Origin of the sequence: Actinomycetospora chiangmaiensis DSM 45062, from assembly GCF_000379625.1 — a bacterium.
In the GTDB taxonomy this organism is placed as follows: domain Bacteria; phylum Actinomycetota; class Actinomycetes; order Mycobacteriales; family Pseudonocardiaceae; genus Actinomycetospora; species Actinomycetospora chiangmaiensis.
This window is the reverse complement of record NZ_KB903229.1, coordinates 56,978-279,277: the sequence shown is the minus strand read 5'-3', so window position 1 is coordinate 279,277 and position 222,300 is coordinate 56,978. Positions and strand designations below refer to the sequence as shown.

The window sequence follows — 222,300 nt, the reverse complement described above, 5'->3', positions numbered from 1 at the left end:
CGCGGTGCGCGGCGCGTGAACCACAGCCCGGCGACCAGCAGGACGATCCCCGCCGGGAGCAGCCACGAGGCGTTGCCGGAGAACTCCGCGGTCAGCAGCCGCCAGGGGCTCGGTGACCCGCCGAAGCCCCCGCCGCCGGGGCCGAACCCACCGCCGGGCGGCGTCCCGCCGGGCAGGCCGGCCGGTGCACCACCGGGCACGCCACCACGCGGGAACCCGCCGCCGGGGCGGCCGCCGCGGTCCGAGCCGAGGATGCGCCCGAGGCCGTTGTAGCCCACCGCGAGCTCGAGCAGCGAGTTGTCGGTGGACCCACCGATGTAGGGCCGGTCGGACGCCGGCCACAGGTCGACGAGCGCGACGTACCAGCCGGCGGAGACGACGATCGCGACGCCGGCCGCCAGCAGGTCGGTGATCCGTCGACGCACCGTGGTCGGCGCGACGACCGCGTACACGAGGGCCAGACCGGGGACAGCGAGCATGACCTGCAGCTGCTTCGTCAGGAAGCCGAGCCCGACGAGTGCCCCGGCCGCGACCAGCCACCAGGTGCCGGCCCGCGTGCCGGCGGCGTCGACCGCCCGCACCGTCACGTACGCCGCGGCGACCATGCAGAGCACGAGCATCGCGTCGGGGTTGTTGAACTTGAACATCAGCGCGGCGACGGGCATGAACGCCAGCAGCGCCGCCGCCGCGAGCGCCGTCCGGGGCCCCGACCAGCGTCGGCACGTCGCGTACACGAGCGCGACCGCCGCCACGCCCATGAGCGCCTGCGGCACCAGCATCGACCACGACGAGAACCCGACGATCCGGCCGGAGAGCGCCATCACCCACATCGAGGCCGGGGGCTTGTCGACGGTGATGAGGCCCGGGGCGTCGAGCGCCCCGAACAGCCACGCCTTCCACGACTGCGTCCCGGCCTGCACGGCCGCGGCGTAGAAGGAGTTGGCGTAGCCCGAGGCACCGAGGTTCCACAGGTAGGTCACCGCGGTGGCGGCGAGCAGGACCCAGAAGGTCGGCCGGACCCAGCGCGGGTCGGTCCCGGCCTTCCCGACGACGGGTGGTTCCGCGGTGGCGGTCGACGCGGGGGCGTCGGCGACGGTGCTCATGATGCGGTGGATGCTCCTGGCGAGCCGGATCGACGATGTGGTGGTGCGGCCACGGGATGACGGCGACGACGCGCTGCCACCCCGGGGTCAGGCGGTCTGACGACGCGGGTTGAACACCCACGCGCGGTAGGCGACGAAGCGCAGCAGGGTCGCGACGAGGTTCGCGACGACGAGCGTGAGCAGCTCGACGGGGTGCGAGGCCCCGGGCGCGACGACGTCGAGCAGGGCGAGCGAGCCCGACGTCAGGACCAGCCCGAGCCCGAAGACGACGAGGCCCTCGACCTGGCTGCGGCCCGCGTGCCGACGGCCGCGGATGCCGAACGTGAGGCGGCGGTTGGCGGCGGTGTTGCCGACCGCGGTGATCACGAGCGCCAGCAGGTTGGACACCTGGGCGGGCATGGCCGTGCGGAACAGCGAGTAGAGCAGCAGGAACGCGGCCGTCGAGACGATGCCGATGGCGGCGAAGCGCACGATCTGCGCGGTCATGCCCGGCGCGACGCCGGCCGTCTCGTCCGCCTCGCCGACGGGTCCACGGCCGAACTCCTGCCGCAGCTGCGCGACGGGGAGGGCGCCGGTGGCCAGGGCCTTCCCGACGCGGGCGACGCCCCGCAGGTCGGCGACCGCGGTGGCGACGACGTCGACGCGGGAGTCCGGGTCGTCGACCCAGTCCACCGGCACCTCGTGGATGCGCAGCCCGGAGCGCTCGGCCAGCACGAGCAGCTCGGTGTCGAAGAACCAGCCGGTGTCCTCGACCAGCGGCAGCAGCCGCTGCGCGACGTCGCGCCGGATCGCCTTGAACCCGCACTGCGCGTCCGAGAAGCGGGCCCGCAGCGTGCCGCGCAGGATCACGTTGTAGCAGCGGGAGATGATTTCGCGCTTCGCGCCGCGGACCACCCGGGAGGTGCGCGAGAGCCGGGAGCCGATCGCCAGGTCGGAGTGCCCGGAGATCAGCGGCGCGACCAGCGGGAGCAGCGCGTTCAGGTCCGTCGACAGGTCGACGTCCATGTAGGCGAGCACCGGCGCGTCGGACGCCGACCACACCGCCCGCAGCGCCCGGCCCCGGCCCTTCTCGTCGAGGTGGACGACGGCGACCTCGTCGTACCGCGCGGCGAGCTCGCGGGCGACGACGAGCGTGCCGTCGGTCGAGGCGTTGTCCGCGACGGTGATGCGGAACGGGTACGGGAACGCCGTCGCGAGGTGGGCGTGCAGGCGCTCGACGCACGGGCCGAGGTCGCGCTCCTCGTTGTAGACGGGGACGACGACGTCGAGCACCGGGGCGCCCGCGGCGGTCTCGACGGCCGGTCGGGGCACGGCCTGGGGAGCTTCGGGAGTCGCCGCGGAGCGGGGCTCGGCCATGGGAGCGGGTGCGGTCATGTCCTCACCGTCGGAGTCGGACGTGGACGATCGGTGGGCCTCGCCTGTGACCGCCCTGTGCATGACGATCAGCGTCGTCAGCCGCGATGTCCACGGGCTGGCGGGAAGCTGTGCGGGGGCTGTGTCCGGGCCTGTCCGGTTCGCAACCGGGTGATCTGCGTCTCTCAGGAACTTTGCAGACTCCTCCACAGTAACTGCACAGCCGATGGGGGAACCCTCGCTTCCATGACCGACCAGGACCCGTTCGCCAGGACCCCGCAGTCCGGCGAACCCGCCCACGCCGCCGGCCCTGTCCCGCGTGACGGGTCCACTCCCACCGGCGGCGTGCGCTACGACGACACCCAGGGCGGCACCGCCACGATGCCGCGCAGCGACCAGCCCTCCGGGGCGTGGAACCAGCCGACGGGCCACCACTGGCAGCCCGGTCCGTCGTCGGGGACCCCCGCGGGCCCGCCGCCGCCCACCGACCAGTGGCCGACCGGCGGGGGCGGCAACGGGGGCGGTGGCGGCCGTCGTCGGCGCAGCCCCCTGCTCCTCGCGGCCGCGGCGCTGGCCGCGCTCCTCGTCGCGGGCGGCGTCGGGGGCGCGGTCGGGTACGAGGCCGCGTCGGCGGGTTCGAGCTCGAGCACCTCGGTGCTCTCCGGGAGCTCGGACTCCTCGTCGACGGCCGCGCCGGCCGCGGCGGGCTCCGTCGAGGCCGTGGCGCAGAAGGTGCTGCCGAGCGTCGTGCAGCTGCGCGGCGCCTCGGGCGAGGGCTCCGGGATCGTCATCTCCGCCGACGGGCTCATCCTCACCAACGCCCACGTGCTCGAGGCGGGGCAGGCGCAGCAGTCGTCGGGCGGGCTGGGCGGCCTGTTCGGCGGCGGCCAGCAGCAGCAGTCCGCGCCGCAGCTGCAGGCGGTGTTCCAGAACGGGCAGACCGCGCAGGTCCAGGTGGTGGGCACCGACTCCAGCGCCGACCTCGCGGTGGTGCGGGCCGTCGGTGTCTCCGGGTTGACGCCCGTCGAGATCGGGAGCTCGTCGTCGTTGCAGGTCGGGCAGGGAGTCGTCGCCGTCGGGTCGCCGCTCGGCCTCTCCGGCACCGTCACCAGCGGCATCGTCTCCGCGCTGAACCGCCCGGTGGTGGCCGGCGGGGAGGGCTCGAACCAGTCGACCGTCACCGACGCGATCCAGACCGACGCCGCCATCAACCCCGGCAACTCCGGTGGCGCGCTGGTCGACATGCAGGGCCGCGTCGTCGGCATCACGTCCTCGATCGCGACGCTCGGCGGCTCGTCGGGCTCGGGCGGCCAGCAGCAGAGCGGCTCGATCGGCCTCGGGTTCGCCATCCCGATCGACCAGGCCAAGCGCATCGGCGACCAGCTCGCGTCGCAGGGCTTCGCCACCCAGGCCGTCATGGGCGTCCAGGTCGGCACCGGCCAGCAGGGGGCGACGAGCAACGGCGCCACCATCGGCGCCGTCACCCCGGGCGGTGCAGCGGCCGCGGCCGGCATCGCGCAGGGCGACGTCGTGACGAAGCTGAACGACCGGGTCATCGACGACGGGGACGCCCTCGTCGCCGCCGTGCGGGCCCAGAACCCGGGCGCCCAGGTCACGCTGACCGTGCAGTCCGGCACCGCCGCGCCCCGGCAGGTCCAGGTCACGCTCGGCTCGGAGCGCGCGCCCTCGAGCTGACCCGACCGCACGTCCCCGGACGGGCCGTCCGTCGCCGACCACGGTGACGGGCGGCCCGTCCGGCGTCTCCACCCTCTCCCCCGCGTCTCCACCCCGCCTCCATCCCGGGGCGGACGTCCCGGCCGGCGGACCGGCGCAGGGTGGTCGCCATGAGCATCACGGCGATCTCCTCGAAGCCCGCAGCCCCGTCCTCGACCTCGACCTCGACGTCGGGGACGGGGCAGCTCCGCGGTCTCCTGCTCGACGTCGGGCTGCCGGTCGGCACGTACTACGGGCTGCACCTGCTGGGTGTCGGAGACTCGACGGCCCTGTTGGCCGCGACCGTGGCCGCGGGGGCACGCCTCGCGGTCACCGCCGTGCGGACCCGCCGCGTCAGCGCCTTCGCGGCCCTCATGCTGGCCGTCTACGCCGTCGGGCTCGCGGCCTCCTTCATCACCGGCGACCCGCGGCTGATGCTCCTCAAGGAGTCCGTCGGCACCGGGATCGTCGGGCTGGGGTTCCTCGTCAGCCTGGTCGTCGGGCGGCCCCTGGTCCTCGCGGCCCTGGAGAGCACGAGCCCGGCCCGCGCCGAGGAGGTGGGCCGCCTCTACGCCACCGCACCCGGGGCCCGGCGCACGATCCGCGGCATCACCGCACTGTGGGGCGTCGGCCTGCTGCTCGAAGCGGTCGTGCGCGTCCCGATCGTGCTGGCGCTGCCGATCAGCGTCGCCGTCGGGGTCTCGCAGCTCCTGACCCTCGGCGTCATCGCCGCGCTGTCCGTGGCCGGCGGGCTGTGGGTCCGCACGGCGCGGCGGCGGGCGGACCGGGCGCGGCACGCCGGGTGACCCGCCTCGACATGCCGATCTCGTCGCGACGGGTCTGGCGCACGCCCGCCGCCACCGCCAGGGTGGCGTGATGGCAGTCGAGACGGGTGAGGCCGGCATCCGCTACGACCACGGGGGCGACGAGTTCGTCTACGCCGAGGTCTCCACCGCGATGAGCCTCCCCGCGCACTTCACCGCGCTGGCGATCACCCGGCGGCTCGCGCAGGAGGCGATCGCGGGCGTCGAGGAGATCTGCCCGTCGAACGCGTCGTACATGGTGCGCGTCGACCCCGACCGGATCCACCCGCGCGACCTGGTGCGGGAGCTGAGGCGGATCGAGTCCGAGGTGGGCGACGCGGCCTCCGCGGACCCGTCGTTCACCATCGCCACGCGCATCGTCGACGTGCCGATCATGCTGAACGACCCCTGGACCCACGAGGTCCTCATGAAGTTCCGGGACCGGCACCAGGACCCGGAGGGCACCGACCTCGACTACGGCGCCCGGATCAACGGCTACGACACCACCGAGGCGTTCATCGACGCCCTCGCCGGCTCGCCCTACCTCGTCACGATGATGGGGTTCGTCCCCGGGCTGCCCTGGTGCTTCCAACTCGTCCCCCGGGAACGTCAGGTGGAGGTGCCGAAGTACGTCCGGCCCCGCACCGAGACCCCCGAGCGAGCCTTCGGGTTCGGCGGAGCCTTCGCGGTGATCTACCCCGTGAAGGGCGCCGGCGGCTACCAGCTGTTCGGCTCCGCCCCGGCCCCGATCTTCGACGCGGCGCAGGAACAGCCGGACTTCGCGGAGAACGACTCGGTGGTGTTCTTCCGCCACGGCGACGTCATCAACTTCCGTCGGGTCGACGAGGCCGGCTACGACGAGGTCCGCGAGCAGGTCGCGGCGAAACGGTGGCGCTACCGCACCGCCCCCGTCGAGTTCTCCCCGAGCCGCTTCCTGGCCGACCCCGACGGCACCAACGCCGCGATGCTGGAGGCCCTGTACTCGTGAGCATCCTCGTGCGCGACCCCGGCCTCGAGACGACCGTGCAGGACACCGGCCGCTTCGGGCACTACGCCATCGGCTTCCCGCCCTCCGGGGCGCTGGACTCGTTCGCCTACCACGTCGGCAACGCGCTGGTCGGGAACGCTCCGGGGGCGGCCGGACTCGAGGCGGTGTACCTCGGGCCGACGCTCGAGTTCACCACCGACACCGTCATCGCGGTGACCGGCGCCGACATCCCGGCCACCCTCGACGGCGAGGCGATCCCGCTCTGGGAGTCGGTCGCGGTCCGGGCGGGCCAGACGCTCGCGTTCGGGCAGCTGACCGGCGGAGCGCGGCCCTACGTCGCGATCGCGGGCGGCATCGACGTCCCGACCGTCTACGGGAGCCGCTCGACCTACACGCTCGTCGGGATGGGCGGCTTCGGCGGACGCGGCCTCGCCGAGGGCGACGAGCTCGTCCCGGGCGAGGACGCCGTGGCGCCGCGGGCCGGGCGGCGCCTCGCCGACGACGACGTGCCGACCTACCCGGAGATCGCCGAGCTGCGGCTGCTCGTGGGGCTGCACAGCTACCGGCTGACCCCCGACAGCCTGGAGCGGTTCACCGACACCGCGTGGAAGGTGACCCCGGACGCGAACCGGGTCGGGTACCGCTACCGCGGCGCCGAGCTGGAGTTCGTCCCGCGCGAGCAGCCGTTCGGGGCGGGCAGTGACCCGGCCAACGTCACCGACTGCGGCTACCCCGTCGGCTCGGTGCAGGTCCCCGGCGGGGTGGAGCCGATCGTCCTGCTGCAGGACGCCGTCACCGGCGGGGGCTACGCCACGCTGGGCACGGTCGTCTCCGTGGACCGCGACCGTCTCGCCCAGACCAAGACCGGGGACCGCACGCGCTTCGTCTCGGTCGACCTCGACGAGGCCCTGACCATCCGCCGCGACCGGGCCGCCCAGCTCGACCGCATCCGCACCGCCCTGAGCTGATCCGACCGCGCCCGAGGAGCACCCATGGCACACACCATCACCGCGAAGACCCCCGGCGTCTTCTACCGGAAGCCCTCCCCCGACGCCGAGCCCTACGTCGCCGACGGGGCCACGGTGGCCGAGGGCGACGTGATCGGGCTGATCGAGGTGATGAAGACCTTCCGCGAGGTGAAGGCGGACGCCGCGGGAACGGTCGCGACGTGGCACGTGGCCGACGAGGACGAGGTGTCGATCGGCCAGGAGCTGGTGGAGCTCGACACGTGAGCCCGTCCGAGGGCCTCCGGACCGTCCTCGTCGCCAACCGCGGCGAGATCGCGCTGCGTGTGGTCCGGGCCTGCCGGGACCTCGGGGTGCGGTCGGTGGCGGTGTACTCCGACGCGGACGCCGACGCCGCGCACGTGCGGCACGCCGACGCCGCCGTACACGTCGGGAAGTCGTCGGCCACGAGGAGCTACCTGAACGTGGCGGCCCTGCTCGCGGCCGCGCGGGAGTCCGGCGCGGACGCGGTGCATCCCGGCTACGGCTTCCTGTCCGAGAACGCGGACTTCGCCGGGGCCGTCGCCGACGCCGGGCTCACCTGGGTCGGGCCGGACGCCGCGGTGATCGCGCGGATGGGCGACAAGGCGACGGCGCGTGCGACGGCGGAGGCGGCCGGCGTCCCGGTGGTGCCCGGCAGCGGGGTGGTGGGCTCCACCGACGAGGCCGTCGTCGCGGCGCAGGAGGTCGGCTACCCGGTGCTGGTCAAGGCGTCCGCCGGAGGCGGGGGCCGCGGCATCCGCCCGGCCGCGGACGACGACGAGCTGCGCCGCGTCGTCGACGAGGCCCGCCGGGAGGCGGCCGCGGCGTTCGGGTCGGACGCGGTCTACGTCGAACGGGCCCTGCAGCGACCCAAGCACGTCGAGGTGCAGGTCCTCGCCGACCGGCACGGCGGGGTGGTGCACGTCGGCGAACGGGACTGCTCGCTGCAGCGCCGCCGGCAGAAACTGGTGGAGGAGGCGCCCGCCCCCGGCCTCGAGCCGACGCTGCGGGAGCGGATGTGCACCGCGGCGGTGGACCTCGCGCGGGAGGTCGGCTACGTCGGGGCCGGGACGGTGGAGTTCCTCGTCGAGGACGGGGAGTTCTTCTTCATCGAGATGAACACGCGCATCCAGGTCGAGCACCCGGTGACCGAGCTGGTCACCGGCGTCGACCTCGTCGTCGAGCAGCTGCTCGTGGCCGGCGGGCGGCCGCTCTCGTTCTCCCAGGACGACGTCGTGGTCCGCGGGAGCGCCGTCGAGTTCCGGGTCAACGCCGAGGACACCGACGACGACTTCCTGCCCACCCCGGGCGAGATCACCGCCCTCGAGCTGCCCGGGGGCCCGGGTGTGCGCGTGGACACCGCGCTCGCCGTCGGTGACGCGATCCCGCCGTTCTACGACTCCATGGTCGCGAAGCTCGCGGTGTGGGGGCCGGACCGGGCGACCGCCCTCGCGCGGGCCCGACGCGCGCTCGCGGAGTACCGCGTCGTGGGCGTCCCGACGACGCTGCGGCTGCACCGACGCCTCGTCGACGAGCCCGCGCTGGTCGACGGCACCCACGACATCACGACCCTGGAGGGCCTGATCGGCTAGACGAGCTGCAGCGCGGGGACGCGCTCGACCCCCAGCTCGTCGAACCGGGCGACGATCGCCGCGCAGATGTCCGGCGAGTTCGGGCGGTCGCCGTGCAGGCAGATCGTGTCGACCTCGACGTCGAGATGCCGGCCGGACGTGGACGTCACGTGGCCCTCGAGGAGGTCCACGGCCTGCTGCGCGACGGCGGCCGGGTCCTTCGCGAGCGGGGCGGGCTCCACGATGATGCGCGCGTCGTCGTCGTACTCGAGGTCGGCGAATCCCTCGCGGGCCACGGTCGCGCCGAGGGAGCGGGCGAGGTCGGCGGTGGGCCCGGCGAGCCAGAAGAGCATGAGGTCCGGGTCCAGGCGCAGGACGGCCTCGGTGATCGCGGTGGTGATCGCGTCGTCCGTGAGCGCCATGCCGTAGAGCGCGCCGTGCGGCTTCACGTGCACCACCTCGGCACCCTCCACCGCGGCCGTCGCCTGCAGCGCGCCGACCTGGTACACGACGATCTGCGCGGCCTCGTCGGGCCGCAGGGCCATGCGGCGGCGCCCGAACCCCACGAGGTCCGGCAGCCCCGGGTGGGCGCCGATCGCCGTGCCCGTGGCGGCCGCCGTGCGCACGGCCTCGCGCATCGTCACCGGGTCGCTCGCGTGGTAGCCGCAGGCGACGTTCACCGACGTCACGTGCTCCATGAGCGCCGTGTCGTGCCCCAGCTTCCAGAGGCCGAGGCTCTCTCCCGCGTCGGCGTTCAGGTCGATCCGCGTCAGCATGGCGCCTCCTGGGCTCAACGGTCACCGGGCGACCATCGCACCAGGGCCGAGGCCCGGCCGCCAGACGTCAGTTGATGCAGCCGGGCGCCGCGGCCGTGATGGGCGGGGTGACCGGGGCGGGGGCGCTCACCGCACCCGGCGTCGGGACGGTCGCCCGGTCGGCGGAGTCGTCGCCGATCTCGGCGGCGTGGGCCCGCGCGGCGTCGGACGAGCCGACGGGTTGCGGGACGGGGAGCGGGCGCCCGGAGTCGACCGCGACGGCGTCGTCGACGAACTGCCGGACCTGGACCGGGTCGACCTGGACGGCGGTCCCGTCGGAGGGCGTCGCCAGGTCGGTGGCCCCGGTGGGGATGGTGCGGAAGGTGACCGCGCCCGCCGACAGGCCCTGCATCTGCCCGGCGAAGGACAGGACGTTCCAGTCGGCGTCGAGCGTGACCGACCGCGCGAGGACCGACGAGAGACGGTCGAGGGTGAAGGGGTTGGCGAGCGTCCCGGCCGAGAGCAGCTGTCGCGTGGCACTGGCGAGGAACGTCTGCTGCCGGGTGATCCGGTCGAGGTCGCCGCCGGGGAGGCCGTGACGCTGCCGGACGAACGCGAGCGCCTCGGCGCCCGACACCTCCTGCGGGCCCGCGGGCAGCCGCAGCCCCGAGTAGGGGTCGTCGACGGGGGCCCGCAGACAGACCGGCACCCCGCCGAGGGCCTGGCTGACGTCGGCGAACCCCGCGAGGTTGACCGACGCGTAGTGCGTGATGGGCAGGCCGGTGAGCGCCTGGACGGACGCGATCGTCGTCCGCGCGCCCGCCTCGAGCGCCGCGCGCCGGACGGCCGGGTTGTCGGGCGAGGCCGCGGCGGAGGCCTCGGGCGCGAACGGCGAGGTGGCCGAGCCGCCGCCCGGGGCCTGGGTGAGGGAGTCGGTCGTGAACGCGACGGCCCGGGAGTACGCCGAGTTGATCTTGTGCTTGCCGTAGCCGTCCGCGAGCTGGACGTAGGAGTCGCGCGGGATCGAGATGGCAGTGGCCCGTCCCCCGCCGGCCGGGATGTGCACCACGGTGATGGAGTCGGCGGTGTCGCCGCCGTCGGTGCTGTCGCCCGCGTGCAGGGCGGCGAGCAGGTCCGGCGGGAGCGGGTTGCCCTGGGGGTCGGTCCGGCTGTCGACCCCGAGCAGCAGGATGTTCTGCTCCGCGGCGAGGGCGGGGGGCACCGGCGCCTGGATCACCGAGGCCGAGGCCGTGGATCGATCCAGATATCGCACCTGGGCCCAGGCGAAGGCCGAGACCGCGAGAACGGCCAGCGACACGGCCACCACGACGCTGCGCACGGCCACGCGCACACGCCGCCGCCCGTTCGTGGTTCCGCTCACCTGTTCATGGTTCCCATTGCGCACGATTTCGTCACCGTGACATCGGACGTATCCGATCCTCGTGATGCGCCCGCCACCCGAGCGTGATCGCCCGGCCGGGACGAGGACTCCCTCGGGCCGACCCGGGCCCTCACAGTCGGCCCACAACGTCGGCCCAGGAACCGGACATCCCGGGCCACCAGGGTCGACACCATGACCACGACCCACCTGCGCGCCGTCCCCCGGCCCGCTCCCCGACCGGCGGCGGACGCGCGGTCCGGGGCCCGTCACGCCCGCCCGGCCCGGCCGTGGCAGCGCCTCCTGCGCGGCGCGGAAGGCGCACCGCACTGGGAACGCCCCCTGCTCCTGGTGCTGCTCCTCGGGACCGCGCTGCTCTACCTGTGGGACCTGGGCGCGAGCGGCGACGCCAACGAGTTCTACGCGGCGGCGGTCCAGGCGGGCACGCAGTCCTGGAAGGCACTGCTGTTCGGGTCGCTGGACGCCTCGAACTTCATCACCGTCGACAAGCCGCCCGCCGCCCTGTGGGTCATGGGCCTGTCCGGCCGCCTCTTCGGCTTCAACCCCTGGTCGATGCTGGTGCCGCAGGCCCTCATGGGCGTCGCGTCGGTGGCGCTGCTGCGCGCCGCCGTGCGGCGATGGGCGGGCTCGGGGGCCGGGCTCACCGCGGGCGCAGTGCTGGCCCTGACGCCGGTCGCGGTCCTGATGTTCCGGTTCGACAACCCCGACGCCCTGCTCGTGCTGTGCATGACCGCGGCCGCCTACGCCGCGGTCCGCGCGATCGACGTCGCCCACCGTCGGGCCGGTCTCGCGTGGACGGCCGCCACCGGCGCGCTGCTCGGCCTGGGCTTCCTGACGAAGATGCTGCAAGCCTGGCTGGTCCTCCCCGCCCTCGCCGGCGTGATCGTGCTCGCCGCCGCCGTGACCTGGCGCCGCCGCCTCGCGATGCTCGCCGTCGGTCTCGGCGCCATGATCGTCTCGGTCGGCTGGTACGTCCTGCTGGTCGACCTGTGGCCGACCGACTCCCGGCCCTACATCGGCGGCTCGACCGACAACTCCTTCCTCGACCTCGTACTCGGCTACAACGGCCTGGGCCGGATCCTCGGCGGCGAGGGCAACGGCGGCGGGGGCGGCGGGGGCGGGGGCGGCGCGAGCACCGGCTTCGGCGGCTCGACCGGCATCACGAGGATGTTCAACGCGTCCTTCGGCGGCCAGATCAGCTGGCTGCTGCCGGCCGCACTGATCGTGCTGGCGGCCGGCCTGTGGGTCACCCGCCGTGCCGGGCGCACGGACCGCACCCGGGCGGCGCTCGTGCTCTGGGGCGGGTGGCTCCTGGTGCACGGACTGGTGTTCAGCTTCATGAGCGGCACGGTGCACGCCTACTACTCGGTGGCGATGGCGCCCGGTCTGGCCGGGACGCTGGCCGTCGGTGGCGCACTGCTCTGGCGCCGCCGCGAGCTGCTCACGGCCCGCCTGACCCTCGTCGCGGCCTTGGCGGCGACCACGGCGTGGAGCGTCGTGCTGCTGCGCCGCACCCCGGAGTTCCTGCCGTGGCTGCGCTGGGTCGTGGCGGTCGCGGGGATCGTCGCGATCCTCGGGCTGCTGGCGGGCGCGGTCACCCGGCACGTCTGGGCCCGCCGCGCGATGCCGGTGCTGCTCGTCGGTGCGGTGCTGGCCGGTGCGGGCGGCTCGGTGGCCTACGCGATGGACACCGCCGCGACCACGCACTCCGGCTCGATCGTCTCCGCCGGCCCGGCGAGCGCCGACGGCATGGGCGGCGGACCTGGCGGCCAGGGCGGACCCGGCGGTCAGGGCGGTCAGGGCGGTCAGCCGCCGTCCGGCGCCCGTCCCGACGGCGGGGGTGCTCAGCGGGGCGGTCAGGGCGGCGGTCAGGGTGGTCAGGGCGGTCCCGGCGGCATGACCACCTCCTCCACCGAGCTCACCGGCCTGCTGCGCACCGCCGGCACCACGTGGTCCGCAGCGGTGGTCGGCTCGCAGGGCGCGGCCTCGCTGGAGCTGTCCTCCGGCACGGCCGTCATGGCGATCGGCGGCTGGAGCGGCTCCGACGCGGCACCCACGCTCGCGCAGTTCCAGGCCATGGTCGCCGCCGGCGAGGTGCACTACCTGGTCGCCTCCGGCGGCGGCGGTGGGATGGGCGGCCAGGGCGGCTCGGACTCCGTCGGCACCCGGATCACGACGTGGGTGAAGGAGCACTACACGGCCACCACCGTCGGCGGGCAGACCGTGTACGACCTCACCTCGCCGACCGCGAGCTGACCTCCTCCGCGGCGTGCGTGACGTCCGGCCCGGTCGCCCCCGAGGTGGCCGGGCCGGGCCCGTGGAGCGGGTGGGCGAGCTCGTCCGGGCCGAGGCGCCCGACCAGCAACGCGACCGCGCCGACGAGGAGCGGCACGACGGACGCCACGAGGAACACCGGCGCGAGCCCCACCGCCGCACTGATCGGCCCGGCGAGCGCCATCGACACGGGCATGAGAGCCAGCGAGACGAAGAAGTCCAGGCTCGACACCCGACCGAGCAGGGCCGGCGGCACCCGTCGCTGCAGCAACGTCCCCCAGATCACCTGCGGTGCCGAGAACAACACGCCCGCCAGGAACGCCGCGACCGCCATCGGCCACAGGCTCGCCGCCAGGCCGAACACCGCGAGCGGGACCGACGCGACGGACCACATGACGATCATCGCCGTGAGGTAACGCCGGGGCGTCCGCAGCGACCCCGCCGCGAATGACCCGACCACTCCGCCGGCGCCGTAGGCGGCCAGCACCAGCGCGTGCCCGCCCGGGCCACCACCGGCGCGGTCCTTCACCGCGAACGGCACGAGCACCTCGAGGGGGCCGATCACCACGAGGATCATCAGGCAGGCGAACACCAGCGTGACGAGGAGCCACCGCGTCACGAGCATGTAGCGGAAGCCCTCGCGCAGGTCGGCGACGGCCGACGCGCGGCCGCCGTCGCGCCCGGGCACCGGCAACGACGGCAGCCGCCACGCACACCCGAGCGCGCCCAGCGACGTGCCCGCGACCACGACGAGCGCGACCCCGGGCCCGGCCGCGGCCACCACCGCCCCGGCGATCGCCGGCCCCACGGCGGAGAGCAGGACGGGCCGGAGCATGCTCTCCAGGCCATTGACGGCCTGCAGCTCCTCGGTGGGCACGAGTCGCGGCACCGCCGCCGCGTAGGCCGGGAACAGCAGCCCGCCCGCCACGCCGACCACGCCCGCCACCGCGACCAGCGCGACCATCCCGAGCGAGCCGGCGAGCGAGAGCCCTGCGACCAGCCCCACCGCCCCGACCTGCATCGCGGCGACCACGAGCAGGATGCGGCGCTGCGGCAGCCGGTCGGCGAGGACCCCGCCGAGCAGCGCCGTGAGCACCGCGCCGAGCGCCAGGGCACCGCTCACCAGCGAGAACTGCGTGGCACCGCCTCCGAGGGCGATGACCTGCCACACCCCGGCGACGATCCAGAGCCCCTCGGCGAGCACGGAGAACGCCAGGTTCCCGGCCAACCACCGGTAGGCCGGGTGCCGCAGGGGACGGATCGCTCGCACGCCCCGCACGCTAGGTCGACCCCCCGACAGTCACGGGCGCGAGGCTAGGACGAACGGGACGTCCGGCGCCGGGCATTTCCGGGGTGGGCGTGCGCGCCTAGCGTCGCCGGGGTGACCCGTGCGATGACGTTCGGCCGCCGCGCCGACGAGTACGACCGGCTGCGGCCCGGTCCGCACCCCGAGGCCCTGGACCGCGTGCTGCCCGTGGACGCCCGCACCGTGGTCGACCTCGCCGCCGGCACCGGGCTCGTGACCCGCGCGATCCTCGCCCGCCCGGCCCCACCCGCCGTCGTGATCGCGGTGGAGCCCGACGCGCGCATGCTCGCGCGGCTCACCGGCGCCGTGCGGGTGCGCGGTGCGGCCGAGCACCTGCCGCTGGGGACGGGCAGCGTCGACGCCGTGGTCGCGTCGTCGGCCTGGCACTGGTTCGACGCCGACGCCGCGACGGCCGAGATCGCGCGGGTGCTGCGGCCCGGCGGGACGCTGGGGCTGCTGTGGAGCCGCGCCGACCCGAGCGTGGACTGGGTGGCCACGGTGCGCGGGATCGGGAACATGACCGCCGACGGGTCCGCCCGGCTCTCCCGACGGGGCTTCGCCTTCTCCCTGCCCGACGGGTACGGCTTCGTCGACGACACCCCCGAGGCGGTCCACGTGCGCTGGACGCGGCCGATGACCCGCGACGAGATCGCCGGGATGGTGTGCACCTACAGCGGGGTGCTGGAGCTCGACGAGGCCGCGCAGCAGGAGGTGTTCCGCGCCGCCCGGGCACGGCTCGACGACCTCGTGGCCGGGCCGGATCCCGTCGACGTGCCGTTCGAAACCGTCGCGCGGGCATGGACGCATCGTTAGTTGGCGCATATATGATCTCGGCCCCGGGGTAGCCGCCGAAGACCGACCGTTCGGTGAGCGCACACCGGGAGCCGCCATGACCGCCACGCTGCCCAGCAACTCCGCCACCACCCCGGCGCGCAGCGCCGATCTCGACGCGATCGACCTCGACGCCGTCGACCCCACCGTGCCGGCCGAGCCGGTCAACGTGGCCGAGTACGGCTTCGAGGGGCGCTTCGAGGACTGGACCGCCGACACCCGGTACTTCGAGTACACGAAGGCGGCCGACCCGGTCGGTCTCGGGTACACGCCGGCGGTCCCGGCGGAGCGGTTCGGCCCCGAGCTGTGGCAGGGCGGGCAGACGCGGATCACGCCGCTCGACCTCTCCGAGCCCCTCGGGATCACCAGCGGCCCCGCCACCAGCCCCGGGCTGGTCGCCCACTTCGTCTCGATCCGTGCCGGCGACAAGGTGCACACCGAGGTCAACGCGACCTCGCAGCTCTACTACGTGATGACCGGCCGCGGCTTCGCCGTCGTGAACTCCTCGCTCATCCGCTGGCAGAAGGGCGACTTCATCACCCTGCCCGCCGACAGCCCGGCGACCTTCCACGCCGAGGACGACGCGGCGATGTACTGGGTGCACGACGAGCCGCTGCTGCGCTACCTCGGCGCCGACGCCACCCGCCCGCGCTTCCGCCCGACGATCTTCCCGCGCAGCCGGGCGGTCGAGGAGCTGACGAAGGTCGCCGAGGCCGACGGGGCGAGCGCGAAGAACCGCGTGTCGGTGCTGCTCGCGAACGCCGAGGAGGAGCAGACGCTGACCATCACCCACACCCTGTGGGCGATGTTCGGCCTGCTGCCCGACGACCAGGTGCAGAAGCCGCACCGGCACCAGTCGGTCGCGCTCGACCTCATCCTCGACTGCGAGCCCGGCTGCTACACGCTGCTCGGGCGGGAGCTCGACGAGAACGGCGAGGTGAAGAACCCGACGCGCGTGGACTGGGAGCCCGGCGGCGCCTTCGTCACCCCGCCCGGACTGTGGCACTCCCACCACAACGAGTCAGGCCGGGACGCGCACCTGATCCCGGTGCAGGACGCCGGGCTGCAGACCTACCTGCGCAGCCACGACATCCGCTTCCAGCGGTTCGGCAACCACAGCTAGGGGTGTGCGCTGCGCGCCCGTGAGCACTTTCCGTCGCTATAGCCCCGGAAAGTGCTCACGGGCGAAGCACCTACGCCGGACGCGGCATCCGCGGCCGGCGCGCGGCGAGGGCACGGTGCGGCACGCGGGCGGGGCCCTCGGCGCGGACCGGGACGGCGCCCGGGCGGGCGGCCCGGCCGGCCGGGACCGGGCCGCGCATCGTCGGGGTGACCGGCAGCGGACGGCCGGTGAGCACCGCGGCGAGGACGCCCAGCACGTCGGAGACGCTCGCGTAGTCCGCCTCCGGGACCCGGCCCAGGAGCTCGCGGGTCACGTTGTCGCAGCCGTAGAGGTCGCCCGCGGTGAGGATCTGCCAGCGGCGTGCGGGGAAGGGCAGCTCGCGCAGGATCGGCAGGAGCCGCTCCGCGAGGGCGGCCGGCGAGCACTCGCGCAGCGGGAGACCGGGGACTACGACCGGCTCGGGGCGGGGTGTCGAGGGCATCGGGGGCTCCTTCGGGTCCGCGGCGCCATGCCGCTGCACCCCGTGGACGTGCCCCGTCCACATGTTCCATAACCATCGTTGTGCGCCAGCGGAGTGTCAAATGTTCCGCTCACCGGAATCACCCGAGGACGACGACGGTCGCGTGCGGCGCCACCGCCTGCCCGGCGACGACCGGCCCACCGGCCACGACATCGCGCCCGGACACCCCCGGCGGGACCACGACCGGGTCCTCCCCGAGGTCCGTGACGGAGACGGCGGTGCGCCCGCCGGCGAGCGCCCGACGCAGCACGAGCCGGTCGCCGTCCCAGCGGACCGACGGGGTCGACCACGCCGGGTCCTGGTCGACCGCGACGAGATCGCGGTTGCCGAGCAGGGCCAGCGCGGCGGGGTCGTCCCGGGCCGCCGCCGCCACGTCTGTGCCGGCCAGCAGCGGCGCCCCCAGCATCGACCACACGGCCATCTGCGTGGCCTGCTCGGTCGGAGTGGTGCCCGGGTTGCCCACCTCGAGCATGTCCGGGTCGTTCCCGCGCGCGTACGGCACGGCGGTGGTGAGGCGGACGATGTCGGCGATCGAGGACCAGTCGTCGGCCACGTCATGGGTGGTGCGCCAGACCTGCGCGATGCCGGGCGCCCAGCCCCAGGGCGCGGAGTTCCCCTTGTCGCAGACGGCGAGGACGATCGGCCGTCCCGTGGCCCGCAGAGCGGTCGCCATCGCCGTGTAGCGGGCGATCGCGTCGGTGCCCGCGGTGAAGCAGTCGTCCTCCTTGACGTAGTCGACGCCCCAGGCGGCGAACGACGCGGCGTCGGCGGTCTCGTGCCCGAGCGAGGCCGGGAAGCCGCGGGGGTCGCAGGTCATCGTCCCGGCGCTGGTGTAGAGGCCGAGGCGCAGGCCGCGGGCGTGCACGTAGTCGGCGAGGGCGGCGATGCCGTGCGGGAAACGCACCGGGTCGGGCACGAGGCGCCCGGCCGCGTCGCGCTGCGGCGCGGCCCAGCAGTCGTCCAGGTTCACGTAGCGGTAGCCCCGGTCGCGCAGCCCGGTGCTCACGAGGGCGTCGGCCTGGGCGTGCACCCAGTCCTCGTCGAAGGCGTCCGTGCAGCCCGTCGCGTTCCAGTTGTTCACGCCCATCGGCGGCGCGGCCAGGGAGACGGCCGCGACCGGCACGGCCGGGGCGTCGGCGGCCGCCCCGAGGACCAGGAGCGCGGCGAGGAGCACGAGGAGGGACCGCATCGGGTGCGAGCCTGCCGGGCCGACCTGTGTGCACCATCGGTTACTCCTGAGTAGCTTCTCTCCCATGAGCGCCGTCCTGTCGTCCTGGAACCGCTTCTCCGGCTCGTTGCCCGGCCGGCTGCTCGTCAGTGGCGCGGTCTGGCTGCGCGCCCCGTACTTCCTGACGGCGGCCCCCGTCATCAGCGAGCTCGACGAGAAGCACAGCCGGGTGCGCATGACGAAGTGGTGGCTGGTCCACAACCACCTCGGCACCGTCCACGCAATCGCCTCCTGCAACCTCGCCGAGTACGCGATGGGCGTGCTGGCCGAGGCCGCCGTGCCGCCGAGCCACCGGTGGATCCCGATCGGCATGGACGTCCGCTACCTCGCCACCGCGAAGACCTCGGTCACCGCGGACGCGCAGTGGTCGACCCCGCCCGCGTTCGGCCCGGACAAGGAGGACGTGACCGTCGAGGTCGCGGTCCGCGACGACGCCGGCGCCGAGGCCGTGCACGCCTCGATCCGGCTCCGCGTCTCGCCGCGTCCGCCGCGGTAGGAGGCCGCGGCAGGAGATCGGAGCGGCCCCTCTCCGGTCGATCGTCCGCACGGAGATGCTGCGGAAGTGCCCGTGGCGCGCCTGCGGCTGTGCCACGATCGGCGGGACCATGAGCGCCCCGCCCGAGTCCCCCGGTCGCCCCGGCGCGCCGACGGGGCAGGTCGCCGCGACGCGGTTCTCCGCCCGCCGCCTCACGTCGGCGCTCGTCCGCCGCGACCCCGCGCCGCTCGTCGACCCGCTGCGCTCCCACTCCCGCGCCACCGTCGCCGGCGCCCTGCTCGCCGTGCTCGGGCTCGGGGTCGCGGCCGTGGTGGGGGCGGTCCACCGGCCCGCCGACTGGCGCGCGGCGACGATCGTGGTCGGTGAGCGCTCCGGGGCCCTCGCGGTGGTCACCCGCGCCGACCCGCCCGCCCTGATCGGCGTCCCCAACCTCGCCTCTGCGCGCCTCGCGGCCGCGGCGGTCGCGGGGGCACCGGTGCCGGTGGACCCGGTCGAGATCGACGACGACGTCCTCGCGACGGCGCCCCGCGCCCGCCCGGTGGGGATCGTCGACGCCCCCGTGCTCCCGCCGGCCGATCTCCCCGGCCCGGCCGTCTGGTCGGTCTGCGACACCACCGATCCCGCGGCGGACCGGGCCCGGCCCCGCACGACGACGACCGTCCTCGGCGGGTCCCGCCCGCCGGGCCGTCCGCTCGCGTCGGGCGAGGGCCTCGTCGTCGTGGACCGGGCGGGGCAGAACTGGCTGGTACTCGGCGGGACCCGCGCCCGGCTCGACGTCGCCCGGCCCGCCGTCGTGGAGGCCCTGGGCCTCGGCGGTCTGCTCCCCCGTCCCGCCAGCAGCGGCTTCCTGGCCGCGCTGCCGGAGGCGCCGCCGATCACCCCGCCGACGATCCCGCGCCGCGGCGCCCCGGTCCCGGTCGACCTCGCCGGGGAACGGGCGGGCGGCGTCGTCCGGCTCGTCGGGGCCGGGAGCACCGACACCTACCTGCTGGTGCTGAGCGACGGGGTCGAGGTCGTGCCGGAGCTGCTGGCGCGCCTCATCCGGCTCGACGACCCGGCCCTGGCCGCGGTGCCGATCCCGACGGTGTCGCCCGCCCAGGTCGCGAACACCCCGGTCTCCCGGGCGATCGACGTCGGCGCCTACCTCGACCCGGCGCCCGTCCCGCTGCCGCCGGACCGGGCACCGACGGCCTGCGCGGACCGCACGGCGGGCGCCGGGCCGGGGGTGACGGTGGCGGTCGACCCGCTGCCGCGCGGGGTCACGCTGCGCCAGGCCGACGGCTCCGGCGACCGGGTCGACCGTGCCGTGCTGCCCGGGACGGGGGTCGCGGTGCGGGAGGAGGACGGGACGCTCGTCGTCGTCGGGGCGACCGGCTCGGCGCACGGGGTGCCCGACGCCGCCACGGCCGAGGCCCTGGGGCTGGGCCGCACGTTCACCCCGGCCCCGCAGGCCGTCGTCGGGCTGCTGCCCACCGGCCCGCCGCTCACGGTGGAGGCCGCGACCCGACCGCTCGGGTGATCAGCGCCCGGCGGCGAGTGCCTGCGCGGGAGCGGTGGTGGTCGTCGTCGTCGCCGGCGGTTGCGACCGGGCGGTGGGCGTCGTGGTGACCACCGGCGGCGGCACCACGACGGGGGTGGTGGCGACGGGCGGCGCCGGGGCCTGCGTCGGCACCACGGGCGGGGGCGCCGCCGTGGTGGTGCGCACGCGCGTCCGCGTCGACGTGGCGGGCGCCCGCGTCGACTCCTCCACGCGCTCGGGCGCCGCGGTGGTCGAAGGCAGCACCGCGGCGGGCACCGGCGGCGCCGGGACCGCGGCGGGCACCGCCGGGAGCGGCGCGGCGCCGGCCCCCGCGACGAGGGTGTAGGCCAACGCGGACCCCGCGATGAGCACGACCGCCAGGGCAACACCGATCGCCAGCAGCAGTCCCCGGCGACGGGGGCGTGCGGGGGTGGTACCGGTCGGCGCGCCGATCGCGGCGGGACCGGTCGGTACCCCGGCGGCGACCATCGGCCCCGAGGCGTGCACGGCCGGTCCCGAGGTCAGGGGCACCACACCGGTCGGGGCGGCCATGAGCGCCGGCGAGAGGACCGTCTCGGCGTCGAGACCGATCTCCCGGGACACCGTGCGCATCGCCGCGAGCACCTCGTCGGCCTCCGGGCGCGCGGCCGGCTCGTCGGCGGTCATCGCGACGAGCAGGGTGCGCAGCGACTCGGGCAGCTGCATCGGGACGGCGGGGCGGCGGTGCAGGCGGGCGACGGCGGCCTCGAGCGCGTTGCCCGGGTACTCGCGGCGCCCGGTCAGGCACTCGATGAGGACCAGCCCGAGCGCGTACACGTCGACGGCCGGCGTCACCGCCTCGCCGCGCACCTGCTCGGGGCTGAGGTAGGACGCGGTGCCGATGACCATGCCCGCGGCGGTGACGGGCGCGGCGTCGCGGACGGCCGCGATCCCGAAGTCCGAGAGGTGGGCACGGCCCTCGGCGTCGAGCAGGACGTTGCCGGGCTTCACGTCGCGGTGCACCACCCCACGGCGGTGCACGTAGCCCAATGCGTCCGCGAGCGCGGCCCCGAGCGCCACGACGTCGCCGAGCGGCAGCGGCCCCCGGCGGATGCGCTGGGCGAGGGTGTCCCCCTCGATCAGCTGCATGACGAAGTAGGCGCGGCCCCGGTCGTCGCCGACGTCGTAGACCGTCACCAGGCCTGGGTGCGACAGGGCGGCGAGCGTGAGGACCTCGCGGCGGTTGCGGGCGTCGGACCCCTCCTCGAGGTCCCCGACCAGCTCCGCGGGCGGTGACGACGGCCGCGGCGCGGACCCGCCGTCGTTCCGGCCGTAGCGCGCGCCCTCGGCGGCCTCGCCGCCCGCGTCCCCCGACCCGTCGTCGGGAACGGCCTCGTCGGCCGGCGCCCCGCCCCCGGCCTCGGCGTTGGCCGCGGCGACGACGTCGCCGCCGGAGCCGAACATCTTGATCGCGACGTCGCGCCCCAGGAGCTCGTCGCGGGCCCGGTAGACGTCGGCGGCGCCGCCGCGACCGATCAGGTCGCCCACGGTGTAGCGCCCGCCCACCACGGAGGGGGGCCCGGCCTCGGTCGTGCTCACGGCGCCACCTCCTCCCGTCCCGGGGCCATCATCCCCCGATACCGGGCCCCGCGTCCGCGATACGCACAGAACGGCCCGGGGTTCATCCCTGGTCAACGACGACGTCGGGCCACGGACGCGCGTCGTTACGCACCCGTGAGCAGTGGTGTCCAGATCGTGACGGACCGGACGCCGCCGTTGCACCGACCGCCCGGTCCGGTTCAGCCGACGGGCGTGTCGACCAGCGCGGCGAGGACGGACGGGAGCGGCCCGGGGTGCACGACGTCGAGCGACCGGGTGGCGCGGGTGAGGGCCACGTAGAGATCGTTCAGCCCGCGGGGGGACTCCTCGACCATCCCCGCCGGATCCACGAGCACGACCGCGTCGAACTCCAGCCCCTTGGCGTCGGACACGGTGGAGACCACGACGGCCACCTCGAGGTCCGAGCCGCCGCGCTCGTCGTCGGCCCGGTCGGCGTCCGCCGCGACGAGGCCGTCGGCGACCAGGCGGTCCCGGAGTGCCTCGACCCGGCTCTCCGGCGCGAGCACCACCACCCGGCCGTTGCCCTCGGCGTCGACCACCTCGTCCGCCGCCGCCCGGGCGGTCGTGGCCACCTGGTGCTCCAGCCCGTCCGGGTCGGTGAGGACCGCCCGCGGCGGCACCCCGGACTCGCGCACCGACTCCGGCGGCTTCTGGCCCGGGTCGATGACGGCGAGCACGTCCGCGGCCACGGCCGCGATCTCCGCCGGGGTGCGGTAGTTGACCGTGAGCGACTCCCGGCGCCAGCGGGCCGCGACGTAGGGCGAGAGCACCGCGTGCCAGGAGGAGGCGCCGTCGCGGGCGCCGGTCTGGGCGACGTCGCCGACGAGCGTCATCGAGCGGCTCGGGCAGCGCCGCATGAGCACCCGCCACGCCATCGGCGAGAGCTCCTGCGCCTCGTCGACGATCACGTGCCCGAAGGTCCACGTGCGGTCCTCGGCGGCCCGCTCGGCCGCGCTGGCGTAGGAGACCTCGCTGCTGCGGTCGGCGAGCACCGAGGCGTCGACGACGTCGGTGGGCCGGAGCAGTTCCGGATCCCAGTCCTCCTCCATCGCGAGGATCTCCAGCACGCCCGCGGCGTAGGCCTCGTCGGCCTCCCGCTTGCGTTCCGCCCGCTCCCGCTCGGCGGTGTCGTCCTCCCCGAGCAGCTCGGCGGCCTCGTCGAGCAGCACCGCGTCGGCCGGGGTCCACCACTGCGGGTCCAGCGGGTGCCGCGGTCCCGAGTCCCGCTGCAGCAGCGCACGGTCGGCGTCGGACCAGCCGCGGGTGGCCGCCGTGATCCGCTTCGGGTCGGTGAACAGGTCGACCAGCAGCTGGGGCGGGGTGAGGGTCGGCCAGAAGGCGTCGAGGGCGGCCATCAGGTCCGGGTCCTCGCGCATCGTGTGCCGGATGTCGGCGAGGTCGCCGCGGTCGAGCAGCCGGCGGTCGGACTCCGCCACCTCGGGGTGCGAGCCCTCACGGCTGATCCGGTCCCGCTCGCGGCGGGCGAGCAGGTCGACGGCCTCGCGGACGAAGGTGCGCTTGGCGTCGTTGTGGGGGCGGCGCGTGCGGCGCGCCCGGGTGCGGGCCGCCGCCACCAGGTCGCGGTCGAGCACGACGGGCTCGCCGTCGACGACGAGGCGGACGGGCCGGCGGGGCAGCTCCTGGCGGTCGCGCACGGCGGCGGCGAGCACCTTCGCCATGTCCAGGTCGCCCTTGCGCGCGGAGCGCTCGGGGGCCTCGTGGGCTCGGGCCGCGAGCCCCGGGTAGAGCTCGCCGACGGTCTGCAGCAGCACCGAGGTCTCGCCCAGCGACGGCAGGACCTGCTCGATGTAGCGCAGGAACGTCGGGTTCGGACCGACGACGAGCACGCCGCGCTTCGCGAGCTGCCGGCGGTGGGTGTAGAGCAGGTAGGCCGCCCGGTGCAGCGCGACCGCGGTCTTGCCGGTGCCCGGCCCGCCCTCCACGACGAGGACGCCGTTGACCCCGGCCCGGATGATGCGGTCCTGCTCGGACTGGATGGTGGCGACGATGTCGCCCATCCGCCCGGTGCGCCCCGCCGTCAGCGCCGCGAGCAGCGTGGCCTCGCCGGTGAGGCCCTGCCGCTGGGCGCCCGACGCCGCGGCGGCCTCGGCCAGGTCGAGGATCTCGTCGTCGACCGCGAGCACCCGGCGGCTGCGGGTCCGCAGGTGCCGCCGGCGCCGGATCCCGTCCGGGTTCGCCGCGGTGGCCGTGTAGTACGGCCGGGCGACCGGCGCGCGCCAGTCGATGAGCAGCGGCTCGTAGTCGTGGTCCTCGTCGAGCAGCCCGAGCCGCCCGATGTAGACCGTCTCCTGGTCGAACCCCGGCGTCTCCGGGTCCGCGTCGCCCGTCAGGGCATCGGGCTCGACGTCGAGGCGGCCGAAGCAGAGGCCCTCCTCCACCCCGGAGAGCGTCGCCAGCTGCTCGGAGTACATCGCGGCCGCCGCATCGCGCTCCGAGACCGCCTGCGGGGTGCCGGTGGTCTCCTCGCGCAGGACGCGGGCGAGGAGTTCGGCAGTCTCCTTGCGGCGCACGTCGAGACGCCCGTAGAGCATCGAGACGTAGGGCTGTTCGGCGGCGACCGGATCTCCGCCCGGCTCGGTCTCCGGGGCTGCGGGGGACACGGGGTGGGACAAGGACGACCTTCGTTCGCGCTCGTGCGTGTCGGGCTCCAGGGGAGGGCTCTCCAGCGTAACCGCACCGCGGGAGCGCCCGGCCCGACGCCGACGGGGCGGGTCAGGCCCCGACGGAGTGACGGGCCGCGCCGTCGGCGCCGGTCGCCCGCGTCACGCGTCCCTGCGCGGCGAGCACCTCGAGGTGGGCGTCGGTCTCGAGGATCGCCAGCACCTTGTGGAAGCCCTCGAGGTCCTCGAGCTTCGACTCCCGCCGCGTCCACGTCATCGCCCCGGCCACCTCCGCCGCCGTGGCGTCGCCGGCCGTCACGCGCTGCTCGATCTCGGCGAGGCGCGCGTCGTGGTGGTCGAGCAGCTCGTCCACGCGGGCGTGCACGCTGGGCGCCACCGGCCCGTGCGCGGGCAGCAGCCGCCGGTCGGGCCGGGCGCGCAGCCGGGCGAGCGAGGTGAGGAAGCGCTGCAGCGCGCCGGGTCGGGCGTCGGGCTCGAACCCGATCGACGGCGTGATGTGGGGCAGCACGTGGTCGCCCGCGAACAGCAGCGGCCCGTCGCCGCCGTCCGCCTCGAACACCAGGTGGCCGCGGGTGTGGCCCGGGGTCTCGAGCGCGGTGAGCGTCCGGTCGCCGACCGTGAGGCGCTCCCCGTCGACGAGCCACCGGTCGGGCAGCGCGTAGTCGGCCATCTCCTCCTCGGAGGGGGCGGGGACGGTCCCGGCGACCTCCTCGGCCACGTCGGCGGCCCCGGCCACCCGGAGCCCGGCGAGCTGGGCGCCCATCGGGGTCGGGCGGGTCGCCATCAGCTCCAGCGAGTCCCGCTCGCCCGCCCCGAGGGCGACCTCGGCGCCGGTCTCGCGGCGCAGCGCCACGGCCTGCGTGTAGTGGTCGCGGTGCATGTGCGTGACGAGGAACCGGGCGATGTCGGTGATCGCGGCCCCCGAGCCCGTGAGCGCGGCGTCGAGCAGGTCCCGGGACGTCGTGAGCGTCCAGCCGCCGTCGACGAGCGTGAGGCCGTCCGGCTCCGCGAGCACGTAGACGTTGACCGCGCGCAGGGCGTCGAAGGGCAGCGGGAGCGGGACGCGCAGCACCCCGGGCGCGACCCGTTCCGGCTCGGGTCGGCTCCAGGCGTGGCGGTCGGGGGCGGCGCTCATCCGATCAGGATGCCGCGCCCGCGCCCTCGCGCTCGTCGGACGGGGCCATCTCACGTTCCCCGCCCACCCGGTCCGCCGCGGCCCGCGTCGCCTCGGCGGCGTCCTGGGCGTCCTCGGCCCGGCGGGTCGCCGCCGCGCCGAAGAAATCGCCGCCCTTGGGGGCGGTGGCGTCGGTGCCCCAGCGACGGCGCCGGTCGGCCGGGACCATCCGCGGGATGTGCTTGCGGCAGTGGATGTAGGCCTCCTCGACCTCCACCACCACCCAGAGCTCGGCGCGCCGGCCGGGCACCGGGTCCGACGGCAGGTCGGGGTACTCCTCGCGTAGCTCGGCGTCCTCGACCACGCGGGCGGTCCCGTTCACGTGGAGCCCGATGAGGTCCTCGACGAAGTCGATCATCATCAGGCCGACGTGCGGGTTCTCGGCGATGTTGCCGAGGCTCGCCATCACCCCGTTGCCGCGGTACTCCGGGTAGGCCACGTGACGGTCGTCGAGCACCTCGACGAACCCCTCGGGGCCGGCGCGCAGCGACGAGTCGCACTCGCCGTGGGCGTCCGAGGTCGCCACGAAGAGCAGGCTCATCCGTTGCACGAACTCGGTCATCGACGGGAGCAGGCGGTCACGCACCTGGTCGCCGTAGAACCGTTCGGCCCGGGCGGTGGTGCCGAGACGTTCCTGCAACCGGTGTTCACCGCGGGAGCCTGGCAACAGGTCGCGCGGATCCAGGGCAGCGTCGGTCATGGTCCTCGTCTCGCGTCGGGGGTCGCGGTGGGGCCTCGGCCGACGATGGTACGGATACCGACGGTCGGCCTCCGGCCCGTCGAGGCGCAGGTCGGAGGCCGTTCGGAGCAACTTGAGCGTGACCTGCATCACGGGCCGATCAGGCGTGGCGACGTGACCTGCGCGTCTCGTCCCCGCGACCGGGCCGTGAGCAGCGAGAACGTGACCCTTTCGTGATGTGGGCCTCGTGCGCGCGCCCCGCGCCCGCACGACGAGATCACCCGGGGGTGCCTACGGTGGTCCTCGTCCGGCGCCCGTCGCGGTGCCGGTCCCGGACTCGACGCGCCCACCTGTCCCGGCGAGTCCGGCCCCCCGAACCGGTGCGGGACAGGTGGACACGCCGTGACCGACGGTCACGGCACCGGCTCGCTCCCCCTCGACCGGGTCCCGTGCGCCACGACCGAGGACCGCCCCATGGCTCGACATCGTTCCGGGTCCCGGACGCCCCGCACGGGGTCCTGGCCCGCGGTGCTGGACGCCCCGGCGACCGGGCCCCGCCCCTACGGCACCGGTCGGCACCGCGGCGACCCGGAGACCAACCCGCTCGACCTCGCCGCCATCGCCCGCGCCGCCGCCGAGGCCCGCGCGGCCGCGGCCACGACGGCGACCACCGTCACAACGGCGGCTGCGACAGCCACGACCGCCACGACCGTGGCCGCCCCGTCGTCGGCCCCCTCGTGGGGCGTCGCCCCGCCGGCCGCCCTGACCCCCGAGCGCACCACCACGGTGGCGCCGAGCGCGCTGCAGGAGGTCGCCGCGGGTACCGACACGGGGCGGCAGCCGACCGCCCACGGCCACCGCGCCCCGCGCGGGCGCGCCCTCTCGACCACGCGCGCGGCCGGGGCCCTGGCCCTGTTCGGGGCGCTCGCGGGCGCCAGCGTCGCCGCCGCCAGCACGGGACCGACGTTCCTCGCCGACCCGCCCGCGGACACCGGGGAGCTCGTGCGGCCGGACACGCTCGCCGTCGCCCCGGCAGGGGTCACGGAGGCCGTCACGCCGCGCGTCACCCCGCACACGACCACGGCCGCGCCCACCACGACCACCGCGGCGCCGACCACCACCGACAAGCCGGCACCGCGCGACGACGGCGGCCGCACGCTCTGGTCGGCGGACTTCCGCACGGCGGGCCTCGCGAACTTCAAGTCGACGCCGTGGAACAACCAGGGCGCGAAGTCCCCGACCCTCGCGGGCGGCCTCCTGAACTTCCTCATGCCCGGGGGCGGGAAGCGCTCCGAGGTCGAGCCGGACTTCAAGAGCCTGTCCGAGGGCGACGAGTACTACTTCGGTTTCTCGGTGCGCCTCGCGCCGGACTTCCCGGTGAACACCTCCGACTGGCAGGTGATCACGCAGTTCAAGAACGACGGCACGGGGACGCCCCCGCTCGAGCTCAAGGTCCAGGACGGCAAGTTCCTGATCGACGGCGACGGGGGCGGGTTCTCCAAGGAGGTCGGCGCGGCCACGCCCGGCCAGTGGACCCACATCGTGCTCAAGGTGAAGTTCTCGTCCTCGCACGGCACCGTCAGCGCCTGGCAGGACGGCGTGCAGCGGTTCGCCGACTACGCCCCGCCGTCGGGGACCCTCTACGCCGGCAAGGACAGCTACGTGAAGACCGGCATCTACCGGGACACCTCGATCGGCCAGGCCGGGAAGCTCTCGTTCGGCAGCTGGGCGATCGGCACGAGCCTCGGGTCGGTCAGCAAGGACCTGCCGGCCGGCGTCGACTGACGCCGCGCCACCGACACCCCTCCGACGACGACGGGCCCGGTCACCTCGCGAGGTGACCGGGCCCGTCGTCGTGCGGGGAGTGGACTCAGCCGAGGGCCGAGACCAGCGCCTCCTTCTGGCGGGCACCGAGGCCGGCGACGCGCCGGTCCTCGGGGATGCCGGCCTGCTCGAGCACCGCCGCCGCCTTGGCGGGGCCGTAGCCGGGCAGGGCGCGCACGAGCTGCGACACCTTGGTCTTGCCGGCGATCGGGTCCTCCTTGCCGCGGTCGAGCACGGCCGGGATGGTCTCGTCGCCGCTCTTGATCCCGGCGAGCAGGGCCGAGCGTGCCTGACGGGCCTCGCGCGACTTGGCCTGGGCGGCCTCGCGCTGCTCGGGGGTCAACGTGGGGAGTGGCATGGTCTCCCTCTCTCCTCACCTGCACAGGTCTGGGTCAGCTGCGACCGACCCCGGACGGGCCGGTCGGTGCCATCGTGACCGGGCGACGTGCTCCTCCCGGTCGCGACACACCATCGCGCACCGCGAATCGGTGGTCGACGTCGGGGGCAGGTGGTCGGCCCCGACGCCGGTGACGGTGGCCGGACGCTACACCGGGCCGTTCCGCCACCACGGGCTGACCTGCTGTTATCGCTCAGCGTCACATTGACTACGCCATTCGAGTGGCAGATGTCCGGATCGCTTGGCGATTCCATCCACGAAGAGTGACGGTATGCGGCGTACCCGGCAGCGTCCGGATCACCGCCGGAACCGCCGGCCGACCAGGGAGAACACCATGACGCAGCACCTCGACCGCCCCGTCACCCCGATGATCGACCCCTCGGTCGACGCCGTCACCACCACGCCCGCCGGGGGCACACCCCAGGTCCAGAACCCGGGGTGGCCGCCACCCGGCTCTCCCGTCACCGCGGAGTACCCGGGCCACGCCGCCTCCCCGGGCCACGCCGCCTACCCCGGCCACCCGGGCCACGCCGCGCCGGCCGGCACCGTCCCCGGCGTCGTGGCCCCGGAGCCCCCGCTGAACACGCTGTCGTGGCTGTCGGTGGTCTCGGCCTTCATCGTCTCGCCGGTGGCGATCCTGCTCGGGGCGATCGCCCGGCGGCAGATCCGCCGCACCGGGGAGCGGGGCCGCGGTCTGGCCACCACGGGCATCGCGCTGGGCATCGTCTTCACGCTCATGGGGATCATCTCGACGATCCTGGTGCTGTCGATGGTCACCACCGTGACCTACACGCCCGCCGCCCCGGCCCCGGCGCCGGTCGCCGCCGCGCCCTCCCCGGCCGCCGCCCCGGCCGCGAGCGCCCCCTCCCCGTCCAGCGGGTCGTCGACCGGGCAGGCCGACCTCCTGAGCGCCTACCTCGACCTCGTCGCCGCGAACCAGACGCTCAACGCGGACTTCGGGTCCCACACCGGTGACCTGGCGGCCATGAAGCAGGACCTGGCCACCTACCGCGCCGCGGTGCAGACGTTCCGGGACAAGGCAGCGGCCGCGGACGTGCCGGCCGCGCAGCGCTCGCAGATCGACGGCACGCTCGTCCCCGCCGTCGACAAGGTGCTCGCGGACCTCGACGCCATCGCCGGGGCGACCGGCCAGAAGAAGCTGGAGTCGGCGGCCGGCGACTTCGACACCGACAACCCCGCGATGGTCCAGGCGGCCTCGACCGTGATCGGCGGCTGAGCCAGGGGGGGAGATACCGGCCCGGCGCCGGGAGCCACGACGGCTCCCGGCGCCGGGCCGACGTCATGTCCGGACCGGGTGGGCCGCGCGGTGCACGACGGCGGGCGGCAGATTCCGCCACACGGTCGGGCTGGTCGTCACCTCGCCGAAGAGGTCACGGAGCTCCTGCTCGAGCGCGCGGGCCGGGCCCGCCCAGCGGGTGAAGGTGTACCCGAACTGCACGAACACGCCGCCGGCCGCGAGCGTCGACGCCACGACCGGCAGCAGGGAGTCCTCGCGCCCGGGCCGGGTCGCCGACCAGCCGAGGCCGCTCACCACGACGTCCACCCCGCCCGCGGCGGGCAGGCCGCGCACCGCGAGCAGGGTCGGCAGCTCGGCGACGTCGGCCGGCACCACCTCGACGGTCGGGAGGCGCTCCGCGAGCCGGTGCGCCAGGGCGGGGTTGAGCTCCACCGCCAGATGACGGCCACGCCCGTTGAGACGCCGGGCGAGTTCCAGGGTGAAGGCGCCGGACCCGGCCCCGAGCTCCACGACGACGGGCCCCTCCGGACGACGGGGCGGGACGGACCCGAGGGCAGCGTCGGCCACCGTGCGGGCCAGCGCCGAGGAGCTCGGCCACACCGACGCCGTGGCGACGGGTGCCCGGACGAACTGGGCCGCGAAGCGGGCGTCGTCACGCCAGTCGCGGGTGGGGACCCGGTCGGTGCGGGGCTCAGGCGGCACGGGTCACCTCGCCGCGGTGCACGACGGGCCGGGCCGGCACGTGGGCGGCCGGGACCGGGCGGGGGTCGGCCGCGGCCGCCGGGAGGGCGGCCGTGATCGCGGCGGCCGCGGCCCGGGCACCGCCGCGGCGGGCCGGCTCGCCCGCGACGGACCGTGCCGGCACCGCTCCGGTCCACGCGGGCAGCACCCGCACCGTGAGCAGGGTGCGCGGCGCGGCCGCGACCCGCAGCAGCGAGGCGAGGAGGTCGTCGTCGCCGACGAACGCGGCCGTGGCGTCCACGGTGCCGTGGGCGTCGGCGTAGGACAGCGCCACCGGCACCACCGGGGCGCCCGCGTCGAGGGCGGCCTGGAAGGCGGCGGGCCGGAACCGGCCGAGGTCACGCCCGCAGCGGGTGGTGCCCTCGGCGAAGACCCCGACACATCCCCCGGCCCGCAGCGCGTCGGCGACCGCGGCGACGGCGGCGGGCAGGGCGCGCAGCCGGTCGCGCTCGAGGAACACGGTGCCGACCCGGGCGGCCATCGGGCCGATGAGCGGCCAGCCGCGCACCTCGACCTTGGCGAGCATGCGGACCGGGACGATCCGGTTGAGCGCGAGCACGTCGAGCCAGGACACGTGGTTGGCGACGACGAGCGACCCCGCGGCCGGGCGCGGCCCGGTGACGACCACCGTCACCCCGGCCGCCCCGAGCAGCGCGCCGCACCACGCGGCCTGCACCCGGCCGACCGCGCGGGGTCCGAGCAGGGGGGCGAGCACCGCGAGCGGCACCCCGGCGAGCAGCACCGCGACGAGGCCGGTCATCCGCACGACCGTGCGGAGCCGGCGCCGGAACCGGAGCCACCCGTCGTCGGGAACGGGGATCGGCAGGCAGGCCGGGGTGCACGGCGACGTGGGGCTCCACGGGCCGCCCGTCGCTCCGCCCGCCCCGACGCCGGCCGGGGTCATGCGTCCTCCCCCAGCAGGTAGCGCCGCCACCGCGGGTCGATCGCGGTGTGGTCGAGCAGGACGAGGAGGTCGGCGACCCCGAAGTCGGGGTCGATCGCAGGCGCACCGCCGATCTCGGCGCCCAGGCGCAGGTAGCCGCGCAGCAGCGGCGGAGTCTGGGCGCGGGCCGCGCGACGGCCCTCGTCGGGACCGATCGGGGCGGGGCGGTGCGGGACCGCCCGGCGCTCCTCGGGGGCGTAGTGCTTCTCGCGCACCAGCGACCACACCGCACCGGGCAGTTCGCCCGCGGCGGTGAGGGGCACGCTCGCGCACCCCACGAGCCAGCGGTGCCCGGAGAGGACGAGGTAGCGCCACATCCCGGCCCACACCAGCGACAGGACGGTGCCGGTGCGGTGGTCGGGGTGGACGCAGGAGCGGCCGACCTCGACGAGGCGGGGGCGCAGCGGGTCGAGTCGACGCAGGTCGAACTCGGTGTCGGAGTACAGCCCGCCGGCCTCGGCCGCACCCTCGGGGGTGAGCATCCGGTAGGTGCCGACGATCGAGCCGTCGGTGTCGTCGCGGACCATCAGGTGGTCGCAGAAGGCGTCGAACCGGTCCTCGTCGCGGCCCTCGTCGGCCGCGGCGCCGGGCGCGAGGCGCGCGCCCTGCTCGACCGCGAACACGTCGTGGCGCAGGCGCTGCGCGGCGTGCACCGCGTCGGTGTCGCGGGAGACGAGCAGGCTGTAGCGCCCGGAGTCGCCGGCCCCGGCCCCCGGGACGTCGTCCCGGGCGGGCGCGGGGCCGGCCGGGGCGGTCGGGCCGGTCCCGGTCGTGAGCAGGACCTCGGTGCTGGTCATGCCGCGGTGTCTACGGTGCCAGTGCGCCGTTCGGCCGACCCGCGCGTGACGACGCGGTGTGCTCCGCGTGAATCGTCGGCGGTCCGGGCCCGCGTCAGGTCGACGTAGTGTCCGAGCAGCTCGTCGCACACCGCGGGCCACGTGCGGCCGGTGGTCGAGGCGCGGGCCGCGAGGCCCATCCGACGGCGGGTGGCGGGGTCGTCCCGCCAGGCCCGGACCCGCTCGCGCACCCCGCCGCCCGCCGGGTCGTCGACGTCGAAGAGCCAGCCGGTGACGCCGGGATCGACGAGGTCGCGCACCCCACCCGCGTCCGGCGCGACGACCGGCAGGCCGCTCGCCTTGGCCTCCTGCACGGTCTGGCAGAAGGTCTCGAACGGGCCGGTGTGGACGAAGGCGTCGAGGGCGGCGTACGCGGTGGCCAGCTCGGCGCCGCCGCGGAAGCCGAGGAACGCGGCGTCGGGCAGCAGCTCGGCGAGCCGCGAGCGGGCGGGCCCGTCGCCGACGACCACCGTCCGGACGCCGGGCAGCCCGGAGAGCGTCGCCAGCCGCTCCACCTGCTTCTCGTGGGCGAGGCGCCCGACGTAGCCGACGAGCATCTCGCCGCGCGGGGCGAGCTCGCGGCGCAGCGCCGCGGCGGCCGCCCCGCGGTCGGCGTGCTCCGCGGCGGGGCGGAACCGGGTCGTGTCGACGCCGCGGCCCCAGCGGTGCACCCGGGGGATCCCGTGCTCGCGCAGCGCGTCGACCGCCCACGCCGAGGGGGCGAGGGTGCGGTCGGCGCGGCTGTGCAGCCGTCGCGTCCAGCGCCACGCGGCGCGGGCGGTCAGTCCGACGCCGTACGAGGCGGCGAACCCGGCGACGTCGGTCTGGTACACCGCGACCGTCGGCACCCGCAGGCGGCGGGCCGCCGTGATCGCGCGGGCCCCGAGCACGAAGGGCGAGGCGAGGTGGACGACGTCGGGCCGGAACTCCTCGAGGGTCGCTCGGACCGCCGGGGTGGGCACGCCGACGGGGAGGGAGTCGACGACCGCGAGGTCGACGGCCGGCACCCGGATGACGGGCGTGCCCTCCACCTCGTCGGGACCGACCCCGGGGGCCAGGACGAGGGCCTCGTGTCCCTGTCGACGGAGATGGGCGATGACCTGCAGGACCGAATTCGTGACCCCGTTGACCTGGGGCAGGAAGGACTCGGTCACGACCGCGACGCGCACGCTGTGGACGTTCTCCATCGTGAGGTCCGGGTGAGCGACCACGACGTGACCTCCCGCCGAACCCTCTCCCAACAGCTCGGAGCACCGTCGCTGTGACCGAGTCGTGATCTGCGACCGTCGGTGACCGCGGGGCGGGGTGAGGTCGACGGCGTCCGGCTCGTGACGGGGTTTCCCGACCGGATTGCTCACGCTGCGGGGTCGTCCGGGCCCGGAGACGCTGGTTCCTCCGTGGCGAGCGTTTGACACCGCCACGCCGCCCCCGCCTACTGACCGACGACCGCCCCCGTCCGGAGGCGACCCGTCGGAGGTGGCAGCGTGCTCGGACCGCCGCGCCGCCACCGGCCCGACGCGCCCGCTCCGGCCGGCGTCGGCGAGCTCGCCGAACCGGCCGTGATGCCCCGCGCCGCCCTCGGGGTGCCGCCCGGCTCGGTACCCGGGCAGGCCGGCCCGCCGCCCGACGAGGCGACCCGCCCGCGCCCGATCCCCGAGGAGTTCGAGCGGCCGAGCTCCGCGCGGGTCTACGACTACCTGCTCGGCGGTGCCGCGCACGGCGCGGTCGACCGGCGGCTCGGCGACGAGCTGACCCGGACCTCCGGCGACGTCGTCGCGCTCGTCCGCGAGAACCGGGCCTTCCTCCGGCGGGCGGTCCGCTTCCTGCTCGCGGCCGGCATCGACCAGTTCCTCGACCTCGGCTCCGGCGTGCCCACGATGGGCAACGTCCACGAGGTGATCGCCCGGAGCCGCTCCACGGCGCGCGTGGCCTACACCGACGTCGACTCCATCGCGGCCACCCACGGGCAGGCCCTGCTCGCCGCCGCGCCCACGGCGAGCTACAGCACCGTGGACGTCACCGACGTCGAGGCCGTGCTCACCGCGCCCGGTGTCACCGACCTGCTCGACCTGCGCCGCCCGGTGGGGCTGCTCGCCTTCTCCGTCCTGCAGCACGTGCGCGGCGACGCCGCGGGCCTCGTCGGGCGCTACCTCGCGCGGCTGGTGCCCGGCAGCGCGCTCGCCGTCTCCCACTTCACCGCCGACGACGGCGGGGCCGCCCGGAACGTGGAGCGCCTCACCGCCGACTACGCCCACAGCGCGCCCCGGGCCCGCACCCGCGACGAGGTCGCCCGGATCGTCGCCGGCACCGACCTGGTCGAACCCGGCCTCACCTGGGCGGGCGAGTGGCGCCCGGAAGCAGGCAGGCCGGCGACCGTCACCGCCCCCCGGGGTCACTGGGCGGCGGTCGGCTTCCTGCGCTGAGCGCCCGTTCGGCCGATTCAGCCGTTCGGGGGTTGCTCCGTTCGCCGCCCACCGCGGGAAAGGCGCCACTCACCGCGACATTCCGCGACGGCACGGTCACGTGACGTGACGGTAAGTCTCGGTTCGATTACGGTCCCGTCCTGCCGGTCCGCTCCCCACGCACCCCGGCCCGAGTGTCCCCGACTCGACTTGGAGCCGACGTATGTCTGGTCGCCACCGCAAGCCGTCCACCCTGTCCGAGACGACGGGCAGCCTCGCCCTCGCCTCGCTCAAGGTGGGTGTCGCCGCCGCGACGGTCACCGCGCCGGTCGCCCTCGCGGGCACCGCCATGGCCGCGCCGAGCGCGTCGGCCTCGCCGCAGAGCAACGCGACCTGGGACCGCCTCGCGAAGTGCGAGTCGACCAACAACTGGGACGCCGACACCGGCAACGGCTTCAAGGGCGGCCTGCAGTTCACCGACTCCACGTGGAAGGCGTTCGGCGGCGGCAAGTACGCCGACAGCGCCGACCAGGCCAGCCGCGAGCAGCAGATCGCGGTGGCGAAGAAGGTGCAGGCCGAGCAGGGCTGGAAGGCCTGGCCGACCTGCACCCGGAAGCTCGGGATGCGCTGAACCACTCGGGCGGTCGACCCTCCGTCCGCGGGGTAGTCCTACGGACATGGAGCAACGACACCTCGGGTCCCAGGGCCTCACCGTCTCCGCGCTCGGTCTCGGGTGCATGGGCATGACGTACGCCTACGGCGGGCAGGACGACGACGAGTCGCGCGCGACGATCGCGCGGGCGCTCGAGCTCGGCGTCACGTTCTTCGACACCGCCGACATCTACGGGCCGCACACCAACGAGGAGCTCGTGGGCCGCGAGCTGCGGGCGCACCGCGACGAGGTCCGGATCGCCACGAAGTTCGGCAACGCGATCACCCCCGACGGGAGGCCGGCGGGGAAGGTGGACGGGTCCCCGGACTACGTCCGCCACGCGATCGACGGGTCCCTGCAGCGCCTCGGGACCGACCACGTCGACCTGTACTACCAGCACCGGGTCGACCCCGACGTCCCGATCGAGGAGACCTGGGGCGCGCTCGGCGAGCTCGTCGCGGCCGGGAAGGTCCGCTACCTGGGCATCTCCGAGGCGGCCCCGGACACGATCCGCCGGGCCCACGAGGTCGCCCCGATCAGCGCCGTGCAGACCGAGTACTCGCTGTTCACCCGCGAGGTCGAGGACGACGGCGTGCTCGACGTCTGCCGCGAGCTCGGCATCGGGTTCGTGCCGTACAGCCCGCTGGGTCGCGGCTTCCTGTCCGGCGACATCCGCAGCACCGAGGACCTGCCCGAGGGCGACTGGCGCCGCAACGCGCCGCGGTTCTCCGGCGACGCGCTGCAGGCCAACCTGCGGGTGCTCGAGCGGGTGGAGGAGATCGCGGCGTCGAAGGGCGTCCCGACGACGGTGCTCGCGCTGGCCTGGGTGCTCGCCAAGCAGATCCCGTCCGGCGTCGTACCGATCCCCGGCACCAAGCGCCGTCGGTACCTGGAGGAGAACGTGTCCGCCGCCGACGTCACGCTGACCGCCGACGAGCTCGCCGCGATCGACGAGGCCGCCCCGCTCGGCGTGGCGACCGGCGAGCGGTACCCGTCGGCGATGATGGGCGCGCTCCGGCGCTGAGCCGGCGGGCGGGGCCGGGCGCGCTCAGGCGCGCTCGGCGTCCGCCTTCACCGAGGCCAGGTTCTTGCGCGCGGAGCGGCCCATGGCCCGCTCCAGGCCCCACTCGGGCACCGGGACGGTGACCTCCATCGTGGAGGTCATCGTCAGCTCGGTGCCGTCGCCGGACTCCGCGGCCTCGTAGCTGATCGTGCTCTCGCGGATCAGCCGGCCGCCGTCCCCGCTGCAGGTGAGGGTCACCGACGAGTCGGTGTAGGCGACGTCGTAGACCGCCGCCGTGGTGAAGCCGATCGCGCCGAGGGTCACCTCGATCTGCGTGGGCCGCCCGTCGTCGCCGCGGGCCTTCACCTCGGCGCCCTTGGCCTCGTTGGCCCAGCGGTCGGTGTTCTCGAGGTCGGCGACGATGCCGACGACCGTCGACACCGGCGCGGCGATGGAGATCGATTCCTTCACGGGACCCGCCATGCTCAGGAGATACCCGCGTTCCGGTCCGCCACGCCGGGCGTGTCCAGGGCCATTCCCGACGACGGCTGCGCTCCGGTGAGCGCGATCCCCGCCCGCAGGGCCGAGGCCGCGTCGAGCACCGCGTCCCGGGCGGCCGGGATGAGCCCGGCGAAGCCCGCGTAACCGTGAACGAGACCGGGGAAGCGGCGGGCGACGACCGGCACACCTACCGCCCGCAGGGCCGTCACCAGTTCCTCGCCCTCGTCGCGCAGCGGGTCGAAGCCGGCGGTGGCGACGTAGGCCGGGGGCATGACGTCGAGGTCGTCGGCCTCGAGCAGCGCCGTCGGGCGGATCGGGTCCAGCCCCTCGGGGAGGTAGAGGCCCTCGAACCACTCCACGTCCTGCGTCCGCAGGCCGAAGCCGACGGAGAACAGCTCGCGGGAGCCGCCCTGCCGGCCGGCGTCGGTGACGGGGTAGAGCGCGAGGACGAACTCGGCCGTCGGCTCGCCCCGGCGGGCCAGCTGGTGGGCGGCGGTCAGAGCGAGGTTGGCGCCCGCCGAGTCGCCGCCGACCGCCACCGCGCCCGCCCGGAACTCGGCGCGGTGGGCGAGGACGTAGCGCAGCGCCGCGACGGCGTCCGACAGCCCGGCCGGGAACGGGTGCTCCGGTGCCAGGCGGTACTCCACCGACAGGACCCGGGCGCCGGCCTGCTGCGCGAGGGCGCGGCACAGCGGGTCGCCGGAGACGATGCTGCCGAGCGCGAACCCGCCGCCGTGGAAGAAGACGAGCAGACCCGCCGTCGCGCCGGCCACGTCGACGGGCTCGTAGAGCCGGGCGTCGAGGGTCCCGGGCGCGTCGCGGGAGAGCCCGACGGGCACCGGGATCGTCACCGACCGACTGACCACGCTGCGCGTGATCTCGGCGAGCCCGGTGGCGGCCTCGTCGGTGAGGCGGCGCTGGTCGGACAACGGCGGATCCTCGCCCGGGTTGGCCGCCAGCGAGATCAGCCGGATGACCATCTGGACGTCGAGATCGAGGACCTGGCCGTCGAGCTCGACGCGCCGCCCGGCGATCGCACGCTTCACCGGACGCGGGAGCCCGACCAGGCCACGCAGGACGCGACGCAGGATCGGGAACTTCACCCGCGTCAGCCTAGGAGCGTCGCCGACGCGGAGCGCGCGGGGTCGTCGTGGATCACCCGTTGCCACACCGTGGCGTCCGAGGGCGCGTAACCGAGCCGGTCGTAGAAGGCGGCGGCCGCGCCGTTGTCGGCCCGCACCATCAGCTGGACCGTGGACACGTGCGGGGCGAGGCGCTCCTCGGCGGCGGCCACGAGGGCGCGCCCGATCCCGCGCCCGCGCGACGCCGCGGCGAGGTAGTACATCCAGCCGCGGTGCCCGTCGTGGCCGAGCATGACGGCCCCGAGGAGACCACCCCCGTCGTCGACGGCGACGAGCACGCTCGACGACGGCCCGGCGAGGGCCTGCTCGAGGTCCGCGCGGGGGTCGTTCCAGGGCCGGGTGAGGCCGGCGGCGTGCCAGAGGGCGACGGCGGCGTCGTGCTCGGCGGGATCGTCGGCCCGCAGATCTCGGATGCGCACGCGGCGATGATGGACCCGTGACCGTGCTGCTCGGCGTGCTGACGCGACTGCGCCCGTGGCGGGACGACGACGCCGAGGCGATCTTCCGGGCCTGCCAGGACCCCGAGGTGCAGCGCTTCACCACGGTCCCCTCGCCCTACCGGCGGGAGGACGCGGACTGGTTCCTGGCCCACCACGTCGCCGACGTCGAGGCCGAGGGCGGGGCGTCGTTCTGCGTCGAGGGGCTGAGCGAGCCGGGGCGGGTGGCCGGGAGCATGGCCCTGCTGCACGTGCGGGACGGCGTGGGCGAGATCGGCTACTGGTGCGCGGCGGGGGTGCGCGGGCGGGGCTGGACGTCGGACGCGTTGACCACGGTGGCGGCGTGGGCGTTCGCCGAGCGCGACTGCCGGCGGCTGGAACTGACGATCGAGCCTGCGAACGCCGCGTCCCTCGGCGTGGCCCGGCGGGCGGGGTTCGTCGAGGACCACGTCGATCCCGCCCGGCGGCTCCGGGACGGGTCGGTGCGGACGATGGTGGTGCTCGCGCTGGAGCGATAGCTGCGAATCCGACCGAGAGTGTCGGGGGTTCGTACTAGTGTTCGAATCATGACAGCGGCAAGGGGCAGTGGGTGGACGTCGGGCTGAGCGTTCACTTCGCGCGCGCCAACATCGCTGCGTGGCAGGTGTGCCGGTGGATGCTCGAGTGCTCACGGGCGACGGCGAACACCACGGAGCGGGTGGCCTCGCGGCCCCGCGTGGGGAAGACCGTCGCCGCCTCGCTGGGCTGGTCGGAGAGCCACGCCGCGACGCGGATCGAGTTCGCCCGCCAGGTCCTCGAGCGGCTGCCCCGCCTGGGCGAGGCCATGCGAGTGGGGCTGCTCGAGGAGCGCAAGGCCTCGTCGATCGTCGATCTGGTCGCCGACCTCGACGACGCCCAGGCCCGAGCGGTCGTCGACGAGGTCCTCGACCAGGCACCGGCACTCGGCTACGCGGAGCTGCGACGGCTGGTGGGTCGGGTGGCGATGGCCGTCGACCCGGAGTGGGCCGAGCGTCGGCGCGCCGCCGCCGTCGCGCGTCGACGGGTGGCGTTGCGCTCGGCGCCCTCCGGTGCCGCCGAACTGTGCGGGCTGGACCTGCCCGAGAACCCGGCCCAGGACGCACACGACCGGATCGTCGCGCTCGCCCACGCCGTGCTGCACCGCCTCAAGCGCGCCGGTATCGCCGGGGTGTCGGTCGGGGTGGTGGAGTCCGAGGTGATGCTGACCCTCACCGGGCCCGCCGGGGCCGGGATGTACGACCTCGACGTCGTCCGCCACGTCACCGCCGTCCTCGGCGGGCCGGCTGCGGGAGACGGTCCCGACGAGCCCGGGCCTGACGACGGACCCGACGACGGGCCCGACGACGGGCCGCACGACGGGCCGCACGACGGGCCGCACGACGGGCCGCACGACGGGCCGCACGACGGGCCCAGCGACGACCCGCCCGGCGACGACCTGCCCGGCGACGACGGGCCGGACGACGCCGAGCCTGGGGGAACAGACGATGACGCGGCTCGAGGTGCCGGTGACGAGCCCGCCGCACACCCGGTGGTGACGTTCCGGCCGCGCACGGTGGTGCGCCTGGAGCTGGGTGCCCTCCTCGGCGACCGCTCCCCCGGCGAGCTCCCCGAACGCGGTCCCATCACCCACCGCGCGGCGCTGGCGATGGCGTGGGCCCGCACCCACACCCGCTGGCGCATCCGCCTCTACGACCAGGACGGCGACCTCGAGCACGTCCTCTCCATCCACCCACCGGTCACCGGCTCGCCTCCGATCGGCGGACGGCGACGCGCACACGTCGTCGAACTCACGGCCGCCACGGCCGACCTCGACGCTCTCGCCGCCGAGTACACCGACACCCGCGTCCGAGCCGGACTGACGCCCGACCCCGGCGCCCACACGGTCGGTCTGCTGCGCCGTGCCGCCCGGGCGTTGGCCCGCGAACGCGCGCGGCCCGCCCACGAGCACCCGGCCCGCCACCGGGACGAGGCCGCGAACCGGTTCCCCTCGACCCGGCTGCGCGACTGGGTGCAGGCGCGCGACCACACCTGCCGCGCCCCCGGCTGCGCGGTGGACGCCGTCGGCGCCGACGTCGACCACACCCTCCCGGTCGTCGCCGGCGGGCAGACCGTTGCCGACGACCTGGGCGTGCTGTGTCGTCGCGACCACCTGCTCAAGGGCGATCCCGAGAGCGGCTGGACGCTGCGCCAGCCCCGGCCCGGGCACTTCGAGTGGACCTCCCCGACGGGACGCGCCGTCGAGAAGACGCCACACCGCTACCGGCCGCTGCCCGGACCCGTGGCGCGCACCGGTCCTCGTGCCCGGATCCCCGAGCACCGCCCGCGACCCTGGCCGCCCGGCCGACCCCGCCCGAATCGGCACGGCCAGGTCACCGACGCGGCGGTCGACACCGCCTGGCACCTCGCCACGCGCGCCGACCGCACCGCCTACGCCGGCGACGATCCGCCGTTCTGACGAGCGGCCGCCCGGACGCTGTAGGCCTCAGACCGCGAGCGTCCCGCTCACCCCGACGACGGTGTCGCCCCCGACGAGGACCCGGCCGTCCACGTGCTCGACGTGGACCCGGCCCCGCCGCCCGAGCACGGTGCCCTGCGCCGCCACGTACGACGACGGGGCGTGCCCGGCCGCCGTCAGCCACATGCCCAGCCCGGCGTTGAGCGACCCGGTCACCGGGTCCTCACCCACCCCCATGCTCGGCACGAAGGCGCGCACCTCGAAGGCGGCCGCCGCCCCGTCGGGGTGCGGCCCGACGACGCCGACGGCCCGGCTGACCTCGGTCTCCGCCAGGGCCCGCAGATCGGGTTCCAGCGCGAGCACGGTCGCCGCGTCGCGCAACAGCAACGCGACCCACCCGGGCCCGTTGTCCACCCAGGCCGCGTCGACGACGTCGTCGGTCCCGAGACCCGCCGTGAGCGTGGCGAGGTCCGCGGCGTCGACCGGCCCGGACCGCACCAGCGGCGGCGCCTCGAACGCCAGGCGCTCGCCCGAGCGCACCCGCACGAGACCGGCGCCGCACTCCTGGACCGGGCCCGACCCGTCGTCGGGAACGCCGCCCGCCTCCAGCCACGCGCGGGCGGAGCCGAGCGTCGGATGGCCCGCGAAGGGCAGCTCGTGGCGCGGGGTGAAGATGCGCAGCCGGTAGTCCGCGTCGGGCTGCGTCGGACGCAGCAGGAACGTCGTCTCGGACAGGTTGGTCCACGAGGCGATGGCGGCCATCTGCGCGTCGGTGAGGTCGTCGGCGTCGTGGACGACCGCGACCGGGTTGCCGGCGAAGAGCTCGTCGGTGAACACGTCGACCTGGGTGAAGCTGTGCACGGGACGACCCTCCCCGACGCCGGGTCGCTCGGGCAGAGCCACCTGCGACCGGGTGGCAGCGGGTACACCGGAGGCGTGGCGGAGAAGACGTGCGCGACCTGCGGGCGGCGCATCGAGTGGCGCAAGAAGTGGGCCCGCGACTGGGAGAACGTGCGCTACTGCTCGGACGCCTGCCGGCGGCACAGGCCGGACGACACCGACCGGGCCCTGGAGACCACGATCGTCGAGCTGCTCGACCGGCGCGCCGCGGGGAAGACGATCTGCCCGTCGGAGGCGGCGAAGCAGGTCGGGGGCGACGGCTGGCGCGACCTCATGGAGCCCGCCCGGCGCGCGGCCCGGCGCCTGGTCGACGCGGGGACGATCGAGATCACGCAGCAGGGCCACGTCATCGACCCCTCCACGGCGAAGGGGCCGATCCGGCTGCGGAAGATCTAGCTCGCGGCCGAGGTGCGCGCGTAGGCGCCCCGGTGGAACACCAGCGGCGGCAGCTCGGCGGTCGCGAGCGCCTGCACCGCGCCGACCACGATGAGGTGGTCGCCGCCGTCGTGGGAGGCGTGGAGGGTGCAGTCGATCCAGGCGGTCGCGCCGGCCAGGACCGGTGACCCCGACTCGGGCGCGGGGGTCCAGTCGACGCCCGCGAACTTGTCGGTCCCCGACTTCGCGAACTGCGTCGACAGCCCGCCCTGGTCCTCGGCGAGCACGTTGACGCAGAAGCTGCCGGTCGTCTCGATCTTCGGCCAGGACGACGAGTTGCGCCCCGGCAGGATCAGCACCAGTGGCGGGTCGAGCGAGAGCGACGAGAAGGACTGGCAGGTGAAGCCGGCGGGCTCGCCGTCGACCAGACCGGTCACGATCGTCACGCCGGACGGGAAGTGGCCCAGGACCGACCGCATCGTCGTCGGGTCCGTGCTCGGCATGCGTCCTCCAGGTCTCGCCGTCGCGGTCGGGAGATCACGCTAGGCGTTCTCACCGTCCGGGGCCACGGACGCGGACGTACGCTGCGGGGCCCATGGAACCCGCACCGTCCCCGGCGCCCCGTCGTGGCCGGGTCAAGGACCGGAGCAAGGACGCGGCCGTCCTCGACGCCACGGTGCGCCTGCTCGCCGAGCACGGCGTCGCGGGGACCTCGATGGACCGGGTGGCCGCGGCGGCCGGGGTGTCCAAGGTGACCGTCTACACGCGCTGGGCCACCAAGAACGCGCTGGTCGGCGCCGCCCTGGCGCACCTGCGGCTCGGGCACGTCCCCACCCCGACCGGCGACGTGCGCGCCGACCTCGTCGCCCTGCTCGTGGCCATGCGGGCGCAGTACGACGCGGTCGGGGCGATGAGCATCCTCGGGACGTGCCTGGCCGACGAGCGTGGATCCGGCGGGGAGCTCCTCGGGATCGTGCGGGAGAACACGCTGCTGCCCCGCCGGGCCCTGTTCGCCGCCGTCCTGGCCGCGGGCGTCGAGCGCGGCGAGCTCCGGGGCGATCTCGACGTCGAGGCCGTGACCAGCCTCGTCGTCGGGACCCTCTACGCGGACCACCTCGCCGGACGCACGACCCCGCCCGAGACGGTCGTGGACCTCGTCATCGGCGGAGCCGGGCGCTGACGAGGCGGGCGCCCTCGGCCATCGCGTCGAACTTGGCCCACATGACCCGCTCGTCCACCTCCGGACGGTAGGTCGCCTGGGAGGAGAAGCCGCAGTCGGCGCCGGCCATCACCCGCTCCGGGCCGACGAGCCGGGCGAACCGCTCCAGGCGCTCGGCGATCAGCTCCGGGTGTTCGACGATGTTGGAGGCGTGGGTGATGACGCCCGGCACGAGCACCTTGTCCGCCGGCAGCGCCACGGTCTCCCAGAGGTGGTACTCGTGCTCGTGGCGGGGGTTGGCGGCCTCGAACGACACGTACCGGGCGTTCACGGCGAGCACGAGGTCGATGACGTCGGCCAACGGCACGTCGAACACCCGGGGGCCCTCGTTGATCGAGTAGCAGGTGTGGAACCGGACCCGCTCGGCCGGGATGCCGCGCAGCGCGTGGTTGACCGCCTCGACGTACATCCGGCCCCGGCGGTCACGCTGCGCCTCGTCGTACCCGTGGAAGCTGAAGATCTCGGTGAGGAACGGATCGTCGACCTGCAGCGTGAACCCGGCGTCGACGATCGCCCGGTACTCGGTGTGCAGCGCGTCCGCGACGGCGAAGTAGTAGGCCTCCTCGGTGTCGTAGTACTCGTTCACCCCGACGCCGCTCGGCGCGATCGACGGGACGAAGGCGTCCGCGGGGTCGACGGCCGCCGCGAGGTTGTCGAGATCGCGCCGGAGCGCCGCCTCCCCCTGGTAGACGAGCGGCCCGGTGCACACCACCGGCTCGATCGTCCCGACGGTGCCGCCCATCATCGCCTGCGCGAAGTACCGCTCGTAGTACTCCGGGAACGCCTCCTGCTCCGCGGCGAAGCTGTAGACCGTCTCGGCACCGGGCCGACGCTCCAGCCCGCCGAGACGTTCGGTGACGTAGCTGAAGAAGCCGAGCTTGCCCATCTCGCCGTCGGTCACCACGTCGATCCCGTGCTCCTGCTGGGCCGCGACGATGCCCGCCACGGCGTCGCGGGTGGCGGCGTCCCGCGCGGCCGGGTCGGCCTGCGGGTCGGCGAGCAGGTCGAGCAGGGCGGTCGGGCGCGGGAGGCTCCCGACGTGCGTCGTGCGGATGCGGACCACGGCGTCCTCTTTTCCTGAACCGAACAGTTCAGGTGAAGCTAGGGGGATTCCCGACGACGAGTCAACCGGATCGGGATTCAGACGTCGTGCATCTCAATCGTGCGCGATTCTGTGCTTTCTCCTCCGGGATGACCCGTGTCACGCTGCACGTCGAGACCCACACGACAGGAGGCCGTTCAGCGTGGAGACCTTCGTCCTGATCACCGGCGCGTGGCACGGCGGCTGGAGCTGGCGGCCCGTGGCCACGAAGCTGCGGGCCGCGGGGCACCGGGTGTACACCCCGACCCTGCCGGGGCTGGACCTCGGCGACGATCCCCGCGGGATCACCCTGACCGACTGCGCCGACGCGGTGGTCGACCTCGTCGAGCGCGAGGACCTGCGGGACGTCACGCTGCTCGGGCACAGCTGGGGCGGCTACGTCGTCTGCGGCGCCGCGCCCCGCATCGCGCCCCGCCTGAAGCGGAACGTCTTCTGGAGCGCCTTCGTCCCGCAGGACGGCGAGTCGCTCATGGACGCCGTCCCGCCGCACTACGCGGAGCTGTTCAGCGCCCAGGCCGCGGCGAGCGGCGAGCAGAACACCGTCTCGCTGCCCTTCGAGGTGTGGGCCGGCGCGTTCATGCAGGACGCGAGCGAGGACGCGCAGCGCGCCGTGTTCGGCCTGCTCGCCCCGCAGCCGATGGGCGCCTTCTCGGAGGCGCCGAACCAGAAGCCGTTCTTCGACCTCGACGTACCCAGCGCCTACGTCCTCTCCGTCGACGACGTCGCGCTGCCGCCCGGCGAGTACGGGTGGACGCGCTTCCCGGAGCGTCTCGGCGTCACCGCGATCGAGGCACCGGGCAGCCACGAGGCCAACTTCACCCGCCCCGGCGAGCTCACCGACGCGTTCCTGAAGGCGGTCGGATGAGGGTCGCCGTCGTCGGTGCCGGGATCGGCGGGCTGACCCTCGGGCTCGCACTGCGGGCCCGGGGGATCGCCGTCGACCTCTACGAGCGCGCCGACGAACTGCGGGAGGTCGGGGCCGCGGTCGCGCTCTCGGCGAACGGCACCCGGGAGCTGTACCGCCTGGGCGTCGGGGAGGCCCTCGACCGGGTCTCGACGATGCCCTCCGCGCTCATCTACCGCGACGGCCGCACCGGCGAGCAGATCGCCGCCCACCCCGGCGGGCAGGAGTACCGCGGCCGGTTCGGCGCGCCCTACTGGGGCATCCACCGCGTCGACCTGCAGCAGGGCCTCGCCCGCGCGTTCGGCGAGGAGCACCTTCACCTCTCCCGGGCGGTCGCCGGCATCGGCGACGACGGGCGGTCGATCGCGTTCACCGACGGCTCCACCGTGACCGCCGACGTCGTCGTCGGCGCCGACGGCGTGCACTCCGTCGTCCGCGACTTCGTCGCCCCGGGGGAGGGGCCGCGCTACTCGGGCACCAGTGCCTTCCGCGGCCTGGTGCCCCGCTCGGCGCTGCCGTCGCTGCCCGACCCGCTGGCCATCCAGTTCTGGGCGGGCCCGCACGCCCACCTCCTGCACTACGCCCTCGGCGGTGTGGAGCGCGACGACGACACGGTCAACTTCTTCGCCGTGCTCTGCGGCCCGGACGAGTGGCAGGGCGGGAACAAGGAGGTTCCCGACGGCGAACTCCTCGCGGCCTTCGAGGGCTGGCACCCCGCCGTCGTCGAGATGCTCGCCGCCGTCCCGCAGAGCCCGCGCTGGCCGCTGCTCTCGCAGCCGCACCTGACCCGGTGGACCCGGGACCGGGTCGCACTCATCGGCGACGCGTGCCACGCGATGCTCCCCCACCACGGCCAGGGCGCCAACCAGTCGATCGAGGACGCCGTCGTGCTCGCCGACCTGCTGGCCGCCACCGGTCCCGACGAGGCCCTCGCCGCCTATCCCCGCCGACGCCGCGCCCGCACCCGCGCCGTCTCCACCAGCGCCTGGGAGACCGGGACGCTCCTGCACCTCCCCGACGACGACGTCGACGGCCTGAAGGCGCGCGACGCGCGCTTCGCGGGCTACCTCGACGCCAACGCCTGGGTCCACGACCACTCCGCCATCACCGACAGCGCCGTCACCACCAGCACGAGGGAACCAGCATGACCACCACCGAGGACCAGTCCGTCTCCGACGCCGCCACCGCCGGCTCGCACGCCACCGACATCGCCCGCTCCGGCGCGGCCACCTTCCGGACGGCGGGTGGCAGCGCCGACCCCGCGCGCGTCTCCGCCGTCGTGGGCGCCGCCCTCGAGGGCATCCGCGCCGCCATCCGCGAGCAGAAGGTCACCTACGAGGAGTTCGACGCGTTCAAGCGCTGGCTCATCAGCGTCTCCGACACCGGGGAGTGGCCGCTGTTCCTCGACGTCTACCTCGAGTTCGAGGTCGAGAAGGTCGCCGCCGAGACCCAGCAGGGGTCCGTCGGCACGATCCTCGGCCCGTTCTGGCTCGACGGGCAGGCGCAGCTCGACTCGCCGGCCACGCTGCCGATGCGCGACGACGAGCCCGGCACCCCGATGATCCTGGCCGGGCAGGTCACCGACACCGACGGCACGCCGCTGGCCGGCGCGACCGTCGACATCTGGCACACCGACGACGAGGGCTGGTACTCCGGCTTCGCCGCGAAGCCGCCGGCCGGGAACCTGCGCGGCGTGGTCACCTGTGACGACCAGGGCCGCTACGAGATCCACACCCGCAAGCCGGCGCCGTACACGATCCCGCTGGACGGTCCGACCGGGAAGATGACGCTGGCGGCCGGCTGGAGCCCGTGGCGCCCCGCGCACATCCACCTGCTGGTCTCCGCGCCGGGCCACCGGACCCTGACCACCCAGCTGTTCTTCACCGGTGACCCCTACCTCGGCAACGACGTCGCCTCGGCCGACAAGCCGGAGCTCACGCTCGACCCGCAGCCGACGGGGAACGGTGCCGAGGTCCGCTCCGACCGGGACTTCGTGCTCGAGCGCGACGCCTGAGTCCGGGAGACGCAGCGCGGCGGAGCTCGACCGACGGGAGCACGGTGGACCTCCGGCAGCTGCGTTACTTCGTGACGGTGGCCCGGACGCGGCACTTCGGCCGGGCCGCCGAGGAGCTGCACATCGCGCAGTCGCCGCTCTCGCAGGCCATCCGGCAGCTGGAGTCGCACCTCGGGACGCCGCTGTTCGAGCGGACCACCCGGCGGGTCGACCTCACGGCCGCGGGCGAGACGCTGCTGCCGGAGGCCGTCCGGATCCTCGAGTCGGTCTCGGCCGCCCGCGACCAGGTGTCGCGGGTGGCCGCGGGCGACCTCGGGGCGCTGCGGGTCGGGGCCACCGGGCTCGCCACCTACCGCCACGTCCCCGACCTCGTCCGACGGCTCTCGGCCGCCCTGCCCGGCCTGGCGCTGAGCTTCCGCACCGAGATGCTCACGCCCGACCTCGAGGCGGCGCTGACCGACCACCGCATCGACCTCGCGGTGCTCCGGCCCCCGGTCCGCGACGAGAGCCTGCGGACCCACGTCCTGGCCCGCGAGGGCCTCGTCCTGGCCGAACCCGCCGCGTCTCCCACCCCGGGGGCGGACCCGGTCGGGCTCGCGGACCTCGCCGACGCCGACTTCGTCGTCTACGCGGCCCCGGGCTCGGTGGTCGGTGCGGCCGCCGACCGCGCCTGCCGGGCCGCCGGGTTCGTCCCCCGCCACACCCACGAGGCCACCCAGACCTCGACCGTGCTCGCCCTGGTCGCGGCCGGTCTCGGGGTCGCCCTGCTCCCGGAGTCCGTCCTCGCCGTCACCGTCGAGGGCGTGCGGTACCGACCCCTCGCCGACACCGGGGTGACCACCGACGTCGCCCTCGGCTGGCGCTCCGACGACCCCTCCCCCGCCCTCGCCCGCGCCCTCGCCGTCCTGCTCCGCCCGCCCCAGGAGACCCACCCATGAAGATCGCGACCGTCGAGGCGATCCCGCTGTCCGTCCCCTACCGCCGGCCCTTCGCCTTCGCCAGCGGCGCGGTCACCGCCGCCGACCACGTGCTCGTCCGGATCACCACCGACGACGGCCTCGTGGGCGTCGGCGAGGCCCCGCCGCGGCCCTACACCTACGGCGAGACCGCCGCCTCGGTCGTCGCGGTGGTCCGCGACCTGTTCGCCCCGGTCCTCGTCGGCGCCGACCCGTTCGCCCGCGAGCGCATCCGGGCCGACCTGCGGCGCACCGTCGCCAACAACGCGGCCAAGGGCGCCGTCGACACCGCGCTGTGGGACCTCGTCGGGCAGGCCTGCGGGCAGCCGGTGCACGTGCTGCTCGGCCACGCCGCCGACGAGATCCGGGTCGCCCACATGATCGGGCTGGGCACGCCGGGCGAAATGGTCGCCGACGCGGTGGAGATGCGCGACGAGCACGGCGTCGAGGCGTTCAAGGTCAAGGTGGGCCGCGAGCTGGGCGTCGACCTCGCCGCCGTGCGGGCGCTGCGGGCCGAGCTCGGCGACCACGTCGAGCTCTACGCCGACGCCAACCGCGGCTGGGACGCCGACACCGCCCTGATCGGAGCCCGCCGGCTCGCCGACCACGGCGTGACGATGCTCGAGGAGCCCAACCCCGCCGACGACGTCCTCGGCCGCCGCCGCATCGTCGCGACCTCCCCGATCCCGGTCGTCGGCGACGAGTCGACGATCACCCTCGGCGGTGTCGCGCGCTCCCTGCTCGACGGCGACGCCCACGCCATCAGCGTCAAGGTCGCCCGGACCGGCTTCACCGAGTCCGCGAAGATCGTCGGGCTCTGCGAGGGCCTGGGCGTCACGACGATGGTCGGCAACCAGATCGACGGCATGGTCAACACCGTCGCGTCGACGGCGCTCGGCTGCGGCCTCGCCGCCCTGGCCCGCCACCCCGTCGAGGTCACCAACTTCCTGCTCATGACCGACGACGTCCTCGCCGAGCCCCCGGTGATCACCGGCGGCCGCCTCGCCGCCCGGCAGGTCCCGGGCCTGGGCGCGACGATCGACCCCGACAAGCTCGCCCACTACCGCGTCGACCAGTAGCCCACCCCTCTCGGCAGCGAAGCGTCGTTGCTGTCATCCAGTGGCAGGAAAGCCACACCGTCGAACTGGGAGCCACCCGTGCAGTTCCTCGTCCGCATGGACGTCCGCCTGCCCCACGACATGCCGCCGGAGGTCGCCGACGACCTGCGCGCCCGGGAGCGGGAGCGGGCGCACGAGATCCAGCGGTCCGGGAAGTGGCCGGAGTTGTGGCGCGTGGTCGGGCGGTACGCGAACGTCAGCCGGTTCGACGTGGACTCCGGCGACGAGCTCCACGAGCTGCTCTCGAGCCTGCCGCTGTTCCCGTACATGGAGATCGAGGTGACCGCCCTGACGCGGCACCCCTCGAAGCTGGACGTGTGAGCGGCGCACACTGCCGGTGGCCGGAAGTCCCATGGGCACACATCGCCCGATACGGGAGGGTGTCCGAGTGCGTCTCCACGTGACCGACGAAGGGCCGCGCGACGCGCCCGCGCTCGTGCTGCTGTGCTCGCTCGGCTCCACCGTCGACATGTGGGCCCCGCAGCGGCGGGACCTGGCGGTCGAGCACCGGGTCATCACGGTCGACACCCGCGGCCACGGGGCCTCCCCCGTCCCCGACGGGCCGTACTCCGTAGCGGAGCTCGCCGACGACGTGCTGGAGACCCTCGACGGGTTCGACGTCGCCCGTGCCTCGTTCGCCGGGGTCTCCCTCGGCGGCGCGATCGGCCAGGCCATCGCCCTGGGCGCGCCCGAGCGGGTCGCGAGCCTCGCGCTGGTGTGCACCTCGGCCCGCTTCGGCGACCCGCAGCCGTGGCAGGAGCGCGCCGCCACCGTCCGCGCGGACGGGACCGGCGCGATCGCCGACGCCGTGGTGGCCCGGTGGTTCACCGAGGCCTACGCCGAGGCCGCACCCGCCGTCCGGAACGCGATGCGCGACATGATCGCCGCGACGCCGGCCGAGGGCTACGCCGCGTGCTGCGACGCGATCGCGGGCTGGGACTCCCGGTCGCGCCTCGCGGACATCGCCGCCCCGACCCTCGTGATCTCCGGGGAGCACGACCCCGCGACGCCGCCTGAGCACGGTCAGGTGCTCGCCGACGGCATCCCCGGCGCCCGCTTCGAGGTCGTGGCCGACGCGGCCCACCTGGCGTCCTACCAACGCCCCGAGATCGTCACCCCGCTGCTCGCCGAGCACGTGAAGGGCTCGAGCTGAATCGGAAGGATCTGCATGAGCGAGATCGACAAGGTGGTCGCGAGCGCCGACGAGGCGGTGGCCGACATCGCGAGCGGCTCCTCGTTGGCGGTCGGCGGCTTCGGCCTGTCCGGGGTGCCGATCGTGCTGATCGACGCCCTCAACCGCACCGACGCGACCGACCTGAAGGTCGCCTCGAACAACTGCGGCGTCGACGGCTGGGGTCTGGGCGTCCTGCTCGAGCAGCACCGCATCTCCCGGGTCGTCGCCTCCTACATCGGCGAGAACAAGGAGTTCGCGCGTCAGTACCTCGGCGGCGAGATCGAGGTCGAGCTCAACCCGCAGGGCACCCTGGCCGAGCGGCTGCGCGCCGCGGGCACCGGCGTCCCCGCCTTCTACACTCCGGCCGGCGTCGGCACGATGATCGCGGAGGGCGGCCTGCCCTGGCGCTACGACGCCGACGGGAACATCGTCCTGACCTCCCCGGCCAAGGAGGTCCGCGAGTTCGAGGTCACCGAGGCCGACGGCACCCGCCGGCGCAAGGCCCACGTGCTCGAGACCGCGCTGGACATCGACTACGGCATCGTGCGCGCCGCGAAGGGCGACCGGCACGGCAACCTCGTGTTCAACAAGTCCGCGCGCAACTTCAACCCGCTGTGCGCGATGGCCGGCCGCGTGGCGATCGCCGAGGTCGAGCAGCTCGTCGAGCCCGGCGAGATCGACCCCGACGCGGTCCACCTGCCCGGCATCTTCGTCCACCGCGTCGTCGAGCTGACCCCCGACGAGGTCGGCCGCAAGCACATCGAGAAGCGCACGACCCAGGAGACGATGAACCGATGAGCCTCACCCGTGAGCAGATGGCCGCCCGGGCGGCCCAGGAGCTCCACGACGGTTCCTACGTCAACCTCGGCATCGGCCTGCCGACCCTCGTGCCGAACTACGTGCCCGACGGCGTCGGCATCTCGCTGCACTCCGAGAACGGCCTGCTCGGCGTCGGCCCGTACCCCTACGACGCCGACGTCGACCCGGACCTCATCAACGCCGGCAAGGAGACGGTGACGACGCTGCCCGGCGCCTCGTTCTTCGACTCGGCGCTGAGCTTCGGGATGATCCGCGGCGGCAAGGTCGACACCGCCATCCTCGGCGCCATGCAGGTCTCCCAGACCGGCGACATCGCCAACTGGATGATCCCCGGCAAGATGGTCAAGGGCATGGGCGGCGCGATGGACCTCGTCCACGGCGCCAAGACCGTCATCGTGCTCATGGAGCACGTGGCGAAGGACGGCTCGCACAAGATCGTCGAGAAGTGCGACCTGCCGCTGACCGGTGAGGGCGTCGTCCAGCGCATCATCACCGACATCGCGGTCATCGACGTCACCGACTCCGGCCTCGTGCTCCGCGAGCTCGCCGAGGGCGTCACCGAGGACGAGGTCCGCGAGAAGACCGGCGCCGATCTGACGAGCGCCCTCGACTGATCGCCGTCGGGACCCCTCCCCGACCTGACGAACGGGTCGTTCGTGGCTTCTAGCGCCACGAACGACCCGTTCGTCAGGAACGGGGCGGGTCACGGCTACGCCACCCGCAGGACCACCATCCGCGCGCCCACGGCGGCGGCCCGGCGGTAGTCGACCAGGTCGGTCGACACGACCTCGACCATGGCCATCTGCGAGAGCCGGTCGACCTCGGCGCGGTAGCCGCCCGAGTCCCAGATGTCGTCGAGCACCGTCGCGACGATCGTCCCGCCCGGGCGCGTCAGCCGCACGAACTCGCCGAACGCCCCCGGCCCGACGTGGCCGTGGGTGAGGGTGCCGACGCAGACCACCACGTCGTAGGAGTCCGCCGGGCTCGGGAGCGGCCGCGACAGGTCGGCCGGGGCGAGCCGCCGGTACACGCCGGTCGTCTTGGCGCGCTCCAGCATGCCCGGGGACAGGTCGACCCCGTCGATCTGCCGGGCGCCCGCCGCGGCGAGCGCCACCCCGACGAGGCCGGTCCCGCAGCCCGCGTCGAGGATCTCGCCCTCGACCCCGGCCGCCGACACGACGGCCTGCGCGGCGAGTTCCGGGCCGACGTAGCCCTGGGCCTCGCCCGTGAGCTCCTCGTCGTAGCTCGCGGCCCACTCGTCGTAGAGGTCGCGGGCGTCGTCGGGACCGGTGAGCGTGTAGGCCCGCTGCAGCCAGACGCTGCCGGCGGTGTTGGTGTCGAGCGGATCGGGCGCGGCGGCGGCTGCGGTGTCGGCCATGCGCCCATCCTTCCCGACGGATCGTGTCCCCGTCGCTTCTGCTCGTCCCTGCCGGCACGTCACTACCCGGGGAACGTCCCCGCCCGCGGCAGCAGCGCGGGGACGCGGTAGCCGAGCTGGTCGGAGAGGAAGCCGGCGATCGGCAGGAGCTTCTCGAGGTCGAGCCCGGTCGGCACGCCCATGCGCTCGAGCAGGTAGACGAGGTCCTCCGTGGCGATGTTGCCCGTCGCGGCGGGCGCGAACGGGCAGCCGCCGATGCCGCCGTTGGACGAGTCCAGCCAGTCCACGCCCCACTCGTGCGCGGCGACGGCGTTGGCGAAGCCGGTGTTGCGGGTGTTGTGGAAGTGCGCGCGGGTGATGACGTCGGGTGCGACGGAGCGCACGCCGTCGAGCAGGGTCCGCACCTGCGTGGGCACGCCGACGCCGATGGTGTCGGCGATCGCGATCTCCTTCGCCCCGGCCGCCGCGGAGCGCCGGGCGACCTCCACCACACGGTCGGGGTCGACCTCGCCCTCGAAGGGGCAGCCGAACGCGGTGGCGATCGTGACCGTCGCGAACAGCCCGGTCGAGGCCGCCTCGGCGCAGACCTCCTCGGCCACGGCGGTGAGCGCATCGGTGGTCGAGTTCTGGTTGCGCTTCGAGAAGGTGTCGGAGGCCGGCACCACGACGTTGATCTCGTCGACGCCCGCCGAGACCGCCCGGTCGAACCCGCGCCGGTTCAGCACGAGCCCGATGTGCGACACGCCCTCGCGCGGCACGCGCTCCATCACCGCCTCCGCGTCGGCCATCGCCGGCACCAGCTTCGGGTGCACGAACGAGCACGACTCGATGCGGGTGGCGCCCGCTGCGATCGCCTGGGTGATCAGCTCGACCTTGGCGTCGGTCTCGAGCAGGGTCTTCTCGTTCTGCAGCCCGTCGCGCGGGCTGACCTCCACGATCCCGACCATGTCGCGATGTCCCTCCTGGTCCTCGGCCGACGGCTCGACCCTAACCCTGCGGGGTGGCCGGGAGATCGTCCACGAACCCCCGTCAGGAGCCTTTCCGACGCCACCCCGACATGCGATCGTCATCACACTGACGGGTCGGGACGAAGGAGTCGACGATGCGCATCCGGGACGTACTGAACGCCAAGCCGGCGGGGGTCCTGACGGTCGGACCGACCACCCCGGTGCCGAGCCTGCTCGCCGCGTTGGCCGCCCGCGGGGTGGGCGCCGCGGTGGTCGTCGACGAGGCCGGCGGCGTCGTCGGGATGGTTTCCGAGCGCGACGTCGTCCGCCACCTCCACCACCGCGGCCGGGCCGTGCTCACCGACGTCGTCGGCTCGATCATGACCGCCCCGGTGACCACCTGCGGCCCCGACGACGAGGTCGACTCGCTCGGTGCCGTCATGACCGAACGCCGTATCCGCCACCTCCCGGTCCTCGAGGACGGGACGCTGACGGGCATCGTCAGCATCGGCGACGTCGTGAAGACCCGCCTCGACATGCTCGAGGCCCACCGCCGCCAGCTCGAGGCCTACATCTCCGGCTGAGTCGGCCGGGTCGGCCGAGTCGGTCGGGCCCATTCCGTGACGCGGGCGGCGACGTCGGCCGGCGACGGGATCGCGGCGACCTCCGCCGCGAGCGCCCGGGCGGCGGCCCGCTCCGGGCCGTCGTCGAGCAGTTCCCGCACGGCCTTCCCGACGGCGGGTGGGGTCGCGTCGGGGCCGACGAGCTGGCGCCCGGCACCGGTCCGGACGACGGCCGCGGCGTTGAAGAACTGGTCGGCGCCCTGCGGCAGGAAGAGCTGCGGCATCCCCGCCCCGGAGCACGAGAGCGTGGTCCCGCTGCCGCCGTGGTGGACCACGACGGCGGGCGGGTCGTCGGAGCGCAGCAGGTCGGCCTGCGGCACGAAGGGCTCCACCTGGACGCCGTCGCGGTCGAGGTCGGCGAGCTCGCCGGCGTCGACCGAGCCGGTCGCGACGAGCACGTCGAGGTCGGGTGCCGCGAGTCCCTCGACCGCGGCGCGCAGCACGCCCGCGTCGCCGAACGCGGTGCCGAGCGTCAGCAGCACCCAGCGGGTGCCGGGCCGGCGGCGGGCGGTGAAGCCGGGCGTCGGCGGGTTCCAGCCGGTGGGCCGCAGCGGGAGCTCGGTGAGCCCGGCGAGCACGTCGGCCGTCTCCGGCTCCTGCAGCGAGGGCGGGCAGACGTCGAGGTAGGCGTGGCCGAGCGGGTCGCCGACGCGGACGTCGATGCCGACCTCCGCCGCCACGCGGGCCAGTGGCTCCCGCACCCGCACCGCGAACGGCGCCATGGGCATCGGGCGCCGGCCGAAGGAGTGCAGCACGCACGGCGTGCCGGTCGCCGCGGCCGCGAGCGCGGCACCCGGGGCGCCGGTCTCGGCGATCACCAGGTCCGCGGGGTGCTCGCCGAGGTGGTCGCGCAGCGCCGGGGCGAAGAGCCGCGGCATCGCGGCCCCGAACACCTCCCCGGCGACCTCGCGGGTGCCCTGCGTCGAGGTCGGCCGGCCGGTCAACCCGTGGGCGACCATGACCTCGCGGAAGACCTCGAACATCGGACGGCCGACGGCGAGGGTGGCGAGCCCCGTCGTCGCGATCGTCGGCTCGACGTCCGGGCCCGTGGCGACGGTGACGTCGTGGCCGGCGTCGTGCAGCGCGACCGACAGCGGGACGAGCGGGAAGGCGTGCCCGGGCGAGCCCAGGGCGGCCACGAGGATGCGCACGTCCCGACACTGTGCCGAAGATCGCCGGGGCCGGGGAGGCCCTGCCCGAAACGTCCCCGAATCACGGCACCGGCACCGGGGTAGCCGTCGGTATGAAGACGACCAGGCTCGGCAAGACGGAGCTCGAGGTGTCCCGGATCGCGTTCGGGACGTGGCAGGTGTCCGGGGAGTGGGGCTCCTACGACGCGGACCAGGCACAGCGCGCGATCCGCCACGCCCTCGATCTCGGCGTGAACTTCTTCGACACCGCGCAGGCCTACGGGTTCGGCGAGGCCGAGGAGGTGCTCGCGAACGCGCTGCGCAGCGAGCTCGACTCGAACCGCGACTCGGTCGTCATCGCCACCAAGGGCGGGATCAACCCGGGCGGCGACAAGCCCCGCGACTCCAGCCGCGAGTACCTGCGCTCCGGTGTCGAGTCGAGCCTCAAGGCGATGAAGATCGATTACATCGACCTCTACCAGATCCACTGGCCGGACAACGACACGCCGTTCGAGGACACCGCCGGCTACCTGCAGGAACTGGTCGACGAGGGCAAGATCCGCCACGTCGGCGTGTCGAACTTCGACGAGCAGCAGATGGCCGCGTTCGACCGTCGCCGGCCCGTCGAGACCCTGCAGCCGCCGTACCACCTGTTCCGCCGCGGCATCGAGGAGAAGATCCTCCCCTACGTCCGCGAGAACGACATCGGCACGCTCGTGTACTCGCCGCTCGGCTCCGGCCTGCTGACCGGCACGATGGACTCGTCGACGACGTTCGAGGACTCGGACTGGCGCTCGCAGGCCTCGGCCTTCCAGGGCGAGAAGTTCGAGAAGAACCTCGAGGTGATCGAGCGGCTCAAGTCGTTCGCCGCCGACAAGGGCATCGAGGTCTCGCAGCTCGCGATCGCGTGGGTGCTCGCGCAGGACGGCATCGACGTGGCCATCGTCGGCGCCCGCTCCGACCGCAACATCGAGCGCTCGCTCGCCGCGGTCGACGTCGAGCTCTCGGCCGAGGACGTGGCGGAGATCGAGAAGATCACCGCCGACGGCGTGCAGGTCTCCGGGGCGTCCCCCGAGGGCGTGGCCTGACGCACCACCACCGCTGCGTGAGGGGAACCTTCGAGCCACTAAGGCGCTCGAGGGTTCCCCTCACGCGTCAGGCGTCGTGACCCGGGAGCGCGAACTGGATGCGCCGGATCTCCGTCGACATCGGCGCGAACAGCTCCCGCCGGATGCGGTTGTGCTCCTCGTCGGCGTCGTAGACGCGGTAGGCCTCGTCGTCGGGGAAGTCGACGGTGAGGCAGTAGGACGCGTTGCCCTCGCGCAGCCCGCGGTCCTGCCCGGCGAGCAGGTCGAACTCGAGGCCCTCGACGCGGAGGTCGCGCAGCGCCTGCAGCGCCTCCTCGACCTGCTCGGCGGTCACGCCGTCGGACACCACACCGACCACCACGTTGCGGATCATGGTCCTCATCCTGCGACGACCGACCGGGACGCGCAGCGCTCCAGCACCGTCCCGAGCCCGCCGCGGGTGGCGACGACGAGCAGCCGGTCGCCGACCTTGAGTCCCCGGTGCGGTCGCGGCGGCATCTCCAGCACGGCGTCCGGGCCGGCCCCGCGGAAGACCCCGACCACCCGGACCTGCCCGCGCTCGACGAGGACCGCGACCGGCAGCCCCGCCATCAGCGACGCCCGTCCCACCGTCACCTCGGCCATGAGCAGGATGCGGCGGCCGACGGGGATGGTGGCGAGGACCTGACCGTCGCGCAGGGCCGCGGCGAACACCGGCGCGGCGACGTAGGAGACGCTGCGCGAGATCGCGTTCATGCTCCGCTCGACCCGCGCGGCGAGGTCGTCGTCGCGCAGCCGCAGCACCACGCGGACCGCCCGCTGCACCCCGCGGGCCACCAGCGCGGCCTGCAGGTTGGTGGCGTCGTCGCTCGTCACGGCCACCAGCGCCCGGGCGTCCTGGGCCCCGGCCTCCCGCAGCACCCGCTCCCGGGTGGCGTCGCCGAACACCACCGGCACGCCCGCCCGGGCCGCGGCGGCCGCCCCGGCGGTGCCCTCCTCCCGCTCCACCCCGACGACGGGCACCCCGCGCTCGCGCAGCGTCGTGACGATCCGCTGGCCCACGTTCCCCAGCCCCACGACCACCACGTGGTCGCGCCGCGGCATCCGCCGGACCCGGCCACCGGTGGTCCGCGCGCTCACGGCGCTCTCGACCACCACCGCCGTCACGAGCGGGATGATCGCGATCCCGACGACGGTGACGAAGGCCTGGATGACGCGGACGGCGAGGCTGGCCGACGTGTCGGGCTGCGCCGCCCCCGCCGAGTCGAGCACCGCGAGGTAGATCGCGTCGCCGAGGGAGTAGCCGCCCGCCGTCGCGAAGGCGATGGTGCCGGCGACGAAGAGCAGGATCAGGGCGAGCGTGGCCCGTGCCAGTCGCCGGGTGAGGGTGCCGCGGACCCGCAGGGCGGCCCGGTCGAGCGCGTTGCGGACCCACTCGGTGCGGGGTCGGTGGAGCTGGTCGGTGACCCGGGCGCGGGACTCGGCGAGCGCCAGGACGGAGTCGGCGGGGTCGGCCCGCTCACCGGTCCCGTCCGGCAGCAGCCTCGGTCCGCCCGCGGCGCCGGTCTGCGAGTTGGCGGCCAGCCCGCAGACCACCGCCGCGTCGCGGACCTCGCGCCGCCCGGCCACCACGAAGGTCCGGTCGGCCACGCGCACGTGCTGCCGGGTGTTCCGCCCGATCGCCTGCGCCACGAACGAGGGCGCGGCGGTCTCGGAGACCGACAGCACCGTCGCCGTCGGGAGGATGCCCTCGATGCGGGCGCCGAGGCGGGTGTTGAACAGGCGCACCACGAGGCGGACGGCGGGGTCGATCTCCTGCACCCGCAGCGCCCGGTGGATGTTGGTGACGTCCTCGCGGTCGACCAGCGCGACCGCCGTCGCGCCGCGGACGCCCGCCGCGAGCAGCGTGCGGTCGTCGTCGGAGTGGCCGCCCTCGACCACGCGGACCCCGGGGGCGGCCGCGATGGCGTCCACGTACCGGCCGCTGCGGTCGGCGACCACGACGACGATCTCGGTGCCGTCACCCCGCTGCCGGCGCAGCGCCTCCACGATCCGGAGGGTGAGCAGGTTCTCCCCGCAGATGACGAAGCGTTCCGTCCGTGTGCCGGGCCGCGTTCGCCCGGACGGTGCCGCCCCCGCCATCGTCACGAGCGGTGACACTAACGGCGGGTGACCCCGTTCGTGGCCTCGTCGAGGGTCGCGGCGGCCGTGACGTCGAGGGACGTCGTGACGTGCCGGTCGCGGGGGACGGCCACCCGGGTGTCCGCGGTCCGGCCCCGCAGCCGTTCCGCGCCGATGACGAGCCACCGCCGCGCCTCGTCGCGGTCGGCCCGTTCCAGCGCGGCACCCGACGCGGCGACGCCCCGCCAGGCCGCGTCGCCGCTCTCGCCCCAGCGGCGGCTGCGCTTGGCGAGGTCGCACAGCCGCGCCGCCTCGTTCACCGGGTCGCCGATCACGGTGTACTCGTAGCGGCGGGCGTCCCCGACGTGCCCCGCCACCGCCTCCCCGGCCGACACCCCGATCCCGGCGTGCGCGCCGCGGCGCTCCAGCCGGTCGGCCAGCTCGCGGGCGGTCGCGAGGGCCCGGGTCGCCGGGCCGTCGACGTGCTGCGGGGCGCCGAACACGGCGAGCGCGGCGTCGCCCTCGAACTTGTTGACCCAGCCGCCGTGGCGTTCCACCGCATCGACCACCTCGGTGAAGAACACGTTGAGCCGGGCGACGACCTCCGTCGGCGGCCGGGTCGCGGCCAGGGCGGTGGACCCGACGAGGTCGACGAAGAGCACCGCGACCTCGCGGACCTCCCCACCGAGCTCGACGTCGCCCGCCAGCGCGGCCTCGGCCACGGCCTCGCCGACCTGTCGGCCGAACAGCTCGCGCACCCGGTCCCGCTCGCGCAGGCCCGCGACCATCGTGTTGAAGCCCGACTGCAGCAGTCCCAGCTCGGTGGTGTCGGAGACCCGCACCCGGGTCGCGAGGTCGCCCTGCTCGACCCGCCGCAGCGCGCGACGCACCGCGGTCACCGACGCCACGATCGAGGTCGACGACAGGACGGTCACGAGGAAGCCGACGGAGAGCGAGACCAGCGCCAGCACGAGGACGACCAGACCGAGGCGTTGCACCGTGAAGTAGTCGGCGTAGATCAGCGAGGTGCCGGCCGTGAGCACGACACCGAGCAACGGCACCCCCGTGCCCATCACCCACGCCCCGAGCGAGCGCACCGCCACCCCGGGCAGGCCCTTCTCGGTCGGCGGCTCCTGGACGAACACCCGAGCGACCTCGCGCCGCATGACCAGCTCGGAGAAGCGGTAGGCCACGGTCACGGTCGCGATGCCGCCGAGCGCGATCATGCAGGCCACGGCACCCGCGAGGGTCCGGGACCAGGAGGCGTCGACGACCGCGAACAGCGCCACGCCGATCGTCCACGGCACGGCCTGCACCACGGCGAGCCGCACCGGCGCCCGGAGCACCACGCGCCGCGCCCGCTGCCGGTGGCACGCCAGCTCCGCCGCGGTGGGCGCCGGGCCCGGTGGTTCCGGCACCCGCAGCCAGGCCCAGCCGAACGCGAAGGCGGCGAGACCGGCCAGCGGGGCGTAGCCGCCGAGGAGCAGGAGGTTGGTGCGCAGGGCGGCCGTCTCGTCGCTCACGAGGGCCCGGAAGGGCAGGACCCACGCGCCCAGACCGACGAGGATGGCGGCGCCGACCACGTTGGACACGACGATCAGAGCACCGACCAGCACCTTGGTCGACAGCGCGACCTGGTGCGGGGTCTCCGACGTCTCGTCCGGCATATCACCGAACGTAGTAACACCGAGGGCCGTTCGGGGGCGATCTGTGTCCGGATCGACCCGACGGGGTCAGGCCTGGGCGGCGATGTCCTGGCCGGTCCCGACGCCCGAGCGGGTCGCCGCGGGCTCGCAGGGGTCGTGCGCCGCGAGGCGGTCGGCGGGCGCGGAGTACTCGGTCTCCTCGTGCCGGCCGCGCAGCTGACGCAGACCCACGACCTGCCAGTGGGCGCGCTCCTCGTCGTCCGCCCGGGCCAGGGCCGCCCCGGACGCGGCGACACAGCCGGGCACGGTCTTGGCCAGGTCGGTGAGCCGGGCGGCCTCGTTCACGGGGTCGCCGATGACGGTGTACTCGTAGCGGCGGGCGTCGCCGATGTTGCCCGCGACCGCGGGCCCCGCCGACACCCCGATGCCCGCCGACACCCCGTCCAGCGTGTCCAGCCGCGCGGCGAGGTGCCGGGCCGCGGCGAGCGCGCAGCCCGCCGGGTCGTCGAGGTCGCCGGGCGTACCGAACACCGCGAGCGCGGCGTCGCCCTCGAACTTGTTGATCCAGCCGCGGTGGGCCTCGACGACGTCGACCACCTCGGCGAAGAACCTGTTGAGCAGCTCGACGACCTCCGTCGGCGGGCGATCGACGGCCATGCGGGTCGACCCGACGAGGTCGACGAAGAGCACCGCGACCTCCCGCACCTCCCCGCCGAGCTCGAGCTCGCCGTCCATCGCCGCCCGGGCGACGTCCTCCCCAACGTGCCGGCCGAACAGCGCGCGGATCCGGTCGCGCTCGCGCAGCCCCCCGGCCATCGTGTTGAACCCGGCCTGCAACAGGCCGAGCTCGGTGGCGTCCGTGACGGGGACGGTCACGTCGAGGTCGCCACCCTCCACCCGGCCCAGGGCACGGCGGACCGCGACCACCGGCCCGGCGATCGAGGCGGCCGTCAGGGCGTTGAGCCCGAACCCGACGACCAGCGCGATGAGCGAGAGCACGAGCACGGCGAGACCGAGCGCGCGCACGGTGTACTGCTCGGGGACGAGCAGGCTCGTGGCCGCGACGAGCGCGACGCCGAGCACCGGGACCCCGGTGCCCAGCACCCACCCGCCGACCGAGCGCACGCCGACCCCGGAGAGCCGGTAGCCGCTGGGCGGCTCGTGGGCGAGCACCCGGGCGACCTCACGACGCAGGGCGAGCTCGGAGAGCCGGTACGCCACCGCGACCGTGGCGAGGCCGCCGAGGGCGACGACGCACGCCACGACGAGCGCGAGCCGCAGCGACCACATCGCGTTCATCCCCGCGAACAGCGGGACCGCGAGCAGCCAGGGCACCGCCTGCACGACGGCGAGCCGGGTCGGGACCCGCAGCACGACCCGCCGGGTGGCGCGGCGGTGCCGGATCCACCCGGTCGGGGACGCCCCGCCGTCGGGAGGGCGCGGGACGCGGCTCCAGGAGACGCCCCACACCACCCCCACGGCCACGGCGACCGCGAGGTAGGCCGCGAAGAGCATCACGTTGGCGGTGACGGCGCCCGCCACGTCCGTGACGAGCGAGCGCGTCGGCAGCACCCACCCTGCGAGGGCGAGCACCACCGCCGCTCCCACGACGTTGGCGACCACGACGAACACACCGAGGACGACCTTGGTGCGTCGTTGCAGGTCGCGGTGTGCCGGGCCGGGCCCGGCGGTACTCACGTCCGGGTGCTCACGTCTGGCTGGCCGGCGAGACCGAGGTCGGGTGACCGGGCGTCGACGACGGCGCCGGCGCGACCGAGGAGTTCTCCGCGCCGCCGGGCGAGACCTTGCCACGCTGGCGCGGGAGCCCGGCCTCGAGCCGCCTCTGGTTGGCCTCGCGCAGCTTCTTCGCCGGCAGCGAGAGCCGCCAGATCGAGCGGGTGGCCTGCCAGAACTGCTTCGGGAACGAGCCGGTGGTGTAGGGCAGCTCGTACTTCTCGCACAGCGCCGTCACCCGCTCGGCGATCTCCGGGTAGCGGTTCGAGGGCAGGTCGGGGAAGAGGTGGTGCTCGATCTGGTAGCCGAGCGAGCCCGACATGATGTGCATGAGCCGGTTGCCGGTGAAGTTGGCCGAGCCGAGCAGCTGGCGCAGGTACCACTCGCCCTGCGTCTCGTTCTCCAGCTCCTCCTCGGTGAACACCTCGGCACCGTCGGGGAAGTGGCCGCAGAAGATGATCGCGTAGGACCACACGTTGCGGATGATGTTCGCGGCGAAGTTCGCGGACGCCGTGGAGGCGAAGTTCGGCCCCGTCAGCGCCGGGAAGAGCACGTAGTCCTTGCCGGCCTGGCGGGCCTGCTTGCGCAGGATGGCCAGGAACTTCTGCTTGAACTCCTCGGGGTCCTCGATCCGCTGCTTGACGAGGCCGTCGATGTCGAGGTCGTGCAGCGAGACGCCGTACTCGAAGAACGTCATGAGCAGCGCGTTCACCACGGGCTGCGTCAGGTAGTACGGGTGCCACGGCTGGTCGGAGCGGACGCGGAGGATCTCGTACCCCACGTCCTTGTCCTTGCCGATGACGTTCGTGTACGTGTGGTGCAGGTAGTTGTGGGAGTGCTTCCACTGGTCGGCGGGGCAGACGTTGTCCCACTCCCACGTCGACGAGTGGATCTCCGGATCGTTCATCCAGTCCCACTCGCCGTGCATGACGTTGTGGCCGATCTCCATGTTCTCGAGAATCTTGGCCACGCCGAGGGTGAGCGCACCGGCCCACCACAGCTCACGGCGGTTGCTGCCGAACATCATCACGCGCGCCGCGACGTTCAGCCGGCGCTGCACGGTGATCAGGCGCCGGATGTAGGCGGCGTCCTTGTCGCCGCGCGACTCCTCGATGTCGGCACGAATCTGGTCGAACTCCCGACCCAACGCCTCGACGTCGGCCTCGGTGAGGTGCGCGAACTCCTTGACGTCCCGGATGGCCACGACGGTCTCTCCTTCTCGATGGGTCGTACTCGTCAGGCAGGGTCAGGCATCGACGACGCAGTCGCCGGCCGCCGCGGTCACACAGGTCTGGATCTTCACGGCGTCCCAGCTCTGGCCGCCGGAGCCGTCGGCACGGTGCTCGGTGCCGTCGCGCAGGTCGCGCACCACGCCGGAGCGCAGCGGGACCACGCAGGTGTGGCAGATGCCCATCCGGCAGCCGAAGGGCAGCTGCAGCCCGGCCTGCTCGCCGGCCTCCAGCAGCGTCGTCGCACCGTCGATCTCGATCTCGGCGTCGGAGTTCGAGAACGTGACGGTGCCGCCCTCGGCCTCGCCGCCCGCGAGGTTCGCCGAGAACCGCTCGATGTGCAGCTGCTCGTCGAGCCCGGCCTCCGACCACACCCGCTCGGCGTCGTCGAGCATCTCGTTCGGCCCGCAGACCCAGGCGGCGCGCTCGGCCCAGTCCGCACACACCTCGTGCAGCGCGTCGAGGTCGAGGTGGCCGTCGTCGCGGGTGTGCCGCCGGACCACGTGCAGCGTCTCGTGCCGCGACTCCAGGTCCTCGAGCTCGTCGGAGAACAGGAAGTGCTCGGGGTCGGGCGCGGAGTGCACCACGACGACGTCGGGCATCGTCGAGCGCCGGTCGAGCGTGCGGAGGAAGGCCATGATCGGGGTGATGCCCGAACCCGCCGTCAGGAAGAGGATCTTCTTCGGCGGCGGGTCGGGGAGGACGAAGTCGCCCTGCGGCGGCGCGAGCCGGACGATGGTGCCGGGGGCGACACCGCGCACGAGGTGCTGGGACAGGAACCCCTCGGGCTGGGCCTTCACGGTGACCGAGAGGTGGCCGGCGTCGCGCTTGGGCGGCGAGGTGAGCGAGTACGAGCGCCAGTGGAAGCGGCCGTCGACCTGGACGGCGATGCCGACGTACTGGCCGGCCTGGTGGTCGAACGACCAGCCCCAGCCGGGCTTGATCACGAGCGTCGCGGCGTCGTCGGTCTCCTGCACGACCTTGACGACCTTGCCCCGCAGTTCCCGCGCCGACCACAGCGGGTTGAGCAGGGTCAGGTAGTCGTCCGGTAACAACGGGGTGGTGAAGCGCGACGCGGCCGCACGCAACCGTTCGACCGGTCGGGGGAGCTTCGCCGACGTCTCGTTCACGATCGCCTCCGTATCGCCACTGACCGGCCCTCGCGATGCGTCCCTGCGGGTGAGCGGGAAGCCTGGCGCCGGGATGTCCGCTGTGAGCCAGATCAAAACATGCTCGCGTGTCATATGACATCACGAGATGTCACATGGGGTCGCCGCCGCCGTCCTCGATGACCTTGGAGGCCTCCCGGACGAGTTCGCCGACCGCGCGCGGCATCGTCTCGCGGAACGCCGACATCACGGTACGGGCCGCGATGGGCTGGAGGGCGGCCACGGCGTGGCGGACGTCCTCGAGCCGCTCGGTCGGCAGGCCGGCGTCGACGAACTCCTGCCAGACGGTGCGACGGAAGAGGTCGACGAAGTCGGAGGCGACCTCGTCGAGGTGGGCGAGCACCGTCTCCCGCGTCCGCAGCAGCGCCTCGACCGGCAGCCCGAGCGCCGCCGCCTCCACGCCGGCGCGCACCATCTCCGGGCTGTGCACCCGGATGCGATCGCCGTCGATCTCCTCGACCATCCCGGCGCCGACCAGTGCGGTGAAGGACGCGGGCTCCTCGCCGAGCCAGGAGGTGAACTCCTCGCGGGTCATCTCCACCGGCGGCTCGGCCCGCCACGGCGTGAGCATCTCCAGGTACTGCGAGAGCGCCCGCTCCGCGGACTGGTTGGGGGCCGACTCGACGAGCCGCTCGATCGCGGCGAGGGAGAAGCCCTCGGCCTGCAGGTGGGTGATGAGGTCGAGGCGCGCCAGGTGCTCCGAGCCGTAGAACCCGGTGCGGCCCTGCATCCGCGGCGGGGGCAGCAGGCCACGGGCGGCGTGCGCGCGGACGTTCCGCACCGTCATCCCGGCGTGCGCCGCCAGACGGTCGATCGTCCAGTCGGCCGGAGAGGCCACCACGTGATCCCACGCTACGGCCCCGGAGCGGGCCGGGCGGTTCGTGTTACCCGCGGTACCGCGCGTGGCCTCGATGTCCCACGAGGGACATGAGTGGCGCATTGCCGTCACCAGACGCGCGGGAGGCGCCATCCACGCGTCGGACCCGAGCATCGACCGTCTCGTCCTCGGCACCTCGTCGCCGTGGATCACCGCGACGAGGCACCGAGCAGACGGGTGGTGCGCCCGGACTCAGGGGCGGGTGGTGACCCCGTGGTGCACCGCCGGCGTCGCCGCGCCGGCCTTCGTGGCGCCGGCCTTCGTGGCGCCGGCCTTCGTGGCGCCCGCCTTCGTGGCGCCCGCCTTCGTGGCGCCCGCCTTCGTGGTGCCGGCCTTCGTCACGGGAGCCTTGATCGCGGTCGCCTTGGTGGCGTGGGCCTTCGTCGTGTGGGCCGCCGCGCCCTTCGTGGCGGGCTTCGCGACGTGCGCGGTCGGCGCGGTCGGCGCGGTCGGCGCGGTCGGCGCGGTCGCGGTGCCGCCGTTCGGCGTGGGCGCGACCGGTGCGGCGTTCGCGACGCCGACGGCCCCGACGGAGGCGGCGGCCACGAGGCCGGCCGCGACGGTGATCCTGCGGAACATGCTCGCCATGACGAGCTCCTCTCCCCGACGCCGGACGGCCAGCCCGTCCGGACGAACGCGGACGGTAGCGGCTTAATCACTGTCCGAAGTCAGCCACCCGGAGCCTCCGCACCGGCCCCACGTCGGGTCAAGGGCAGGTCAGCGGATCGCCAGCAGCGGGTTCACCAGCTGCCGAAGCCGCCGTCACCGAAGCCGCCGTCACCGAAGCTTCCGCCATCGAACCCGCGGTCACCGAACCCGCCCCCGAAGCCCCCGTCCCCGAAGCCACCCGCATCCCACCCGCCGTCGAAGCCCGGGCCGCCCCACCCGCCGTCGGGAAGGCCGCCGGCGAAGCCTCCTCCGCCGAACCCCGAGAAGAGCGCGTCGGCGAGCAGCAGACCACCGACCGCACCCACGCCCCCGAGCAGCATCGGCTTCCACCACGGCTCGGAGTACCAGCCCGCGGCGACCGGTCGCCCGGCGACCGTCCCGCCGGGGTAGTAGTGCGCGTTGCGGGCGGACGGGTCGGGCGAGCCGGTCACGGTGCGGCCGCCGACGTCGACGGTGCGGTCGCCGGAGAGCTCGCCGGCGCGGGCGCGGTCCGTGTTCGACGGCAGGTCGGGGCCCGGGTCCATGCCCAGGGCCGTCCGGGCCGCGCGGACGAAATGCAGCCCCTCGAGGGCGGTGTCGGTGACGAGGCGCCACTGCGCGGGCGTCGCGGCCGTCGCGAGCTGCGAGCCCGCCGCGGTGTAGCGCTCGGCGGCGTCGGCGAGCGCCTGCCGCGAGGGCTCGTCGGTGCCGGAGAGCGCGAGGACCTGCCCGCCGAGGCGGTCGTACCAGCGGCGGGCCTCGGCCTCGGCGTCGGCGGCACCGCGCGGATCGGCGAGCCCCGCACGGCCGGGGCGGCGTCCGACGGCGAGCGCGATCAGTCCGCCGACGACGAGGAGGACGACCAGGAGGGCGAGCACGTCACCGACGATCCGCCCGACGGCTGAGGCTCCGCTGAGACGTCCCTGAGCATCGGCACGTGCGGGATGCCGTCCTCGTCGTAGCCCGGCCCGGCGACGACGAAGCCGAACCGCTCGTAGAACCCCCGGGAGCGGACCTGCGCCCCGAGCACCACCGGTCCGGACAGCGTCGCGAGCGCGGCCCCGAACAGCGCGGCCCCCGCCCCGGTCCCCCGCGCGGCCGGAGCCGAGACGACCCGGCCGATGCGGGTCGTCCCGTCGGGCTCGGCGAGGACCCGCAGGCAGGCGGTCAACGCACCGTCGGGCCCGCGGGACCACCAGTGCTCCGCCTCGGGGTCCCGTCCGTCGATCTCGGGGTAGGCGCACTGCTGCTCCACCACGAAGACCGCGACGCGCAGGGCGAGCACGTCGTGCAGGTCGCGCGGGGACATGCGGTCGAGCGGGGCGTGGTGGATCACTCCACCAAGGGTGGCACCGGAGGCGGTCGGCGGTGTAGGAACTGCGTGTGGGCACCGAGGATCTGGAGCGGTTCTGGCCGAGCCGCCGCCTCGACGCCTTCGACGAGTTCTGTCGCCCGAGCGCCTGACGTCCCTGTCCGGACGTCGCCGAAGCTCCGCTCCGCGACCACTCGTTCGAAGGACCTCCTCCGCCATGACCACCGTCAGCGTGCCCACCCCCGCCGTCGTCGCCCTCGACCCGGTCCACCACGGCCTCGTCGATCCCGCGGGCGGCAGCCGCGATCTCGACGCCATGCTCGACGAGGCCCGCGAGGCCGAGCGGGCCGGCGCCACCGCCGTGCTCGTGCCCGCCGCGGGCGCGGGGGCACCGGCGCAGCGCCACTGGCCGGCCACCGCGCAGGCGCTCGCCGTCCTGCTCGCGACCACCCGGGTCCGGGTGATCGTGCCGATCCGGGCACGCGCCTGGGAGGTCGAGGCCGTCGCCCGCTTCGCCGCCAGCGCGAGCGGGCTCGCCGGCGACCGCCTCGTGGTGCGCGTGCTCGGCGTCGGCGCTCCGGCCTTCGCGACCCGACTGCGGGCCCGCTGGGCCGGGCCGGTCGAGGTCGCGGCCTCCGAGTCCGCCGCCGCCTGATCCCTGCGTGGACCGCGAGGCCCATGCCACACACCCAACACTTGAAGCTTGAAGCGTACGTGCTAGGCTCAGCCCTATCAGTTGATGCTTCAAGCGTCTGGAGAACACCATGACCGAGACCACCGCCCCGCAGCTGACCCTGGCCGGCTCCTACCAGATCGACCCGGCCCACAGCCGGATCGGCTTCACCGCCCGCCACGCGATGGTGACGAAGGTGCGGGGTTCGTTCGGGGAGTTCCGCGGCACCGCCGTGATCGACGAGGCGAACCCCGCCGCGTCCTCCACCGAGATCGTCATCTCCGCCGCGAGCTTCGACTCCAGCCAGGAGCAGCGCGACGGCCACGTCAAGAGCGGCGACTTCCTCAACGTCGAGGTCTACCCGGAGATCACCTTCCGCTCGACGGCCGTCGAGAAGGTCGGCGACGACGTCTGGCGCATCACCGGCGACCTGACGATCCGCGACGTCACCAACTCGATCACCATCGACTTCGAGCAGAACGGTGTGGCCAAGGACCCGTTCGGGAACGAGCGCGCCGGCTTCGAGGGCTCGACCACGATCAACCGCAAGGACTACGGCATCACCTTCAACGCCGCGCTGGAGACCGGCGGCGTGCTGGTGAGCGACAAGATCGGCCTGGAGTTCGACATCTCCGCGATCAAGCAGGCCTGATAGACACGCCCGTATGAGTGCGGCACAGCAGCCCGGCCGGACGGCCCTGGTCCTCGGCGGCGGTGGAGTCACCGGTATCGCCTGGGAGATCGGCGTCCTGGCCGGGCTGCGTGCTGCCGGGGGCCGGCTGGCCGCCGCGCTCGACGCCCCGGCCCTCGTCGTCGGCACCTCGGCGGGCTCGGTCGTCGGCACCCTCGTCGCCGCGGCCGCAGATGCGGGCCCCGACTGGGACCTCGCCGACGCCCTCGCCACCCAGCACGCGCCCTCGACCACCGAGATCCCGCGCGAGGTCGACCTCGACGCGCTGTTCGAGCGCATGAGCGCCACCGCGGACGCCGACCCGGTCGAGGCCCGACGGGGCGTGGGCGAGCTCGCGCTCGGCGTCGACTGTTCGGTGTCGGACGACCGCCGCGCCTCGATCTCCGCGCGACTCCCGGTCCACGACTGGCCTGCGACACCCCTGCGGGTCACCGCGGTCGACGCGGACTCCGGGGAGCTCGTGGTGTTCGACGCCGCCGCGGGAGCATCTCTCGACGACGCGGTCGCCGCGAGCTGCGCCGTCCCGGGGGTGTGGCCGGTGGTCCCGATCGGCGACCGGCTCCTCATGGACGGCGGGGTGGCCTCGATGTGCCACGCCACGCTGGCGGCCGGACACGACCGCGTCGTCGTGCTCGTCCCGTTCCCCGCGACCGGTGGAGGCGGGAGCCGACCGCTCGACGACGAGCTCGCGGAGCTGCGCGCGGGCGGCGCCGAGCTCGTCGTCATCGGCCCCGACGCCGACTACCTCGCCGGGCCCGGGCAGACCGCCCTCGACCCCGCCGGTCGACCGGCGGCGGCCGATCTGGGGTACCGGTTCGGCCGGTCGATCGGGGAGGACCACTCCTGATCCGTCCGGGGTGGCCCGGCGGGGTCACACGCGCCACACTGACCACCCACATTCGGTGACCGAGAGGGGTAGGTCGTGGATTTCGACGTCTTCGTCGAGGTACCTCGGGGCAGCCGCAACAAGTACGAGCTGGACCACGAGTCCGGCAAGCTCCGGCTCGACCGGACGCTCTTCACCGCCACGCAGTACCCGGCGGACTACGGCTTCATCGAGAACACCCTCGGCCAGGACGGCGACCCGCTCGACGCGCTCGTCCTCGTCCAGGAGCCGACCTTCCCGGGCTGCCTCGTCCGCAGCCGCGCCATCGGCATGTTCCGCATGACCGACGAGGCAGGCGGCGACGACAAGGTCCTGTGCGTGCCGGTGGACGACCCGCGCCTGGAGCACCTGCGCGACATCCACCACCTCGACCAGTACCACCGCATGGAGATCCAGCACTTCTTCGAGGTCTACAAGGCACTCGAGCCCGACAAGAAGGTCGAGGGCCACGAGTGGGTGGGCCGCGCCGCGGCCGAGAAGGAGGTCCAGGCCTCCGTCGAGCGGGCGACCGCGGAGGGCTTCACCACGTGACGACCGACGGCGGGCTGTTCGGGGCCCCGCGCCGCGAAGGGCCGACGCCCAAGCTGGTCGTCATCGGGGTCGCCTGGGCGGCCTTCGGGGTCGTCGCCCTGATCACCGCGGTCCTCATGCGCTCCGTCGGGATCGCGGTGTTCGGCGTGCTCTGCTTCCTCGCGGGCGGCGGGCTCTACCTGGGTCAGCGCGCCCGCGAGCGGCTCGAGGAGGACGAGCGGAGCTGGCGCTCCGACCCCGGCGGGTACCTCGACGACGACCTCGACGACGACCTCGACGACGACCTCGGGCCGGAACCGGACGACGCCCCCGACGGGCCCGCCGACGACGAGGACGACCCGCAGCACGCCACCCGCGTCATGTCGAGGTCGTCGCACGACGGTCACGGCCGCGAGGGTCACGGCCACGACGACATCGTCGACGCCGAGTACACGGAGTACTACGAGCCCTCCCCGTCCGAGCAGGACGACGGCACGGGCTACGACGACGAGGAGACCGCCTACCGGCGACGCCGGGAGGACGAGTGGGCGCGGGAGTCCCGCGCCCGGGAGGACGACACCCGGGTGATCGAGGCCGACGACGACACCGCGGACGACACCGCGGACCACACCGCGCACGAGACCACCGCCGACCGGGCGGACGACACCGCCGACAGCACCCACGACGGGCACGGCACCCACGCCGGCGCCCACGACGGCACCCCGGGCGGGACGACGCCGGACGCCCCGCGGTGACGGTCACGACCGGGGCCGACGCGCCCGTCGTCGTGACCCCCTCCGGAACGGTGCGGGGCGGGACGCATCCCGACGGCGGGGTCGTCGAGTTCCTGGGGCTGCGCTTCGCCCGCGCGGAGCGCTTCGGTGCGCCCGAGCCGGAGCCGGCGTGGACCGGGACCCGTGAGGCCCGCACGCCGGGCCCGCAGTGCCCGCAGCTCGCGTCGCGCATGGACGCCATCGCCGGCCCGTCGAACGCCGACGAGCTCGGCCAGGACGAGGACTGCCTGCGCCTGTCCGTCCGCGCCCCCGACGACCTCGCCCCCGGCGAGCGGCTCCCGGTGATGGTGTGGATCCACGGGGGCGCCTACGTGATCGGCGGGGTGGACCTCGCCTGGTACGACACCACCCGCCTCGTGCGGGAGGGCCGCGTCGTCACGGTGAGCGTCGGCTACCGGCTCGGCGTCCTCGGCTGGCTGCGCATGCCCGGGGTGTCGCCCGGCAACCTCGGCCTCGCCGACCTCACGGTCGCGCTCCGGTGGGTCCGCGACCACATCGGCGCGTTCGGCGGCGACCCGGGCGCGGTCACGCTCGTCGGCGAGTCGGCCGGCGCGCACGCCATCGCGTGCCTCATGAGCGCGCCGTCGCTGCGCGACCTGTTCCACCGGGTGATCCTGCAGAGCGGCCAGCTCGGGCTCGGCCTCGGCACGGCGCGCACGGCGGCCCGAGTCGCCGGGTACGTCCGCGACGCGCTCGACGGGGCCGACCCGCGGACCGTCGGGATCGACGATCTCCTCGACGCCCAGCGCCGGACGATGATCCGGCACGCGGGCCCCGGCGGGATCAACTCCGCGCCCGCCTTCACCCCGGTCGCCGGGGTCGAGCCGCTGGTGGGGGTGGCCGCGGCCGACCCGTGGGTCGCGGCCGCCCACTCCGGCCACCCGATGATCATCGGGACGACCGCCGACGAGGCGAACACCTTCGTCCGGATCGCCCCCGGGCTCCGCCGCCTCGCGCGACGGGCCCCGACGCTGGTCGACCTCGGCTCCCGCGTGGCCACGCACCGCGTCTTCACCGCACCCGCCCGGGAACTCGCGGTCCGCGCGGCCGCGGCCGGCACCACCGTGAGCACCTACCGGTTCACGTGGTCGGCCCCGGACTCCGGGCTCGGCGCGTGCCACGCGATCGAGCTGCCGTTCCTCTTCGGCGGCCGCGCGGCGTGGCAGGACGCCCCGATGCTGGCCGGGGCGTCCTGGGACGACGACATCGAGCCGCTGGGCCGCGCGCTGCGGGCGTGGTGGTGCCGCTTCGCTCAGGAGGCGGCCAGCGCCTCCCGGTAGCGGGCGACGTTCGCCAGCTTCACGTCCTCGTAGCCGCGGACCATGTCGGGCAGCGACGCGATCGCCACGGCCCGGTCCACCTCGCCCCCCGCCGCCATCTCCGCGAGGCGGGGGACGAGGGTCCGGTACTCCGCCACGAGCTCCCGCTCGACCCGGCGGACCTCGGCGCGCCCGAACGGGTCGAGCGCGGTGCCCCGCAGCCGGCGCATCGCCCGCAGCGAGGAGTAGGCCGGCCGGAACCACGGGCCGAGCGTCAGCTTGTGACGCAGCCCCATCGCCCGCAGCGACGGCGGGTGCAGCTTCCACGAGATGCGGGCGTCGGCGCCGAACTCCGCCCGGACCGAGGCGCCGAACGCCGGGTCCAGCGAGAGCCGGGCGACCTCGTACTCGTCCTTGTAGGCCATCAGCTTGTGCAGCCCGACGGCGACCGCCTCCGCCAGCTCGAGCGGCCCGTCGACCAGCCCGCGGACCACCTCGGCGTAGGACCGGGCGTACGCGGCGTCCTGGTAGGCCACCAGCTCCGGGACGCGGACCGCCACCAGCCGCTCCAGCTCCGAGCCGGCCGGAGCGCCGACGGCGGCGACGATCTCCGCCGCCGCGCGGGCACCCGCCGTCGTCAACCCGGGCACACCGTCCACCGCCGGACGGGCCACCGCCGCCACGACCGCCGCGAACGCCTCCGGGTCGGCCACCGACTGCCGGCCGCGACGGAACGCCTGGACGTTCTGCTCGACGGCGGCCCCGTTCAGCTCGAACGCCGCCTCCACCGCGGCGCCCGGCAACGGCAGCGCCCCGAGTTGGTACGCGGCCCCGAGCAGGACCGACAGCGCGAACTGGTCGTCGCCGAACAGCGACTCGGCCAGCGCCCGGGCGTCGAGCACCGCCCCGACGTCGGCCCGCACCGCACGCCGGATCCGGCCGAGCACCGCGTCCACCGGCGGGTAGGTCACGCTCGGGTCGACCACCTGGTCGCCGGTCGGGATCTTCGCGCTCGACACCACGCCGACCGTGCGCGACGGCGAGGCGGCCGCCAGGTGCGTCGGGTCGGCGGCCACGAGCAGATCGGCGCCCAGGTACAGGTCGCACTCCCCCTCGGCCGCGCGCCCGGCCAGCTCGCCCTCGCCGAGCTTGACGTCGGAGACGACCGCGCCGCCCTTCTGTGCGAGCCCGGTCTGGTCGAGCCCGCGCGTCGGCCGGCCCGCGATCCGCGCGGCGGCGGCGAGGACCTGCGCGATCGTCGTGACCCCGGTGCCGCCGATGCCCGCCAGCCGGACCACGGCATCGTCGGGAACCGTCCGTCGCGGCTCGGGCAGGACGTCCGCGGCCAGCGGCGCCACGCCCGCCGTCGGCCGCTCGCCGCCGGGCTCGACGACGGTGAAGGCGGGGCAGTCGCCGTCGAGGCAGGAGTAGTCCTTGTTGCACGACGCCTGGTGGATGCGGGTCTTGCGCCCGAACTCGGTGTCGACCGGGGTGACCGAGAGGCAGTTCGAGGTCTGCCCGCAGTCGCCGCAGCCCTCGCAGACCCGCTCGTTGATGACGACGCGGGTGGTCGGGTCGGCCAGCGTCCCGCGCTTGCGCTTGCGCCGCTTCTGGGCCGCGCACTCCTGGTCGTGGATCAGCACCGTGACACCGGGCGTGGCCGCCAGCAGCTCCTGCGCCTCGTCGATGCGCGAGCGGTCCCAGACCTGCACGCCCTTCGCGAGCCTCACCCGGCGGTAGCGGGACACGTCCTCCGTCGTGACGATGACCCGCGCGACCCCCTCGTCGAGCAGCACCCGCACCAGCTGCGGCATCGACAGCTCCCCGACGGCGTCCTGCCCGCCGGTCATCGCCGCGGCGCCGTTGCGCAGCAGCCGGAACGTGACGTGCGCGCCCGCCGCGACGGCCGCGCGGACCATCAGGCTGCCGGAGTGGTGGAAGGTGCCGTCGCCCATGTTCTGCACCCAGTGCGAGGCCTTCGCCGGGTCGGCGAACGGCTCCGTGCCGAGCCAGTGCGCGCCCTCCCCGCCCATCTGCGTGAGACCGGTGACCGGCCCGACCTGGGTCTCCGGCATCAGCATCACCATCGTGTGGCAGCCGATGCCGGCACCGACGAGCGAGCCCTCCGGCGCCGTCGTCGTCGAGGTGTTGTGCGGGCAGCCGGAGCAGAAGTACGGGTGCCGCGTCGCTCCCGCGAGCGGGAGGTCGATGCGGGTCCGGCCCCGGCTCCGTCGTCGCTCCCAGGCCTCCACACCCGGGATGCCGGCCAGCCGGGACGCCAGCCCGAGCGCCACCGCGTCCGGGTCCAGGTCCCCGTGCTCGGCGAACAGCGGACGTCCGTCCGGGCCGCGCTTGCCGTGCACTGCCGGCGCCCCGGTCCGGCCGTAGAGCCGGACCTGGATCTGGGTCTCCAGGAACGCCCGCTTCTCCTCGACCACGACGATCTCGTCGAGCCCGTCGGCGAAGCGGTCGACGATCCCGCCCTCCAGCGGCCAGGGCATGCCGACGCGCAGCAGGCGGATCCCGCGGCGCCCGAGCTCGGCGTCGTCGAGCCCGAGCGTGGTGAGCGCCTGGCGGAGGTCGAGCCACGTCTTGCCGGCCGCGACGATCCCGATCCGGGCCGGGCCGGTGCCGACGATGCGGTTCAGGCCGTTGGCGGCGGCGTAGCGCCGGGCCAGGACGAGCCGGCGCGCGTGCAGGTCCCGCTCGAGCGGGGCGAGGCGCGCGCCGAGCAGCTTCGCGTGCGGCTCGTGACGGAAGGGCCGCCCGTCGAAGGTCACGTCGGGGACCACCGGGACGACCCGGTCCGGCGCGACGACCGCGGTGCCGGAGCCGTCGGCGACGGCCGTGACCATCTTGAGCCCGACCCACAGCCCGGACACGCGGGAGAGCTCCACCGCGTGCCGGCCGAGGTCGAGGACGTCCTGCACGTCGGCGGGGTAGAGCACCGGCAGCGCCATGTCGGCCAGCGCGGCCTCCGAGGCGCACGGGACGCTCGACGACTTCGCGGCCGGGTCGTCACCCACGATCGCGAGCGCCCCGCCGTACCGGGAGGTGCCGGAGAGGTTGGCGTGGCGCAGCGCGTCGGTGGCCCGGTCGAGGCCGGGGGCCTTGCCGTACCAGTAGCCGGTGATCCCGTCGGCCACGTCCTCGCGCAGCGACCCGGTCGCGGGGGCGAGCTGGCCGCCCTGCACGGCGGTGAGGGCGATCTCCTCGTTGAGACCCGGCGCGAAGACGACGCGGTGCGCGTCGAGCAGGTCGCGCTGCCGGGCGAGTTCGAGGTCGTAGCCCGCGAGGGGCGAGCCCTCGTAGCCCGAGACGTAGGCCCCGGTGCGCAGCCCGGCGGCGGCATCCGCCCGGCGCTGGTCGATCGGCAGCCGGACGAGGGCCTGCACCCCGGTGAGCGCCACCGTGCCGTCGGTCTCGGTGTAGCGGTCGCGCAGCGCGAACGGTCGTGCGGCGGGGGCCGGGGGCGCCACGCGGCGTGCGGGGCGGGCCGGAAGGTCGAGGGTCATGGTGGCGACCTCCGATGGGACCGGGGCGGGCCCGCCGTCGGGATCACCGACGTCGTCCCGCCCGAGCGTTCGTGCTCGGATGGACGATGAAGTTAGCCACCTACTCGCCAGTGGTCCAAGCTATGCGTCGGAAACTGGGCCGTTGGTACGGTCGACCGTGATCGACGACGGCCACGAGCGGGCCGTTGGACCAGTGGAGGCCCGGATGACCCTCGACGACCTCGACCGCTCCCTGCTGCTCGCCCTGCTCGAACGGCCCCGGGTGGGCCTGCGGGAGCACGCCCGCACCCTCGGCGTCGCCCGCGGCACGGTGCAGGCGCGCTTCGAGCGGCTGCAGGAGGCCGGCGTGATCACCGGCTTCGCCCCGCGCGTGGCGCCCGCGGCGCTCGGCTACGGCGTCCTCGCGTTCGTCACGCTGCACATCGCGCAGGGACGTCTGAACGCGGTGGCCGAGCACCTCGCGTCGATCCCCGAGGTCGTCGAGGCGCACTCGATCACCGGCGACGGCGACCTGTGGTGCCGCGTGGTGGCCCGCGACAACGCGCACCTCGAGCAGGTGATCCAGGGCGTGCTGGCCTCGCCCGGCGTCGAACGGACGCAGTCGGAGATCTCGCTGACCGAGCGCGTCCCGGCCCGCGTGCTGCCGCTGGTGCGCGCCCTGCCGCGCACGACACGCCGTTAGGCGGACCCGGAGGTGTCATCCGCGTCACGTGTGCGGTTCCGGGGTATCGCAGCGTCAGGTGCATCCGAGGAGGACCGTATGTCCAGCCCTGAACTCCGTCCCGCCGCGCTCGACGAGACCGCCCTGGCCGACATCCGTCGTCTCGAGGAGAGCCTCGGGACCCCGGTCGTGGCCTACGAGCCCGAGAGCCCGTACGCCGAACTGTCCGACGACCAGCTCGCCGAGGTCCGGCGCGTCGAGTCCGCCCTCGGCGTCCGGCTGCTCGCCTACCGCGCCTGAACCGTCAGGCCGGGACGTCCGCGGCCCGGTCGTCCTCGACCGGTGCCGCGGGCAGCATCACGGTCAACGGCGCGAGGACGCCGACCGGGAGCGACACCCGCCGGCGGGGGCCGTCCACGACGGTCGGCGCGACCGGCGCGGCGGTCCACCCCGCCCTGTCGGCGCGCGTGCCGGCCGGCGCCGTGTCGGCGCGCGCACTGCTCTCGAGAGCACTGACCTCGAGCGCGTCGACGAGGTCGTCGACGTCGACCCCCAGCCGGCCGAGCAGATCGGCGACCCGGCCCGTCCGGACCACCGCGACGGCCAGCTCGGCCGCGGTCACCGCCCGGTCGGCGCGGGCGGCCCGGTGGGCGACCCGGTGCAGCACCGTGCGGGCGACCGAACTCAGTGCGGGCCGCACGGGGTCGCCGCCGGCCAGCTCGTCGGGGACGTCGGACCGGTCGTCGTCGAGCGCGGCCAGCAGCACCGCCGGCCCCGCCCCGCGCAGGCCGAAGGCGCGGCCGACGTCGCCGCCCGCCCGGATCGCGGCGAGCAGCAGGTGCACGCTGTCGACCCAGCGCCGCCCGAGCGCGACCGCCTCCCGCCGCGCGCCCTCGAGCAGGCGGGTCACCTCGTCGTCGTCCGCGCCGTGCTCCTCGACCGCGGCCTCCAGGCACCCGCGGCCGAAGGCGGCGGTGCCGACGACCGACGTCGACCCCGCGGACCGCGGTCGCGGCGACGGCCGGCGACGCGGGTCGGCGGCCACGCGCACGGGCGCGGCGGCGGCCGGCTCCGGCGTCGGCACCCAGCTCGCGGCGAGGTCGTCGAAGATCGGCGTGACGGTCACGGGCGGCGGTCTCCCCGGGGTCGATCGGTCACGGACGGTCCAGGTATAGGCGGGTCGACGACGTGGATCGGGGACCCCGGCGGACGTCCGGCACGGCAGGGTGATCCATCGATCGAGTGATCCGAGGGCTCGCCGTGACGACGGCACCCGGAACGGGGGACGGCAGCCCGGGCGCGGCACCGCCCGGTCGGCCCAGCGTCGTCGCCCCGGGACGCCGGAGATCACCCCGCCGGGTGCTGCGCCCGGCTCCGGAGCCCCCATCGGGTGGACCTCGACGGCGTCGCGTCAGCAGCAGCCCCCTCGGCCGTCGCGCGTTCTCGTGTGTGACGCTGCTGTGAGTCCCGGCGGCGCGACGGCGGAGGAGGCGACGGATGAGCACGGTCGGACGACACGACCTCTCCGCCCCTGCGCCCGCCCGTTCGACGGCCACGCGCGCGGTCGTGACGGCGCTCGCCGGGGTGGCCCCGCCGGCCCGGGACCGCGACGCGGGGGCCGAGGCGGCCGCCATCGTGCGCTGGGCCGGGGTCCGGCACCGGCACGGGGCGTTGGCGGCGGACCTCGACACCCCGGAGGCTGCCTCCCGCCTGGTGTCGCTGCTGACCCGGCTCGGCGCCGACGACGGCACCGTGGCGGGCGACTCCGCCCGCGGTCGCTGGCGGGTGGAGGTCGGGCCGGACACCGACTCGGGCGACTCCCTGGCCGTCCGGCTCGGCGTGGTCGACAACCGCGGGCGGCCGCTCGCCGCGCCGCCCGACTGGCTCACCGGCGGCTCCCTCCCGGGCGCGATCGCGACCTGGCGCGGCGCCCTGCTCGCACGCGGTGAGGTGGTCGACGGCGCCGTGACGCTGGACTGTCCCGCCCCGGGGGCGGCACGGGTGCTCACCGAGCTGGGGCTGCGGCTCGGCGTCCGGGCCCGGCGTCCGGGCTCCGGTTCGCGGCTCACCGTGACCGACCCCGCCGAGGCAGCGCTCCTGCTCACCACCTGCGGCGGCCGCGTCACCGCCGCCGCCGCGGGCCTCGCCGACGCGACGGACGCGGCCGCTCCCGGGTCGGCCAACGACGCCCGGGCCACGGTCGCCGCGTCGCGCGCGGCCGCCGCCGTCGCGGAGGCGTTCGCGACGCTGGAGCGGGCCGGGGTCGAGGTCCCCGACGCCCGCGCCGCGGCGGGCCGGCTGCGACTGGCCCACCCCCACCTGGGGCTCCCCGAGCTCGCCGCCCGTGCCGCGCCGCCGATGTCGAAGGACGCGCTCGCCGGGCGGCTCCGCCGGCTCCTCACGCTCGCCGCCCGGCACCGCTGAGCGGCCCGCCGGGCACCGCCGAGCGAGTCTGCCGGCACCTCCGAGCGACCCCGGTCCGCGCGCGTCACGATGGCCGCCATGGTGGACACGGTGCGCGGCCCCGTCGACGCGGCGGACCTCGGCACGACCCTCATGCACGAGCACGTCTTCGTCCTCACCCCGGACCTGCTGGCGAACTACGGGGCGGACTACTGGGACGAGGAGCTCCGCGTCGCGGACGCGATCACGAAGCTGCGCCGGCTGCGGGAGCTCGGCGTCGAGACCATCGTCGACCCGACGGTCGTCGGGCTCGGCCGGTACGTCCCGCGGGTGGCGCGGGTGAACGCCGAGGTCGACCTCAACATCGTCGTCGCGACGGGGCTCTACACGTTCGCCGAGCTCCCCCGGTCCCTGCAGAACCGCGGCCCCGGGACGTTGCTCGGCGGCCCGGAACCCCTCACGACGATGTTCCTGCGCGACGTCCGCGAGGGCATCGGCGGGACCGACGTGAAGGCAGCCCTGCTCAAGGGCGTCGTCGAGGCGGCGGGGCTGACGCCCGACCAGGCGCGCATCCACCGCGCGATCGCGCTCACCCACCGGGAGACCGGCGTCCCGATCACCGTGCACACCAACGCCGAGCTCCGCACCGGCACGCTCGCCCTGGACTTCTACGCGGCGCACGGCGTCGACCTCACCAAGGTCGTCGTCGGGCACGCGGGCGACTCGAACGACCTCGACTACCTGCGCTCGCTGGCCGACCGCGGCGCCACGCTGGGCTGCGACCGCTTCGGGCTCGACCGGTACAACACCACCGGCCGGCGGGTGGCCACGGTCGCCGCGCTGTGCGCCGAGGGTTACGCCGACCGCATCGCGCTCTCCCACGACGCGTCCTGCTACATCGACTTCTACGCGGGCGAGGACGCGCAGCGGGCCCTGCGGGAGTCGGCCCCGAACTGGCACTACGAGCACATCAGCCGCGACGTGCTGCCCGCCCTGCGCGACGCCGGGGTCACCGCCGAGCAGATCACGACGATGATGGTCGACAACCCGCGGCGCTACTTCACCACTGGGTAGCGTGCTGCAACCCAGCGCCTCTAGGCTCCGCGCCGTGGAGTGGACCGGAGCGCGCTACGCCGACGAGCCCGAGGTCACGGCCGACACCTGGATCGCCGCACCGCCCGAGCGGGTGTGGCCGCTCGTCAGCGAGCTCGAGCGGATGCCGGCCCGCAGCACCGAGCTCGAGGCGCTGACGTGGCTCTCCGACGGCCCCGGCCCGGGCGCGCGCTTCGTCGGACACAACCAGCATCCCTCGCTCGGGAGCTGGTCGGTCGAGGGCACCGTCGTCGAGTGGGACGCACCGAGCCGCTTGCCGGAGGGGCCGGGCCAGGTTCGAGTAGCCCCCACCCCCTCAGGGCGCGAGCGCCCGCGAGATGTCATAGACCGTCGGACCCCGTGCGTACGCTCCTCGCCATGCCTAGCGCGGTCTGCGGTTGGTGCGGCGTGCACTCGAACATGTCAGTGAAGATGGTCGAGGCCGGACCGTTCGACGAGGATGAAGTTGGTCAGCTATTTGGCCTCTATAAGTGCGACCACTGCACGGCATCTTCGCTTGGGTACGCGAGAGTCTCAATGAGGGATGTACGCGACCTTCTCGGCTACGGCGCGTCAGTCACCTTCGAGATCGCCCTAGAGATCGAGGACAACACTGCCGGACTAATGTGGCTTCCTCATAGCGGCGCCAATCTAGAGCTGAACCACACGCCGGAAGAGATCGCGGACGCCGCGAAGGAAGCCCGCGCGTGCCTCAATGCTGGCTACCGGCGGGCCTCCGTGCAGCTAGCGCGCTCCGTTGTGGAGGCGACGGCGAAGGACAAGGGGATCACGGTCCACAACATCGCACCGAAGATCAACGAGATGTTCAATCAGCGGCTGATCCGCGAGCACATCCGCGACGGTGCGCACGAGGTCCGGCACCTAGGAAACGACATGGCGCATGGCGACTTCACGGAGCCGGTCACGGACGAGGACGCGCAGATGGTGCTCACGCTGATGCATGAGGTGCTCGTCGAGGTGTACGAGAGTCCCGGGCGCGTACGAGAGGCGCAGAGCCGACGCGCAACCCGAAGCGCCGGCCAACAGCCCTAGAGGCGCACGACACCCCCGATCCCCGCAAGAAGGTGACGGGGAGTCGGGGGTGTCAGTAGGTCCGGCGCGGTTGGCCACCCGGCGCCGGACGAGGACTACAGCCGGGCGCGGGACCTCCGGGCCAGGACGGTCCGTGCCTCGATCGCGGCCGGGGTGTCCGTCCGCGCCACGACCGGGTCGAGGTCGAGCATGGGCGCGTCCTCGCCCTGCTCGTTCTTCACCGTCTTGTAGTGCTGCTTGTGCGGCGTGAACGCGGCCGTGCGTTCGACCGGAACCGGCGCACCATTCAGCGTCACCTGCGGGATCATCGACATTTCCTGTTTCTCCGTTCCAACCCCTCGTGGCTCTCCGCCGACGATTCTATCGAGCCGCGAGAGGCGGAATGACATTGTCGTGATCGGACCGATTAGCAGCATTGCCACGCGCTAGCTGAGCGCTTGCTACGGAGGGAGTGGGGCGCCGATGCCGCGCGTCGACTCCTCGTAGTCCTCGATTCTGGGTGCGCGCCGTCAGCGTCACCACCAACGACGCGTGCCCTAGCCACTTCGCGGGCACATCGTCGCGCCTTGCCCCTCGGATGATGCGCGAAGGGCCGGCTCGCCGGGCGGCTGCCGCTACGGTGCTCACATGAGCGCTGTCGCGAGCCCGGTGCCAGAGCCGCACCCTCTCCTGCAGGGAGCTTCACCGCGCACGGTTCGCGAGTGGCTCTCCCCCGAGCTCGCACAGCGCTTCGACGACGCCTACCGCGCTGCGATCGACACCGCTCGGAGCACCTTCGAGCTCGAGCCGGTCAACGCGGTCGTCGAGGACTTCCGTCGGATCGCCATCCTGGAGACCGACCCCGCCGCGTTCCGCCGCACTATGCGAGCTGCGGCCGAGCTGGCCACAGGCGAGCCCTCGCCTGAGGACGAGCCCTGGCAGACGACCCTGAACAAAGCCGGCCTGTAGGTGTACGTCGTCGCCGACGATGCCGTACGAGAGGCAGTCGCCGCGCTGCCAGCGGAACTCCTTCCTCGGATGGCGGAGCTGCGTGCTGCCCTTGAGCTCGCACCCTGGTCCGTCGGGTCGCCCTTGGTCCCCAGCAACGCGAACGGTCTACGTGTGGTCGGGTTCGGCGAGCGCGAACGGGCCCAACTCGTCTACGGCGTCGTCGACCGCGATCGACTCGTCTCGCTGCTCCAGCTCTCCTGGGTCTGACGGCGACCGCCGAGCGTCCCGGGAGAGTCCGGCTCCGTCGCGTCGGTCAGGGACCGACCAGCACGACGTCGAGCCGCCGCGGGCCGTGCACGCCCTCGACCCGGTCGAGCTCGATGTCCGACGTCGCCGAGGGGCCGGAGACGAACGTCAGCGGCGACGACGGGTCGAGGCGCGCGATCGCCTCCGGCACCGAGCACACGACGTCCGCCGCGTGGATGACGCACACGTGGTGGTCGGGCACGAGCGTGATGGCGCGTCGCCCCTGGTCGGAGGCCGCGGACGACAGCACGAACGTCCCGGTGTCCGCGATCGCGACGGCCGCCCCGGTGACGACGGCGTCCACCGCGTCGAGCTCGTCCACCGACAGCGGCGGGCCGTCCCGCCGGACGTCGCCGCGGTAGCCGGTCAGCCACTCCCCCGGCAGCCCCGGTGGCACGACGATGCTGCCGGCCTGCGCCAGCACGCCGGCGACGGCATCGGCCACCCCGGCCTCGGACCCGACCCGGTACACCGTCGCCCTGTAGTCGGTGAGCGTCTCGTCGAGCCGTTCGAGCACCGCCGCGCTCCCCGGGGCGAGCCGACCCGTCGTCGCGAACTCCCGGGTCACGACGACGGGTGTGGCCGGGTTGCCGGCATCCCGCGCGGTGCGCAGCCGGGCGAGGACGATCTCCCGGGTCGAGCTCCGCTCCGCTGCGTCTCCCGAGTCGCGGGCGCTCACGCGTCCTCCCCGTGGGTGCGCGACCACCACTGCCGGAACGTCTCGGCCGGCGGCGCCGGGAGGTCGCGGGCGTTCGTCCACCCCGACATCGGCCACGGCAGCCCGGTGATCCGGCCCTTCCGGCCGGCCAGGACCCGGCCGATCCCGAGGGCCTTCTCCGCGAGCTTGAACCGGGCCGGCGTCGTCATCGCGATCGCGGCGGCCTGCATCGTCAGGTCCTGACCCGTGGGCCGCGTGTGTGCCGCGACCGCCGCGGCGCGCTGCTGGACGAGCAGGTGCGGGATGTCGATGCGGACCGGGCAGGCGTCGAAGCACGCCCCGCAGAGCGAGGAGGCGTAGGGCAGCGAGGCGTTGACGTCGTCGGGACCGGAGATGCCGGTGAGCTGCGGGGAGAGCACGGCACCGATCGGCCCCGGGTAGATCGAGCCGTACGCGTGACCACCGGTGCGCTCGTAGACCGGACAGACGTTCAGGCAGGCCGAGCAGCGGATGCAGTGCAGCGCCTGGCGGCCGTCGGGCGAGGCGAGGACGTTCGAGCGGCCGTTGTCGAGCAGCACGAGGTGGAAGGTCTGCGGGCCGTCGCCGGGGGTCACGCCGGTCCAGGTCGAGGTGTAGGGGTTCATCCGCTCGCCGGTCGAGGACCGCGGGAGCAGCTGCAGGAACACCTCGAGGTCGCGCCAGGTCGGCACCACCTTCTCCACGCCCATCACCGTGATCAGCGTGTCCGGCAGTGTCAGACACATCCGCCCGTTGCCCTCGGACTCCACCACCGACAGCGTGCCGGTCTCGGCGACGGCGAAATTGACGCCCGAGATGCCCACCCTCGCCGTCAGGAACTTGCGACGCAGGTGCGCCCGCGCGGCCATCGCGAGCCGGCGCGGCTCGTCGGTGAGCGCGGGGTCCACGTCCGGCATCTCGCGCAGGAAGATCTCACGGATCTCCGCGCGGTTGCGGTGGATCGCGGGGACGAGAAAGTGCGAGGGCCGGTCGTGCGAGAGCTGCACGATGAGCTCGGCGAGGTCGGTCTCGAACGCCGCGACCCCTGCCGCCTCCAGGGCCTCGTTGAGCCCCGTCTCCTGGGTGGCCATGGACTTGACCTTGACGACCTCGTCGGCGCCGGTGCCCCGCACGAGGTCGACGACGATCCGGTTGGCCTCCTCGGCGTCGCGCGCCCAGTGCACGGTGCCCCCGCGCGCGGTGACCTGCTCCTCGAGCTGTAGCAGCAGCTCGGGCAGGCGCGCCATGGTGTCGGCCTTGATCGACTCCCCGGCGCGGCGCAGCTCCTCCCAGTCGTCGACCTCGGAGACGACGGCGGCCCGCTTCGCGCGGATCGTGCGGGTGGCGTGGCCGAGGTTGCGCCGCAGCTGGGTGTCGGCGAGAGCCTTGTGCGCGGCCGCCGGGAACGACTCAATGCCGCGCAGGTGCCCGTGCGGGTCCGCCGCGACGGTCGGCATGCCCAGTTCGACGGTCCGGCTCCGCTGCGCTGCGCGTCCCAGGTCGGTACTCATCGCGCCACCCCGTGTCCGTGGGCCGCTCCGGCGGCCTCGCCCGTCCGCTGCGTCGACCGGCTCCCCGTGACGCCGCCGACCACGACGTCCGCGGTGGCGTCGCCGCGGTCGGTGCTGGCGAGGATCTCCGCCAGGTGCACCGTGCGGACCCCCGAGCGCAGCCGCGAGAGCCCCCCGCCGATGTGCATGAGGCACGACGAGTCGCCCGCGGTGCAGATCTCCGCCCTCGACGAGAGCACGTTCGCCATCTTGTCCGCGAGCATCGCCGTCGAGGTCTCCGCGTTCTTCACCGCGAACGTCCCGCCGAAGCCGCAGCAGACCTCGGCGTCGGGAAGCTCCTGGAGCTGCAGGCCGCGCACCGCGCGCAGCAACTGCAGCGGCTTGTCGCCGACCCGCAGCATCCGCAACGAGTGGCACGTCGGGTGGTAGGTCACGCGGTGCGGGTAGTAGGCGCCGACGTCGGTCACGCCGAGCACGTCGACGAGCAGCTCGGAGAGCTCGTAGGTGCGGGCGGCACCCTCCTCGGCCGCCACCGCGAGGCCCTCGTCGCCGGCCCGGCGGGCGACCATCGCGTGCTGGTGGCGCACGCACCCCACGCACGAGCCGGACGGCGCGACGATCGCGTCCACCCCGTCGTCGAGGGCCTTCCGGAACACCTCGACGTGGTGGCGCACCACCGGCAGCGCCGTGTCCAGGTAGCCGGTGTTCACGTGCATCTGCCCGCAGCAGGTCTGGTCGGCCGGGAAGACGACGTCGTGCCCGAGCCGTTCGAGCAGCTGCACGGTCGCGATGGGGGCCTGCGGGAATATCGCGTCCCCGAGACACGTCGCGACGACCGCGATCCGCATGGGCGGTCCTTCCCGACGACGGTGGTGGTCCCCGAGTCTGCCCGGTTCGCCGGTCCGGCGCTCACACCGTGGTGATCTCGTCACTCTCCGCAATGCAGTAGTCGGGCTCCGACTACTGCACTCTGCGGCGATCGGTTCCGTCGTCACTTTCCGTCGTCAACAATCCGGAGCATGGTCCCGGTCCTCCCCAGTGGCGCGCGGCGGGGTCGCGCCACCCGTCGTCGGGCCACCTGACGATGGCGGGGCGGCTGCGAGCCGCGGGGGGCGACGAGGTCGAGGCGGCCCGCGACCCGATGGTCGCGGGTCTGCCGGGTGCGGTGGCGCTGCTGGCGGCCCACCGCGCCGACCCCGGCGCGCCGCTCGCGGCCGCCGTCGTCGGGCCGGGCGGGGCGGGGAAGAGCGCCCTGATCTCGGCGCTCGTCCGCTCGGCCCGACGACGCGGGATCAGCACCCGGCGCATCCGCTCCGGCGACACCGTGCCGTTCCCGTCCGACGAGGACGCGCTGCTGCTCGTCGACGACGCGCACACCCTCGACGAGGCCACGCTCGCCGAACTCACCGACGTCGCCGACGATCCCGACGTCCGGCTCGTCGTCACCGCCCGCCCGTGGCCCTGCCCGCGGGCGCTGTCGACGTTGTGGCTCGCGCTCGGCCGGGACCGTGCCCCGGTGACGCTCGAGCCCCTGACGCCGGAGGGGACCGCCGACCGGGCGTCGGCGCTGCTCGGGTCCCGGTGCCCGCCGGGCCTGGCGGGCACGCTCCGACGTCTCTCGGGTGGTTCTCCGGCCGTCGTCGACCGTCTCGTCACCCAGATTCGCGACGCCGGCCCCCGCGCGGTCGCGGCGGCGGCCGAACGCGGGTCGCAGGAGGTCCCCCCGGGCGTGCTCGACCTGCTCCGGCACGAGGTGGGCGGGCTCGACGTCGGGACGCGGCGGCTGCTGCTGGCCCTCGCCGTCGGCGCGCCGCGGGTCCCGGCGGCGCTCGCGGACGTCCTCGACGTCGACCGGACGTCCCTCGAGGACCTGCTCGAGCGTGCCCGCGCCGCCGGGCTCCTCCTCCCGACGGGGAGCGGGCCCGGCGACGAGCTCGGCGCCCCCGCCGAGCAGGTCCCCCCGCTGGCGGGGCGCACGGTGATCCGACTGGGGGCGGCGGACGAGCGGCTCGACCTGGAGCGACGGATCGCCGAGCAGGCCCTCGCCCGGGGCGCGTCCGTGCTGGGTCCGGCCCGTCGGCTGCTCGGCTCCGGCCTGCGCGGCGGCGAGCTGCCCCGGGTCTTCACCGCCGCCGGGGACGAGGCGATCGCGTCCGCCCCGCACCTCGCGGGCGCGTTGTACGCGGACGCCGTGGCCGCCGGCGCGGCGCCGGAGTCGGTCGTGCTCCGACGGGCCGAGGCGGCCGCGCTCTCGGGCGACCTGGACACCGCCCTGCGCCTCGCCGACCCCGTCACCACCCGGGAGGACCCGGGCGAACGGGCCCGCGCGGTCACCGTCGTCGCGACCGTGATGACGCACCGCGGCATGGGCCACGCCGCGGCAACGATGCTCGCGCAGGTCCCCGCCCTGCAGGACCTCGCCGTCCCCGGGCTGGTCGCGGCCGGCGACCACGACGTCGCGGTGTCGGTCCACCGCGCGAGCGGGAGCGGCCCCGGATCGACCACCGTGCGCTCGGCGATCGCGCTCGCGGCGGGCGGCGTCCTGACCTCCCTGGGCCCGGAACCCGGTGCCGGCGCGACGGCCCTGTCCGAGCTGACGCGGGCGGCGTCGCTGGTCGAGCCGCTCGGCGGCGGCGTGCTCCTGCCCGACTCGCCCTCGGCCCTGGCGGCCCTGGTCGCCCTGCACGCCGGTGAGGTCGACGTGGCCGACTCGGTGCTGCGGCGGGCGTGCGACACCGGTCCGGGCGGTCCGGCGCTGGCGCCCCGCCACCACCTGTTGCGCGCCTGGGTCGCGATGGTGCGCGGGGACCTCCCCGGGCTGACGGAGCAGGTCGCGGCCGCCCGGGGGTCGCGGCTCGCGCTCGAACCCCGCGACGAGCTGCCGGCGGCGGCGATCGAGGTGGGGGCCGCCCGACGGACCGGTGACTCGACGGCCCTGCGCGCCGCGTGGGGCCGGGCCCGGGAGGCACTCGTCCGACACCCGGTCGACCTCTTCGTCCTGCTCCCGCTCGGCGAGCTCGCCGTCGGGGCGGCCCGGCTGCGGGACCGGGCCGCGATCCGGTCCGCGTGGGAGGCGGCCGACGCCCTCCTGTGCGACCTGGGCGATCCGCCGCTGTGGCGCGTGGCGACCAGTTGGTACGGCCTCGCAGCCGCCGTCACCGCCGAGGACGTGCCCGACGCCGAGCGGCACCTGGAGGTCCTCTCCTCCCTCGCGGACCGCTTCCCGCTGGCCACCGCGCTGGACGCCGCGGCCCGGGCGTGGCTGGCCGCGCTGGCCGGGGACGTGGACCCGGTCGTCGTGGAACACGCGGCCCGCGGCCTGCACCGGCTGGGCTGGACCTGGGACGGCGCGCGGCTCGCCGGGGAGGCGGCCATCCGTACCCCGGACCGCCGGGTGATGGCCACGCTGCTCGCCTGCGCCCGCTCGATGGCGGACACGGGACGGCCGGCGCCCGACGGCGCGGAGGCGATCCCGACGTCGGGGCTGCTCGGCGACACCGGGAAGGTCGCGCTCTCGGAGCGGGAGGCCGAGGTCGCGCGGCTCGTGCTGGCCGGGCTCACCCACAAGCAGATCGGTGCGCAGCTCTACATCTCGGCCAAGACCGTCGAGCACCATGTCGCGCGCATCCGGCAGCGGCTCGGTTCGTCGAGCCGGGGCGAGCTGTTCGCCCAGTTGCGGGAGCTGGTGGGCGGCCCGGGGTAGCGGTCTTCGACGAGTGGACGACTCGACGGACCACGGCATCACCGACACCCGCGGCGAACCCCGCACCCCACGCCCCTGGCGACCCAGAACCGACCGCCACGGCCACCTCACCGAGCCGCAACGAGCCACCCTGCACGACCTCGACCGCCGCCGACGACTGAAGGAGCACCAGCCCCCGGACCGGCACGACGACGACCCGCCCTTCTAGCGGGAACGGCGGGAAGACAGCAGGGTGCGGGCATGCTCGTCGCGCACCTGTCGGACCTGCACCTGGACGTCGATCGTCCGGATACCCTCCAGCGAGCGGCACGGGTCGTCGACCACGTCCGCGCGCTCGACCCGGGGCCGGACCTCGTCCTCGTCACGGGGGACGTCGCCGACCACGGCACCGACGAGGAGTACGCCCGGGCGGCCGAACTGCTCGACGGGCTGGACGCCCACCTGGTGCCGGGCAACCATGACCGGCGGCCGACGATGCGGGCGATGCTCGGCCTGCCGCGGACCGAGGGGCCGATCACCTCGACGGTCACCGTCGGGAAGGTCACCGTCGTCCTCGCGGACACCCACGTCCCGGGGCACGACCACGGGGACCTCGCACCCGAGAGCCGGGCGGAGATCGACCGGGCGGCACGGCGGCCCGGGGTGCTGGTGGTCGCGCTGCACCACCCGCCGATGCGGATCGGGAGCGGCCTGCTCGACCCCATCCGGCTGCTCGACGCCGAGCCGCTGCTCGGACCCCTGCGGAGCCGCGCCTACCCCTCGATCGTGCTCTGCGGCCACGCCCACACCCCGCTCGCGACCACCATCGACGGCGTCGCGGTGCGGATCGCGCAGGGCGTGGTGTCCACGCTGCGTCTGCCTTGCGAACCGCACCCCGACAGCACCGACCGCGCGGCCCCGCCCGGACTCGCGCTGCACGTGCTCGACGAGGACACCGGAGACCTCACGACCCACGTCCGCGTGCTCGCGCCGTGAGGGGACGCGTCCCGGGCCCGACCCCCGTCAGGCCCGGGACGCGAGGATCAGGAGGCCGAGCCCACCGCCGCCGGCACCGGCAGCGGACCGGAGGAGATCCGCGGGGTGGGGAACGGGCCGTCGTCGGGAGGGACGTCCCCGGCGCCGCCGCGGGTGAACTCCAGCGTCGTCGGCTCGAATCCGAGCAGGCGCTGGAAGTGGCGCAGCCCGGCGTCGAGCCAGAGCGCGGTGTCGACGGCGAGGTGGCGCACGCCGCGCTGGATCAGCTCGCCGACGAGGTGGGACGAGAGCAGGTAGCGGGCGGGCCCGGCCTCGCGGTCGGGCGCCGAGAGCATGAGGTCGAGGCGCGCGAAGGCGCCGTCGACGGAGGTGAGGGCGATGACCTCGGTCGCGTCGTCGGCGTCGCGGGCCACCCAGGCCTGCACCACGCCGTCGAGCAGGTCCGCCCGCACGCCCGGGAGCAGCTCCTCCTCGTCCCGGGCCCGCAGCAACGCCGTGATGCGGACCTCGGCCTCGACGCGGCCCATCCGACGGCAGGTCACGCCCGCTTCCCGCGCCCGGCGGCTGTTGGTGCGCAGGGCCTGCTTCGAGCGGCCGCGCAGGTAGTCCTCGAGCGAGTCGGGCAGCGTCAGCACCGACACCGCGAGGCGCCGCGGGACGCCGGAGCGGGCGCCGTCGTACTTCGCGACCATCCGGTCGCCGGCCGCCGTGTCGGAGCAGGTCACCGTCAGCTGCGGCAGGTCGGCCAGGGCCGGCATCCGCTCGCGCACCGCCGGGACCGCGCACGCCACGGTGACGGCCGTACGCCGCACCCGGCCCTGCACCCGGTGCCGCTGCTGCAGGGCCTCACCGAGCCGCACGAAATCCGGATCCGCCAATCCGCTGCCTGCCGAGCCCACACACGCCTCCGTCTGTCGGGGGGGCGTCCGGTCGTCAGGAGGAGCCCGACCGGACGATGTCCATCTCCGACAACGGCGCGTCCGTATGGCTCTCCTGATACTCCGAAAGGTGCACTGACCCTGCGTCCAACAGCACCACTCGTTCGAGGATCACGACCGGGTGAGGGACGCGAGCATGCCCTCGCAGCTCCGGATGACCACGGAGCAGGCATCGACGGTCGCGCGATCGGAGAGCGGTGACGACCCCCGGCGCCGCCACCGCCCGAGCGCCTCGACGGCGGCCGCCCGGCAGGCCGCGTCGTCGGCGTCCGGGTCGAGCCCGAGACGCACCGCCGCGCGCGAGCCCGAGCCGCCCACCAGCCGCTCGGCCTCGTCGCGGGCCTCCGTGGGCAGCCGGACCGACCGGGCCCGCAGCGCGGCGAGCAGGCGCAGCTCGGCGAACTCGTGGGCGCTCGCGAACACCCGCTCCACCTCGACGGCGAGCGCCCGCACGGCGGGCCGCGGCTCCCGCGCGAGGACCAGCTCGACGGCCAGCAGGGCCGACCGCGCCTTGAGCAGATCGCGCCGCTCGGAGAACTGCGAGTCGAGGACCTCCCGCAGGTCGTCGAGCCCGCTGCGACGCACGAGTTCGGTCGCGAGGCGGTTCGCGTCCGCGTCCTCCGACCGGATGAGGGCGAGGGAGAGCCGCACCCCGAACACCCCGAAGCGGGCGAGCAGGCCGGCCCGCCGTGCTGCGTCGACGTCGGTGGGGAGGCGGTCGCGCAGGGAGTCCGGTGGGGTCACGAAGCGATCGGCCGAGAGCAGCAGCGCGTCGGTCGTCGCGCCGTCGAGCGCCGCCAGCGCGCGCAGCGCGAGGAACTCGTCCTGCCGCAGCGTCCGGCCGGTGAGCGCGACGAGCCCCGCGACCGCCACGACCGTCTGGCAGAGCGTGGAGAGCTTCTCGTCGGTGCGGTAACGCTCCGCGATCCGCTGCGCCGAGGTGACGGCGTCGAGGCGCCCCACACCGATCTCGTCGGCGCGGGAGAGGACTGCCACCGTCGAGACCGGGGTCGCGCGAGCGACGTGGCGGTCGTGGAACGACTCGAGGAACCGGGCGTCCGCCGAGTGCAGGTGGCGCATCAGGTAGAGCACGGCGTCCGCCTGGCTCGGGGCCTCGTCGGGGGTGAGGAAGGCGCCGGCCCGGCTCGCCGCGTCGGCGGTGAGGGAGGCGATCCCGGGGGTGTCGATGAGCGACGTGGTCCGGAGCCCCGACGAGGGCCAGTCGACGACCAGCCGGTCGACCGTCTCGGGGTCGGCCCCGTCGAGGTCGACGACCAGCCCGCCGTGCTCACCGCGCCGGGTCCGGAGCTGGCGCGGCTCCCCGACGCGCGGGTGGAGCACGATCCGGGGAGTCGGACCGTCCGCGTACCAGGTGACGACCCGCGTGCACTCCCCCGCGTCGGTCGCCGCGATCTCCTCGCCGACGAGCGCGTTGAGCAGGGTGGACTTGCCGGCCTTGACCTTCCCGGCGATCGCGAGGCGCAGCGGCTCGTCGAACCGCTCGAGGTGGTGGCGCAGCCAGGCGGCCGCCTGCGGACTGTCGGAGTACTCGTCGAGGGTCGCGCGCAGCAACGAGCGCGCGCGGGCGCCGAGCCCGGGGCGACGGGAGGTGTCGGTCGTCGTCATCGGCTCCTGCCTCGTCGTCGGGGTGCTCAGCGCCGGGGGTCGTTCGCGACGAGGGCCTGCGCCTGCTCGGCGACGGCCGCGAGCCGACCGAGCTCGGCCTCGAGGTCGCGCACGCGTTGCTCGCGGTCGGTCGTGGCCGTCCGCACCGCGGCCTGGGCCGAGGCGACCGACTCGGACATGGAGGTCGTCAGCTCCTGGGCGAGGTCCTGGAAGTGGTCGCGCAACGTGCGCTGGACCATGCGCAGCATGTCCCGGGAGTCCTTCCCGACCTGGAACGTCACGTCGTCGATGTGCTTGCGCACGGCCATCTTGGCGTCGCTGCGCCGCTTGGCCTTCAGCCGGTTCTTCTCGTCCTTGATCTGCTTGCCGCCGAAGAGCAGCAGCCCGGCCCCGGAGATCGGGTTGATCAACGACATGCCGGCGAGGCTCGTCATCATCCCGATCATCAGCATGCCGCTGTAGCCGCCCCGCATGCCGGTGAAGAGCTTCGCGCCGAGCCGGTAGCGCTCCATGTCCGGACGGATCATCGGGTTGACGTGGCCACCGAGCCCGGACGGCCCGATCCGGCCGATGTCGGGCAGGACGGCCTGCCCGCCCGCCGTGAAGTGCTCCGCGACCTGTCCGGCGAGATGCCGCGCGCGCTGGCTGGCCCAGACGAAGTTGGTCGACGCGGCCGCCGCGACCTGGGTGTGGACCCACTCGGCGAACTGGTCCCAGATGTCGGCCGGGTCCTCCGCGTCGAGCCGTTCCTCGGCCTCCTTCTGCAGTGTGCGCATCCGGTCGCGCAGGTCGTAGTCGATGTCGGACTGCAGGTCGCCGTAGCCGTCGTTCAGCGTCGTCTGCCAGCGCGCCGACCGCTTCTTGAGCTCCTCCGCCCTCCCCTGCGCGCGCTCCAGCGCGGCGATCAGCTCCTCGGCGTTGCCCGGGTCCTTCTGGGCCTCGAGCTCGGTCCGCATCTTCTGCGCCATCTGCTCGACGGCGGAGATCACGTCCTGTGCCGCGGAGCGGCGGTCGAGCACCTCGGCCTGCGCCGACACCCGGTCGCGCAGGAAGGTCACGAGGGACTTGAAGCCGGACTCCTCGTTGAGGGCCGGGTCGTTGGACGTCGTGGCCGCGCGGCGCAGCACCGACGACGTCGGCAGCAGCTCGGCCGCCACCCCCGCCCGCATCAGGTGTCCGCGGTCGAGCTCGGCGATCCGCCGCCACTCCGGGTACAGGTCGGTCTTGGTGAGGACGCAGGCCACGTTGGGACAGAGGGCCATCGCCTGGGTCAGGAACCGGATCTCGGGCTGGGTGTACTCCTGCGCGGCGTCCGAGACGAGCAGGACGGCGTCCGCGGTCGGCAACGCCCCCATCGTCATCTGCCCGTGGGCCGATCCGAGGCCGCCGACGCCCGGCGTGTCGACGACGACGAGACCGCTCGCGAGCACCCGCCGGGACACCGTGACCTCGACGTAGCTCACGTTCTCCCGGTTGCCGGGGTTGCCGGCCTCGGAGACGTAGCGGCGCAGCTCCTCGAGCGGCACGTCGGTGCGTTCCTCGCGGGTCTCGCCGTCGCCGGCCGCCGAGCGCTCCCGCACCACCGTCACGGAGGGCGCTCCCTCGGTGTACTTCACCACCGTCGTCACGGAGGTCGAGATGTCGTCGTCCACCGGGCAGATGTCGGCCGCCACCAGGGCGTTCACCAGGGCGCTCTTGCCCTGCTTGAACTCCCCGACGACGAGCACCCGGACGTCCGGGTCGGCGACCCGGGCACGGGTCGCCGTCAGGCGCGCCGTGAGGTCCGGCCTGCCGTAGGCCGCGGTGGCCTGCATCGCGAGGTCGAGCAGGTCCAGTGCCGGCTGTGAGGTCACCTCGGGCCCCTTCCCGGGTCAGGTGTCACGGGTCATCCGACGTGGTGGTCCAGGCCGGCGTCGTGGCTGTTCTCGTGCCCGCCGTCGTCGTGGTGTCCCGCGGAGCCGTGGGAGTCCGACTCGTGGCCCGACTCCGGCGACCCGTGGGGCGGCTCGAGGTGCACGTCGTGGTGGAGGTCGTGGTCGGTGTCGTCGGCCCCGCCGCCCGGGTCACCGTGACGCACGGCGTCCTCGGGGGCGGCCTGCCCGTGGGCCTGCCCGGGGTGCGTGTGGGCGCCGCCGCCGAACCCCGGGTCGGACCCGGTGGCCTGCGGCGTGTCACCGCCACCGAAGTGGACGGTCTCGTGCACCAGCCGACCGTCGCCGCCGGACGCCTGCTGCGCGGGCGGTCCGCCGGCGGACGCCGCGCCGGCGTCGGTGCCGTCCATGCCGTGATCCGGGCCGACCGTGGCTCCGAGGCCGGGCCGGTTCGACGACGGATCGATCTCCGATCCCGGTCGCCACTCGCCGTGGTAGTCGCCCAGGTAGCGGCCGCTGGGGTCCTGGACGTTCCCGTTCGGGTAGATGCGCAGGGTGTCGGCGCCCTCCCCCCCGAGGTGGCTGCCGTCCGGGAGGGTGCGGGTCCCGTCGGGGCCCACGGTCACGGGGCCGACGTAGGCACCGGGATAACCCGCGGTGTGGTCGATCTGACCGGGGTCGGGGTCGCCCTGGGCCTGCGACTGGGGCTGCTTCCACCAGTCCTCGTCGTGCAGCGGCGGGTTGCCGTCGGTGACGCCGCCGCCCGAGGGATCGGGGTGGTGTCCGTCGTGATCCTGCCGGTGCTCGTGGAAGTAGCGGTCCGGGTCCTCCCCGTGGCCGTCGGCGGCCCGGGCGAGCGCCTCGACCTGGCGGAAGCCGTTGGGGGTGCCCGCGACGACGCCCGACGTGTCGAGGTCGCCGTGCTGGAAGGCCCGGACGTAGTCGCCCACCGACCGGTAGCCGTGCAGGTGGGCCTCGTCGCGCAGCGCGTGCCGGTCGAAGCCCGGCCCGCCCGGGTCCTGGTCGGGGAGTTCGCCGCGGTCGGCCGCCAGCGCCTCCGGGGTGTGCTGCGCGGCGAAGTCGTGCAGGGTCTCGCCCGACTGTCCGGCGGCCCGCTCATAGGCCTGGATCTGGCCGAACCCGGTATGGGCGTTCCCGGGCTGGTAGCCGGCGATCCCGACGTTCATCCCGCCCTGCTCGTAGGCGGCCACGTAGGCCTGGGCGTTCACGTAGCCGTGGGCGTGGGCCTCGCGTTCGAGGGCCACCCAGCCGGCGTCGGTGCCCGGGTCGGGCAACGTGTCGGTCGGTTCGACGGGGATGGTCACGGGACTCGCCTCCTGCGGCGTCCGGTCCGGTCAGCTCGCGCCGAGCGCGGCGCCCGGGTCGGGGTGGTCGGGGTGGTGTGCGTGGTCGGTGTCGTCGACGTGCCCGGCGTGATCGCCGTGGTCGTGGTGCGGCGCGTCCTCGTCGAGGTGGTGGTCGCCCTCGTCCGGGGGCTCGTGCGCGGTGTCCTCGGGCCGGTCGACGTGCCAGGGGTCGTCATGGGCAGGGGCGGGGCCGGAGTCGGGGTGGTCGGGCCCGACCACCCCGAGGTGCCCGGCGTGACCGGTCGCGAAGGCCGGGGCCGGCCGTGCGTGGTCGGGCGCGACGAGCGCGTGGTGGGAGCCGGCCGACCAGGCGTGGGGCGCCCGGTCGTCGAGGTCGTGGGAGTCCCGGAGGTCGCCCGTGCCGTCGTGCGGCGCGTCGTCGAACCAGTCGGGGACGTCGTGCGGCACCGCGTGCCCGGCGTGGGCGCCGGGGTGATCGAGATCGTGCACCGCGTCGTGGCGCACCCCCGGGTCCGCCTCGGACAGCGGGACGATGCGGTCGGAGATGGCGCCGAGCTGGCGCACCGTCGCCTCGAGTCCGGACTCCCCGGCGAGCGGACCGGGGATCGGGGTCGAGCCGTCGGCGACGGCGTCGAGCCGGGCGGCGACGGTGTCGGTCACCAGCGGGATCGCATGGTGGAGGTCGGCCGGGTCGAGGTCGGCCAGCCCGGCCTCCCCGAGCACGCGGTGGGGGTCCGCGGCGAAGCGGGCCCGGGTGGCCGGATCGGAGACGAGGCCGGTGACCCAGTCCAGCAGGCTGGCACCCGGAGCGACGTCGGTCATCGGCGGTCACCTCCTCGGAGCGTCGGGCGGGGACGTGCAGGCAGGACGGGGCGGACCCCGGAGGAGCTCCGGGGTCCGCCGACCGACTCAGAGGTGGATGCCCGTGTCGACGTGGGTGTCGGTGTGGGCGGAGTGGTCGTCCGAGTTGTCCGAGTTGTTGGTCTGGTGGTCGTGGGTCGAGCTGTCGTTGTTCGAGTCGTTGGTCTGGTGGTCGTGGGTGTCGTGCGTCGAGTTGTCGTCGTGCGAGTCGTGGGTCGAGTGATTCTCGAAGTCACCCGACGACGCGGAGCCCGAGCCGGTGCTGATCGCGCCGCCGTGGGAGGCGTCCTGCGTGCCGCTGTTCACCGAGCCCGCACCGAAGCCGGTGGTGTTGCCGTTGCCCTGCACCCCGGTGTTGGTCACGTGGCCGCCACCGGCGGCCGAACCGGTACCGAAGGCCGAGCCGTCGCCGACCTGCGCGCCGGCCCCGGTGTTGAGGTTGCCGCCGACCGTGCCGCCGCCGAGGGCCACCGAGCCGGCGCCGGTCGCGTTGCCGTCGCTGTGGTCGAGGACCGTGTTGCCCTCGCCGACGGCGCTGTGGTCGAGCACGGTCCCGCCGCCGGTCGCGTTGTGGTCGCCCACCACGTTGCCGTCGCCGTGGATGTTGCCGTCGCCGTGGGTCAGGTCGCCGACCGTGTTGCCGACGCCCCCGACGGTCTGGTTGCCGTCGCCGTGGACGTTGGTGTTCGCGATGGTCCCGAAGTTGCTGCCGCCGATGTTGGTGGACTGGTCGATGACCTCGCTGTAGGTGTTGTTGATGTAGTAGTTCATGACCCGCTCGGCGGCGGCGTGGTGCGACTCGCCGGGGTGGGTCGAGCAGTCCGGCGGGGGCGGGGGCGAGGCGACCGCGCCGTGCCCGGACTCGCCGGAGTTGCTCTGGTTGCCGATGTTGTACTCGCGGTTGAAGCTCCCCGAGTTGACGATGGCGTGGTTCAGCGTGGGGGCGTCGACGTCACCGAGGCCGGCGGCGTCGAGGGTGTCGCCGGGGTGCGCCAGGGCGTCGGCCTGCGCCTCCGGCGAGAGGCCCATCAGGTACTGGACGAGCCGGTCCCAGGCGCTGGAGAGGTCGACGCCGGCGGGGTTGGCGGTCGGAGAGGTCATCGGAATCACTCCTGGTGATGTCGTCGAGGCGTGCGGTGCGGGTCGTTCGTGCCGTCCCGGTCCGGCCGGTGCGGCGATGGGGAGAACGTTAGGAAGCGACGGCCCGGGGGCCATCGGGGCGATTCCGTCGCTCGAGGGGGACCGACTCCGGAGTCTGGTGACCGCCGGTGTTGGGTGACAGGGGGATCGTCACCCGAATGGATGCGGGGATCGGCCCTAGACCCTCGTCGTGTGCCACTCCGTGCCCGCTGCGCCCGCGATACTCGGCGCGCTGCATCCAGGCGCACGAGAGAGGACGGCCGTCGTGAACACCGCGCGCTACAGGCTCGGCATCGACCTGGGCACCACCTACACCGCGGCCGCGCTCAGCCGTGCCCACGGCCGCGACTGGAGCGAGCCCGAGATCGTGGCGTTGGGCAGCCAGTCCGCCTCGGTCGCTTCCGTCCTGTACCTCGGCGCCCCGGAGCAGGACGGCTCGGAGCCGTTCCTGGTCGGTGAGGCCGCCGAACGCCGGGCCCACGCCGAGCCCGATCGCGTGGTGCGTCAGTTCAAGCGCCGCGTCGGCGACGACGTGCCGCTGGTCGTCGGGGACGCGGTGCACACCGCCCAGGACCTGGCCGCGCGGATGGCCCGCTGGGTCGTCGACAAGGTCGCGGCACGGGAGGGCGGTCCCGCCGACCTCGTCGCGATCACGCACCCGGCGAGCTGGGGGGACCACAAGCGGGAGCTGCTCGCGGGCGCGCTGCGCGACGCGGGGCTGACCTCGATCACCTTCCTGCCCGAGCCGCAGGCGGCGGCGGTCGCGTACGCGGCGAAGGAGCGGGTCGAGGTCGGCGGGACGGTGGCGGTCTACGACCTCGGCGGCGGCACGTTCGACTCCGCGGTGGTGCGCCGGACCGCCGCCGGCTTCGAGCTCCCGGGCCGTCCCGAGGGCATCGAGCAGCTCGGGGGCGTCGACTTCGACGACCGGGTGTTCTCCCACGTCCTCACCGGCCTCGGGGCCGCGTTCGACGACATCGACCCCGAGGACCCGGACGTCGTGTCCGCGGTGACCCGGCTGCGTCGGGAGTGCGTCGAGGCGAAGGAGGCGCTCTCCGCGGACACGGCGGTCTCGATCCCGGTGATGCTGCCGTCGCTGCGCACCACCGTGCGGCTCACCCGCCACGAGTTCGAGGCGATGATCCGGTCCTCGCTCGACCACACCGTCGCCGCGCTGCGCCGCACCGTCGAGTCCGCCTCGCTCACCCCCGAGGACCTGCAGGCCGTGCTGCTCGTGGGCGGGTCCTCGCGGATCCCGCTGGTGGCCCAGATGGTGTCCGAGGACCTCGGGCGCCCCGTCGCGGTCGACACCGACCCGAAGACCGCGATCGCGGTCGGTGCCGTCCTGACGATCGCGCCGCGCCCGGAGCCGGTCCGCCGGGCCGCGACGTCACGCGCGGCCGTCGAGCCGCTCGCCAATGCGGCCGACGCCGCCGCCGCGACCTCCACCCTCGCCCGCGGCGCGGCCGCTGCGGCCGCCGCGGCCGGCGTCGCGGCCGGAGCCGCCGCCCGCGGGGACACCGACTCGGGGCTGCTCGACCTGCGCGGCCAGGCCCTGCCCGCGGCGCCGGCTACGCCGCCCGGGGTCGTCCGGACCGGTCCGCCGTCGGGCCCGCTGCCCGCCGTCGGTCCGCCCTCGGGCCGCCTCCCCGCCCTCGGGCCGCCCTCGGGCCGTGGTCCGGTGATCGGACCGCCCTCCGGCGGCTTCGTCCCCGGACCGCGGTCGGGGCGCCTGCCGGTCGACCCGTCGGGCCGGTTCGCCGCGCAGTACGGCGCTGCGGGTGCCGGTCCGGCTGCCCCGACGGAGGACGAGACCCGGACGGTACGCCACCACGTCGGTGGCGTCCCGGCCCGTCCGCCGGTCTCGTCCGGCGGCGCCTATCCGGGGTACGGAGCCGAGTTGCCACCCACGCCGGTCCGGTCGCGCACGCGCCTGGTGGTGATGGTGGCCGCCGCGGTGGCCCTCGTCGCGGCCCTCACCACGGGCGGGGTGGTCTACGCCCGCAGCGCGACGGTGTCGGCCACCGTGGCCCCACCCAGCAGCACGTCCGTCCCGCCGCCCGTCACGCCGTCGCCGACCGAGGCCGCCGTCGGGAACCCCGCGCCCGCCGGCGTCGTGGACGCCGGCACCGGGGGCAACACGGGCGGCTCGGGGTCGGGGGGATCGTCGTCGTCCGGCGGCAGCTGGGGCGGGTCGTCGAGCGGGCACCACCCCACGACGACGACCACCACGACCACCACGACGACCTCGAGGAAGGTCGCGACGACGCCCGCGAGCGAGCCCTCCGGGCAGGCGTCGAACTAGCGGGGCCCCACCACGTCGCCGCGGGTCCGCGAGGACGGGAACGGCAGCGTGTGCACCTCGCCGTCGTCACCGACCTGGTCGTCGAGGGGCCGCTCGTCGACGCTGCCACGGGTCTGCACCCACAGCCAGGCGCCCCAGCCCGCGGCCGCGACGCCGACGAAGCTGACGAGCCGGTAGAGCAGGACCGCGGCGAGGGCGGGGTGCGAGGGGACGCCGCCCGCGACGAGGGCCGCGAGCAGCGCACCGTCGACGAGGCCGAGACCGCCGGGCAGGAACGCGAGGCTCGAGGCTGCGGTGGCCGCGGCGTAGGCGACGAGGACCAGCGAGATGGTCATCCCGTTCGCACCGACGGCGACACAGCAGGCCGCGAGGCAGGCGATGTCGAGCAGCCAGTTCGACAGCGCGGAGAGCCCGACGACCACGCGGCCGCGACCGTCGAGCTCGATGAGCGCCAGGTTCTCGATCTGGGTGACGAGCTCCGCCACCCCGGTCTCGCGCGGCCGCCGGCGCACGCGGTTGACCAGTCGCAGGCCCGCCGAGGCGGCCGTGGTGATGAACCCGGGGCGGCGGCTGACGACGACGATGACCCCGCCGAGCGCGACCACCCCGGCGAGCTGGAGCAGCTGTGGCCCGAGCGTGGTGGCCCGGCCGTTGACCACCAGCGCCGACCCGACCGCGATCCCGGCCAGCGCCAGGCTCGCGGCGACGCCACCGGCGACCATCGTCCACGTCGTGACCGGGCCGGACGCGCCCCAGGCGCGGCGCTTGCGGAACGTGTAGGCGGTCGAGAGGGCGGCACCGCCCGGCACCGTCAGGTGCAGCGCGTTCGCGGCCAGGGTGACCATGACGACGGCGCGGAACCGCACGCGGACCGCGGCCGCCCGCAGCAGCCGATGGTGCAGCAGGGAGAACGCCAGGATCGAGCCGGCCTCGCAGACGACGGCCAGCGACACCCACATGACGTCGGCGTCGCCGAGGGCCGCGCCGGCCGCCTCGATGGTGGGCCGGATGAGGACGCCCCCGGTGACGAGTCCGGCGACCACGAGGAGCCCTACGAGGACGCGCGTGGTGCGGGCGGACGCGATCCGTCGGACCCGGCCGATCACCTCGCCCGTCGTCACCGTCACATCCTCCACTGTCCTCCATCGGCCGCATCCGGTGGACGCGGGGTGTCGAGCATCGCCGACCGGATTAGCCGATCGGGTGCACCGCCACACCCCGCGACCCGACCCGTCGCTGGGGCGTGCGTCTCACGTCTCAGGACAGGGGTCGCACCCACCACCAGGTCGCGGCCTCGTCCTCGCGCGCCGTGTCCCGGACGAACCCGCACCGCGCGAGCACCGTCGTGGAGGCGTTCGGCCCGGGCGCCGTCCGCGCGACCACCCGGACGAGTCCCGCCCGGCGGGCGTGGGACACCCAGGTGTCGACGGCGGCCGTCGCCAGCCCGCGGCCCCGCCGCGCCGGGGCGACGTGGTAGCCGACCTCCACCTCGCCGTCCTGCGGTGGTCCGGTGAACCCGCCCATCCCGACGACCTCGTCGCACTCGACGAGCAGGTGCGTCAGCCACCGCGGGTCGACCCCGCCCTCGAGCGCCTCGACCGTCGGTTCCAGCGTACCCGGTTCGTCCCACCCCTCGACGAGGGCGAGCCCGAACCGCTCGACGAACGCCTCCGGCTCGAACGCGAGCGTCACCGCCTCCTCGACGGTCACCGGCCGGACGTCCACGGGGGTCACCGTAGGACGACGTCGTCGGGGGCTTGCCCGCAGCGCGAGAATCGCTCCCATGGGATCCCTGTGGCACCCGTTCTCCGACATGGCCGCCGTCCGCGAGCACGAGTTCGTCGTCGACCGCGCCGACGGCGCCTGGGTCTACGACGAGGCCGGCCGCGCCTACCTCGACGGCTGCGCCAGCCTCTGGTACGCCAACGTGGGGCACGGTCGGCAGGAGATCGTCGACGCGGCGATGCGGCAGATGAGCCGCCTCGAGGCCTACTCGTGCTTCGCCGACATCGCGAACCGCCCGGCCCTCGAGCTCGCCGACCGGCTCGCCGCGCTGGCCCCGACCGGCCCCGACAGCAAGGTCTTCCTCGGCTCGGGCGGCGCGGACGCCATCGACACGGCGGTCAAGCTCGCGCGCGGCTACTGGCAGGCCCGCGGCGAGCACCAGCGCGTCCACGTCGTCTCGCGGGAGACCGGGTACCACGGCACCCACGGCTACGGGACCTCGATCGTCGGCATCCCGGCCAACCGCGAGGGCTGGGGTGTGCTCGCGGGGGAGAACACGGTGGCGCCGCAGGACCTCGACGGCGTGGAGAAGGTCTTCGCCGACGTCGGCCCGGAGCGGATCGCGGCCTTCGTCATGGAGCCGGTCACCGGCGCAGGTGGGGTGCACATCCCCCCGCCGGGCTACGTCGAGGGCGTCGCCGAGCTGTGCCGCCGCCACGGTGTGCTGCTCGTGATCGACAGCGTCATCTGCGGGTTCGGCCGGCTGGGTACGTGGTTCGGCATCGAGCGCTTCGGCGTGACGCCGGACCTCGTCACCTTCGCGAAGGGCGTGACGTCGGGCTACCTGCCGCTCGGGGGCGTGCTCGTCTCCGCGGCCGTCGCCGAGCCGTGGTGGAGCACCCCGGGCGAGCGGACGCTGCGCCACGGCCCGACCTACTCCGGGCACCCGACCTGCTGTGCGGCCGCGCTCGCCACGCTGGACGTCTACGAGCGGGAACAGCTGATCCCGCGGGGGCAGGAGCTCGAGACCGCGCTCGAGGCGTCGCTGGCCCCGCTGCGCGAGCACCCGTACGTCGCCGAGGTCCGCGCCGGGTTCGGTCTGCTCGGCGCCGTCGAGCTGACGCCGGAGGTGCTCTCCTCGGTGCCCGACGCGCCGAACAAGGTGCTCGCCGGGGCACGCGCGGCCGGGCTCCTGGTGCGGGGACTCGGCAAGGGCGTGGCCGTGTCGCCCCCGCTGATCGTCACCGACGAGGAGATCCGGCTCCTCGGCGAGGGGATCCGCGCCGGGCTGGACGCCCTGCCGGTCGAGACGCCGGTGCCGAGCGCGCCCGGCGCCTGAGGCGCCCGGGGCGTCCCGGGCGTCCGGGGCCTACAGCCAGCCGCGGTTCTTGAAGATCAGGTACAGCACCACGGCGGCGACGATCATGAGGCCGATCGCGAAGGGGTAGCCGAAGGTCCAGTGCAGCTCCGGCATGGCGTCGAAGTTCATGCCGTAGACGCCCGCGATCACCGACGGCGTGAAGATGATGGCGGCCCAGCTGGAGATCTTCTTGACCTCGTCGCCCTGCGCGAGGCTGGTCTCGGAGAGCCGCCGCATCTCCTCGTTCTGTCGCTGTCCGACGAGCGATGCGTTCACCGTCAGCAGCCGTTCGAGCAGCTGGCGGAAGCCGTCGGCGGCCTCGACGCAGGACTCCACGTGGTCGGCGACGTCGCGCAGCCCGCGGTGCAGGACCACCAGCCCGGGCTCGTCCCCGGTCTCGGCGAGCAGGGTGCGCAGGATCGCGCGCAGCGGATCGGTGGCGCGCTGGAACTCGATGACCTCGCGGGAGAGGTGGTAGATGCGCCGCGAGACGTCCGGGTCGCCGCCGAACACCTCGGTCTCGATCTGGTCGATGTCACGGCGCAGCTCGTGCACCACCGGCCGGTAGTCGTCGACGATGCGGTCGAGGATGCCGTAGAGGACGGCGCGCGGCCCCAGGCGCAGCAGGGCGGGGTCGTCCTCGAGCCGCCGCCGGACGTCCGCGAGGTCGGGGGTCTCGGCGTGGCGCACGGCGACGACGAAGTCGGTGCCGAGGAACAGGTGCACCTCGCCGACCTGGACGTCCTCGTCGGCGTCGACGTACCAGGCCGGGCGCAGCACCACGAACTCCACGTCGTCGTACCGCTCGAGTTTGGGGCGCTGGTGGGCGTGCACCGCGTCCTCGACGGCGAGCTCGGGCAGGGCGAAGTCCCGGGCGACGCGGGCGATCTCGTCGTCGTCGGGGCACAGCAACCCGATCCAGGCGAAGTCGGCCGCGCCGCGGCCGTCCCGGCTCTCCTCGTCGCGCAGGACGGCGAGGGTGCCGTCGAGGGACTCCGGCTCCGACTCGCGGCGGCCGGCCCGGTACACCGCGTTGTCGACGACGCTCATGCGGGAGCAGGTACCCGACGGCGGGTCGGAACCCGACCCCCTATCGGCGTGCTGTCCTGCTCATCGGGAAAAAAATCCTTCGGCTAGCTCACGAACTGCACGAGCGCGCGGTTGAACTCGTCCGCGTGCGTGGCGTTGAAGCCGTGCGGCCCGCCCTGGACCACCACCGTCTCGGAGTTCTTGATCGCCTCGGCGGTGCGCTTGCCGGAGACCTCGAACGGCACGATCGCGTCGGAGTCGCCGTGGATAACGAGCACCGGGATGCCGGCCTCGTCGATCGCCGCGAGGTCCTCGCGGAAGTCGGTGCGACCGAACGCCGCGATGCAGTCCAGCGTGCCCTTGGGCGACGCGAACTCGGCGATGTGGCGGTGGTACTCGCGGTTGGGCTCGGAGACCAGCGGGCCGTTCCCGGCGTCGAAGAAGTTCTTCGTGAAGTCCTCGAGGAACGCGATGCGGTCGCCCGTCACGCCGCCCTGGAACTGCTCGATGGTGGCGTCGTCGAGCCCGCCGTCGGGGTTGTCGTCCGACCGGTAGAGATAGGGCGGCACCGCCCCGGCGAAGACCGCCTTCGCCACGCGCTGCGTGCCGTACCGGCCGATGTAGCGAGCGACCTCGCCGCCGCCCATCGAGAACCCGACGAGCGTGGCGCCGGTGACGTCGAGCGTGCTCAGCAGCGCGTCGAGGTCGGCCGCGAACGTGTCGTAGTCGTACCCGTCCCACGGCTGCGAGGAGTCACCGAACCCGCGACGGTCGTAGGTGATGACGCGGTGACCCGCCTCGATGAGGGCCGGGACCTGGTTCTCCCACGAGCGGCCCGACAGCGGCCAGCCGTGGATGAGGACGACCGGGCTGCCCGAGCCCTGGTCGGTGTAGTGCAGTTCGATCGGTGCGCCGTTCTCGGTTCCGACCTGCACGCGTGCCATGGGTGTCGACCTCCTCGTGTTGCGGACGCGGCCGGGTTTGCCGACCGCACGAGGACTCGAAACCTCGGTTGCGCGCAATCGATCTCACCGGATGGGGATGGTCCGGGTCTCACCCACCGGGGGAACGTCGGAGGGCGCAGTGCTGTTGGGAGTGGCCGCGATCGGCTGCGTCGTCGTCCGGGGTCCCGACGACGGGTGGCTCGGCGCGGGGGCCGGGGGCGTCGGCGACGACGCCGCGTGCCCGCCGGTGTCGGACCCGGACCACCCGTCCGTGGCACCGTTCGTGGCACCGTCGGAGTCGCCGCGGGAGTCGCCGTCGTGGGTGTCGGAGCCGGAGTCGGAGTCGGACACCTGGTCCGCGTCGGTCCGGCCCATCCCGAGGTCGGCGAGCGCGTCCTGCACGGTCTGCGCGGCCTGCGCCTGCGCCCGGGCCGCCTCGGCGCTGGCCCCCTCGATCGACCGTCCGGCGTGCCCGTCCTGCTCGTGGTGACCACCGTGGCCGTCGTGCCCGGTCCCGTCGTGGGCCAGCGCGGTCCCGGCCCCGAGGACGCCGGTCACGGCGACCGCCAGCGTCGTGGTCGCCACGCGGGCGACGGTGGTCGGACGGGTCGGGCTCGTGCGGGCCGCGTGGGCTCCCATGGTGGTGATCTCCTGCTCCCGGGTCACGGTGGCATCACGGAGGTATCCCGGGACGGCTACGGGCACACGTCCTTCCATCGGCGCCTACGCTGCGGGAGGTGGCCAGGTTCTACGACGTGCACCCCCAGAACCCGCAGCGTCGGACCATCGCGCAGGTGGTCGCGCTGCTGCGCGAGGACGGCTTGATCGTCTATCCGACCGACTCCGGGTTCGCCCTGGGCTGCCGGATCGACGCCCGGGACGCGGTCGACCGGATCCGCGCGATCCGCCACCTCGACGACCGGCACCACTTCACCCTCGTGTGCCGGGACTTCGCGCAGCTCGGGCAGTTCGTGGAGGTGTCCAACCCGGTGTTCCGGGCGGTCAAGGCCGCGACCCCGGGTCCGTTCACCTTCATCCTGCCCGCCTCCCGCGAGGTGCCGCGGCGGCTGTCGCACCCGAAGAAGCGAACGGTGGGCGTGCGCATCCCCGACAACGCCGTCACGCGGGACCTGCTCGACGAGCTGGGTGAGCCCCTGCTGTCCAGCACCCTGCTCCTGCCCGGCGAGAGCGAGCCGCCCACCGAGGGCTGGGAGATCGCGGAGCGGTTGGAGCACCAGGTGGACGCCGTGCTCGACTCGGGCGACCAGGGCAAGGAGCCGACGACGGTGGTCGACCTCTCCGGGCCGGAGCCGGAGATCGTGCGACAGGGAGCGGGCGAGGAGCGCGTCTGGCGGTGGTGACGCCTCAGGCGCGGGTGACGGAGAAGCGGACGTCGCGACCCTGCACGCTGCTGACGGTGGCCTTCAGGTTGACCGGCTGGTTGTTCTGCGTGCCGGTGCACGTGATGGTCGCGCCGACCGTGGCGGGGAGCGACCCGGGACACCGCACGCTGCCCGCGGGCAGACGCGCGGCCTGCTCGATCTGCGTCTGCACCTCGGCCGCCGAGACGTCGGTGGACGGCAGCCAGCTCGTCGGGATGCCGACCGTCAGGGCCACGACCAGGCCGATCTCGAGCAGCGTGAGCACCGCGCCGACGGCGATCGCGGCGGTGGCCCGGCCCCGGCCCGTGAGCCGCTCCGGGGGCTCGCCGAACGGCGCATCGAAGGCCGGCCGGGCCGAGGTGGTGATGCGCCGGCGGGCGACGAGGCCGAGCACGAAGCCGAGGGGCGCGACGAGCACCGCGAGGACCAGCGCCACGATCGCCATCCGCGAGGGGCGGGCCGGGGCGGGCGCCGCCATGCGCGTCGGCCCGCCCGGGCCGAAGACGGACTGCACCGGCGGACGCGGGGGCGGTGCGCCGCGGCCTCCCGAGGCGGACGCCGGGAAGGGACCCGTCGGCGGCCGCGGCGGACCCGGTGGGCCGGACGGACCCGGCGGACGCCCTCCCGGGTAGGGCCCCTGCTGCCACCCGGGGCCGGGTCGGCCGGGCGGTGGGGCCTGCGGGGGCATCGGTGTCTCCGGGGGCTCGGGCGGGCGGAATTCGGGCGGACGTGGGTTGCGGGAGGACGTGCGCCCGGCCCGGATGGTAGCGACCGATCCCGACGACGGGCACCGGTCGCGCGGGCCCGGAGCACACGGCCCCGGACACGCCGACGCCCCGCCGGACGGGGTCCGACGGGGCGTCGACGGTGGGGATCAGGCCTCGGGGGCCCCGGGGGCCTCGGTCGCGGTGTCGTCGGCGGCCGGGGTGGCCGGCGTGACGCCCGCGATCTCGATCCGACGGGGCTCCGGGGTGACCGGCTGCGGGGCGACGTGCGCTCCCGCGACCCGGACGGTGAGCACCCCGGCGTCGTAGGACGCGCTCACCGCGTCCGGCCCGACGTGGCGGGGCAGGGAGAAGCTGCGGCGGAACGAGCCGCGCCGCGACTCCCGGAAGCCCTCACCCTCGTGCTCCTCGCGACGCTCGCCGGCGACGACGAGGCGGTGGTCGACGACCTCGACGGTGACGTCGGAGGCCACGTCGACGCCGGGCAGCTCGACGCGGACGACGGCGTCGTCACCGTCGCGGACCACGTCGGCCGCCGGCACGTACCAGGCCGACTCGGACGGGCGCGGCGCGGCGAAGGAGCCGCGGACGAGGGCGTCGGCCACGCGGAAGGGGCCGAACGGACCGACGAAGCGGGGGTACCGGAAGGTCAGTGCAGTCATGGTGGTCCTCCTCGGACGACGGAAGGGGCCCGACCTTGCGGGCCGCTGACTCCTGCAACATGAGTCGGGTCGGCTCAATTCCCGCCCGCATCGGATTCTGGGACCCTGGCCGCATGAGCGAGCCCGGACCCGACTACACCGCCGACGGCGTCCCGACCTTCGACTTCGTGCGCGACCGGATCGAGCGCCGGGCGGCGACCGCCGAGGGCGCCGGGGAGCTCGACGACGCGACGCCGGAGGCGCACGACCTCGCGCAGCAGGAGGCCGACCGCGAGGCGGCGGCCCGGGCGAAGCTCGAGGAGATCCGCCGCAGCCTGGGCGGCTGATCCCGGCGTCTCACCCACCCCTCAGCCGCCGCACAGCTCCCCCGCGCACCGTCGAGGGTGGCAGGACGCGCAGCGAGGAGGCCCGCGATGACGGTGACGACGGCGAGGACCCGACGGCGGGCGGCCACGACCGCGCCCACCCCACCGTCCTGGTGGGCGGCGGACGCCCGGGGCCCGCGCCGGCACCAGGCCGACGCCGCGGGCGGCTTCGCCGGGCGGGACCGGCGTGCGGTGGCGGTCGCCGACGGGGTCGGGGACTCGTCGGCCGCGGCCCACGCCGCCCGGATCGCCGTCGACCACGCCGTGCGCACGGCCGTCCTCGACGGCCGGGCCGACCTGGCCGTGCTCGCCGCCCGCGACGTGCTGCTCGGCGCCGGGCTCCCCGGCGACGCGGCCCTCACCGTCGCCCTCGGCCCGGACGCCCGGCTCGCCGAGGCGACCTGGACCGTCGCCTGGGTCGGGGACGTCCGCGCGTACGCCGTGGCGGACGGACGGATCCACGCCCTCACCCGCGAACACACGGTGGGCGCGGAGATGCGCGCGGCCGGCCTGGTCGTCGCGGACCACCTGGACCACGTCCTGACGACGAGCGTGCGGACGGTGCGCGGCGCGGTGGAGGTGGGCCTGACCGCGGTCGCCGAGCCGGCCGCGCTCGTGCTGGCCACCGACGGCGTCCACCGGGTCCTCGCCCCCGACACGCTCGCCGCCACGTGCACCCGGGTGTCCGCGCCCGAGCTGGCGCGGGCCCTCGTCGACGGCGCGGGCGCCGCCGGGACCCGGGACAACGCCACCGCCCTGGTGGTGGCCACCGCGGGCTGATCCACACTGGCCCGCGTGCGCGCCCTGTTCGACCTGACCGCTGCCTACGAGCCCACACCCGAGCAGCGCCGGGACGCCGTGCCGCCGGTCGAGGCCGTGCTGTTCGACTTCTCCAACACGCTCTTCCACATGGTCGACACCGCCGACTGGCTGCGGTCGGTCGGACGCGCAACCGGCCGGGAGGTGCCGTCGGAGGCCACGGCCGACGACCTCGCGATGGCCGCCGCCCGGCCCGACGTCGCCGCCGCCCAGCACGGGCGCGACCTCTCCGACGACGCCCACCGCGCCGCCATGCGGGCCTGGTTCGCGCAGGTCCCGGTGCTCCACGGCGTCGAGGACACCGCGATCGACCTGCTCCGCGCCCCGGACGCGTGGGTGCCCTACCCCGACACCGCCGACGTGCTGCAGGCGCTCGCCGACCGCGGGGTGCGCGTGGGTGTGGTGTCCGACATCGGGTGGGACATCCGCGTGCACGCCCGGGCGGCGGGCGTGGAGCACCTCGTCGGGACCTGGGTGCTGTCCTGCGAGCTCGGCGTCGAGAAGCCGGACCCGACGATGTTCACCACGGCCTGCACCGCGCTCGACGTCGACCCGCGCGCCACCCTGATGGTGGGTGACAACCCGGCCCGCGACGGCGGGGCCGTGGCGGTCGGCTGCCGGGCATTCCTCCTGCCGAGCGAGTTCCGGCTCGGCGAGCGGGGGCTCGGCGCTGTGCTGGCCCTGCTCGGCTGAGCTCAGCCGATCGTCGCGGCGAGCGCGGCCGCGAACCGCTGCTGTCCCTCCGGGGAGCGGGCGAGCGCGGCGTCGTCGCGGTTCCCGAGGTTGGCGCACTCGACGAGCACGGTCGGCACCGTCGCGAGGTTGAGCCCGGCGATGTCGTCGCGGGCGTCGAGGCCGCCCCGGCCGATGTAGGTCGCGGGGGTGAACCCGGCGCCACGCAGACTCGCGACGGCCGCGTCCGCGAGGGCGCGGGCGGGTCCCCGTTGCGCCGGGTTCAGCGGTGGCGCGGAGTAGAGGACGTGGAAGCCGTGGCCGGCCGCGGGCGCGCCGTCGGCGTGCACGGAGAGGACGGCGGCGGCACCGGCCCGCTGCCCGGCCGTCCCCCGCTCGTCGACGCAGGGCCCGACCCCGGTGTCGTCGGGCCGGGTGAGCACCACCCGGTAGCCGCGGCCGCGGAGCAGGTCGGCGAGCCGCTGCGACACGGCCCAGGTGAAGGCGTGCTCGGGGTAGCCGTCGGCGGTCGCCGCGCCCGTGGTGTTGCACGGCTTGGTCCCGCCCCGACCGTCCGGGACCGGCCGGGCGATCGCGGCCGCGGCGCGCCCGTTCCCGCCGTCGTGACCGGGGTCGATGACGATCGTCGCCCCCGGCGGGACGGCGTAGCCCGACCGCGCGGGCGCCGGCGCGGCCGGACCCGCCGTCGGGACGCCGACCGGGGCGGGCGCGGCCGGCGCGCGGCCGGGCGCCGCGCAGGCGGCCAGCACGACGACCAGGGCGGTGACCAGCACGGCGCGCGACACGGCGCCCGATGCTGCCGCACCGGGTGTGCCGCGGGCGGGAGCACGGCACCAGAATTCGCACCATGGAGGAGGTGCTGCTCTGCGACGTCGACGGCACCGTCGCCCTGCGCGCGGACCGCTCCCCCTTCCCCGGCCCGCACGGCGAGCTGCGGGCCGGGGAGGACCGCCCGAACGTCCCCGTGATCCGGGTGCTCGACGACCTGCGCCGCTCGACCCCGCACGTCGTGTTCCTCTCCGGCCGGACCGAGGCCGCGCGGGTGCCGACGGAGTGGTGGCTGCACGCGCACGTGCTGGGCGGGCGGGAGTGGCCGGAGCTGTCGCTGCGCGCGGTGGGCGACACGCGGCCCGACGACGTCGTGAAGCGCGAGCTCTACGAGCGGGACGTCGCCGGCCGGTACGCGGTGCGGCTGGTGCTCGACGACCGCGACCGGGTGGTCGGGATGTGGCGGGCGCTCGGACTGACCGTGCTGCAGGTCGCCGACGGCGACTTCTAGGCCGCCTCCCGCGCGCGGAGCGCGGTGAGCGCCCCGAGCACGGCGACCACCCCCATCCCGGCGTAGAGGTAGACCGCCGACGTGGCGGTGTCGTCACCGCCCAGCGCGACCGCGACACCGGCGAAGGCGGCCCCGAGCGCCACCGCGAGCATCTGGATCATGGTGATGGCCGCGGACGCCCGGTCGCCCTCGCCGTCGTCGCCCTCGGGCTCCGTGGGGCCGCCGGCCTCGGGCTCCGTGGAGCCGCCGGCCTCGGGATCCGTCGAGCCGCCGGCCATCGCCCCGGCCGCGAGGTGGGGCCACGCGACTCCGACGCCGAGCCCGGCCAGGACGAGCCCGGCGGCCCACCAGCCGACCGCTCCGGGGCGCTGGGTCACGGTGAGCAGCGCGAACCCGGCCACGCCGAGCAGCGGCCCGATCCCGACGGCGGACCGGCCCCGGCCCACCGACGCGCTCGTCATCTCGCCGACCACCCAGCCGCAGGCCAGCGCGACGCCGAGGAAGCCGGCTCCGACGGGCGTGAGACCGCCCAGCCACTGCCCGAACAGGGGCACGAAGGCCTCCACCGCCGAGACCCCGATCAGCACCGCCGCCGTCAGGTAGACCGCCGCCAGCGGGCCGCGGCGGGTGAAGGTGGCCAGGGGGAGCACGCGGACGGCGCCTGGTCGGCGTTCGCGGACCACCAGGGCGACGAGCAGGACCGAGGCGACCGGGAAGGGCGTGCGCGCCGAGGGCGGGCGCGGTGCGACGCGACGCAGGCCCGCCGGCACCGCGAGGACGACGAGCAGGCTGACCCCGACCATCGTCACGAAGGCACCCCGCCACAGCCCCGCCTCGGCGAACACCCCTCCGAGCAGCGGACCGACGAGCAGCCCGACCCCCCACATCGCCGAGATCGCCGCGCTACCGCGGGTCCACAGTTCGCGGGGCAGCGCGGTGCGCAGGAGGGCGTAGGCCAGGCCCGCCAGCAGGCCACCGCCCGCGCCCTGCACCGCCCGTCCGACGAGCAGCACCGCCATCGACGGTGCGACGGCGTCGATCGCTGTGCCCAGCGCGAAGGTGCCGGCGGCCAGCACGTAGGCCCGGCGGTCCGACCAGACCGCGAGGGCGCGGCCGGTGAGCGCGGACGCCACCGTCGCCGGGAGCAGGTAGACCGTGACCACCCAGGAGTAGAAGCGCTCACCGCCGATCTCGGCGATCGCGGACGGCAGGAGGCTCGCCGTCACGTAGGTGTCGATCGCGAACAGCAGCACGCCGCCGCAGAGCACCCCGACCGCCCCGCGGCGCCCGGGGGCGAGCATCGCGGCCCACCCCGCCGTCATGACCCTCCCGCACCTGCCGACCCGGGCGGGCATGCCCGGCCCGGTCGGCCGCGACACGTTCGGAAATCCCCCGTCGGCCTGTAGTCTCCTGCGTTCGAGGAGTCACCGACACCGGAGGACACCGGCGTGGCCGAGAACGCTGCCGAGGGACCCGACGGCTTCGGCGGACCGGACGATCCCGGCCCCACCGCACGACGGATCATCGTCGGCGCCCAGCTCAAGCGGCTCCGGGAGGACGCGGGCGTCACGCGCGGCGCGGCCGGCTACCACATCCGCGGCAGCGAGTCGAAGATCAGCCGGATGGAGTCGGGCAAGGTCGGCTTCAAGCACCGTGACGTCCACGACCTGCTGACCCTCTACGGCGAGGGCGAGACCGAACGGCGCGCCCGGCTGCTCGAGCTCGCGACGCAGGCCAACGAGCCGGGCTGGTGGCAGCGGCCCGGTGAGGCCGTGCCGGACTGGTTCTCCGAGTACGTGGGCCTCGAGGCCGCGGCGGTGCGCATCCAGACCTACGAGCTGCTGTTCGTGCCCGGGCTGCTGCAGACCGCCGACTACGCCCTCGCCATCGTCACGCGCGGCCACCCCGAGCGGGCCACGCCGACCGAGCGCGAGCGCGTCGAGGTCCGGATGAAGCGGCAGCGGGTCCTCGACCGTCCCGACGCCCCGCGGCTGTGGGCGGTCGTCGAGGAGGCGGTCCTGCACCGGCCGATCGGCGGGCACGCGGTGCTGGCGGCCCAGCTCGACCACCTCGCGGAGATGTCGCGGCGCCCGAACGTCACGCTGCAGGTGCTGCCCTCGGACCTGTCGGGCTACGGCAGCGAGACCGCCTTCACCATGCTGCGCTTCGCCGCGTCCGACGTCCCCGACATCACCTACATCGAGGGACTCACGGGCGCGCTCTACCTCGACCGCCGGGCCGAGGTCGAGGAGTACTCGCGGCAGATGGACGAGCTGACCATCGACGCGCTGAGCCCCGAGGAGAGCCGGGCGCTGCTCGCGAAGCTGCGGGCGGACCGGGGCTGACGCCTCCGGCACGCGACGGGAGCTTCTGCACATGCAGACGGCTCGCGCGGGTGCTACCGTCGTCCGGGATTCAACGACGGCGGACGGGACGACCGATGCACACCACGGCCTCGCTCCTCGCCGGCGCGGCCTGGCGCCGCAGCCGGCACAGCGGCAAGCAGGGCAACTGCGTGGAGCTGGCCGCCGTCGCCGGGCGGGTCGCCGTCCGCAACTCCCGGTACCCGGACGACGCGGCGCTGCTGCTCACCCGCGCCGACCTCGGCGCGTTCCTCTCCGACGTCCGCGCGGGCCGGTTCGACGACCTCCTCGAGGGCGCGTGATGGCCGCTCCCGTCGACCACGGCGCGCTGCACGGTCGCGCGCACTGGCTCACCTGCGCCGTCGACGGCCGCGACCACGCGGTGCTGCACCACGACCCGGTCTCCGGCGCCCACCGCGCGGCCTGCACCCGGACGGTCTGGGCGTCCTCGCTGGCCAGCCCGCCGGCCGCCCGCTGCCCCGAGTGCGCCGCCGCGACCGGGGAGGCCGACCCCGCGGACCGTCGGCCCTCCCTGCTCGACCGGCTCCGCGGGCTGCGCGCGGGCTGAGCGGCTCAGCTGCGGAGCACCGGCTCCGGGGGACCGTCCGGTCCCAGGGCGAGCACCTCGACGAAGCCCTCCACCAGGCACCGGCCGAACAGCTCGCGGTCGGTGATCGCGGCCGGGTCGACGTTGGCGCCGAGGCAGCAGGTGTCGCCGTGCGTCAGCATCGTGATCATCGCGGCGCAGCCCGGACGGGGCGCGTAGGGGAACATCCGGTCCACCTTCGCCCCGGCGAGGAACACGTCCTCGCGGATGCCGGGCACGTTGGAGGCCTGCAGGTCGTTGCCCTTGGTCACGCCGCCCGCGACCGCCGCCATGACGCTGCCGGGCAGACGGGCGAGCAGCGGTGACACCAGCCCGATGTCGTCGGCCGCGGGCTCGGCCCGGCCCCGGGCCACGTCGGCGGCGATCGTCGCCATGCGCACGGCGGGGTCCTTCTCGGCGATGGCCCCGGCCAGCCGCAGCGAGGCGATCCGGTTGCCGCCGGCCGCGTCGGCGTCCGCGCGCAGCGAGACGGGGATGGACATCCGGATCGTGTCGGTCGGGCTGCCCAGCGCCTCGTGGTAGAGCCGGAACGCGCCGAGCAGGGCGGCGAGGTAGGCGTCGTTCACGCTGCCGCCGCAGGCCTTCGCCGCCGCCCGGAAGGGCGCGAACGGCAGTTCCATCGCGATGAAGCGCCAGTCGGGCCCCCGGGTCGCGAGCAGCGGGGACGGCGTGGCCCCCGGGTCGCCGACGACCCGGATCGCCGACAGCCCGAACGCGACCGCCTCCCGGGCCTTCGCGATCGGGTCCCGCAATGCCGCCCCTGCGGCCCGCACCATGTGGACCGGCACGGATGCGAGCGCCTCCGCGTCGTGGCGCACCTGGCGGCCGAGCGCGGTCCAGGGACCGGGGCCGTCCTCGGTCGGCGGCTCGGGCTGGGGCTTGCCGGGGTCGGTCTCCCGCGACCGGTTGAGCAGGCCGTTGAACAGCTGCACGCCGCCGAGTCCGTCGGTGGTCGCGTGGTGCAGCTTGAGCAGGTAGGCGGCCCGCCCGTCGGGCAGGCCCTCGACGAGCACCCCCTCCCACGGGGGCCGTTCCCGGTCGAACGGGGTGAGCGCGAGGTGCTCGGCGATCGCGAGGACGTCCGACCAGCCACCGCCCGACGGCACCGACACCCGACGCACGTGGCGGTCCAGGTCGAAGTTCGGGTCCGGGGCCCACACCGGCGTCCCCAGCCCGAGCGGCGGCTCGACGACGCGCTTGCGGAACCGGGGCACCATGCGGGTCGCCCAGTCGTGCGCGGCGACCAGGCGCGGCCAGTCCGGAGTCGCGTCGAGTTCGGCGACGGCCACCATGGTGGACCGCAGCGCCGGGTCGGCCTCCGCGCGCCACATCATCGTCTCGAACGCCGACATCTCGTCGGCGTCCGCCCAGGCCAACCCCGTGTCGGTCACTGCTTCTCCCCCAGCCCGAGCGTCGCCAGGAACAGGCCGCGGACGTGCGCGACGTGCTCGTCGAGAGTCTCGACGCTCCACGCGCCGGTGTCGATCGGGGGCAGGACGGTGGCGCGCACCGTGCCGGGCCGGACGGTCACGTCGTGCCGCCACATCAGCTCGCCCGCGTTCTCCAGCACGATCGGCACCATCGGCACGCCCGCCTGCATCGCGATGTGGAAGGCGCCCTTCTTGAACCGGCCCGGCCGGGGCGTCGGCGAGCGCGTCCCCTCGGGTGCCATCAGCAGCGACATCCCCCGCCGGACCTTCTCGACGGCGGGTTCGAGGGCCTCGCGGGCCTGCGTCGTGTTGCCGCGTTCGACGAAGGCGACGTCGGCCAACATGAACAGCTGCCCGAACAGGGGCATCGACCGCGCCTCGGCCTTCGCGACGCCGGTGAAGTCGTGCCGCAGCATCGTCATGGCGACGATGGGGTCCAGGGCGCTCTGGTGGTTGAACACGAACACGGCGGGCCGGTCCGACCACAGGTGTTCGGCGCCGTCGACCTCGACGTCGACCCCGGCGATGCCGAGGGCCAGCTCCGAGCCGAGCGAGCCCGCGAGGTTGATCGCGTGGTGGCGCGAGAGCCGCAGGAGCCCGGAGCCCAGGGCGGCCGCGGTCGCCGTCAGGAACCCGCCGTAGAAGCCGACGGTGCCGCCGATGGCCTCGACCGGGGGCACGGCCCCGCGGGGGGCGACCGGGAGCGCCGGGTGGACCCCGTCGGGCTCCCCGACCACGGTGGGGTGCGCCGCCAGGTCCAGCACCGGGCGGTCCGCGGCCGGGGCGTAGACGAACGCCTGCCCGAGGTCGACCTCGTGGTCGTCGGCCCACCCCACCACCGCGGCGGCGGCGTCGGGGCCGGCGCACACCGGGGAGCCCAGCCCGGCGACGACCGCGTCCTCCCCCGTGCCCGCCACCGACAGCCGCGTCGCCACCACGTCGTCGGCGCCGAGCGCCTCGGCGAGCGGGGCCACGTCGAGCGGGGTCGCTGCGGACACGAGCACCACGCGGTGACCGCGCCCGAGGTGCCGGACGGCCAGCCGCCACACCTCGGGGTGCAGCCACGCGGCGGTGGTGTCCCGGAAGGTCGCGGCGCACTCGTCGGCCACCTCCGCGACCGGGCGGCCGCGGCGGGCGCGCACCACGTGCGTGACGTCCGCGGGAGTCACGACGGCGGGTCCGGCCAGCCCCGAGCGGACGTCCGCCACGAGGCGGCCCCACAGCGAGTCCGGCGCCGCGAACGGGGCCAGCGGGTTGCCCGCGAGCAGGCCGCCGTCCACCACGACGAACGCGGTGACCACCTCGCCGGCGGGGGCGGCGTCGATCCGGGCGGCCAGGGCGCCCTCGGGTCCGGCCTCGGGTCCGACCACGGCGACGGTCATGCCAGCAGCTCCTCGGTCCGTCGTTCCTCGAGCCGGGCCAGCTCCACGAGCCGGTCCCGCACGTCGTCGATCTCGGCGAGGAAGGCCGCCCGCCCCTCGCGGGTCGCTCCCTCGCCGACCACGCCGCGGTTGCGCGCGAGGTCGAGCGCGGACGCGTAGAGCTCCGTCGACACCGAGTCCGGCCGCGCGACCCGGCCCTGCCGCAGCATCTGGCGGCCCAGCCCCAGGCACTCCGTCGGGAACGCCTTCGGGTCGACCTCGGCCGTCGGATCCGCGCCGGCGAGCTTGGTGGCCACGACCCACTGCGCGTCGACGAACGAGCGGAGGGTCCGGGGCGCGACGAGGAACCGGGCGCGGTCGAGCAGGGCCGTCGCACCGCCGTCCGCCACCAGCTCGCGCCACCGGGCGTCGATCAGGTCGGTCTCCGCGGTGATCGCCTCGGAGAACCGTCGTCTGGAGGGGAAGAAGAACTCGAACTTCAGCAGGTCGCGCAGGGCGAGGGCGTCCGCCCACGCCACCTCGACCGGGTCGGAGCCCGCGGGCGCACGGGACGCCGCGAGCAGGGCCATCTCCACGATCGCGCGGTCGACGAAGTGGTGGATCGCGCCGTTGCGGTAGAACGCGGCGACCCGGTGGCGGCCGTCGCGGATCGACCAGACCGGCTCGTCCCCGCCGTCGTAGCGCTCGACCACCTGCCCGGTGACCAGCCGCTGCAGGGTGCGGGAGAGCCCGTCGTCGTGCAGGCCCTCGCGGGGCCCCGGACGGCCGAGGGCGTCGAGGTGGTCGAGCAGCGGCCCGGTGGACACCCGGATCTGGTCGTGGGTCAGCGCCCGGCCACCCGTCCCGAGCAGCGCGAACGTGACCAGGGCGGTCGGGGTGGCCGGCGTCGCGCGGTTGATGCCGTCGCAGATCGTGAAGGCGAGCTTGTCCAGCCGGTTCGGTCCGTCGCCGGCCTCGGCGAGGGCGTCCGCGAGGGAGAACGGTGCGCCGAAGCGCACCCGGGCGTTGCCGTGGTTGTGCCGCTGGCCGCGTACGTAGCGCGCGAGCCACCCGAGGCCCTCGGCGGACTTGCCCTGCCCGCCCTGCTCGGCGGCCATCGCGTCGAGCTCGTAGAGCCGGTCGTAGACCATCGACGTCGGGACGAGCTGCACGTCCGGGACGCGGCCGTCGTCGAGCGCCCCGACGAGGTAGGAGAGCAGCCCCAGGCTGGGCCGGCGCAGCTTCCCGGTCCGCGACCGGCCGCCCTCGATGTACCACTCGAGGTTGAAGCGCTTCGCCACGAGGTGCGCGATGTACTCGCGCAGTGCGAGCCGGTAGACCATGTCGTCGCCGCTCGAGCGCCGGATGAACACCACGCCCGCGCGCTTGCCGAGCGGCCCGATCGGCCAGAACGACATGTTGTTGCCGCCGAGCACCGTGTTGCGGGGCAGCCCCTCCTCGCGCAGCACCTCGCCGAGGACGAGCGGGTCGGCGTAGGAGCGGTGGGTCGGGAGGAAGACCAGCGGCGCGGTGCGGCTGAGCTCCCGCAAGGGCTCGACGGTCTCGGCGTCGACGTCGACCTCCCACGCCGAGGCGTGCATCGGGGCCAGGAGGGTGCGGAAGGCGTCGATCGACAGCGGGTTCTGCACGGCCGCGAGGTCGGCGAGGCGGGCGCGCATCTCGTCGAGCACCTCGTCGAAGGGGCGTCCCTCCTTCTCGGCGAGCCCGCGCACCTTCTCCCGCACCGCGGTCGACGCGACGATCTGCTCCACCACCAGCCGCGGCACCGTGTAGTGGTCACCGATCACGGCCCGCTCGGCCCGCTCGCAGGACAGGACGCCCGCCCGGTGCACGTAGGCGGCCAGCGGTTCCTCGCGGGCCTGGGCGTCGTGGCGGCGGACGAGGTCGGCGAGGGTCGCGGGCTCGCCCTCCACCACGCGGACCCGCTCCGGGACGGCACGGGCGAGCCGGCGCTGCCAGAAGGCGGGCGGCCGACGGTGACCGACGAGGGCGAGCAGGTCGGCCGGCTTCGGCCGCTGCGGCGGCGCCCCGGTGCCGTCCGCCCACTGGGCGGCGCGGGTCGGCGGCAGCCACGTGACGCGGACGGGCACCACCGTCGTCGTCGGCGTCGCGGCCGCCAAGGCGCGGTCGAGGTCGTCCTGGGTGAGGCAGACCGGGGCGCCGGGGTGGTGCTCCGCCGCCCACTCACCGACGAGATCCCGCTCGGGCGCGGTGCGGGCCGCACCGAGCACGATCACCTCACCGGCCCCGTCGGCCCTCGTGACCGCCTCGGACCCGACATCCACCGCCATCGCCCACACCCCCGCCGCGTCCAGGTCCGTTCCGGAGCTCGCCGTCGGGGCCGGTGGTCGCGAGCGTCCGGGAAACCCGGTGGGCGCTCCGCGGGGTCGGCCGTCGATGGTCGCGGTGGATGGTTACCCACGCCACACTCGATCACATCAGTCCACGGGTGGGAAGTTCCTGCGCCCCCGGTCGGGACGGGTTCAGCCCCGCATCGTGAAGCCGCCGCGGCGACGATAGGCGGCCGGCGCCTCGTGGAACTCCTGCTTGAAGCGGCGGCTGAACGACGCCAGGTCGGCGAAGCCGCAGGCGTGGGCGATCTCGGTGAGGCTCAGGGCGGCGTCGCGCGGGTCGAGCAGGCGGCGCCGGGCGTGCTGGAGGCGCCGCAGCCGGATGAGCGCCCCCACCGAGAGGTCGCTGTCCGCGAACACCCGGTGCAGGGCCCGGACCGAGATGAAGTGGGCGCGGGCGACGTCCTCGGGCCCGAGCTCGGGATCGTCGAGGTGCTCGGAGACGTAGTCGTCGACGCGCGCCCGCAGGTCCTCCGCACTCCCCGGGGAGAGCACCTCGTCGCGGCGCAGCGACTCCCCCACCGCGGTCCCGAGCAGGGCCGCGAGCTGGCCCGCAAGCCGACCGCCCGCGGGATCACCCAGGTCGGGCGGGGACGTGGCGGTCTCCGCGAGGGCGTGCCCGACGATCGCGCCGAGCCGGTCCTCGCCGAGGGTGCGGGCGGTGGCCGCCCGCGTGACGTCGACGCCGAGGGGGACGAGTTCCCGGGGCCAGGTCAGCACGTTCAGCGTCCAGGGACCGTCGAAGTGCCATGCGAAGGGCCGGTCGGTCTCGTAGACGGCGTAGCGACCCGGCGTCAGGACCGCCTCTCGACCGTCCTGCTCGAGCACGGCCCGACCGCGCGTCACCATCCCGACCTGCAGGTAGGTCCGCGGATCGGCCCGCACGAGGCGCTCGGTGCGCCGGGCGCTCTGGCGCATCGAGCTGACCACCGCCGCGGAGAGGTGCCCGACGAGCGTGCTCCGCACCGTCGAGACGAAGCCCCGGTCCGCGTCCACGGTGTCGTCCACGTGGAGGGACACGAAGTGCTCGCGCAGCAGGTCGTTCCACCGTCCGAGGCCCTCCGCCCGGTCGGCGGCGCACGCGGTCCCGGGCTCGACGAAGGGCCCGACGGGGTGCATGGCTCGTGTCATCGGCAGGGTGGCTTCCGGTGGTGGTCGTCCGACGCTAGGGCGGCCGTCACCTGGCCGCAAGGCTGCTCGTGTTTCCGTCAGGTAGCGACTCCGGCGCCCGCCGTGGTCTGGCACGGAACGACAAGCCCGCTCCCCTCGCCCGGGGCGAGCATCCGCTCCGACGTCGATGACGACTCCGCCACCACCACGCACCAGGAGGAGCTTCGTGACCGCTCTGGACGACCTGACCCTGACGCCGACCACCACCACGGTCCGCGCCGCCTGCCCGCACGACTGCCCGGACACCTGCGCGATGCTGGTGACCGTCGAGGAGGGGCGCGCGACCAACGTCGCGGGCGACCCCGACCACCCGATCACCCGGGGCGGACTCTGCGTCAAGGTCAACAACTACCCGGACAAGACCTACAGCCCGGACCGCCTGCTGTACCCGATGAAGCGGGTCGGGCCGAAGGGGCTCGGCCGCTTCGAGCGGATCTCCTGGGACGAGGCGCTGGAGACCATCGCCTCCACGTTCAGGGCGAAGATCGCCGAGCACGGCGCCGAGACGGTCATGCCGGTCAGCTACCTCGGCACGCAGGGCATCCTCAACGGCCTGTCCGCCGGCGACGCGTTCTTCCACCGCCTCGGCGCCACGGTCACCGAGCGCACCTACTGCGACTCCGGCGCCTGCACCGCCTACGCCTCCACCGTCGGCGCGACGGCGGGCGTGGACCCCGAGAGCATCGTCCACTCGAAGTACATCATCATCTGGGCGTCGAACACGATCTCGACCAACCTGCACCTGTGGCCGGTGATCGCCGAGGCGCAGAAGCGCGGCGCGAAGGTCGTCTGCATCGACCCGATGCGTCACCGCACCGCGCAGCGCGCCGACTGGCACATCCCGATCCGGCCCGGCACCGACGGCGCCCTCGCGCTGGCGATGATGCACGTGATCATCACCGAGGGACTGCACGACGAGGAGTACGTCCGCGAGCACACGGTGGGCTTCGAGGAGCTCGCCGAGCGCGTGCAGCAGTACACCCCGGAGTGGGCGTCGGAGGAGACCGGCATCCCGGTCGAGGACATCCGCACCCTCGCCCGCGAGTACGCGACCACCGACCCGTCGATGATCCGCATCGGTGTCGCCATCGAGCGGCACGCCGGCGGCGGGCAGACCGTGCGCTCGATCGCCTGCCTCCCGGCCCTCGTCGGGGCCTGGCGCCACGTCGGCGGCGGCCTGCTGCAGCTGCCGCTGTGGGCGCACCCGGTCAACTGGCCCGCGTTCATCCACCCCGAGTACCGCACGCCGGGCACCCGGGTCATCAACCAGTTCCTGCTCGGGCGGGCCCTCACGGGCGAGCTGGATCTCGACACCCCGGTGACAGCGGTGATGGTCTACAACTCCAACCCGATGGTCGTCTCCCCCGAGCAGGAGAAGATCGCCCGGGGTCTGGAGCGCGAGGACCTCTTCACGGTGGTCAGCGACCACTTCATGACCGACACCGCGCGCTACGCCGACATCGTGCTGCCCGCGACCACCCAGCTCGAGCAGCACGACATCATGTTCAGCTGGGGCCACTTCTACGTCACGCTGAACACCCCGGCCGTCGAGCCGGAGGGCGAGTCGGTGCCCAACACCGAGCTGTTCCGGCGCCTCGCCGCGGCCATGGGCTTCGATGACGACTTCTTCCAGCTCTCCGACGAGGAGCTCCTCGCGCAGGCCTACGACTGGTCGGCCCCGGCGATGGAGGGGATCACCCTCGAGTCGCTGCGCGAGACCGGCTGGGCGCGGCTCAACCTGCCGGGCCCGGACGAGTACCGCCCGCACGCGGACGGCAACTTCCCCACGCCGTCGGGGAAGACGGAGTTCCGGAGCTCGGCGCTCGAGGCGATGGGCAACTTCGTCGTGAACCTGTTCCGGCAGCTCTCCGACGACCACCAGCCCGGCAACCCGATCGACCCGCTGCCGCACTACGTCGCCCCGCGCGAGCGCAGTGAGGTCTACCCGCTCAACCTGCTCTCGCCGAAGTCGCACGCGTACATCAACTCGAGCGCGGGCGACCAGGCGATGCAGAAGCGGGTCCAGGGCGAGCAGACCGTGACGATCCACCCGGCCGACGCCGAGGCGCGCGGCATCGACGAGGGCAACTACGTGGCGGTCTCGAACGACCGGGGGCGGTTCGTGGCGCTGGCGCGGATTTCCGAGGAGATCGCACCCGGCGTCGTCGTCTGTCCCATGGGATCGTGGGGGAAGAACGCGAAGGAGGGCACCACGGTGAACGCCGTCAACCCGTTCGTCTTCGCGGACCTGGGGAACGCACCGACGTTCTCCGACACCCGCGTCGAGGTCACCCCGGTCTGATCATGAGCACCGTCAGCGACGCCCACCTGCGGACACCGAAGGTCCACGGACCCGACGTGTCCGTCGGTGCGGCGCGCGTGTTCTTCCTCGACGGGCACGTCCACGCCCTCCTGCTCGTCGAGGACGGCGTCCTCGTCGCGGTCGTCGAGCGGGGCGATCTCGAGGGCGTTCCCGACGGGGCCCGGGCCCGGGCGGTGGGCTCGCTCGCCGGTCGGGTCGCGTCCCCGCAGGACGACCTGGAGGAGACCCGCCTCGCCATGGCCGGGCGGGGGCAGCGGCGGCTCGCCGTCGTCGACGCCGCCGGGGTCCTGCTCGGGCTGCTCTGCCTGAAGCGGCACGGGCGCGGGTTCTGCTCCGCGGCCGACGTCGCCGCCCGCGACGCCGACCGGGCGGGCCACCAGGTGGGCTGAGCCACCGCTCCCTGCGACGACGAAGGCCGGTCCTCCCCGCGCGGGAGGGCCGGCCTTCGTCGTCGTGGCGGTCGGTCAGAGGTTGAGGTGCATCCCGCTGAGGGCGGCCTTCGACGTCTTCGCGTCCGGCTTGGCGTGCTTGCCCTGGGCGGCGTCGCCCGCCTTCTTCGGCGCGGCCGCGGCGTCCGCGGCGTGGTGCTTGCCGGTCTGCGCGGCCTTCGTGGCCTGCTTGGCCTGCGGCGCGGCCGCGGGCTTGGCGGCCGCCGGCTGGGCGGCGGCGGGCTGCGCGGCGGCGGGCTGGGCCGCGGCGGGCTGCGCGGCCGGCGCCGGCGTGGCGGCGGGACCGGGGACACCGGTGACGGCGCTGAAGACGCTCATGACCGGCGACTGCGGGGCGGCGGGCTGAGCAGCAGCGGGCTGGGCAGCGGCCGGCTGCGCGGCGGCCGGCTGGGCAGCGGCCGGCTGCGCGGCGGCCGGCTGGGCAGCGGCCGGCTGGGCAGCCGCCGGCTGGGCCGCGGCAGGCTGGGCCGCGGCAGGCTGAGCAGCCGCCGGCTGAGCGGCGGCGGGCTGCGCGGCCGCCGGCTGGGCAGCAGCGGGCTGGGCCGCGGCAGGCTGGGCGGCCGCCGGCTGCGCGGCAGCAGGCTGCGCGGCGGCAGGCTGAGCAGCAGCAGGCTGGGCGGCGGCAGGCTGCGCGGCCGCAGGGGCCGGGGCGGCCGCGGGCGCGGGCGCGGCGTTCGCGACGGCCGGCGAGGCGGCGGCCACGGCGAGCACGCCGATGGTCAGGGCGCGGGAGCGCGCGGACAGGGGCACGGTCGACCTCCACTGCGGGGCGGGGAGCGGCACGGGCGGACGGCACCCGTGGGGGATGTTGTCCGGCGTAACGAGCCCCGCGGCGCAGCGATGCGATCCCTTCCCGCGAGTTCTGCCGATCGTGGGGGTCGAGTTCCCCCGTCGGGAGTACGGAGCTACGTCCTTCGCACGCCGAACGGGTCCGGCCCGGTCATGATCGCGGCCGGCCCGAGGCATCCGTGGTCACCGGCGCGGAGCGTCGTCACCGAGCGGTCATCGCGGGACGGTGGTGCCGGTCGGGCCACCGGAGTGGGCGAGCTTCGCGAGGCAGTCGTCGGCGACCCGTCAGCCGCTGCCACTCGAACGGGCGACGGGCCCGTCGAGCTCGTCGTCGAAGACCACGCGGTGCGTGCCGTCCTCGTCGATCGTGAGGCTCCCGCCCCCGCGGATGGCGGTGAGCTCGCCGGTCCCGCTGCCCGCGACGAGGCGGAAGAACGCGTCGCCGCGGTCGGTGCCGCCGGTCGAGGCGGAGTGCACGTAGGCGAACAGTCCCGGCGCGGCCGTCGAGCGTCCCCTCGAACGCCTCGAGCGCGACGTAGGTCCCGACCTCGCCGCCGTACGCCGAGGTGAAGACCGTCGCCGAGTGTCCGGTCACGCCTCCGCCGTAGGTCTTGGTCATCCGGGCGACCCCGATCGGGAGGGCGGTCCCGACCGGTGGGGTGAGGGTGACGTCGACGGCCTCGACGAGGGTCACCTCGACGGTGCCGCTGGTCTGCATGGCGCGGACGCTAGGGCGCGACCCGTCGTCGGGATTGAATATTCGCGACCCCGTGCCAGGGTGACGCCATGGTCAGCCACACCGAGCCCGGGATCGCCGTCGTCACCGGAGCGGGCTCCGGGCTCGGGCGGGTGATCACGCGGGCCCTGCTCGACGACGGGTGGCGGGTGGCGCTCGCGGGCCGGCGCACCGAGGCGCTCGAGGAGACGGTCGAGGGCCGGGAGCACGCCCTGGTCGTCCCCACCGACGTCGCCGACGCCGACGCCGTGGTGGCGCTCTTCCGGGCCGTGCTCGACCGCTGGGGGCGGCTCGACCTGCTCGTGAACAACGCCGGGATGACGGGCCCGGTCGGCACGCCCGACGAGGTGGACGTCGACGGCTGGCACGCCACGGTGGGCGTCAACCTCACCGGCTCGTTCCTCTGCGCGCGGGAGGCGTTCGCGATCATGCGGGCGCAGGACCCGCAGGGCGGGCGGATCGTCAACAACGGCTCGATCGCGGCGCACGTGGGTCGGCCCGGCGGGATCGCCTACACCGCGACGAAGCACGCGATCACCGGGATCACCCGGTCGATCGCGCTCGACGGGCGGCCCTTCGGGATCGCCTGCGGCCAGTTCGACGTCGGCAACGCCGCCACCGACATGACCGCGCGCATGCGCGAGGGGATCGTGCAGCCGCACGGCGAGCGGATGGTCGAGCCGACGTTTGACGCCGAGCACGTCGCCGAGGCGGTCCGCTTCATGGTCGGGCTGCCGCTCGACGCGAACGTCCCGTTCCTCACGATCATGGCGACGACGATGCCGTACCTCGGGCGGGGATGACCCCGTTCGGCGCGCTCACCAGCGCCGACGGTCCTAACGTGATCTCGTGCTGGCCTTCTTCATCCTCGGGTTCCTCGTGGTGCTCGGGGCGCTCACGGTCCTCGCGGCGGCCGTCGGCTCGGCGGCGTGGTGGGTGCTGCTCGGACTGATCGGGGTGCTGCTGGTCGTCGGGATCGTCGACGTGTTCCAGACCCGGCACTCGATCCTGCGGAACTACCCGGTGATCGGGCACCTGCGGTTCCTGCTCGAGAAGATCCGCCCCGAGCTGCAGCAGTACTTCATCGAGCGCAACGTCGACGGTCGTCCCTTCGACCGCGACACCCGCACGATCGTCTACGAGCGCGCCAAGGGCATCGCCGGCGAGAAGGCCTTCGGCACCGAGCTCGACGTCAACGCCGTCGGCTACGAGTACCTCGTGCACTCCGCGGCGCCCGCCGACGAGCCGGCCCAGCCGCACTACGTCCGCGTCGGCGGGCCGGACTGCACGAAGCCCTACGACATGGCCATGCTCAACGTCTCCGCCATGAGCTTCGGATCGCTGTCGGCCAACGCGATCCGGGCGCTCAACGCCGGCGCGGCGCTCGGCGGCTTCGCCCACGACACCGGCGAGGGCGGCCTCTCCAAGTACCACCTCGAGCGCGGCGGGGACCTGATCTGGGAGCTCGGCAGCGGTTACTTCGGCGCACGCCTCCCCGACGGCGGGTTCGACGCCGCCCAGTTCGCCGACAAGGCCTCCCACCACGCCGTGAAGTGCGTGTCGCTCAAGCTGAGCCAGGGCGCGAAGCCCGGCATCGGCGGGGTGCTCCCGGGCCCGAAGGTGACCCCGGAGATCGCCGAGGCGCGCGCCGTCCCGGTCGGGGAGACCGTCACCAGCCCGTCGCGCCACACCGCGTTCTCCACCCCGCGCGAGCTGGTGCGCTTCATCGCGCGGATGCGGGAGCTGGCGGGCGGCAAGCCCACGGGGTTCAAGCTGTGCGTCGGCACCCGGGTCGACGTGCTCGCCGTCGTGAAGGCCATGGTCGACGAGGGCACGACGCCCGACTTCATCGTCGTCGACGGCTCCGAGGGCGGGACCGGCGCAGCACCGCTGGAGTACGAGGACCACATGGGCACCCCGCTCACCGAGGGTCTGATCCTGGTGCACAACGCCCTGGTCGGCGCGGGCCTGCGGGACCGGGTGCGGATCGGCGCGTCGGGCAAGGTCGCGACCGGGACCGACATCGTCAAGCGGCTCATTCAGGGTGCCGACTACACCAACTCGGCGCGGGCGATGATGATGGCGACCGGCTGCATCCAGAGCCAGCGCTGCCACACCAACCAGTGCCCCGTCGGCGTCGCGACCCAGGACCCGAAGCGGGCGCGGGCCCTCGTCGTCGAGGACAAGCTCCACCGGGTGCACCGCTACCAGCGCGCCACGGTCATGGAGGCCACCCGGATGACGGCGTCGCTGGGCGCCTCGTGCCCGGGCGAGCTGCACCCGCGGATGCTGCGACGCCGGATCACCCCGACCGACACCCGCTCCTACGCCGAGCTCTACGAGTGGCTGCGCCCCGGGCAGCTGCTCGCCGAGCCGCCGATGGGGTGGGTCGACGACTGGGAGCGGGCGGACCCGGACCGCTTCTAGTGCGCGGTCCGGTAGGCCGCCCACACCTCCGGGCGCAACCGGCCGCGGTCAGGGACGTCGATCCCGGCCGAGCGGGCCCACGACCGGACCTGGGCGGTCGTGGGCTCGGGCGCCGTCCCGGCGTCCCCGAGTTCCGACTCCGCGCCTGGGATGCGGGCACCGATGACCGCCTCGTCCTGGGCCCAGGCCCACGCAGCGGCGAGGAAACGGTAGATCCACTCCTCGGCGAGGCCGCGGGTCTCGGTGAAGACGACCGGCACACCCGGATAGCGCACGGCGAGTTCGGCGAGGCCGTCCGCGACGACCGCGGGCCGCACGTACTCCAGGGCGAAGACCCGGGAGTACCGCTCCTCCACGACGACGGCGGCCCGCGGCAGGGTGGCGAGCTCCGCCACCGCGTGGCGCAGCGTCGAGTTCGTCAGACTCGAGACGAGATCGGACAACGACTTGCGCTCGACGGCGGCGACGAGCCTCCCCTCCACCTCGACGCCGTAGTCCCCGCAGCTCAGCGTCCGTCTCGTCGTCCGCACCTGCTGCCCGGAGAAGCGGTAGGCGTAGCGCTCGTGGGAGTCGACGAGGATGTCCAGCTCCGCCTCGGTCCCGGCCGCTCGCGCGGTCGGCGTGCGGACCTGCGGGCGCGCCTGTTTGCGGGTGTTGGGCGACTGCCAGAACACCATCTCGCGGCCGCGAGCCCGCGTGTGCACGATCTGCGACCGCCGTTCGGTGCGGCGATCGGCGATGACGTCGATGGCCGCTCCGGTCCGGGAACACGACACCAGCGACACACGCTCGACGATCTCGGGCTCGTCCGGCCACTCGTCGAGCCCGACCGGGTGGCAGTAGAGCGCCTTCGTCCGCGGCCACGTACCCGACGTCCGGAAGACGAGCCCGCCCGCCGTGGGGACCCGGAGCAGGAACGGGAGCTTCGAGTCCGGGTCGGGGTTCCGGGCGATCAGGAGTTCCGCCACCCGGCCGACGGTAGTGGTCAGCCGCGGATCTGCTCGCGCATGGCGTCGAGCGCCGCGTCCTGCTCGAGCGTCGTGGCCCGGGGCGCCGCCGGGCTGATGCCGCCCTTGTCCCGGTTCATCAGCAGGGGGATGTCGGGCTCGTCGTCCTCGGTCACCCGGGCCATGGACCACCGGCCGAAGACCCGGGCCGCCGTCTCGGTGCCGAGCATCTCGACGCGGTCGTGCCGGGGGTCCCGCTCGATCACGTCGTACAGCGCGCGGACCGCCTCCTCGTCGCCCTCGAGCGACTGGACGATGTGGTCCTCCCACACGAGCAGGGCGCCGGTGATGCCCGCACGGGAGTTCTTCGAGCGGGCGGTGCTGAAGATCGCGCCGAGCTCGGCCTTGCGGTCCGGCTGCGGCACCCGCAGCCGGCTCCGGTAGGTGAGGCGGAAGACCTGGTCGCCGTCGGAGTCCGTGGTGTCGGCCATGGGTGGGCTCTCCGTCCTGCCCGCCCGGTGGTGGGCGGGATGGCGGCGACGGTAATCGGCTATGTCCCGGGTCACATCATTCTCCTCCGAGGTGCAGATGTTGACGCCCGTGATCGCGGACGCGGGCACGCCGGGGTAGGGTGGACGTCAAGCGAAGGGGAGTAGCCCCCCGCACCGGCGTCGACATGCTGGCGGTTCTCCGCCCGGCCCGGTGGCCCCGATCCCGGGGTGGGCGAGACCTTCGGTGCCCCAGCCGCTCCACGCGGCCGCACCGAGGTCGGTCCGGTCGCGTGACGTCCCGAGAGGTCCAGCAGTGAGCCTCGCCGTCACCGGCATCGTGTTCGCGATCATCTTCCCGGCCGAGCTGCCGGACAAGACCGCCCTCGCGAGCCTGATGCTCGGCAGCCGGTACGACCCGCGCCAGGTGTTCGCCGGGGTCGCCGGCGCCTTCCTGGTGCACGTCTGTCTCGCGATCGCGGCCGGCAGCCTCATCGCGCTGCTGCCCCAGCGGATCGTCGAGGGCGTCGTCGCGGCGATGTTCGTCGTCGGGGCGCTGCTCCTGCTGCGCGGTGCGCGCGGCGGGGAGTCCGGCGAGGAGGAGGAGCTGCCCGTCTCCTCGACGCTCCCGGGGTGGCGAGTCGCCGCCACGAGCTTCGGCGTCATCCTCGTGGCCGAGTTCGGCGACCTCACCCAGATCGTCACCGCCAACCTGGCCGCGCACTACCAGGACCCGATCGCGGTCGGGGTCGGCGCGACCCTCGCGCTGTGGGCCGTCGGCGGCCTCGCGATCCTGGGCGGGCGGAAGGTCCAGAAGATCTTGTCGCTGACGTGGCTCACCCGGATCGCCGCGCTCGTGATGATCGTGCTCGCGGGGTTCAGCCTGGCGTCCGCCGTGACCGGCTAGGTCGGGCCGGGACTCACCGCCACCCGTCGTCGGGAACGCCGCCGGGGATCACCTCGCCGGGGGCGTAGGGCTCGCGGGTGAGGACGAAGCTCCCGAGGTCGAGGTGGCTGACGGTGCCGTCGGCGCGGCGGACCGCGCGCAGCGTCTCCCCCGCGTAGTAGCCGTCGAGGCCGACCCACGTCCCGTCCGGCCCGGGCGAGAACCGGGAGGTCCGTGCCCCGCCGCCGAGGCCGCCGACGGTGAGCTCGTCGGTCCCGCGCAGCCGCAGCGCGATCGGCGCGGCGCCCCAGTACCAGGGCCCGAGCAGCGCCAGGACCTCCTCATTCACGACGGCGGGTCGCCACGGCGTCGGCAGGCGGGGCTCGCGCTCGGCCACGGTGCCGATCAGCTCGGCGACGAGGGCGCCGATCGCCGGGCCCGACGTGGCGTTGGCGAACGCGACCGCCGCGAGGTCCTCCGCGGGGTCGACCCACAGCGTCGCGACGAAGCCGGGCATCGACCCCGTGTGCCCCGCGAGGGCGTGGCCGGCGTGGCGCAGCAGCTGCAGGCCGAGGCCCTGCGACCGGTCGGCGTCCCCCGCCTCGGACGGCGCCGACGGCCGGCGCATCTCCTCGACGACGCGCGCCGGCAGGATCCGGTCGTCGCCGTGCAGGAGGAAGGCGCCGTAGCGGGCGAGGTCCGTCGTCGTCGACCACATCTGACCGGCGGGCGCCATCAGCCCGGCGTCGTGGGCGGGCTCGGGGTGCAGGAGGTCCGCCCACGGGTGCACGGCCCAGCCGGACGCGTGCGGCGCGGTCGGGCGGTAGGTCGTCCGCCCCATCCCGAGCGGCTCGAGGATCTCGCGGGTGACCGCGGTGAACCAGTCATGGCCCCGCAGGTGTCCCACGAGCGCCCCGAGCAGGCCGAACCCGACGTTCGAGTAATGGTGGCGACGCCCGGGGGCGCGCAGCGGGGGCTCGGCGACGAGGCTCGCGAGGTCGGGCCGCACGCCGCCGTCGGATCGCTCCCACCAGGGCGCGCCGGTCTCGGCCGGCAGCCCGGAGGAGTGGGCGAGCAGCTGGGCGATCGTCGCGTCGGCGACGGGCGTGTCGGACAGGTGGTCGCCGAGCCGGTCGTCGAGCCCGAGCCGGCCCTCCTCCCGCAGCCGCAGGACGACCACGGCGACGAAGGTCTTGGTGATCGACCCGATGCGGTACTGCGTGTCGTCGGTCGGCGCGCTGCCGTCGACCTCACCGCGGGCCCCGCGCCACACGATCTCGTCGCCCCGCAGCACCGCGCCCGCCATCGACGGGGCCCGGCCGCGGGACTGCTCGACGGCGAGGCGGTGGGTGAGGGCCTGGGCGGTGGCGTCGAGCAGCACGCGCCCAGTGTGGATCAGCTCGCGGCCGGGCCGGGAACACACGTCGTTCCGGGCCCGCCCGGGTAGCCGGGGCGATGACCTCCTACGGCTACTTCCTGTCCAGCGAGCAGTACTCACCGCGCGAACTCCTCGACCAGGCCCGCCGGGCCGAGGACGCCGGGTTCGAGCGGCTGTGGATCTCCGACCACTTCCATCCGTGGAACGACGCCCAGGGCCAGAGCGCCTTCGTGTGGGGTGTTCTGGGGGCGCTGTCCCAGGTGACGTCCCTGCCGGTGTCGACGGCGGTGACCAGCCCGATCATCCGCATCCACCCCGCGATCCTGGCGCAGGCCACCGCCACCGCGTCCGTGCTGCTCGGGGGCCGGTTCGTCTTCGGCGTCGGCACCGGGGAGGCGTTGAACGACCACGTCCTCGGCGACCCGTGGCCGCCGATCGGCGAGCGCTTCGAGATGCTCGAGGAGGCGATCGGGATCATCCGCCGCATGCACGAGGGCGGCGTGGTCAACCACCGCGGCAAGCACTACCGCGTCACCGACGCCCGGATCTACACGCTGCCCGAGCACCCCGTGCCGATCTACGTCTCCGGCTTCGGGGAGCAGGCCACCGAGCTCGCCGCACGCGTCGGGGACGGGTACTGCGGGGTCGCACCCGACGCGTCGCTGCTGGAGACCTACCGTTCCGCCGGCGGCCAGGGCCCGACGCAGGGCGGCACGAAGGTCTGCTGGGGCGACGACCGCGAGGCGATGATCGACCACGCGTACCGGATGTGGCCCAACGACGGCTTCCCCGGCCAGCTCGCGCAGACCCTGCCGCGGCCGACCGACTTCGAGGACGCCGCGCAGCTCCTGCAGCGCGACGCCGTCCCGGGGCTGTTCTCCTGCGGACCGGACGTCGACGAGCACGTCTCCCAGCTGCGCTCCTACGCCGACGCCGGCTACGACGAGGTCTACGTCCAGCAGATCGGGCCCGACGTCGAGGGCTTCTTCTCGGCCTACGCGAAGGAGGTCCTGCCCGCGCTACGGGGTTGAGTCGTCGCCCTTGCGCCCGCGCCACCGCGCGAGCCACACCGGCCCGAAGATCGGGAGGGCGATGAGGAACAGCACGAGCAGGGGGATGCCGGCGAACACGCCGGCCCCTTCCCAGTAGGTCATCTCGACTCCGTCCGGTGGGACTCGGGTAGGTCGGGGCGCGGGCTCATGACGGTGGCCGCGTGCGCCAGCGGGACCGAGGGCGCGGCCGGCCGCTCGAGGGGCTTGCGCGCCTGGTGGGAGATGCGGAGCAGCACCGCGACCGCGATGTACTCCGCGAGCAGCGAGGACCCGCCGTAGGACAGGAACGGGGCGGTCAGGCCGGTCTCGGGGATGAGATCGGTGACTCCGCCGACCACGATGAACACCTGCAGCGCCAGGGAGAACGAGAGCCCGGCGGCGACGAGCGTGGAGAAGGGGTCGCGCGCGGCGGTCGCGGTGCGCAGGCCCCGTCCGATGAGGACGAGGAACACGCAGAGCAGGGCGGACAGGCCCGCGAGACCGAGCTCCTCCCCGAGGGCGGCGACGATGAAGTCGGTGTTCGCCAGCGGGACCAACGTCGGGTGTCCCGCTCCGAGTCCGGTGCCCAGCATGCCGCCGTAGGCCAGCCCGAAGAGGCCCTCGGAGAGCTGGTAGCCGGTGTTCGCGAAGTCGGCGGTGGGGTCGGCCCACACCGCCACGCGCACGCCCACGTGGGCGAAGAGGTGGTCGGCCAGCACGCTCGAGCCGACGAAGAACCCCAGCCCGATGAGCACCCACGAGATCCGCTCCGTCGCGATGTAGATCATCGCGAGCACGATCCCGAAGAACAGCAGCGACGCCCCGAGCTCCTTCTCCAGCGCGAGGACCCCGACGGCGGCGAGCCAGGCGATCAGCAGCGGCGCGAGGTCGCGCGGGCGGGGCAGCTCCATCCGCCCGACGCGGCGGCCCGCCGTCGCGAACAGTGCCCGCTTCTCGACCAGGAACGCGGCGGCGAACACGATGATCGCGATCCGCGCGAACTCGCCGGGCTGCAGCGAGAACGGCCCGACCCGGATCCACAGCTTCGCCCCGTTGACCTCCGAGATGCTCGCGGGCAGCAGCCCGGGCAGCACGAGCAGGACGAGCCCGACCAGGCCGAACAGGTAGCCGTAGCGGGCGAGCACCCGGTGGTCGGGGACCCGCCACAGCACGACGACGAGAAGGATCACCGCGCCCGCCGCCCAGGCGAGCTGGCGGGGCGCGTCGGCCGACGGGGCCGGGTCGCCCGCGACGAACGCGTCGGCCACCGCCCCGAGGTCGAGGCGGTGGATCATGACGAGGCCGATCCCCGTCAGCAGCGCGACGCAGGGCAGGATCAGCGGGTCGGCGTACGCCGCCCACCGCCGCACCGCGAGGTGCGCGCCCGCGAACAGCGCCAGGTACGCGAGCCCGAGGTAGCCCAGCGCCGGGCTGAGCTCGTGCTGCTGGTCGAGCTCCACCGACACCAGCGACGCGGTGGTGATCGCGGCCGCGAGCACGAGCAGCGCGAGCTCGGTGCTCCGGCCGGTCGGCGGCGCGGGGGGTCCCGACGACGGGTCGGGCCGGCTCGGGCCGCGCCGGTCGGTCGCTCCCGGCGGGCGGTCCCGCACGGTCATCGCGGGCCTCCCACGGGGGCGTCGGCGATCTGCCGTGCGAGGCGGCGGGTGAGCGCGAGCCCGTGACCGACCGCGGCGAGCAGCGCGAGGACGGCCGCTGTCGCCACCACGTCGGTCATCGGGGACGAGGGGTGGGCGAGCGCGAGGACGCCACCGATCAGCAGGGCGACGGCGGCGCCGGGCGCCGGACGTGGGGGGACGGTCAGTCGACACACGGGACTCCTCCGGCCTGGACGGGACCGCCGGACGGACCGGCGGCCGAGGGGGGCGCGGGCGGGTGGTAGCCGGTGCCCAGCACGATGCGCAGGTGACCGGCGGGCAGCGCGGGGTCGGTCGCGACCGCGACCCCGCCCCCGAGCAGCGAGGCGGCGAGGGCGGCGGCCGCCTCCGAGCCCGGTGCGGCGGCGACGGTCGATGCGGCGCGGTCGTCGACGGTCGACGTGGCACCGGGGCTGAAGCCGTGTCCCACGAGCATCGTCTCGGCCGCGGCCGCCTCGCCCGCGGTGCCCGACGCGTTCTGGACCTCCACCGTCGTCCCCCTGGCGGTCGCCGGGTCGGTCGGCGGGGCCGGGGCGGGCGGCGGCGCGGCCGCGGCGGCGATCTGCTGGCGGATGAACGCCTGCACGTGGGCCGGGTCGACCTCGTTGTCGTCCTCGTCGTTGGCCTGCACGAAGCCCTCGATGGGCAGCGTGAAGAAGGCGGCGTCGCCGTTGGTGAGGTTCGAGGCGGACGCGGCGAAGGAGAGCACGTCGAAGTCCTGGTCGAGCACGATGTCGCGGTGGGCGACGTCGAGCAGCGCCGCGAGCTTCGTCGGGTCGGTCCACGTGCCCGCCGCGGTGACCTGGTGCATCGCGGAGGACAGGAACGCCTGCTGGCGGTGGGTGCGGTCGAGGTCGCCGTTGGTCAGGCCGTGCCGCTGCCGGACGAAGGCCAGGGCCTGGGACCCGTCGAGCTGCTGGACCCCGGCCGGGAAGTCGGCGCCGGAGTAGGAGTCCTGAACGGCGTGGTTCAGGCAGACGGTGACCCCACCGAGGGCGGTGGCGATGTCGTAGAAGCCCGCGAGCGTCACCTCGGCCACGTGGTCGACGGGGAGCCCGGTCAGGCTCTGCACCACCCCGACGGTCGCCTGCCGACCCGCCGCCCGGCCGGCCTGCTCGAGGGTGGCCGGATCGGTGACACCCTGCGCGGTCATCCGGTCCTCGACGGCGGCCTTGGTGACGCCGTAGGCCTGCTTGATCTTGTCCGGGCGGTAGCCGGGGATCGGGACCAGGTCGTCGCGCGGGACGGAGAACGCGGTGACCCGGCCGCCGCCGTTCGGCACGTGGAGCAGGATCATCGTGTTGGTGTTGTAGCCGCCCTCGTTGCCGTCGCCCGCGTGCAGCGCGTCGAGCACGGCCTTGGGCAGCGGGCCGCCGTTCTGGTCCCGCCGGGTGTCGAGCCCGATGAGCAGGATGTTCGTCGAGCCGTCGGCCGAGCGCGTGGACGAGCTCCCGGACGCGAACGCGGTGCCGGTGAGCGACCGGTCGGCGACGTAGCCGACGCCGGCGGTCACGAGCACGAGCACCGAGCAGAGCGTGGCCACGACGCGGCCGAGGCGGACACGACGCGGGCCGCGCGGCGGGGCCGTCGGGGTGCGGGGAGCGGGGCCGACCGGAGGACGCGGGAGGTGGGGCCGCGACGACCCCTGTCCGGCCGGCCGGCCGGGGGCGTCAAGCACCACGGCGACGCCGGCGGACGGGCGGGGTCCGCCGCAGGTCCTCGTGGTGGGCGACGGCGCCGCGCACCAGCTCGACCACGTGCGGGTCGTCGACCGCGTAGACCTGGTACTTGCCCTCGCGTCGCGCGCTCACGAGGCCCGCGAGGCGCAGCTTGCCGAGGTGGTGGCTGACGGTGGCGACCGACTGTCCGGTGAGCTCCGCCAGCGTGCCCACGTCGCGCTCGCCGTGCGCGAGCAGCCACACGAGCTCCACCCGCACGGTGGCGGCGAGGAGCCCGAAGGTCCCGGCCGCGTCCTGGACGACGGCCGGGTCCGGCCGCTCGCCCGGTCCCGGTGGGGCCATGCGCACCTCCTGGAGACGACGTGAGTCATCATACTTGCACGATCGTTTGACTGTTCGAGGGACGCGGGGGTCTACTGATCGCCGTCGTCGTCCGGCGACGTGTCCGGTCCCGACCCGAGGAGGTGAGCCCGCATGACCGATCTGTCCGACGCCACGGATCCCACCGGAAGTCCGGGCCGCCGCGCGGGCGACCGGACCGCCCGGCCCTGACGGGGCCGCCAGGTGCCCGGTCGTCCCGCGTGGTGGCACGCCCCCGATCCGCTCGACCAGCGACAGGGACCGACCATGCCCACCGGCACGCTGCCCGACACCGCCGCCCTCACCCACGCCGCGACCGCGTCGGCGTTCGAGGTGCTGCGCACCCTCGACACCGGACCGCACGGCCTCACCGAGGCCGAGGCCGCCCGGCGGCAGGACACCCACGGCGAGAACGCCGTCGACCTCGACCCGCGCCCGTCCGCCCTCGGGGCGACGTGGAGCGCGGTCCGCAGCCCGTTCGTGGCCCTGCTCTCCGGGCTCGCCGTCGTGTTCGTCCTCGTCGGGGACGTCCGTGGCGCCGTCACGGTGACCGCGACGGTCCTGGCCTCGGTGGCCCTGCGCCGGTGGCAGCAGGTCCGCTCCGACCGGGCGGTGCGCGCGGTCGGGTCCCGTGTGGTGACCACCGTGACCGTCCGCCGCCGGGCCGACGCCGACGCCGACCCGTTCGCCCGGGAGGTCCCGCTCGCGGACGTCGTGCCCGGCGACGTGGTCCTGCTCGCCCCCGGGGACGTCGTCCCCGCAGACCTGCGGCTCCTCACCAGCGCCGACCTGTTCGTCGACCAGGCCGTGCTCACCGGGGAGAGCCTGCCGGTGGCGAAGGCGGCGACCGGGACGCCCGAGGGCGGGCCCGAGGACTCCGCCGTGCTCTGCCTGGCCGGCTCCGAGGTGGTCGCCGGGACCGCGACGGCCGTCGTCGTCGCCGTGGGCGCGGCCACCTACTCCGGGGCCCTGGCGCGCCGGGCCGCGCGGGAGCGCCCCGAGTCGTCGTTCGACCGCGGGGTCCGCGACGTCAGCCGCACGCTCGTGCGCTTCATGCTCGTGCTGGTCCCGATCGTGCTCGCCGTCAACGGCACGGTGACCGGGGACTGGGAGCAGGCCCTGCTGTTCGCCACGGCGGTGGCGGTGGGCCTGACGCCGGAGATGCTCCCGGTCGTCGTGACGACCACCCTCGCGCGGGGCGCCCGCCGGCTCGCGCGCGCCCACGTGATCGTGACCCGGCTGAACGCGGTGCAGGACCTCGGCGCGGCCGACGTCGTGTGCGTGGACAAGACCGGGACGCTCACCGAGGAGCGGCTCGTCGCGACGCACAGCATCGACCCCCGTGGCCGTCCCGACGACGAGGCGGCGGCGTACGCCGTCCTCGCCGTCCGGTGTCAGATCGCGCCGGCGGGCCGGCTCGACGAGGCCGTGCTCGAGCAGCTGGCCGACCCGACGGACACCCTCGACGAGACGCTCTACAGCCCGGTGGACGAGATCGGGTTCGACCAGGTGCGGCGCCGGTCGTCGGTGGTCGTGCGCCGCCACGACGGCGAGCGCCTGATGATCACCAAGGGCGACCCGGACGAGGTGCTCCCGCGCTGCTCGCACGTCCGCCTCGCGGGTGACGCGCTCGAGCTCGACCGCGGGAGCCGGCTCGCCGCGGACGACCTCGCGCGCGCCCACGCCGACCAGGGGCTGCGCCTGCTCGCGGTGGCCGCGCGGCGGCTCCCCCGGCTGGGCGAGGTCTCCGAGGCCGACGAGCAGGACCTGATCCTCGTCGGCTTCGTCGGGTTCGTCGACCCGGTGCGCGAGAGCGCCCCGGCCACGGTCCGGGGGCTCGCCGCGCACGGGGTCGAGGTCCTCCTGCTCACCGGGGACAACCGCCACGTCGCGGCACGGGTGGCGAACCAGGCGGGCATCCCCGCCACCGACGTCGTCGTCGGCGAGGAGCTCGACGCGCTCGACGACGCCCGGCTCGCACGCGTGCTGGAGCGGGCGCGGGTGTTCGCCCGCGTCACCCCGGCCCACAAGGTCCGGGTCGTCAGCGCGTTGCGGGCCCGCGGCCGGGTCGTCGGCTTCGTCGGCGACGGGGTCAACGACGCCCCCGCCCTGCGGATCGCCGACGTCGGCATCGCACCCGACTCCGCGACCCCGGCGGCCAAGCGGGCCGCCGACCTCGTCCTGACCGACCCGGACCTCGCCGTGCTCGCCGCCGGGGTGGTCGAGGGCCGCCGCACGCTCGGCAACACGCTGAAGTACGTCACGATCACGGCGAGCTCGAACTTCGGCAACGTGCTGACGCTCGTCGCCGCCGCCGTCCTGCTGCCGTTCCTCCCCCTGCTCCCGCTGCAGCTCGTGGTGCAGAACCTGCTCTACGACGCCGCCCAGCTCGCCCTGCCGTGGGACCGGGTCGACCCCGAGTACACCGCGCGACCCCGCCGCTGGGACACCTCCGAGCTGGTCCGCTTCATGCTGGTGTTCGGGCCGCTGAGCTCGCTGTTCGACCTCGCCACCTTCGGCGTGCTCTGGTGGGGCCTCGACGCCGGCGGCACGCCCGAGGTCTTCCGGGCCGGCTGGTTCGTCGAGGGACTGCTCACCCAGCTCGCGATCGTGCTGGTGCTGCGCACCCGCGGGCGACCGTGGCGCCGCCTCCCCCGGCGCCCGGTGGTCCTCGCCGCCGGCGCCGTCGCGGCGGCGGGCCTCGTCCTCACCTTCAGTCCCCTGGCCGGCGCGCTGTCCCTCCAGGGCCCGCCGCCGGTCTACCTGCTCTGGATCGCCGCCGTGGTGCTCGGTTACGCCGTGCTCGCCCAGGCGCTCAAGGCCCTACACCTGCGACGCCGGGGCCGCTGGCTCTAGTCCACCCGCATCCGCGCCCGTCTCCCCGACCTACGTTCAAACGATTGTATGACCATGAGAGCGAGTTGACCCATGGCCACGCCCACCCCGACCGACCGCGGCCGCTCCGAGAGCGCCGTCCTCGACGACGCCCACCTCGGCGACATCCACGGTGCGCTCGGCACCGTCCGCCTCGACGACACCGGCGCGCGGGCCACCCTGCCCGCCCGCCTCAGGACCCTCGTCGCCATCGTCGGCCCCGGCCTCATCGTCATGGTCGGCGACAACGACGCGGGCGCCTTCGGCACCTACACCCAGGCCGGGCAGAACTACGGCACGAGCCTGCTCTGGACGCTGCTCCTGCTCGTCCCCGTGCTCTACCTCAACCAGGAGATGGTGCTGCGCCTCGGCGCCGTCACCGGCGTCGGGCACGCCCGGCTCATCCTGGAGCGCTTCGGCCGGTTCTGGGGCGCGTTCAGCGTCATCGACCTGTTCCTGCTCAACGGCCTGACGATCGTCACCGAGTTCATCGGCATCAGCCTCGGGCTGTCCTACCTCGGGCTCCCGACCGTGCCCGGGGTGCTCGTCGCCGCCGTCGTCGTCGTCGCGGCGGCCTCCACCGGCAGCTTCCGCCGCTTCGAGCGGGTCTGCCTGGTGCTCGTCGTCGGGAACGTGCTGCTGATCCCGATCCTCGTCATGGCGCACCCGCCGATCGGGCAGCTCGCCCGCGACTTCGTGGTGCCCGGCCTGCCCGGTGGCGAGCTGTCGACCGTGATGCTGCTGATCATCGGCATCGTCGGGACCACCGTGGCGCCGTGGCAGCTGTTCTTCCAGCAGTCCTACGTGATCGACAAGCGGATCACGCCCCGTTTCATGGGCTACGAGAAGGCCGACCTGTGGATCGGCATCGTCATCGTGGTGATCGGCGCCGGGGCGATGATGGCCTTCACGACGACGGCCTTCGCCGGACAGCCGGAGTTCGGCGCCTTCACCGACGCGGGCGGGGTGGCCGACGGCCTCGGGCGCTACGTCGGCCCGGCCGCGGGCGTGATGTTCGCGCTCGCCCTCATCGACGCCTCCATCATCGGGGCCGCCGCGGTCTCGCTGGCCACCGCCTACGCGATCGGCGACGTCCTCGGGCTGAAGCACTCGCTGCACCGCGGGGTCCGCGAGGCCAAGGGCTTCTACGCGGTGTTCGCGGGCATCCTCGTGCTCGCCGCCGTCGTCGTGGTGATCCCGGGCAGCCCGCTCGGCCTGCTCACCGAGGGCGTGCAGACCCTCGCCGGCGTCCTGCTGCCCTCCGCGAGCGTCTTCCTGCTCCTGCTCTGCAACGACCGCGAGGTCCTCGGGCCGTGGGTCAACGGCCGGGTGCGGAACCTGTTCACCGTCGTCGTCATCGCGGTGCTGGTGCTGCTCTCGATCGTCCTGACCGCGGCCGTCGTGTTCCCCGACATCACCGCGGGCGCCATCCTGATGATCCTCGGGGCGGGCGGGGGCCTCGCGGTGCTCGTCGGGCTGGTGGCCCTCGTCCTCGCGGTCCGTCGCCGGTCGGGCGCGGCGCGGCCCGAGGTGGTGACGGCCGACCGGACCACCTGGCGCATGCCTCCGCTCGCCCTGCTCACCCGCCCGGAACTCTCCCGCGGGCGCCGGCTCGGGCTGACCGTGCTCCGCGGCTACCTCGTCGTCGCCGTCGGGATGGTCGTCGTCCGCATCGTCCAGCTCGCCCTCGCGTCATGAGCCCCGCACCGACCCCGGAAGGAAGCACCATGTCCCAGCCGGTCCGGAACCGATCCCTGCACGACCTCCTCGGGCGCCCGGTTCGGGGCACCCACGACCAGCACCTCGGTCGCGTCGCCGACGTGATCGTCCGGCTCAGCGGACACGACCACCCGGCCGTGACCGGGCTCGTCGCCGACGTCGGCGGCCACCGGCTGTTCCTGCCCGCCGAGGAGGTCGTCGACTGGAGCGCCACCGATCTCGCCCTGCGCGGGGATCGGCTCGACCTGCGGCCCTTCGCCCGCCGCGACGGCGAGGTGCTGCTGCGCCAGGACATCCTCGGGCACCGCCTCATCGACATCCCCGCCGCGGCGCTCGTCACCGCCTGGGATCTGGAGCTCGCCGTCACGCCGGCGGCCGCCACCCTCGTCGGGGTCGACGTCCGCCCCCGCGCCTGGTGGCGGCGTGCGTTGGGAAGGCTGCTCCCCGGTCCCGTCCCGGTCACCGACGACGACGGCGCCCGCTGCCGCGACTGGGTCGCGTTCGAGGCCCTCATCGGGCACGCGCCCTCGGTCCTCGCCCGGACCCCGCTCGACCGGCTCCGCGACCTCAAGGCACCCCAGCTCGCCGACCTCCTCGAGGAGGCGTCCCGGTCCGAGCAGGCCGAGCTGCTCGACCGCGTCCACGCGGACCCGGAGCTCGAGGCCGACGTCTTCGAGGAGCTCGAGGAGGACGACCAGTCCCGGCTGTTCCGCGACCGCACCGACGACGACGTGGCCTCGGTCCTCGCGCGGATGAACGCCGACGACGCCACGGACGCCCTGATGGACCTGTCCCAGGAGCGCCGACGGCGGGTGCTCGACCTCCTGCCGGCCCCGCGACGCGCGAAGGTCGTCGCCCTCCTGGGGTACAACCCGACGTCGGCGGGCGGCCTGATGATCCCCGACCACCTCGCCGTGCCGGGGTCGACGTCGGTCGCGGAGGCCCTCGACCGGGTTCGGACGTCGGCGGTGCAGCCGGGGGTGCTCACGACCGTGCTCGCCCTCGACGCCCACGACCGGCTGTGCGGCAGCGTCCCGCTCGTGCGCCTCATCCAGGCGGACCCGGCGGCGCGGATGGCCGACGTCGCGGAGGCCGACCCGGTGCGGGTACGCGCGGACGCGGACGTCGTCGAGGTCGCGGTGCTCATGAGCGACTACGACCTGCTGACGCTGCCCGTGGTCGACGGCGACGGGCGGGTCCTCGGCGTGGTCACCGTCGACGACGCCCTCGAGGCGGCGGTCCCGGACGACTGGCGGCGCCGCGAGCTGCCGACGCCCGGTGTGCTGCCCGACACGGAACGGTTGGACACGACCTCCGTGAGCCATCCCTCCCCATGAAGGTCACCGTGTTCGGGGCGACCGGCGGCGTCGGCCGGTTCGTCGTCAGCCACCTCCTCGCCGACGGGCACGAGGTCACCGCCCTCGTCCGCTCCCCCGGGAAGCTCGGGGAACTGCAGTACGCGGTGGAGGTGATCGAGGCCCAGCTCTCGGACACCGACGCCGTGGCCCGGGCCGTCGACGGCGCCGACGCGGTGATCACCGCCTACGGCCCGCCGATCGACCCGTTCCTGTCCGACACGCCGCTGACCGACGGCACCCGGAACGTCGTCAAGGCGATGCAGGCCGCGGACGTGCGGCGACTGGTCTCGCTGGTCACCGTGAGCGTGCCCGACCCGCGGGACCGGCCGCGCCTGCTCGACCGGCTCGTGCCGATCGGGATCGGCATCCTCATCCCCGGCGCGCTCGCCGAGGTGCAGGGCATCCACGAGGTCGTCACCACGTCCGACCTCGACTGGACCGTCGCCCGCATGTTCGCGCCGATCGACGTGCCGGGCGGCAACCCGATCCGGTCGGGCTTCCTCGGCGTCGACCCGATCGGCGTGGAGATGGCGCGCGCCGACGTCGCCCGCTTCCTGGTCGACCAAGTCACCAGCACCGCGTACCTGCACGCGTCGCCGGCGATCAGCAACTAGAGGTGCGCGCCGCGCAGGTGAGCACTAAGAGGGCCTATAACCCCATTGAGTGCTCACCTGACGGGGTCACATCCCGTACGTCTCCAGCAGGCGCAGCCAGACCTCGGACATCGTCGGGAACGACGGGACCGCGTGCCACAGGCGGGCGAGCGGCACCTCCCCGACGATCGCGATGGTCGCCCCGTGCACCATGTCGGCGACGTCCTGCCCGACGAAGGTCGCGCCGACGATCACCTCGCGGTCGGTGTCGACCACGATCGTCGCGAACCCGTCGTAGCCGTCGGCCTGCAAGGACCCGCCGGCGGTGTTCCCGATCTCGTAGCTCACGGCGCGGACGGGCAGCCCGGCCCGTTCCGCGCTCTCCGACGTGTGCCCGACCGCCGCGAGCTGCGGGTCGGTGAAGATGACCTGCGGGACGGCGGTCTGCTCGGCCGTCGTCGAGGTCTTCGTGTACCGGCCGCCCACCTCGGCGCCCTTCGAGCGGGCCACGAGCACGTCGGCGCAGCTGCGGGCCTGGTACTTGCCCATGTGCGTGAGCTTCGCGCCGGTCGAGGCGTCCCCGACGGCGTACAGCCAGTCGCCCTGCACCGTCGTCGTGTCGTCGGCGTCGAGCGGCTTGCCGGGCTCCAGGCCCACCGTGTCCAGCCCGAGGTCCGACGTCGCGGGCTTCCGACCCGCCGCGACGAGCAGTTCCGCCCCGCGCAGCTCGGACCCGTCGTCGAGCGAGGCCACGACCTCACTGCCGTCGCGCTTCACGGCCGTCATCGAGACGCCGAGCCGCACGTCCACGCCGTCACGCTCCAGCGAGGCCTGCAGCCGCCGGGACGCCTCGGGCTCGACGGAGGGGACCAGCCGCTCGCCGTGCTGCACGAGCGTCACGCGGCTGCCCAGCCGCTGGTAGGCGGTCGCCATCTCCACCCCGACCACCCCACCGCCGAGGATCAGCAGTGAGTCCGGCACGCGCGAAGCCTGCGTGACCTCGCGGTTGGTCCACGCGTCGACCTCATCGATCCCGTCGATCGGCGGGTACGTGGGCACCGAGCCGGTCGCGACGACGACGTAGCGGGCGGCGACGTCCGTCGTCGTCCCGTCCCCGTGGTCCACCGCGACCGCCCGCTCACCGGTGATCCGGCCGCGGCCGCGCAGCAGCGTGATGCCGGCGCCGTCGAGCCAGTCGGCCTGGCCGGAGTCGTCCGGGTTCGCGAACTGGTCGCGCCGCGCGAAGACCTTCGCCGGGTCCACCGGGCCCACGTCGAGACCGGGCATGCGCGCCACCGCGGCCCGCAGGTCGACCGGGCGCAGCAGCGCCTTCGACGGGATGCACGCGTAGTACGAGCACTCGCCCCCGACCAGGCCCGCCTCGACGATCGCGGCGCTCAGCCCCTGCTGGTGCGCGCGGTCGGCGACGTTCTCCCCCACCGGGCCCGCGCCGATCACCACGACGTCCACCTCGAGGTCAGCCATCCCCGTCACCTTCTCCCGTCGGTCCGAACCGCTCGATCCGGATGCTGGACTCCGGCTGCCCGGCGGACAGGAGGTGCGACTCCATCGCCAGGGTGAATCGTGCCGAGCCGCACACGAACGCGGTGGCGCCCGGGTCGGCGACCGCGGCGATCACCGCCGCATCGAGCCGGGAGCCGCCCTTCTGCCGGGAGTACGCGATGAGGGCGCCGGACGCCTCCAGCTCCTCGCGATAGGGCAGGTGCTCGGCGGTCCACGCCGAGACCGCCAGGTGCAGCAGCTCGGGGTGCCCGACGTCGCGGGCGTGCCGCAGCATCGACACCAGCGGCGCCACCCCGCTGCCACCACCGATCCCGAGGGCGGGCGACCGGCCGTCCCAGGCGAACCAGCGCCCGATCGGACCGCGGCACTCGAGCACGTCCCCGGGCTCGACGACCTCGGCGAGGAAGCCGGACACCTCCCCGTCGGGAACCTTCTCCACGTACAGCTCGACGAGGTCGTCGGAGGGCGCCGAGACCGCCGAGTACGAGCGGCTCGCCGTGTAACCGTCCTCGGCGCGCAGCCGCAGGACGTAGTGCTGGCCGGGGCGGTGGACGACGCGGTCGGGCACGTCGAGGCGCAGGATCACGCCGAGCTCGCCGTGGTGGTCGACGGAGACGACCTTCGCGTCGCGCCAGGTGGCCGCGAGCTTCCGGTCCTCCTCGGGGCGGGCGGAGCGACGGGGGGTCGGATCAGTCGCCATCGAAGCGCTGCTCCTGCCACGGGTCGCCGCGGTGGTGGTAGCCGTTGATCTCCCAGAAGCCGGGCTCGTCGTGGTCGAGCAGCGTGATCTTCGAGATCCACTTCGCGGACTTCCAGAAGTACAGGTGCGGCACGAGCATCCGCACCGGCCCGCCGTGCTCGCGCGTCAGGGGCCTGCCCTCGTGCTCCCACACGACCCAGGCCTTCCCGCCGGTGACGTCGTCGAGCGGGAGGTTGGTGCGGTACCGCGTCGTCGACTCCTCGACGACGAACCGCGCCCCGGGCAGCGGCTGCGCCACCTCGAGCAGGGTGTCCAGGCTGATCCCGGTGAACGACGTGTCGAGCTTCGACCAGGTCGTCACGCAGTGGATGTCGCCGCGGTAGGTGTCCGTCCCGTCGTTCTTCCGGGCCGCGAGGGCCTTGAGCTCCTTCAGCGACCACGACGTCGGGTTCGCGACGAGCCCGTCGATCGTCAGCGTCCACCGCTCGGCGTCGACCCGGCCGGTGGGCTCCGCGGTGAGCACCGGCCAGGACTTCCCGACGTCGTACTGGCCCGGTGGCAGCCGCGGGTCGCGCTCCGCCTGCCTGCGCCGCCCGCTGAAACCGCGCGTGATCGCCATGTCGGCTCCTCTCGACCGAGGGACCCATCGTGCCCCGTGTGGAGCAGAACCACGACGATCGGCACCATCATCCGGTGCACGCGGTGCTGCTGGTCATTCTCGGGGCGCTCGGCGCGGTGATCGTGGTCGCGACGGTCCTGTCCGCCGCGCAGACGCTCGCGGTGCCCCGGGCGACCCCCCTGCTCATCACCCGCTGGGTCTTCGTCGCCGCGGGCTCGGTGCTGCGCGGGACCCGGCGGATCGTGCCGCGGCGCCGCGGCGAACAGCTCCTCGCGCTGTACGCCCCGATGAGCCTGCTGACGTTGCCGCTGGTGTGGCTCGCCCTGGTGCTCGTCGGGTTCGGGCTCCTCTTCACGGCCGTGGGCGAGAACCCCGCCGACGCCTTCCTGGAGAGCGGCTCCTCGCTGCTGACCCTGGGCTTCCGGGAACCGTCGGGGGTCGGGCCCGCGGCGCTGGCGTTCCTCGAGGCGTTCCTCGGCCTCGGCCTCGTGGCCCTGCTGGTCTCGTACCTGCCGTCGATCTACGCGTCCTACTCCCGGCGCGAGCTCATGGTGACGGGCCTCGAGAGCCTCGCCGGGACCCCACCGTCGGCGGTCGACCTGCTCGTGCGGCTCGCCCGCATCCACGGGTTCGAGAGCCTCGGACCCTTCTGGGACCAGTGGTCCCACTGGTTCGCCGACGTCGAGGAGACGCACTGCTCGACGCCCTCGCTGGTCTACTTCCGATCGCCCCAGCCGGAGCGCTCGTGGGTGACCGCCGCCGGTGCGGTGATGGACGCCGCCGCGCTCGTGTCCTCGACCCTGGACCTCGGTCGGCGCCCCGCGGCCGAGCTGTGCCTCCGGTCGGGCTACCTGACCCTGCGACGGGTCGGGGACTTCTTCGCGATCCCGCACGATCCCGACCCGTCCCCCACCGATCCGATCTCCGTGACCCGCGCCGAGTTCGACGCGGCCAGGGCGGAGCTCGCGGCGGCAGGTGCGCCGCTGCGACCCGACGTCGAGCAGGCGTGGCGGGACTTCGCCGGCTGGCGGGTGAACTACGACGGCGTGCTGCTGCGCTTCGCCGGGCTCGTCGAGGCGCCGACCGCGCCCTGGTCGGGCGACCGCGCCCTGCCCTTCCGTAGTTCGCCGTGGGTGCGGCGGTAGACAGTGACGCGACACCCCGACCACACGAGGGAGACCTGACCATGACCGGCACCGAGCTGCCCGAGAGCCCTGACGAACTCCCCGCCGACGACCGCGACTCCGTCGACGACACCTCCTTCGAGCAGCTCGACGAGGCCGACCTGCTCGACGGCCACGCCCCGGAGCGCGACCCGGAGGACCCGCTCGACGCCGGGTGGATCCCGAACGAGCGCACGCGCGGCGTCGACGCGTGGGGCGTCACGCAGCGCGAGGAGGAGGACGGGGAGCCGCTCGACGACCGGCTGCGCCGCGAGATCGCCGAGGACCCCGACGACCTCGGCGCCGACGGCCTCGGCGACTCCCGGGACACGGCGGGCGAGCTCTACGACGACGAGGTCGGCGACGCCCGGTCCGGCCGGCTGGTGCTGCGCGACGAGGGCGACGAGGGCTACGCCGACGACGTGGGCGTCGACGGCGCGGGCGCGACCGCCGAGGAGGCCGCGATGCACGTGATCGGTCAGGAGGAGGGCTGAGCCTTCCTTTCTGACAGGGCGCCCTGTCAAGATGGCCGCATGCCCACCCGCACCTTCCAGGGCGCGAGCGCCACGGAGCGCGTGGCCGAGCGTCGCGCGCGGCTGCTCGACGCCGCCCTGGACGTGGTGGGCGAGCGCGGGGTCGCCGACTTCACGATGACCGCGGTCTGCCGGGCGGCCGGGCTGACCGAGCGCTACTTCTACGAGTCGTTCGCCCGGCGGGACGACCTGCTCGCGGCGCTGTTCGAGGCCACGTCGGACACCGCGCTGCGCCTGGCCGAGCAGGCCGCCGCGGCCGTGCCGGCGGCCGACCTCGAGGCCCGGGCGCGCGCCGCGGTCCGCGCCACCGTCACGCTGCTCGCCCACGACCCGCGGTCGGCCCGGCTCTACCGGGAGGCGGTCGGGCACCCCGTCCTCGCCGCCCGCCGGCAGGACACGGTGGCCGCGTTCGCCGCCTTCCTCGCCCGCCTGATCGTCGCGGCGCGGCCGCACCTGTCGTCCGCCGACCTCGACGTCACGACGGTGCTGCTCACCGCCGGCATCGTCGACGCCGTCGGTTTCTGGCTCGACGGCCGGCTCGCCGTCGACGCCGACCACCTCGTCACGCGCTGCGCCCGCCTCGTGGTCGCCGCCGCCGACTTCCCGGAGGACCGATGACGGCACCGCTGACGCACCGCATCCAGACCGGCCTGGCCACAGCACTGAGCCGGGTGCCGTCGGCCGCGGCCCCGCTCGCCGTGCCGCCGCCCGGCAGCGGCCTGGAGCCGGTTCCCGGCGACTACGGCACGCCCGTCGTCGGGCGGTCGCTGGAGTTCGCCGCGGACATGCTGGGGTTCGGTCGGCAGCGCTACGAGCAGTACGGGCCGGTGTCGTGGACCGGGGCGTTCGGCCGGCGCATGGTGTCGGTGCTGGGCCCGGACGCGCTGGGCCAGGTGCTCGTCAACAAGGACAAGTTCTTCGGCAACGCCGACGGCTGGGGCTTCTTCATCGGCCCGTTCTTCCGGCGCGGCGTGATGCTGCTCGACTTCGAGGAGCACCGCACCCACCGGCGCATCCTGCAGGAGGCGTTCACCCGCGACCGGCTCGCCGAGTACCTCGAGGTGATGAACCCGCGCATCCGGCGCAGCCTCGACGACTGGACCACCGGCGACGGCATCCGCATCTACGACCGCATCAAGCAGATGACCCTCGACATCGGGACCGAGGTGTTCGTCGGCGACGAGCTCGGACCGCGGGCCGACCGCGTCAACCGGGCCTTCGTCGACACCGTGCACGCGGGCGTCGCGGTGATCCGCGCACCGGTCCCGGGCGGCTCGTGGAAGCGCGGGCTCGACGGCCGGAAGCTGCTCGAGGCCTACTTCGCCGCCCAGATCCCCGCCAAGCGGGCCGGCGACGGCCGGGACATGTTCAGCGTGCTCTGCCATGCGCGCAGCGACGAGGGCGAGACGTTCTCCGACGACGACATCGTCAACCACATGATCTTCCTGCTCATGGCGGCGCACGACACGTCGACGATCACGCTGTCGATGATGAGCTACCTGCTCGCGAAGAACCCCGAGTGGCAGGAGAAGCTGCGCGAGGAGTCGTTCGCGCTGGACTCCGACGACCTGACGGGCGCCGAGCTCGACTCGCTGGTCTCCCTCGACCTCGCGATGCGCGAGACGCTGCGGATGTACGCCCCGGTCGGTCAGCTCGCCCGGATCACGGTCCGCGACGCCGAGCTCCAGGGCTTCCACATCCCCGCCGGCACGCTGATGTCGCTCGGCATCCACGCCTCGCAGCGCCTGGAACCCTGGTGGAGCCGACCCGACGAGTTCGACCCCGACCGGTTCGCCCCCGAGCGCGCCGAGGACAAGTCGCACCGCTTCGCCTGGATGCCCTTCGGCGGCGGCGTCCACAAGTGCATCGGCCTGCACTTCGGCGGCATGGAGGTCAAGGCGATCATGCACGCGATGCTGCGGCGCTTCCGCTGGTCGGTCCCCGACGGCTACGTCATGCCGATCGGCCTCACGACGGGTCCGACGCCGGCCGACCACCTGCCGCTGCGCCTGGAGCGGCTGTAGCTTCCCCGGGCGTGCGCGACGCCGACCTGGTCCACCTCCGCCGCTGTGTCGAGCTGGCCCGCGAGGCTCTGGAGGCCGGCGACGAGCCGTTCGGGTCGGTGCTCGTCGGCCCCGACGGAACGGCCCTGGCCGAGGACAGGAACCGGGTGAACACCGGGTCGGACGCGACGCTGCACCCGGAGTTCGCGCTCGCCCGGTGGGCCGCGGCGTCGTTGCCGCCCGCCGACCGGCCGGGCGCCACCGTCTACACCTCGGGCGAGCACTGCCCGATGTGCTCGGCGGCGCACGCCTGGGTCGGGCTCGGCCGGATCGTGTACGCGAGCTCCTCGGAGCAGCTGACGGGCTGGCTCGCGGAGTTCGGCGCCGCGCCCGGCCCGGTGGCGGCGCTGCCGGTGGCCGCCGTGGCGCCGGGCGTCGTCGTCGAGGGTCCGGCTCCCGGACTGGACGCGGAGGTCCGCGAGCTGCACCGCCGGCTCCACGCCGGGGGGTGACCGCCGTCGCCTGTCACACAGACCACTCCCCCGTGTGCGGCGGGTGACCGACAGGCATCCTCGCGTGGTCGCCCCAGTGCTGCGGCCGGACACGCGTACCAGCACGGGATCAGGTGGTGAGGGACGATGCCGACGACTTCGGTGCCCTGGATGGGCAATCGCGTCGTGATGTGGGAGATCGAGGACACCGAGCTGACCGCCCTCGAGTGGCGGCGCCCCTACAACGGGGTCACCCGCGGCTTCCGGGTGCTCGGCGCCGAGGAGCTCGCGGTGGTCTGCCAGGCCGTCGAGGAGGCCACCGCGGAGATTCGTCCCGCGCCGCGTCTCGAGGACGTCGCTGGTCGGCCGCTGGACCTCGAGGCGTTCCTCGAGGAACTGCTCGAGAGGTGACGTCCGTCCCGTGAGTACTCATCCGTGCCTGGACACGGATGAGTACTCACGGGTTCGCTAGGACACCTCGTAGGTCGGCGTGATCGTGGCGCGGCCGATGGTGTGGAAGAACAGGTTGAAGCCCAGGAACGCGGGGCTCCCGTCCTCACCCACCCCGAGGTCCTCCACGTCGACGGCGTGGACCACGAAGAAGTAGCGGTGCGGCCCGTGGCCCTCGGGCGGGGCGGCGCCGATGAAGCGGTGCGCCCCGGCGTCGTTCGCCAGCGTGACCGCACCCTCGGGCAGCAGGCCCTTGTCCGGGTTGCCGGCGTCGGTCGGCAGCGAGGTCGTCGTGACCGGGATGTTCGTGACCGCCCAGTGCCAGAACCCGCTGGCCGTCGGGGCGTCCGGGTCGTAGCAGGTCACCGCGAAGCTCTTGGTGCCCTCGGGGAACCCGGACCACTCGAGCTGCGGCGACACGTCCTCGCCGCCGGCACCCATGATGCCGCTGACCAGGGAGTTCGGCACCGGCTGACCGTCGGTGACGTCGGTGGAGGTCACCTCGAAGGTGGCCACCTCGGGCAGGAAGCTGTACGGGTCCGGCGGCTGCGGCGCCACGGGTCCTCCTCGGTCGATCGTGGACGATTCCGTGGCTTCTCTTCCCACCCGCGGGCCTCAGTGCACCTCCACCCACATCGCGGCCGCCAGTTCCGGGCCGAGCAGGTGCTCGTCGGCGTCGCTGCCGCGGGACACGATGAACGAGCCGCCGAAGGGGTGCCGGCCGCGCATGAACACCTCGGTGCCGAGCCCGAACCCCCGCTCCTTCAGGTGACGCAGGACGGCGGGGTCCTCCTCGTCGACCCGGACGAGGCGCCCGGTCGACCCGGTCTCGAGCAGCGACAGCAGGCAGGCCTCCTGCTCGACCGTCCGGCCCTCGACGTCCGGGATGGGGTCACCGTGCGGGTCGACCCGCGGGTGACCGAGCTTGCCGTCGATGCGGGCGAGGAAGGTGTCGGAGACGTAGTGCTCCAGGACCTCCGCCTCGTCCTGCACCTCGTCCCAGCCGTAGCCGAGCTCCTGCACGAGGAACGTCTCGATCAACCGGTGCCGGCGCAGCATCGACAGAGCGTGACGACGCCCCGCCTCGGTGAGCGTGATCCCGGCGTACGGACGGTGCTCGACGAGGCCCAGGTCGGCGAGCTTGCGGGCCATGCCCGACACCGACGACGCCGACAGCCCCAGACGCAGCGCGAGCCGCGACGTGGTCGCCGTGCCCTCGGACTCGACGAGCTTGTAGACGGCCTTGACGTAGTCGTCGACCGCCGCCGAGTGCCCGCCGTCCATGACCGCCACAGTATCGCCGCGGCTGCACCCGGACCGGCCACTTCATGACGGGCACTGTTCGCTACACGGGGTAGCCACAGGAAGCCCAGCCGTCACGAACCACACCATCAGGTGTGGCGTGTCGACATTCCTTGTGGCCCGAATCGACGCAGCGTTTTCTCCTCCTCGCTCGATCGCGACAGCGGCCGGGCCGGGCTTCGAAGTGATCGGGGGACACGATGAGGACGAGGACGCGGGCCGTTCTGGCGGCGATGGTGGCGGGTGCGGCGCTGTGGAGCGCACCGGTGGCGATGGCCGACCAGGTCATCCCGCCGGCGGGCACGACGACCCACGGCATCCCGGTGGTGTCCGACCTGCTGAGCGCACTCGGGCTGACCGATCCGACGCCGACGCCGCCGTCGGGCTCGGCGGGCGTGAGCGGGTCGGCGTCCGTCGGCGGGGGGATCACCACCCCCGGCCTGCCGTCGCTCCCGGGCCTGCCGTCGCTGCCGGGCCTGCCGACGGTGCCGGGCCTGCCGACGCTGCCCGGCCTGCCGACGGTGCCGAAGCCGACGCTGCCCGGCCTGCCGACGGTGCCGAAGCCGACGCTGCCCGGCCTGCCCTCGCTGCCCAAGCCGACGGTGCCGGGCCTGCCGTCGGCGCCGAGCCTGCCGTCGGTGCCGAGCCTGCCGTCGGCCCCGTCTCTGCCGTCGGTGCCGAGCCTGCCGTCGGTGCCGAGCCTGCCGTCGACCCCGGGTCTGCCCGCCGTGCCGGGCCTCCCCGCGATTCCGACGGTGCCCCCGGTCTCCGGCTCCGGCGGCATCAGTGCGGGATCGGTCGGCGCCGGCGGTGGGGTCTCCGCGGGCTGACCGGTCGTCCGGGGGCTCCGCCGCGCATCGGACCGGTCGGAGCCCCCGGACCACCTCGACCTGCCGCGGACCGGCCGCGGTGCCATCGGGTCCCCGTGCCGTTCCAGCGGCGCCGGGCACCCCGGTCGTGGGAGGACACGATCGACCGGGTCATGACGACTCGGTCGACCACTCGGACTTCCCGCCGCCGAGCCAGCGGGCAGCCGGTCAACCGCGGCAGCCGGTCAGCCGCAGCAGCCGCCCCCGCAGCACCCTCCACCGCCGCCGCCGCTCGGCGCCATGGCGGGCCGCTGCGCGGTGCGCGCCTTCCCGCCGAGCGCCACGGTGGAGAGCAGCTTGACGGTGTCGCGGTGCCCGCCCGGGCAGTCCGCGGGGTCGCCCGCCTGCTGCATCGGCCGGTTGACCTCGAAGGTCGACCCGCACTCCCGGCACCGGAACTCGTACACGGCCATCGCGCGAGCGTAGGCCGCGCGACCCGTCGTCAGGAAGCATCGGGAGGACGCCACCGGTGGTCCCGTCGTCCGGACCCCCGTCGGGGGGGGCTGCCGAGGACGAGGATCACGTTCGGAAGCACCCCGGACGATCTCCATGAGACACTGGATCCGAGCGCGACACCCCCTGATGTGTGACGCGCACGCCGCCTGGCCCTCGCGACGCGCGAGCACCGCCCGGGCGGACCCACCCCGACGCTAGGTGCTCCTCATCTCTGACATCACCACGTTCACCGGCCTGGGCATCTCGCCCTCGATCGCCGAGCTCCTCGCCCCCCGCGGCATCACCGAGCCCACCCCGATCCAGGCCGCCGCGATCCCCGACGCCCTGGCCGGACGCGACGTCCTCGGCCGCGGGCGCACCGGATCGGGCAAGACCCTCGCCTTCGGACTCCCCGTGCTGGCGAAGCTCGCCCGCTGCGACGCCCCGACGCGGCCCAACCGGCCGCGTGCCCTGATCCTGCTGCCGACCCGCGAGCTCGCGAGCCAGGTCCGCGACGCACTCGCCCCGCTCTCCGAGGCGCTCGGGCTCGAGCAGACCGTCGTCTACGGCGGGGTCGGGCAGCGGCCGCAGGAGAACGCGCTGCGCCGCGGCGTCGACCTCCTCATCGCCTGCCCCGGCCGCCTCGAGGACCTCATCGGCCAGGGCATCCTCGACCTCGACCGCGTCGAGGTCACGGTGCTCGACGAGGCCGACCACATGTCCGACCTCGGGTTCCTCCCGGCCGTCCGCCGCCTGCTGCGCCGTACCCCGACGACCTCGCAGCGGCTGCTGTTCTCGGCCACGCTCGACGGCGAGGTCGACAAGGTCGTCAGGGAGTTCCTGCGGTCCCCGGTCACGCACAGCGTCGACCGCGCCGCGGAGCCCGTGCCGGACATGACCCACCACGTGTTCACGGTGCAGGCGGCCGATCGCGCGCAGATCGTGCAGGAGCTCGCCGGCGGTCTCGGCCGCACGATGCTGTTCACGCGCACCAAGCACGCCGCCCGCAAGCTCTCCCGCAAGCTCGCCGCGTCCGGCATCCCGGCCGCCGAGCTGCACGGGAACCTCGCGCAGAACGCCCGTGACCGGAACCTCGGCTGGTTCCGCGACGGCGAGGTCCGGGTCCTCGTGGCCACCGACATCGCCGCCCGCGGCATCCACGTCGACGACGTCGCCCTCGTGGTGCACGTCGACCCGCCCGCCGAGCACAAGGCCTACCTGCACCGCTCCGGGCGCACCGCGCGCGCCGGCTCGGCCGGGGACGTCGTGACGCTCGCAGCCCCCGACCAGCGCTCGGACGTCGCGAAGCTGACCCGCCAGGCCGGCATCAAGCCGCGCACCGCCCAGGTCACGCCCGGGTCGCGCGAGATCCGTGACCTCGTGGGCGAGCCCGCGCCGCCCGCGGAGATGCCGGCGGTCGAGTCGGCCCCGCAGGAGTCCCGCCCGTCGTCGGGCTCGTCGTCCCGCTCCGGCCGGCCGCGCCGCCGGGGCGGCCGCGGTGGCGCCCCGCAGGCCACCGGCCAGAACGCCGGCGGGCAGGCCGCGGCCGGCGGTCGTCGTCGTGGCACCCGCGGAGGCAACGGCCGCAGCGGTCAGGCGTCGGCGACCTCGTCGTCGGCCTCGGCCGGCGCCGGGCGCCGCAGCCGCTGAGGTCAGTCGTCGAGTCAGCCGCCGGGTCGCCCGCCGTACTAGCGTCGTCGACCGTGTTCACGGGGTTCGGCGACGCGGCGGTCGACTTCTACGAGGGCCTCGAGGCCGACAACTCGAAGGCCTACTGGCAGGACAACAAACACCTGTACGACGACCACGTGCGGGCGCCGATGCAGGCCCTGCTCCTGGCCCTCGAGCCCGAGTTCGGCGAGGGCCGCATCTTCCGGCCGTACCGGGACGTGCGGTTCTCCAAGGAGAAGATCCCGTACAAGACGCAGTGCGGGGCCACCGCCGGAGCGCACTACGTGCAGCTCTCGGCGGACGGCATCATGGTGGCCGCTGGCTACTACGCCATGGTCCCGGGGCAGGTCGCGCGGTACCGGGCCGCGGTCGACGACGAGCGGCACGGCCCGGAACTCGAACGGATCGTCGCCGCGCTGCACGACGACGGGTTCGCCCTCGGCGGGGAGCGCCTGAGGACCCGGCCGCGGGGCACCGACCCGGACCACCCGCGGATCGACCTGCTGCGGCACAAGGCGCTCTACGCGTCCACGTCCTGGGAGCCCTCCGACGAGCTGCACACCCCGGAGCTCGCCGACCGGGTCGCCGCGGCATGGCGGCGGATGGACCCCCTGGCGCAGTGGCTGGACGCGCACGTCGGGGTCACCCTCGACGACGCGGCGGAGAGTTCCCGACGACGACGGTGACCCGGACCGCCGGTCGGGTACCAGCAGGAATGAACCCAGCCAGGATGCTCGCCGCGGGACTGGTCGCCCGCAGCGTCGCCCAGGGCGTGCGCCACCCGCACCCGTCGACCGACCGTCCGGTGCCCCCGCGGAACACCTCCGGCCCGCCCGGCGGGAACGCGGAGAAGCCGACGGAGATCCCGCCGCGCGGCTGGTGGCAGATCCTGCAGCGTGCGTTCGCCGAGAGCGGCAAGGACAACGTCAGCATGCTGGCGGGTGGCGTCGCGTTCTTCGGGTTCCTCGCGATCTTCCCGGCACTGATCGCCCTGGTGTCGCTCTACGGGCTGGTCGCCGACCCTGCGCAGGCGGCGCAGACCCTGGAGAGCGTGACGTCGGCCCTCCCGGACAGCGCTCGGCCGCTCGTCGCCGACCAGCTGCAGTCGGTGGTCACCGCGAACCCCGGCGGCCTGACGACGGGTCTGATCATCGCGACCCTCGCGGCCCTGTTCAGCGCCTCGAGCGGGACCCAGAACCTCATGGCGGCGATCAACATCGCCTACGACGAGACCGAATCCCGTGGCGCGGTCAAGCTGCGGGTGATCGCCCTGCTGCTGACCCTCGGTGCCGTGGTCTTCGTGATCGTCGCGATCGCCCTCGTGGCCGTCGCGCCGATCGTGCTCGACTCGCTCGGGCCGGTGGGACAGTTCGTCGGACAGGTCGTGCGCTGGGTGCTGCTCGTGCTGTTCATGCTGGTCGCGCTGGCCGTGCTGTACCGCGTGGCGCCCGACCGCGACGCCCCGCGCTTCCGGTGGGTCACCCCAGGGTCGATCTTCGCGACCGTCGTCTGGGTCATCGCCAGCGTGCTGTTCAGCGTCTACGTCAACAACTTCGGCAGCTACAACAAGACCTACGGCGCGCTCGCCGGTGTCATCGTCCTCATGCTCTGGCTGTACCTGACCAGCTACATCGTGCTGCTCGGCGCCGAGGTCAACTCGGAGTCGGAGTACCAGACCGCCGCCGACACCACGACGGGCCCGTCGAAGCCGATGGGTCAGCGCGGCGCGGTGAAGGCGGACGACGCGCTGACGCCGGGGCTCAGCAACGCGCGGTGAGCCCGCCGTCCACGGGCAGGCACACCCCGTTGACGTACGCGGCGTCGTCGGAGGCGAGGAAGACGGCGGCGTTCGCGACGTCCCACGGTGTCCCGCACCGGCCGGTCGGGCTGCGGCGGGCCCGGGCGGCGGCCTCGTCGGCGAGCTGGTCGCCGACGAGCGGGGTGTCGATGAGGCCGGGCAGCACGGCGTTGGCCCGGATGCCCTGCGCGGCGTAGGTGAGCGCGACCGAGACGGTCAGCTGGTCGACGGCGGCCTTCGCCGCCATGTAGCCCGGGTAGTCGTAGCCGGGGTGGCGGATGGCGGCCACCGAGGACACGTTGACCACCGCGCCGCCGCCCGCGGCGACCATCCGCGGCACGGCGTGCTTGCAGGTGAGGAACACGCCGCTGACGTTGACCGCGAGCGCGGCGTCCCACGCGCTCCGGCTGAGGTCGGCGAGGCCGCTCGGCGTCGCGACCCCGACGTTGTTGTGCAGGATCGACACGCTCCCGAGCGCGGCGGCCGCGTCGAGGGCGGCGACGACGTCGTCCTCCACGGTGACGTCGGCGCGCACGTCGAGCGCCCGGCCGCCCTGCTCGCCGACGAGGCGCGCGGTCAACGCGGCCTGCTCGGCGTCCCGGTCCACCGCGACGACGGCGGCGCCGGCCGCGGCGTACGCCAGGGCCGCCGCCCTGCCGTTGCTCAGGGCCGCGCCGCTGGAGCCCGCTCCGAACACCACGGCCACCCGGCCCCGCAGATCGGGCATCGTCGACCTCCCCTCGTCGATCCGGACGGTGCCCTTCCCGCACCCGGCGGACGACCGACCACTGACGTGACCGTGCTCCGCGCCCTCCTCGTTCTGTAGGAACATCCCTGCGGGCGAGGAGGTGGGAGATGACGGCGCACGTGGGAGCGGTGGACGAGGTGCAGCGCCTCGTCGACGAGCTCGCCGACGAGCTGGGGCGCTCGATCGTCGTCAACGACCCGGGGATGCACCTCCTCCACGTCACGCGCCACTTCGCCGACGAGGACCCGGTGCGCGTCCGTGCGGTGCTGCAGCGCGACCCCGGCGCCGCCGTCGCGGCCTACGTGCTCGGGCTCGGCGTCGCGCGCTGGACGGAGCCCGGCGTCGTCCCGCCCGACGACGGGCTCGGGTTGCGACGCCGGGTGTGCGTCCCGATCCGTCAGGGGGCGCGGCTCCTCGGGCTGCTGCTGGTCATCGACGCCGACGACACCCTCACCCCCGACGAGCTCGGGCGGCTGCGCGCGGTCGCCGAGATCATCGGGACCTGCCTGGCCGAACGCGAGCTCGAGGCGGCCCGCACGTCCGCCGCCGTGGAACGACACGCCGCCGCCCTGCTCGACGGCCGGCCGGAGGAGCGCGCGGAGGCGCACCGCGCGCTCGTCGCCGGCGGGCTGCCCGACGCACCGCACGCGGTGGTCACCGTCGTCGAGGCGCGGGCCGCGGTGCGCGCGGGGGAACTCACCCGCGCGCTGCGCAGCGCCGCCACCGCGCACCTGCGCCGTGGTCTCCGTCCCGGCCTCTCCGTGGTGGCCGCCGGCCGGGTCCGACTCGTGGAGGTCGGGCCGCGGCCCGACGACCGCGAGGCCGTCGCGGCCGTCGCCCGGCGGCTCGTGGCGGCGGTGCGGTCCGCGGTCGGCCCCACGAACGAGGTCCGGGCCGGCGTCGGCGGGGACGTCCCGGGCCTCCTCGCCGCCGAGCGGTCGGCCGCCGAGGCCGCCCTCGCCGTCCGCGGGGCGTGGTCGCTCGCCCGGCACGGCGGGACGGCCCGCATCGAGGACGTGGCCGACCACGCGGTGCTGCTCCGGCTCCCCGACAGCGCGCTCGGGCCCGACCTCGTCCCCGAGGGCCTGCGCCGGCTCGTCGAGCACGAGTCCGGCCCGCGACTGCGGACGACCTTGGAGGTCTTCCTCGACCTCGCGGGCTCCGTGCCGCGTACCGCGGAGCGGCTCCACCTGCACCGGACCTCGCTGTACTACCGGCTGCGACAGATCGCGGAGATCACCGGCGCCGATCTCGACGACGGGTCGGCCCGGCTCGTGCTGCACCAGGGCCTGCGGGCCCTCGAACTGCTCGAGCAGCGGAGCTGAACCCGGCGGGACTCGACAGAACGAGGACGGCGACGGGGGCGACCTCCGACATCGGTCGGTCGTGGTGCAGGTCACGTCGGGAGCACCCTCGTCGCCATGCCGACCTTCACCACCGACGACGGCGTCGCCCTCACCTACCGGGACAGCGGCGGCACGGGCGTCCCCCTGGTCATGCTCCACGGCTGGGGCCAGACCCAGGCGATGTTCCGCCACCAGCTCGACGGTCTCGACCGCCGGGTCGTCACCATCGATCTCCGCGGTCACGGCGAGTCCGACAAGCCGCACCACGGGTACCGGATCGCCCGCCTCGCCCAGGACCTCCACGAGTTCCTCGACCACCTCGGGGTCGACGAGGTCGACCTGCTCGGCTGGTCGATGGGGGTGTCGGTCTGCTGGAGCTACCTCGACCAGCGCGGGTCCGGCCGGGTCCGCCGCTTCGTGGCCGTCGACCAGCCGGCCGCCGTCGCCGCCGTGCCCTGGATGAGTCGGACCGAGCAGACCCAGTGCGGAGCGATCTTCGACGTCGCCGGGCTCGTCGCGCTCGGCGGGGAGCTCGCCGGGGAGAAGGGCGAGGCGGCGCTCGAGGACTTCGTGCGCAGCATGTTCTCCGGCGAGCCGGAGCCCGACGTGTGGGAGTTCGTCCGGCAGGAGATCCGCGCGACACCCGCGTACGCCGGGGTCCCGCTGCTCTTCGACCACTGCGCGCAGGACTGGCGCGACGTGCTCCCGCGGGTCGACGTCCCCACGCTGGTCCTCGGCTGCGACGGCAGCCACGTCGCCCCGTCCTCGCAGGAGTACATCGCCGACCAGATCCCGGACGCCCGGCTGCACGTGTTCTCCGCCGACGAGGCCCGCTCGCACTTCCCGTTCCTCGAGAACCCGGAGCGGTTCAACGCCGTCGTGGAGGAGTTCCTCGGCGCAACGAACTGACGCGCCGAGCGGCGCGGCCCCCGGTTCTTTGCGTCCTTCCCGACGGCGGGTCGGCGAAGGTTGCGCCACGGGGTCCGGTCGGCTGCCATGTGGTCTCCACCACCACGTCGACGCGCGCCAGGAGTGGCCATGGGCTCCCCCGACACGACCGTCTCCCTCGACGACCGCTACACCGCCACCGGCGGGCGGGCGTTGATGACCGGCATCCAGGCCCTGGTCCGGCTGCTGCTCGACCAGCGGCGGCTGGACACGGCCCGCGGGTTCGACACGGGGGTGTTCGTGTCCGGCTACCAGGGCTCGCCGCTGGGCGGGTTCGACGCCGAGATCGTCCGGGCCCGCCGTCACCTCGACCCGCTGGGCGTGGTCTTCACCCCGGGCGTCAACGAGGAGCTCGCCGCGACCGCGGTGGCCGGCACCCAGCTGCTCGACCGCGTCCCCGGGCGACGGCACGAGGGCGTGATCGGCTTCTGGTACGGCAAGAACCCGGGGCTGGACCGGGCGGCCGACGCGATCCGCCACGGGCAGCTCGTGGGCACCGCCACCCGGGGCGGCGCGGTCGCGATCATCGGCGACGACCCGGCGAGCAAGTCCTCGACGGTGCCGAGCTCGTGCGAGCCGATGGCCGCAAGCCTGTCGCTGCCGCTGCTCGCGCCCGGTTCGGTCGCCGAGGTGGTCGAGCTCGGGCTGCACGCCGTCGCGCTGTCGCGCGCGAGCGGGCTGTGGACCGGGCTCAAGGTCATCGCGGACGTCGCCGACGCCTCTGCGACCGTCGACCTCGGCGCCCTCGCGCCCGATGTGCTCGGCATCCCGCACCCGCCGTCGGGAATGCGTCCGGCGCCGTCGGCGCTGGTCGGACCGACCGCGCTCGACGCCGAGTTCGACATCCTCACCCGGCGCCTCGACCTCGCGAAGGCCTACGCGCGGGAGACCGGGCTCAACCGCGTCGCGTTCACCGCGCAGCGAGCGCGGCTCGGGATCGTCGCGTCGGGGACGAGCTACGCGACGGTGCTGCGCGCGCTCGACGACCTCGGGCTGGGCGAGCCGGAGCTGGACGCGCTCGGCGTGCGGCTGGTCCGGCTCGCGATGCCGTTCCCGGTCGACCACGAGGCGCTCGCGGCGATGACGTCCGACCTCGACGAGGTGCTGGTCGTCGAGGACAAGGTCCCGTTCCTCGAGGGCCACGTCCGGCAGGCGCTGTACGGCACCGTGCCCGCCCCGCGCGTGGTCGGCCGGTTCGACGACCGGAACCGGCCGCTGCTCTCCGCCCGTGCCCAGCTCGCCGCCGAGGACGTCGCGACCGCGATCGCCGCCCGGCTCAGCGCCGTCGGCGCGGAGCTGCCGGCCACCGCCCGCGCGCACCTCGACGCCCTGCGTCCGCCTCGGCCGTCCCGCATCCCGCTGACCACCGCCGACACCCCGTCGCGCACGCCGTACTTCTGCTCCGGCTGCCCGCACAACACCTCGACCCGCACCGACGACGACACCCTGGTCGGCGTCGGGATCGGCTGCCACGCGATGGTGGCGCTCGACCCCGCGCACCGCGGCCACCAGGTCGGCATGACGCAGATGGGCGGCGAGGGCGCGCAGTGGATCGGGCTCGCCCCGTTCACCGACGACCGCCACCTCGTGCAGAACCTCGGCGACGGCACCTTCCACCACTCCGGCTCGCTCGCCATTCGCGCGGCCGTCGCCGCCGGGGTGTCGATGACCTACAAGCTGCTCTACAACGACGCCGTCGCGATGACCGGCGGGCAACGCGCCGAGGGCCGCCTCGACGTCCCCGCCATCACCCGCGAGCTCGCGATCGAGGGCGTGCGCCGCATCGTCGTCACCACCGACGAGCCGGGGACGTACCGCCGCGGCGACCTCGACCCGATCGCGACCGTGCGCCACCGCGACGAGTTCGCCGCCGTCGAGAAGGAGCTGGCCGCGGTCGAGGGCGTCACCGTGCTGATCCACGACGACCGGTGCGCCACCGAGGAGCGGCGCCTGCGCAAGCGCGGGGAGCTACCGGCCGCGACCGAGCGGGTCGTGATCAACGAGCGGGTGTGCGAGGGCTGCGGGGACTGCGGCGACGTGTCCACGTGCCTGTCGGTGCTGCCGGTGGAGACCGAGTTCGGCCGCAAGACCCGCATCCACCAGGCGTCGTGCAACTCCGACTACTCCTGCCTGAAGGGCGACTGCCCGTCGTTCCTGCTCGTCGAGCCCGGCACCCGCGCGCCGCGCGCCGTCCCCGAGCTGCCGGTCCGGCTCGTCGAGCCCGTCGAACGGGTGCTCGACGACGAGGTGCTGCTGCGGATGCCGGGCATCGGCGGCACGGGCGTCGTCACCGTCTCGCAGATCCTGCAGATGGCCGCCCACCTCGACGGGTCGTTCGCCGCCGGACTGGAGCAGGTCGGGCTCGCGCAGAAGGGCGGGCCGGTCGTCTCCGACGTCCGCATCGCGAAGCACCCGGTCGCCGGTGCGCTGCGCGCGTCCCGGGGCAGCGCGGACGTGATCGTCGGGTTCGACCTGCTCGGGGCGGCCGACGCCGCCACGCTCGGGGTCGCGCGGCCGGGGCACACCGTCGCCGTCGTCAACACCTCGCTCACGCCGACGGCGGCCATGGTCACCGGGCGGGTCGTGCTCCCCGGCTCCCCCGACGACGCCCTGGACAAGCTCGCCGCGGTCACCGCCGAGGTGCACCACGTCGACGCGCAGCGCCTGGCCGAGGCGTTGTTCGGCGACCACCTGCCCACCAACGTGCTGCTGCTCGGGGCCGCGTGGCAGCACGGTGTGGTCCCGGTGTCGGCGGAGGCGATCGAGGCGGCGATCCGGCTCAACGGCGCGGCCGTGGACACCTCGCTCGCGGCGTTCCGGTGGGGCCGGGCCGCCGCGATCGACCACGCGGCGGTCCTCGCGGCCGCGATCCCGGCCGCACCCGCCGTCGTGACGGTGGACCCCGCGGCCGCCGCCCTGGCCGCGTCCGTCGAGGGCCTCGAGGACGTGCTCGCGACGCGGATCGCCGACCTCACCGGCTACCAGGACGCGGCCTACGCCGCGCGCTACGCCGAGGAGGTCCGGCGGGTCACCGCGCTCGCGGCGGAGGCGGTGGGTCCCGACGACGGGTCGCGCGTCGGCGCCGCCTACGCCCGCGGCCTGCACCGACTGATGGCCTACAAGGACGAGTACGAGGTCGCGCGGCTGCACCTGGACCCTGTCGAGGTCGCCCGCCGCGAGGCCGAGTACGGCGTGGACGCCGACGTCTCGGTGATGCTGCACCCGCCGCTGCTGCGCGCCCTCGGGATGCAGCGCAAGATCCGGCTGCGCGGTCGGAGCGCCGAGGTCGCGTTCCGCGGGCTGCGCGCCGCCCGGCGGCTGCGCCACACCCCGCTCGACGTCTTCGGACTGGCGCACGTGCGCGCGGTGGAGCGGGCCCTCGTCGGGGAGTACCAGCAGGCGGTGCGCGCGGGCGTGGAGCGGCTGCCCGGCCTCCCGGTCGAGCGGGTGCTGGAGATCGCGGGGCTGGCCGAGGACGTCCGCGGGTACGAGGAGGTCAAGCTGCGCAACGTCGAGCGCTTCCGTGCGCGGCGGGACGAGCTGCTGGGCTGATCGGGAGGCAACGTGGGCGTCGTCGGGAGGCTGGACGAGTACCAGCGGCGCCATCGCTGGGCCGGGCTGCCCATCGCGGTGCTGTGGAAGTTCATCGACGACGAGGCGACCTACCTCGCCGCGCTCATCACCTACTACGGCTTCCTGTCGCTGTTCCCGCTGTTGCTGCTCGCCCTCACGGTGCTCGGCTTCGTGCTGCAGGGCGACCCCGCGCTGCAGCAGGCGCTCCTGACCTCGGCGCTGCGCAACTTCCCCGTCGTCGGGGACCAGATCGGCGAGAACGTCCGGTCCCTGCAGGGCAGCGTGGAGGCGCTCGTCGTCGGGATCGTCGTCAGCATCTACGGCGGCCTCGGCGTGACGGTGGCCGTGCAGAACGCGTTCGCGCGGATGTGGGTGGTGCCCAAGGCCGAGCGGCCGGCCCTGCCCACGGCGTACGCGCGGGGGGCGCTCGCCGTCGTCGTCCTCGCGCTGGCGATCGGCACCGCCGCCGGACTCACCGCCCTGGGCGCGCTGCTCCCCCGGCTGCCCTCCCCGCTCGCGGGCCTCGCGCAGGTGCTGCTGACCCTGGCCGGGATCGCCGTCAACGCCCTGCTCGTGGTCCTCGCGTTCCGCCTGCTCACCCCACGGCCGCTCACGACGCGTCAGGTGCTGCCGGGGGCGATCGTCGCCGCCGTCGCCTGGTACCTCCTGCAGACGCTCGGGGCCTACCTCGTGCAGTACCAACTGAGCGGGATGAACGCGAGTTACGGCGTCTTCGGCATCGTGCTGGGGCTGCTCGCCTGGATCTACCTCAGCGCCGTCGTCGCCCTGTTCTGCGCGGAGGTGAACACCGTGCGCGTGCTCGGGCTGTCCCCGCGCAGCCTGCTCTCCGCGTTCCCGGACGACACCGACACCACCCCGGCCGACGAGCGCGCCTTCGCCTCCTACGCCGCGGCCGAGCGGTTGAAGTCGTTCCAGACCATCGACGTCGACTTCGACCCGACCGCCACCCCGCCCCGCGGTCAGGAGCGGCCCTGACCTCTGGTGGCAGCGGAGCGTCGTTGCTGTCATCCAGTGGCAGGGAATCCACATCGTCGTGGCGTGTCGCCACGCTGGTGATCGACAGTCCTCCAGCGGGCTGACGGGCGGGTGCTGAGCCCGCTGCGGGACTGTTGATCATTCTGGTCGGCGAGCCCCCCGGAACGAACGACCTGTTCGTGCCGCTGGAGGGTCCCGTTCCTTCAGCACGGACCGTCTTGCGCCCGAGCGGTACGCTGACGTACCGTCGACACTGGCGGTACGGAGACGTACCGAACGACGCGAGGAGGCACACCACCCATGAGCAGCGTGCGGGACAAGGTCACCGTCGTGACCGGGGCCGGATCGGGGATCGGGCGCCGGCTCGCGCTCGAACTCGCCCGCCGGGGCGCACGGCTCGCGATCTCCGACGTCAACGAGACCGGCCTGACCGAGACCGCCGACCTCGCCAAGGCCCTGGGCGCCGAGGTGCACACGGCACGGCTCGACGTCGCCGACCGCGAGGCCGTCCTCGCCTACGCCGCAGCCGTCGAGGAGCACTACGGCGTGGTGCACCAGGTCTACAACAACGCGGGCGTCGCCTCCTCCGGCACCGTGCTCGACGGCGAGTGGTCGGAGTACGACCACGTGCTCGGCATCAACCTGTTCGGCGTCATCAACGGGACCAAGGCGTTCCTGCCCGCGATCGTGCGCTCGGGCGACGGGCACGTGATCAACGTGTCGTCGCTGAACGGGATCATGGCGCAGCCCGGGATGTCGGCCTACTGCACGGCGAAGTTCGGCGTCCGCGGGTTCACCGAGACGCTGCGCACGGAGATGCTCGCGGCGGGCAAGCCGGTCGCCGTGACCGTGGTCCACCCGGGCGGGGTGAAGACCAACATCGCGACCGCCGCGTTCGAGCGGGGCTCCGCCGCCGGGCAGACCACCGCGGCCGACGAGGCCCGCGTGAAGGCCTACAACGAGAAGCTGCTGAAGATGCCGGCCGACCAGGCCGCGACGATCATCGTCGACGGCGTCGAGAGCGGGAAGCCCCGCGTGCTGGTCGGTAACGACGCGAAGCTGGTCGACCTCTTCGTGCGCCTCGTGCCGCGCTTCTACCCGGCCGCGCTCGTGCGCTTCGGCGGGAAGGTCATCGGCGGCCGCTGACCCCCGCCCGGCTGACAGCAGCGCGTCGTTGCTGTCATCCCGTGGCAGGAACACCACATCGTCGCCGTCGCTTGCCAACGTCTCGCCAGCCGTGCACCATCCGAGTGGATGGCATGCGGATGACGAAGGGTGGGTCGTGGGAGAGGACAAGACCGAGAAGATCACCGTCAACCTCGGGTTGGTGGATCTCGGGCACATCGACCTCCTCGTGCAGGAGGGCTTCTACACGACCCGCACCGACTTCATCCGTACCGCGATCCGCAACCAGCTGAGCGCGAACGGCCCGGCCCTCGACCGCACGGTGGCCCGCCGCACGTTGGTGCTCGGCACCCAGCACTTCACCCGTGCCGATCTACAGGCCCTGCAGGACCGGGGCGAGCAGATCCACATCCGGGTGCTGGGGCTGGCGAGCCTCGCCGAGGACGTCACACCCGACCTGGCGGTGGCCACCATCGCCTCGGTCGAGGTCCTCGGCGCGTTCCGCGCGAGCCGGGCCGTGAAGGCGGCCCTGGGTCCGCGGATCGTCTGAGCCGTCGACGGCGTCGGGGTCCTCCCCTCGCCACGTACTCGTCCGAGGGGACGACGCATGACCGCACCCAGAGGCCGCCGCTTCGTCGAGGCGCTCGTCGACCGCTGCTCCCGCGCGACGACGGGTGGCCCGCACCAGTCCGCCGTCGCCGAGGCGACCCGCCTGACCCGGGCGGGCCGGCTGACCGAGGCCGTGGCCGTCCTGCAGGGCGCCACCGCCACCACCCAGGCCGGCCCGATGCCGGGCGCGGCCCGGTTCGGGTCGCCGTTCAGCACGATGCGGCCCACCCCGACCTGGGCGGGGGCCTCCCGCCCGACCGCACCCGACCCGTCGTCGGGAACGGTCTCCCGCGGGTCCGTCTCGGCTCCGGGCGGGACGCGCTCGTACCGCCTCGTCGTGCCCCCGCACCTCGCGGAGAAGCCGGCGCTGCTCGTGATGCTGCACGGCGGCACGCAGGACGCGGACACGTTCGCGGCGGCCACCGGGATGGACGACCTCGCCGAGCGCGAGGGCTTCGTCGTGGTCTACCCGGAGCAGTCCCGGTCGGCGAACCCGATGGGCTACTGGAACTGGTTCGAGCCCGCGCACCAGGGCCGCTCCGGCGAGGCCGCGCTGATCGCGGCGATCGCCGGGCGGGTGTCCGAGGCGCACGGCGTGGACCGGGAGCGGGTGTTCGTCGCGGGCTTCTCGGCGGGCGCCGCGATGGCGGCCGTGATGGGCGCGGCGTACCCCGACCTCGTCGCCGGGGTCGGCATCCACTCCGGGCTCCCTGCGGGATCGGCGCGGGACGTCGGGTCGGCCTTCGCCGCGATGCGCGGAGCGCCCTACCGGGTCGCCGCGACGAGCGTGCCGACGGTCGTCGTCCACGGCAGCGACGACCCGACCGTCGCCGCCGTCAACGGCACCCGCGCCGTCGAGGCCGCGCTCGCCGACCACCCGGGCTGCGCCCGCACCGAGGAGCGCGGCGGCGGGGGCAGTGCCCGGAGCTGGACCCGCGAACGCTGGACCGACCGCGACGGGACGATGCGCGCCGAACACTGGACGGTGCACGGCAGCGGACACGCGTGGTCGGGCGGGCGGGCCGGCGGGTCGTACACCGACCCGGCGGGTCCGGACGCGAGCGAGGCGATGGGGGTGGCCTTCGGCCTCGTGAGCACTCAGTGGGCCGATAGCCCCACTTAGTGCTCACCTGCGCGGAGCGCACCTGCCAATCGCACGAACCCCTCGTCCAGCGGGACCTGCGGCGCGTAGCCCAGGTCCCGCTTGGCGGCGGAGATGTCGAACCAGTGGTCCGTGGCGAGCTGGCGGGCGAGGAAGCGGGTCATGGGCGGATCACCCACGGACACGATGCGCTCCAACCCCTTCCACACCGTCTCCACCACCGCGCCCGCGGCGACCGCGACCGGCAACGGGACCGTCGCCGAGATCGGCTCGAGCCCGCCCGCCGTCACGATCCCGTTGACCAGCTCGCGCACGGGACGGGGATCGCCGGAGGTGATGAAGTACGGCCGGCCGGCGCACGCGGCACCGGGTGCGAGCCGGTCGGCGGCGTCGAGGTGGGCCTGCGCAGCGTCGTCGACGTAGGTCGTGTCGATGATCGCCCCACCGTCCCCGACCAGGCGCAACCGTCCCGAGCGGGCGCGATCGAGGATGCGCGGGACGAGCTGGGTGTCGCCCGGGCCCCACACGAGGTGCGGGCGCAGCGCGACGGTCGCCAGTGCCGGGGAGTCCGCCGCCAGCACCAGGCGTTCCGCCTCGGCCTTCGTCTCCGGGTAGGGCGAGTCGAAGTGCGTGGCGTAGGGCAGGGACTCGTCGCCGCCGCGGATGTCGTCCCCGGCGTGCACCACGCTCGGGGTGCTCGTGAAGACGAACCGGTCCACGCCGGCCGCCCGGCAGGCGTCGAGCAGCGTCCGGGTCGCGTCGACGTTGCTGCGGCGGAACGAGGCGGTCGACCCCGAGATCCCGGCACGGGCGGCGACGTGGAAGACCACGTCGACGTCCTCGACGGCGGACCGGGCGACGGCGGGGTCGGCCAGGTCGCCGCGCATCGTCGTCACCCCGCGCGCCCGCAACGACGGGTAGTCCCCGCGGGCGACGCTCGTGACGTCGTCGCCCCGGGCGAGCAGCGCGTCGACCACGGCACCGCCGAGGAAGCCACCGCCACCGGTCACGAGCGCCCTCACGTGAGCTCCCCCTCGGCCCAGTGGCCCAGCGCCTCCCGGTCGATCTTCGAGTTGTGTCGCGGGTCCACCGGCAGCGCCCGGTGGTGCAGGAACACCTCGATCGGCTTCGTCCGCGGGTCGCTCGCGGCGAGCGCACGGAGCTCCTCGACCAGTCCCGCGGACCAGCGGGTCCGGTCGACCAGTTCGACGACGGCCACCGGAGTGCGGTCCGACGAGGGTCCGGTCCCGACGAGGGCGGTGCGCCGCACCGCCGGATGGCGGTTCAACACCTCCTCGCACGGCACGCTGTAGAGCGGGCCGTCGGCGGTGTGCACCACGTGCGCGACCCGCCCGGCGAACCAGAGCCGCCCGGCGTCGTCGAGAGACGCTAGGTCGCCGGTGCGGTGCGCGAGCCGCCCGTCCCACGAGAGCTTCGCGGCCGCGGTGGCCTCGGGGCGCTCGGCGTAGGCGGGGCTCACGACCCGGCCGCGGACGACGACCTCCCCGACCTCACCGTGTCCGACCAGCATCGACGGCTCGAGCCGCGTCACCGGTCCGTCGGTCGGGTGCATCAGGGCGACGTCGACGCCGGGCACGGAGCGCCCCACGCAGATGCCGTCGTCGGGCAACTCGAGCAGCTCGTGGCTGCCGATGGTGGCCACCGGCAACGCCTCGGTGGCGCCGTACGGGGTGTGCACCTGCGCGCCGTCCGGGAGCAGCGCGAGCACGCGGCGCTGGACGTCCCGCGGCACCGGGGCGCCCGCGGAGACCACCTGGCGCAGCGTCGGCAGGTGCGTGTCGGCGGGGGCACCGCGACCGAGGCGGTCGAGCACGGCGGGCGACCCGAACATGACCGTGGCGCCGGTGCGGTTCGCGGCCGCGACGAGCCGTGACGGGACGACCCTCGCGGGCTTCGTCGGGTCCATCCGCGGCACCACCGTCGTCATGCCGAGGGCCGGCCCGAACAGCGCGAACGGCGGGAAGGTCGCGAGGCTGACGTCGCCCGGACCGAGGCCGTACAGGTCGCGGACGAGGTGCGCCTGGGCGAGGAGCCCGTCCTCGTGGTGCTCGACGCCCTTCGGCGGGCCGGTGCTGCCGCTGGTGAACAGGATCGCCGCGGGCACGCCGTCCGGTCGCGGGAGCGGCGGCAGGGCCCGGCGTCGGGCGGAGCCCTCGAGCCGACGGAGGGAGACCGTGCCGGGGACCGGCACCGGACCCGCGGTGACCGCGATCCGCGCGGACGGGCACCACCGCAGCGCCCGCCGCGCGAGGTGCGCCTTCGCGATCCCGACGAAGGCCTCGGGCGCGGCCTCGTTCAGACAGGAGCGCACCCGCGTCAGCCCGATCCCGGGGTCCACGACGACGGGGACGGCCCGCACGCGCAGGAGCGCGTAGGCCAGCACGAAGAAGTCGGCGGTCGGGGGCACGAGCAGCGCCGTCCGCGTCCCGGGCCCGATCCCGACGGCGAGCAGCCCGGCCGCCGCGTCCGCGACGCGTCGCTGCAGGGCCCCGAACGTGACGGTGCGGGTGCGCCCGAGCGGAGCGGGCAGGACGAGCGCGGCGGCGTCGGAGCGGGCGACGGCGTGCTCGGCGAGCATGCCGTCGAGCGTCGGTGTCATCGGAACCGTCACCGACCCGCCGTCAGGAAGCGGCGGACGCGGGGCACGATCCGGTCCGCGGCGTCCTCGAGGACGTAGTGCCCGGCGTCGGGGTAGCGGTGCACCTCGGCGTGGGGCAGGTGCGCGACGAGGTGACGCAGGATCGTGTCGTCGAAGACCGGGTCCTTCATCCCCCAGTGCACCTGGACGGGGTGCCTGTCGAGCTCGGGCAGCCGCGCCGCGAGGCGTTCCAGGACGGGGTGGGCCGGGTCGTCGGGGCCGGTCGGGATGTCCTGGACGAAGGCGTGGACGGCGACGCGGTGCTCCGGTGAGTCGTACGGGGCGAGCAGCCCGCGGCGGGCCTCGGCGCCGAGCCACGGCCGGCCGCTGCCGAGGGCGAGCGCGCCCAGCGAGAAGGCGTTGAAGCGGCGCACCAGCACGTCCCCGACGACGGGGAGCCGGGCAGCCTGCAGCGTCCACGGGATCCGCTTGTCGGCGGGCAGCGGGAACGCGGCGCTGTTGAGGATCACGATGCGGTCGACGCGGTCGAGGTGCTCGGCGGCCCACGAGAGCCCGATCGGCCCGCCCCAGTCGTGCACGACGAGGTGCAGCGGCTCGTCGAGATCGAGGTGCTCGACGAACTCCGTGAGGTCGGCGACGCGACGGGCGAGGGTGTGCGGGTACGCGTCGAGCGCGGGCTTGTCCGAGCGGCCCATGCCGATGTGGTCGGGCGCGATCGCGCGGAACCCGTCGTCGGGCAGGGTGGTGAGCAGCGAGCGGAAGTAGAACGACCACGTCGGGTTGCCGTGGACGTGCAGCACCGGGGTGCCGGCGCCCTCGTCGACGTAGGCCATGGTGTGGCCGCCGATCTCGACCGTCCGCTGCTCGATCGTGAAGCCGGTGGTCACCAGATCACCTCGGCGGCCGCGGCGTTGATCCCGCTGCCGACCCCCATGAGCATCACGCGGGACCCGTCGGTGACGGTGCCGTCCTCGACCGCCTTCGACAGCACCGTCGGCACCCCGGCCGGGCCGATGTTGCCGAAGCGCGGGAACTGCGACGGGAACCGGGCGATGTCGAGACCGAGCTGGTCGGCGACGGCGCGGGTGTGGACCTTCGAGACCTGGTGCAGGCAGTAGACGTCGTAGGAGTCGGTGTCCCAGTCGAAGGCCGAGACGGCGTCCTTCCAGGCCCGCCCGGCGAGCTCCATCCCGGCCGCGAGCAGCCCGCCGGAGTCGGTGCGCATCTCGTCGGCCTGCCCGACGCACAGCTCCGAGTTCCCCATCGTGCTCGCCCGGCCGAGGCCGCCGAGGAAGCGGTGGCCGCTCGTGCCGCGGGACAGCACCATCGCGACCGCGCCGGAGCCGACGGTGAGGGTCGCGAACTGCTGGTGGAACATCTTCCGCGTCGCGTCGTCGCCCGCGAGGCGCGCGATCGTCGATTCCATGGCGAATCGACTGGTCTCCCCCGCCACGACGAGCCCGTGGTCGATCTCGCCCGCCCCGATCATCGTCGCGACGACGTTCATGCCGTTGAGGAATCCCAGGCACGCGTTGCCGAGGTCGAAATTGCCCGCCTCGGGCGACAATTCCATGCGACCGTGCACGATGCTCGCGGTCGACGGTTCGAGATGGTCCCGCGACACCGAGGTGTTGATCAGGATGCCGATGTCGTCGCGGTCGATCCCGCTGGCGGCAAGGGCCTTCTCGCCGGCCCGGGCTGCCACCTCGCTCGGCATCGTGCCGTCGTCCCACACCCGGCGCTCGACGATGCCCGACAGCTTCTCGAGCAGGCCCGGCGTGATGCGGAGCCGCCCGAGGGTGCCGGCCAGCCGGTCCTCGAGCTCGGTGGAGGTGACCACGTGCGGCGCGTCGACGTGCGCCAGCCCCGTGATCACCACGTCGTCGTAGCGCTGTGCCGCTCTCATGAATTCGACTGTGCGGCCTTTCCCGTCAGGCCGCCATGAGAGGTATTCCGGACAGGCGGTGTCCCTTACCGGACGTTCCCGTTACCGTGGATCATAAGCAACGCGCGGTAACGGGAAGATTCGTCCGGATCTCTGGTCCGAACGGCGGCCACTACTGGGAGAATCGGCAGCGGCGCACCGTACGGCACTACCTGCGGGTACGACGCCGGGAGCGATGCGATGTTTCCATCAATTCCGGCGGCGATCCGCGAGCAGCGCGGCGGCGGACGCGGCCATGACGAGGCAGGTCGCCCCGTGGATCCCGAACGCGTCCTGGGGCCGACCGCCGCTGCGCAGCACCACGACCATGTCGCCGAGCGGGATCGTGGCGGCCGCGAGACCGACCTGGCCCGCGAGGCGACCGTCGCCGCGCGCGAGGACGGCGAGCGTCATGAGTCCGGTCGCGATGTCGCGGATGCCCTTGGCCCGGCCGTAGGGGTTCTCCGGCGTCGTCGTGAGCCCGTAGCCGGCCTGGGCCGCCTTGGGGGCGGCGAGGAAGCGCACCCCGATCGGGATGATCGCGACCGCCGCCGCCCCGAGTCCGAGGACTCCGGCGCGGTGGGAGCGGGAGGTGCCGAGCGTCGTGCGCAGCGTGGTCATCATGTCTCCTAGCGGTGCTAGCGTCTGGGGCAACGCTAGACCACGGGCGCTCGTTTCGCTAGCACTGCTAGAAGTAGGAGTCACGGGACGGTGAAGCGGTCCCCGTAGACCGAGAAGGTCAGCGGCGTCCGGAGCGCGTAGTTCCCCTCGCGGGCGAACTTCTGCTGCACGTCGGTGATGCGGGTGACGTCGGTGTGGGCGGGTTCGGAGCGCATCACCGCGATCCGCACCTGCCAGAAGGCGTCGAGGTAGTCGGCGAGGTCACCGCCCTGGGCCGGGGTCCTCGCCCGGTCCTTCGCCGCGGCCCGGATGCCGCCGAAGCTCGCGGCGTCGTCGCCGGGGCCGTGCACCACGATCGCGTCGTAGTAGGCGAACTGACCGAGCGGCGGCAGGCCGTCGGCCCTCGCCGCCGCGACGGCGGGGTCGAAGTAGGCCGAGTCGCGGAGACGGTCCTGCGCGGCCGTGAACCGACGGTCGGTGGCGGCCTCCCGCCACGCGTCCTCGAACGCCGCGCCGAGGCCGTCGTGCGAATCGCTCCCGTTCACCGCACGCAGGGCCGGGAGGAACTCCGCGAGCGGGTTGCCCGGCACGGCGGCGGTGTAGTTCCGGACCAGCGTCAGCATGTCGCCGGTCCCGGACGTGAAGCCGATGATCCCGCCGGTGTAGCCCCGCCCGTCGCCGATGTCCTGCAGGTAGCCGTACTGGGCGCGCCAGTCCAGCGACGAGTTCTCGGCGCTCGACACCAGTTGCATCGCGATGTCCTTGAGCGCCGGGTCGTGCAGGTCGGCCGACGCCGGGGTCGCGGTGGTGGTGGTCGTCGGCGGCGCGGGGGGAGGGGGCGCGATCGGGGGAGCGGGGGCCGTGGGCGTCGCGGCCAGGGGCGCGACGGCGGGTACCTGCGGGCTGCCACACGCGGCCGCGACCAGCAGCACGGCCGCGACCCCCACCGCCGTGAGCGACCGTCTCGGCAGGGTCTGCACCCGGACGTCCTCCCCTGACGGCAGAAAGGCCGGCCCGGATGACTCCGGACCGGCCCTGTCCTACGGAGCCGCCTTCGGGATTCGAACCCGAGACCTACGCATTACGAGTGCGTTGCTCTGGCCGACTGAGCTAAGGCGGCAGCAGGACCGAGTGTAGGGGACCTCCCCGGCGCCCCGATCGGGCGGGGTCGACGGGACGAGGGTGGCGCACCGCTGACCACGGGTGTCAGTGGTTGGCCACGGCCGGCACCGGATCGACCGGGCCGCTGACGGTCGGGCGCCGGCCGGAGACCGGGTGCGCGGGGAACAGGCCGTCGTCGGGCGGGGTTGAGCCGGACGTGTCCGTCACCGGCCTGATCGTCGTCCTGGTCGTGCTCGCCGCCGCGTCCGTCGTCGGCGTCCTCCTGCGCGCGCGGAACGGCCGCATCGTCACGACGGCGGGTCGCGTCACGCCGGGTTGGGAGCTGGCCGGCCTCGCCCCGCAGGCCGACGACCGCGTGCTCCTGCTCCAGCTGTCCTCGCCGATCTGCACGCCGTGCCGACAGACCGCGGCGCAGCTGACGGAGTTGAGCGGGACCCGCGACGGGCTCCGCCACGTCGAGGTCGACATCGCCGAGCGCCCCGAGGTCGCGCGCACGCTCGACGTCATGCGCACCCCCACCACCGTCGCGTTCGCCCGCGACGGACGGGAGCTGCTGCGGGTGTCCGGCGTGCCCCGTCGTCGGGAACTGCTCGAGGCGCTGGACAGCGAGCTCACCTGCGCCCGATGATCGACGACGTGCTCACCCGACGACGCGCGGTCGACTTCGGCCGCCTCGCCGCGGACCTCTGTCCGGGCCGCTGACTCACGCGCCCACCACCCCCCAGAGGAAGCACCCATGCAGCTCGACCCCCGCGGCGTCCGGTTCGCCGCCACCATCACGACCGTCGTCCTCGCCCTCGTCCTCATCACCGGCAGCGGCTGGCTCGCGCTCGCCCAGGCCGTCGTGTTCGCGCTGCCCTCGCTGTTCGGAATGCGCCTCTCGCCCTACGGCGCGCTGTTCCGGGTCCTGGTGCGCCCGCGCCTCGGTCCGCCGGCCGAGACCGAGGACGCCGCGCCGGTGCGGTTCTCGCAGACGGTCGGTCTGGTGTTCACGATCGTCGCGGCCGCCGGGTACCTGGGCGGGCTGACCGCCCTCGGCGTCGTCGCGACCGCGTTCGCCCTGGCCGCCGCCTTCCTCAACGCCGCGTTCGGGTTCTGCCTCGGCTGCGAGATGTACGGGCTGATCGCCCGGGCCCGGGGCGCGCGTACCGCCTGACAGCATGCGGGGCGTGGAGCTCCGCGACGTCCGTCCCGCCACGACCGTCGACCGCACCTGGGTGACCTGGGCCGTCGGGCAGATCACGGCCGACACCCGCCGGTCGGCGGACACCCATCTCCTGCGGCTGCCGCACGCGGAGGAGAGCGGCATCCAGCTCTACCTCAAGGACGAGTCGACGCACCCGACCGGCAGCCTCAAGCACCGGCTCGCCCGCAGCCTGTTCCTCTACGCGCTCTGCAACGGCGACATCGGGCCCGGCACCACCGTCGTCGAGGCCTCGTCCGGGTCGACCGCCGTCAGCGAGGCGTACTTCGCGCGGCTCGTCGGGCTGCCCTTCGTGGCGGTCATGGCCCGCTCGACCAGCGCGCGGAAGGTCCGCCTGATCGAGCGCGAGGGCGGGGCGTGCGCGTTCGTCGACTCCCCCGGCGAGGTCTACGCGGAAGCCCGCCGGATCGCCGACGAGCGCGGCGGGCACTACCTCGACCAGTTCACCCACGCCGAGCGGGCGACCGACTGGCGCGGCAACAACAACATCGCCGAGTCGATCTTCGACCAGCTCGCGGAGGAAGCGCACCCGGTCCCGACCTGGATCGTCGTCGGCGCCGGCACCGGCGGCACGAGCGCGACCATCGGCCGCTACCTGCGCTACCGCGGCCACGCGACCCGGCTCGCCGTCGTCGACCCGGAGGGCTCGGCCTTCCTGCGCCACTACGCCGGTGAGGAACCGACCGGACCGGGTTCACGGATCGAGGGGATCGGGCGGCCGCGGGTCGAGCCGTCGTTCGTCCCGCGGGTCGTCGACCGGATGCTCGGCGTTCCCGACGGCGGGTCGGTGGCGGCGATGCGGTTCCTCGCCGACCGTTTCGGGATCGACGCGGGCCCCTCCACCGGCACCAACGTGTGCGGCGCCCTGCACCTGGCGGGCGAGATGGCCGCGCGGGGCGAACGGGGCAGCATCGTCACACTGCTCTGCGACCGCGCCGACCGCTACCGCGCCACGTTCGACGACGACGCCTGGCTGGCCGCGCAGGGCATCGACCCGACGCCGTTCGCGGAGGCGGTGGAAGTGGGCTTCGCCCGGATGGGCACCTAGGACGGCGACATCCGCCGGAAAAAGTCGGAACCGAACCGCTCGCTCGCAAGTCCGAGCCCCCAAAGGCAGACCGTCCTCCGGAGGCTCACATGCAGCTCAAGTTCGTCGTCCTGCTCCTCAGCCTGCTCGCCGCGGGCTTGGGAGCAGGTTCGGCGTCCGCCTCGCCGACCAGCGTCGTGCCTATGTGCGACGACATCAGCTTCAAGGGGAACACGGGGCAGATCAACGTTCGGACCAGTCCGAACCGGTACGTCGCCTGGAACATCGCCATGTATGACAGCTGGTCGAACGACGGCCCGTGGAAGGTTCACGTCTACGTCAACAACCGTAAGGTCGACGACAAGACCCAGGACTACCAGCCGCACGGAAGCATCAGTCCGCGCGACCTGCCGTCCAGTTCGTTCGTGTCCATCGAGGCCTGGCACACCGATCGCTTCGGAGGGGAGCACTACTTTGTCCCGAACCAGTGCTACGTCCCGTGAACTCGCTGCCTTTCTCAGTGACCAGCTCGGGGCAGAGCTGAGAGAGTCCGGCTTCCGGATCTCCGCCGACGGGTCGGATGTCGTCGTGTCGAGCCCGGACGGGACGGAGAGTCGGAACGGGACGGCCGCCGCCCTGGAGGACCTCGACGATGACCGTAACGCCGACGAGCGAGCGTCAGCTGCTGCTCGTGCCGTGCTGAGCCATGTCCAGGACGCCGTGACAGCTGCGACCGGTCAGCCCTGGCCGACCGGTCAGCGGGACCTCCCGCTCCCGGACGCCGGCGTGACTCATGGAGCGCTCGTAGCGTGGTTCGGCGACGCGCACTCTCCGGCGTGGCGCTCGGCCGAGTTCCTCCTGGAGCGGTGACCGGCGGCTGCCGCGGCTCGACCCGCCGCGACACCAACCAGGCCGGGACGTCCGGCGGGCAGTCGACGACGTCGCTGGGCGGTACGGTCCCGAGGTCGACCGGGTGAGGATCGCGATGCGGCCGTCGAGCAGGTCGAGGGCGAGGCTGAGCGGGGCCGCGATCACGACGGCGGGTGCAACGCGACCGGGAGGCGATCGAGCTCGATGCCGAACAGGACGCGGTAGGCGACCAGGGCCTCGTCGTCGGGAAGGTCGTCCTCGGTGCGGGTGCCGTCGGCGGCGGTGACGATGCGGTGCGCGCCGGCCATGGTCGCGCGCCCGCCGTCGGCGGTCGGCAACGAGCACGTGGGGCCGTGGGTGAAGCCGGAGTCGGGGTGGGTCGCGGTCCAGAAGCAGGTGGGGCCGAAGTCGGCGCGCGACCGCACCCGGCGCTCGAGCCGGTAGCCGCGCCCGCCGTGGGGTCCACGGACCTCGACGTCGCCGTCCGGCTGCGGATCGATCTGCGTCGAGGGCTCGTCGAGCGCGGTCGGCAGGACGGGGAACCCGCCGAACCCGACGTCGACGAGGAGCCCGTCGACCTGCAGGGCCAGGTGCGCCAGCGGAGCCGTGTCGCCCCTCGGGGTGTGGACGATGCCGCCGAGGAATCCGACGTCGTACCCGAGCTCGCCGAGCAGCCACCCGAACAGCCCGTTGAGCTCGTAACAGAAGCCACCACGACGACGGTGCACGATCTTGTCGAAGAGCGCCTCGGGTCGCAGATCGATCAGTTCCCCGAGGTGGATGGACAGGTTCTCGAAGGGCACGGCCCGGAAGTGGCGGGNGGCGAGGGTCGTGAGGTCGTCGTCCTCACGTGCGCCGATGCGCCCGAGGTATGCGCTCACGTCCACGGGCCCGGTATACACGGGCGCATGCGCGTCGCCCTCGCCCAGATCCTGGCCACCGACGATCCGAAGGCGAACCTGGAGCTGGTGCGGGACCACACCGCGCTGGCCGCCCAGCAGGGCGCGACGGTCGTCGTGTTCCCCGAGGCGACGATGTGCCGCTTCGGGGTGTCGCTGAAGCCGGTCGCCGAGCCGCTCGACGGCCCGTGGGCGACCGAGGTGCGCTCGATCGCCGACCAGCACGGGGTCCTGGTCGTCGCGGGGATGTTTACCCCGACCGACGACGGGCGTGTCACCAACACGCTGCTCGCGGTCGGGCGCGGGGTGGACACCTCCTACGACAAGATCCACCTCTACGACGCGTTCGGGTTCGCCGAGTCGAGGACCGTAGCGCCCGGCTCGGCGCCCGTCGTGGTGGAGGTCGACGGCGAGACCCTCGGGCTCGCGGTCTGCTACGACGTGCGCTTCCCCGAGCTGTTCCGGGCCCTCGCCGACCAGGGCGCGTCGACGGTGCTGCTCCCCGCCTCGTGGGGTGCCGGCGAGGGCAAGATCGAGCAGTGGGAGCTGCTCGTGCGGGCGCGCGCCGTCGACTCGACGACGTTCGTGGTGGCCTGCGACCAGGCCGACCCGCTGGCCCGCGGCGTCGACCCCGGGAAGGCGCCGCGCGGCGTCGGCCACTCGCTCGTGGCCTCGCCGACGGGGACGGTCGTCGAGTCGCTGGCCGACGAACCGGGCCTGCTCGTGGTGGACGTGGACACCGCGTCGGTCACGAAGGTCCGTGAGGTGCTGCCGGTGCTCGCGAACCGGCGGATGTAGTCGCGTGGCCAAGGGACGCAGTGTCGAGCGGGTGGCGGCCGCGCTGGCGGGACTCGGTCTGGGCGGCCGCGCCCGCGAGCTGCCGGACTCGACCCGGACCGCAGCCGAGGCGGGTGCCGCGCTCGGCTGCGAGGTCGGGCAGATCGTCAAGTCGCTGGTGTTCCGCGTGCCGTCGACGGACGCCGCGGTGCTGGTCCTCGCGTCGGGCTCGACGCGGGTCGACGTCGGGAAGCTGTCGGCGATGCTCGGCGAGCCCGTGGAGCAGGCCTCTGGCGGGTTTGTGCGGGAACGTACGGGCTTCGCGATCGGCGGCGTCGCACCCGTCGGGCTCGTGGCGCCGGTGACGACCTACGTCGACCGCGGGGTGCTCGCCTGGGACCGTGTGTGGGCGGCCGCCGGGTCCCCGCGGACGGTGTTCGACGCTTCCCCGTCGGAGCTGGTCGACGCCACCGGCGGCGCGGTGGTCGACGTCGCGGAGTAGGACCTCCGGACGGATCCGTGGCCGATCGACCGAGTCGGCTCGACTCGGTCGAACACTCAGACCTCCGCCCCGGTGGCGCGTCCGAGTCATTCACCGTGTCCGACGGACGCGGTCGTTCTGACTCTGTCGGGTGTTCAGCTGCGCGCGTCGGGTCCTGACGATGTCAGTGGCACGGAGCGCCCTCAGCCGCCCTCGGTGCCACTGAAGTTCCTCGGCGCCGCATCTCGCATTGGGCTCTGCACCGGGACCCCGACCTGCGCCCGCGACTTGTGTGGCACGGGGCGCATCGGAGAGCGCCCGATGCCGCACAAGTCCCGTCAGCGCTGTGGAGGGAGCTTCCTGACGACGAGCGCGACGGCTTCCTCGGCCTCGGCGCAGGGATCGCTGGTCTGCCGAGTCGTGAGCCCCGACCACATGGTCTCGAGTGCCTGGCTCGGACCGAGTCCGGTGGTCACGGTGCACGTGTTGTCGTCGCGCCTCATCCGTTGCCGCACTGCCGGCATTCCCTCGACCGACGTCGGCTCGAAAATCGGGAGCAGGCGCGTCCGGTAGGTGTCGACGAGCAGGTCGCGGGTGGTGTCGACAGCGATCGACAGCCTCTCGTCCCGGCTGTTGGTCCAGACACACTCCTGCACGTCGATCAGGATTCGCTGTCGCCCGGGAGCGGCGAACCCCATGGAGGCAAGCTCTTGGTAGGTCAGCAAGGTTTGGCACGGGGTCGATGCAGTCGCCGAGGCGTCGCGCGGAGCAGATACCTCCGGCGCGCCGTATCTCGACGACAGGGTTGCCGCCGGCCCCGCGTCGGGAGGGCCGTCGACAGCACTACATGCGCTGAGGACGAGTCCCACGGCTGATGCGGCCAGTGAGACAGCCCAGTCACGCGTTCGCATCAAACCGATCGGCCTGAGCGAGATCGGCCGACCGGTAGAGGGCCAGTTCGGACTCGACAGCCGCGATGAGTCCATCGAGACGTTGCACTCCGCCATCCAGCGCGTCGAGCAGACTGCCCTGCCCTCCGACCGCGATGGCGCCGAACACGACGGCGGCGTCGCGGCTCACCTCGTCGTGCGTCTCCGGGTCGATCTTCCCGAGGAACAGGGCATCGTGGCGCAACTCCTGCAGTTGATCGCGGGCCTGCCGCAGCTCCCGAAGCACCTGCGGGGCCGTGGCGAGGTCGACGGAGAACGAGTTGCCGACGTCGGCGGTCGGCATCGCCTGGCGCGGGATGACCTGGCCGGTGGAGAGGACGGTGGGGTCGGCGGCCTGCGGGGTGGGCGCCGGGAGGAAGGCGGGGGCGCCACGGGACGGCTCCGTGTACAGGCCGGGCGGCACCGGGACGCTCACCCGACCCACGCTAGCCAGCCGAACCCGTCGTCGGGAACGGAACGGAACAATTCACCGGACTGGACCGACGCCCGCTGTTCGCCCGCCCGACGGCGTGGTCCCGATCGGCGCGGGGCAGCACTCGGACATGGCGTTCACGTGGATCCGCGGCCGGCTCGTGGTGGTCGGCTACTCCCCCGACGGCGACTCGATGCGGTTCGTCCCCGACGACATCGCGACCGTGCGCGGGCTGGAGAACGGCGGTCGGGTCGAGCCGAGCAAGCGCGACGGCAGCATCCAGCTGCGCCTCGACGCGATCGACGCACCCGAGACCCACTACCAGGACCAGGCGCAGCCGCTGGGCGTCGAGGCGCGGACGACACTGCTCGACGCCGTCGGGTTCCGCGACGTGACGTTCGACGACGGGGGCACCGTCACGGCGGCGACGCCGGACTCGGTGCCGGCCGCGATCTGCGCGGCGCTGGTGGAGGTGAACGGCCGGCCGGTGGCCCTCCTCGTCACCGGGGACGCCGCCGCGGCGCACGAGGACGGCGCCGAGGTCGACCCGGCGACTGTCGTCGACGTCTCGGTCAACGCCACGCAGACGAGCAACGGCCGCGCCTACCTCACGCTCTACACCTCGACGCCGGAGCCGGTCCGTCGTCGCTTCGTCGAACTCGCGGCGGCGGCGACGGGACCGGGCAGCGTATGGGCGGCCGACAGGTCCGGCGGGTTCACGCTGACCACGCAGGCCGACGTCGGGCCGGACGGCCGGCTGATCCTGCCGAAGCTCTTCCGCCGCGCCACCGACTACCTGCGCGCCGACACGTCCGACACGTTCCTCGAGTGGCTCCGCGCGCAGGGCGCGGACGACGACCCGGTCGAGGCCGCGGGCCGCCGCACCATCCTCTCCGCGCTGATCACGCAGGACGGCGACCGGATCGCGCTCACGGCGTCGATCCCCGACCTCGTGTTCGTGGAGGACTAACCCGCGCGCAGCGCCGTCACCATCGCCTCGACCGCGATCTGCGGCTTCACGTTCGTCTCCAGCGCCTCCCGGCAGGCCAGGACCGCCTCGAGGCGCCGGAGCGCGGACTCCCGGGAGCCGTCGCGCGCGGCGTTCTCCACCTCGATCGCCCGGTCGGGGTGCGTGGCCGCGACCTGTGCGCCGAACCCTCGCACCAGCACGTCGCGGTAGTAGCCCGCGAGGTCGATCAGGGCCCGGTCGATCGAGTCGCGCTTCGTGCGGGTCTGCCGGGCCTTCTGCTGCTTCTCGAGTTCCTTCTCGGCGGCCTTCGCGGCGCGCTGGGCCTGCGCGACGCCCTTGCCGGTGCCCCCCGCACCCATCGAGACGGCGAGCTCCTCGCGCTCGGCCTCGTCCCGCGCCCCGGTCACGGCGGCCACCTCCGCCTCGGCGGCCGCCAGCATCCCGTCGGCCGCCTCGAACACCTCCGCCGCGCTGCGCAGCGCCCGAGGCACGGCGAGCACCTTCTCCCGGCGCTCGCGGGCGTCCTCGTCGCGCGCGAGCCGCCGCGCCCGGCCGATGTGTCCGCCGCAGACGCTCGCCGCCCACGACGCGGTCTCGGCGTCGATCCCGTCCCGTTCCCGGAGCACCTCCGCGATCGCCGACGCCTGCGGGGTGCGCAGCCGCAGCGGCCGGCAGCGGGAGCGGATGGTGACGCTGACGTCGTCCGGGTGCTCGCTCGGGGCGCAGAGCAGGAACACCGTGCGCTCGTTGGGTTCCTCGACCGCCTTCAGCACCGCGTTGGAGGCCTGCTCGGTCATCCGGTCGGCGTCCTCGATGAGGACGACCTGCCACCGCGCGGTGGTGGGCATCCGCGCGGCCCGCTCGATGACCGCCCGCATCTCCTTGACCGACAGCGAGAGCCCCTCGGTGGCGACCTCGTGGACGTCCGCGTGCGTCCCCGCCATCACCGTGTGGCAGACCTGGCACGCGTCGCAGCCGCCGCGCGGGCACTGCAGCGCCGCGGCGAACGCCCGCGCCGCCACCGACCGGCCCGACCCGGGCGGCCCGGTGAACAGCCACGCGTGCGTCATCCCGCCCGTGCGACGCGGACCGTCGTCCGCCCCGTCGGAGGCGAACCGGACGTGCCCCGCGTGCTCGGCGGCCGCGCGGAGCTCCGCCACCGCCTCCGGCTGCCCCACCACCTGCGACCACACGCTCACGACCCCGATGATGCCCCAGCCCCCCGACACCCTCCGCTCAGAGGTGGAGGGCCAGCGCGAACACCGCGATGAGCACGGCGATCAGCACGATCAGCGGCGCGCCGAGCTTCACCCCGCCCAGCAGACCGGCTGACCGCGGCCCCATCCCGGTGGCGCCGACGTCCGCGCGGCGCGGCGCGCCCGCACGCCACTCCCCGAACTGCGCCCGGAACTCCGCCTCCTCACGCCGCTCCCGCTGCCAGGCCGACTCCCCGTCGCCCGACACGGGCGCCGTCGACGTCGACTCGACGTACTCGGGCGGCAGCACCCGCTCGGGCCGGGGCTGCGGGATCGGCCTGGGCGGCGGCACGTCGCGTGCCGACGGGCGCAGCGCGCGGCTCCGGTCCTCGTCCATCCACCGCGCGACGCCGTCGGGGTCGGTCGCACCGGGGAGCCGGAGGTCCGACGGGGGCGACGCCGCCGTCGTCGGGTCCCCGTCCCGACGGGTCGGACCGGTTCCGTCCGGCCCGGCGAGGGGATCGGTGAACCCCTCGGTCCTGCGCTCGTCCATCCGTCGACCATCACACGTTCGGGTGGCATCGGCCAGTGCTCCGACCCACCCGACGCGCGTGGCGCCGCCGGGGAGCGGGCAGGAGACCGGTATGGGACTCAACTACCGCAAGAAGCGTCGCCTGGGCCCGCTGCCGATCTGGCGGAACGTCTCGCGCTCCGAGTCGGGCAAGACCGTGTCCTACTCGGTCAAGCTCGGCCCGTGGACGTGGAACAGCCGGACGAAGAAGAGCACCGTCGACCTGCCGGGCGGCTACTCCTACACGTCGGACTGAGTCACCGCTCGCACGCGACCCCGTCGCCGTCGCGGTCCAGCTTGGCCGCGTAGCCGGGCTGGCCGCGGTGGAGCGGCGCCGCCCCGGCGGCCTTCGCCTCCGTGCAGTTCTTGTACGACGCGGCGGCCGGCTTCGGCGCGGCCGCCGCGGGGCGGGGCTTCGGAGCGGGCCTCGGCGCGGCCTGGGGCTGCGGCTTCGGCGACGGGTTACTCCCGACAGAGCGACCGAGCACGCCGATAGGGGGTGTGGGCTGCCTCGTGCTCGTCGCTGCGGCCCCGCAGGTGCGCCCGTTGCCGTCGAGGCTGCGCAGCCGGGCCTGCACGGCGGCGGAGGCGTCGTTGCGGCCCTTGGTGTAGATCGCGGTGTGGTCGGCGCGGACCATCATCTCGGCGAAGTCGCCGCCGGAGTACGCCACGTAGCGCAGCTGACGGCCGTAGCGGTCGAGGTCGACGCCGGGCTCGGTGGTGAGCCGGACGGCCTGGCCCAGGATCGCGTCCTCGGCCGCCCGGGTGGCCCGGCGCCCGCCGGCGGTCGGGGCCTCGCACGAGTCGATGCCGAGCACCCGGACCTCGGTGCCGCCGTCGACGACGAACGTGTCGCCGTCGATCACCCGCTTGACCGTCGTGCCGGTCGCGGACGTGACGTCGGCGTCCGCCACTGGCGAGGCGGCGACGGGAGCCGCCGCACCCGTCGTCGGGAAGGACGGGGAGGAGGACGAGGACCTCTGCGGCATGCAGCCGGCGAGCAGCAGGACGGCCGTGACGGCCCCGACGACGAGCGCGATGATGCGCACGATCCCCCCGATGATTCGACCGGGTGCCTGGCGCGCCGCGGACGAACGGGCTATCGGAGTCCTTGACCTTCTCGTTACCCGAGGGGCCGGACGACCTCGAACGCGTGCTCGACGAGGGCGTCGAGCCGGGCGTCGTCGGGGGCCGGGGTGTCGGGGTGGAACAGCGCGCGGTCGAGGTCGGCGCCGACGAGGACGAACGCGAGGTCGGCGGCCGTCCGGGGCGGGTCGGGGACGTGGGCCAGACCGCGATCGGCGAGGTCGGCGAGGCCGGCCGCCACGACGCCCACCGTCGCCGCGGGGGCGCGCCGGTGGTACTCCGCAGCGAGGTCGGGGAAGCGACCGGCCTCGGCGATGACGAGGCGGCGGACCGCGAGGACGCGCGGGCCGAGGACCGCCGCCGCCCACCGCCGCATGAGCCCGCGCAGGGCCGGCTCGACCTCCTCGGGGCGTGTCACTCTCGCCAGCTCGCCGGTCAGCTCCGCGCCGAATGTCTCGGCGGTCGCGGTGACGCCCAGGACGACGGCGGCGAAGAGGCGGCGCTTGTCGCCGAACTGGTTGTAGACGGTCTGCTTCGACACCGCGGCGGCCGCGGCGATCCGGTCGGTACCCGTGGCCTGGTAGCCGTCGGCGAGGAAGAGCTCGGTGGCCGCGCGCACGATCGCGGCGCGCGCGGGCTCGTCCCGTCGGCGCCCGGGCGGCGCGGTCCCGTCGACCCGCACGATCAGCTCGTCCACTGGACCGGACGGTACTGCGCTCGGTACCGTTCGGTCCAGTCTCGGTACTGATCAGTCCAGAGGGGCTCGTGATGACCACCTCCCGCCCGACCGGCCCCTCCGGCAGCCCCCTCGTGGGCCGCGGGAACGCCGACCGCCACGCCGCGGTGACGCGCTCGCTGCTCGGCTACGGCCTCGTCGCCGGTCCGCTCTACGTCGTGTCGGCGCTCGTGCAGGGCCTGGTCCGCGACGGGTTCGACCTCGCGCGCGACGACGTCTCGCTGCTCGCGAACGGCCCCTTCGGGTGGGTGCAGATCGCGACGTTCGTCGTCTGCGGGCTCATGACGGCGGCCGCGGGCGTCGGCGTGACGCGCGCGTTGCGGACGCTGCGGGACCGACGTCCCTGGAGCGGGTGGCTCGTCGTCGGCTACGGAATCGGTCTCGCCCTGGCCGGCGTCTTCGTGGCCGACCCGATGAACGGCTTCCCGCCCGGCACCCCGGACGGCCCGCCGGCGGTCGTGTCCGTGGGCGGGATCGGGCACGTCGTGGTCGCCGGGCTCGGTTTCCTGTGCCTCGTCGGGGCGTGCTTCGCCGTCCCCGCAGGACGGCCCTGGTTCGGCCGCGTCGCCGGGGTGCTCTTCCTCGTCGCGTTCGTCGGCGTCTCGAGCGGGAACTCCGCACCCGTCGTCGTGATCGGCTTCTGGATCGCGGTGATCCTCGCCTGGACGTGGCTCGCGCTCACGAGCCTGGACCTGTACCGGCGGACGCCGTTGCTGACGCCCGCCGGGTGACTCAGGTCGTCGGCGACTTCCGGGGGCTCGCCTTCTTGGCGGGGGCCTTCTTCGCGGGCGCCTTCTTGGCCGGGGCCGCCTTGGCGGCCGTCGCCTTCTTCGGGGCCGGCCCCTTCGCGCGCTTCTCGGCGAGGAGCTCCGCGGCCCGCTCGTCGGTCAGCGTCTCGACGCTGTCGCCCTTGCGCAGCGAGGCGTTGTAGCCGGTGCCGTCGGTGACGTAGGGGCCGAAGCGGCCGTCCTTGACGACCATCGGCTCGCCCGACACCGGGTCCTTGCCCAGCTCCTTGAGCGGCGGCTTCGCCGCGGCCCGGCCCCGCTGCTTGGGCTGCGCGAAGATCTTCTGCGCCTCCTCCAGCGTCACCGTGAAGAGTTTGTCCTCGCTGTCGAGCGACCGCGAGTCCTTGTCCTTCTTGATGTAGGGCCCGTAGCGGCCGTTCTGCGCGGTGATCTCGACGCCGGACTCCGGGTCCTTCCCGACGACGCGCGGGAGACTCAGGAGCTTCAGCGCGTCGTCGAGGGTGATCTCGGCGAGCGTCATCGACTTGAACAGCGAGCCGGTGCGCGGCTTCTCCTTCGCGCCCTCGGGCAGCACCTCGGTGACGTAGGGCCCGAAGCGGCCCTCCTTGGCGAGGATCTCGTGGCCCGAATCCGGGTCGGTGCCGAGCGAGCGGCCCTCCTGCGGCGTGGCGAAGAGCTGCTCGGCCAGCGCCAGGTCGAGCTCGTCGGGCGGCAGGTCCTCGGGCAGGTTCGCCCGCTGGGAGCGCTCCTCGCCGTCCTCGGTGATCGTCCGCTCGAGGTAGGGCCCGTAGCGGCCGACCCGCACGACGATGTCGCGGCCCTCGTCGTCGACCACGATCGGCAGCGAGTTGACCTCGCGGGCGTCGATGCCCTCGAGGTTGTCGCCCACCAGCTTCTTCAGGCCGCCGAGCTGCGTCATGGACGCCTCGACACCGTCGCCGGCCGACCCGTTCGTGGCCTCGCCGTCGCCCCCGAAGTAGAAGTGCGAGAGCCAGGTCTGGCGCTGCGCGTTCCCGGAGGCGATCGCGTCGAGCTCGTCCTCGAGGGTGGCGGTGAAGTCGTAGTCGACCAGCCGGCCGAAGTGCTTCTCCATCAGCCCGATGACGGCGAACGCGATCCAGCTGGGGACGAGCGCGCTGCCCTTCTTCCAGACGTAGCCGCGCTCCTGGATGGTGTTGATGATCGACGCGTACGTCGACGGGCGGCCGATGCCGCGCTCCTCCAGGGTCTTGACGAGGCTCGCCTCGGTGTAGCGCGCGGGCGGGCTCGTGGCATGACCCGACGGCTCGAGCCGGTCGGCCGTGAGGCCCTGTCCCTCGGCCAGGCGCGGCAGCCGCGACTCGGCGTCGTCGGCCTGTCCGCCCTCGAGCTCGTCGACGGTCTCGACGTAGGCCCGCAGGAAGCCGGGGAAGGTGATGGTGCGACCCGACGTCGTGAAGGTGCAGGCCTCGCCGGTCGCGGCGGTCGCCTCGATCCGCACCGTCATCGTCGTGCCGCGGGCGTCGCGCATCTGGCTCGCGATGGTCCGCTGCCAGATCAGCTCGTAGAGCCGGAACTCGTCGCCGCCGAGCTCGCCGGCGACCTGACCCGGCGTCCGGAAGGTGTCCCCGGCGGGCCGGATGGCCTCGTGGGCCTCCTGGGCGTTCTTCACCTTGCGCGTGTACTGGCGCGGCTGCTCCGCGACGTTCTCGGCGCCGTACAGGTCGCGCGCCTGGCTGCGCGCGGCGTTGATGGCGGTCTCCGAGAGCGTCGTGGAGTCCGTACGCATGTAGGTGATGTAGCCGTTCTCGTACAGCCGCTGCGCGGTGCGCATCGTCCGCTCGGATGAGAACCGCAGCTTGCGGCCACCCTCCTGCTGGAGCGTGGAGGTCATGAACGGCGCGTAGGGCTTGCGCGTGTACGGCTTGTCCTCGACCGACGCGACCGTGTAGTCGCTCGACCCGAGGGCCTCGGTCAGCCGGCGGGCGGTCGCCTCGTCGAGCCGGTACACGTCGTCGGACTTGAGCTGTCCGCGGGCGTCGAAGTCGCGGCCCGTGGCCACCCGGCGGTCGTCGACCTTGGTCAGCGACGCCCTGAACGTCGAGGTGTTGCCGGTGCCCTCGGCCTTGTTGGTGTTGAGCGTCGCGTCGATGCCCCAGTAGCCGGCGGACACGAACGCCATGCGCTCGCGCTCCCGCTCGACGATGACGCGGGTCGCCACCGACTGCACCCGGCCCGCCGAGAGCTTCGGCATGACCTTCTTCCACAGCACGGGGCTGACCTCGTAGCCGTAGAGCCGGTCGAGGATGCGGCGGGTCTCCTGCGCGTCGACCAGGTCGTGGTCCAGCTCGCGCGGGTTCGCGGCGGCGGCACGGATCGCCGACTCGGTGATCTCGTGGAAGACCATCCGCCGGACCGGGACCTTCGGCTTGAGGGTCTCGAGCAGGTGCCAGGCGATGGCCTCGCCCTCGCGGTCGCCGTCCGTCGCGAGGTAGAGCTCGTCGACCTCCTTGAGGGCGTCCTTGAGCTCGGTGACCGTCGACTTCTTGTCCGGCGTGACGATGTAGAGCGGCTCGAAGGAGTTGTCGACGTCGACGCCGAGGCGCGCCCAGCTCTCGCCCTTGTACTTGGCGGGCACGTCGGCGGCGCCGCGCGGCAGGTCGCGGATGTGGCCGCGGCTGGACTCGACGATGTAGCTCGAGCCGAGGTAGTCGGCGATCTTGCGGGCCTTGGCCGGCGACTCGACGATCACCAGCCGCCGGTTGCCGTCACCGGCCGGCGTCGCCGTGTTGCCGCCGTTCTTGCGGCCGCCACCCTTCGCCGTGCTCCTGCGCGTGCTCGACGCGCGGGCCCGCTGGGCCGGGGCGGTCGTCTCGTCGACCGTCGCCGGGTCCGCCGTCGCGGTCGCGCTCCGTGCCGATCCCGACGCCGATTTCCCAGCCGCTGCCTCTCGCGCTGCCACCAGTCATGCCTCGTCTCGTCGCCTCGTGACGGCCCGCTGTCGGGGCCCTCACTGGTCGCCAGTGTGCCTCACGGCGACCCTCGTGCCATCGAGAACGTCGCCCACGGCGCGGTCGTTCCCGGGTCACCCACCGATTCCCGCTGGTCACGACCCTGAATCGGATCCGTCAGTCCGGCCACACCCCGTCGTGGAGATGCCGTGGCCGGTCCCCGACCAGTTCGGCGAGCCGGCGCTGTCGCGCCCGCCCGACGATCTTGAGGACGGGGTCGTCGATGTCCCCGGCGAGGGAGGCGCCGAGGCCCGCCCGCTGACAGGCCGTGAGCAGGGGCTCGTGGGTCGTCGGTGCCAGCGGGTCCAGACCGAGAGTGTAGGCACGCCCCGCCCACCGCCCGGCGGCTAGGACCCAGAGCCGCAGCCGGGGCCCGTCCAGCTGGAGGGGATCGGGCACGTGCTTGGGCTCGGTGTGCCAGTGCTGCGCGAGCGGCAGCAGGTCGGCCCGGAACGCGCTCCGGACGACCGGCCGGCCGTCGGGCAGCCGGTCCACCTCGGCCGGGACCCCGCGGCCCCGGAAGGCACAGCACAGGGCGTGCGCGCGCCATTCCGTCATCGGGTCCCCGACGACGGGTGGCGCCGGCTCGGGCGCCACCGGGGGCGGCTCCGCCGGGGAGTCGGCGGGTGGCCCGTCGTCGCGCACGGGGAGGTCGTCGTCGTAGACCTCGTCGACGCCCTCGTCCCAGACGCGGGTCGGCGCCTCCGTCGTCGGCTCCGGGCGTGCGTGGTGCTGCTCGACCGGCACCGGCTCGTCGTCGGGAACGTCCTCCTCGCTCTCCTCCGTCCCCGGGGGTTCGGGCGGGGCACCGAGGACGATCGTGAGGCGCGCGGCCGTGCCGCGGCCGAACAGGGACATGCCCCCGCCGGCACAGAGCACGCCCTCGAGGTCGGTGATCGCGCGCGGCAGGGCGTCCGCCGAGTAGAACGACATCTGCCCCACGCGCCCGCACTCTAGAACATGCGTTCGAACCGTGGACGATCACGCGCCGGTCGTGGCGTGTCCGGCGCTCGCCGCCGTCCCCGGCCGGTCGCTGCCGGCCCGTGCCGGTCGCTGGACAGCACGAAGGGCGCCGTCCGGATCGGACGACGCCCCTCGTGGAGTGGGACTACACCGAGGCCGGCGAGGGCGCGTCGGTGTTGGAGTCCGCGATCGCCGTCGAGCGGCGCTTCGAGATGTACACCGCGACCGCGATGCCGATGAGCGCCACGACGGCGATGACGATGCGCACCACCGGGTTGGCGTCCGGACCGACCGAGAGCACGACCACGGCCGGGGCGATGAGCACCGAGACGAGGTTCATGACCTTGATCAGCGGGTTGATCGACGGGCCCGCGGTGTCCTTGAAGGGGTCACCGACGGTGTCGCCGATGATCGTCGCCTCGTGGGCGTCCGACCCCTTGCCACCGTGGTTGCCGTCCTCCACGAGCTTCTTCGCGTTGTCCCAGGCGCCGCCCGAGTTCGCGAGGAAGACCGCCATGAGCGTGCCCGCCGCGATCGCGCCGCCGAGATATCCGGCGAGCGGACCGACGCCGAGGCCGAAGCCGACGGCGATCGGGGCGAGGATCGCGAGCAGACCCGGCGTCGCGAGCTCACGCAGCGCGTCGCGGGTGCAGAGGTCGACCACGCGGCCGTACTCGGGCCGCTCCTCGAACGTCATGATCCCGGGCTTGGTGCGGAACTGGCGCCGCACCTCGTAGACCACCGCACCCGCGGCGCGGGACACGGCGTTCACGGCGAGACCGGAGAACATGAACACGACGGCCGCGCCGAGCACGACACCGACGAGCAGGTTCGGGGCCGTGACGTTGTAGATGTCGCTCACCTGCTGGCCGACCTGCTGGTAGGCCTGCCGGATCGCGTCGTTGTACGAGCCGAACAGCGCCGTGGCGGCGAGGACGGCGGTCGCGATCGCGATGCCCTTGGTGATGGCCTTGGTCGTGTTCCCCACCGCGTCGAGCTCGGTGAGGATGTCGGCGCCGGCCCCCTCGACGTCGCCGGACATCTCCGCGATGCCCTGCGCGTTGTCCGAGACCGGGCCGAAGGTGTCCATGGCGACGATGACGCCGACCGTGGTCAGCAGGCCGGTGCCCGCGAGGGCCACGGCGAACAGCGCCACGATGACCGACCCGGAGAGCAGGAAGGCGCCGTAGACGGCCGCACCGATGACGATCGCGGTGTAGACCGCCGACTCGAAGCCGACCGAGATGCCCGCGAGGATGACGGTGGCCGCGCCGGTGAGCGACGAGGTGCCGACGTCCTTGACCGGCTGGTCCTCGGTGCCGGTGTAGTAGCCGGTCAGCGCGAGGATGATGATCGCGAGGACGATGCCGATCGCGACGGCGATGGCGGCGATGACCGCCGGGTTGCCGGCGGCGGCGAGGTCACCGACGGACTGGGCGTTCACGCCGGGCAGCTGGGTGAAGCTCGAGGGCAGGTACACGAACGCCGCGACGATCGTGAGCACCAGCGAGATGCCCGCCGAGATGTAGAAGCTGCGGTTGATCGCCTTCAGCGCGTTCTCGCCCTCGCGGGTCCGCGTGATGAAGACACCGACGATGGCCGTCAGGACGCCGATCGCCGGAACGATCAGCGGGTAGGTCAGGCCGAGGGTGCCGAACGCGACCGAGCCCAGGATCAGCGCCGCGACCAGGGTCACCGCGTAGGACTCGAAGAGGTCGGCGGCCATGCCCGCGCAGTCACCCACGTTGTCGCCGACGTTGTCGGCGATCGTCGCGGCGTTGCGGGGGTCGTCCTCCGGGATGCCCTGCTCCACCTTGCCGACGAGGTCGGCGCCGACGTCCGCGGCCTTCGTGAAGATGCCGCCGCCGACACGCATGAACATCGCGAGCAGCGCGGCGCCGAGGCCGAAGCCCTCGAGAATGCGCGGGGCGTCCTGCACGAAGATCAGCACGACGACCGACGCGCCGAGCAGGCCCAGCCCGACCGTCGCCATGCCCACCACACCACCGGTGCGGAAGGCGATCCGGGCGCCCTCGTCGCGGCCGCCCGGCCTCGTCGAGGCGGCGGCGACGCGGATGTTCGCCTTGGTCGCGAGGTTCATGCCCAGGCCACCGATGGACATGGAGAACAGCGCACCGACGACGAACGCGATCGAGCGCGCGATCCGCTCGCCCCAGCCGGACGCCGGCAGCGCGAGCAGCACCAGGAAGACGATGACGATGAAGGGGGCGAGGGTGCGGAACTGGCGCCGCAGGAAGGCCTGCGCGCCCTCCTGCACGGCACGGCCGATGTCACGCATGTTCTGCGTGCCCTCGTCGGCGGCGAGTACCTGCTGGCGCAGGACGAAGCCGATGGCGAGAGCGATGAGCGCGATCACCCCCACCACGCTCACCACGGTGTATTCGCTCGTGGAGAACTCGACTCCCTGAGCGAGGACGGACGCTTGCATCCAGCCTCCCGGTTGGAATGGATCGACGGCGACGGGAGACCGGCGGGCGGCGTCCTCGGCGCTGAGTGATCGCCACCACGCGCGGTACGCACGAAGTGGCAGGTGTCGCAGTGTAGGAGGGGTGTCCGACAGCCGTCGGGCCCGGTTCCCGATCAAGCTGTGAGATGCGGCTCTTTCCCGGCTCAGAGCGCTGTCGGGGTCGTGTGCTTTTCTCGACGGCGTGAGCACGGTGGGCGCCCTCGAGCGAGCGGAGGGGATTCCCGACGACGGGCGCGGCACGGCGCTGCTGCGCCGGGTCCTGGCCGGGACGCCGCAGGGCGAGGACCCGCTCACGCACGCCGAGGTGGTCCCGGCGCGGGAGGGCCGGCGCGCGCCGTGGCCGGAGTGGGTTCCCGACGACGTCCGTGCCCGGCTCGCCGCGCGCGGCATCCCGGAGCCGTGGCGGCACCAGGCCGAGGCCGCCGGGCACGCCTGGGCGGGCCGCCACGTGGTGGTGTCCACGGGCACCGCGTCCGGCAAGTCGCTGGCCTATCAGCTGCCGGTGGTCGCGGGCCTGACGGCCGACCCGCGCGCGACCGCGCTGTACCTCTCGCCGACCAAGGCCCTCGGCGCCGACCAGCTGCGGGCGGCGCGGGCGCTCGACCCGGGCGGCGAGGCGGGCCTGCGGGCCTCCTCCTACGACGGGGACACCCCGTACGCCGAGCGGGACGCCATCCGCCGCACCGCACGGTGGATCTTCACGAACCCCGACATGCTCCACCGCGGGGTGCTGCCCCGGCACGGGCGCTGGACGACGTTCCTGCGCCGGCTCCGATTCGTCGTGATCGACGAGGCCCACGCCTACCGCGGGGTGTTCGGGTCCCACGTCGCGCTGCTGCTGCGGCGGCTGCGTCGGGTGTGCGCCCGCTACGGGGCGAAGCCGGTGTTCGTGCTGGCCTCGGCCACCATGTCCGACGCGGCGGCGTCGGCGTCGGCGCTGACCGGGCTCGACGTCGTCGGGGTCACCGAGGACGCCTCGCCCCGCGGCGCCCGGGCGGTCGGGCTGTGGGAGCCGCCGCTGCTCGAGGAGATCACCGGGGAGAACGGCGCGCCAGTGCGGCGCTCGGCGGGTGCCGAGACCGCCCGGATCCTCGCCGACCTCGTGGTGGAGGGCGCCCGGTCGCTCGCGTTCGTCCGCTCGCGGCGTGGCGCGGAGCTGACCGCACTCGGGGCGCGACGGGTGCTCGCGGAGGTCGACCCCGACCTCGCCCGGCGGGTCGCGGCCTACCGCGCCGGGTTCCTGCCCGAGGAGCGGCGCGCGCTCGAGCAGTCGTTGCTGACCGGGGAGCTCCGCGGCGTCGCCACCACGAACGCCCTCGAGCTGGGCATCGACATCGCGGGGCTCGACGCCGTCGTGGTCGCCGGCTTCCCGGGCACGCGGGCATCGTTCTGGCAGCAGGCCGGGCGGGCGGGGCGCTCCGGCGACGACGCGCTCGTGCTGCTGGTCGCCCGCGACGACCCGCTGGACACCTTCCTCGTCCACCACCCCGCCGCCCTGCTGGGCGCGCCCCTGGAGCGGTGCGTGCTCGACCCGACCAACCCCTACGTGCTGGCCCCGCACCTGGCCTGCGCCGCGTCGGAGATGCCGCTGACCGCCGCGGACGTGGCCGAGGTGTTCCCGGGCAGCGGGGACGTCCTGGCCGATCTCGTCGCCGAGGGCCTGCTGCGGCACCGTCGCGGCGGGTGGTTCTGGGCGCTGCCCACGGAGACCCCGCACCACGGCGTCGACATCCGCGGCTCGGGCGGCGAGCAGGTGGTGATCGTCGAGACCGACACCGGCCGCATGTTGGGCACCGTCGACCCCGGGGCCGCGCACTCGACCGTGCACGAGGGCGCGGTGCACCTGCACCAGGGCGTGAGCTACGTGGTCGACTCCCTGGACCTCGAGGAGAACATCGCCCACGTCCACGCCGAGGAACCGGAGTGGACCACCCAGTCGCGGTCGGTCACCGACATCGCCGTGGTGCACACCGAGCAGTGCGAGTCGTACGGGGCCGCGTGCGAGGACGGCCCGGAGCTGCAGGTCTGCCTGGGCACGGTCGAGGTGACCGAACAGGTCGTCGGCTACCTGCGGCGCATGCCGTCGGGGCAGATCGTCGAGCAGGTGCCGCTGGACCTCCCGGAGCGGACCCTCGCGACGCGGGCGGTCTGGTACACGCTCTCCGAGTCGCTGCTCACCGCGATCGGGATCGACCCCGCACGGGTCCCGGGGTCACTGCACGCCGCCGAGCACGCGGCGATCGGGTTGATGCCGCTGGTCGCCACGTGCGACCGCTGGGACATCGGCGGTGTCTCCACCGCCCTGCACCCCGACACCGGCCGCCCGACCGTCTTCGTCCACGACGGCCACCCCGGCGGCGCCGGGTTCGCCGACCGCGGGCACGAGGCGCTGCGCGTGTGGCTCACCGCGACCCGCGACGCGATCGCCGACTGCGAGTGCCCGTCGGGATGCCCGTCGTGCGTGCAGTCCCCCAAGTGCGGCAACGGGAACGACCCGCTCGACAAGGCCGGCGCGATCGCGGTGCTCACGGCCGTGCTCGAGCGCTTGGGCTGAGCCGGCCCGCTCCCGAGCGTGACATGCCCCGGCGCAGGGCGGCGGACCTTGCCTGACGTCACGCTCGCTGGGCGTCAGCGCCGGTCGGCGACGTGGGGTCCGCCGCGGGCCGAGGTCCTCGGGGGACGCTCGGCCCGCGGGGAAGCGGGGTGGGTTCCACCGCGGGCCGGGGTTCGGGGCTCCCGGCCCGCGGGGAGGTCTGCCACGCCGCAGGGCGGGGAGGTCGGACTCGACCCGCCCTGCGGCGCTGTCTCGGGCGGCGGTGGGCACCGGTGCGCGCCTCACGCGGGCGGCCACGTCATCCGGGCCGCCGGGCGGGCGCCGCATCGTGAACCGGTGCCCACCGCCGCGGGTCTGCCGGACCGGGACGTCCCCTCGCGGGCAGCAGCGGGGCAGGGCGCGCTCCGCGGGACGTCGTCGGCGGTCCTGGCCGACCCGAGTCTTCAGTTGTGGTGGTGGTGCGGGTCGCTACGAGCGGATGCCCGTGGCGACCGTCGCCAGACGGTAGGTCGAGCTGCCGCCGAGCCCGCGGTGCGGGCGCTCGCGGACGGCCTCGGCCATCGCGTCCTGGACGCTGTAGGGGTCGGGGAGCCGCCAGCCGGACACGGCCGGGCGGACCCGCCAGTGGATCGATCCCTGCGGGAAGGTCGACGGCGGTGCGGCGAGGTAGCTGCCACGGCCGTGCAGCGTCATCCCCGGGCGACCCGCGAGGTCGGGCCGCAGCGGCTCACCCGGGAGGACCGGGAAGAGCCACTCGCCGGTCGGCGTCGCGGCGATCGGCACCGGCACCCCGACGGCCCGCAGCGCTGCGGCGGCCCGTCGCCCGATGCTGGCCGGCACCTCGATGACGTCGAAGGTGAGCCCGGTGGGCAGCAGGATCGAGTACGGCAGACCTGACCACCACTCGGCGATCTGCGCCGTGTCGATCGTCGCCTTCGCCGCCCAGTCGTCGAGCACCGGCACCGGACCGACCTGCGGGGCGTCGGCGCGCCCCGTCCAGACCTCGCCCTGCGGGAAGGTCCCCGGGACCACCGCCCAGCCGTGGTCGGCGAGCACCATCGCCTCGGCGCGGAGCTCGGTGCCGTAGACGGCGCGGTAGCTGTCCCACCACTGCATGCGGGTCCTCCCGGTACTGGTCCACCCCGTGCGGTGTTCCTGCACCAGTAACGGCCGGTTCCCACCTGATTTCCACCCGTCGTCGCCCATCGGACCCGACGGAACGCCGAGCGCCCGTCCTGGCACCGTCGAGCGGGCGAACGCGCATTCGGTGGACGGTCGTCGCACCACTCGTCCCGGCTGCACCATCCGTGTCGCCGCTCGACGGGAGCACCGGCCCGCTCGTCCGAGGAGGACACGGTTCGATGACGATCGGTCACCGAGCCTCCGGCGATTCAACCCATGACGTTCACCACAGGACCTGCCCGAGCGCGGACCGTGGCGGTGCCTCCCACCGGTAGACATCCGCAGGTCGAGGCCACGACGACCTGCAGATTCCAGCCCTGCCACTCGCACGACCGGAGTTCCCCGCCGTTGCTCGCGGCGAGACTCCGGGCCCGGTCGCACCCGGCCCGCTGCCCGCGCACGCCCTCGGCCGCACCGGCGAGCGCGGCGAGATCGGCCGCCACCGCCGCCCGGTGCCGGGTGGCGACGACCGCACCCAGGACGAGCACCGTCGCGAGTAACAGCACGAGCGCCGCGACCATGGCCGCGGCCACGACCGTCGCCGCTCCGCGGTCGTCGGACACCACGGTCCTCCCCGCGCCCGTCACGGCGGCAGCTCCTGCGGGACCGCGGCCGGGGGTGCAGGCCGACGTGCTGTGTCCGCCGGGTCACCGGCGGGCGATCCGCCCACAGCGCCTCCGTCCGACGCAGCACCGGCCGGTGCCGCACCGTGGAGCGCACTCCCGTCCGTCGCACTCCCGTCCGGCGCACGCCCGTCCACGGCACCCCTGTCCGCCGCGCCCTCGTCCGTCGCCGCACCGTCGGGCGCGCCCGTCGGCCCCGCCACGGACGGCTCCCGGGCGGCGACCGCCTCCGCGGTCACGTGCAGGCCCCGCAGCGCCCCGCCCAGCGGGGGCACGGCCACCCGGACCCGCACCGTGTCGCCCTCGACCGTCACGGTGACCTCGGTACCGGCCGGGAGGCCGACGGCGAGATCGCGTGCCGCGACGGCGTCGTCGCGCGCCGCCCGCCGGGCACCGTCGCCCGCCGCGTCGACGCACCGGATGCGGGCCACCACCGCACCGAGCCCGGCGAGCACCACCGCGAACACGAGGACGAGGGCGCCCAGCGCGATGGCGGCCTCGACGGTGGCCATGCCGCGGTCGTCATCGATCAGCCGGTGGCCGGGGCCAGGGCCCGCTCGATGAGTCCGGTCAGGGCGTCGAGCACCCCCGCGCCGTTGACGATCACGATCAACAGGCCGGCGAAGGCCGCCGCGGCCACCAGACCGACGGCGTACTCGACGGTCGACATGCCGTCGTCGGAGCGCAGCAGCGCCGTGAGCCGGGCCGCCAGCAGGGCGACGACGGTCGTGGGGTTCTCCATCACGTTCTCCTTCCGTCCCGGGCCCCGGGTGGGCGCCGGTCGTCATGTCCGCTCCAGCAGCGGACTCGCCAGCCCGATGACGACCGGGGCGATCCCCAGCGCCAGGAAGGCCGGCAGGAAACACAGCCCGAGCGGGCCGGCGACCAGCACGCCCGCGCGCTCGGCCCGGGCGGCGACCGCCTCGGCGGCCTCCGCCCGCACGTCGGCCGCGACCGTGGCCGCGACGTCCGCGACCGCTGCCCCGCTGCGTGCGGAGCGACGCGCCGCCCGGGCGAGCCGCGTGGTCGAGGGCTCGTCGAGCGCGGGGCCCCAGGCCGCGACGGGGTCTGCGCCGAGGGCGACGAGGTCGGCGACCCGGGTCAGCGCCGTCGCCGTCGCCACCGGGGCGGATTCCGCGACCGCGCGGACCGCGAGACCGAGCGGGAGACCTGCACGCAGGCAGGCCGCGAGTTCGTCCCATCCGCCGGCCTCCCGCCACGGGTCGGGCCGGTCCGGGCGTCGGCGCGTGCGAGGCGTGTTCGGCTCCCGGTCGAGAGTGGCGAGGCGGCGGGCGGCCTCGACCGGGCCCGGCGCGGTGAGCAGGGACGCCGCGAGGAGCAGCACCGCGAGCACCAGGGCGCTCACCGGACGACCCGTGCCGTCAGGTGCGCACTCCACTCCAGCCCCGCCGCCACGAGGACGGCCCCGACGACGAGCAGCCCCTGCCCGAGCCCGGACCCCGTCAGCACCGCCCACGGCCGGGCGCCGAGCAGCTGCCCGAGGAGCAGGCCGACGACGGGCAGAGCGGCGAGCACCGTCGCCGTCGTGCGGGGGCCGGCGAGCTGCGCGCCGAGCCGTCCCTCGAAGCGGGCGCGCGCCCGGAGGTCCTCCGCGACCGCCGCTGCGAGCCCGGCGAGTCCGATGCCGTGCCGGTCGGCGAGCGACCAGGCGTCGGCGAGGCGGCGCACGTGGACATCGACGAGGGGTTCGACGGCGGCGAGCTCGCGCAGGGCCGTCGGGACGTCACCCCCGAGCCGGGCGGTCGCCTCGACGAGCGCCAGCGTTCGGCCGCACGTCTCGTGGGCGTCCCGCGCGGCGGCCCCGGCCGCGGCCGCCGGCGGGTGCCCGGCCCGCAGCTCCGCCGCGAACCCCGCGAGTCCCTCGGCGAGCCCGGCGACGGCCTCACGCCGGGACCGGTCCCGACGACGGCCGCGGCGGGCCCGCCACAGCACGCCTCCCACCACCACGGCCGCGACACCGCCTCCGGGCCCGGCGAGCAGCACCGCGACGCCGACCCCGACGAGTGCCGCCACGACCAGCGGCGGACGCCACCCGACCGCGCGCACCGGCGCGGCCTCGGTCAGGGCGCGCACCCGGACCGGGGCGGGGGACCCGGGCCACGCCAGCAGCGCGGCGGCTCCCAGCAGCAGGGCGGGCGTGCTCACGCCGGCACCGCCCGCAGCGTCGCGACCCCGGCGTGAAGACGCGGCGACGGGTCGGAGCCGCCCGCACCCCGCGACGGGACGCTCGTCCACGGCGCGTTGACGCCCCGCTCCGCGAGCATCGCCCCGAGGTCGGCCCGCCCCACCGACCAGCCGTCCTCCCGCCCCCACGCCGGGACCACGGTGACGGCGTCGCCCTCCGTGCGGCGCAGCACGCCCACCGCCTCGAGGACCCGGCGCCCGTCGGCCACCCGCCGCACGTGCAGCACGGCCTGCACCGCGGCCGCCATCTGACTGCGCAGCGTCGCGGGCGTCATCCCGCCGAGCGCGGCGAGCGCCTCGAGCCGGGCCGGGACCTCCCGTGGGGAGTTGGCGTGGACCGTGCCGGCCCCGCCGTCGTGCCCCGTGTTCAGCGCGGCGAGCAGCTCGCAGACCTCGGCGCCGCGGACCTCGCCGACCACGAGCCGGTCCGGGCGCATCCGCAGCGCCTGCCGGACGAGGTCGCGCAGCAGCACCGTGCCCGCGCCCTCCACGTTGGCCGGCCGCGCGACGAGCCGCACCACGTGCGGGTGCGCCGGCCGCAGCTCCTCGGCGTCCTCGACCACGACGATGCGTTCCGACGCGGGCACCCGGGCCAGGAGCGCGGAGAGCACCGTCGTCTTCCCGGAGCCGGTTCCGCCGACGACGAGGAACGCCAGCCGCGCAGCCACGACCGCCTCCAGCAGCGCCCGCCCCGTCGCGTCGACCGTGCCCCCGGCCTGCAGGGCGTCGAGATCGTGCCGTGCGGGGCGCAGCACCCGCAGGGACACGCACGTCCCGTCCGCCGCGACCGGCGGCAGCACCGCGTGCAGGCGCACCCCGCTCCCGGGCAGCCGCGCGTCGACGTAGGGGCTGGCGTCGTCGAGGCGCCGACCCGCCGCGGCGGCGAGCCGCTGCGCGAGACGCCGGACCGCGTCCTCGCCGTCGAACGACACCGCGGCCCGTTCCAGCCCGGCGCCGCGGTCGACCCAGACCGCGTCGGGCGCCGTGACCAGCACGTCGGACACCGCCGGGTCGCGCAGCAGCGGCTCCAGCGGACCCGCCCCGACGAACTCCCGCTGCAGGGTCCGCACCGCCGCGAGGACCTCGGCGTCCCCCACCACCCCGCGGGCCTCGGCCCGCACCGCGGCCGCGAGCTCCGCCACCCCCGCCTCGCCACCCGCCGTCGCGAGCCGGGTCCGCACCCGTTCCACCAGGTCCGGCACCGCACCGTCCGACATCCCCCGCACCTCCCCCACCCCGAGAAACCGACCAGCCGTGATCGACACCGACGACGCTGCCGGAGCACCGCCCCGCGCCGCGAACACCGACCGCGCGCCTGTGGACAACCGGCCCCCCGACTGCCGGTGGGGACAACTCGCTGCTCCGTACGCCACGGATCGCGCGCACGACGACGACCCGGCTCCCCCGAGGAGAGCCGGGTCGCCCACGCGCGGTCAGGCCGCCAGCGCCGGCCCTCCGGCCGCGTCCAGGGCGTCCAGCACCGCACCCGCCGCGTCGGCCAGCGGTCCGCGCCGCACCCCGGGCACCGTCCCGTGGTCCAGGGCGGCCGCGAGCCCCGGCTCGGCGTCCACCGCGGCGAGGACCTCGAGCCCCAGGGCGCTCGCCACGTCCTCGCCCGCCAGCCCACCGGGGGCCGGTCCGCGCACGACGACGCAGGGCGTCGCGCCGTGCTCGGCGACCTGCCGGGCGACCCGCGAGGCCGCGGCCGTCGCCCGCACCTCCGCCGGCACCACGAGCACCGTCAGGTCGGCCACCGCGAGGACCGCGACCGCCGCGTCGGTGAGGTGGCGGGGCAGGTCGCACACGACGGTGTCCCCCGCACGCCGCCCGGCCTCGACCACGGCCACCGCGGCGTCGGGGGCCGGTCCGGGCCCGTGCCGGTCGCAGGCGAGCACCGTCAACGGCCCGCCCGCCCGCGGCAGCGCCTCGTGCAGCGACGACGCCGCGACCCGTCCCCCGCCGAGCGCCAGCCCGGGCCACCGCAGGCCGTCGACCTGCTCCGCCCCGACCACGAGGTCGAGGCCGCCGCCGAGCGGGTCGCAGTCGACCAGCAGCACGCGGGCGCCGCCGTCCCGGGCCCGCACCGCGACGGCGGCCGCGAGCACCGATGCGCCCGCACCACCGCGGCCGCCGATGACGCACACGACCCGCCCCGGCCCGCCGTCGGGAAGGCCTCCCGCCGCGTCCGAGAGCGACGTGACCAGCCAGTCCTCGCCCTCCGGCAGCGAGACGACGTGCTCCGCGCCGACCGCGACGGCGCGCTCCCACACCGTGCCCGGCGGTTCCCCACGGCAGAGCACCACCACCCCGTCGCGCCGGCCCGGCCGCGCCGCCGCGGCGCCGACCGCGGCCGCGCCGCCCTCGTCCAACAGCACCATCGCCGCGCCCGACCAGCGGCGGCGCAGCGCCACCGCGTCGGGCACCCGTTCCAGTTCGACCCCCGCCGCTGCGGCGACGCGGACCGCCTCGTCGGCCAGGTCCTCGTCGTCGCACAGCAGGATCACTCGTCGTCCGTCCACGTCCCGCAGGGTGCGACGATCTGCCCGACGACGGGTGCGGGAGCGCCCGCGCTGGGGACAACCCCCGTCCGCGGTGCCGGTGGGGACGGGGCGGGCGGCTGAACGGTCTAGCCGGCCGCGTCCGCGATGCCCGTCGCCTCCTTGGCGCCGGTGCGCCAGGCGGTCACCTCGTGGGCGAACCAGCGGGCGAGGCCGTCGCCCGTCCCGGTGGCGAAGGCCGCCGCGGCGGCCGTGTACTCGGCCTGCGCGCGCAGGTGGCCGACCTCCGGGACGACGAGGCCCTTGGGGTCGAGCCCGGTGGAGATCGCGGTGAGGCGGGCCGCGGCCCGGGCGACGATCCCGTTCCCGACGGTGAAGGGCGCCAGCGCCAGCAGCTCCCCGTGCACCACGCCGACGAGGACCGGCCCGGGCACGGACGTGCCGCCGGCGACGAGGCCCGCGAGGCCGTCGAGACGCGCCCCGACCTCCGGGCCCACGCGGGGACGCCCGAGCTCGGACTCCGGCACCCGGTCGGTCGCGGCGAGCACGTGCAGCTTCGCGAGGGCCTGCAGCGGCGCGCGGCGCCACGTCGGGAGCAGGCCGCCGAGCGCCTCGGCGACCCGCAGCGCGCCGGCGAGGACCGGGTCGGTCACGGGGCCGTCCTCGGGGAGGTCGGCGGACCCGCCGTCGAGTGCCGCGGACGCCCGGGCCGCCCGCACGGTCGCCTCGGCGGCGGTGGTCGGCCAGCCGCGGCGGTTGGTGCGGTGGGCGTGCACGGCCTCGACGTGCCGGCGGATCGACTCGGCGCCCTCGGCAACGCCGGGGAGGTCGAGCAGCGGCGCGAGCGGGTCGGTGGTCGCGGCGGTCATGGCTCTCATCGTCCCAGGTGGCGCCCGGTCGTCGATGTGGCGTTGCTGCCACTGGATGACAGCAACGACGCTTTCCTGCCACGGGGGCGATTGACGGGTCGACAGAATGAGCACACTGGAGGCATGGACAGCATCGGACTGCTGCCCGAGCGTGCCCTGACCTGGCGGTTCTCCCGGTCCTCGGGGCCCGGCGGGCAGGGCGTGAACACCACCGACTCCCGCGTGGAGCTCCTGGTCGACCTCGCGGAGCTCCCCGACGCCGACCGCCTCGTCGAGCGGCTGGGCCCCGTGCTGCACGTCACGGCGTCCGAACACCGGTCGCAGCTGCGCAACCGCGAGGCCGCCCTGGAGCGCGCGGTCGAGCGGATCGACCAGGCCCGGCGACCCGACCCGCCGTCGCGCCGGGCCCGCCGCCCCAGCCGGGGCGCGAAGCTCCGCCGCCTGGAGGACAAGCGCCGGCGCAGCGACCGCAAGGCGTTGCGGCGCGCCCCGTCCGAGTAACCGGCGTCAACTGCAGGACTGGACCTCGTGATGATCGGGAAGACACGGGCCGTGCTGTCGTGTCACCGATCGCGTCCGCCGTGGTCGTGGCACGATGTGCCCCCGCTCGACCCGACCCGCCAGGAGGGCCCGTGACCTCGCCGTCGTCCCCCGGAGGCCCACCCGTGGTGCCCTCCATCCCGCTCCACGCCGAAGCCGCACGCCAGAACGGCGACGCGTCCGTCGGCGCGCTGGTGAAGGAGGTGACCACGCACGTCTCCACGCTGGTGCGTGCGGAGGTCGAACTCGCCAAGCAGGAGATCACCGGCGAGGTGAAGAAGGGCGTCCAGGGCAGCATCTTCTTCGTGCTGGCCGGCGTCGTCGCCCTCTTCAGCCTCTGGTTCTTCTTCTTCGCCGTCGCCGAGGCCTTCAACCTGCTCTTCCCCACGCAGCGGTGGGCGGGCTTCGCGATCACCTTCGTGCTGATGCTGATCATCGCGGGTGTCGCGGGCTTCCTCGGCTACCTCAAGGTCCGCAAGATCAAGGCCCCGGAGCGGACGATCGAGACCGCCAAGGAGTCCGTCGAGGTCCTGCGCCGCGGCCGCTCCGACGCTCCCGCCGCGACGCCCATCTCCCCGCGGACCTGAGCCGACCCGAGGACCCCGCCGCTCTCGCCGGGCCGTGGCGGCACCGCAGTGTGTCCGCCAACGGCATCCGGCTGCACGTCGCCGAGTGCGGCCCGGCCACGGGCGATCCGGTGCTGCTGCTGCACGGGTTCCCGGAGTTCTGGTGGTCCTGGCGCCACCAGCTGACCGCGCTCGGCGCGGCCGGGTACCGCGCGGTGGCCGTCGACCTGCGGGGCTACTGCGGGTCGGACCGGCCCCCGCGCGGCTACGACCTGTGGACGCTCGCCGGCGACGTCGCCGGCCTGGTCCCCGCCCTGGGGGCGCGCCGCGCCGCCGTCGTGGGGGCCGGCTGGGGCGGTGCCGTCGCCTGGACCCTCGCGACGCTGCACCCGCGTGTCGTCTCGCGCCTCGCCGTCGTGGCCACCCCGCACCCGCTGGCCCTGCGCCGCGCCGTGCGCCGCGCTCCATGGCGCTGGGCGCGTCCGCTGCGCGACGTCGCCTTCTTCCAGCTCCCGCGCCTCCCCGAGCGGTCCCTGCGCCGCGACGGCGCCGCCGCGGCCGGGGCCTTCCTGACGGCGGGTGCGGGCGCGGGCTGGCCCGCGAGCCCCGAGTTCGCCGGGGTCGCCGCCACGCACGCCGCGGCCCTGCTCACGCCGCGCACGTCGCACTGCTCGCTGGAGTACTTCCGGTGGGCCGTGCGCTCCCAGGGTCGGCCGGACGGATCACGGTTCGCGGCGGCCCTCGGCCGGGGCGTCGAGGTCCCGGTGCTGCACCTGCGCGGGGAGTTCGACCCCTGGGTGCCGGAGGCGGTGGTGCGGGACTCGGCCCGCTGGGCGCCCGCCCACGAGGTGGTCACCGTGCCCGGCGCCGGCCACTTCCCGCACCAGGAGGCGCCCCGGCACGTCTGCGAGGTGCTGCTCCGCAGCCTGTGAGTACTTGTCCGTGCCAGGGCACGGGAAAGTACTCACAGGCGCGCAGCGCACCTACGAGGCGCAGCTACCCGTCGACACCCGCGAGGTCGAGGACGGGGCGGCGTCGAGCGCGGCGCGCACCTGGTCGGACGTGAGCACGAAGCCCGTGTCGCCCTGGTCCACCGCGGCGCCGAACACCACGCCGATGACCTGGCCCTGCGGGTTGATCAGCGGTCCGCCGGAGTTCCCGGACTTCACCGTGCCGCGGATCGTGTAGACGTCACGGGTGACGGTCTGCGAGTCGTAGATGTCGGGGCCCCGCAGCTGGATCCGCTGGCGGATCTTCGCCGGGCTCGACGAGAACGGCCCGTCGAGCGGGTAGCCGAGGGCCACGGCGTTGTCGCCGGTCTCGGCGCCCGAGTACTGGATGGGCAGCGAGCGCGCCTCGAGGCCCGGTACGGCGAGCACGGCGACGTCGACCTCGGGGTCGTAGTAGACGACCCGGGCGGCCTCGGTGTCGGCCCCGCCGCCGGAGCGCGGCACCTCCACCGACACCTCGTTGGTGCCGGCGACGACGTGGGCGTTGGTCATGACGCGCTCGCTGCCGATGACGAAGCCGGTGCCCTCCAGGGCCCGCGAGCACGACGGCGCCCGCCCCCGGATCTTCAGCACGCTCGCCCGGGCGCGCTGCACCACCGGGTCGCGCACCAGACCCTCGTCGGGGGCCGACACCTCGGCGACACCGGGGGTCGGGGAGAACGGCGAGAGCACGTCGGGGAACCCGGACGCGTCGAACATCGCCCGCAGCTCGTTCGGCAGCGACCGCAGCGTGGAGGGCATCACCGAGTCGACGGTGGAGAGCACCGCCGAGTTCTTCAGGGCCGACGACAGCGCCACGTTCGACGACGAGGCCAGCGGCAGCGCGATCAGCCAGGCGACGACGAGCGCGGTGAGGGCCTGCAGCACGGCGCCGAACGTGGAGTCGACCGTGCGGACGGAGTTGAGGCGCATCCGGTCGCGGACCGCACGCCCGAGGTACACCCCGAGCGTCTCGCCGAGGGCGACCAGCGCGATGACGATGAGCACGCTCACGACGACCCGGCTGGTGTCGCCCGTGAACAGCCCGACGATCAGCGGCGCGAGCTTCAGGCCGAGCAGGGCGCCGCCGATGACGCCGAGGAAGGACAGGGCGGCCACCGCGAGGCCGTGGCGCCAACCGGAGATCGCCGCGGCGATCGCGAGCAGCACGACGACGATGTCGACCCAGCTCATCGGATCGCTTCTCCCTCGTGCCGGCGGGCCCACGCCTCGCCGAGATCGCGTACGTCGCTGCGCTCCCACGGGACGGTCCACCCCGCGAGGTCGAGCACCCAGGAGAGCACGCCGGCCGTGAACCCCCACACGAGCAGGCCCCGCACCGTGAAAGCTGGACCCTGGTATCCACCCGGCGAGGTCACCGTGAAGCGGTGCGCCGGGTCGGTGAGTTCCGCGAGCGGGACGCGCACCACGGCGGCGGTCTCGGCGGGGTCGACCACCCCGATCGGCCCGGGCGCCGCCCAGTAGGTGATCACCGGGGTCACCGCGAAACCCGAGACCGGGATGGTCAACGGCGGGAGCGTGGTCAGCGGGACGATCCCGGCGGGGTCGGCGCCGATCTCCTCCTCGGTCTCGCGCAGGCCCGCCGTCACGAGCCCGTCGAGCCCGGTCCCGTCGGCCGGTTCCAGCCCGCCGCCGGGGAACGCCGCCTGCCCCGCGTGCGAGCGCATGTCCGCGGCGCGCTCGGTGAGCACGATGTCGGGGCCCGCCGCGTCGTCGTCGCCGAAGAGCAGCACCACGGCGGCCTCGCGCCCGTGGTCGCCCGGCCGCCGCCGGAACGGCACGTCGTCGGGCGTCGTGCGGCCGCACGCCGCCACGAGGCCCGCCAGCCAGTCCGGGGCCGCCTGCGGGCGCAGCAGCCCGCTCACGCGGCCGCTCCCGCGACGGCGGCGCGCACCTGCTCCGGGGTGGCGAAGACCTGCGCCGGCAGCGGCACGACGGTGCCGTCGGCGCGGACGACCACGCTCGCGGGGAGCACCGGGGCCGCGCCGAGACGGCGGCCGACGACCTGGTCGGGGTCGGAGACCGAGGGATACCGCGCGCCGAGGGCCGACATCAGGGCCAGGGCGTCCGTGGGCGTGTCCGCCACGTCGACCCCGAGCACCGCCGCGGCGCCCGGCTGGGCGGCGTAGGCGGCGATCGCCGGGATCTCCTCGCGGCACGGGCCGCACCACGACGCCCAGAGGTTCACGAGCGTCACCCGGCCCGGCAGCGCCGCCGCCAGGTCGACCTGGCCCGGGGCCCCGAGACAGTCCAGCGTCAGTCCCGCCAGCGGGGCTCCGGCCCGGCCCGACGACGGGGTGGGGCACTCCGCGAGCCCCGCCCGCGTGCGCGCGTCGGTGAGCGCCTGCGGGTCGGCAGTACCGACCGCAGCCGTGCTGCTCGCCGGCGCCGACCCGGCGTCGGGACCGGAGGCGGAGTCGCGCGGCCAGAGGGCGATGACGCCGACGACCACGAGGATGAGGACGAGCAGGGTCGATCCGACCTCGGTGCGCGTCACCGCTCGAGACCGACGAGGGCGAGGAGGTGGTCGGCCTCCGGCCCCTTGACGAGCTTGGCCGCCTTCGCCGGGTCGGTCTCCCCGATCCCCGCCGACGGGCAGTCCTTCGCGATCGAGCAGGCCCCGCAGGCGGGCTTCTTCGCGTGGCAGACGCGGCGCCCGTGGAAGATCACGCGGTGGGACAGCATCGTCCAGTCCTTGCGCTCGACGAGTTCCCCCACCTCCTTCTCGACCTGCACCGGGTCCTCCGACGCCGTCCACGCCCACCGGCGGGAGAGCCGGCCGAAGTGCGTGTCGACGGTGATGCCCGGGACGCCGAACGCGTTCCCCAGGACGACGTTCGCGGTCTTGCGGCCGACCCCCGGCAGCGTCACGAGGTCCTCGAGCCGCCCCGGGACCTCCCCGCCGTAGGTCTCGACCAGGGCCTGCCCGAGCGTGATGACCGAGTTGGTCTTGGCCCGGTAGAAGCCGGTGGGACGGAGGATCTCCTCCATCTCCGTGCGGTCGGCCCCCGCGTACGCGGCGGCGTCGGGGTACCGCGCGAAGAGCGCCGGGGTGACCCGGTTGACCGTGACGTCGGTGGTCTGCGCCGAGAGCACCGTGGCCACGAGCAGCTCGAGCGGGGAGGTGAAGTCGAGCTCGCAGTGCGCGTCGACGTGGGCGGCCGCGAGCGCGCGGTGCATCCGGCGGGCCCGCCGCACGAGCCCCAGGTGCGTCTCGCCCGGCTTCGTCGCAGCAGGCGTCACACCCGAGGTCATTCGACCAGGGTAGAGAAGACCTCCGACACCGTGACGGCCCGGGAGCACCCCGCGACACGCCGAGGACCCCCGGTGCCCGCTCCGCACCGTGGGTGCGGGACGATGCGAGGCACCATGACGGCCTGGATCGCGATCCTCATCCCTCTCCTCATCATGGTCTTCGCCCTGGGCATGGAGCGCCTGGAGACGAGACTGCGCTCGGGCACCGTCCGTGAGGACGAGGTCGAGGACTTCCTCGAGCGCGCCCGGCCCGACGAGGTGAAGGCCCTCTTCCGCCAGGGCATCGGCGGCGCCCTCACCCTCTTCCGGCTGCGCAACCTCGGCAAGCGCACCGGGACGCCCCGCCGTGGCGGCCGTGCGTCCGAGCCGACCGGCCGGAGCACCACCGGCGTCTGACGCTCACCCAGCGGCGTCATAGTCGGCGGGTAGGGTCGTCCATTCGGGGGGCATGCCTCGCGGACGACGACGGAACAGGGCTAGATCCGGGGATCGTCGGCCGCGTGCTGCGTGATCATGACCATGCACGCGATTAGACTTGCGGCAGACGTGACTGGTGACACAACGGAGTCCTCGGGTGCAGGATGCCCGGGCCCGTGGGGGTCTCAAGAGTCGGCGAGGAGCGGACGACGGTGGACGAGGTACTGGCGCGGGCAGGGATCTTCCAGGGAGTGGATCCGGCCGCCATCGAGGTGTTGACGGAGTCGCTCGATCGCGTCGAGTTCCCGCGGGGCACCGTCATCTTCAACGAGGGTGAGCCCGGCGATCGCCTGTTCATCGTGCAGAGCGGCAAGGTCAAGATCGGCCGCCGCTCGCCGGACGGGCGCGAGAACCTGCTGTCGATCTTCGGCCCGTCCGACATGTTCGGCGAGCTGTCCATCTTCGACCCCGGCCCCCGGACGTCGACGGCCACGTGCGTCACCGACGTCCGCGCCTACTCGATGGACCGCACCGCGCTCAAGGAGTGGATCGCGCAGCGCCCGGAGATCGCCGAGCAGCTGCTGCGGGTCGTCGCCCGCCGCCTGCGGCGGACGAACAACCTCCTCGCGGACCTGATCTTCACCGACGTCCCCGGCCGGGTGGCGAAGGCGCTGCTGCAGCTCGCCCAGCGCTTCGGCTCCCAGGAGGCCGGCCTGCTCCGCGTCACGCACGACCTGACGCAGGAGGAGATCGCCCAGCTCGTCGGCGCCTCGCGCGAGACGGTCAACAAGGCCCTCGCCGACTTCGCCGCCCGCGGCTGGCTGCGCCTCGAGGGCAAGAGCGTCCTCATCCTCGAGCCGGACCGTCTGGCGCGCCGCGCCCGGTGACGTCGCCCTGTGAGTCCATCTCCGTGCCAGGGCACGGAGAAGGACTCACGGGCCGTCAGGCGCCCCGCAGGTACGCCAGCTGCGCGGCGACCGAGATGTCGGCGGCGGGCCACAGCGACTCGTCGACGTCCGCGTACACGATCTCGACGACCTGACGCGGCTCCGGATCCGCCGGCAGCTGCCGCAGGGCCGCCCGGACCTGCTCCAGCCGCTGCTCGCGGTGGGCCAGGTACTCCCGCGCGGTCCGCGGCGCGTCCGGGAGATCCGGGCCGTGCCCGGGCAGCAGGGTGGTGCCGGCCGGGAGGGCGGCGAGGCGGTCGAGGGAGCGCAGGTAGTCGCCGAGCGCCCCGTGGTGGTCGCCCAGGACGGTCGTGCCCCGACCGAGCACGGTGTCGCCGGTGAGGACGGACCCGTCGCCGTCGACGACGAAGCACAGCGAGTCCCGGGTGTGGCCCGGCGTCGCGACCACCCGGATGTCCAGGCCCGCCGCACCGACCGTCTCCCCCGCGCCCAGCCCCTCGGCCCCGAGACACAGCGTCGGGTCCAGCGCGCGCACCGGGGCCCCCGTCTGTTCCGCGAACGTGCGCGCCGCCTCGGAGTGGTCGAGGTGGTGGTGGGTCAGCAGGACCAACTCCACCGGCCCGTGCTCGCGGAGCCGCCCGAGGTGGTGCGGGTCGTCCGGCCCGGGGTCGACGACCACGCACCCGTGGTTCCCCGGCGCCCGGAGGACCCAGCTGTTGGTGCCGTCCAGGGTCATGCCGGAAGGGTTGTCGGCGAGGACCACCCCCGCCGCCGTGGTCACGGGACGCAGGACCTCGTACGCCGGGTGCGTGTCGGACACGTCGGCGACCCTAGAGGCACGGGCGTCCCCCGGCTCAGGACGACGGGTCGGGTCCGCCGGGCAGGCCGTGCCCGTTGGTGCGGCCGTGCGGCGGGCCCTGGCCGTTGCGCCGCTCCGGAGGCGGACCGGCCGAGCGTGGGGGCTGCGGTGCCTGGGGCGGCTGGGGTGGCTGCGGCCGCCCGGACGGGCCCGCGAACGGGTCGGCGCCCTCGGCGCGCTCACGCTGGGCCAGCTCCTCGTGCAGCCGGGCCAGCAGCTCGCGCTCGCGGTCGGAGAGCTGCGCGACCGAGTCGTCGGTGTCGGGCGCCCAGCTCCCGGTGGTCTCCGGCTCCGACGGGGCGGCCGGGGGCTCGTGCGGCGGCCGGTACCCCGGCGGCACCGGGGCGGGCGACGGCCACGTGGCCTGCTCCTGCGCCCAGCCCGCGCCGTCGGCCGCGGCCCAGGGCGGGGCGACGTCGCCGACGGGCCGCACCGGCGGGGCGACGTCGCCGACGGGGCGCACCGGCGGGGCGTCGTCCGCCGGGACACGCCCGGGGCGGGGGGCGGCGGCCCAGCTGATCGGGCCGGTCGCAGGCTCGTCGGGCTCCGGCGGGATCACGGGCACCGCGTCGTGGCGGTGCCCGTTCGTTCCGAGCGTCACCGGCTCCTCACCGATCTCCACCGGGGAGGTGAACACCGCGTCCGACCCGGGCCCGTCACCCGTCACGGGGGCGCCGGGCCACGCGGGGCCGGGACCGGCGCCGTAGCGGGCGTCGTGCCCGAAGCGGGCGGGCGGGTCGGCCTCGGCCCGGCCCCGACTGTGCCGGGCGCGCTGGACCTGGGCCGCGTCGTCCTCGAGGTCGATCGCCGTACCGTCGGGCGGCGTCGGCGCCCCCGGGTCGGCCTCCTCCGCGGCGGGGTGGTCGCCGAGGTGGTGACCGTTGAGCCGGGGCGCCGGGCTGGGCTGCGGCCGGGCGACGGCGTCGGTGCCCGGGGCGATCGCTGCCGGTCGGCCGTGCCGGCCGACCGGGCCGTCGACGACGTCCCCGGCCTCGTCGTCCTCGTCGTCAGCTCCGTGCTGCCGGTCGTCCGTCGGCGGCAGCCCGACCGGCACCGACCCGGCGTCGGGCTCGGCGTCGGGCTCGAGCTGCGTCTGCTCGAGCGACTCCGCGGGCAACGGCGCCGCGAAGTCCTCGGGCGCCGGGCGGGCCCAGAGCGCGGCGATGCGGCGGGCGGTGAGCGACAGGTCGTCGTCGATCGAGGTGGGCCCCGCCCCGGTCGGCTCCGGCTCGACAGCGAAATCCTCGACGCTGTCGGCACTCTCGGGCTCCGGCTCGGGCTCCGACGAGCGGTCCGACGTGGGCTCCGGCGAGGGCGCCCGGGGCGGCGCGGCCGGCGGGACGTCGACGGGTGCCCCGCCGTCCAGCACCGGGGCCTGCGGGGCGACGTGCGCCGTCCCCGCGTCGGCGACGGTGCGCCACGTCTCGCCGTCCTCCCGCACGACGTCCCGGCCGGAGTCCAGGGCACTGTCGGCGACGCGCGTGGGCAGCGGGTCGGCGGTCAGCGGCCGGGCCGCGGCGAGGGCGTCGCGGTGGTAGGCGGGCAGCGCGACACCTGCGGCGAACACCTCGACGGAGGTGCCGCCGAGACCGCGGGCGGCGTGGGCGAGGTGGTGGACCACGTGGTCGCAGTCGTCGGGCTCGGCGGTCTCCACGAGCACCACGCGGTGCGGGATGGGGCCGGGCGCGGCGCCGGCCGGGGTGACCCGCCAGCTCTCGCGCACCGAGACCACGCCGGAGAGCCGTCGGGCGGCCCGCGCGAGCGGGGCGGCGGGTGCCACCCCCGCCGTCGTCGGGACGAAGCGGTGCCCCGAGCGGCGCAGGGCGTCGGGGTCGACGGGGAGCCCGGCGAGCAGGTCGGGGTCGACGCGGGCGGTGGCGAACCAGGGAGCGAGGACGCCGCGCTCGTCGGGGCTCAGGCCGACCTCGTCGGCGAGCAGGCAGCCGCCGAGGAGCTCCGCGGCCTCGGCGTCGTCCTCGGCCGCCACCATCTCGCGGACCGCGGTGAGCGCGTCGTCGTCGATCCGCCCGGCGAGCCCGAGCAGCACCTCGTGCAGCCGACCCGGCGCGGGCGGGCCGTCGTCGGGACGGGCGGCGGGCGACCCGACCACCTCGGCCCCGCGGCCCGGTACGCCGTCCCGCGGGGAGTCGCCCGCGGGATCGCGCAGCGCGGCGTCGAGGGGACGCGAGCGGACGGGCAGGGCCGGTTCCGGGACCTCCACGTGCGCCGGCTCCGCGACGTCGGCGGGCGGGGCGAGCCCGGTGACGGGCTCGAGATCGGGCTCGGCACCGGGCACGGGCTCGGGCTGTGCCACGGCGCCGGGGTCCTCGCCGCCGGTGGAGCGCCGCCGCTGCTCGGCGACCCGGCGCCACGCGGCGAGCGCCACCGGGTCGCGACCGCCGCGGGCCCGCACGGGCCGATCGGGCACGTCGGGCGTGTGCGGCTCCTGCCGCGGCCCGTCGGGATGCGGGACTCCGGCCTCAGCCATGACGCACCAGCTCCGGGGGTGACGACACGACACCGGAGCGCGGATCCGGCAGTCGTGCGTGATCGGGGGCGTCGGCGGCCGTGGGGGCATCGGCCCGCCAGAGGACGTCCGACGCGGCGAGCGCCGCGCGGTGGTAGCCCGTCGTCAGGGTGCCCGCGCCGATGACCTCCACGCACGGGGCGGCGTCACCGTGGGCGCGCAGCGTCCGCTGCACGATCCCGGTCAGCGCGGCGAGGTCCCCGGCAGCGCTGACGAGCACCACACGCGACCCGGCGCGCCACGCCCGGCGGACCTCACCGACGTCGCCCGTGGCGGGCACCACGGCCCGCAGCACCAGGTCGGCGGCGTCCCACGGCGCGGCACCGGGCTCGCCGAAGACCGGGGCGGGCTCGGGGGCGGCGTCGACGTGCAGCACGGCGTCGACCAGCCGCGCCGACCCGCGCCAGGCCGCGACCGCCTCACGGAGCAGGTCGCGCTCGGCGTCGGTCACCCCGACGCGGTGGCGCAGCAGGGTGCGCGGCACGGCCGTGCGCAGCGCCGTGCCCGCTCCCGCCGAGAGCCAGTCCCGCAGGCGCCAGAGCGCGGTGTCGGGCACCCGACCGGCGAGGGCGACCAGCAGGTCGTGGCACGCGCGGGAGCCGGACCCGCCGTGGGCGGTGTCCGTCGTGTCCGTTGCGTTCGAGCCCGTGCTCGCCACGTCCGTACCCCTCACCGCCGCGGCGGGTCCGCGGCACTCGTCCTGCGCAGCTCACGCGAGGTCGACGACGACCTCAACCTCGACGGGGGCTCCCAGCGGCAGCGCCGCCACCCCGATCGCCGAGCGGGCGTGTTCGCCCGCCGGGCCGAACACCTGACCCATCAGCTCCGACGCGCCGTTCACCACCTGGGGCTGGCCGCCGAACCCCGGCGCGGACGCCACGAAGCCCACGATCTTGGCGACCGAGGCGACCGCGTCCAGGCCCACGAGTGCGTCGATGGCCGCCAGCGCGTTGAGGGCGGCGATCCGCGCGTAGGCCGCGGCGTCGTCGACCGACACCTCCGCGCCGACGAGCCCCGTCGCCGGCAGCTCGCCGCCGATCAGCGGCAGCTGCCCGGAGGTCCAGACCTGCGCCCCGACCCGTTTGGCGGGCACGTAGATCCCCTTCGGCGGGGCTACGGGCGGCAGCTCGACACCGAGCTGCGCGAGGCGCGCGGTCGGGCTCGTCACGACAGCGGCCGCTTGAGGTAGGCCACGTGCTGCTCGCCCGTGGGCCCCGGGAGCACCGTGACGAGCTCCCACCCGTCCGCGCCCCACTGGTCGAGAATCTGCTTGGTGGCGTGGGTCAGCAGGGGAACGGTCGCGTACTCCCACGTCTGGGCACTCATGGACGCGAGGGTAGATGTCCACCCCGACACTCCCGGCCGCGCCCCGATCCGCTCCGGGCCCCGTCACACCGGGGGCGACCTCGCAGGTACGCAGCGTCACCGCCGGTCGCAGGGGGTGTGACCGAGCCCCTCCGGCCGGGGCCCGCATGCCGTGGGACGCGGTCCTACGCTGGTCGCCGTGAGCAATCAGCGGCAGTCCGGAGGTGTCGGTCTCTTCGACGAGGCCGGCGTCGAGCGGTGGCCGGACGCCCTCGCCGGGGCGCGCCTGCACGTGGTGACGGGCAAGGGTGGCACCGGCAAGTCGACGCTGGCGGCCGCGCTCGCCCTGGCCCTCGCGGCCGGCGGCGGCCGCACGCTGCTCGTGGAGGTCGAGGGCCGGCAGGGCATCGCCCAGCTGTTCGACACCCCACCGCTGCCCTACGCCGAGCAGCGCATCGCGGTGGCTCCCGACGGCGGGGAGGTCCGCGGCCTCGCCGTGGACGCCGAGGAGGCCCTGCTCGAGTACCTCGAGATGTTCTACAACCTGGGCCTGGCCGGCCGGACCCTGCGCCGGATGGGCGCGGTCGAGTTCGCGACGACGCTCGCGCCCGGTCTCCGGGACGTCCTGCTCACCGGGAAGGTCAAGGAGTGCGTCGGGCGCACGGTCGGCGACGACCGCCGCGGCCGCGGGCCCCGGCAGCCGCTCTACGACGCCGTCGTCGTCGACGCGCCGCCCACCGGCCGCGTCGTCAAGTTCCTCGACGTTACGAAGGCGATGGGCACCCTCGCCCGCACCGGCCCGATCCGCACCCAGAGCGAGGGCGTCGTCGCGCTGCTGCACTCCCCGCAGACCGTGGTGCACGTCGTCTCCCAGCTCGAGGACCTGCCCGTGCAGGAGACGCTGGACACCGTCGACGAGCTGGCGGAGGCCAACCTGCCGCCCGGCGCGATCATGGTGAACCGGGTGCGCCCGGCCCGGCTGCCGGTCACCGACCGGGTCGACGAGGGCGGGCTGCGCGCCGGCCTCGAGGCCGCCGGGCTGTTCCTCAAGGACGACGAGGTGGGCGGGCTGCTCACCGAGGTCGACGAGCACACCGAGCGGCTCGCCGTCGAGTCCGGTGTCCGGTCGCGGCTCGACGCCGCGGGCATGCCGCAGATCGAGCTCCCCGAGCTCGCCGACGGCGTCGACCTGGGCGGGCTCTACGAGCTCGCGGAGCTGCTGCGCGAGCAGGGGGTGCGCCATGACCGCTGAGACCGTTCCCGGTGGCGACGGGCACGCCGGGGCCTCCCGCGGCCGCCGTCCCCGGCACCTGGACCTCGACGCGCTCATCGACGACCGCGCGACCCGCGTCGTCGTGTGCTGCGGCTCCGGTGGCGTCGGCAAGACGACGACGGCCGCCGCCCTCGCCCTGCGCGCCGCCGGCCGCGGCCGCCGCGTCGTGGTGCTCACCATCGACCCGGCGAAGCGGCTGGCCCAGTCGATGGGCCTCGAGGAGCTCGACAACGAGCCGCGCGTGGTCCCCGGGGTCGACCCCGGGGCGGGCGGCGAGCTGCAGGCGATGATGCTCGACATGCGCCGGACCTTCGACGAGATGGTCCTCGGGCACACCACGCCCGACCGGGCGCAGGCGATCTTCGACAATCCCTTCTACCAGACCATCTCCTCGTCCTTCTCCGGCACGCAGGAGTACATGGCGATGGAGAAGCTCGGGCAGCTCGCGGCCACCGGCCGGTGGGACCTCATCGTCGTCGACACCCCGCCGTCGCGGTCCGCGCTGGACTTCCTCGACGCGCCGCAGCGCCTGTCGTCGTTCCTCGACGGCCGCATGATCCGGTTGCTCTCCGCCCCCGCCCGGGCCGGCGGCAGCGCCCTGCGCAAGCTCGTCGGGTCGACGTTCAACCTGTTCGCGAAGGCGGTGTCGACGATCCTCGGCGGGCAGGTGCTCGCCGACGCCTCGGCCTTCGTGCAGGCGTTCGACACGCTCTTCGGCGGCTTCCAGGAGCGCGCCAACGCGACCTACCAGCTGCTGCGCGCGCCGGGCACGGCCTTCGTCGTGGTGGCCGCGCCCGAGCCGGACGCGCTGCGCGAGGCCTCCTACTTCGTCGAACGGCTCGGCACCGAGCGCATGCCCCTGGCCGGGATGGTGCTCAACCGGACCCACCCGGTGCACGCGACGCTCTCCGGCGCACGGGCCCGGGAGGGTGCCGAGGCGCTCGAGGCCGCCCGCGGCGACGCGACCACCGCGGCGGTCCTGCGCCTGCACGCCGACCGGGTGGAGACCGCCGAGCGGGAGCGCCGCGTGCTCGCCCGCTTCACCCGCGCCCATCCGGCCGTCCCGATCGTGGACGTGCCCGCCATGGCGACCGACGTGCACGACCTCGACGGGCTGCGCGCGATCGGCGAGCTGCTGCGTTCCTGACGGCGGGTCGGGCCCGGTCGCGAGGGTGACGCCGGGCAGGTCCCGGGCGCCCGGGACGTGCCCGGCGTCACCCTCGCGTGAACCGTCAGCCCACGCGGCGGGACGACTCCTCCACAGCTGGGGCCTGCGGTGTCGGCTGCGGTGGGCGCAGGGCCGCCCGTCGGGCGGCGTCGAGCAGCGCCGCCCAGGAGACGACGTCGGGCCGGCGCTTGAGCAGGGCCCGGCGCTCCCGCTCGGTCATCCCGCCCCAGACCCCGAACTTGATCCGGTTGTCCAGGGCGTGCGCGAGGCACTCGGTGCGCACCGGGCAGGCCCGGCAGACCTCCCGCACGTCCCGTTGCTGGGCGCCCTGCACGAACAGGGTGTCCGGATCCTCGTGGCGGCAGCGCGCCTCGTGCCGCCAGTTCCTCGTGCCCGCCTCGTCGTCCACGTCATCCCGCCCTCGTACGGCCCACGGCTCCCGGTGACCCCCGATCACCGGTGCGCGCGGCCCCGCCGACCGCGCCCGCCCCTTCATGGGCTCCGACGCACTCTAGGAGCGTCCGGTTCCACCGACCAAGGCCGAAACCGGATCTGTTGTGTGAACGACGCGTCCGAGCACGAACCACACCACTCGCCCCGTAACCTGGACGGCGATGACCGGAGGAACCGAACGCGACACGGGTGACGACGAGGGCGGCGGCGGACGTCGTCGGATCGCGGCGCGCCCGATCGCCCGACTGCTCGGGCTGTGCCTCGTCGCCGGGCTGATCCTCGCCGGGATCACGTTCCCGCTCGTGGGCGGCGTCGGGCTCCTCTCGAACGACGCGAGCGACACCGTCAGTGCGACGTCGTCGGACCTCGCGGCCGGGCAGCTGCCGCTGGTCACCACCGTCACCGACCGGCAGGGCGCCCCGATCGCCTACCTGTACGACCAGAACCGGCAGAACACGCCGCTGGAGCAGATCTCCCCGACGATGCGGGCGGCCATCGTCGCGATCGAGGACCGCCGGTTCTACGAGCACGACGGCGTGGACTGGACGGGGACGCTGCGCGCGCTGGTGACGAACCAGTCCTCCGGCTCCACCCAGCAGGGCGCGTCGACGCTGACCCAGCAGTACATCAAGAACTACCAGCTCTACGTCACCGCGCGGACCGCCTCCGAGCGGCTCAAGGCCACCGAGGCCACCTACGCCCGCAAGGTGCGCGAGGTCCGGGTCGCCCTGCAGGTCGAGCGCCAGCTCGCCGAGGGCACCACCAAGCGCCAGGCCAAGGACGAGATCCTCCAGCGCTACCTCAACATCGTGTTCCTCGGGAACAACTCCTACGGCGTGGGCGCCGCGGCGCGCACCTACTTCAACACCACGCCGGACAAGCTGACGATCCCGCAGGCGGCGTTGCTCGCCGGGATGGTGCAGTCGACCGCGCAGTTCGACCCGGTCGCGCACCCGCAGGCCGCGACGGGCCGGCGCAACGAGGTCATCAACCAGATGCAGCTGCAGGGGATGATCACCCCGCAGCAGGCGCAGGAGGCGATCGCGACGCCGCTGGGCGTCACCAACGCCGCCCCGCCCGCCAACGGCTGCATCGGGGCCGGGGACGCCGCGTTCTTCTGCAAGTACGTCGTGGACTACCTCGGTCAGGCGGGCCTCTCCGCCGAGCAGCTGAACCGCGGCGGCTACACGATCCGCACGACGCTCGACCGGTCCGCGCTCACGTCGATGGTGGCCGCGCTGCGCGCCGAGGTCCCCGCGCGGCAGCGCAACGTCGCCGACGTGATGGCCGCCGTGGGTCCGGGGCAGGGCCGGCACGAGGTCCTCGCCATGGGCGCGAACCGGGTGTTCGGCGTCGACGGCGGCGCGCTGGAGACCAGCTACGGCCTGCCGTGGGAGCCGGTGAACCTGGGAGCCGGGTCGGTCTACAAGGTGTTCACGGCCGCGACCGCCCTCGACAAGGGCCTCGGCATCGACTACCAGATGCAGATCCCGCCCAACGGGTACGCGTCCCCGATCTACCGCGACGGTCAGGGCAACCCCTTCCCGGTCAGCAACGCCGGGTCCTACGCGCCCGTGCTCTCCATGACCGACGCCCTCGCCCAGTCGCCGAACACCGGGTTCGTGAAGCTCATGGAGTACACCGGCGTGGCGCCGGTGGTCGACATGGCGGTGAAGCTCGGGATGCGCTCGCTCGCCGACCCCCAGGGCAACGGCGGCAAGTCGATCGCGGAGATCGCGAAGGAGCAGAACCAGGGGTCGTTCACCCTGGGCGTCACCCCGACCAGCGTGCTGGAGCTCTCCAACGTCGGGGCCACCCTCGCCTCGCGCGGGACGTGGTGCCCACCGACGCCGATCGTGGGGGTCACCGCGCCCGACGGTGCGGCGGTGCCGGTCTCGGAGCAGCCGTGCGAGCAGGTCGTGCCGCCGACGCTCGCCGACACGCTGATGAACGGCCTGAGCAAGGACGACCAGCCGGGCGGCACCTCGGCGGCGGCCGCGGCCGCGAACGGCTGGACCCGGCCGATGTCGGGCAAGACCGGGACCACGCAGCAGAACAAGTCGGCCGCGTTCCTCGGGTTCACGCCGGGCATCTCCGGCGCGGTGATCACCTTCGACGACTCGTCGTCGCCCCGCCCGCTGTGCGACGGCGGCGGCGACTCACCGCCCTTCGCCTGCTCGAACGGCAACATCTTCGGCGGCAAGACGCCGGCCCGGACCTGGTACAAGGCGATGACCCCGGTGGTCGCGGCGACGCCGGTGCAGCCGCTGCCGCCGACGGACCCCCGGTACGTGCAGGGCGGCACCAACGCGCAGATCCCCGAGGTCACCGGGCAGCAGGTCGACCAGGCCGAGCAGACGCTGCGCGACGCCGGGTTCACGGTCGTGCGCAGTCCGGTCGCGAACCGCGCCCCCGCCGGTACCGTGGTCGGACAGTCCCCGCGCGGGTCGGCGCTGCCCGACCAGGCCGTCACGCTGCAGGTCGCCAGCGGCTCCGTCCCCGCGCCGCCCCCGCCACCCGGTGCCGTGGCGGCCCCGGCGCTCGGAACGGCACCCGGGCGCTGAGACACGGAGGTTCGGGTGGCGCACCACGGCGGCTTCCGGACGGCAGGTCGGGTCACCCTGGGGGCGGCGGCCGCCGGCGCGCTCGGGTTCGGGTACGCCTCGGTGGTGGAGCGGCACTGGTTCGCGCTGCGCCACGCCAGGCTGCCGGTGCTCGCGCCCGGTGCGCGGCCCGTCCGGGTGCTGCACGTCTCCGACCTGCACCTGCGGCCCGGACAGCGGCTCGAGGAGCGCTTCGTCGCCGGCCTCGCCGACCTGGAACCCGACCTCGTCGTCGACACCGGCGACAACCTGTCGCACCCGCGCGGCGTGCCGGTGGTGCTCCGGGCCCTGGGCCGGCTGCTCGACCGGCCCGGGGTGTTCGTGTTCGGCAGCAACGACTACCACGGCCCGCGACCGAAGAACCCGGCCGACTACCTGATCCGGCCGGGGCACCGCGTCCTCGGCCCGGAGCTGCCGTGGCGGGACCTGCGGGCCGTGTTCGTCGAGCGCGGTTGGCGGGACGCCACCCACACCCGGCTCGAGCTGACCGTCGCGGGCCAGCGCATCGCGGTCGCGGGGGTCGACGACCCCCACATCGGCCGCGACGACTACGACCGCATCGCCGGGCCCCTCGAGCCCGCCTCGCTGCGCTCGCCCGAGCCCGGCGCAGGAGCCGGGACCGGTGCCGGGCCCGACGCCGCGACCGGCCGTGGGACCGACCCCGACGACGGGACCGAGGCAGGCGCGGCGCCCGTCCTGCGGCTGGGCCTCACCCACTCCCCCGAACCGCGGGTGCTCGACGGGTTCGCCACCGACGGGTACGACCTCGTGCTCGCGGGCCACACCCACGGCGGCCAGCTGTGCCTGCCCGGGTACGGGGCGCTGGTGACCAACTGCGGAATCGACCGGAGCCGGGTGAAGGGACCGTCGCGCTGGGGCGCCCACACGCGGCTGCACGTCTCCGCCGGACTCGGCACGTCCCCCTGGGCGCCCGCCCGGTTCTGGTGCCGCCCCGAGGCCACACTGCTCGAACTGGTCCCCACCCACGAGGTCGCCGGACGGGGCACCCCGGCGGCGGCGGGCGTGGGCGGTGACACCCGGCCCCCGTCCCGTCCCGTCGGACCCACCAGGTAGGCTCGTCCACAGAGCGACACGCTCGGGGTGTGGCGCAGCTTGGTAGCGCGCCTCGTTCGGGACGAGGAGGTCGTGGGTTCGAATCCCGCCACCCCGACACACACGGTTCGGCCCCGGTTCTCCCAGGAGAGCCGGGGCCGTTCTCGTTCCCGGCTCAGGCTCCTATCGCCTCCATCACAGGGCCGCGGGAACGGATTGGTCACCGGGAGGTAACGGTGCCATCCTGCTCCCCGATACCTCGGACGGGTGATGCCCGGACGGGCATCGATCACCGATCGGGGACGGCAGGGAACGAACGATGGCGAATCACCGCGCGACGGACGGCTCCGCACGCCGCTATACGGTGCTCGATTCCTCCGATCGGAGGCTGCCGGGCGACCTCACGTCACCACGCGGCATGTCCGCCGCCACCGTCGCCGTGCCCGCCCCGCGCACCGTGCTGACCCCCCGCCCCGTCGTGACGCCCGGGCGCCCGCCCGAGCCGGTCACCCGGACCACCGCCGTGCCCGCTCCGACGCGCCGCAGCAGCCCCGGGGACGTCCGGGCCACCTCGGCCGGGCGCAGCTCCTCCGACGACATCGCCGCGCGCGCCACGACCACGCTCATCCCGAACTCGCCCGGTGACCGGGCGAAGGCCGGCCCGGTGTTCGTCGACGGCAGCGGTCGTCGCGCGCGCCGCGTCAAGGGGCTGGCCGCGGCCGTCGCCACGGTCGCGGCGGGCTACGTGGGCGTCGTCGTCACCGGAGCGCTCGCCGGGTCGACCGGTCCCGTCGCCGTCGGGCCGACCCCGGTGGCCAGCGGCGCCTCCCTGGCGCCCGCCCCGGCGGTACCGGCCCCCGTCGTGCCGAGTCCGATCGTGGCCACCCCGGCCGACGCGACGACGACGAAGGCGCCGGTGAAGAAGCCGGCTACGTCGGCGAAGAAGGCCGTCCCACGCACCACGGCGCCCCGCACGGTCGCCCCGGTGCCCGTCGCGCCCGCCCCGGTCGCGCCCGCCCGGCCGGCGCAGCCCGCGCCGTCGGGGGCCGGCGTCGAGAAGCCGGTGCCCCCGAAGCAGCCCGAACAGCAGCAGAAGCCCGTGACACTGCAGAACGCGTGATCGTCGTCCTGCGCGCGGCCCTCGCGGGCGCGTCGCTGACCGTGCTGCTGGTCGTGCTCGCCGTGGTGCCCTCCCCGATCCGCACGGCGCAGAGTTCCCCCGCCGCCGCGGCTCCGGCGGCCGGTGCCCCGACCCGACCCGGGCCGCGCGCCCCCGACGGACCGCTGCCGACGGTGCGGGTCGCGCCCTACGTCGACCTGACGACACCGCCGCTGCCCGATCTCGGCGCGGTCGCCGACGCGTCCGGACAGCGCGACGTCGTCCTCGGCTTCGTCCTCGCGGGCGCGGGATGCACCCCGACGTGGGGCGGCACCACCCCGCTGACCGACCCCGCCGTGCAGGGGTCGATCGCCGGGCTGAAGGCCCGCGGCGGCACGGTGACCGTGTCCTCGGGCGGCGCCGCGGGCGACTACCTCGAGACCCGGTGCCCGGACGCGGCGTCGCTCGCACGGGCGTACGGGCAGGCGCTCGACGTCGTCGGGACCGATCACCTCGACGTGGACATCGAGACCGACAAGGGCCGTGCCGTGTCGACCGCACGGGTCGCCGACGCGCTGAAGCTCCTGCAGACGGCGCGCGGCACCCGGATCACGCTGACCGTGCAGGTCGAGAGCGCGGACGCCGGGATGACCGACGACGCCCGGGATCTCGTCGGGACCGTGTCGTCCCGGGGCGTCGCCGCGCGGATCAACCTCATGGTCATGAACTTCGAGCAGCGCGGCGGCTGGGGGGAGTCGATGCTCGACGCCGCCGACCTCTCGCTGGCCGCTCTGCAGCGGCTCTGGCCGGGCAGCGACCCGGCCGACGTCGCCCGACGGGTCGGCGTGACGCTCATGATCGGGCGCAACGACACCGCGGCCACGACGACGCTCGCGGACGGGGCCACCGTGGTCGACGGTGCCCGCGCCCGCGGGTACGGCTACGTCGGCGCCTGGTCGCTGCTCCGGGACAACGGCGGCTGTCCCGGCACCGCGACCGAGGCCGACCACTGCAGCGGGATCACCCAGGCGCCCTGGGCGTTCACCCGCGCCCTGCAGCGGTTCGGCTAGTTCCCGGTGGTGAGCACCATCCGGAAGCGCGCGTCGTTCGCCATCATCTTCTCGTAGGCCTCGGCGGCCCGCTCCAGCGGCATCGTCTCGATCATCGGGCGGACGCCGGTGATGCGGGAGAAGTTCAGGGTGTCCTCGGAGTCCTTCGACGTCCCCGAGGGATGCCCCGCCACCTGGGTGGCCGGCCCGATGAGCGACATCGCCTCGAGGGTCAGCGGCGTCTCCGCGGCACCGACGACGATGAGCTGGCCGCGCGGCGCGAGGCCCGGCACGAGGGCGGAGATCGCTCCGCCGTCGGTGGCGGTCGCGATGATGACGGTCGCGCCGCCCATCCCCGCGAGGGCCTCGCCCGGGTCGGTCGTCTGGGAGTCGATGTGCTCGTGCGCGCCGAGCTGCTTCGCGAGGTCGGCCTTGGCGGTCCCCCGCGAGATCGCGACGACCTCGCAGCCCATCCGCGCAGCGAACTGGATCGCGAGGTGGCCGAGGCCGCCGACGCCCAGGACGGCGACGCGGTCGCCGGGACGGACCACGCTGGAGCGCAGCGCGTGGTAGGTCGTGACGCCCGCGCACAGCAGCGGGGCGGCCTCCTCGGCGGAGAGCTCCTCGGGCACGCGGGCCAGCGCGTCGGCGGGGACGACGACGGCGTCGGCGTACCCCCCGTCGAAGGTCACGCCCGGGATCCGGCCGTTGGCGCACGTGATGAAGTCGCCCCGGCGGCAGGACTCGCAGTGGTAGCAGGCACCGCCGAACCAGCCCACGCCGACGCGGTCACCCGGCTTCCAGTCCCCCCGCACGTTCTCGCCCAGGACGTCGACGACGCCCACGATCTCGTGGCCCGGCACGATCGGGAACGGCGTCGCGTCCCCCATCGCGCCCTCCTTGGCGAACATGTCCGAGTGGCAGACCCCACAGGCCTGCACCGTCACGCGGACCTCGCCCTCGCCCGGCTCGGGCAGGTCGCGCTCCACCAGCTCGAACTCGCCGCCGGCCTGGGGCACCTGTACTGCTCGCACGTCGTCTCTCCTCGCCGTGAACGGTGGGTCGAACGATGCGTACCCCTGCATCCGAACCACGACGCGTGACGAACGGCCCTGCCCGGCGGGCCGGGTAGGGTGAGCGCACCCGCGCCGCCCCCGTCCCGGCCGGCGTGGCGTTCGGCGCGGGAGGAGCACCTCGTGGGAGCTGATCCGGTCTCCGCCGCCTTCCCCGTTCCCGACGACGGAGCGGGGCCGGTGGGCAGGGCACGTCCCGATCCCACCGCCCTCCCCGACTCCGGGGACCGGCAGCTCGTGGTCCTCGTCGACGCCCCGAGCGTGCTCGAACGACGGCTGATCGACCGTTGGCTCGTGGCGAACCGGCCGGACAACGGGCGCGCGGTGGAGACCGTGCCGGCCGAGGGCGGGGAGCTCGCCGCCCGCCTCACCCGGGGGGACAACCCGCTGCTCGTGCCGGTCCGCCTGGTGTGGCAGCCGGGCAGCGAGGCCGCGCCGACCAAGCCGCTGCTGCGCGTCCTCGACGCCGTCACCCGCCGGTCCAAGCTGCGCGACCGCGCCCGGGCCGCCCGCGCCCAGCAGGAGCGCGCCGACCGCCAGCGGCACCGCGTGGTGGTGGGGCGGCCCGCCACGGTGCGCGAGCTGCTCGTGCGGCACCGCCGCGAGCGGATGAGCACGGGCACCGAGGACTTCGTCCGCTTCGTCACCCAGCAGGCCAACCTGGCGCTCGACCGCGCCGAGCGCAGTGTGCTGGGCAACCGGTCGAAGGTGCCGCGGGAGGTCGCCGACCAGATCGTCGGCGGCGCCCACTTCGCCCGGGAGGTCCGGCGCGTGGCCGCCGAGACCGGCCGGCCGGAGGCCGAGGTCGCCGCCGAGGCCGAGAAGCACCTGCAGGGTCTCGTCGCCGCGATGGACCCGACCGCGGTCGACATGTTCTCCGGCGTGCTGCGCCCGATGCACGAGCGGGCGTGGGAGGTGCACGCCGACACCAGCGGGCTGGAGCCGTTGCGCGCCCTCAACGCGGAGCACGCCCTGGTCTTCCTGCCCTCACACCGCTCCTACACCGACCCGTTCGTGCTCGCGGAGGTGCTGCGGGAGAACGACTTCCCGCGCAACCACGTGCTGGGCGGGAACAACCTGCGCATCTGGGGCCTCGAGTCGCTGGCCCGGCGCAGCGGGATCATCTTCATCCGCCGCAGCTTCGGCGGGGACTCGACCTACAAGGCGATGGTCCGCGAGTACTTCTCCTGGCTCGCGGCGAAGCGCTTCAACCTCGAGTGGTACATGGAGGGCGGCCGCACCCGCACCGGCAAGCTGCGCCCGCCGAAGTACGGCCTGCTCTCCGACGTCGCCCACGCGGTGGAGACCCGCCGCACCTCCGACGTGTTCCTGGTCCCCGTGTCCATCACGCACGACCAGCTGCAGGAGGTGCACCAGATGGCCGTCGAGCAGTCGGGCGGCACCAAGACCCCGGAGGGCCTGCGCTGGCTGGCGGGCTACGCGCGGGCGCAGCGCCGCCGCGTCGGGTCGCTGCACGTGGCCTTCGGCGAGCCGCTCTCGCTGCGACAGGCGCTCTCGGCCGCGGGCGACCCGCCGCTGGAGCGCCACCCCGACGAGCTCGACCCCGACACCGGCGACTCCCCCGCCCGCCGGCTCGCCCTGCAGAAGACCGCGTTCGAGGTCTTCGTGCGGATCAACCGGGTCACGCCGGTCACGCCGATCGCGATGGCGGCCCTGGCGCTGCTCGGGGTCCGCGACCGGGCGCTCACCCTCTCCCAGGTGCGCCGCGTCG

221 protein-coding genes, 2 tRNA genes and 2 pseudogenes (2 of these 225 only partly in view) are annotated in these 222,300 nt (G+C 74.6%); 109 read left to right on the top strand and 116 right to left on the bottom strand.

What is annotated here, in order from left to right:
- Both A3CO_RS0114770 and A3CO_RS0114760 read right to left on the bottom strand, forming a co-directional pair.
- Positions 1 to 1,103: the 5' portion of a glycosyltransferase family 39 protein gene (locus A3CO_RS0114770; RefSeq protein WP_018333019.1), read on the bottom strand. Its footprint begins 982 nt before the window's first position; the window shows 1,103 of its 2,085 coding nt (coding positions 1-1,103); the start codon lies at positions 1,101 to 1,103; its stop codon lies off the left edge, out of view.
- Between the two features lie 87 nt (positions 1,104 to 1,190).
- The gene (locus A3CO_RS0114760; protein WP_084681928.1) at positions 1,191 to 2,477 is read right to left on the bottom strand and encodes a bifunctional glycosyltransferase family 2/GtrA family protein; all 1,287 of its coding nucleotides are present in this window, start codon (positions 2,475 to 2,477) and stop codon (positions 1,191 to 1,193) included.
- Between the two features lie 225 nt (positions 2,478 to 2,702).
- Here A3CO_RS0114760 and A3CO_RS32360 point away from each other — a divergent pair, with 225 nt between their 5' ends.
- The 6 genes from A3CO_RS32360 (at position 2,703) to A3CO_RS0114730 (ending at position 8,538) form a co-directional block, all read left to right on the top strand.
- Entirely contained in the window at positions 2,703 to 4,151 is a 1,449-nt protein-coding gene (locus A3CO_RS32360) for a S1C family serine protease (protein ID WP_018333016.1), read from the top strand.
- Positions 4,152 to 4,300: 149 nt separating this feature from the next.
- Positions 4,301 to 4,975 carry a VC0807 family protein gene (locus A3CO_RS32355; protein WP_157647580.1) on the top strand — a complete coding sequence of 225 codons (675 nt, stop codon included), beginning with the start codon at positions 4,301 to 4,303 and terminating at the stop codon, positions 4,973 to 4,975.
- Between the two features lie 70 nt (positions 4,976 to 5,045).
- Positions 5,046 to 5,960: a 5-oxoprolinase subunit B family protein gene (locus A3CO_RS0114745; protein ID WP_018333014.1), complete on the top strand. Its 915-nt coding sequence runs from the start codon at positions 5,046 to 5,048 to the stop codon at positions 5,958 to 5,960.
- Positions 5,957 to 6,928 (top strand): 5-oxoprolinase subunit C family protein, encoded by a 972-nt coding sequence (locus A3CO_RS0114740; protein WP_018333013.1) that lies wholly within the window; start codon positions 5,957 to 5,959, stop codon positions 6,926 to 6,928. The genes A3CO_RS0114745 and A3CO_RS0114740 overlap by 4 nt, the downstream gene beginning before the upstream one ends.
- A 24-nt stretch (positions 6,929 to 6,952) precedes the next feature.
- Positions 6,953 to 7,192 (top strand): acetyl-CoA carboxylase, encoded by a 240-nt coding sequence (locus tag A3CO_RS0114735; protein WP_018333012.1) that lies wholly within the window; start codon positions 6,953 to 6,955, stop codon positions 7,190 to 7,192.
- Positions 7,189 to 8,538 carry an acetyl-CoA carboxylase biotin carboxylase subunit gene (locus A3CO_RS0114730; RefSeq protein WP_018333011.1) on the top strand — a complete coding sequence of 450 codons (1,350 nt, stop codon included), beginning with the start codon at positions 7,189 to 7,191 and terminating at the stop codon, positions 8,536 to 8,538. Before A3CO_RS0114735 ends, A3CO_RS0114730 begins: the two co-directional genes overlap by 4 nt.
- Here A3CO_RS0114730 and A3CO_RS0114725 read toward each other — a convergent pair.
- Both A3CO_RS0114725 and A3CO_RS32350 read right to left on the bottom strand, forming a co-directional pair.
- Entirely contained in the window at positions 8,535 to 9,293 is a 759-nt protein-coding gene (locus A3CO_RS0114725) for a LamB/YcsF family protein (RefSeq protein ID WP_018333010.1), read from the bottom strand. The two genes, A3CO_RS0114730 and A3CO_RS0114725, sit on opposite strands and share 4 nt — an antisense overlap.
- Before the next feature lie 67 nt (positions 9,294 to 9,360).
- On the bottom strand, positions 9,361 to 10,653 hold the full coding sequence (locus tag A3CO_RS32350) for an LCP family protein (protein WP_084681879.1): 1,293 nt from the start codon (positions 10,651 to 10,653) through the stop codon (positions 9,361 to 9,363).
- A 192-nt stretch (positions 10,654 to 10,845) separates the two neighbouring features.
- On the opposite strand from A3CO_RS32350, the gene A3CO_RS0114715 reads away from it, so the two are divergent.
- Positions 10,846 to 12,927 (top strand): ArnT family glycosyltransferase, encoded by a 2,082-nt coding sequence (locus tag A3CO_RS0114715; protein ID WP_018333008.1) that lies wholly within the window; start codon positions 10,846 to 10,848, stop codon positions 12,925 to 12,927.
- Here the strand turns inward: A3CO_RS0114715 and A3CO_RS0114710 are convergent.
- Positions 12,905 to 14,215 carry an MFS transporter gene (locus A3CO_RS0114710; RefSeq protein ID WP_211214479.1) on the bottom strand — a complete coding sequence of 437 codons (1,311 nt, stop codon included), beginning with the start codon at positions 14,213 to 14,215 and terminating at the stop codon, positions 12,905 to 12,907. The two genes, A3CO_RS0114715 and A3CO_RS0114710, sit on opposite strands and share 23 nt — an antisense overlap.
- Positions 14,216 to 14,326: 111 nt before the next feature.
- Here A3CO_RS0114710 and A3CO_RS0114705 point away from each other — a divergent pair, with 111 nt between their 5' ends.
- Both A3CO_RS0114705 and A3CO_RS0114700 read left to right on the top strand, forming a co-directional pair.
- Positions 14,327 to 15,064, top strand: a complete 738-nt coding sequence (locus tag A3CO_RS0114705) for a class I SAM-dependent methyltransferase (protein WP_018333006.1) — start codon at positions 14,327 to 14,329, stop codon at positions 15,062 to 15,064.
- A 76-nt stretch (positions 15,065 to 15,140) separates the two neighbouring features.
- Complete coding sequence (locus A3CO_RS0114700; protein ID WP_018333005.1) at positions 15,141 to 16,205, top strand: AraC family ligand binding domain-containing protein; 1,065 nt, start codon at positions 15,141 to 15,143, stop codon at positions 16,203 to 16,205.
- Positions 16,206 to 16,275: 70 nt separating this feature from the next.
- Here A3CO_RS0114700 and A3CO_RS0114695 read toward each other — a convergent pair whose 3' ends face one another.
- Positions 16,276 to 16,686 (bottom strand): hypothetical protein, encoded by a 411-nt coding sequence (locus tag A3CO_RS0114695; RefSeq protein ID WP_157647578.1) that lies wholly within the window; start codon positions 16,684 to 16,686, stop codon positions 16,276 to 16,278.
- Between the two features lie 118 nt (positions 16,687 to 16,804).
- Entirely contained in the window at positions 16,805 to 17,914 is a 1,110-nt protein-coding gene (locus tag A3CO_RS32345) for a glycoside hydrolase family 27 protein (protein ID WP_018333003.1), read from the bottom strand.
- Positions 17,915 to 17,978: 64 nt separating this feature from the next.
- Between A3CO_RS32345 and A3CO_RS0114685 the strand changes: the two genes are divergently transcribed.
- Together A3CO_RS0114685 and eccB are read left to right on the top strand one after the other, a co-directional pair.
- Positions 17,979 to 18,449, top strand: coding sequence for a hotdog fold domain-containing protein (locus tag A3CO_RS0114685; protein WP_018333002.1), 471 nt, complete (start codon positions 17,979 to 17,981; stop codon positions 18,447 to 18,449).
- A 109-nt stretch (positions 18,450 to 18,558) separates the two neighbouring features.
- Entirely contained in the window at positions 18,559 to 19,968 is a 1,410-nt protein-coding gene (gene eccB / locus A3CO_RS0114680) for a type VII secretion protein EccB (protein ID WP_157647576.1), read from the top strand.
- Here eccB and A3CO_RS35895 read toward each other — a convergent pair whose 3' ends face one another.
- The 4 genes from A3CO_RS35895 to A3CO_RS0114660 all read right to left on the bottom strand — a co-directional run bounded on the left by A3CO_RS35895 (position 19,969) and on the right by A3CO_RS0114660 (position 26,083).
- A complete protein-coding gene (locus A3CO_RS35895; protein WP_018333000.1) occupies positions 19,969 to 21,546 on the bottom strand; it encodes a serine/threonine-protein kinase in 1,578 nt (525 codons plus the stop codon).
- A gap of 200 nt (positions 21,547 to 21,746) precedes the next feature.
- Positions 21,747 to 24,200, bottom strand: a complete 2,454-nt coding sequence (locus A3CO_RS0114670) for a HelD family protein (RefSeq protein ID WP_245561507.1) — start codon at positions 24,198 to 24,200, stop codon at positions 21,747 to 21,749.
- Positions 24,201 to 24,300: 100 nt separating this feature from the next.
- Positions 24,301 to 25,344 carry an MBL fold metallo-hydrolase gene (locus A3CO_RS0114665; RefSeq protein WP_018332998.1) on the bottom strand — a complete coding sequence of 348 codons (1,044 nt, stop codon included), beginning with the start codon at positions 25,342 to 25,344 and terminating at the stop codon, positions 24,301 to 24,303.
- Positions 25,345 to 25,348: 4 nt separating this feature from the next.
- Complete coding sequence (locus tag A3CO_RS0114660; protein WP_245561506.1) at positions 25,349 to 26,083, bottom strand: pyridoxamine 5'-phosphate oxidase family protein; 735 nt, start codon at positions 26,081 to 26,083, stop codon at positions 25,349 to 25,351.
- A gap of 453 nt (positions 26,084 to 26,536) precedes the next feature.
- On the opposite strand from A3CO_RS0114660, the gene A3CO_RS0114655 reads away from it, so the two are divergent.
- The gene (locus A3CO_RS0114655; RefSeq protein ID WP_157647574.1) at positions 26,537 to 27,847 is read left to right on the top strand and encodes a heparin lyase I family protein; all 1,311 of its coding nucleotides are present in this window, start codon (positions 26,537 to 26,539) and stop codon (positions 27,845 to 27,847) included.
- 85 nt (positions 27,848 to 27,932) lie between these two features.
- Here the strand turns inward: A3CO_RS0114655 and mihF are convergent, their stop codons facing one another.
- Positions 27,933 to 28,244, bottom strand: coding sequence for an integration host factor, actinobacterial type (gene mihF, locus A3CO_RS0114650; RefSeq protein ID WP_026204617.1), 312 nt, complete (start codon positions 28,242 to 28,244; stop codon positions 27,933 to 27,935).
- Positions 28,245 to 28,617: 373 nt separating this feature from the next.
- Here mihF and A3CO_RS35890 point away from each other — a divergent pair, with 373 nt between their 5' ends.
- Positions 28,618 to 29,520, top strand: coding sequence for a DUF4190 domain-containing protein (locus A3CO_RS35890; RefSeq protein WP_018332995.1), 903 nt, complete (start codon positions 28,618 to 28,620; stop codon positions 29,518 to 29,520).
- Between the two features lie 63 nt (positions 29,521 to 29,583).
- On the opposite strand, the gene A3CO_RS32330 is transcribed toward A3CO_RS35890, so the two are convergent.
- Genes A3CO_RS32330 through A3CO_RS0114625 form a run of 4 tightly spaced genes read right to left on the bottom strand, consistent with a single transcriptional unit; the run spans position 29,584 to position 33,272 of the window.
- Positions 29,584 to 30,243, bottom strand: a complete 660-nt coding sequence (locus tag A3CO_RS32330) for a class I SAM-dependent methyltransferase (protein ID WP_018332994.1) — start codon at positions 30,241 to 30,243, stop codon at positions 29,584 to 29,586.
- Positions 30,233 to 31,186, bottom strand: a complete 954-nt coding sequence (locus A3CO_RS32325) for a lysophospholipid acyltransferase family protein (protein WP_018332993.1) — start codon at positions 31,184 to 31,186, stop codon at positions 30,233 to 30,235. The genes A3CO_RS32330 and A3CO_RS32325 overlap by 11 nt, the downstream gene beginning before the upstream one ends.
- A complete protein-coding gene (locus A3CO_RS0114630) occupies positions 31,183 to 32,022 on the bottom strand; it encodes a GNAT family N-acetyltransferase (protein ID WP_018332992.1) in 840 nt (279 codons plus the stop codon). The genes A3CO_RS32325 and A3CO_RS0114630 overlap by 4 nt, the downstream gene beginning before the upstream one ends.
- The gene (locus A3CO_RS0114625; RefSeq protein ID WP_018332991.1) at positions 32,019 to 33,272 is read right to left on the bottom strand and encodes a glycosyltransferase family 4 protein; all 1,254 of its coding nucleotides are present in this window, start codon (positions 33,270 to 33,272) and stop codon (positions 32,019 to 32,021) included. Before A3CO_RS0114625 ends, A3CO_RS0114630 begins: the two co-directional genes overlap by 4 nt.
- A gap of 273 nt (positions 33,273 to 33,545) precedes the next feature.
- Between A3CO_RS0114625 and A3CO_RS32320 the strand changes: the two genes are divergently transcribed.
- The 3 genes from A3CO_RS32320 (at position 33,546) to A3CO_RS0114610 (ending at position 36,139) form a co-directional block, all read left to right on the top strand.
- Positions 33,546 to 34,484: an SAM-dependent methyltransferase gene (locus A3CO_RS32320; RefSeq protein WP_018332990.1), complete on the top strand. Its 939-nt coding sequence runs from the start codon at positions 33,546 to 33,548 to the stop codon at positions 34,482 to 34,484.
- Between the two features lie 202 nt (positions 34,485 to 34,686).
- Positions 34,687 to 35,094, top strand: coding sequence for a transglycosylase family protein (locus tag A3CO_RS32315; RefSeq protein ID WP_018332989.1), 408 nt, complete (start codon positions 34,687 to 34,689; stop codon positions 35,092 to 35,094).
- A 46-nt stretch (positions 35,095 to 35,140) separates the two neighbouring features.
- Positions 35,141 to 36,139 (top strand): aldo/keto reductase, encoded by a 999-nt coding sequence (locus tag A3CO_RS0114610; protein WP_018332988.1) that lies wholly within the window; start codon positions 35,141 to 35,143, stop codon positions 36,137 to 36,139.
- Between the two features lie 24 nt (positions 36,140 to 36,163).
- On the opposite strand, the gene A3CO_RS0114605 is transcribed toward A3CO_RS0114610, so the two are convergent.
- From A3CO_RS0114605 to A3CO_RS0114595, 3 genes are read right to left on the bottom strand one after another with little or no spacing between them, the layout of a single operon-like run.
- Complete coding sequence (locus A3CO_RS0114605; RefSeq protein WP_026204616.1) at positions 36,164 to 36,589, bottom strand: SRPBCC family protein; 426 nt, start codon at positions 36,587 to 36,589, stop codon at positions 36,164 to 36,166.
- A gap of 14 nt (positions 36,590 to 36,603) precedes the next feature.
- Positions 36,604 to 37,722, bottom strand: a complete 1,119-nt coding sequence (locus A3CO_RS0114600) for an alpha/beta hydrolase (RefSeq protein WP_018332986.1) — start codon at positions 37,720 to 37,722, stop codon at positions 36,604 to 36,606.
- A gap of 5 nt (positions 37,723 to 37,727) precedes the next feature.
- A complete protein-coding gene (locus A3CO_RS0114595; protein ID WP_018332985.1) occupies positions 37,728 to 38,180 on the bottom strand; it encodes a GNAT family acetyltransferase in 453 nt (150 codons plus the stop codon).
- Between the two features lie 17 nt (positions 38,181 to 38,197).
- Between A3CO_RS0114595 and A3CO_RS32310 the strand changes: the two genes are divergently transcribed.
- Positions 38,198 to 38,716, top strand: coding sequence for a GNAT family N-acetyltransferase (locus A3CO_RS32310; RefSeq protein ID WP_018332984.1), 519 nt, complete (start codon positions 38,198 to 38,200; stop codon positions 38,714 to 38,716).
- Positions 38,717 to 38,787: 71 nt separating this feature from the next.
- Positions 38,788 to 40,671, top strand: a complete 1,884-nt coding sequence (locus tag A3CO_RS35885; RefSeq protein ID WP_026204615.1) for an HNH endonuclease signature motif containing protein — start codon at positions 38,788 to 38,790, stop codon at positions 40,669 to 40,671.
- 27 nt (positions 40,672 to 40,698) lie between these two features.
- Here the strand turns inward: A3CO_RS35885 and A3CO_RS0114580 are convergent, their stop codons facing one another.
- Entirely contained in the window at positions 40,699 to 41,532 is an 834-nt protein-coding gene (locus tag A3CO_RS0114580) for a PhzF family phenazine biosynthesis protein (protein ID WP_018332983.1), read from the bottom strand.
- Here A3CO_RS0114580 and A3CO_RS0114575 point away from each other — a divergent pair.
- A complete protein-coding gene (locus tag A3CO_RS0114575; protein ID WP_018332982.1) occupies positions 41,527 to 41,967 on the top strand; it encodes a DUF2256 and DUF3253 domain-containing protein in 441 nt (146 codons plus the stop codon). The two genes, A3CO_RS0114580 and A3CO_RS0114575, sit on opposite strands and share 6 nt — an antisense overlap.
- On the opposite strand, the gene A3CO_RS32300 is transcribed toward A3CO_RS0114575, so the two are convergent.
- On the bottom strand, positions 41,964 to 42,449 hold the full coding sequence (locus A3CO_RS32300; protein WP_018332981.1) for a flavin reductase family protein: 486 nt from the start codon (positions 42,447 to 42,449) through the stop codon (positions 41,964 to 41,966). The genes A3CO_RS0114575 and A3CO_RS32300 overlap by 4 nt on opposite strands.
- A gap of 92 nt (positions 42,450 to 42,541) precedes the next feature.
- Between A3CO_RS32300 and A3CO_RS0114565 the strand changes: the two genes are divergently transcribed.
- Entirely contained in the window at positions 42,542 to 43,126 is a 585-nt protein-coding gene (locus tag A3CO_RS0114565) for a TetR/AcrR family transcriptional regulator (RefSeq protein WP_018332980.1), read from the top strand.
- On the opposite strand, the gene A3CO_RS0114560 is transcribed toward A3CO_RS0114565, so the two are convergent.
- Positions 43,104 to 44,228: a cobalamin-independent methionine synthase II family protein gene (locus tag A3CO_RS0114560; RefSeq protein ID WP_018332979.1), complete on the bottom strand. Its 1,125-nt coding sequence runs from the start codon at positions 44,226 to 44,228 to the stop codon at positions 43,104 to 43,106. The genes A3CO_RS0114565 and A3CO_RS0114560 overlap by 23 nt on opposite strands.
- 181 nt (positions 44,229 to 44,409) lie before the next feature.
- On the opposite strand from A3CO_RS0114560, the gene A3CO_RS0114555 reads away from it, so the two are divergent.
- From A3CO_RS0114555 to A3CO_RS0114515, 9 genes are all read left to right on the top strand, one after another.
- Positions 44,410 to 45,132, top strand: a complete 723-nt coding sequence (locus tag A3CO_RS0114555) for an alpha/beta hydrolase (RefSeq protein ID WP_018332978.1) — start codon at positions 44,410 to 44,412, stop codon at positions 45,130 to 45,132.
- The gene (locus tag A3CO_RS0114550; protein WP_018332977.1) at positions 45,129 to 46,319 is read left to right on the top strand and encodes an FAD-dependent monooxygenase; all 1,191 of its coding nucleotides are present in this window, start codon (positions 45,129 to 45,131) and stop codon (positions 46,317 to 46,319) included. The genes A3CO_RS0114555 and A3CO_RS0114550 overlap by 4 nt, the downstream gene beginning before the upstream one ends.
- Positions 46,316 to 47,185 (top strand): dioxygenase family protein, encoded by an 870-nt coding sequence (locus A3CO_RS0114545; protein WP_018332976.1) that lies wholly within the window; start codon positions 46,316 to 46,318, stop codon positions 47,183 to 47,185. Before A3CO_RS0114550 ends, A3CO_RS0114545 begins: the two co-directional genes overlap by 4 nt.
- 44 nt (positions 47,186 to 47,229) lie before the next feature.
- On the top strand, positions 47,230 to 48,123 hold the full coding sequence (locus tag A3CO_RS0114540; protein ID WP_018332975.1) for a LysR family transcriptional regulator: 894 nt from the start codon (positions 47,230 to 47,232) through the stop codon (positions 48,121 to 48,123).
- The gene (locus A3CO_RS0114535) at positions 48,120 to 49,220 is read left to right on the top strand and encodes a mandelate racemase/muconate lactonizing enzyme family protein (protein ID WP_018332974.1); all 1,101 of its coding nucleotides are present in this window, start codon (positions 48,120 to 48,122) and stop codon (positions 49,218 to 49,220) included. The genes A3CO_RS0114540 and A3CO_RS0114535 overlap by 4 nt, the downstream gene beginning before the upstream one ends.
- A gap of 78 nt (positions 49,221 to 49,298) precedes the next feature.
- Complete coding sequence (gene catC, locus A3CO_RS0114530) at positions 49,299 to 49,580, top strand: muconolactone Delta-isomerase (protein WP_018332973.1); 282 nt, start codon at positions 49,299 to 49,301, stop codon at positions 49,578 to 49,580.
- Positions 49,581 to 49,647: 67 nt separating this feature from the next.
- Positions 49,648 to 50,412 carry a 3-oxoadipate enol-lactonase gene (gene pcaD / locus A3CO_RS0114525; RefSeq protein ID WP_018332972.1) on the top strand — a complete coding sequence of 255 codons (765 nt, stop codon included), beginning with the start codon at positions 49,648 to 49,650 and terminating at the stop codon, positions 50,410 to 50,412.
- Positions 50,413 to 50,427: 15 nt separating this feature from the next.
- Positions 50,428 to 51,231, top strand: a complete 804-nt coding sequence (locus A3CO_RS0114520) for a CoA transferase subunit A (RefSeq protein WP_018332971.1) — start codon at positions 50,428 to 50,430, stop codon at positions 51,229 to 51,231.
- A complete protein-coding gene (locus A3CO_RS0114515; protein WP_018332970.1) occupies positions 51,228 to 51,866 on the top strand; it encodes a CoA transferase subunit B in 639 nt (212 codons plus the stop codon). The genes A3CO_RS0114520 and A3CO_RS0114515 overlap by 4 nt, the downstream gene beginning before the upstream one ends.
- Before the next feature lie 95 nt (positions 51,867 to 51,961).
- Here the strand turns inward: A3CO_RS0114515 and A3CO_RS0114510 are convergent, their stop codons facing one another.
- Together A3CO_RS0114510 and A3CO_RS0114505 are read right to left on the bottom strand one after the other, a co-directional pair.
- Positions 51,962 to 52,630 carry a class I SAM-dependent DNA methyltransferase gene (locus A3CO_RS0114510; RefSeq protein WP_018332969.1) on the bottom strand — a complete coding sequence of 223 codons (669 nt, stop codon included), beginning with the start codon at positions 52,628 to 52,630 and terminating at the stop codon, positions 51,962 to 51,964.
- 62 nt (positions 52,631 to 52,692) lie between these two features.
- On the bottom strand, positions 52,693 to 53,577 hold the full coding sequence (locus A3CO_RS0114505; RefSeq protein ID WP_018332968.1) for a hydroxymethylglutaryl-CoA lyase: 885 nt from the start codon (positions 53,575 to 53,577) through the stop codon (positions 52,693 to 52,695).
- Between the two features lie 155 nt (positions 53,578 to 53,732).
- On the opposite strand from A3CO_RS0114505, the gene A3CO_RS0114500 reads away from it, so the two are divergent.
- Positions 53,733 to 54,161, top strand: coding sequence for a CBS domain-containing protein (locus A3CO_RS0114500; RefSeq protein WP_018332967.1), 429 nt, complete (start codon positions 53,733 to 53,735; stop codon positions 54,159 to 54,161).
- Here the strand turns inward: A3CO_RS0114500 and A3CO_RS32295 are convergent.
- Positions 54,146 to 55,351, bottom strand: a complete 1,206-nt coding sequence (locus tag A3CO_RS32295; protein WP_018332966.1) for a glycosyltransferase — start codon at positions 55,349 to 55,351, stop codon at positions 54,146 to 54,148. The two genes, A3CO_RS0114500 and A3CO_RS32295, sit on opposite strands and share 16 nt — an antisense overlap.
- Before the next feature lie 92 nt (positions 55,352 to 55,443).
- Between A3CO_RS32295 and A3CO_RS0114490 the strand changes: the two genes are divergently transcribed.
- On the top strand, positions 55,444 to 56,418 hold the full coding sequence (locus tag A3CO_RS0114490) for an aldo/keto reductase (RefSeq protein WP_033414476.1): 975 nt from the start codon (positions 55,444 to 55,446) through the stop codon (positions 56,416 to 56,418).
- A 67-nt stretch (positions 56,419 to 56,485) separates the two neighbouring features.
- Here the strand turns inward: A3CO_RS0114490 and A3CO_RS0114485 are convergent, their stop codons facing one another.
- From A3CO_RS0114485 to A3CO_RS32275, 7 genes are all read right to left on the bottom strand, one after another.
- Positions 56,486 to 56,791 carry an antibiotic biosynthesis monooxygenase family protein gene (locus A3CO_RS0114485; protein ID WP_018332964.1) on the bottom strand — a complete coding sequence of 102 codons (306 nt, stop codon included), beginning with the start codon at positions 56,789 to 56,791 and terminating at the stop codon, positions 56,486 to 56,488.
- 5 nt (positions 56,792 to 56,796) lie between these two features.
- Positions 56,797 to 58,539 (bottom strand): NAD-binding protein, encoded by a 1,743-nt coding sequence (locus tag A3CO_RS32290; protein ID WP_281167690.1) that lies wholly within the window; start codon positions 58,537 to 58,539, stop codon positions 56,797 to 56,799.
- Between the two features lie 17 nt (positions 58,540 to 58,556).
- Positions 58,557 to 60,185 carry an adenylate/guanylate cyclase domain-containing protein gene (locus A3CO_RS0114475; RefSeq protein WP_018332962.1) on the bottom strand — a complete coding sequence of 543 codons (1,629 nt, stop codon included), beginning with the start codon at positions 60,183 to 60,185 and terminating at the stop codon, positions 58,557 to 58,559.
- A gap of 66 nt (positions 60,186 to 60,251) precedes the next feature.
- Positions 60,252 to 61,862 (bottom strand): adenylate/guanylate cyclase domain-containing protein, encoded by a 1,611-nt coding sequence (locus tag A3CO_RS32285; protein WP_245561505.1) that lies wholly within the window; start codon positions 61,860 to 61,862, stop codon positions 60,252 to 60,254.
- 10 nt (positions 61,863 to 61,872) lie between these two features.
- Positions 61,873 to 63,102 carry a fatty acid desaturase family protein gene (locus tag A3CO_RS32280; protein ID WP_018332960.1) on the bottom strand — a complete coding sequence of 410 codons (1,230 nt, stop codon included), beginning with the start codon at positions 63,100 to 63,102 and terminating at the stop codon, positions 61,873 to 61,875.
- 42 nt (positions 63,103 to 63,144) lie between these two features.
- Positions 63,145 to 64,257: a ferredoxin reductase gene (locus tag A3CO_RS0114460; protein WP_018332959.1), complete on the bottom strand. Its 1,113-nt coding sequence runs from the start codon at positions 64,255 to 64,257 to the stop codon at positions 63,145 to 63,147.
- Between the two features lie 130 nt (positions 64,258 to 64,387).
- Positions 64,388 to 65,137 (bottom strand): MerR family transcriptional regulator, encoded by a 750-nt coding sequence (locus A3CO_RS32275; RefSeq protein WP_051085955.1) that lies wholly within the window; start codon positions 65,135 to 65,137, stop codon positions 64,388 to 64,390.
- A gap of 90 nt (positions 65,138 to 65,227) precedes the next feature.
- On the opposite strand from A3CO_RS32275, the pseudogene A3CO_RS40390 reads away from it, so the two are divergent.
- Positions 65,228 to 65,470, top strand: a pseudogene (locus tag A3CO_RS40390) (hypothetical protein); the annotation flags it as partial.
- On the opposite strand, the gene A3CO_RS39530 reads toward A3CO_RS40390, so the two are convergent.
- The 3 genes from A3CO_RS39530 to A3CO_RS32270 all read right to left on the bottom strand — a co-directional run bounded on the left by A3CO_RS39530 (position 65,366) and on the right by A3CO_RS32270 (position 67,157).
- Positions 65,366 to 65,761, bottom strand: coding sequence for a hypothetical protein (locus A3CO_RS39530; protein ID WP_018332957.1), 396 nt, complete (start codon positions 65,759 to 65,761; stop codon positions 65,366 to 65,368). The pseudogene A3CO_RS40390 and the gene A3CO_RS39530 overlap by 105 nt on opposite strands.
- Before the next feature lie 152 nt (positions 65,762 to 65,913).
- Positions 65,914 to 66,699 (bottom strand): hypothetical protein, encoded by a 786-nt coding sequence (locus tag A3CO_RS0114445; protein WP_018332956.1) that lies wholly within the window; start codon positions 66,697 to 66,699, stop codon positions 65,914 to 65,916.
- The gene (locus A3CO_RS32270) at positions 66,657 to 67,157 is read right to left on the bottom strand and encodes a GNAT family N-acetyltransferase (RefSeq protein WP_018332955.1); all 501 of its coding nucleotides are present in this window, start codon (positions 67,155 to 67,157) and stop codon (positions 66,657 to 66,659) included. Before A3CO_RS32270 ends, A3CO_RS0114445 begins: the two co-directional genes overlap by 43 nt.
- A 193-nt stretch (positions 67,158 to 67,350) precedes the next feature.
- Between A3CO_RS32270 and A3CO_RS0114430 the strand changes: the two genes are divergently transcribed.
- From A3CO_RS0114430 to A3CO_RS32265, 6 genes are all read left to right on the top strand, one after another.
- Positions 67,351 to 67,788: a hypothetical protein gene (locus A3CO_RS0114430; RefSeq protein WP_018332954.1), complete on the top strand. Its 438-nt coding sequence runs from the start codon at positions 67,351 to 67,353 to the stop codon at positions 67,786 to 67,788.
- A gap of 109 nt (positions 67,789 to 67,897) precedes the next feature.
- Positions 67,898 to 68,458, top strand: a complete 561-nt coding sequence (locus A3CO_RS0114425) for a YceI family protein (protein ID WP_018332953.1) — start codon at positions 67,898 to 67,900, stop codon at positions 68,456 to 68,458.
- Between the two features lie 13 nt (positions 68,459 to 68,471).
- Positions 68,472 to 69,344 carry a patatin-like phospholipase family protein gene (locus A3CO_RS0114420; protein ID WP_018332952.1) on the top strand — a complete coding sequence of 291 codons (873 nt, stop codon included), beginning with the start codon at positions 68,472 to 68,474 and terminating at the stop codon, positions 69,342 to 69,344.
- Positions 69,345 to 69,419: 75 nt separating this feature from the next.
- Positions 69,420 to 69,914, top strand: a complete 495-nt coding sequence (locus tag A3CO_RS0114415) for an inorganic diphosphatase (protein WP_018332951.1) — start codon at positions 69,420 to 69,422, stop codon at positions 69,912 to 69,914.
- Positions 69,911 to 70,648, top strand: coding sequence for a hypothetical protein (locus A3CO_RS0114410; RefSeq protein ID WP_018332950.1), 738 nt, complete (start codon positions 69,911 to 69,913; stop codon positions 70,646 to 70,648). Before A3CO_RS0114415 ends, A3CO_RS0114410 begins: the two co-directional genes overlap by 4 nt.
- Complete coding sequence (locus A3CO_RS32265; RefSeq protein ID WP_018332949.1) at positions 70,645 to 71,967, top strand: carboxylesterase family protein; 1,323 nt, start codon at positions 70,645 to 70,647, stop codon at positions 71,965 to 71,967. The genes A3CO_RS0114410 and A3CO_RS32265 overlap by 4 nt, the downstream gene beginning before the upstream one ends.
- Here A3CO_RS32265 and A3CO_RS0114400 read toward each other — a convergent pair.
- Entirely contained in the window at positions 71,940 to 75,461 is a 3,522-nt protein-coding gene (locus A3CO_RS0114400) for an indolepyruvate ferredoxin oxidoreductase family protein (protein WP_018332948.1), read from the bottom strand. The genes A3CO_RS32265 and A3CO_RS0114400 overlap by 28 nt on opposite strands.
- A gap of 205 nt (positions 75,462 to 75,666) precedes the next feature.
- Here A3CO_RS0114400 and A3CO_RS0114395 point away from each other — a divergent pair, with 205 nt between their 5' ends.
- Together A3CO_RS0114395 and A3CO_RS0114390 are read left to right on the top strand one after the other, a co-directional pair.
- Entirely contained in the window at positions 75,667 to 76,143 is a 477-nt protein-coding gene (locus tag A3CO_RS0114395) for an Lrp/AsnC family transcriptional regulator (protein WP_026204611.1), read from the top strand.
- A gap of 78 nt (positions 76,144 to 76,221) precedes the next feature.
- The gene (locus tag A3CO_RS0114390; protein ID WP_018332946.1) at positions 76,222 to 76,422 is read left to right on the top strand and encodes a hypothetical protein; all 201 of its coding nucleotides are present in this window, start codon (positions 76,222 to 76,224) and stop codon (positions 76,420 to 76,422) included.
- Positions 76,423 to 76,426: 4 nt separating this feature from the next.
- On the opposite strand, the gene A3CO_RS0114385 is transcribed toward A3CO_RS0114390, so the two are convergent.
- Positions 76,427 to 77,248 (bottom strand): Clp protease N-terminal domain-containing protein, encoded by an 822-nt coding sequence (locus A3CO_RS0114385; RefSeq protein WP_018332945.1) that lies wholly within the window; start codon positions 77,246 to 77,248, stop codon positions 76,427 to 76,429.
- A 371-nt stretch (positions 77,249 to 77,619) separates the two neighbouring features.
- Between A3CO_RS0114385 and A3CO_RS35880 the strand changes: the two genes are divergently transcribed.
- The 4 genes from A3CO_RS35880 (at position 77,620) to A3CO_RS35875 (ending at position 80,670) form a co-directional block, all read left to right on the top strand.
- Positions 77,620 to 78,546: a helix-turn-helix domain-containing protein gene (locus A3CO_RS35880; protein WP_018332944.1), complete on the top strand. Its 927-nt coding sequence runs from the start codon at positions 77,620 to 77,622 to the stop codon at positions 78,544 to 78,546.
- Positions 78,547 to 78,624: 78 nt separating this feature from the next.
- Entirely contained in the window at positions 78,625 to 79,599 is a 975-nt protein-coding gene (locus A3CO_RS0114370) for a phosphotriesterase family protein (protein ID WP_018332943.1), read from the top strand.
- 1 nt (position 79,600) lies between these two features.
- The gene (locus A3CO_RS40385; protein WP_211214478.1) at positions 79,601 to 80,047 is read left to right on the top strand and encodes an SRPBCC family protein; all 447 of its coding nucleotides are present in this window, start codon (positions 79,601 to 79,603) and stop codon (positions 80,045 to 80,047) included.
- Positions 79,978 to 80,670, top strand: a complete 693-nt coding sequence (locus tag A3CO_RS35875; protein ID WP_018332941.1) for a DUF4145 domain-containing protein — start codon at positions 79,978 to 79,980, stop codon at positions 80,668 to 80,670. Before A3CO_RS40385 ends, A3CO_RS35875 begins: the two co-directional genes overlap by 70 nt.
- Positions 80,671 to 80,765: 95 nt before the next feature.
- Here A3CO_RS35875 and A3CO_RS0114355 read toward each other — a convergent pair whose 3' ends face one another.
- The gene (locus A3CO_RS0114355; RefSeq protein ID WP_157647564.1) at positions 80,766 to 80,978 is read right to left on the bottom strand and encodes a hypothetical protein; all 213 of its coding nucleotides are present in this window, start codon (positions 80,976 to 80,978) and stop codon (positions 80,766 to 80,768) included.
- A 319-nt stretch (positions 80,979 to 81,297) separates the two neighbouring features.
- On the opposite strand from A3CO_RS0114355, the gene A3CO_RS0114350 reads away from it, so the two are divergent.
- A complete protein-coding gene (locus A3CO_RS0114350; protein WP_018332939.1) occupies positions 81,298 to 81,618 on the top strand; it encodes a DUF6247 family protein in 321 nt (106 codons plus the stop codon).
- The gene (locus A3CO_RS38100; protein ID WP_157647562.1) at positions 81,619 to 81,867 is read left to right on the top strand and encodes a hypothetical protein; all 249 of its coding nucleotides are present in this window, start codon (positions 81,619 to 81,621) and stop codon (positions 81,865 to 81,867) included.
- 46 nt (positions 81,868 to 81,913) lie between these two features.
- Here A3CO_RS38100 and A3CO_RS0114340 read toward each other — a convergent pair whose 3' ends face one another.
- From A3CO_RS0114340 to A3CO_RS32245, 3 genes are read right to left on the bottom strand one after another with little or no spacing between them, the layout of a single operon-like run.
- The gene (locus tag A3CO_RS0114340; RefSeq protein WP_018332937.1) at positions 81,914 to 82,585 is read right to left on the bottom strand and encodes a LutC/YkgG family protein; all 672 of its coding nucleotides are present in this window, start codon (positions 82,583 to 82,585) and stop codon (positions 81,914 to 81,916) included.
- Entirely contained in the window at positions 82,582 to 84,039 is a 1,458-nt protein-coding gene (locus A3CO_RS0114335) for a LutB/LldF family L-lactate oxidation iron-sulfur protein (RefSeq protein ID WP_018332936.1), read from the bottom strand. The genes A3CO_RS0114340 and A3CO_RS0114335 overlap by 4 nt, the downstream gene beginning before the upstream one ends.
- 50 nt (positions 84,040 to 84,089) lie before the next feature.
- Entirely contained in the window at positions 84,090 to 84,941 is an 852-nt protein-coding gene (locus A3CO_RS32245; protein ID WP_018332935.1) for a (Fe-S)-binding protein, read from the bottom strand.
- Positions 84,942 to 85,177: 236 nt separating this feature from the next.
- On the opposite strand from A3CO_RS32245, the gene A3CO_RS0114325 reads away from it, so the two are divergent.
- The 3 genes from A3CO_RS0114325 to A3CO_RS0114315 are packed head-to-tail and all read left to right on the top strand — an operon-like array spanning position 85,178 to position 88,771.
- Positions 85,178 to 87,796: a helix-turn-helix transcriptional regulator gene (locus A3CO_RS0114325; RefSeq protein ID WP_018332934.1), complete on the top strand. Its 2,619-nt coding sequence runs from the start codon at positions 85,178 to 85,180 to the stop codon at positions 87,794 to 87,796.
- A gap of 13 nt (positions 87,797 to 87,809) precedes the next feature.
- Complete coding sequence (locus A3CO_RS0114320; protein WP_018332933.1) at positions 87,810 to 88,004, top strand: hypothetical protein; 195 nt, start codon at positions 87,810 to 87,812, stop codon at positions 88,002 to 88,004.
- Between the two features lie 32 nt (positions 88,005 to 88,036).
- Complete coding sequence (locus tag A3CO_RS0114315) at positions 88,037 to 88,771, top strand: metallophosphoesterase (RefSeq protein ID WP_018332932.1); 735 nt, start codon at positions 88,037 to 88,039, stop codon at positions 88,769 to 88,771.
- A gap of 47 nt (positions 88,772 to 88,818) precedes the next feature.
- On the opposite strand, the gene A3CO_RS0114310 is transcribed toward A3CO_RS0114315, so the two are convergent.
- The 6 genes from A3CO_RS0114310 to A3CO_RS0114280 all read right to left on the bottom strand — a co-directional run bounded on the left by A3CO_RS0114310 (position 88,819) and on the right by A3CO_RS0114280 (position 96,496).
- Positions 88,819 to 89,631, bottom strand: a complete 813-nt coding sequence (locus A3CO_RS0114310; protein ID WP_018332931.1) for an endonuclease V — start codon at positions 89,629 to 89,631, stop codon at positions 88,819 to 88,821.
- Positions 89,632 to 89,820: 189 nt separating this feature from the next.
- Positions 89,821 to 91,335 carry a dynamin family protein gene (locus tag A3CO_RS0114300; protein WP_018332929.1) on the bottom strand — a complete coding sequence of 505 codons (1,515 nt, stop codon included), beginning with the start codon at positions 91,333 to 91,335 and terminating at the stop codon, positions 89,821 to 89,823.
- A 26-nt stretch (positions 91,336 to 91,361) separates the two neighbouring features.
- Positions 91,362 to 93,188: a dynamin family protein gene (locus A3CO_RS0114295; protein WP_018332928.1), complete on the bottom strand. Its 1,827-nt coding sequence runs from the start codon at positions 93,186 to 93,188 to the stop codon at positions 91,362 to 91,364.
- A gap of 32 nt (positions 93,189 to 93,220) precedes the next feature.
- Positions 93,221 to 94,531, bottom strand: a complete 1,311-nt coding sequence (locus A3CO_RS0114290) for a hypothetical protein (protein ID WP_020508842.1) — start codon at positions 94,529 to 94,531, stop codon at positions 93,221 to 93,223.
- Between the two features lie 30 nt (positions 94,532 to 94,561).
- Complete coding sequence (locus A3CO_RS0114285; protein WP_018332927.1) at positions 94,562 to 95,356, bottom strand: IniB N-terminal domain-containing protein; 795 nt, start codon at positions 95,354 to 95,356, stop codon at positions 94,562 to 94,564.
- Positions 95,357 to 95,443: 87 nt separating this feature from the next.
- Positions 95,444 to 96,496: a hypothetical protein gene (locus A3CO_RS0114280; RefSeq protein ID WP_018332926.1), complete on the bottom strand. Its 1,053-nt coding sequence runs from the start codon at positions 96,494 to 96,496 to the stop codon at positions 95,444 to 95,446.
- A gap of 304 nt (positions 96,497 to 96,800) precedes the next feature.
- Between A3CO_RS0114280 and A3CO_RS38095 the strand changes: the two genes are divergently transcribed.
- Positions 96,801 to 98,840 (top strand): Hsp70 family protein, encoded by a 2,040-nt coding sequence (locus tag A3CO_RS38095; protein ID WP_018332925.1) that lies wholly within the window; start codon positions 96,801 to 96,803, stop codon positions 98,838 to 98,840.
- Here the strand turns inward: A3CO_RS38095 and A3CO_RS34980 are convergent.
- Both A3CO_RS34980 and A3CO_RS32230 read right to left on the bottom strand, forming a co-directional pair.
- The gene (locus A3CO_RS34980) at positions 98,837 to 99,961 is read right to left on the bottom strand and encodes a lysylphosphatidylglycerol synthase transmembrane domain-containing protein (RefSeq protein WP_157647560.1); all 1,125 of its coding nucleotides are present in this window, start codon (positions 99,959 to 99,961) and stop codon (positions 98,837 to 98,839) included. The genes A3CO_RS38095 and A3CO_RS34980 overlap by 4 nt on opposite strands.
- Before the next feature lie 136 nt (positions 99,962 to 100,097).
- Positions 100,098 to 100,565, bottom strand: coding sequence for a GNAT family N-acetyltransferase (locus A3CO_RS32230; RefSeq protein WP_018332924.1), 468 nt, complete (start codon positions 100,563 to 100,565; stop codon positions 100,098 to 100,100).
- A 58-nt stretch (positions 100,566 to 100,623) separates the two neighbouring features.
- Between A3CO_RS32230 and A3CO_RS0114255 the strand changes: the two genes are divergently transcribed.
- Positions 100,624 to 101,904: an aminotransferase family protein gene (locus A3CO_RS0114255; RefSeq protein ID WP_018332923.1), complete on the top strand. Its 1,281-nt coding sequence runs from the start codon at positions 100,624 to 100,626 to the stop codon at positions 101,902 to 101,904.
- 30 nt (positions 101,905 to 101,934) lie between these two features.
- On the opposite strand, the gene A3CO_RS0114250 is transcribed toward A3CO_RS0114255, so the two are convergent.
- The 3 genes from A3CO_RS0114250 to A3CO_RS32225 all read right to left on the bottom strand — a co-directional run bounded on the left by A3CO_RS0114250 (position 101,935) and on the right by A3CO_RS32225 (position 104,564).
- Positions 101,935 to 102,975, bottom strand: coding sequence for a magnesium and cobalt transport protein CorA (locus tag A3CO_RS0114250; protein ID WP_018332922.1), 1,041 nt, complete (start codon positions 102,973 to 102,975; stop codon positions 101,935 to 101,937).
- Between the two features lie 83 nt (positions 102,976 to 103,058).
- Positions 103,059 to 103,898, bottom strand: coding sequence for an alpha/beta fold hydrolase (locus A3CO_RS0114245; RefSeq protein WP_018332921.1), 840 nt, complete (start codon positions 103,896 to 103,898; stop codon positions 103,059 to 103,061).
- An 84-nt stretch (positions 103,899 to 103,982) separates the two neighbouring features.
- Positions 103,983 to 104,564, bottom strand: a complete 582-nt coding sequence (locus tag A3CO_RS32225; protein WP_018332920.1) for a hypothetical protein — start codon at positions 104,562 to 104,564, stop codon at positions 103,983 to 103,985.
- 71 nt (positions 104,565 to 104,635) lie between these two features.
- On the opposite strand from A3CO_RS32225, the gene A3CO_RS0114235 reads away from it, so the two are divergent.
- Positions 104,636 to 105,259, top strand: coding sequence for an L-threonylcarbamoyladenylate synthase (locus A3CO_RS0114235; RefSeq protein WP_018332919.1), 624 nt, complete (start codon positions 104,636 to 104,638; stop codon positions 105,257 to 105,259).
- Positions 105,260 to 105,263: 4 nt separating this feature from the next.
- Here the strand turns inward: A3CO_RS0114235 and A3CO_RS35865 are convergent, their stop codons facing one another.
- Together A3CO_RS35865 and A3CO_RS40030 are read right to left on the bottom strand one after the other, a co-directional pair.
- The gene (locus A3CO_RS35865) at positions 105,264 to 105,794 is read right to left on the bottom strand and encodes a DUF4333 domain-containing protein (protein ID WP_018332918.1); all 531 of its coding nucleotides are present in this window, start codon (positions 105,792 to 105,794) and stop codon (positions 105,264 to 105,266) included.
- A 360-nt stretch (positions 105,795 to 106,154) separates the two neighbouring features.
- The gene (locus A3CO_RS40030) at positions 106,155 to 106,667 is read right to left on the bottom strand and encodes an Hsp20/alpha crystallin family protein (RefSeq protein ID WP_018332917.1); all 513 of its coding nucleotides are present in this window, start codon (positions 106,665 to 106,667) and stop codon (positions 106,155 to 106,157) included.
- A 113-nt stretch (positions 106,668 to 106,780) separates the two neighbouring features.
- On the opposite strand from A3CO_RS40030, the gene A3CO_RS0114220 reads away from it, so the two are divergent.
- The 3 genes from A3CO_RS0114220 to A3CO_RS0114210 all read left to right on the top strand — a co-directional run bounded on the left by A3CO_RS0114220 (position 106,781) and on the right by A3CO_RS0114210 (position 108,544).
- Positions 106,781 to 106,993 carry a hypothetical protein gene (locus tag A3CO_RS0114220; RefSeq protein ID WP_018332916.1) on the top strand — a complete coding sequence of 71 codons (213 nt, stop codon included), beginning with the start codon at positions 106,781 to 106,783 and terminating at the stop codon, positions 106,991 to 106,993.
- Positions 106,994 to 107,080: 87 nt separating this feature from the next.
- A complete protein-coding gene (locus tag A3CO_RS32210) occupies positions 107,081 to 107,812 on the top strand; it encodes a PP2C family protein-serine/threonine phosphatase (protein WP_018332915.1) in 732 nt (243 codons plus the stop codon).
- Between the two features lie 15 nt (positions 107,813 to 107,827).
- Positions 107,828 to 108,544, top strand: coding sequence for an HAD family hydrolase (locus A3CO_RS0114210; RefSeq protein ID WP_018332914.1), 717 nt, complete (start codon positions 107,828 to 107,830; stop codon positions 108,542 to 108,544).
- A 2-nt stretch (positions 108,545 to 108,546) separates the two neighbouring features.
- Here A3CO_RS0114210 and A3CO_RS32205 read toward each other — a convergent pair whose 3' ends face one another.
- Positions 108,547 to 109,329 (bottom strand): N-acetylmuramoyl-L-alanine amidase, encoded by a 783-nt coding sequence (locus A3CO_RS32205; RefSeq protein ID WP_018332913.1) that lies wholly within the window; start codon positions 109,327 to 109,329, stop codon positions 108,547 to 108,549.
- 62 nt (positions 109,330 to 109,391) lie between these two features.
- Here A3CO_RS32205 and A3CO_RS32200 point away from each other — a divergent pair, with 62 nt between their 5' ends.
- Positions 109,392 to 109,823, top strand: coding sequence for a phosphatase domain-containing protein (locus A3CO_RS32200; RefSeq protein ID WP_018332912.1), 432 nt, complete (start codon positions 109,392 to 109,394; stop codon positions 109,821 to 109,823).
- Here A3CO_RS32200 and A3CO_RS0114195 read toward each other — a convergent pair.
- The gene (locus tag A3CO_RS0114195; protein WP_018332911.1) at positions 109,820 to 111,145 is read right to left on the bottom strand and encodes an MFS transporter; all 1,326 of its coding nucleotides are present in this window, start codon (positions 111,143 to 111,145) and stop codon (positions 109,820 to 109,822) included. The two genes, A3CO_RS32200 and A3CO_RS0114195, sit on opposite strands and share 4 nt — an antisense overlap.
- Positions 111,146 to 111,271: 126 nt before the next feature.
- Here A3CO_RS0114195 and A3CO_RS0114190 point away from each other — a divergent pair, with 126 nt between their 5' ends.
- From A3CO_RS0114190 to A3CO_RS0114180, 3 genes are all read left to right on the top strand, one after another.
- The gene (locus A3CO_RS0114190) at positions 111,272 to 112,168 is read left to right on the top strand and encodes a helix-turn-helix domain-containing protein (RefSeq protein WP_018332910.1); all 897 of its coding nucleotides are present in this window, start codon (positions 111,272 to 111,274) and stop codon (positions 112,166 to 112,168) included.
- Positions 112,169 to 112,263: 95 nt separating this feature from the next.
- Positions 112,264 to 112,488 (top strand): DUF397 domain-containing protein, encoded by a 225-nt coding sequence (locus A3CO_RS0114185; protein WP_018332909.1) that lies wholly within the window; start codon positions 112,264 to 112,266, stop codon positions 112,486 to 112,488.
- The gene (locus A3CO_RS0114180; RefSeq protein ID WP_018332908.1) at positions 112,488 to 112,754 is read left to right on the top strand and encodes a hypothetical protein; all 267 of its coding nucleotides are present in this window, start codon (positions 112,488 to 112,490) and stop codon (positions 112,752 to 112,754) included. The genes A3CO_RS0114185 and A3CO_RS0114180 overlap by 1 nt, the downstream gene beginning before the upstream one ends.
- Positions 112,755 to 112,759: 5 nt before the next feature.
- On the opposite strand, the gene A3CO_RS0114175 is transcribed toward A3CO_RS0114180, so the two are convergent.
- The 4 genes from A3CO_RS0114175 to A3CO_RS32190 all read right to left on the bottom strand — a co-directional run bounded on the left by A3CO_RS0114175 (position 112,760) and on the right by A3CO_RS32190 (position 119,087).
- Complete coding sequence (locus A3CO_RS0114175) at positions 112,760 to 114,184, bottom strand: wax ester/triacylglycerol synthase family O-acyltransferase (protein ID WP_018332907.1); 1,425 nt, start codon at positions 114,182 to 114,184, stop codon at positions 112,760 to 112,762.
- Positions 114,181 to 115,605, bottom strand: coding sequence for a 1-acylglycerol-3-phosphate O-acyltransferase (locus A3CO_RS32195; protein ID WP_018332906.1), 1,425 nt, complete (start codon positions 115,603 to 115,605; stop codon positions 114,181 to 114,183). Before A3CO_RS32195 ends, A3CO_RS0114175 begins: the two co-directional genes overlap by 4 nt.
- On the bottom strand, positions 115,602 to 117,896 hold the full coding sequence (locus tag A3CO_RS0114165) for a glycerol-3-phosphate 1-O-acyltransferase (RefSeq protein ID WP_018332905.1): 2,295 nt from the start codon (positions 117,894 to 117,896) through the stop codon (positions 115,602 to 115,604). The genes A3CO_RS32195 and A3CO_RS0114165 overlap by 4 nt, the downstream gene beginning before the upstream one ends.
- Before the next feature lie 192 nt (positions 117,897 to 118,088).
- Entirely contained in the window at positions 118,089 to 119,087 is a 999-nt protein-coding gene (locus A3CO_RS32190; protein WP_084681865.1) for a helix-turn-helix domain-containing protein, read from the bottom strand.
- Between the two features lie 205 nt (positions 119,088 to 119,292).
- Between A3CO_RS32190 and A3CO_RS0114155 the strand changes: the two genes are divergently transcribed.
- On the top strand, positions 119,293 to 121,428 hold the full coding sequence (locus tag A3CO_RS0114155) for a molybdopterin-containing oxidoreductase family protein (RefSeq protein WP_018332903.1): 2,136 nt from the start codon (positions 119,293 to 119,295) through the stop codon (positions 121,426 to 121,428).
- Between the two features lie 2 nt (positions 121,429 to 121,430).
- On the top strand, positions 121,431 to 121,838 hold the full coding sequence (locus A3CO_RS0114150) for a CBS domain-containing protein (RefSeq protein ID WP_018332902.1): 408 nt from the start codon (positions 121,431 to 121,433) through the stop codon (positions 121,836 to 121,838).
- 75 nt (positions 121,839 to 121,913) lie between these two features.
- Here the strand turns inward: A3CO_RS0114150 and A3CO_RS32185 are convergent, their stop codons facing one another.
- The 3 genes and pseudogenes from A3CO_RS32185 to A3CO_RS40380 form a co-directional block, all read right to left on the bottom strand.
- Positions 121,914 to 122,648 (bottom strand): hypothetical protein, encoded by a 735-nt coding sequence (locus A3CO_RS32185; protein ID WP_157647558.1) that lies wholly within the window; start codon positions 122,646 to 122,648, stop codon positions 121,914 to 121,916.
- Positions 122,649 to 122,972: 324 nt separating this feature from the next.
- Complete coding sequence (locus A3CO_RS40025; RefSeq protein ID WP_281167689.1) at positions 122,973 to 123,176, bottom strand: DUF3224 domain-containing protein; 204 nt, start codon at positions 123,174 to 123,176, stop codon at positions 122,973 to 122,975.
- A gap of 22 nt (positions 123,177 to 123,198) precedes the next feature.
- A pseudogene (locus A3CO_RS40380) lies at positions 123,199 to 123,405 on the bottom strand (DUF3224 domain-containing protein); the annotation flags it as partial.
- Between the two features lie 68 nt (positions 123,406 to 123,473).
- Here A3CO_RS40380 and A3CO_RS0114135 point away from each other — a divergent pair.
- Positions 123,474 to 124,226 carry an SDR family oxidoreductase gene (locus A3CO_RS0114135; protein WP_018332900.1) on the top strand — a complete coding sequence of 251 codons (753 nt, stop codon included), beginning with the start codon at positions 123,474 to 123,476 and terminating at the stop codon, positions 124,224 to 124,226.
- A 46-nt stretch (positions 124,227 to 124,272) separates the two neighbouring features.
- The gene (locus A3CO_RS0114130) at positions 124,273 to 125,850 is read left to right on the top strand and encodes an FMN-binding glutamate synthase family protein (RefSeq protein ID WP_018332899.1); all 1,578 of its coding nucleotides are present in this window, start codon (positions 124,273 to 124,275) and stop codon (positions 125,848 to 125,850) included.
- Here the strand turns inward: A3CO_RS0114130 and A3CO_RS0114125 are convergent.
- Both A3CO_RS0114125 and A3CO_RS32180 read right to left on the bottom strand, forming a co-directional pair.
- Complete coding sequence (locus tag A3CO_RS0114125; protein WP_018332898.1) at positions 125,847 to 126,818, bottom strand: ERCC4 domain-containing protein; 972 nt, start codon at positions 126,816 to 126,818, stop codon at positions 125,847 to 125,849. The two genes, A3CO_RS0114130 and A3CO_RS0114125, sit on opposite strands and share 4 nt — an antisense overlap.
- A gap of 17 nt (positions 126,819 to 126,835) precedes the next feature.
- Positions 126,836 to 127,288, bottom strand: a complete 453-nt coding sequence (locus A3CO_RS32180; RefSeq protein WP_018332897.1) for a BLUF domain-containing protein — start codon at positions 127,286 to 127,288, stop codon at positions 126,836 to 126,838.
- A gap of 313 nt (positions 127,289 to 127,601) precedes the next feature.
- On the opposite strand from A3CO_RS32180, the gene A3CO_RS0114115 reads away from it, so the two are divergent.
- On the top strand, positions 127,602 to 128,192 hold the full coding sequence (locus tag A3CO_RS0114115) for a TMEM165/GDT1 family protein (RefSeq protein ID WP_018332896.1): 591 nt from the start codon (positions 127,602 to 127,604) through the stop codon (positions 128,190 to 128,192).
- A 13-nt stretch (positions 128,193 to 128,205) separates the two neighbouring features.
- Here A3CO_RS0114115 and A3CO_RS0114110 read toward each other — a convergent pair whose 3' ends face one another.
- Entirely contained in the window at positions 128,206 to 129,549 is a 1,344-nt protein-coding gene (locus tag A3CO_RS0114110; RefSeq protein ID WP_211214484.1) for a serine hydrolase domain-containing protein, read from the bottom strand.
- A 77-nt stretch (positions 129,550 to 129,626) separates the two neighbouring features.
- Between A3CO_RS0114110 and A3CO_RS0114105 the strand changes: the two genes are divergently transcribed.
- Positions 129,627 to 130,580 (top strand): TIGR03557 family F420-dependent LLM class oxidoreductase, encoded by a 954-nt coding sequence (locus tag A3CO_RS0114105; protein ID WP_018332894.1) that lies wholly within the window; start codon positions 129,627 to 129,629, stop codon positions 130,578 to 130,580.
- Here the strand turns inward: A3CO_RS0114105 and A3CO_RS40020 are convergent.
- The 5 genes from A3CO_RS40020 to A3CO_RS32170 all read right to left on the bottom strand — a co-directional run bounded on the left by A3CO_RS40020 (position 130,569) and on the right by A3CO_RS32170 (position 134,256).
- Positions 130,569 to 130,703, bottom strand: a complete 135-nt coding sequence (locus tag A3CO_RS40020) for a hypothetical protein (protein ID WP_018332893.1) — start codon at positions 130,701 to 130,703, stop codon at positions 130,569 to 130,571. The genes A3CO_RS0114105 and A3CO_RS40020 overlap by 12 nt on opposite strands.
- The gene (locus A3CO_RS0114095; protein ID WP_018332892.1) at positions 130,700 to 132,196 is read right to left on the bottom strand and encodes an FtsW/RodA/SpoVE family cell cycle protein; all 1,497 of its coding nucleotides are present in this window, start codon (positions 132,194 to 132,196) and stop codon (positions 130,700 to 130,702) included. Before A3CO_RS0114095 ends, A3CO_RS40020 begins: the two co-directional genes overlap by 4 nt.
- Complete coding sequence (locus tag A3CO_RS35860) at positions 132,193 to 132,411, bottom strand: hypothetical protein (protein WP_018332891.1); 219 nt, start codon at positions 132,409 to 132,411, stop codon at positions 132,193 to 132,195. Before A3CO_RS35860 ends, A3CO_RS0114095 begins: the two co-directional genes overlap by 4 nt.
- On the bottom strand, positions 132,399 to 133,760 hold the full coding sequence (locus A3CO_RS32175; RefSeq protein WP_157647556.1) for an LCP family protein: 1,362 nt from the start codon (positions 133,758 to 133,760) through the stop codon (positions 132,399 to 132,401). Before A3CO_RS32175 ends, A3CO_RS35860 begins: the two co-directional genes overlap by 13 nt.
- Positions 133,761 to 133,905: 145 nt before the next feature.
- Positions 133,906 to 134,256 carry an ArsR/SmtB family transcription factor gene (locus tag A3CO_RS32170; protein ID WP_018332889.1) on the bottom strand — a complete coding sequence of 117 codons (351 nt, stop codon included), beginning with the start codon at positions 134,254 to 134,256 and terminating at the stop codon, positions 133,906 to 133,908.
- Positions 134,257 to 134,541: 285 nt separating this feature from the next.
- On the opposite strand from A3CO_RS32170, the gene mgtA reads away from it, so the two are divergent.
- The 4 genes from mgtA (at position 134,542) to A3CO_RS0114060 (ending at position 140,839) form a co-directional block, all read left to right on the top strand.
- Positions 134,542 to 137,130 (top strand): magnesium-translocating P-type ATPase, encoded by a 2,589-nt coding sequence (gene mgtA / locus A3CO_RS0114075; RefSeq protein WP_018332888.1) that lies wholly within the window; start codon positions 134,542 to 134,544, stop codon positions 137,128 to 137,130.
- Positions 137,131 to 137,202: 72 nt separating this feature from the next.
- On the top strand, positions 137,203 to 138,846 hold the full coding sequence (locus tag A3CO_RS0114070; RefSeq protein ID WP_018332887.1) for an Nramp family divalent metal transporter: 1,644 nt from the start codon (positions 137,203 to 137,205) through the stop codon (positions 138,844 to 138,846).
- A gap of 29 nt (positions 138,847 to 138,875) precedes the next feature.
- Positions 138,876 to 140,204, top strand: coding sequence for a magnesium transporter MgtE N-terminal domain-containing protein (locus A3CO_RS0114065; protein WP_018332886.1), 1,329 nt, complete (start codon positions 138,876 to 138,878; stop codon positions 140,202 to 140,204).
- A complete protein-coding gene (locus A3CO_RS0114060; RefSeq protein ID WP_018332885.1) occupies positions 140,201 to 140,839 on the top strand; it encodes an NAD(P)-dependent oxidoreductase in 639 nt (212 codons plus the stop codon). The genes A3CO_RS0114065 and A3CO_RS0114060 overlap by 4 nt, the downstream gene beginning before the upstream one ends.
- Before the next feature lie 66 nt (positions 140,840 to 140,905).
- On the opposite strand, the gene A3CO_RS0114055 is transcribed toward A3CO_RS0114060, so the two are convergent.
- The 3 genes from A3CO_RS0114055 to A3CO_RS0114045 are packed head-to-tail and all read right to left on the bottom strand — an operon-like array spanning position 140,906 to position 143,661.
- Positions 140,906 to 142,303 carry a dihydrolipoyl dehydrogenase family protein gene (locus tag A3CO_RS0114055; protein WP_018332884.1) on the bottom strand — a complete coding sequence of 466 codons (1,398 nt, stop codon included), beginning with the start codon at positions 142,301 to 142,303 and terminating at the stop codon, positions 140,906 to 140,908.
- The gene (locus A3CO_RS0114050; protein ID WP_018332883.1) at positions 142,296 to 143,042 is read right to left on the bottom strand and encodes an FAD-binding oxidoreductase; all 747 of its coding nucleotides are present in this window, start codon (positions 143,040 to 143,042) and stop codon (positions 142,296 to 142,298) included. Before A3CO_RS0114050 ends, A3CO_RS0114055 begins: the two co-directional genes overlap by 8 nt.
- Positions 143,032 to 143,661: a sulfite oxidase-like oxidoreductase gene (locus A3CO_RS0114045; RefSeq protein ID WP_018332882.1), complete on the bottom strand. Its 630-nt coding sequence runs from the start codon at positions 143,659 to 143,661 to the stop codon at positions 143,032 to 143,034. Before A3CO_RS0114045 ends, A3CO_RS0114050 begins: the two co-directional genes overlap by 11 nt.
- A 38-nt stretch (positions 143,662 to 143,699) precedes the next feature.
- Here A3CO_RS0114045 and A3CO_RS0114040 point away from each other — a divergent pair, with 38 nt between their 5' ends.
- From A3CO_RS0114040 to A3CO_RS0114015, 6 genes are all read left to right on the top strand, one after another.
- Complete coding sequence (locus A3CO_RS0114040; RefSeq protein WP_018332881.1) at positions 143,700 to 144,806, top strand: hypothetical protein; 1,107 nt, start codon at positions 143,700 to 143,702, stop codon at positions 144,804 to 144,806.
- 41 nt (positions 144,807 to 144,847) lie between these two features.
- Positions 144,848 to 145,318 carry a DUF5709 domain-containing protein gene (locus A3CO_RS32165; protein ID WP_018332880.1) on the top strand — a complete coding sequence of 157 codons (471 nt, stop codon included), beginning with the start codon at positions 144,848 to 144,850 and terminating at the stop codon, positions 145,316 to 145,318.
- Positions 145,319 to 145,357: 39 nt separating this feature from the next.
- Positions 145,358 to 145,975: a TetR/AcrR family transcriptional regulator gene (locus A3CO_RS0114030; protein WP_018332879.1), complete on the top strand. Its 618-nt coding sequence runs from the start codon at positions 145,358 to 145,360 to the stop codon at positions 145,973 to 145,975.
- Positions 145,972 to 147,381, top strand: coding sequence for a cytochrome P450 (locus A3CO_RS0114025; RefSeq protein ID WP_018332878.1), 1,410 nt, complete (start codon positions 145,972 to 145,974; stop codon positions 147,379 to 147,381). Before A3CO_RS0114030 ends, A3CO_RS0114025 begins: the two co-directional genes overlap by 4 nt.
- A gap of 11 nt (positions 147,382 to 147,392) precedes the next feature.
- On the top strand, positions 147,393 to 147,872 hold the full coding sequence (locus A3CO_RS0114020) for a nucleoside deaminase (RefSeq protein WP_018332877.1): 480 nt from the start codon (positions 147,393 to 147,395) through the stop codon (positions 147,870 to 147,872).
- A 150-nt stretch (positions 147,873 to 148,022) separates the two neighbouring features.
- Positions 148,023 to 148,262, top strand: a complete 240-nt coding sequence (locus A3CO_RS0114015) for a hypothetical protein (protein WP_018332876.1) — start codon at positions 148,023 to 148,025, stop codon at positions 148,260 to 148,262.
- 57 nt (positions 148,263 to 148,319) lie between these two features.
- Here A3CO_RS0114015 and A3CO_RS0114010 read toward each other — a convergent pair whose 3' ends face one another.
- Positions 148,320 to 148,859: a YbhB/YbcL family Raf kinase inhibitor-like protein gene (locus A3CO_RS0114010; RefSeq protein WP_018332875.1), complete on the bottom strand. Its 540-nt coding sequence runs from the start codon at positions 148,857 to 148,859 to the stop codon at positions 148,320 to 148,322.
- A 57-nt stretch (positions 148,860 to 148,916) separates the two neighbouring features.
- Entirely contained in the window at positions 148,917 to 149,585 is a 669-nt protein-coding gene (locus tag A3CO_RS0114005) for a metal-dependent transcriptional regulator (protein ID WP_018332874.1), read from the bottom strand.
- Positions 149,586 to 149,803: 218 nt separating this feature from the next.
- Between A3CO_RS0114005 and A3CO_RS39515 the strand changes: the two genes are divergently transcribed.
- Complete coding sequence (locus A3CO_RS39515) at positions 149,804 to 150,433, top strand: hypothetical protein (RefSeq protein WP_245561504.1); 630 nt, start codon at positions 149,804 to 149,806, stop codon at positions 150,431 to 150,433.
- Positions 150,434 to 150,657: 224 nt separating this feature from the next.
- On the opposite strand, the gene A3CO_RS0113995 is transcribed toward A3CO_RS39515, so the two are convergent.
- On the bottom strand, positions 150,658 to 150,885 hold the full coding sequence (locus tag A3CO_RS0113995; RefSeq protein ID WP_018332872.1) for an FmdB family zinc ribbon protein: 228 nt from the start codon (positions 150,883 to 150,885) through the stop codon (positions 150,658 to 150,660).
- Positions 150,886 to 151,126: 241 nt separating this feature from the next.
- On the opposite strand from A3CO_RS0113995, the gene A3CO_RS32155 reads away from it, so the two are divergent.
- From A3CO_RS32155 to A3CO_RS0113980, 3 genes are read left to right on the top strand one after another with little or no spacing between them, the layout of a single operon-like run.
- Positions 151,127 to 152,557, top strand: coding sequence for a DEAD/DEAH box helicase (locus tag A3CO_RS32155; RefSeq protein WP_018332871.1), 1,431 nt, complete (start codon positions 151,127 to 151,129; stop codon positions 152,555 to 152,557).
- 53 nt (positions 152,558 to 152,610) lie between these two features.
- Positions 152,611 to 153,264, top strand: a complete 654-nt coding sequence (locus A3CO_RS0113985) for a DUF2461 domain-containing protein (RefSeq protein ID WP_018332870.1) — start codon at positions 152,611 to 152,613, stop codon at positions 153,262 to 153,264.
- Positions 153,265 to 153,293: 29 nt separating this feature from the next.
- Positions 153,294 to 154,355, top strand: a complete 1,062-nt coding sequence (locus A3CO_RS0113980) for a YihY/virulence factor BrkB family protein (RefSeq protein ID WP_245561503.1) — start codon at positions 153,294 to 153,296, stop codon at positions 154,353 to 154,355.
- On the opposite strand, the gene A3CO_RS0113975 is transcribed toward A3CO_RS0113980, so the two are convergent.
- The gene (locus tag A3CO_RS0113975; protein WP_026204604.1) at positions 154,339 to 155,103 is read right to left on the bottom strand and encodes an SDR family NAD(P)-dependent oxidoreductase; all 765 of its coding nucleotides are present in this window, start codon (positions 155,101 to 155,103) and stop codon (positions 154,339 to 154,341) included. The genes A3CO_RS0113980 and A3CO_RS0113975 overlap by 17 nt on opposite strands.
- A 128-nt stretch (positions 155,104 to 155,231) precedes the next feature.
- On the opposite strand from A3CO_RS0113975, the gene A3CO_RS0113965 reads away from it, so the two are divergent.
- The 7 genes from A3CO_RS0113965 to A3CO_RS32145 all read left to right on the top strand — a co-directional run bounded on the left by A3CO_RS0113965 (position 155,232) and on the right by A3CO_RS32145 (position 164,844).
- Positions 155,232 to 156,449, top strand: a complete 1,218-nt coding sequence (locus A3CO_RS0113965) for a PucR family transcriptional regulator (protein ID WP_018332867.1) — start codon at positions 155,232 to 155,234, stop codon at positions 156,447 to 156,449.
- Positions 156,450 to 156,545: 96 nt separating this feature from the next.
- Positions 156,546 to 157,379: an alpha/beta fold hydrolase gene (locus A3CO_RS0113960; RefSeq protein ID WP_018332866.1), complete on the top strand. Its 834-nt coding sequence runs from the start codon at positions 156,546 to 156,548 to the stop codon at positions 157,377 to 157,379.
- 129 nt (positions 157,380 to 157,508) lie between these two features.
- On the top strand, positions 157,509 to 160,970 hold the full coding sequence (locus A3CO_RS0113955) for an indolepyruvate ferredoxin oxidoreductase family protein (RefSeq protein ID WP_018332865.1): 3,462 nt from the start codon (positions 157,509 to 157,511) through the stop codon (positions 160,968 to 160,970).
- 12 nt (positions 160,971 to 160,982) lie between these two features.
- Entirely contained in the window at positions 160,983 to 161,987 is a 1,005-nt protein-coding gene (locus A3CO_RS32150) for a YihY/virulence factor BrkB family protein (protein ID WP_018332864.1), read from the top strand.
- A 300-nt stretch (positions 161,988 to 162,287) separates the two neighbouring features.
- The gene (locus tag A3CO_RS0113945) at positions 162,288 to 163,133 is read left to right on the top strand and encodes an SDR family NAD(P)-dependent oxidoreductase (protein WP_018332863.1); all 846 of its coding nucleotides are present in this window, start codon (positions 162,288 to 162,290) and stop codon (positions 163,131 to 163,133) included.
- Between the two features lie 136 nt (positions 163,134 to 163,269).
- Positions 163,270 to 163,662 carry a hypothetical protein gene (locus A3CO_RS0113940; protein WP_018332862.1) on the top strand — a complete coding sequence of 131 codons (393 nt, stop codon included), beginning with the start codon at positions 163,270 to 163,272 and terminating at the stop codon, positions 163,660 to 163,662.
- 57 nt (positions 163,663 to 163,719) lie between these two features.
- Positions 163,720 to 164,844 carry an extracellular catalytic domain type 1 short-chain-length polyhydroxyalkanoate depolymerase gene (locus A3CO_RS32145; protein WP_018332861.1) on the top strand — a complete coding sequence of 375 codons (1,125 nt, stop codon included), beginning with the start codon at positions 163,720 to 163,722 and terminating at the stop codon, positions 164,842 to 164,844.
- Here the strand turns inward: A3CO_RS32145 and A3CO_RS0113930 are convergent.
- The 8 genes from A3CO_RS0113930 to A3CO_RS40015 all read right to left on the bottom strand — a co-directional run bounded on the left by A3CO_RS0113930 (position 164,841) and on the right by A3CO_RS40015 (position 171,317).
- Positions 164,841 to 165,845: an NAD-dependent epimerase/dehydratase family protein gene (locus A3CO_RS0113930; protein ID WP_026204603.1), complete on the bottom strand. Its 1,005-nt coding sequence runs from the start codon at positions 165,843 to 165,845 to the stop codon at positions 164,841 to 164,843. The two genes, A3CO_RS32145 and A3CO_RS0113930, sit on opposite strands and share 4 nt — an antisense overlap.
- Positions 165,842 to 167,443 carry a fatty acid CoA ligase family protein gene (locus tag A3CO_RS0113925; RefSeq protein ID WP_026204602.1) on the bottom strand — a complete coding sequence of 534 codons (1,602 nt, stop codon included), beginning with the start codon at positions 167,441 to 167,443 and terminating at the stop codon, positions 165,842 to 165,844. The genes A3CO_RS0113930 and A3CO_RS0113925 overlap by 4 nt, the downstream gene beginning before the upstream one ends.
- A gap of 8 nt (positions 167,444 to 167,451) precedes the next feature.
- The gene (locus A3CO_RS0113920; protein WP_018332858.1) at positions 167,452 to 168,330 is read right to left on the bottom strand and encodes an alpha/beta fold hydrolase; all 879 of its coding nucleotides are present in this window, start codon (positions 168,328 to 168,330) and stop codon (positions 167,452 to 167,454) included.
- A complete protein-coding gene (locus A3CO_RS0113915; RefSeq protein ID WP_026204600.1) occupies positions 168,327 to 169,349 on the bottom strand; it encodes a 3-oxoacyl-ACP synthase III in 1,023 nt (340 codons plus the stop codon). Before A3CO_RS0113915 ends, A3CO_RS0113920 begins: the two co-directional genes overlap by 4 nt.
- A 228-nt stretch (positions 169,350 to 169,577) precedes the next feature.
- Complete coding sequence (locus A3CO_RS0113910; RefSeq protein ID WP_026204599.1) at positions 169,578 to 169,988, bottom strand: DUF4267 domain-containing protein; 411 nt, start codon at positions 169,986 to 169,988, stop codon at positions 169,578 to 169,580.
- A gap of 80 nt (positions 169,989 to 170,068) precedes the next feature.
- Positions 170,069 to 170,968 carry a chitosanase gene (locus tag A3CO_RS0113905; RefSeq protein ID WP_018332855.1) on the bottom strand — a complete coding sequence of 300 codons (900 nt, stop codon included), beginning with the start codon at positions 170,966 to 170,968 and terminating at the stop codon, positions 170,069 to 170,071.
- Positions 170,969 to 171,034: 66 nt separating this feature from the next.
- Positions 171,035 to 171,108 (bottom strand) — tRNA-Thr (locus A3CO_RS0113900).
- 86 nt (positions 171,109 to 171,194) lie between these two features.
- On the bottom strand, positions 171,195 to 171,317 hold the full coding sequence (locus tag A3CO_RS40015) for a hypothetical protein (RefSeq protein ID WP_018332854.1): 123 nt from the start codon (positions 171,315 to 171,317) through the stop codon (positions 171,195 to 171,197).
- Between A3CO_RS40015 and A3CO_RS0113890 the strand changes: the two genes are divergently transcribed.
- The 4 genes from A3CO_RS0113890 to A3CO_RS0113870 all read left to right on the top strand — a co-directional run bounded on the left by A3CO_RS0113890 (position 171,307) and on the right by A3CO_RS0113870 (position 173,844).
- Positions 171,307 to 171,738 (top strand): thioredoxin family protein, encoded by a 432-nt coding sequence (locus A3CO_RS0113890; protein ID WP_018332853.1) that lies wholly within the window; start codon positions 171,307 to 171,309, stop codon positions 171,736 to 171,738. The genes A3CO_RS40015 and A3CO_RS0113890 overlap by 11 nt on opposite strands.
- Before the next feature lie 108 nt (positions 171,739 to 171,846).
- Positions 171,847 to 172,266 (top strand): DUF4395 domain-containing protein, encoded by a 420-nt coding sequence (locus A3CO_RS0113885; protein ID WP_018332852.1) that lies wholly within the window; start codon positions 171,847 to 171,849, stop codon positions 172,264 to 172,266.
- Positions 172,267 to 172,270: 4 nt separating this feature from the next.
- Positions 172,271 to 173,362 (top strand): PLP-dependent cysteine synthase family protein, encoded by a 1,092-nt coding sequence (locus A3CO_RS0113880; RefSeq protein ID WP_018332851.1) that lies wholly within the window; start codon positions 172,271 to 172,273, stop codon positions 173,360 to 173,362.
- Between the two features lie 89 nt (positions 173,363 to 173,451).
- Positions 173,452 to 173,844 carry a hypothetical protein gene (locus tag A3CO_RS0113870; protein ID WP_018332849.1) on the top strand — a complete coding sequence of 131 codons (393 nt, stop codon included), beginning with the start codon at positions 173,452 to 173,454 and terminating at the stop codon, positions 173,842 to 173,844.
- 528 nt (positions 173,845 to 174,372) lie between these two features.
- Here the strand turns inward: A3CO_RS0113870 and A3CO_RS0113860 are convergent.
- A complete protein-coding gene (locus tag A3CO_RS0113860; protein ID WP_425393411.1) occupies positions 174,373 to 175,092 on the bottom strand; it encodes an arylamine N-acetyltransferase in 720 nt (239 codons plus the stop codon).
- 27 nt (positions 175,093 to 175,119) lie between these two features.
- On the opposite strand from A3CO_RS0113860, the gene A3CO_RS0113855 reads away from it, so the two are divergent.
- Together A3CO_RS0113855 and A3CO_RS0113850 are read left to right on the top strand one after the other, a co-directional pair.
- Positions 175,120 to 175,908, top strand: a complete 789-nt coding sequence (locus A3CO_RS0113855; RefSeq protein WP_018332846.1) for a carbon-nitrogen hydrolase family protein — start codon at positions 175,120 to 175,122, stop codon at positions 175,906 to 175,908.
- Positions 175,909 to 175,912: 4 nt separating this feature from the next.
- Positions 175,913 to 176,389 carry a YbaK/EbsC family protein gene (locus tag A3CO_RS0113850; RefSeq protein ID WP_026204598.1) on the top strand — a complete coding sequence of 159 codons (477 nt, stop codon included), beginning with the start codon at positions 175,913 to 175,915 and terminating at the stop codon, positions 176,387 to 176,389.
- A gap of 317 nt (positions 176,390 to 176,706) precedes the next feature.
- Here the strand turns inward: A3CO_RS0113850 and A3CO_RS36855 are convergent, their stop codons facing one another.
- On the bottom strand, positions 176,707 to 177,237 hold the full coding sequence (locus A3CO_RS36855; RefSeq protein ID WP_157647552.1) for a DUF3558 domain-containing protein: 531 nt from the start codon (positions 177,235 to 177,237) through the stop codon (positions 176,707 to 176,709).
- Between the two features lie 28 nt (positions 177,238 to 177,265).
- Positions 177,266 to 177,733, bottom strand: a complete 468-nt coding sequence (locus tag A3CO_RS0113840) for a hypothetical protein (RefSeq protein ID WP_018332843.1) — start codon at positions 177,731 to 177,733, stop codon at positions 177,266 to 177,268.
- Between the two features lie 127 nt (positions 177,734 to 177,860).
- Here A3CO_RS0113840 and A3CO_RS0113835 point away from each other — a divergent pair, with 127 nt between their 5' ends.
- Positions 177,861 to 178,700 carry a hypothetical protein gene (locus A3CO_RS0113835; RefSeq protein WP_026204597.1) on the top strand — a complete coding sequence of 280 codons (840 nt, stop codon included), beginning with the start codon at positions 177,861 to 177,863 and terminating at the stop codon, positions 178,698 to 178,700.
- On the opposite strand, the gene A3CO_RS0113830 is transcribed toward A3CO_RS0113835, so the two are convergent.
- Both A3CO_RS0113830 and A3CO_RS0113825 read right to left on the bottom strand, forming a co-directional pair.
- Positions 178,697 to 179,899, bottom strand: coding sequence for a DNA polymerase III subunit delta' (locus tag A3CO_RS0113830; RefSeq protein ID WP_026204596.1), 1,203 nt, complete (start codon positions 179,897 to 179,899; stop codon positions 178,697 to 178,699). The genes A3CO_RS0113835 and A3CO_RS0113830 overlap by 4 nt on opposite strands.
- Before the next feature lie 37 nt (positions 179,900 to 179,936).
- Positions 179,937 to 180,449: a hypothetical protein gene (locus A3CO_RS0113825; protein WP_018332840.1), complete on the bottom strand. Its 513-nt coding sequence runs from the start codon at positions 180,447 to 180,449 to the stop codon at positions 179,937 to 179,939.
- Positions 180,450 to 180,540: 91 nt separating this feature from the next.
- Here A3CO_RS0113825 and A3CO_RS0113820 point away from each other — a divergent pair, with 91 nt between their 5' ends.
- Positions 180,541 to 180,723, top strand: a complete 183-nt coding sequence (locus A3CO_RS0113820) for a hypothetical protein (protein ID WP_018332839.1) — start codon at positions 180,541 to 180,543, stop codon at positions 180,721 to 180,723.
- Position 180,724: 1 nt separating this feature from the next.
- Here A3CO_RS0113820 and A3CO_RS39055 read toward each other — a convergent pair whose 3' ends face one another.
- Both A3CO_RS39055 and A3CO_RS38700 read right to left on the bottom strand, forming a co-directional pair.
- A complete protein-coding gene (locus tag A3CO_RS39055) occupies positions 180,725 to 181,516 on the bottom strand; it encodes a thermonuclease family protein (protein ID WP_018332838.1) in 792 nt (263 codons plus the stop codon).
- Between the two features lie 74 nt (positions 181,517 to 181,590).
- The gene (locus A3CO_RS38700; protein WP_018332837.1) at positions 181,591 to 182,250 is read right to left on the bottom strand and encodes a TetR/AcrR family transcriptional regulator; all 660 of its coding nucleotides are present in this window, start codon (positions 182,248 to 182,250) and stop codon (positions 181,591 to 181,593) included.
- A gap of 71 nt (positions 182,251 to 182,321) precedes the next feature.
- Here A3CO_RS38700 and A3CO_RS0113805 point away from each other — a divergent pair, with 71 nt between their 5' ends.
- Positions 182,322 to 183,020 (top strand): DUF998 domain-containing protein, encoded by a 699-nt coding sequence (locus A3CO_RS0113805; RefSeq protein WP_018332836.1) that lies wholly within the window; start codon positions 182,322 to 182,324, stop codon positions 183,018 to 183,020.
- A 1-nt stretch (position 183,021) separates the two neighbouring features.
- Here the strand turns inward: A3CO_RS0113805 and topA are convergent, their stop codons facing one another.
- The 3 genes from topA to A3CO_RS0113790 form a co-directional block, all read right to left on the bottom strand.
- Positions 183,022 to 185,772, bottom strand: a complete 2,751-nt coding sequence (gene topA / locus A3CO_RS0113800; RefSeq protein WP_051085963.1) for a type I DNA topoisomerase — start codon at positions 185,770 to 185,772, stop codon at positions 183,022 to 183,024.
- A 373-nt stretch (positions 185,773 to 186,145) separates the two neighbouring features.
- A complete protein-coding gene (locus tag A3CO_RS35845) occupies positions 186,146 to 186,970 on the bottom strand; it encodes a hypothetical protein (protein WP_018332834.1) in 825 nt (274 codons plus the stop codon).
- Positions 186,971 to 187,136: 166 nt separating this feature from the next.
- Positions 187,137 to 189,440, bottom strand: coding sequence for a sodium-translocating pyrophosphatase (locus A3CO_RS0113790; RefSeq protein WP_026204594.1), 2,304 nt, complete (start codon positions 189,438 to 189,440; stop codon positions 187,137 to 187,139).
- A gap of 220 nt (positions 189,441 to 189,660) precedes the next feature.
- Here A3CO_RS0113790 and A3CO_RS0113785 point away from each other — a divergent pair, with 220 nt between their 5' ends.
- Entirely contained in the window at positions 189,661 to 192,033 is a 2,373-nt protein-coding gene (locus tag A3CO_RS0113785; RefSeq protein ID WP_018332832.1) for a DEAD/DEAH box helicase, read from the top strand.
- A gap of 468 nt (positions 192,034 to 192,501) precedes the next feature.
- Here the strand turns inward: A3CO_RS0113785 and A3CO_RS32130 are convergent, their stop codons facing one another.
- The 9 genes from A3CO_RS32130 to A3CO_RS0113740 all read right to left on the bottom strand — a co-directional run bounded on the left by A3CO_RS32130 (position 192,502) and on the right by A3CO_RS0113740 (position 199,410).
- Complete coding sequence (locus A3CO_RS32130; protein ID WP_018332831.1) at positions 192,502 to 193,149, bottom strand: bifunctional DNA primase/polymerase; 648 nt, start codon at positions 193,147 to 193,149, stop codon at positions 192,502 to 192,504.
- 275 nt (positions 193,150 to 193,424) lie between these two features.
- Positions 193,425 to 193,778 (bottom strand): Rv3654c family TadE-like protein, encoded by a 354-nt coding sequence (locus A3CO_RS0113775; RefSeq protein ID WP_018332830.1) that lies wholly within the window; start codon positions 193,776 to 193,778, stop codon positions 193,425 to 193,427.
- 20 nt (positions 193,779 to 193,798) lie between these two features.
- Positions 193,799 to 194,350, bottom strand: coding sequence for a TadE family type IV pilus minor pilin (locus tag A3CO_RS39050; RefSeq protein ID WP_018332829.1), 552 nt, complete (start codon positions 194,348 to 194,350; stop codon positions 193,799 to 193,801).
- Between the two features lie 17 nt (positions 194,351 to 194,367).
- Positions 194,368 to 194,580 (bottom strand): DUF4244 domain-containing protein, encoded by a 213-nt coding sequence (locus A3CO_RS0113765; protein ID WP_018332828.1) that lies wholly within the window; start codon positions 194,578 to 194,580, stop codon positions 194,368 to 194,370.
- Positions 194,581 to 194,622: 42 nt separating this feature from the next.
- A complete protein-coding gene (locus A3CO_RS0113760) occupies positions 194,623 to 195,204 on the bottom strand; it encodes a type II secretion system F family protein (RefSeq protein ID WP_018332827.1) in 582 nt (193 codons plus the stop codon).
- A complete protein-coding gene (locus A3CO_RS0113755) occupies positions 195,201 to 196,004 on the bottom strand; it encodes a type II secretion system F family protein (RefSeq protein WP_026204590.1) in 804 nt (267 codons plus the stop codon). Before A3CO_RS0113755 ends, A3CO_RS0113760 begins: the two co-directional genes overlap by 4 nt.
- Entirely contained in the window at positions 196,001 to 197,260 is a 1,260-nt protein-coding gene (locus A3CO_RS0113750) for a TadA family conjugal transfer-associated ATPase (protein WP_033414438.1), read from the bottom strand. The genes A3CO_RS0113755 and A3CO_RS0113750 overlap by 4 nt, the downstream gene beginning before the upstream one ends.
- Positions 197,261 to 197,476: 216 nt before the next feature.
- Entirely contained in the window at positions 197,477 to 198,562 is a 1,086-nt protein-coding gene (gene ssd, locus A3CO_RS0113745; RefSeq protein ID WP_157647550.1) for a septum site-determining protein Ssd, read from the bottom strand.
- Between the two features lie 107 nt (positions 198,563 to 198,669).
- Positions 198,670 to 199,410, bottom strand: a complete 741-nt coding sequence (locus A3CO_RS0113740) for a hypothetical protein (RefSeq protein WP_018332823.1) — start codon at positions 199,408 to 199,410, stop codon at positions 198,670 to 198,672.
- 123 nt (positions 199,411 to 199,533) lie between these two features.
- On the opposite strand from A3CO_RS0113740, the gene A3CO_RS0113735 reads away from it, so the two are divergent.
- From A3CO_RS0113735 to A3CO_RS37530, 3 genes are all read left to right on the top strand, one after another.
- Entirely contained in the window at positions 199,534 to 199,911 is a 378-nt protein-coding gene (locus A3CO_RS0113735; RefSeq protein ID WP_018332822.1) for a peptide chain release factor-like protein, read from the top strand.
- Between the two features lie 131 nt (positions 199,912 to 200,042).
- Positions 200,043 to 200,537 carry a phage holin family protein gene (locus tag A3CO_RS37535; protein WP_026204589.1) on the top strand — a complete coding sequence of 165 codons (495 nt, stop codon included), beginning with the start codon at positions 200,043 to 200,045 and terminating at the stop codon, positions 200,535 to 200,537.
- A 50-nt stretch (positions 200,538 to 200,587) separates the two neighbouring features.
- Complete coding sequence (locus A3CO_RS37530) at positions 200,588 to 201,448, top strand: alpha/beta fold hydrolase (protein WP_018332820.1); 861 nt, start codon at positions 200,588 to 200,590, stop codon at positions 201,446 to 201,448.
- 51 nt (positions 201,449 to 201,499) lie between these two features.
- Here the strand turns inward: A3CO_RS37530 and A3CO_RS0113720 are convergent, their stop codons facing one another.
- The 4 genes from A3CO_RS0113720 to nth are packed head-to-tail and all read right to left on the bottom strand — an operon-like array spanning position 201,500 to position 204,781.
- Positions 201,500 to 202,699 (bottom strand): MarP family serine protease, encoded by a 1,200-nt coding sequence (locus A3CO_RS0113720; RefSeq protein WP_018332819.1) that lies wholly within the window; start codon positions 202,697 to 202,699, stop codon positions 201,500 to 201,502.
- Complete coding sequence (locus tag A3CO_RS0113715; protein ID WP_018332818.1) at positions 202,696 to 203,391, bottom strand: NUDIX hydrolase; 696 nt, start codon at positions 203,389 to 203,391, stop codon at positions 202,696 to 202,698. The genes A3CO_RS0113720 and A3CO_RS0113715 overlap by 4 nt, the downstream gene beginning before the upstream one ends.
- A complete protein-coding gene (locus tag A3CO_RS0113710; RefSeq protein ID WP_018332817.1) occupies positions 203,388 to 204,023 on the bottom strand; it encodes a TlpA family protein disulfide reductase in 636 nt (211 codons plus the stop codon). Before A3CO_RS0113710 ends, A3CO_RS0113715 begins: the two co-directional genes overlap by 4 nt.
- Positions 204,020 to 204,781, bottom strand: a complete 762-nt coding sequence (gene nth, locus A3CO_RS0113705) for an endonuclease III (protein ID WP_018332816.1) — start codon at positions 204,779 to 204,781, stop codon at positions 204,020 to 204,022. The genes A3CO_RS0113710 and nth overlap by 4 nt, the downstream gene beginning before the upstream one ends.
- A 114-nt stretch (positions 204,782 to 204,895) precedes the next feature.
- Here nth and A3CO_RS0113700 point away from each other — a divergent pair, with 114 nt between their 5' ends.
- Both A3CO_RS0113700 and A3CO_RS0113695 read left to right on the top strand, forming a co-directional pair.
- Complete coding sequence (locus A3CO_RS0113700) at positions 204,896 to 205,177, top strand: hypothetical protein (RefSeq protein WP_018332815.1); 282 nt, start codon at positions 204,896 to 204,898, stop codon at positions 205,175 to 205,177.
- 233 nt (positions 205,178 to 205,410) lie between these two features.
- Positions 205,411 to 206,085: a Crp/Fnr family transcriptional regulator gene (locus tag A3CO_RS0113695; protein WP_026204588.1), complete on the top strand. Its 675-nt coding sequence runs from the start codon at positions 205,411 to 205,413 to the stop codon at positions 206,083 to 206,085.
- Positions 206,086 to 206,140: 55 nt separating this feature from the next.
- Here the strand turns inward: A3CO_RS0113695 and A3CO_RS0113690 are convergent, their stop codons facing one another.
- From A3CO_RS0113690 to sp36, 5 genes are read right to left on the bottom strand one after another with little or no spacing between them, the layout of a single operon-like run.
- Complete coding sequence (locus A3CO_RS0113690; protein WP_018332813.1) at positions 206,141 to 206,926, bottom strand: MBL fold metallo-hydrolase; 786 nt, start codon at positions 206,924 to 206,926, stop codon at positions 206,141 to 206,143.
- Between the two features lie 34 nt (positions 206,927 to 206,960).
- Positions 206,961 to 209,453 (bottom strand): hypothetical protein, encoded by a 2,493-nt coding sequence (locus A3CO_RS35840; protein WP_157647548.1) that lies wholly within the window; start codon positions 209,451 to 209,453, stop codon positions 206,961 to 206,963.
- On the bottom strand, positions 209,446 to 210,150 hold the full coding sequence (locus A3CO_RS32115) for a hypothetical protein (protein ID WP_018332811.1): 705 nt from the start codon (positions 210,148 to 210,150) through the stop codon (positions 209,446 to 209,448). Before A3CO_RS32115 ends, A3CO_RS35840 begins: the two co-directional genes overlap by 8 nt.
- 51 nt (positions 210,151 to 210,201) lie before the next feature.
- Positions 210,202 to 210,660, bottom strand: a complete 459-nt coding sequence (locus tag A3CO_RS39045; RefSeq protein ID WP_018332810.1) for a RidA family protein — start codon at positions 210,658 to 210,660, stop codon at positions 210,202 to 210,204.
- The gene (gene sp36, locus A3CO_RS39040; RefSeq protein WP_018332809.1) at positions 210,657 to 210,818 is read right to left on the bottom strand and encodes a Sp36 family protein; all 162 of its coding nucleotides are present in this window, start codon (positions 210,816 to 210,818) and stop codon (positions 210,657 to 210,659) included. The genes A3CO_RS39045 and sp36 overlap by 4 nt, the downstream gene beginning before the upstream one ends.
- Before the next feature lie 178 nt (positions 210,819 to 210,996).
- Between sp36 and bagA the strand changes: the two genes are divergently transcribed.
- The gene (gene bagA / locus A3CO_RS0113665; RefSeq protein WP_018332808.1) at positions 210,997 to 212,049 is read left to right on the top strand and encodes an ATPase BagA; all 1,053 of its coding nucleotides are present in this window, start codon (positions 210,997 to 210,999) and stop codon (positions 212,047 to 212,049) included.
- On the top strand, positions 212,039 to 213,217 hold the full coding sequence (gene bagB, locus A3CO_RS0113660) for an ATPase BagB (RefSeq protein WP_018332807.1): 1,179 nt from the start codon (positions 212,039 to 212,041) through the stop codon (positions 213,215 to 213,217). The genes bagA and bagB overlap by 11 nt, the downstream gene beginning before the upstream one ends.
- A gap of 85 nt (positions 213,218 to 213,302) precedes the next feature.
- On the opposite strand, the gene A3CO_RS0113655 is transcribed toward bagB, so the two are convergent.
- Positions 213,303 to 213,647, bottom strand: coding sequence for a WhiB family transcriptional regulator (locus A3CO_RS0113655; RefSeq protein WP_018332806.1), 345 nt, complete (start codon positions 213,645 to 213,647; stop codon positions 213,303 to 213,305).
- 205 nt (positions 213,648 to 213,852) lie between these two features.
- Between A3CO_RS0113655 and A3CO_RS0113650 the strand changes: the two genes are divergently transcribed.
- From A3CO_RS0113650 to A3CO_RS0113630, 5 genes are all read left to right on the top strand, one after another.
- The gene (locus tag A3CO_RS0113650) at positions 213,853 to 216,255 is read left to right on the top strand and encodes a penicillin-binding protein (RefSeq protein WP_018332805.1); all 2,403 of its coding nucleotides are present in this window, start codon (positions 213,853 to 213,855) and stop codon (positions 216,253 to 216,255) included.
- 15 nt (positions 216,256 to 216,270) lie between these two features.
- On the top strand, positions 216,271 to 217,368 hold the full coding sequence (locus A3CO_RS35835; protein ID WP_018332804.1) for a metallophosphoesterase: 1,098 nt from the start codon (positions 216,271 to 216,273) through the stop codon (positions 217,366 to 217,368).
- Positions 217,369 to 217,391: 23 nt separating this feature from the next.
- Positions 217,392 to 217,465 (top strand) — tRNA-Pro (locus tag A3CO_RS0113640).
- A 300-nt stretch (positions 217,466 to 217,765) separates the two neighbouring features.
- The gene (locus A3CO_RS0113635; RefSeq protein WP_018332803.1) at positions 217,766 to 218,467 is read left to right on the top strand and encodes a hypothetical protein; all 702 of its coding nucleotides are present in this window, start codon (positions 217,766 to 217,768) and stop codon (positions 218,465 to 218,467) included.
- Positions 218,464 to 219,516 (top strand): glycoside hydrolase family 18 protein, encoded by a 1,053-nt coding sequence (locus tag A3CO_RS0113630; RefSeq protein WP_018332802.1) that lies wholly within the window; start codon positions 218,464 to 218,466, stop codon positions 219,514 to 219,516. The genes A3CO_RS0113635 and A3CO_RS0113630 overlap by 4 nt, the downstream gene beginning before the upstream one ends.
- Here A3CO_RS0113630 and A3CO_RS0113625 read toward each other — a convergent pair.
- The gene (locus A3CO_RS0113625) at positions 219,513 to 220,529 is read right to left on the bottom strand and encodes an alcohol dehydrogenase (RefSeq protein WP_033414409.1); all 1,017 of its coding nucleotides are present in this window, start codon (positions 220,527 to 220,529) and stop codon (positions 219,513 to 219,515) included. The two genes, A3CO_RS0113630 and A3CO_RS0113625, sit on opposite strands and share 4 nt — an antisense overlap.
- A gap of 162 nt (positions 220,530 to 220,691) precedes the next feature.
- Between A3CO_RS0113625 and A3CO_RS0113620 the strand changes: the two genes are divergently transcribed.
- Positions 220,692 to 222,300, top strand: partial view of a glycerol-3-phosphate 1-O-acyltransferase gene (locus A3CO_RS0113620; RefSeq protein ID WP_211214476.1) — the 5' portion only. The gene runs 848 nt beyond the window's last position; only the first 1,609 of its 2,457 coding nucleotides appear in the window; its start codon is at positions 220,692 to 220,694; its stop codon lies beyond the right edge, outside the window.

What these genes read in the sequence shown, in the direction of transcription:
- A3CO_RS0114760 (WP_084681928.1), bottom strand. Translation starts at nt 2,477, where the DNA reads ATGACCGCACCCGCTCCCATGGCCGAGCCCCGCTCCGCGGCGACTCCC.
- A3CO_RS32360 (WP_018333016.1), top strand. Translation starts at nt 2,703, where the DNA reads ATGACCGACCAGGACCCGTTCGCCAGGACCCCGCAGTCCGGCGAACCC.
- A3CO_RS32355 (WP_157647580.1), top strand. Translation starts at nt 4,301, where the DNA reads ATGAGCATCACGGCGATCTCCTCGAAGCCCGCAGCCCCGTCCTCGACC.
- A3CO_RS0114745 (WP_018333014.1), top strand. Translation starts at nt 5,046, where the DNA reads ATGGCAGTCGAGACGGGTGAGGCCGGCATCCGCTACGACCACGGGGGC.
- A3CO_RS0114735 (WP_018333012.1), top strand. Translation starts at nt 6,953, where the DNA reads ATGGCACACACCATCACCGCGAAGACCCCCGGCGTCTTCTACCGGAAG.
- A3CO_RS0114725 (WP_018333010.1), bottom strand. Translation starts at nt 9,293, where the DNA reads ATGCTGACGCGGATCGACCTGAACGCCGACGCGGGAGAGAGCCTCGGC.
- A3CO_RS0114715 (WP_018333008.1), top strand. Translation starts at nt 10,846, where the DNA reads ATGACCACGACCCACCTGCGCGCCGTCCCCCGGCCCGCTCCCCGACCG.
- A3CO_RS0114700 (WP_018333005.1), top strand. Translation starts at nt 15,141, where the DNA reads ATGACCGCCACGCTGCCCAGCAACTCCGCCACCACCCCGGCGCGCAGC.
- A3CO_RS0114695 (WP_157647578.1), bottom strand. Translation starts at nt 16,686, where the DNA reads ATGCCCTCGACACCCCGCCCCGAGCCGGTCGTAGTCCCCGGTCTCCCG.
- A3CO_RS32345 (WP_018333003.1), bottom strand. Translation starts at nt 17,914, where the DNA reads ATGCGGTCCCTCCTCGTGCTCCTCGCCGCGCTCCTGGTCCTCGGGGCG.
- A3CO_RS0114685 (WP_018333002.1), top strand. Translation starts at nt 17,979, where the DNA reads ATGAGCGCCGTCCTGTCGTCCTGGAACCGCTTCTCCGGCTCGTTGCCC.
- eccB (WP_157647576.1), top strand. Translation starts at nt 18,559, where the DNA reads ATGAGCGCCCCGCCCGAGTCCCCCGGTCGCCCCGGCGCGCCGACGGGG.
- A3CO_RS0114665 (WP_018332998.1), bottom strand. Translation starts at nt 25,344, where the DNA reads ATGAGCGCCGCCCCCGACCGCCACGCCTGGAGCCGACCCGAGCCGGAA.
- A3CO_RS0114660 (WP_245561506.1), bottom strand. Translation starts at nt 26,083, where the DNA reads ATGACCGACGCTGCCCTGGATCCGCGCGACCTGTTGCCAGGCTCCCGC.
- A3CO_RS0114655 (WP_157647574.1), top strand. Translation starts at nt 26,537, where the DNA reads ATGGCTCGACATCGTTCCGGGTCCCGGACGCCCCGCACGGGGTCCTGG.
- mihF (WP_026204617.1), bottom strand. Translation starts at nt 28,244, where the DNA reads ATGCCACTCCCCACGTTGACCCCCGAGCAGCGCGAGGCCGCCCAGGCC.
- A3CO_RS35890 (WP_018332995.1), top strand. Translation starts at nt 28,618, where the DNA reads ATGACGCAGCACCTCGACCGCCCCGTCACCCCGATGATCGACCCCTCG.
- A3CO_RS32325 (WP_018332993.1), bottom strand. Translation starts at nt 31,186, where the DNA reads ATGACCCCGGCCGGCGTCGGGGCGGGCGGAGCGACGGGCGGCCCGTGG.
- A3CO_RS0114630 (WP_018332992.1), bottom strand. Translation starts at nt 32,022, where the DNA reads ATGACCAGCACCGAGGTCCTGCTCACGACCGGGACCGGCCCGACCGCC.
- A3CO_RS32315 (WP_018332989.1), top strand. Translation starts at nt 34,687, where the DNA reads ATGTCTGGTCGCCACCGCAAGCCGTCCACCCTGTCCGAGACGACGGGC.
- A3CO_RS0114610 (WP_018332988.1), top strand. Translation starts at nt 35,141, where the DNA reads ATGGAGCAACGACACCTCGGGTCCCAGGGCCTCACCGTCTCCGCGCTC.
- A3CO_RS32300 (WP_018332981.1), bottom strand. Translation starts at nt 42,449, where the DNA reads ATGCCGAGCACGGACCCGACGACGATGCGGTCGGTCCTGGGCCACTTC.
- A3CO_RS0114565 (WP_018332980.1), top strand. Translation starts at nt 42,542, where the DNA reads ATGGAACCCGCACCGTCCCCGGCGCCCCGTCGTGGCCGGGTCAAGGAC.
- A3CO_RS0114550 (WP_018332977.1), top strand. Translation starts at nt 45,129, where the DNA reads ATGAGGGTCGCCGTCGTCGGTGCCGGGATCGGCGGGCTGACCCTCGGG.
- A3CO_RS0114545 (WP_018332976.1), top strand. Translation starts at nt 46,316, where the DNA reads ATGACCACCACCGAGGACCAGTCCGTCTCCGACGCCGCCACCGCCGGC.
- A3CO_RS0114535 (WP_018332974.1), top strand. Translation starts at nt 48,120, where the DNA reads ATGAAGATCGCGACCGTCGAGGCGATCCCGCTGTCCGTCCCCTACCGC.
- A3CO_RS0114520 (WP_018332971.1), top strand. Translation starts at nt 50,428, where the DNA reads ATGAGCGAGATCGACAAGGTGGTCGCGAGCGCCGACGAGGCGGTGGCC.
- A3CO_RS0114515 (WP_018332970.1), top strand. Translation starts at nt 51,228, where the DNA reads ATGAGCCTCACCCGTGAGCAGATGGCCGCCCGGGCGGCCCAGGAGCTC.
- A3CO_RS0114510 (WP_018332969.1), bottom strand. Translation starts at nt 52,630, where the DNA reads ATGGCCGACACCGCAGCCGCCGCCGCGCCCGATCCGCTCGACACCAAC.
- A3CO_RS0114505 (WP_018332968.1), bottom strand. Translation starts at nt 53,577, where the DNA reads ATGGTCGGGATCGTGGAGGTCAGCCCGCGCGACGGGCTGCAGAACGAG.
- A3CO_RS0114500 (WP_018332967.1), top strand. Translation starts at nt 53,733, where the DNA reads ATGCGCATCCGGGACGTACTGAACGCCAAGCCGGCGGGGGTCCTGACG.
- A3CO_RS0114490 (WP_033414476.1), top strand. Translation starts at nt 55,444, where the DNA reads ATGAAGACGACCAGGCTCGGCAAGACGGAGCTCGAGGTGTCCCGGATC.
- A3CO_RS0114485 (WP_018332964.1), bottom strand. Translation starts at nt 56,791, where the DNA reads ATGATCCGCAACGTGGTGGTCGGTGTGGTGTCCGACGGCGTGACCGCC.
- A3CO_RS32290 (WP_281167690.1), bottom strand. Translation starts at nt 58,539, where the DNA reads ATGGCGGGGGCGGCACCGTCCGGGCGAACGCGGCCCGGCACACGGACG.
- A3CO_RS0114475 (WP_018332962.1), bottom strand. Translation starts at nt 60,185, where the DNA reads ATGCCGGACGAGACGTCGGAGACCCCGCACCAGGTCGCGCTGTCGACC.
- A3CO_RS39530 (WP_018332957.1), bottom strand. Translation starts at nt 65,761, where the DNA reads ATGGCGAGCATGTTCCGCAGGATCACCGTCGCGGCCGGCCTCGTGGCC.
- A3CO_RS0114430 (WP_018332954.1), top strand. Translation starts at nt 67,351, where the DNA reads ATGACCACCGTCAGCGTGCCCACCCCCGCCGTCGTCGCCCTCGACCCG.
- A3CO_RS0114425 (WP_018332953.1), top strand. Translation starts at nt 67,898, where the DNA reads ATGACCGAGACCACCGCCCCGCAGCTGACCCTGGCCGGCTCCTACCAG.
- A3CO_RS0114420 (WP_018332952.1), top strand. Translation starts at nt 68,472, where the DNA reads ATGAGTGCGGCACAGCAGCCCGGCCGGACGGCCCTGGTCCTCGGCGGC.
- A3CO_RS0114400 (WP_018332948.1), bottom strand. Translation starts at nt 75,461, where the DNA reads ATGACCCTCGACCTTCCGGCCCGCCCCGCACGCCGCGTGGCGCCCCCG.
- A3CO_RS0114395 (WP_026204611.1), top strand. Translation starts at nt 75,667, where the DNA reads ATGACCCTCGACGACCTCGACCGCTCCCTGCTGCTCGCCCTGCTCGAA.
- A3CO_RS0114390 (WP_018332946.1), top strand. Translation starts at nt 76,222, where the DNA reads ATGTCCAGCCCTGAACTCCGTCCCGCCGCGCTCGACGAGACCGCCCTG.
- A3CO_RS35880 (WP_018332944.1), top strand. Translation starts at nt 77,620, where the DNA reads ATGAGCACGGTCGGACGACACGACCTCTCCGCCCCTGCGCCCGCCCGT.
- A3CO_RS0114370 (WP_018332943.1), top strand. Translation starts at nt 78,625, where the DNA reads ATGGTGGACACGGTGCGCGGCCCCGTCGACGCGGCGGACCTCGGCACG.
- A3CO_RS0114355 (WP_157647564.1), bottom strand. Translation starts at nt 80,978, where the DNA reads ATGATCCCGCAGGTGACGCTGAATGGTGCGCCGGTTCCGGTCGAACGC.
- A3CO_RS0114350 (WP_018332939.1), top strand. Translation starts at nt 81,298, where the DNA reads ATGAGCGCTGTCGCGAGCCCGGTGCCAGAGCCGCACCCTCTCCTGCAG.
- A3CO_RS0114335 (WP_018332936.1), bottom strand. Translation starts at nt 84,039, where the DNA reads ATGCCGACCGTCGCGGCGGACCCGCACGGGCACCTGCGCGGCATTGAG.
- A3CO_RS32245 (WP_018332935.1), bottom strand. Translation starts at nt 84,941, where the DNA reads ATGCGGATCGCGGTCGTCGCGACGTGTCTCGGGGACGCGATATTCCCG.
- A3CO_RS0114325 (WP_018332934.1), top strand. Translation starts at nt 85,178, where the DNA reads ATGGCGGGGCGGCTGCGAGCCGCGGGGGGCGACGAGGTCGAGGCGGCC.
- A3CO_RS0114315 (WP_018332932.1), top strand. Translation starts at nt 88,037, where the DNA reads ATGCTCGTCGCGCACCTGTCGGACCTGCACCTGGACGTCGATCGTCCG.
- A3CO_RS0114300 (WP_018332929.1), bottom strand. Translation starts at nt 91,335, where the DNA reads ATGACGACGACCGACACCTCCCGTCGCCCCGGGCTCGGCGCCCGCGCG.
- A3CO_RS0114285 (WP_018332927.1), bottom strand. Translation starts at nt 95,356, where the DNA reads ATGACCGACGTCGCTCCGGGTGCCAGCCTGCTGGACTGGGTCACCGGC.
- A3CO_RS0114280 (WP_018332926.1), bottom strand. Translation starts at nt 96,496, where the DNA reads ATGACCTCTCCGACCGCCAACCCCGCCGGCGTCGACCTCTCCAGCGCC.
- A3CO_RS0114255 (WP_018332923.1), top strand. Translation starts at nt 100,624, where the DNA reads ATGGGATCCCTGTGGCACCCGTTCTCCGACATGGCCGCCGTCCGCGAG.
- A3CO_RS0114250 (WP_018332922.1), bottom strand. Translation starts at nt 102,975, where the DNA reads ATGAGCGTCGTCGACAACGCGGTGTACCGGGCCGGCCGCCGCGAGTCG.
- A3CO_RS0114245 (WP_018332921.1), bottom strand. Translation starts at nt 103,898, where the DNA reads ATGGCACGCGTGCAGGTCGGAACCGAGAACGGCGCACCGATCGAACTG.
- A3CO_RS40030 (WP_018332917.1), bottom strand. Translation starts at nt 106,667, where the DNA reads ATGACTGCACTGACCTTCCGGTACCCCCGCTTCGTCGGTCCGTTCGGC.
- A3CO_RS0114220 (WP_018332916.1), top strand. Translation starts at nt 106,781, where the DNA reads ATGAGCGAGCCCGGACCCGACTACACCGCCGACGGCGTCCCGACCTTC.
- A3CO_RS32210 (WP_018332915.1), top strand. Translation starts at nt 107,081, where the DNA reads ATGACGGTGACGACGGCGAGGACCCGACGGCGGGCGGCCACGACCGCG.
- A3CO_RS32200 (WP_018332912.1), top strand. Translation starts at nt 109,392, where the DNA reads ATGGAGGAGGTGCTGCTCTGCGACGTCGACGGCACCGTCGCCCTGCGC.
- A3CO_RS0114195 (WP_018332911.1), bottom strand. Translation starts at nt 111,145, where the DNA reads ATGACGGCGGGGTGGGCCGCGATGCTCGCCCCCGGGCGCCGCGGGGCG.
- A3CO_RS0114185 (WP_018332909.1), top strand. Translation starts at nt 112,264, where the DNA reads ATGCACACCACGGCCTCGCTCCTCGCCGGCGCGGCCTGGCGCCGCAGC.
- A3CO_RS0114180 (WP_018332908.1), top strand. Translation starts at nt 112,488, where the DNA reads ATGGCCGCTCCCGTCGACCACGGCGCGCTGCACGGTCGCGCGCACTGG.
- A3CO_RS32195 (WP_018332906.1), bottom strand. Translation starts at nt 115,605, where the DNA reads ATGACCGTCGCCGTGGTCGGACCCGAGGCCGGACCCGAGGGCGCCCTG.
- A3CO_RS0114165 (WP_018332905.1), bottom strand. Translation starts at nt 117,896, where the DNA reads ATGGCGGTGGATGTCGGGTCCGAGGCGGTCACGAGGGCCGACGGGGCC.
- A3CO_RS32190 (WP_084681865.1), bottom strand. Translation starts at nt 119,087, where the DNA reads ATGACACGAGCCATGCACCCCGTCGGGCCCTTCGTCGAGCCCGGGACC.
- A3CO_RS0114150 (WP_018332902.1), top strand. Translation starts at nt 121,431, where the DNA reads ATGAGCACCGTCAGCGACGCCCACCTGCGGACACCGAAGGTCCACGGA.
- A3CO_RS0114135 (WP_018332900.1), top strand. Translation starts at nt 123,474, where the DNA reads ATGGTCAGCCACACCGAGCCCGGGATCGCCGTCGTCACCGGAGCGGGC.
- A3CO_RS32180 (WP_018332897.1), bottom strand. Translation starts at nt 127,288, where the DNA reads ATGGCCGACACCACGGACTCCGACGGCGACCAGGTCTTCCGCCTCACC.
- A3CO_RS0114105 (WP_018332894.1), top strand. Translation starts at nt 129,627, where the DNA reads ATGACCTCCTACGGCTACTTCCTGTCCAGCGAGCAGTACTCACCGCGC.
- A3CO_RS40020 (WP_018332893.1), bottom strand. Translation starts at nt 130,703, where the DNA reads ATGACCTACTGGGAAGGGGCCGGCGTGTTCGCCGGCATCCCCCTGCTC.
- A3CO_RS0114095 (WP_018332892.1), bottom strand. Translation starts at nt 132,196, where the DNA reads ATGACCGTGCGGGACCGCCCGCCGGGAGCGACCGACCGGCGCGGCCCG.
- A3CO_RS32170 (WP_018332889.1), bottom strand. Translation starts at nt 134,256, where the DNA reads ATGGCCCCACCGGGACCGGGCGAGCGGCCGGACCCGGCCGTCGTCCAG.
- mgtA (WP_018332888.1), top strand. Translation starts at nt 134,542, where the DNA reads ATGCCCACCGGCACGCTGCCCGACACCGCCGCCCTCACCCACGCCGCG.
- A3CO_RS0114070 (WP_018332887.1), top strand. Translation starts at nt 137,203, where the DNA reads ATGGCCACGCCCACCCCGACCGACCGCGGCCGCTCCGAGAGCGCCGTC.
- A3CO_RS0114065 (WP_018332886.1), top strand. Translation starts at nt 138,876, where the DNA reads ATGTCCCAGCCGGTCCGGAACCGATCCCTGCACGACCTCCTCGGGCGC.
- A3CO_RS0114060 (WP_018332885.1), top strand. Translation starts at nt 140,201, where the DNA reads ATGAAGGTCACCGTGTTCGGGGCGACCGGCGGCGTCGGCCGGTTCGTC.
- A3CO_RS0114055 (WP_018332884.1), bottom strand. Translation starts at nt 142,303, where the DNA reads ATGGCTGACCTCGAGGTGGACGTCGTGGTGATCGGCGCGGGCCCGGTG.
- A3CO_RS0114050 (WP_018332883.1), bottom strand. Translation starts at nt 143,042, where the DNA reads ATGGCGACTGATCCGACCCCCCGTCGCTCCGCCCGCCCCGAGGAGGAC.
- A3CO_RS0114045 (WP_018332882.1), bottom strand. Translation starts at nt 143,661, where the DNA reads ATGGCGATCACGCGCGGTTTCAGCGGGCGGCGCAGGCAGGCGGAGCGC.
- A3CO_RS32165 (WP_018332880.1), top strand. Translation starts at nt 144,848, where the DNA reads ATGACCGGCACCGAGCTGCCCGAGAGCCCTGACGAACTCCCCGCCGAC.
- A3CO_RS0114030 (WP_018332879.1), top strand. Translation starts at nt 145,358, where the DNA reads ATGCCCACCCGCACCTTCCAGGGCGCGAGCGCCACGGAGCGCGTGGCC.
- A3CO_RS0114025 (WP_018332878.1), top strand. Translation starts at nt 145,972, where the DNA reads ATGACGGCACCGCTGACGCACCGCATCCAGACCGGCCTGGCCACAGCA.
- A3CO_RS0114015 (WP_018332876.1), top strand. Translation starts at nt 148,023, where the DNA reads ATGGGCAATCGCGTCGTGATGTGGGAGATCGAGGACACCGAGCTGACC.
- A3CO_RS0114005 (WP_018332874.1), bottom strand. Translation starts at nt 149,585, where the DNA reads ATGGACGGCGGGCACTCGGCGGCGGTCGACGACTACGTCAAGGCCGTC.
- A3CO_RS39515 (WP_245561504.1), top strand. Translation starts at nt 149,804, where the DNA reads ATGAGGACGAGGACGCGGGCCGTTCTGGCGGCGATGGTGGCGGGTGCG.
- A3CO_RS0113995 (WP_018332872.1), bottom strand. Translation starts at nt 150,885, where the DNA reads ATGGCCGTGTACGAGTTCCGGTGCCGGGAGTGCGGGTCGACCTTCGAG.
- A3CO_RS0113980 (WP_245561503.1), top strand. Translation starts at nt 153,294, where the DNA reads ATGAACCCAGCCAGGATGCTCGCCGCGGGACTGGTCGCCCGCAGCGTC.
- A3CO_RS0113975 (WP_026204604.1), bottom strand. Translation starts at nt 155,103, where the DNA reads ATGCCCGATCTGCGGGGCCGGGTGGCCGTGGTGTTCGGAGCGGGCTCC.
- A3CO_RS0113965 (WP_018332867.1), top strand. Translation starts at nt 155,232, where the DNA reads ATGACGGCGCACGTGGGAGCGGTGGACGAGGTGCAGCGCCTCGTCGAC.
- A3CO_RS0113960 (WP_018332866.1), top strand. Translation starts at nt 156,546, where the DNA reads ATGCCGACCTTCACCACCGACGACGGCGTCGCCCTCACCTACCGGGAC.
- A3CO_RS0113955 (WP_018332865.1), top strand. Translation starts at nt 157,509, where the DNA reads ATGGGCTCCCCCGACACGACCGTCTCCCTCGACGACCGCTACACCGCC.
- A3CO_RS0113945 (WP_018332863.1), top strand. Translation starts at nt 162,288, where the DNA reads ATGAGCAGCGTGCGGGACAAGGTCACCGTCGTGACCGGGGCCGGATCG.
- A3CO_RS32145 (WP_018332861.1), top strand. Translation starts at nt 163,720, where the DNA reads ATGACCGCACCCAGAGGCCGCCGCTTCGTCGAGGCGCTCGTCGACCGC.
- A3CO_RS0113925 (WP_026204602.1), bottom strand. Translation starts at nt 167,443, where the DNA reads ATGACACCGACGCTCGACGGCATGCTCGCCGAGCACGCCGTCGCCCGC.
- A3CO_RS0113915 (WP_026204600.1), bottom strand. Translation starts at nt 169,349, where the DNA reads ATGAGAGCGGCACAGCGCTACGACGACGTGGTGATCACGGGGCTGGCG.
- A3CO_RS0113910 (WP_026204599.1), bottom strand. Translation starts at nt 169,988, where the DNA reads ATGACCACGCTGCGCACGACGCTCGGCACCTCCCGCTCCCACCGCGCC.
- A3CO_RS0113885 (WP_018332852.1), top strand. Translation starts at nt 171,847, where the DNA reads ATGCAGCTCGACCCCCGCGGCGTCCGGTTCGCCGCCACCATCACGACC.
- A3CO_RS0113880 (WP_018332851.1), top strand. Translation starts at nt 172,271, where the DNA reads ATGCGGGGCGTGGAGCTCCGCGACGTCCGTCCCGCCACGACCGTCGAC.
- A3CO_RS0113870 (WP_018332849.1), top strand. Translation starts at nt 173,452, where the DNA reads ATGCAGCTCAAGTTCGTCGTCCTGCTCCTCAGCCTGCTCGCCGCGGGC.
- A3CO_RS0113855 (WP_018332846.1), top strand. Translation starts at nt 175,120, where the DNA reads ATGCGCGTCGCCCTCGCCCAGATCCTGGCCACCGACGATCCGAAGGCG.
- A3CO_RS0113835 (WP_026204597.1), top strand. Translation starts at nt 177,861, where the DNA reads ATGGCGTTCACGTGGATCCGCGGCCGGCTCGTGGTGGTCGGCTACTCC.
- A3CO_RS0113825 (WP_018332840.1), bottom strand. Translation starts at nt 180,449, where the DNA reads ATGGACGAGCGCAGGACCGAGGGGTTCACCGATCCCCTCGCCGGGCCG.
- A3CO_RS0113820 (WP_018332839.1), top strand. Translation starts at nt 180,541, where the DNA reads ATGGGACTCAACTACCGCAAGAAGCGTCGCCTGGGCCCGCTGCCGATC.
- A3CO_RS0113805 (WP_018332836.1), top strand. Translation starts at nt 182,322, where the DNA reads ATGACCACCTCCCGCCCGACCGGCCCCTCCGGCAGCCCCCTCGTGGGC.
- A3CO_RS0113790 (WP_026204594.1), bottom strand. Translation starts at nt 189,440, where the DNA reads ATGCAAGCGTCCGTCCTCGCTCAGGGAGTCGAGTTCTCCACGAGCGAA.
- A3CO_RS32130 (WP_018332831.1), bottom strand. Translation starts at nt 193,149, where the DNA reads ATGCAGTGGTGGGACAGCTACCGCGCCGTCTACGGCACCGAGCTCCGC.
- A3CO_RS39050 (WP_018332829.1), bottom strand. Translation starts at nt 194,350, where the DNA reads ATGGCCACCGTCGAGGCCGCCATCGCGCTGGGCGCCCTCGTCCTCGTG.
- A3CO_RS0113765 (WP_018332828.1), bottom strand. Translation starts at nt 194,580, where the DNA reads ATGGAGAACCCCACGACCGTCGTCGCCCTGCTGGCGGCCCGGCTCACG.
- A3CO_RS0113750 (WP_033414438.1), bottom strand. Translation starts at nt 197,260, where the DNA reads ATGTCGGACGGTGCGGTGCCGGACCTGGTGGAACGGGTGCGGACCCGG.
- A3CO_RS0113740 (WP_018332823.1), bottom strand. Translation starts at nt 199,410, where the DNA reads ATGACCGCCGCGACCACCGACCCGCTCGCGCCGCTGCTCGACCTCCCC.
- A3CO_RS0113735 (WP_018332822.1), top strand. Translation starts at nt 199,534, where the DNA reads ATGGACAGCATCGGACTGCTGCCCGAGCGTGCCCTGACCTGGCGGTTC.
- A3CO_RS0113720 (WP_018332819.1), bottom strand. Translation starts at nt 202,699, where the DNA reads ATGAGCTGGGTCGACATCGTCGTCGTGCTGCTCGCGATCGCCGCGGCG.
- nth (WP_018332816.1), bottom strand. Translation starts at nt 204,781, where the DNA reads ATGACCTCGGGTGTGACGCCTGCTGCGACGAAGCCGGGCGAGACGCAC.
- A3CO_RS0113700 (WP_018332815.1), top strand. Translation starts at nt 204,896, where the DNA reads ATGACGGCCTGGATCGCGATCCTCATCCCTCTCCTCATCATGGTCTTC.
- A3CO_RS35840 (WP_157647548.1), bottom strand. Translation starts at nt 209,453, where the DNA reads ATGGCTGAGGCCGGAGTCCCGCATCCCGACGGGCCGCGGCAGGAGCCG.
- sp36 (WP_018332809.1), bottom strand. Translation starts at nt 210,818, where the DNA reads ATGAGTGCCCAGACGTGGGAGTACGCGACCGTTCCCCTGCTGACCCAC.
- bagB (WP_018332807.1), top strand. Translation starts at nt 212,039, where the DNA reads ATGACCGCTGAGACCGTTCCCGGTGGCGACGGGCACGCCGGGGCCTCC.
- A3CO_RS0113650 (WP_018332805.1), top strand. Translation starts at nt 213,853, where the DNA reads ATGACCGGAGGAACCGAACGCGACACGGGTGACGACGAGGGCGGCGGC.
- A3CO_RS0113635 (WP_018332803.1), top strand. Translation starts at nt 217,766, where the DNA reads ATGTCCGCCGCCACCGTCGCCGTGCCCGCCCCGCGCACCGTGCTGACC.